Here is a 230,686-nt window from a genome sequence, read left to right as displayed (position 1 = left end):
TTGGCCACAAAACTTACGCCTCCCTGCATACTGAATTTATCCAAACTGGGATTTGACATCGAAACGTCCAATACTGCGGCGGCTCGTCCGCCAAACCGCGCGGGAGTAGTTCCTTTGTATAGTTCCATGCTTGAAACGGCGTCAGGCGGGAATACTGAAAACAGCCCAAACAAGTGCGTAGGATTAAAAATAGGCGCATCATCCAACAGGATCAGGTTTTGGTCTACCGCTCCGCCCCGTATATTGATTCCATTGGAAGCTTCACCCACCGACGTTACACCCGGCAGCATTTGCAGGCTGCGCAACACGTCTATTTCACCCATGATGGCCGGCAGTTTTTTAATGGTCTTGATGTTTATCTGCGTTACACCCAACAATGGCCGCGATACATTCTCGTCCACGGCTTGGGTTGAAATGACAACCTCTTCCAATTCCTCTGCCACATTCATCAATTTTATGTCCAAGTGAATGGCTTTATTCATTTTGACCCGAGTACGAAATGTTCTGTAACCCAAACGACTTACCGTTACCACGTATTCGGCGTCGATCAAATTGACCGAAAATGTACCGGTTGTGTCGGTGTAAAGCCCGATCTTGTCAAAATTGACGCGAATAACCGCGTTGGCAACGGGTTCTCCCGTGATGGAGTCGCGTACCATACCGCTTAATTCATTGGGTCGAGTTGCCTGAAACTTTGGCCGTTGCTGTCCCAAAACACGTATGACTGCGCTGAATAAGAGGATAAAAATGAGTAAATGTTTCAAGGTCATCAGATACGTAGCGGTTAATAATGGTATGAATATCTTTGATCGCCAACCTTCCGTACAAATGGGCGTTCGGGTCAGGGAAAAACAGTCAGAAACAAAACGGTCAATAGAAAAAGCGGTTAGTGAAACCTAGCTATATGTAAAATCAGGGAATCCATCCTTCCGGTTGTATGGGCGTACGGTTAGCCGAGGCTCGACAAAGCGCGAAAGGCGGACGAAATATAAAATCGGGAGGCATGGGCGGGGTATCAGGCTCTCGAACCGGGTTTCGACCCAATGTCAGGTACTTGAAAGCGTCTGAAAAGTAGGGTCTCTTGTCAATAAAAAGACGTGATTTGCTTACCCCTGCCGCACCGAAATAACCTGCTATTTTCTCAGTTGGGTCATTCACGTTGTGAATATTACCGATGATGGCGGCGGGCGGCGTATCTGTCAGGTTGCCTGTGTTTTGGGCCTGATCGCTTAAAAGCTTGTAATAGTCATGAGCGCTTGGACTAATAGCGTACTGCTGTATTTCCACCAATGCCCCTTCGATTGGATATCCGGGGCCAATGTAATAGAATGGAACTTTGGCCGCTAAACGCCCCGTAACAGTACGGCCATTGGAGTAAATATCTGAGAAAACATTTATCTCATTGCTGTAATATATCTCCCAGCATTTGGTTTCACATATATAATCGTAAATAGCTTTACTGTTGCGTTCGGCTACGCATTCTCGGGTATTAACGTCGAGTTTTCCGCCTTCACACGTGGCACAAATGCGCTGGTCTTCGAAATCAGTCCAACGCCATTGGTAATAGTTTTTTTTATCGCCGGGATCATTAAAATCCACATAAACATCCAATGAAGAGGCTAGTACGCGATTGCCGGTACGTTCAAGGATGCCGTTCTGATTAAATTTGTGGTATATTTTTGCAATGGGAGGGGCCTCGGCAATACGTTCTTCGTCGGATTCATACCTTGTTCCGGAAGGCGTTTTGAAACGAAGTTTATAGGTTTGTCCAACCTGTCCTTCAAAATTTTCAGGTGCTGAATACACGCCGCTTGATGTTTCTTTTAATAAAACAACACTGCCGTTTCCGACCAAAACTTCAACGGTGCATTCCCGTAACGGTTCAGAATAATAACTGGCGCCTGAAGAGCGTGAGGTGCGCAGATTGACCGTGAGTCCTCGTTGATTGGTAACGGTTCCATCGACCGTAATAACGTTGGCGTCTAAAGTATAACGAATATCATACACTTCCACACATGCTGTTACCACTAATAAAAGTGAAACAAAGAGTAATGTCTTCCTAAAAATCATCCTGAAAATTAGTGGTTTAGTAACAAACCACTAATTTATCCTATTTTACCCATTCGGACGAATTAAAATCGACGAATAAATAAAAATGCAGGCCTAAACAGCCAAGCCGGTTTTTTTAGGTCTGGAAATGAGCAATAATCCCAGAAATACGATCAAGCCGTTCAGCATGAGGCGCTCGAAACCGATTTTATAGCCGTTGAACCATACTTCTGAATTTTGATTGAGAATATAGGTAATGATCGGGCCGGCCACGCAAACCAAAGGAGTTAGTCGGTCAGTAACCGGACGCTTGGTGTACAGACCAAAAGCAAAAAGGCCTAACAAAGGTCCATAGGTATAGCCTGCAATGTCAAAAATAGCCGTAATAACTTCTTTGCTGTTCATCTGATTGAAAAGCACAATAACGATATAGAATAACACCGAGAAACCGATATGAACCCAATGCTTAATGCGGGCGCGCTCGGTTTCAGGCTTATTGGCAACGTTCATAAAATCAATACAGAAAGCCGTGGTCAGGGCCGTCAGTGCCGAATCTGAACTGGCGTAAGTAGCGGCCGTAATTCCGATCAGGAAAGTAATGGCAACGATCACGCCTGCCGTTCCTTCATGCACACCAAAGTGATTGAGCGCCAGCATGGCATACAGATCATCGGTTCGGGCAGGAAGCGGGATGTTTTTGCTTTGGGCATAAAAATAAAGCAACACACCCAGGCTCATAAACATCAGATTGACGAAGGTAAGCGTGATGGTAAACCAAAACATATTTTTTTGGGCTTCACCGATGTTCTTACAGGTCAGGTTTTTTTGCATCAGATCCTGATCCATGCCCGTCATGGTAATGGCAATGAAGGTGCCCGACAAAAACTGCTTCCAAAAATACTTGTTGTCTTTGGGATCATCAAAGAAGAAAACACGGGAATATTCACTGTCGGAAATGGCGGAAACCATGCCGCTAAATGAATAATTAAGTTCTTTTGCTACCAGATAGATCGTCAGCGCGACGGCCGTAACCAGAAAGGTGGTTTGTAAAGTATCGGTGATGATGATGGTCTTGATTCCTCCTTTGAATGTGTACACCCAGATCAGGGCAATGGTGATCGCCACCGAAACTTCAAAAGGAATTCCCAATCCGTTGTACATAGCCAATTGCAATACTTGGGCAGCTACATAAAGGCGAACCGCCGAGCCGAGAGTTCGGGATAAAAGGAAGAAAGCCGAGCCGGTTTTGTATGCCCAAAAGCCAAATCTTTGTTCGAGATAGGTATAAATAGAAACCAGATTGAGGCGATAATACAGCGGCATCAGTACCGCACCGATAAACAGATAACCTAAAATATAGCCCAAAACAACCTGAAAATAGGAGAACTGAATTTTTCCGACAGCGCCGGGAACAGAAATGAACGTAACGCCTGAAAGCGATGTTCCAATCATTGCGAAAGCTACCAAATACCAAGGTGATTGTTTGTTGGCGGTAAAAAATGTATTGGTATCGGCCCCTCGGGACGTATAGATCGAAACGGCAATCAAAACAATGAAGTAAACTACTAAAATACTGAGTGCAATGTAGGGGCTCATTGAAGAAATGGGTTAAAACTTTTATTATTTTGCAAACCTATTAAGGTTTTTTGTAAATTTGTTATAACTATAGTAAAACCAAAAAAAACTTTGCCCAATGCAACTGTTTGAGATGCCGGAAATCGACGTATTAGAAGAAATTGAAGAAAAAGTGGTGGAGACCGACCTGTATAGTTTAGTGGTCTTCAATGACGAAGTTAATACGTTTGATTGGGTGATAGATACACTGATGGAGGTTTGCAGCCACACCCCTGAGCAAGCCGAGCAATGTACCATTATTATTCACTACAAAGGAAAATGTAAAGTGAAAAATGGTTCGTGGGAAGAACTCGTTCCCCTACGTCAGGAGATATGCCGGAGAGGAATTTCTGCGGAAGTCCTTTGAGGATGTATACTCTTTACTGAGATTTATACTACTAACAAAAAGCCTGCCTTCTTATAGTAATTATAGGAAGGCAGGCTTGTCTATGATATAACCCTTCTGTAACGGATGAATGGCATCGCAACGATCCTTTTTTGTTTTAGAGTGATGTACTAAAACATTTTTGCCAATCGTTTTATGATTGCATTCTAATTGCCATTCCTCACTCATTTCCTTCTTATCTTCATGAAAACTAACGTTTTACTTGCCGTTGCAGCATTGACTTTGGCCCTTTCTGCGTGTGAAAAAATAGGGTCTGAAGAAACTCTCACTCCTACAGTTCCTGAATTGACGTTGGCAGAACAGGCCAAAAAATACGCTGATGAACACACCACCATTCAAGGGCCTGTTCCTTTGGTCGTCAATGCGCTTCCTAAGTCTGTTAAAGTAACTTTAGGACCTTTTATTAGTAGTTATTCTTTTGGCTATGATTCACAAAATCAATGGATAAGTATTGTAGACGACCAAATAGGCAGTAGTGGATTCAGCATTACGTATGATCCGGTTGCCCGAAAAGCCACCGGTGGGAATATCAGTTTTCAGCTCAATCAGGAAGGGCTGGCCGAAAGCGGGGTTGGCTTCTTCGTAAATGGGAAAGTAGCCAATAATCAATATTTCTACAAAAACGGCTACTTGGTAAGCATGGCAGATTCAAAAAATCTGACAAAAATGAAGTACAGCAGTAATGGAGATCTGTTGGAATGGAGCGGAGTAACACATCGGGGCGATAAAACTCAAAATGTATATGAATACACCGAATACCCCAATACAATTCGTCAGGAAATACTCGGTTGGGCAACGCCGCAATTCTCGTTCAGAGGCGATTTTTTGGGAAAATACAGCAGCCGTTTGTTGAAAAAAGCCGTTATTAATGAAAATAATGGAATGAATATTAGTATGGAGTTCACTTATTCTTTTGACAGTAATGGCCGTGTTTCGAGAATGCAGATCAAACGAAATGACGATCAGGATGTACAGTATGAATATAGTTATTGAGTGCAGTAAGTTGTAATAGTTGTAATTGTACCAAAATACCTAAACCATTCTTCCGATGAAACCCTTTTTGTACCTCTGTTTGTTGGGAATAGTTGCCGGTTTAAATTCACAAAACGCATACGCTCAACAGTTTGCCAAAGGCACTTGGCAGGTTGGCCTGAAAGATGGGTACAGCAGAGGAAATATCCTCAAAAATCGCAATGGTCTTCAGGTGTATTCAGGTTATTTTATTGCCAAAAATCTGCTCATAGGCGCAGAAGCTACCTGGTCTAAAGAGTGGTTCGAAACTATTCGTGGAGACGATGTTACAATCGGGCCTTTGGTGCGCTATCAGTTTTTTGATGCTCGATTTTCACCATTTATTGAAGCTTCTTACCAATTCGGTAAAAGCTTTGCTCTGCAAAACAGGCATTTAGGAATTGTATTCATTAATCCCGGATTGAGTATCCTTGTGCTGCCATCGTTCCATATTGATCTTGGATATAGTTTGCAATTCGGTGGCAAAAAGGGCTCTCCGACTGCATTTATAAGACAACCTCAAGTGGGAGTTAATTACCTGTTCGGTAAGAAGTGAAGTAATTACTATAGAGGTAATTACTTCACTTTAGTGGCCTTTTCGTAGGCGAGTCGCTGTTGGTAATAATCCATAAATCCATCCAGTTGTTCTGCCGGAATACGCCGCGCAATGATTTTTTTGTCGCGATCCAAGACGTAGATCATCGGCGTATTGACCACATCAAAATCTTTGCGGAAGTCGATACGGAAACTGTAATCGTATCCATGTATCCATTCCTGTACGCCAAAATCACTAATGTATTTTTTCCATTGTTCAGGCGCGCGTGCTACCGATGCGGCTAAGATTTGCAAGCCTAAGGTTTTCTTATTCTTTTCATAAAATTCCTTCAATACAGGCGTAGATTGTCGACAATGACTGCAATCGGGATCATAGAACATCACAATGGTATAATTAGCGTTCAGATCGGCCAGTGAGCGCATTTTTCCCGTGGTGTCGGTCAGGGAAAGCGCCGGCATGGTTTTTCCTACGAGAAGGGGTTTTAAAGTATTGACCTTCTGACGAATATTCTGAACCGTACTTGAATCCGTAGACGGCATGATTCCGCCGATGTAATATTTCTCGGCCAAATGAACAAAAACCTGCTCACCGCCGATGATAGCAGGGTTTTCAGCTTTGTTGGTCAGGTACCAAATACAGTAAGACTGCATTTCTTTGTTACCTCCTTTTAAGGCTTTTTCAATCACAAAATCGGAGGATTGAATCAATGAATCCGGGTCTTGAAAGGTAACTTCCTGTATGTAACGATCCAACTTTCGTTGTAGGGTTGACGTGCGTACGAGACGGTCGTCTGAAAAATCAAAGTTATCCCAAAAGTGAGTTTTATAATATTGAAACAACCAAGCAGAGTCCACACGGCCGTCGGGGCGTTTGGGCGCCGCCGGCAGTTCGATGTCAAGATTGGCCTTCATGATCTTCCCGGGCAGTGTATTGGCATTTTCCTGCGCAAATGTGCGGTAATAAGTAAAGATCTGACGCCGCAAATTGTTGATCTTGGTTTGTGTCATGAGATCCTGCCGCATTTTCATCTGGGCGGTCAAAATGCTGATCTCACCGTTATAACCCGCAATCTGTTGTTGAAATTTGTAATATAACTCATTGTCGGAAGAGCCTTCGATCTTCATATTCGCTATCACGTTGACGGTATCGGAGCTAAAGGTAAAATGTTGCTCTTTGCCAATGATAAATTCGGCAATGCGGCGTTTGGTGGGCGAAAGCAACATGTAAACACCCTCGGGCAGGTGCTTGTCGCCCGTAAACGTCAGACTTCCGCTGTTATCTGCTACGGCAGTATCTTTTACAATGTATTGGGAAGACCCAAAATAATGAGCCAAGGTAAAAGGCTGCGGAGGAAGTCCTTTAATGGTTCCTTTAATAGTATAGCCGGTTTGGGCTATTGCTGATATACCAATGAAAATAAAACAGGTTAGGAAAGTTAGCTGACGCATTTGATTCAGGAACGTTTGTTTATTGTCGATTCCCTGCGGGTTTGGACTCCATCGCAAGGCGCTTTTTATAAACATTCAAAAATGGTTCCAAATCTTCCACTCCCAGCCGGCGGGCAATAATTTTTTTGTTTTTATCCAAAACATAGACCGTCGGGGTTGATAAAACGTCGTAATCGGTGCGATACACTACCTGACGGGAAGCCACCAATCCGAAGCCATTGTTCAAGGTTTCAAGTTTAAATTCTTTGATGAATTTGCGCCATTCTTCTTCGTTTCCGTCAATGGCAATGGTCAGGACATCAACGCCTTGTGCGTGCATTTTGTCATGGAATGCTTTCAGCTTGGGTGCTGATTCGCGGCAATGTCCGCAAGTGGGAGAATAGAAAAACAGAATTTCATAATCTGCCTTACTACCATGAATGTATTCCAACTTGTCGGGGGCGCGATAGCTCATGACGCCCAAGTCAGGAATGATCTTGTTGACAAGCAACGGCTTCAGCACTTTGATACGGTCGGCAACATTTTTGAGCGTGGCGGTGTCGGAAATGGGCATGATTCGGGTGAGGTAATATTTCTCGCCCATGTGTACAAAAACGCCTTCGGTTCCTACCGTTTTGGGCATTTCGTACTGATTGGTAATGTACCAAATACAATACGAAATAATATCCTGCTGCTTTCCTTTGATGGCTTTATTGACGATAAAATCAGCTTCTTTGATGAGCGAATCTTCCACCTGAACGGTCAGGTCTTTGATATAGCGTTCCAATTTTTGATGGAGAAACGGCGTTTGAAGCATGCGGGCGTCGGCGAAATCGAAGTTGTCCCAATAATGATTTTTATAATAATTGAAGACCCAAGCCGAGTCGGTTTTGCCGTTGGGAAGTTTAGGTGCTGTCGGCAGTTCGGGTTCGGCGGATGCTTTGAAGAGTTTTACGGTAAACGTTCCTTCGTTAGTCTTCATGAAATTATCATAAAAAGCCTTCCGTTGGTCCTGAATATCTTTGTAACGCTTGTCGCTGTCGGGTACTTTTTGGGTTTTGAGTTTTTGATATTCACCTTCTTTGCCTTTCATAAAGCGCTGAAAATCATAAAACAGCTCATTGTCACGACTTCCCGTTACTTTCATGCTGCCTACAATATCGGTGGTATCGGCGGTAAAGCTGAAATTCTGGTCGTCGGTAATCAGCACCCGATAAAGCGTTTTGCGGTCAGGAAGTACGACTTCATAGATACCACCCGACAAAGGCTTGGTGCCTTCAAACACAAAATGTCCGTTATTATCGGCTTGGGCGGTGTCTTTGGCGTATATTTGGGCGGCATAGTAGTTGGCTAAAATGCAACTGCCTCCCGTAAGCCCTTTGATTTGACCTTCAATACGGTAAGCTGACTGGGCAACAACTAAATTACTGACAAACAGAAGTAAAGGAAAAAGGATACGTTTTAATTTCATCGCTTTATGCGTTTTATGAACCTCAAAATTAGAACATTTATTTTAGTCAGTTAAACGAATTTTTTACAGTTTTAGCGTCTCTATACTTAAAACAGGCTGTATGTTTTATATTTTATCCAAAACCATTGATGTTTTTCTGATGCCTCTGACCATGGTTTGCATGGCTTTTCTTTATGCCATCTTGACCAAAAACCGTGCCCGAAGCAGAAAAGTTTTGATAAGTACGTTAGTGGGGCTTTATCTGGTAAGCAATCCGATTCTCGTAAATGAGTTGCTGAAGTGGTGGGAGCTAAAACCCTTGGATCGGGAATCTACCTATGAAGTGGGCGTTGTTTTAACGGGCGGTATTATCAAATCGTACCATCGGCCTTCCAAATACATCTGGTTCAGTAAAAGCGGCGACCGGGCGTTACAAGCTTTTGAATTGTACAAAAGAGGCCGAATCAAAAAGATCATCATCAGCGGTGGTGAAGGGTCGTTGCGAGGTTCAAAAGTAAATAATTCTGAAAATGAAGGTATTCGGCAGTACCTGATCGACTCCGGTGTGGCCGCTGCTGACATTATTCAGGACTCGCTTTCCCTGAATACGCGCCAAAATGCTATCAATACGGCCAAAATTTTAAAAGAACAATTCAAAACGAACAAATGCGTCGTGATCACTTCGGCTTTTCACATGCGTCGTTCTATCGGTTGTTTTAATAAAGAAGGTATTACTGTGGTGCCTTGGCCGGGACATTATCTTCAGGAAAATAGTATACTATGGTTTGATAAACTATTCCCGTCTGAGGATGCATTGGCCTATTTTTATCTGGTTTGGCACGAAATGATCGGCTATGTAGTGTATAAAATGGTGGGATATATTTAAAACTGAAAGCGCCTGTTTGTACATTGGGTTTTGAGAAACCCAACCGTCAGGTTTGAGAACCTGACGGCACTTCTCAGTGCTTTACGATTCAGCGTGCTGCCGGGTTCTCAAACCCGGCGGTTTCGGTTTCTCAAAACCGAAAGATTATCTTCGTGCTTTCGGTTTTGAGAAACCGAAAATTATAAAAGTTTGATAAAACTCCCTCGTTCGTCGTCGTTGGTAATATGGAGATAGCGGTCTATTTCCTGTTGCATCTCTTCCACGTGTGAAATAACGCCCACTACACGATTCTCTTTTCGCAATGATTTTAAGGTATCAAAAACTGTTTGCAGCGATTCCCTGTCCAAAGAACCAAATCCTTCATCCAGAAAGAAAAAGTTTTCCTGCGAGGCAATTTGACTGTTTACGCTATCGGCCAGAGCTAAAGCAAGCGACAGGGCGGCCTGAAATTTTTGCCCACCCGAGAGCGTATTCAACGCCCTGATCTTGCCGTCGTTGAGCAGATCACGTACCTGAAAATTATTGGTTTCGTTGATTTCCAATTGCAGTTGCTGGCGCGTCATGCGGTGAAAACGGTCGTTGGCCTGATTACACAAATTCTGTAAATACACCGACGAGACATAATTGACAAATCCACTTCCTTTAAACATCTTTTCAAGCGTTTTAAGGTCTGCCTGACGAAGTTCCAATTTTGCTTTTTTCTGAAGCAGGTCGGCTTGATGTTGGAGTTGCTCTGCCTGTTTTTGTTCTAACGCCGTTAGCCTTCCCTGCTCGCCGGTCCATTTTTCGATGGATTGTTGAAGCAGTTCTATTTCTTTCAACAATTGCGCATACAGTTCAGCATCAGGCAATTGATCTTTGGTGGTTTGTTGAAGGTCTTCACGCTCTTTACGAAAAGCAAACAGATTCCGATCAAATTCGGCGATGACTTCCCGTTCGTAGATCACGTCCAATTTCCAACTTAATATCTCCGTAACATTTTCTTCAGACGTAATTTGGTGGGATCGTAAAAGTGCATCAATGTCTTTTACAATTTTCTCCCAATCAGTTCGGTGGTTAATGATGGTTGTTTGCAGGCTTGAAATTTCTCCCATCAACGGCCCGATCTCATCCCGTTGTTTTCTGATCTTTATATCTAAGGTTTCAAATCGCTGAATAAGCATTTTCAATTCCTCTTCCCGTTTTGACGCTTTATGCTCAAGCGTCATTGCATCAACATCGGTAAACGCGGCAGTAGTCAGGATTTTCAGTTGGCGGGTAGCCTGTTGAATGATACCGTCGAAAGAGGCGATTTCCTGCCCGAATTTCTCAATGGGTTTCTCGTACTTTTCTTTCAGTTCAATATCGTCCTGTTGTATTCCCTTTTCCTCAATTTCGAGTTGTTTTTCTACCTGATTCAGCGCGAGCTGGAGCGTTTTTGCCTGTTCCAATGCTAAATCCAACGGTTTGCGGTCGGTATTGTCACTATCTTTCCAGCTAAACTGGGCTTCGTGTTCCCGAATTTCTTCTATTTTTTTATCCCAGTATTTTTTGACTTCCTGTTTTTGAGATTGAACCAATGCCAAATCCTTATCTACTTTTCTGAGTTGTTTCTCCCATTGGCTCAACGTTTGGGTAGCGGTATTCTTAAGTTGCTCCTGCCGCTGCTGCAATTGCCGAATATGCACGTTGTAATCAGTTTCGGCCGTCAGCGTATGCGGATGATGTACGGCTCCGCAGAGCGGACACGGCTCGCCTTCCTGCAATGCGCCGGCGTATTGTTGCAGTGCTTTTTGCGTATTAAGGTGCAGAATTTCAGGATCCAGCGCTTCTGCCTGTTTGATAAGCTGTTGACGTGTCGTTTCAACCGCTTCATAAATGGTGTCAAAGGATTGTTCGGGAGTGGATTTTGGAATCAGAATCTGTATTTCCTCCGTAAACAATGACACTTTTGCTTTGCCCGCAATCTGTTCATTTTTGACCAAGTCATTGGCTTGCTTTTTGAGTTCCTCCTTTTCTTTCAAAAACCCTTCTTTACGGTCAAACCAATTCTTTATTTCCAACAATACAGTTACATCGGGTAACTGATTTCGGAGCGCCGTTTTTTGCTCTTTCAGGACTTCATAATTTGTTTTGCGGTCTTTGAGTGCAAGTTGCCGAAGCCGTAGTTTCTCCTTTCCGTCTTCGATGCGTTTTTGAAGTTTATCCCGCTCGGCTTCCGCTTTTTTAATGCTTATAATTGCTTTTAAATCATCAATTTCTACCAGACTTTGACTGCACTTTTCATGGGCAGGACGCAGTTTATCGAGTTCAAGTTGGTTCTTTTCTAAGGTGTCTCGTAAGGTATCTACCTGTTTCTGGATAGCATTCTGCTTTTCGGTTTCCCGGCTGATGTAGTTAGCAATATCCTGCTTTCGATCAAACAAAGGCTTAAACCCCAACTGACATTGTTCAAACTGTTGAAGGCGCTGTCGGCGACGTTGAAATACGTCGGTTTGTGCTTCTGCTTTTTTGATCTCTTCCTCGATTTCGAGCAGGCGATTGAACAATTTCATCAATGCCTCTATTGCTTTTTCCTCGTTTTGTTTCCGCGTAAGTTGATCTTTTTCCTGTTTTAACAACGCCTGTGCATTCTGAAGGTCTAATTTGGTTTGGGCATACATATCCCCTGTAACATCACCAAGCGCTTTGCGCTGACCGTCAATGTTTTCCAAGTCGTTCTCGGTGCGACTCAAAATGCGTTTTACGCGATCAGAAAGCTCAAACCGTTCGAGTTGAAACAGTTCTTTCATCATCCGAGTGCGTTCGGCATCGCGGAGTTCGATGAATTCCTGAAAACGTCCCTGTGGGATGATCACGGTGCGTTTGAAATTTTCGTAGCTGAGGCCAATGATCTTTTCGGCAGGGTTTTCGGCCGCAATGGGCGCCCAGTCGTTGAGTTCGGGCATCCATTGATAGGCTTTCCGGTCGATCTTTACTTGGTCAAAATGCTTACCGCTGCGTCGGCCTTCGGCCACAAACCGATAGAGAGCCTGAGTGTGTCCGGTACGAAACACCAGATCAATGTACAAGCGATCAGAACGCAGGTTCATTAGGTTGTAGCTTCGATTTTCGCGGTTATTCAGTCGCTCTATGTCGTTGTACAACACAAAAGTGATCGCTTCTAAAATCGTTGATTTTCCACTGCCTACTTTGCCGAAAATGCCGAAAAGTCCGGCCGCTGTGAGTTCTGAAAAATCAATTTCCTGCTTTTCTCGGTATGAATGGATTCCCTGTAAAATGAGTTTGACCGGTATCATAGTGCTTCGTCTTCATCGAGGGACAAAATCTCTCTAAATACTCCCAACAACGATTCGTTGGGAATTTGCCCTTTGCCTTCTTTGCTGTTTTTGAAATAGTCGATAAATAATTCTTCCATGCTGCTTCCTTCCAACTCCAACAGCTTTCCAGCGGTGCCGTTCTCGGTCATTTTGGTCCGTATTTCCGGAATGATCGGCATCAAGCCGGTATGCGCTTCGGTCAGGCGTTTTTTGTCGGCCGATTCCAGAAAATTATCCGTTACGATGGTCAATTGTACCAAGGCATCCTGACAACCGCCTAACCATTCCAATGCCTCTTCTATTTGTTCAAAACGCGCGCGGAGCAATTTTTTACCTTTTGTCAATGCTATCTCACGGTAGTCGGCCGGCTTGCCGGGTTCTGCTTCAATAACGACAACGTATTTGGTTTGATTGGCTTCGGCAAAACTATAAGCTAACGGGCTGCTGCTGTATACGATGGGGCAGGGTTGTTTACTGACGGTTTGATACCGATGCAAATGCCCCAATGCTACATATTGAATTTGGGTAGGAAAATTGTCAGTATAGATAGCCTGTGCTCCACCAATGTGAAGAATAGGACGCTCATCGTCGGGTTCTTCGGGCGGGTTCTCATCGTCCCGGCGCATTACATAGAGGTGCGTAGCCAATAGATTAACACCTTTGTCATCACAATAGGTATCAGACAGGTACTGCCAATGACTTTCGAGCAACTCCCGCAGGCTTTCTTCTGATTTTTCAATCCCTAAAAATGTTTTCAGACGGATTTCGTTGGCATAAGGTGTAATGATCAAACGCAGCGGAACCTCGGTGTGGGGAAGCTGAAATTCTACAAAACCTTTGTCGGTTTTGGTTACTTTCAGTCCGTTTCGGGTTTCAAAGGGATGAACGTGCGCATTGGGAAACCCAACAAAGATAATTCCTGAAACCCGTGCCAGTGCGTCGGGCGCATCAATGCGCTCGGGCGAATCGTGGTTTCCGGCAATGGCAATGACAGCGCGACTTCCAAAATCGGAGAGCCGGTGTAATGTGCTGTAAAGCAGTCCCATCGCATCCGAAGAAGGGTTGAAGTTGTCGAAGAGATCACCCGCAATAATTACGGCATCTACCGACTCCCTTTCTGCGATCTCGCAAATTTCGTTCAATACTTCTTTCTGCTCTTCCAGCCTCGAAAACTGCTCAAGTCTCTTTCCCAAATGCCAATCGGCCGTATGCAGGATTTTCATTATACTTTATTCTTTTTTAAAACCTATATTTAAACCTATAAGGTCTCAACGACCTTATAGGTTTGCAAAAAATGCAAACATGAAAATGGCATCAGCTGTCCCGTCCATGGTAGGTTCATTGGTGGAATAATCCCCGATATCATCCATGTATTTGACATGATCGGGCTGAAATTGGGCAAATTCATCCGATTCCGACAAGGTCAGTCCCACCATTTTCCCGTGAATAGTTTCCCATAAAGGCCCATCGACCAAGCCGCCGGGAATCACTTTTTTGGTAAAATGCCACAACGGTAAATGCACATCCAGCGGAAAATCGCCGTTTTCAGGAATGCCCGTAAACATCGATGTTCCCCACGGATTACGACCCAGCAGCCAATCACGGTGTGCCAACATCGCGGCGTGATAGCGCTTGTCGCCCGTCATGCGTTCGTACAGGATCGCCTGCGTCACAAACGCCGTGACCAAATTATTGGAACACCAAATGAAAGGTACCCCAATGCCGTACGGATTTTGGGCACCTTTGTTGGCTACGCGTTCGAGGTTATGCCGATAATAACCTGCTAATTCTGCTTTGGTGGCGGCATCGGCAATGTCATATAAAGCGGAATGCCCTACATTGACAAAAGGGTACAATTGATAATGAGCCGCCGTATCTTTTTCCATCCATGACGTAGTGCCGATCAGACGGGCGTACCGCTTGGCATCGGTTCGATATGTTTCTTTTTTGGTGACTTTATATAACTCCGCCGCTCCCCATTCCATGTCGTCGGCCCACGTATCTTCGGTATAGCGATAGGGCTGACTATAGCTGTTTCCCTGTTGGTAGCCTTCTTTTTGTTTTCCCAAAGCATACAATTCGATGGCGGCTTTGAGGCATTTTGCGGCAAAAATCGGGTCTTTCAAGTCATTCTTCCAGATGCGCGCCGCAATGGCCATTGCGGCGGCGGAGCGCCCGGCCAGATTGGCTACACCCGTGGCTTCGCTTTTGTACTTGCCGGCCCCCTGCGGTTTTCCGTCCGCAAAATAGACGGCGCGGTAACTGTTAGGCCCCCAGCCATAATCGGCGTTGTCTTTGTGCGGCCATTTAAAGCCGCGATGGTCGCGGTCGTCGGCTACTTGGTGGTATAGTTGGTCGGGTGCCGGGTGCATTTTGTGCATCCAATCCAAGCCCCACTTGGCTTCGTCGAGTACATCGGGAATGCCGTTGGGGTGTGCGTGACCCAGATCGTCTACTTTATCTGCAAAACGGTCTTTGGCCCATTCATAGGCCAAAAGCATGCGTGCCGTGGCGTTGCTGCTCGTAATGAGGTATTTAAGTTGGTCGCCGGCATCGTGCCAACCTCCGCTTGCGTCAATGTAAGAAGAGTCTTTCAACGGTCCGAAGAAGGTTCTGCCATCGCCTTGGTGACAAACTTGGTCGATGTAGGGATTATAGCCGCACCGTTGTTGGCGCATGAAAAACAGTAATTGTTCCTGATACGCCGGATAACCGCCGATGGTAAAACTTCCCGATTGTACATCGGAGTTCTCGAGTTGAATTTGATAAGTTCCAGCAATTTTAAAAGCACTGAAATCAAGGTCATAATAATATTGAAAAGGCGCCCAGGGTTTTGTTCTGCTTGCCTGCAAAGTCGCTTTGAATACTATTTGTTTTGTGGTGGTATGTTGAATGATAAAATTCCCGTTCAATGATTCTTTTGATAGAACCAACGCTACTTTAGCATCGGCAGCCAGGTATCCAACCTGATTGTAACGAATGTACGCTTTGGGCGCAGTTTGGGCATTTATGCTCCGCGAAGTTCCCAAAAGGAACAGGAGTGCAGTGATGCAAAATACGTTCTTCCAAGGGTTTTGAGCGGGGTTCATATTTTGTTAAAGAGTAATAAACAACCGGTTACTGAATATTTTATCATGCTAAAATAGGGGATTAAAAGCATGGTTTTTTGCCTGTTTTGGCGGTTTTACAATGATAAGAGAATGTATAAATGCTGAAACTTCATATAACTCTGCAAAAATGACAAAAAGGAACGGTAAATTTGCACGCTGATTGGACAATCGTCCGCAGCCCCCACCGATAAACACATAAATTACCGCTCAATGCTTACCAACACGCTCGAACAAACCTATTACGTTATTGACTTTGACAGCACGTTTACGCAGGTCGAAGGCTTGGACGAATTGGCCAACATTGCTCTTGCGGGCAATCCCAACCGCGAAAAAGTGGTGCAACAAATCCGTGACCTGACCGAAAAAGGCATGAACGGCGAAATGTCGTTTGCCGAAGGGTTACGCCTTCGTATCGAACTTTTACAGGCCAATCGTTCGCACATCGCTACTTTGATCGAATTTTTACGTACTAAAATATCCGATTCTTTCCTCCGAAATCAGGCTTTTTTGCGCGATTACGCCGATACAATTCTGATCATATCAAGCGGCTTTAAAGAGTTTATTGTGCCGATCGTTACCGAATTGGGGCTCAAAGAAGAAAATGTATATGCCAATACTTTTCGCTTCGACACCGACGGCAACATCATCGGCGTGGACGATGAAAACGTTCTTTCAAAAGACAAAGGAAAAGTAAAACTGCTCCAATCCCTCAACTTGGAAGGCGATGTATGCGCTATTGGTGATGGCTATACCGATTACGAATTACGTGCTTCCGGATTAGCAAATCGTTTTTATGCGTTCACGGAAAATGTTGAACGTGAGAAAGTAACGAGTGTGGCTGACCACATTGTGCCGTCATTGGATGAGTTTTTGTTTTTGAACAACCTGCCGCGCTCACAATCGTACCCTAAAAGTCGCATCAAGATTTTATTGCTCGAAAACGTTCACCCCGTAGCTCGAAAAGCGTTTGAAGATCAGGGTTTTAATGTAGAGTTTGTAAAAGGGGCATTGGATGAAGATGAACTGATCGAAAAGATCAAAGACGTAACCATTTTAGGCATTCGTTCCAAAACAATGGTAACGCGCCGGGTACTGGAAAATGCTCCGCGCCTGATCGCGATTGGGGCATTCTGCATCGGTACTAACCAAATAGATATTAAAACCGCGACCGAACAGGGCGTGGCGGTTTTCAACGCTCCTTACAGCAATACCCGTTCGGTGGTAGAATTGGCAGTGGGCGAAATGATCATGTTGATTCGGAATGTGTTTCCTAAAAGTGTGGGAATGCACGCCGGAAAATGGGATAAATCGGCGAACAACAGCTTTGAAGTACGCGGCAAAAAACTGGGGCTTGTAGGCTACGGCCACATTGGTACTCAATTGTCGGTCATTGGAGAAGCCTTGGGAATGGAAGTGTATTTCTACGATGTGGTCGACAAAATGCCCATCGGTAACGCCAGAAAACTCAAGTCTTTGGATGAGTTATTACAGATCTCAGACGTTTTGAGTATTCACATCGACGGCCGTAAAGATAATAAAAATGTGATCGGCAAACGTGAGTTCGGGCTTATGAAAGACGGAGTCGTATTTCTCAACCTTGCGCGGGGCCACGTAGTGGATGTGGAGGCGTTGGTGGAAGCCCTTAAAAACGGAAAAGTATGGGGGGCAGGTTTGGACGTATTTCCGTACGAACCCAAAACCAACAACGAAGCTTTTGAAAGTGAACTTCGCGGCCTCCCCAACGTAATCCTGACGCCGCATATCGGTGGCAGTACGGAAGAAGCGCAGGAAGGCATTGGGCATTACGTGCCTGAGCGTTTGTTGGAGTACATCAACAACGGCAGCACAACGGGCAGTGTCAACGTGCCCGAAGTGCAGTTGCCGTTGCTCAAAGGCTCTCACCGTCTCTTGCACGTTCACCGTAATGTGCCGGGTATTTTGGCGAAACTGAACAATATCTTTGCCCGCTACAATGTCAACATCACGGGGCAATACCTCAAAACCAACGACCAGATCGGCTACGTCATTATGGACGTAGAGCGCAGCTACGTTGATGGTTTTGTGGAAGAGATCAAAGAAATGGAAGAAACCATCAAGTTTCGGATGTTATATTAGTTATCAGACTTTCCAAGTCTCCAAGACTTGGAAAGTCTTTCTTTAAAAAAGCTTTGCGTCTCTGCCGCAGTAGCGGACCGCTCCTCTGCCACTTTGCGTGAATAAAATTTTGTATGATTACTTTCCCCAACGCCAAAATAAATATTGGACTTCACATCACCGAAAAACGCTCCGATGGTTTTCATAACCTTGAATCGTGTTTTTATCCCGTAGGATGGTCAGATGTGTTGGAAGTAATTCCCGCAAATGAATTTAGTTTCTCGTCGTCGGGCATTGATATTCCCGGCGACCCTGCCAAAAATCTCTGCGTGAAAGCATATGAATTGCTCAAGAACGATTTTGATTTACCGCCATTGGCAATGCATTTGCTCAAAATTATTCCGATTGGCGCAGGCATGGGCGGTGGTTCTTCCGATGCAGCCTTTACACTCACACTTTTAAATCAATTTTATCGGTTAGAACTCTCGACGGAGGCCTTGGAAAATTACGCCCGCCGATTGGGAAGTGACTGCGCTTTTTTTATTCAGAACAAACCCGTTTACTGCTACGAAAAAGGCGACCGCTTTGCCGATATTTCGCTTTCACTTAAAGGCAAATACATCCTCTTAGTATATCCAAATCTGCACATTTCAACGGCCGAAGCCTACGCCGGCGTAAAACCCCAAGTGCCCACGGTAAATTTGTTGGAAGCACTGCAACGGCCGATGCCGGAATGGCGTCATTGTATTCAGAATGATTTTGAGAAAGGGCTTTTTCAGAAATATCCTGTTTTACCCGAAATAAAAGCACTGTTATACGGAAAAGGTGCTGTCTATGCCGCAATGACGGGTTCCGGTTCAACTATTTATGGTATTTTTGAGAAAGCAGCCGATTTAGAGAACATTTTCACACAATATACCGTTTGGCAAGGAGAGTTAATGTAACTCCCTTCAATTGGCCGCAGGCAATCATCATGGGGAAGGCTTCTATTGTTAAAGAAAATCGCTTTACGAAGCGGCGTGAGCCGTTCAATTTTATGCTTTGGATGGGCATAGGCGGAAGCGTATTGATCTTTACCATCTTGCTGGCGGTCTATACCCTGCGAAAATCAGCGGGCGTTTATTGGACGGACGTGCCGCTGCCCGCGCTTTTTTGGGTGAGTACGTTTGCCATTGTCGTCAGCAGTCTTACCCTGCATTTGGCAAATCACAGTTTTCGTACCGACCGTTATCCGCAGTTTCGTTTATATATGTCGGCTACTCTTTTCTTAGGGGTTTTGTTTGTGATTCTTCAATTTTTGGGTTGGCGGCAACTCATTGAGGCGGGCATTTCGACCGTCAATAATCCTTCGGTTGGGTTCATTTATTTGTTTTCGGGATTGCATATTTTCCATATTGCTGTTGGCATTGCAGTGCTGAGTTGGGCGGTGTATCAATCACTTAAAAACAGCACGTACGTTGATGCTTTTGTATTCAGCGTTAATCCCCCCAACCAGCTCAAGATCAAACTTATTACCATTTATTGGCACTTTGTAGACGTGTTGTGGCTGTATCTGTTCAGTTTTCTCTTATATCATCACGGCTTTTGAGAGTGATTCATTGATGTATGAAAAAGAAAATGGTGGGTATTTGTGGAAGCACCCGGCAAAATTCCACCAATCTGGATCTTTTACACGCGATTGCCGAACTGGAAAAAGACAGGATTGAGCTTTATTTATTTACCGACCTCGCTTCCTTACCTCACTTTAATCCCGACGATGATCATGAAAATGTTGATGCCTCGGTTTCGGATTTTCGTCAATTACTGAGTGAAAGCGACGGCATTTTGATCTGTACGCCCGAATACGCTATGGGCGTGCCCGGCACGTTGAAAAATGCGCTGGATTGGACAGTATCTTCGATGGAATTTTCGCATAAACCCACCGCATTAATTACAGCCTCTACCTTGGGCGAAAAAGCGCATCAGTCCTTGTTGGAAACGCTGCGCATCATTGAAGCTGATATTGATGATACTACTGCTTTGGTGATCTCAAACGTAAAAATTAAGGTTAGAGATCGCACGATCATTGATCCGGTCACGCTAAACAAAGTAAAGGCGGTAATGAATGCACTTATTGAAAAGATCCCTAATTGATATACACACTTACGATATTTCAATTTTTTCGGTCAGCCCGGCGTTTCTTCAAAAAATAGCAGATAATTGCTATTTTTGATATAATTCTACTAATTTTTTCGCTTCATTTTCCCAATTATAGGTCGTTTTTATGGCATTTCGCCCATTTTCGCCCATTGACTGCCATTTTTTGGGATACTCAATGCAAGCCAACATGGCAGCGGCAAGGGCTTCGGCATCGTACGGAGAAACGCAAAAGCCGCATTGATTTGGCTCAACCACTGCCTTCAATAATGGTAAATCTGACGTAATAACCGGCAGACCTAAAGCCATGTAATCAAACAACTTAGTAGGATACGAATCGGTATAATCACCGACAGGTTTGAGCAAGGCAATGCCTGCAAGAGCTTTACGCGCATGAAGAAAGGCCAATTGCTGCGGTACATATCCGTGAAAGATCAAATTTTCGTTGACTTGCCGGTAATCTTCCCGTTCATTCAACGTTTGTTGCGGAATTCGTAAATGACCGAATAAATGAAGCACCAGATTGGGATAGTGTTGTTTGACGATCACCATTGCACTCAACAGGGTATCAAAAGCGCGTTCAAAACTGATTACTCCCGCGTAAAAAAAGGTAGGCCGTTGCAAGTCAGGAACAGGAACCGGCTGCGATAGCCACTGAGACGTTGCAAAATTATGAACAATAGCATAGGGTTGTTGAAGATTTTGGTATTCATTCAAATAGGCATCTTCGGTAAAAACAAATTTGAACAATCGGCGCGCACGATGGTCGAAGTACCGAAAAACATTTTCAAACAACCAACCTCGGTTATAGGTCTTGAGCGGGAGTTTTTTGTAAAGATTTTCCTGAACTTCATACACGATCTCAGCTCCCAACCATCGGAACACAAACGCCAACGGCAACAGCTCTGCCACAAAAATATGAACGATGTGCGGCCGTATCCATAAAAATTTGATAAATACCATTGGGTGAACCCAAAGCAGGCGCCATATAAGATGTTGGAAATAAGGTAATTGGCTGAAATGATGCTTAAAAGCAACACCGTTTTTGTCCATGCCGGGGGGCTTGAAATATTCTTTTGGGGCGGCCACTGCTATTGTATACACCTCATAATACTCCTCTAAACTTAGGGCAATTTTTCCCGCAATTCGTGGGTCGGTCATTGAATGAACCGTACTGAGTAACAGAACTCGTTGGCGCGGGGGAGGTTTATGCATATTGCAAATATGGGCTAATCCCCTTATTTTTGAAAAAAGTACCTGCTTTTTTAAACCTATGATGAATGAAAACTACTATAAAAGCCCCTCTATGGCTTGCTGCTAATTTGTTTGTTGCAAGTGTAGTAGCTCAACCGTCACCAAAATTAGAACCGCGTATGAACCCACCTCAGACTGACAAGATCGTTCTTTATCAAATTTACACCCGCCTGTTTGGAAACCTGAATACGACCAACAAATTTTACGGTACCCGCGACGAAAACGGCGTCGGGAAATTCAACGATATTACCGATAAAGCGCTCAAAGAACTGAAAAAATTCGGCATTTCTCACGTCTGGTATACGGGCGTGATCGAGCATGCCACCATGACCGATTTCTCTGCTTACGATATCCCCAAAGATAACCCTTACGTAGTCAAAGGAATTGCCGGTTCGCCCTATGCCATCAAAGATTATTACGATGTCAATCCTGATTTGGCCGTGGATGTACGAAACCGGATGGCTGAATTTGAAGCATTGGTAGAGCGTTCGCACAAGGCCAACCTGAAAGTGATCATTGATTTTGTACCGAATCATGTGGCACGGCATTATAAATCAGACGTAAAACCCGCAGGTGTCAAAGATTTTGGCGAGGGCGAGCATTATGATCAGGCATTTAATCCCCAAAATAATTTTTATTATTTGCCCAATCGGAAGTTTTTGGTTCCGGACAATGTGCCTGTGCCGCCGGGAATTTCAACTTTTCCGTACGAAGAATTTCCTGCTAAAGCAACCGGCAATGACGTTTTTTCGGCCAAGCCGAGCATCAATGATTGGTTTGAAACCGTCAAGCTGAATTATGGCGTTGATTACCTGAACAATCGCAGTAGGCATTTTGACCCCATTCCGAGCACGTGGCTGAAAATGCGTGATATTTTGCTCTATTGGGCGGCTAAAGGTGTGGACGGTTTTCGGTGTGATATGGCCGAAATGGTGCCTTTTGAGTTTTGGGGTTGGGTGATTCCCGAAGTAAAAAAAATAAATCCCGCTGCAATCTTCATTGCTGAAATATACAATCCTGCGGAGTATCGTAACTATCTGTTCAATGGCAAATTCGATTATCTCTACGATAAAGTCGGCCTGTACGATTCGTTACGTCGATTGATGGAAGGCGGTGGCCATACGGCCGATATTACACGGGTATGGCAAAAGGAATCGGGAGATTTTGCCAATCGGATGGTGCGTTTTTTGGAAAACCACGATGAGCAGCGCATTGCTTCGAAATATTTTGCCAAAAATCCATTTTACGCCATTCCGGCAATGGTGGTTTCGGCTACGCTGCATTCCGGGCCGTTGATGTTGTATTTTGGTCAGGAAGTGGGCGTGAATCCAACCGTTGCCGAAGGTTTTTCGGGCGAAGACGGACGTACAACTATGTTTGATTATTGGGGTGTTACCGAATACCAGGCTTGGGTAAACGGCGGCAAATTCGACGGCGGCAAACTCAACGAAGAGCAGAAAAAGTTGCGAGGCTTTTATGCTGATTTGCTCAAATTAGTTAATTCAAGTGATGCCGTTCAAAACGGTGCGTTCTATGATCTGCAATACGCCAACAATAATGGACAAAGCGCGGGCTATAACGACGCCAAGCAATATACGTATCTGCGCCATACCGACAAACAGAAATTATTGATCGTTTGTAATTTTGATTTGCACAACGGCGTTCAAACAACCGTTAAAATTCCTGCCCACGCCTGGGAAACAATGGGACTGTCGGCTACCGGAAAATATACCCTGAAAGAAATCTTTCATGCTCCTCAAACCCTTACCGTAGAAGCGGCGCAGGGAGTACCCGTTACGATGAGTGAGAACAGCGTTCGTATTTTTGAGATAAAAGGTGTAAAATGATGTATCTATTTTGAAAATAATGATGAAAAAATGGTGCTTAATACTGCTGCTTTTTATACTCTCTTCAGCTTGTAAAGAGAAACTGTATCCTGAATTAGTTGGAATTTGGCAACTTACAGAGGTAAAGGACAGTACTAAAGACTGGGATAGCACTAGTTATAGGGTAGGTTCTCGTATTGAGTTCAAAAAAAATGGAATAATAGATTTGGGAACAATAGATTGCTATTGTTCCCACAATAACTCCTATAAGCTTTCAGGTAATACACTTTTTTTTACCTATGGTGAAGCCGGTTGTTACCCTTTTATAGATTGTCCAAGACCTGTGAAAGCAACTATCATTCAAATCGATTCACAAACCCTCATTCTTGATTGGATATTGCCATCTCGGTATCCTGAAAATTTTAATTACCAAGCCAAGTTTAAGCGAATTTAGATAGAAGCCAAAGCATCTGTCTTCCACTTACGCAAATGTTTTCTTTTCTCTGAGTCGGCGCAGAATCCGCTCGGCTTCAACGACCTGTTTTCTGGGAAGACCGCGTGGGAGTTTCACTTCTTTTTGCGGTGGCTCGGTCGGATAAATCTCTTTGATGTCGGTATAATTTAACGAAAAACCCATTTTTTGGGTCAAATGGTCAAACAATTGCCTGTCATGCGTTTGCAGTTGGTCGAGTTCGATCAATACATAATCATTCGGATTTTTTGATTCCAAAAACTGGAGAATGAAATAATTAAGCATGATCCAATTCTTTAAATGTTTGGTTTCAAAAGAACCTAACCCTGCTTTTAGTTTCATACGATGAACCAAGTAAGAAAGGGTGTTTTTTCGCCGTTGCTGCGCTTCAATGTGTCGCCGCTTCCAGGAATCAAGCACCTGAAGATAAGGCCGAAACACAATGATTGCTTTGGCTTCGGGCAAAATGTAATTCCATTCATCCAAAAAGAAACACGTCTGAGGGGCTTTCCAACCCCATTGTGAATGTGCTTCGCTATTGGCCGCGACCAGTTTTTGAGCTTCTTCTATGAAGTCAACGGGAAGCAATGGTTCAGAAGCGGCCAATTGATCTTCACGGGCTGCTTTTTGAAGGCGTACAAAGCGTTTGTCTTCAAAATAGCCATGAGGATTTTCGGGCGTTACCCGATAAAACTCATCGCCGATGAAAAGTCCGCAGGCGCGCAGCCACTTGGCAACAAAAGAAGCTCCGGAACGCATATTTCCCAAAATCATTAATGCATGATGGGATTTTGGCGTAGCCGTAAATTGTGAGTAAAGATGTTGTGGGTTGGTGTAAATAGATGACATTTTGAGTGGGTTTTTATAGGTTATACATAGGTTAGTAAATGGGTCGAATTCCTTAAATGGTAGCCGTTCTCCACCAACAGCGGGTAGAGGATATATAGGCGGTTGTGAGCTGCCGGCCGAAAATTGCAGGAAAACTGTACGAAAAAATCAGCGAATTTCCCTAATGACTTTTAGAATCTATGGGGTAAATCGCTTGATATTCATCGCCATTGTCCATGAATAAGAATGCAAAATGTCTTGTAGTGGGAAGGTGTTTAAGTGGGTACATTGGTTGAGTAAAGGGTTTGGAACGAGGAACGGAGTTTTTCAGAATCAAAAATAAAGAATATACCGAAGAGTTAAAATAATTGTTAGCATATTTCATGCCTTTTTAACTCGAAAAGTCATCTTTTTTTAGGTTTTACAATGAAAAGGTGCTATCAGTAGCTGGTGCTCTCTATGATCTTTTGTTTTTTATGCTTGTTTGTATGCGTTATTCCTTTGCTGCAATGAAAAAAATCACCACGCTTGCTTTCCTTTTTGTTACCTTTTTTGGGTCAATTCTCTTGGCTCAGTCCACAAGACCGGATAGTTTATTGCCGGTCAGAGGATTTTGTATTGCCGCTCCTCAGCCGAAGCAGTTGGATGCCTTCCTAAAATTTATCAATGAAGAATTGGCACCTCGGCAAGTGAACACGCTCATTTTGCGCGTCGATTTCAACTATCAATTTGAAAGTCACCCTGAACTGCGCGACAGCATTGCTTTGTCGAGCAAAGAGGTAAAAAAACTGGTGGCGGTCTGTCGGAAAAATGCTATTCAAATTATCCCGCAGATCAATTTGCTGGGGCATCAATCGTGGGCTACCACAACCCATAATCTGCTGCGGGTCTATCCTGAATTTGATGAAACCCCTCATGTAAAAATGCCCGAAAAATATGCTTGGCCGAATACCGACGGGCTGTACTGTAAAAGCTATTGTCCGTTGCATCCGGGAGTACACAAAGTGGTTTTTGACTTGGTAGACGAAATATGTGCCGCTTTTGAAAGCAAGGCATTTCATGCGGGCATGGACGAAGTATTTTACATCGGTGACGATAAATGCCCGCGTTGCAGCGGACGAAACAAAGCTGAATTGTTTGCGGGAGAAGTCAATACCATTCGAAATCACTTGGCGTTGAAAGATCGTAAACTCTGGATCTGGGGCGACCGACTCATCGACGGGAAAACCACGGGCATCGGCGAATGGGAGGGAAGTATGAATAACACCCATCAGGCCATTGATCTGTTGTCGAAAGACGTAGTGATCTGCGATTGGCATTATGAACGCCCCGACCAAACCGCCGTTTATTTTGCGATGAAAGGTTTCAATGTCATTACATGTCCTTGGCGAAATCCCAAAAATGCACTGCTTCAAACCCAAGATATGTTAAAATTCAGAGCGACGGCTACGAAGGAAATGAAACCGCGATTTTTTGGAATGATGCAAACCGTTTGGTCGCCGGCGGGTTCGTTTTGGGATGAATATTACGGGGTAAAAGTAAACGAAAAAGCGGGAGAAAATACCGCTTCCAATTGCTTTAAAACCATGTATGAAGAAATAAATAAAGCAATCCGCTAAATTTGAAATACATAAGCTCTTAACGTTCTGATCCTAAATTCCTCTCTACTGTGCAAATTACCCTAAAGCGTGTTTTGTCAATTGATGCTTTTCGCGCCCTGACAATGCTTCTGATGATATTTGTCAATGATTTTTGGTCATTGACAGGGATTCCCTATTGGCTTGAGCACGCTAAAGCAGAGGAAGATTTTCTGGGATTTTCGGATATTATTTTTCCGTGCTTCCTTTTCATTTTGGGAATGGCGATTCCTTTTGCCGTCCAAAGTCGTCTGGCAAAAGGCGACAGTTATCAACAAATTATCACTCATATCATTTTGCGCTCCGTGGCGCTTATCGTCATGGGTGTTTTTACCGTCAATGTTCCTGACCTGAATGCCGAGGCAACGGGCATGGGGAGGGAATGGTTTCAGATCATAATGGTCATTGGCTTTTTCCTGATCTGGAACGTATATCCCCAAAGTGTAGGTACTAAGAAGTATATTTTTCTTGGACTGCAAGTGCTGGGAGTGACACTGTTGTGTTATTTGGCGTTTATCTTCAAAGCAGGCGAGAACAGTGCGCTTGTGGGAATGAAAACACAGTGGTGGGGCATTTTGGGCCTTATCGGTTGGACCTATCTTGGATGCGCGCTCATTTATTTGGTTGCCTACAAAAATTCAAATTGGCTGCTCATTTCGTGGAGCATCTTTACCTTTTTTACCATTGCCGGCCATGCCGGGTGGCTCAAAGAAGTTTGGCCTTCCGGTCCGCGCGATTGGATTTTGGGGAATGGCGCTTTCCACGCCTTCGCGATGACGGGGCTTTTGGGTACGCTATTGATGGAATGGTTGCACAAAAAAAATAAAAGAACGCAGGTGCCGTCTATTTTTACGAGTATCGGCGTAGCGATGGTGCTGATCGGACTGCTGTTGAGAAACTTCTTTATTATCTCTAAAATTCAGGCCACGCCTACGTGGGTGTTTCTTTGCAGCGGCATTGCTTTTATGTTATTCTCGGCGATCTATTTTTGGGTTGATCTGAGAGGAAAAGCTAAGTGGTTTGCACCTGTCAAAGCGGCCGGTACGGCCACGCTTACGTGTTATCTGATTCCCTATCTCTATTACAGCATAGCTGATTTATTGCCTTTCAGCTTGCCCGAGGCCCTTAAATATGGTGCCGTAGGATTGTTGAAATCGTTGGTCTATGCTTTCATTGTGATAGGTATCACGGCTGCGTTGGGGAAACTGAATATCAAGCTGAAAATTTAACATTGCCATTATACGATGCTATAAACGTTTCACGCCTATGGCGTATTTGAGAAGAAACCGCATAAAAATCCTATGACCTCTCTGAGGTCATACGTTTACAGAATAATTTGAACAGGTAATTTCATTGACCTCGTAGAGGTCACACCTTGTAGCTGTTAAATAACCACATTTTAACCGGCAACAATAAACTCCAACGCCTCAATAATTCTTATAATAATCGCGAATTTTGCTTGTGAGACGGTCGTAAATGGGTTTGCTGAACTCAATAAAAAGTTGCTGCGGCGGCGGTGGGTTGAGCTCACGCACATTGCACAGTCTTTTTTGATCGGAAGTCAAGGCACGTTCATCGCCGTTGAAGTTGGCCCATTCGCAATTCCAGGTATAATCTCCACGGAATTTCTCCTGTGTTACGACTGATTTATTGCGAAAATCCATGATCTGCATATCCAACAAACCTGACGAAAGGACCGATTTGCGCGTACGGGTCAACTTAGCGGTTACTTTGTTGTAAACTGCTATTTTTTTACCGTTCACGGTTGTTTCTCCCACTTTGACGGAATCTTTGCTGGTGACTACGTCGGTATTGGATGCAATAAGCGTTTGTCCCACCACAAAATCATCAAATTCGAGTTTAACAACATGGTCGGGCTTTAGACGTATCGTTGAAGCTTCCTGTGGTGAATAAAACCGAACAAACTTATTGAGGCGCTTATTGGTCTGTAAAAATTCGTTGACCTTGTTTTGAAAATATTCATTGCTCAATTGATACGCCCGCGACGTGACCAACACCTGTTCCACCACTACTTTAAAGGAAGCGTATTCATACGATTCGTCCAGCATGGATTGCACATTGCGAAAACCACCCAGCAGGGCATTCGTTTTCTCAAAATGCTCATATGCCTGACGGGCCATCTGCCGATTTTCTTTATTTCGCATCGAAACCATGCCGGCTTCGTAGCGCTCGGAGGCTGCTTTTTCGCGTGCGTCTCTCTCCTCCGGCATGAAGCTTCGAACAGTTACCAAACGCTCACAGGCCGGGCATTTACGCAAAGCGTCATACAAACGATTAAGACGCTCGTAAGCATTGACAACCGGCTCTAAATGGAAAGCTTCAGGAGAGTTTTGATAACGGGCTACGTCGTCCAGGTTTTGCTGCAACGCCAATGGATACGCCTGTTTGAGAATATCAGCGGCAGACGAACTTGATGGACTGTCTCTGAGCTTATCGGCGGCCCGGAGAACCGACTCGTCATAATCACCGCGTTTGAATGCTTTTTTAGCGGTTTTGCAGCCGATAAAACAAGTTGTAAAAAGTAGAAGAGTGGCAAAGATAAAGGTAAAAGAGCGCTTCATATTCGTTGTTTATAGGAGCAAAAATAACCGGATTTTGGTAATCTCTTTTCTCAACGCATCTTGTTTCTCTTTACCAAATAAGCCGAAAGAATTTGGTCATACCCTTTGGCTACGTCGGCTTCAATAAAGTCAATTTTATACTGACCGCATTTTAGCTTTAAATCGTGATAATATTTTTTGACTGCTTCCTGATAGTGTTTTTTGACTTGCCCGGGCTGAACCTTTACTTTTTCACCCGATTCCAGATCAATGAATTCATAAGGACGATCATCAAACGCAAATTCTTCTTCGGTTTTGCGGTCAGTAACGTGAAACAGAAGCACTTCGTGGAGATTGTGGCGCAGGTGTTGCATAGCCGAAAAAATGCGATCTGTTTGGTTTATATCTTCAAACATATCGCTGAAAATAACCACCAGTGAGCGTTTATGTATTTTCTCGGCGATCAGGTGCAGCACATCCGCTACGGCTGTTTTGCGTTGATCTTTGGGTTTTTGGAGTATACTCTCCAAATCCAAAAATATCTTATGAACGTGGGAAGGGGTTGACTTGACGGGCGTCTGAATTTCGATCTTATCCGAAAAAGTACACAAGCTCACGGCGTCTTTCTGGCGTTGGAGCAGATTGGCAATACTTGCCGCTGCCATCGCACTAAACGTGATCTTATCGTGATTTGGCTCAGGATAATACATTGACGAAGAGGTGTCTATCAATAAATGACAGCGCAGGTTGGTTTCTTCTTCGTAGCGTTTTACAAACAAACGATCGGTTTTTCCATACACTTTCCAGTCAATATGCCGGGTGGTTTCGCCCGTATTATAGAGGCGATGTTCGGCAAATTCGACCGAAAAACCGTGAAAGGGAGATTTGTGAAGACCGGTAATAAAACCTTCCACCAACTGCCGAGCCAAAAATTCCAGATTCCCGTACTGTCTTACTCTTGAAACATCTAAGGTGCGTGTACTCATTGGCAGTTAGTTAATAAAAAGGTTAAAGTTTGTTGGCCTTTTCAATGATGTCGCCCGTGTCGGTGATGATCTCATTATGGCCGAGCAGGATCATTCCCTCCATTCCCACCACCCTGAGCCTGACTGACGCGATACCGGATTTAATAAAACCCAAGTGTTCTGCCGCAGCGCGGGTCAGATCGACCAGACGTTTGTTATGAAAGGGGCCTCGGTCATTAACTCTTACGATCACCGATTTATTGTTTGATAAATTCGTTACTTCGATCATAGTATTGAAAGGAAGTGAACGATGGGCGGCGGTTAATTCTTTTTGATCAAATTTTTCGCCGAAAGAAGTCTGCCGACCTTCAAACATTTTGTTGTAAAAAGAGGCATTTCCTTTTTCTTCTTTGCCCAGCAACTGCGCCGAGGCAGGATTTAATTTGAAAAGTGAAAGCAGTAAAACTAAATAAAATGCAGTAGAATACATAGGGTCTTTTCGGGTTTATTTCCAGTTAAAGAAAGGGTTTCCACAGAGCTTTTACCTCGAAGCCTACTCAAAAAAATGCAACCTTTTAAAGGGTTAAAGGTTGATAATTAGATGCAAATTTAATATAAACTATGTTTTTTACAAAACCTATTTTAAAAGGCATGTTTTTGATAACGTAAAAGGTGGTAACTTTATTTTACAAAAATTTTGAAAGGCAGCAACAAAACATGTACTTTAGCGTTTGGTTAAACTCTAAACCTACCAAGTATAGTGGAAGATAAAGACAGAGAGAAAATCTACTCTAAGCGCGTAAAAGCCGGTAAAAGAACTTACTTTTTTGATGTGCGTTCGACTCGTTCAAATGATTATTACCTAACCATCACTGAGAGTCGCCGTTTTCCGCAGGGAGACGGATTTGCGTATGAAAAGCACAAGATGTTTCTCTACAAAGAAGATTTTGACAAATTTGTAGATGCACTTCAAGACACTGTAAATCACATCAAAACAGAATTAATGCCAAATATTGATTTCTCACAATACGCCGTACGTGAGGAAGAAGATTATAGTGGTAGCGATCTGAAGTGGGAGTAATACCTGTTTTATAAAACTATCCAATGACTTGCCTCCGGTATTTGCCGGAGGCCTTTTGGTTTTGTAGGTAAGCCTAAATATACTAATTTTGCGACCTCATTTAAGTGTGTCCAATTATTGTTGTGTGTCTTTGGCAATGAAATGAAAAAATATACATTTCGACGCTGATCGATTTTCTGCCAAACCGGCAACTAAAAACTAAAAACTCCCGGAATGTCTCTCCAATGTGGTATTGTCGGATTGCCGAATGTGGGCAAATCCACCCTGTTTAGTGCATTATCAAGTGCAAAGGCTGAAGCAGCCAATTATCCCTTCTGTACCATTGAACCCAACGTAGGAGTGGTAGAAGTACCCGACGGCCGGATGCAAATACTGGAAGGCTTAGTGAAGCCGCAACGTATGGTGCCTACCATCGTCGAAATCGTAGATATTGCCGGCCTTGTACGCGGCGCCAGCAAAGGTCAGGGACTGGGAAATCAGTTTTTGGCAAATATTCGTGAAGTGGATGCTATCATTCACGTGGTACGTTGCTTTGCAGATGATAACATTGTACACGTAGAAGGGCGCGTAAATCCCGTAAGCGACAAAGAGATCATTGATCTGGAGCTTCAATTGAAAGATTTAGACTCCATCGAAAAGAAATTTGCCCGGGTTGAAAAAGCTGCCCGTGTGGGAGATGCCAAAGCCAAGGTCGAACTTGAAATTATTACTCGGGTCAAAAATGCGTTGTTGCAGGGAAAAAGTGTGCGCGCAGTGGGCCTGACGGAAGAAGAAAAAGCGGCCATCTCTGATCTGCAATTGTTGACCATCAAGCCGGTCATTTACGTAGCCAACGTGGATGAATCGTCTATTATCAACGGGAACGAATATGTAGATCAATTGAAGGCAGCTATTGCGGAAGAAAAAGCCGATGTAATTGTTCTTTGCGCCGCGATTGAGTCTGAGATTGCTGAAATGGAAGATCCTGAAGAACGCGCTGTTTTTCTGGAAGAATACGGTTTGCAGGAATCGGGATTGAATAAATTGATTCGGGCATCATATCATATTCTGAACCTGATCACATACTTTACGGCGGGTGTAAAAGAAGTGCGGGCCTGGACGATTCAGCGTGGTTGGAAAGCTCCCCAGGCCGCAGGGGTGATCCATACCGACTTTGAGAAAGGATTTATTCGGGCAGAAGTAATAAAATTGCCTGATTACGAAAAATATAAAACAGAAGCTGCCTGCCGGGATGCCGGTAAAATTTCGGTTGAAGGAAAAGAGTACGTGGTGCAGGATGGTGATATCATGCACTTCCGCTTTAATGTTTGATGGTATTGTAACGTCGGCGAGGACCGGGCGTCTCCGTTCCAAACCTCGCCGACGTTTTTTAGATTACCATTCTTCTGCTTCCGCCGACTTTTTTTTGCCAAACAACGCCCGAAAGGTGCCTGACATTTGGATCATCGCATCTACCCGATTTTTGGCTTGACTCAACAAGTGAATATTAACTCCTTCTGCGATCATATGAGCCAGTGAATTTGAAAGAATGTACATTTCTTCCACATTCACTGAAAAATCGCTGACAACATATTTTTGGAAGCCCTGATCTTTGAGATCTGCAAAATAAAGGACCAAACAAAAATCCTGACCTTCGAAATAGGTAATGACCCGATTTGAATCAAACTTTTTGGGCATTTCCCGGTGGTCTACCAATCCATCCACAATCGCAACTTCTTCGTTGGTCATGTATAGATAAGGAGTCAAATATACGGGTGGTTGATAATTCATTTTGATACGTTCTGATTTTGGAATACTTAGCGATATTACTCAAAAAATGATTTTTGTTGAGCAAATCTTGTAAGTAAAAACCATATATCATAATTTATTCTATAAGTAATTTGATTATTCAAAGATTATACTTAGTTTGTTTTTAAAGTAATTTTACTCAAAAAAACAGTTAAAATCCTTAAATCACCGTTAGCCAAATTATATTTGGCTGAATTTCGCAGAAAAAGCAACCAAACAGGTTGTTTTTGAGACCAACTATCTAAAATAAAAAATTTTATTCGGAAATAAAAAAAGTGGGTAGCCTTTCGAAAGGCTACCCACTTTTTAGTTCAAAATCTATGCCGGCACATTGGTCGGCAGTAGTAAGAACTAGCGCGATATTTCCAATACTTCAAATTCCATGGCTCCGGCAGGAACTTGAAACAGCGCAACATCGCCTACTTTTTTACCTAAAAGGCCTTTGCCAATGGGGGAGCCTACGGAAATCTTGCCAAGTTTTAGATCAGCTTCTTCTTCAGACACCAGCGTGTAAGTAACCACAGCGTTGTTCTTACGGTTCTTTATTTTGACTTTAGACAAAACAGCTACCAAAGATGTATCGATAGACGATTCATCAAGAATCCGGGCGTTGCCCAAGACTTCTTCCAGCTTAGAGATTTTTGCTTCGTGCAATCCTTGTGCTTCTTTGGCGGCGTCGTATTCAGCATTTTCGCTTAAATCACCCTTGTCGCGAGCTTCAGCTATTGCTCTTGCTATTTCTTGTCGGCCCCGCGTTTTTAAGTCCTGCAATTCAGCTTTAAGCTTATTGAGACCTTCTTCGGTGTAGTACTGTATTTTAGCCATTTTGCTTTACTGTACGTTAATTGTTAATGATATGTGTTAATGGTAAAGAAATTTCTTTCACTATGGACAAAAAAAAAGAACGGTGAAATGACCGCTCTACAAACAGGATGGTAGAATCTGTCACTTCTTCTGTAAGACCGAAAAGTATTTGGCGTGTCGGTTCATAGTCGAGAATTGAATCACAAAATTAGCAATATTTGCAACTGAAATCAATATCTCCAAGGGCTTTATCCTAAAAAATAGCCTTATTGTACTACTTTAAACGTAGAATTTAACTTCTTATGGCAAGACTTCGGATTATTTTTATGGGCACGCCTGAATTTGCGGTTAGCAGTCTTCAAAAGCTTGTGGAAACCGGCGCAAATGTAGTGGCTGTTATTACCGCACCTGATAAACCCGCCGGTCGCGGCTTGCAATTGACTCCTTCCCCCGTAAAACAATATGCTGTATCGCAGGGAATTCCCGTCCTACAACCCGAAAAACTCAAAAATCCTGCTTTTTTAGAAGAATTAAGCAGTTATAAAGCTGATCTGCAAATTGTGGTTGCGTTCCGAATGTTGCCCGAAGTTGTTTGGAATATGCCGCCGAAAGGCACCTTCAACCTCCATGCATCCCTTTTGCCGCAGTACCGTGGCGCAGCGCCGATCAATTGGGCCATTATCAACGGTGAAACACAGACGGGTGTAACGACATTCTTTCTTGAACATGAAATTGATACAGGAAAAATTATTTTTCAGGAAACGGAGCCGATTCATGAATATGATACAGTAGGCACACTGTATGAGCGATTAATGCAAAAAGGCGCGGAGTTGGTGGTACGAACAGTAGAGGCAGTAGAAGAAGGCAATTACCCTCAACTACCCCAAGCTGAAGCGGGCGTTTTGAAAGCCGCGCCCAAGATATTTAAAGAAACCTGCGAGATCCAATGGAATCAATCCGCGTCGGCTATTCGTAATTTTGTGCGGGGTTTATCTCCTTATCCAACGGCTTGGACTACACTCAATGGAAAAATTTGTAAAGTATTTAAAGTGTCAACTGCCAACAAAGAAATGCAAACGGAAACGGTTGAAGTCGGGCAATTTATGACTGATCATAAGTCATTCCTACATTTTAAAACGGCTGATGGTTGGGTCGCGATTGAAGAATTGCAACTCGAAGGCAAAAAACGCATGGGGATTGAAGAATTCCTGCGCGGTGCCAAACTATAATTGAATTTCCTATTTTAACTCCATTTCGTATGCCTCCAAGTCGCATATCTGTCAGTTTGATTTTCTTCATTTGTGGATTCATTTACACCAACTGGAGTACCCGATTACCAAGTATTCAAACTCTTTTTTCGCTCAATAACAGCACCTTAGGCCTAATGCTGCTTTGTGTAGCCATTGGTTCGCTGACTTCTATGCCGCTTGCCGGATGGCTGATTGCGCGCCGTGGCAGCAAATACGCCACTACATTATCGCTTCTGTTGTTTTGTTGTTCATTATTTTTATTCCCTTTGCTCACGGTTAAATGGCACTTAGCCGTTTTTTTCTACATTATAGGAGCATTTATGGGTGCGTTGGATGTGGCAATGAATGCGCAGGCAGTAGCCATTGAGCAACGTTATCAGGCCGCGATGATGTCGTCCTTTCATGCTATTTTCAGCGTAGGTATGATGCTCGGAGCTTTGAGTGGTTCATTTTTTGTTCAATTTTCTATTACTTCTCATTTTACCATCGTTTCGGCGGGAAGTTTGCTGCTGGCTATCGGTTGCCTCTTCTTTCTGATTCCTGATACCGTTAAACCATCCAACGAAGGAGTAGCCTTTCGCATGCCCGACCGTTCGATGCTTTTTATGGGATTAATAGCTTTTTGTGCCATGTTGGGAGAGGGCGCAATGGCCGATTGGAGTACCAATTATTTGAAAAATGTTCTGCAAACCGATGCCTCCGTTGCTCCTTTGGGCTTGTCGGCGTTCTCGGCAGCAATGACGATAGGGCGTTTTGGCGGTGATAAAGTGCGTACGATTTGGGGTGATAAACGCCTGATATTCGCTAATTCTGCGCTGGCAATGCTGGGACTGATTATCGCATTGATCATTCCTTCCGTCTGGGTGGCAATTGGCGGGCTTTTTCTGGTAGGTTTGGGTATGTCAACCATCATTCCGATTGTGTACAGTACCGCCGGCCATAACAAATCTTTGCCCAATGGCGTGGGGTTGGCAATGGTGACAACCTTGGGTTATTTCGGATTTTTGTTCGGCCCGCCGGTGATCGGCTTTTTGGCGGATTCGCAGGGACTGCGGGCAGCGTTGTTGTTTGTTGTATTACTGTTTGGGATAATGCTGTTTTTAAGCCGGAAAATAGAGGAATAGTTGTCGAAAACTATTCGTTAAAATTCTGATAGATTGAATCCATGATTCGGACAAAATGCTCATAATCCTCTTCGTTAAGTTCCCCCCAACCTTGGCGACGAATTTCTTTGACCACAGGCAGCACCATTTCAAAGGTTTTTGTGCCTTCGGGCATCAAATAAATATTGAACTTGCGGCGATCTTCATCCGACATGCGTCGTTCTACCAGCCCCTTTTTAACGAGCAGATCCAAAATACGTGTCACCGTAGGAGCATCTTTAGTGGTCAGTTCTGCCAAAGTATTTTGACTGATTCCCTGATTTCTGGCTACATGGTCAATCAATACCCACTGATCTACCGTCAAGTCAAACCCGGCATCGTTGAAACGTTTTTGCAGGACATTTCGGATTTTTTTGATGGTTGTATCAATCTTGAAAAAGTAGGCACGAGAATCGGAAGGGTGAGTCATGGGGTAATAGACTAAAAGTTAAAGTATTAGCTTGCTAATATTTGTTTCGCAAATTAAGGGAGGATTTTTAAAACGGCAAAACTATCGCCAAAATGGCCAGCGCAACACAAAATTTTGTTTGGGCTGTTTTTTGCGAAAAAAGACCAAACCAACCGAAAAAAGATCAATGGTGACCGAAACAGCAGCATGAGCGGTGATATACTTCCAGGCGGCTTCCATTTCCGGCGACCAATGAATATCGTCAAATACAAAAAGACTGTCGTCATTTGCTTTGGTCAGACAGGTTTCAAAATAGCGGACGGTAGGTTCGTAGCGGTGATTGGCATCAAAAAACGCAAAATCAATATTGGAAACCGCCGCAACCTGCGCGGGCAAGGTTTCATCCAAATTTCCGACCACGACCTGAATCGGCGCCAATGTGTCAAATTGCTCAAAATTTCGTTGGGCCATTTTGGCCGTTTCGGGGCAGCCTTCAAAGGTGACGACCTGCGCATCTTTTTTGGTCGAAGCCAGATAAAGCGTTGTCATTCCCAGCGAAGTGCCGAGATCAAAAATAGTGTGATAATTAAAATGACGAATGAGACGGTAAAAAAGCCGACCTAATTGAGCTGATTTTTTGGAATGCCCGGCAATGTCGCGCACTTCGCGGATAGGAGAGGGGTTTACTTTGGAACCTGCCCCAAGATCGGTGATTTTCAGGGTTTCCCGGCTTTGAAGCATTTCGGAACGCAAGGCTTCTATGGATTCAAATTTCGGTTGTTCAGTGTCTTTCCTGATCGTATTTAAATAAAGGTCGAATACAAAAGGAGAATGAAGGCCGTGCTCGTTTTGGGCAGAAAATAAATAGCGAAAGATAGGACGAAGAAACAAAGTCAGGGAAATTGGTGGATGTAAAACTGAAAAATGTAAAACCGAGAAACTGCAAAATGATAAACCGAAAACTAAATAAGCAATCGGTTGATTTTTAGCGTATTGCAGCGTTTTGCAGAATTAGGCAAAATGATTTTAATGATTGCTTTGCCAGCACTGATGAAATGAATCAATTCAGACGATAAGGAGCGATCATTGTAAATTCAGGAATGGTCACGCGAAATTGTTTGCCGTCCATGACGCGTTCCATCAAATACGTGCCGCCCATTTTGCCCATGCTGGTGCGAAGATTGCAGCCGGATACGTATTCGTGTACTTCACCGGGTTCCAATACGGGTTGTTGTCCCACTACTCCTTCACCCTCCACTTCCCGAACGGTGCCGTTAGAATCGTGGATAAACCAGTGCCGACGCAGTAATTGTACCGTATGCTCACTGTGATTTTCAATAGTGATCCGATACGTAAATACAAAATGGGCCTGCATCGGGCTCGAATATTCGGGCTGATATTGCGTCAAAACGCTTACTCGAACGCCTTCTGTAATCGCGGATGTCATGGTTTTATGAAGCTTTACTAACTTTATAACCAAAATTAGGTTTTAATCGTTAAAAAAACCAAATCTTTGTCAAAAAAGTGCCTTGTTGTTTAAAACGAATCGCATGGGCATGCTATTTTTAACCTGATAAATGTAACCTGATACTATTTCTCCCACTTTCATTATTTCTATGGATATTAAGATTGAAGCTTCGTGGAAAACCCGATTGCAGCCTGAATTTGAACAGCAATATTTTGCTGATCTCGTGGCCTTTGTGCGACAGGAATACGCCACACAAACCATTTATCCGCCGGGCAAATTAATGTTCAACGCGTTTGACAAGTGCCCTTTTGATAAAACCAAAGTAGTGATACTGGGCCAAGACCCTTATCATGGAAAAGGGCAGGCCAATGGGCTTTGTTTTTCGGTCAATGACGGCGTTCCGACGCCTCCTTCGCTCGTTAATATTTTCAAAGAAATTCAGGATGATCTGGGAAAGCCTTTTCCACGTACAGGAAATCTTGAACGATGGGCTGAGCAGGGGGTGTTGCTGCTGAATGCTACATTGACAGTACGCGAAGGCAAGCCCGGCTCACATCAGGGCCACGGCTGGGAGCGTTTTACCGACGCCGTAATTCGTCATTTGAACGATGATAAAGAGGGACTTGTGTTTTTGCTGTGGGGCAAATACGCTCAAGACAAAGGAAAAATCATTGATTCAAAGAAGCATTTCGTTTTGAAATCAAAGCACCCTTCGCCCATGTCGGCCAATTATGGAGGATGGTTCGGAAATAAGCACTTCAGTCAGGCCAATAATTATTTAAAAGCCAAAGGCTTGCCTGAAATTGAATGGTAGGGTAAAATATATGTTGGTCCATAGAGATTGCATAAACCCAATTGCTATGGACCACCGTTTATTAACTGTTTTATAACCCTTTTTGTTTTTCTTCCAATAGCTTTTGGTATTCCTGCTCCGCGAGGTCAGCGTCGTCGGGCCGTATGTAAGCTCGGTAATATTGAGTGGCTACGCCTATTCCCCAAAAAAACAATACCCAACCCGGCCAAAAATGGTTGTGCGGTCCGGAAGTAAAATACCAAATGGCGATCAAAATGGCATTGGTGAAAAAGTAGGACATCAGATCACGTTGGAAATGAGCCCGGCGCTTGGCTACTTTCCAAAGCTTTTCATCACGTGGTTGCATGGCAAAGTGAGTTAAATGATTACTGTTTGTTCAAAAGCTTCTGATACTCACGTTCTACCATTCTTTTTTCGCTGTAAGTATAGGCTCCGAAATAATGCGATACAAGCCCTATTCCCCAACCAAATGTAGTCCATATTGGCCAAGGATACCTGGTGCCACGATCCCAAAACGCGCCAAATGCCCATAATGCCCAAAGACCGGCATTGACAAAAAGATAAACGTAAAGGTGGCTTTTGAAAGCAGCTCTTGCTTTTGCCATTTTCCAAAGTTCGGGGTCGCGTTGCGTTTCCATTGTGTTATAGAGTTTTAAGGTTGAGATGCTTGGTTTTTATAATTTGTTTTCGGCTGAATGATGTACCAAAAATAAAATGCGGTTGGGAGGTTCCCAACCGCATTCCGACGGACTTGACTTTTAAGAAGATGAATCGGGCTTTTTAAAGAGTCAATTGCCCTGTCGAATTATTTAATGGTGAAGTTGCTTGATCCAATGCGGAATCCTTCGGAATATACTTCTACACTGTATTTACCGGGACGGAATTTCTGTGCATTGTCATAGGTCATTTCAACCATTTGATTTGTATTTTGGTAGGCTACTCGATCTTTCGTGGTAAACATCATTTCCTGACCTTTCCAGTTGAATTTACCTGAGCCCATTGCTTCGTCAGAGATTACAGCACCATCAGGATCAAGAACTCGTACATAGATTTCTTTTTCGTCTGATTGCGTAAGTGGGTTAGATGGCAAAGTGAATTGCAATTTGATCTTGTCCACTCGTTTTGCTTTGTAGCTGTCATCGTCTTTGATTTTGCCTTTGGGCGTTACAGCCAATACTTTAATGTTTTCAGCTTTAAGAGCAGCACCAATAGCTACTTTTTCGCTCAACTCACGGTTTTGGCTGCTGTAGGTCATTACAGAGTCGGTAAGCTGTTGTTTAACCTGCGTTAAAGCTTCTTTTTCGGTTTTAAGACCTGTATTTTCGGTATTTAACGTTTGGTTAGTTGCCGTCAACACAGTATTTTCTTCTCTAAGTTTAGCAAGTTCCACGTCTTTGTCAGCCAAGAACTGCTCGTACTCTTTGATTTTGGCAGTATACTTAGCAATTTCAAACCGACTGTTTTTCTTCAAATTGGCTTTATCGGTTTCCAAACGTGCCTTCACTTTCATCAACTCTTCGATGTTACCGCCAAGTTGTTGAGTTTCAGCGATTTTTGCATCCAAATTACGAGAGACAGAATCTAATTTTGTCTGGGTAAATGCGAGCTCTTTTGCTTTTTCTACGATCGCTACCTCTTTTGTCTCGGTTTGATCTTTTTGATCAAAATACATAAATCCAAATGCACCCGCTGCCAACGTCATGATAACTAGTCCTACCCAAGCGAATGTACCCTTGCTTTGCTGATTGCTTTCCATAATTGTAACTGTTTGATTTGTGAAACATGAGTTAAAAGAAAAGTAAAGCAATTTGTCATTTATAGTTTTTGTACGATGGTTGTGTTAAAGGTGGTTAAAATACCATTCCACTCAATTTTTTTAGGCTTTTTGGCCTGTTTTTACTTTTTGAGCGAGGTTTTATTTCCCCATTTTGTAGAAAATTATATAAAATTTTACCCCAAGAGTCTAAATTTTAGTATTTTTCAAAGTACTGATAAGCCTTTTTCAGGAATGTGTTTCCGGTAAGGTAACGAAAGGCAAAGTTGAAATAATATAAAAAGACCGGAAAAGGGGAAAAAGATGGCGTAAATCAGGCTGTAATTTTAGCTTTGCAGGAAGAAACCGAATTCCTTGGCTTTGTTTTATCTGCGTTAATTTAGGCTATTTTTGTCCATAACAGCCCCTTTCTAACAATATCAATCATTAATCCATTTTTATTATGTCTAACGACGAAATTGTAGATATCCTTGAACTTACCGGTAAACTGCTTGAACTCCATGATGCTGATGCTTTTAAGATACGCACCTATACTTCTGCCTCCTTTAACCTGAGTCGCCTCAATGACCGGGATTTGACAACGATGTCTGCGGCAGAGTTGACGCAATTGCCGGGAGTGGGTAAGAGCATGGCGGGCAAGATTCAGGAGATCGTGCAGACGGGACGATTGGCGGAACTTGAGCAACTCATCGCGCAAACACCCGTTGGCGTGCTTGATATGTTTAAAATAAAAGGAATTGGTGCAAAAAAGATCGGGACCATATGGCGACAATTGGGCATTGAAACCATTGAAGGTTTGCGAGAGGCGTGCGAGACCGGTCAGATCGCTAAATTGAAAGGTTTTGGCGAAAGCACTCAGCAAAAGATTCTTGCGTCGATGGCATTTTTACAAAGCCAAGTAGGAAAAGTACGTATGGATAAAGCCGCAATTTTGGCGGATCTGATTTTACAGGAACTTCAAAAACGTTTTCAAAATGTGGCGATTACGGGAGAAATAGCCCGGAAGAACGAAACGGTTGAAACGATACAGCTATTGATCGGTACGGAGTCGCCGGTAGTGGCGATGCGCCAAATCAATGAAGTGGGTTGGTTGTTGCAAAACGAGAAACTGTCGTCTCCTTTTGTGTGGCGTGGTAAGATCGTAGATCGCAGTACAGCCACAGAATTACCACCGCAGGGCGAAGAAGTAGAACAGAAAAAGACGCTGGAAATTCAGGTGGAAATCGTGCTTGCGTACCCAAGTAAATTTGAAACCGAACGCTTTATATTAGAAAGTACCGAGGCTCATTTAGGGCAACCAACGGCGTTGGGCAATTCATTGTTGGCGGTAGCATATGGAATTGCGTCTGTACAATCAGCGGAAGAGATTTACCAAAAAGCCGAATTGCCGTACGTAGTTCCCGAAATGCGCGAAGGAATGGGTGAATTTGATTGGTTGGCTAAGTACAAAAATGAAGATTTGATCACGTGGGATGATCTGCGGGGAATTCTGCATAATCACAGCACCTACTCCGACGGAAAGCACAGTCTGGAAGTAATGGCGCGGTATTGTCAGGAATTGGGGTTTGAATATTTGGGCATCGCCGATCACTCACAAACGGCAAGTTATGCCAATGGCCTTCGCGCAGATCGCGTCAAACTGCAACACGAAGAGATTGATCGTTTAAATCAATCATTGGCTTTAAATGCAACCAAGCCGTTCAAAATTCTCAAAGGAATTGAGTCGGATATTCTCGGTGACGGTTCTTTGGACTACCCTGAAGAAGTACTGAAAACCTTTGATTATGTGGTGGCATCTGTTCACAGCAACCTTACCATGAACCTCGAAAAAGCAACGAGTCGATTATTGGCAGCCATTGAAAATCCCTACACTACTATTTTAGGGCATCCTACCGGGCGTTTATTACTGGCCCGTGAAGGTTATCCTATTGATCATAAAGTAATCATTGACGCATGTGCCCAACACGGGGTTGTGATTGAGATCAATGCAAGCCCGTGGCGTTTGGACCTGGATTGGCGTTGGATCCGGTATTGTATGGATAAAGGCGTAATGCTCAGCATCAATCCCGATGCGCACCAAAAAGAAGGGTATTTTGACATGCACTACGGCGTAAACGTTGCCAGAAAAGGAGGTCTAACCAAAGAAATGACGTTCAATGCGTTAAGTTTGGCACAAATCGAAGACTATTTACAGAAAAGGGAAAAAGTGTAGAGAAAAAAGTGCAAAGAATATAAATGTAAAAAGAAGAAGCGTGATTTCGCTTCTCCTTTTTTTGATAAAAAAGTCAATTTATTTTTTTACAAAACGTACATAGATCTCTCTCAATGGTTTTTGATTGGTACCGGTTGGAGTTACACCGCTGCCGCGCCCTTCAGCATCGATCCGAATATAGCTGATGCCTGATTTGATCAATGCGTCTTTTATGGCAAAAACACGCTTCACTGAAAGCACCTTGTTGGTTAAGGGAGCTTTTGCATCATTGGCATAACCTACCAATTTTATCTGTGCGTTGGGGTATTTTTTGAGTAGATCAGCCAGCACAGCTACGGGAGCATTGGCATCGGCTTTCAATTGAGCGGTATTATCTTCATAGTCCACTTTCTCAAACTTAAATACTTTTCCAATCGGTGCAGCAGTATTTTCGAGATATGCAGCCATTGGGTCGGCGGTAAGCGGAGCGGCTGTTGCGGCGGGGGTAGTTGGAGTAATAGTTATGGTATCTTTTGCCAAAGAATCTTTTACGACAGGCGGTTCTTGGATGGTACGCGCTTCTACCATAGTAGAGTCGGTCTCGTCATCACTTATGTCTGCGGCCATTTGCCGCTGATTCCAGAAGTAAACACCTGCTGCGATGGCTCCCACTACCAATGCGCCGATGCCTATCCATTTAAGGTAAGGTTGATAATCAGCTTGCTGCTGCATATCTACGCCTACGACAAAAGGCTGCGAAGCACTTCCCTTTTCGGTGCCCGCCGCTCTTGATACTATGCCTGACTCTTCAGTACGCGGAACGGCAAAGTTTTGCAACAGGTATTGAATACCCATTGTTTCGATCAGTTTGTCGTTAAGGTCAGGAAGAATGGTAAGCATCCCTTCCCGTTGGTCACCCAAATAAGCGGCCAGTGACTCAGCATCTAATTTCTTCTCATTGATTTTTCGTTTAAGGACCGACATCACGATGGGCATCGCTACACCGCATAACGAAGACACCAACGAATTTTGAGTGCCGGCATATTTAGCAACCATACTGCTGATGGCGCTTTTAAGGCCGGGCAGTACTGTATTCAGGTCTTTTTCACCGACGGCTTTCAGCTTGTCAAACTCGACTTCGTTTTTTAAGATATTTCCTATGTGCTCCGGTTCAAATTCGATTTTTTTAGCCTGATTAAAAACCAGTTTCATGCCTGACTCGGTCGTGACTCGCTTGATCAATCCGCCCACAAGGGAGACGCCCAATGCGTCAAATATCTTTTGTATTTTCTCGGGTTTTTCATGTTTCTGTGCTGCAATTTGACCTATCACCCCCTCAGTCAAAGCCTCTTTCAACGATGCAAAAAAGTTCATTTTAAAAAATCAGTTAATTGGTTAGAGTATAAGGTTGGAACGAAAAAACGTGGTGAAATCGGTAACAATGCCGCCTCGTTTTACTACCTCTCTTTTGTTCTCTTTCTGAAAATGGGCGGAAAGTTACTTAAAATAGTAGATAGTCTAACAGACTCGACCCGACAGTTTTTGAGTATTATTACTAAACGATATGCCAATCCAAAGAAAGATAGGCTGATGTGCACGTAGATTCTTTACCTTTGCGCTATAAAAAATAACCAAACTGTTTGACACTTGAAGCGCTCAACTGATTCTCTTCCGATTGTTTTTGTTACCGGGACAAATGGCCTTATTGGCAGTGTGGTAGTTCGAAGATTGTTAAAGGAAGGATACCCCGTACGAGGATTGCGGCGCGCTGAGAGCGATGTGCGTTTATTACAGGATATTTATTCGCAAATTGAGTGGATAGAAGGAGATATATTGGATGTAATTACGCTCGAAAAAGCCTTGGAAGGAGTGAGTTACGTTGTTCACACTGCTGCTGTGGTATCGTTCATTCCCCGCGATCGCACGCAGATGTATGAGATAAATGTCAGAGGAACAGCTAATGTAGTTAATGCGGCTTTGACGGCAGGAATCAAAAAGCTTGCGTTTGTAAGCTCCGTGGCGGCTCTCGGTAGACCCAATCCCAATAAGTCAGCAGAGAATGAATTGATCGTCATTGACGAAGAGCAAAAATGGGAAGAATCTTCTTTGAATTCCCACTATGGAAAAAGCAAGTATTTGGCAGAGTTGGAAGTATGGCGCGGAGTAGCCGAAGGACTTTCGGCGGTAGTGGTCAATCCGAGTATGGTGTTGGGAGAAGGAGATTGGCAGCGCAGCAGCACGCAGTTGTTTAAATATGTATATGACGAAAAAAAATACTATACCGAAGGACTTGTTAATTATGTTGATGTGGAAGATGTAGCAGAAGCAATGGTTAAATTGCTTTTTTCCGCTATTAAAAATGAACGCTACATTCTGAGTGCCGGGCACGTGACCTACCGGGAATTATTTACAAAAATAGCCGACGCTTTCGGAAAACAACCTCCTGTAAAAGCTGTATCTTCGTTCATGGCTGAAACGATATGGCGGTTTGAAGCTGTACGTTCGTGGCTTACGGGAAGTAAACCGTTGATCACCAAAGAAACGGCAAAAACGGCCCGTACCAAATTGGTATATGACGGGCAGAAAATAAAAAAGGCAATTGATTTTGAGTATAAAACATTGAATGAAACAGTGAAACGGGTCTGTAATGCTTTGAAGAAATAAGAAATTGTAACACAACACCTAAACCTGAAATATTCTTGATTTTATGAAACAGATGCTTTGGATTCTGTGCTTATTAAGCTTGTGGCCTATTGAACACGCCTTCAGTCAGATTAATCCGGTTGAAATAACCTATACCAACAATGCTGACAAAAAAGAGTATACCTTTCAATATCAGAACAACACTTACATTGACTATGCAGTAAAACTGAATTTCTCGAATTTACAGGGAGGAACCTGTACCTGTTCGTTGCCGTATGTAGGTTCTGTTTCAACAGGAAAGGGCAGTCTGTTTACGCTTAAACCTTCGCAGGATAACCAGGGAATTTCATTTCGATTTAGTTATAAATACCAAAAAGGACGTTTGCTCAACAAACCCCCTAAGCCTTACATCTACCTGTTCCCATTTTCAAAAATACAGGCGCACCGAGCCAATCAGACACAAAATATTCTGGAACTCATTGCCGGAAAGAAAGTTACAGACTTTTATGGTATGTCTTTTCAGATGAAAAAAGGAGATACCGTATTTGCCGCCCGTCGCGGGATTGTGAGTGAAATAAAAAATGAATTTGATACCCACGCCGAAGGGGTATGGTTTTCAAGCAATACCAATTTTGTTGAGATTTTTCACCAAGACGGTACTTTTGGGAAATACAATCGCTTCAAAAAAGGCACGATTCTGGTAAAAGAAGGTCAACAGGTAGAAGCAGGAGAACCTATTGGCGTAGTTGCTGATGATACTTTTGAAGGAAACATGCTTGTCCAATTTACTGTTTACTATTTGGATAGAGCAAAGGCTTTTATAGATACAGGCCACTCATTCACGTATGTAATACCTACTTTTTATTCCACTACTACTCCCGCAGGAGTGGTGCTTCAACAGGGAGCTTTTTATACGTCTGATTTTCCTGAAAGTATTGTTACGCAAGAGATGACGAAGCGAGAACTGAAAAAGTGGAAAGAGGCGAAACAGTAAACTTTCCGAAAGACCGGGCCAGAGCCCGGCCTTTCGGAAAGTTTACCGCTGAATTTTTATGCCATCAATTTCCTGTATTTGATCCGCGTTGGTGTGGCTTCTGTACCAAGGCGTTTGCGGCGATTTTCTTCGTAATCCGAGAAGTTGCCTTCAAACCAATATACTTGCGAATCACCTTCAAAAGCTAAGATGTGCGTGCAAAGTCGGTCTAAGAACCAACGGTCGTGGGAGATGATTACCGCACAGCCCGCAAAATTCTCAAGCCCTTCTTCAAGCGCACGTAAGGTGTTGATGTCTAAGTCGTTGGTAGGTTCATCAAGCAATAATACGTTGCCGCCTTCTTTGAGCATCATGGCCAAGTGAACGCGGTTGCGTTCGCCTCCCGATAGGTTGCCGATTTTCTTCTCCTGATCACTTCCCGAAAAATTAAAACGGCTCACATAGGCCCGGGCATTGGACTGTTTCCCTCCCAGAATGATCCATTCATTTCCTTCGGAGATTTGTTGAAATACCGTTTTGCCGGCATCCAACTGATTATGCTCTTGATCAGCATAGGCAATCTGTACCGTCTCGCCGATGGTAATAGTGCCGCTGTCCGGTTTTTCCTGTCCGGTAATGAGTTTGAAAAGCGTTGATTTACCCGCACCGTTTGGCCCGATGATCCCCACAATTCCCGCAGGAGGTAGTGAAAATGTTAGGTTTTCGAACAACAATTTGTCGCCGTACGCTTTCGAAACCCCTTCCATTTCGATCACTTTGTTGCCCAATCTCGGCCCGGAAGGAATGTATAACTCCAAGCGTTCTTCTTTTTGTTTGCCGTCTTCGTCCAGCAGTTTTTCGTAGGCGCTCAAACGGGCTTTTGATTTTGCCTGACGGGCTTTGGGAGCCAAACGTACCCACTCCAACTCACGTTGGAGGCTTTTCTGGCGTTTCGATTCCTGTTTTTCTTCTTTGGCTAAGCGATTTTGTTTTTGTTCCAACCATGAAGAGTAATTACCTTTCCACGGAATTCCTTCGCCACGGTCGAGTTCAAGGATCCAACCTGCCACATTATCAAGGAAATACCGGTCGTGGGTAACGGCAATGACCGTGCCTTCATACTGTCGAAGGTGTTCTTCCAACCACAAAACTGACTCGGCATCCAAGTGGTTGGTAGGTTCATCAAGAAGGAGTACATCGGGCTTTTTAAGCAATAATCGACAGAGCGCTACGCGGCGTTTTTCTCCGCCGGAAAGATTGGCAATGAGCGCATCCGGTGGCGGACAACGCAGTGCATCCATGGCACGCTCCAACTTGTTGTCCAGATCCCACGCGTCGAGGGTATCCAACTTTTCCTGTACTTCACCCTGACGCTCCAATAGTTTATCAAAATCAGCATCAGGATCACCGAATGCTTCATTAATTTGGTCAAATTCTTTCAATAAATCCACCACTTCCTGCGTTCCTTCCTGTACTACTTCGAGTACGGTTTTGTTAGGATCGAATTGGGGCTCCTGTTCAAGCATTCCTACGGTATAGCCCGGCGAGAAAACCACATCTCCGGTATAGTTTTTGTCTATACCTGCTATAATACGTAAAAGAGTAGATTTTCCGGAACCATTTAGGCCTAAAACACCTATCTTGGCACCATAGAAAAAGGATAAGTAAATGTTTTTAATGATTTGTCGATTGGGAGGAATTACTTTACTTACCCTCGACATTGAGAAAATAATAGTTTCGTTACTCATTTTTTGCTTATTTTGTGGAGGCAAATATCGTTAAAAATAGGAGTTAATTGTTAAACGGGACAGGTAATTGGGATTTTTCTCTTTACATTTAAGCCCGAACGTTTAACTTTACACCCACCAAAACCTTTAAAGCAGATAAAAAAGTAAGATTGCAATGGAAAACGCCACCTTAATGGACGAATACGGCTATGTCTCAGACGGCAAGGTATTCTTAAAAGGGTATTTAGGTAACCCGGATCGCCAAATCGGCGAAGTAAAACGAACTGAACAGGAAGCCATTGATTATTTCAAAAACCGCTTCAAAATTGCTTCCGGAAAAGTAGAACAGCTTGAAAAAGACGTTGAAGAAGCCCAAAACAAAGGCTCTTACCTTACTAAACTGGTTCAGCTGCGCAAAAAACTACTCAGCTTTGATGGGCTGGGCGATTTTATTCCACTGTTGGAGCGATTAGAGAAACTCGAAACGGTATTGGAAGATCTGATCAAGGTCAATCAGGAAAAAAACCTTGAGATCAAACGTGCGCTGTTGGAAGAAACCCGCGCCGTAACGGTCGTAGGAGATGATTGGCAGGGAGCAACCGATCAGCTTCAGGAGATCAAATCCAAATGGATACGTACCGGTCCTGTAGACAAAGAATATCAGGAAGAAACCGAAGGAGCCTTCCAAACATTGTTGGATACGTTCTTTCAGCAACGCCGTGATTTCTTCTCGGACTTGAACAGAACGATTGCAGACCGGATCGAAAGATATACGGAGCTGATCGCAAAATCAGATATGCTGGTACGGATGTATGATGTCGAAGAAGCCAGTCGGCAGTTGCGTCAGATTCGCGCAGAATGGAAAGAGATAGGGGAGATCCCCGTGAAACGTTCGGCGAAGTTCTACAAGCAGTTCAAACGTTCCAATCAACGTATCATTGACAAGTACAACCGTGTCAAAGGCATCGTAGTACAAACCTACGAAAACCCGTTGGTGACCAAGCAACGCGAAATGTGCCGCGAAGCGGAACAACTGGCGCGCTCAAACGATATTATTCAGGCTTCCGAACGGGCAAAAGTATTGCTTAATCAATGGAAGGAGATTCGTCTTCCACCCCGTGTTGGTGATAAAATGGTTGCTGAACGTTTCCGCTCAGCCTGCGATAAGATCTTTGAATTAAGCTATCTTGCCCGGGTTATCTCGCGCAAATATCCTGCGTTCGAAATTCGCTCGGAGGAAGATCAGCTTAATATCAAGACGCGTGAAATGGAGTGGCTTATCAAACGCGAAAAAGCAGATTTGGACGTAACCATTGCCAGCGCACAAAATATGCCTCCCGATCCGGAAACTGAGCGCCAAATGATGGGGAAAATCAATATTCAACGCCGTAAGATCACCATGAAGGAGAAGATTCTGGAAGAATTTAAGGCCAAAATGAATAAATAAGAACGCTGAGAAGTTAAATAATAAAGGGTTAAAAGTCAGGAAACGAATTCCGAAACTTTTAACCCTTTATTATTTACACTCTGGTTACTTTACGCAACCTCCTCTACTGTATCGAGGAGAAGAACTCATACGTCCCTAAAAGGAAATCCTGTATTCCTGTGCCGTGATCTTTGCCTTTGAGGGTAATGAGGGTTACGTTCGTTGCACCGCGCGCTTTCATTGCATTGTAGGCGTTAACGGAATTGAAATAAAATACCAATTGGTCTGCATCGCCGTGGTAAAGCCGGGTCGGTGTTTTTGGTTTCCAATCATACACATCGTTGTCTTTGACCGCGTTCAGAAATCCCGTATCTGTGCCATCCGCAATTCCTTTTGCAAAAGCATCCGTAAATATCGTATTAAAACTTACGTTAATATTCGTATTTTCTTTGCTTGTTTGGATCAAACCTGCCCACGGCTCTTTGAAGTATTGGGTCATTGGGCGATTAAGATTATAGAGGCGGTCATAGGTTAAAGTAACCCACAAATAAAGTTGGTTAGAACTTACCGCACCTCCTGTTTTGGAGCCAATGAGGTACTTCATGAAGGCCGTTTTATCATATGCACCGGCACCGCAACTTGACGCTTTCAGGTTAAATTCACTGCCGGTTTCTTCTTCAATTTTCTTTTGCAAAGACATGGTCGCGTAACCGCCGGCAGAATATCCCGCAATGTAAAGACGTTCATCCCACGTAATGCTTTGTTGACGAATGAACTCCCTGGAAGCGCGTATCATATCCAATGAAGCGGTGGCCAAACTTTCACGGTGTTCGTAAGGATGTGGAACTGTGTTGGAAGCTCCGAAACCGATATAATCAGGATAGGCGATAATATATCCCAAGGCGGCAAGCAAAGAACCTGCGGTATTGGCTTCACTGTTGGTGGCAAAATAAGAAGGTGCTTCTGCATCGTTACGAATCGTGCCGTGTTGCACACTGATCATCGCCAGCGGGCCTGTTTTGATGGGGAAAATAAAAGCGCCTGACGCCTGAATTTCTTTGCCGTCGGTGTTTTTAGTCTTATAGACCAACTTATACACCTTAATTCCATTTTGAAGAAATGGGGCAATGGCCGCGAAAGTAGGATCTGCCGAGGCAACACGCTGTACCAATTGCTCCTTTGTAAATTCACCGACAAGCGTACTGCTGACAAGGTATTGATCTTCGGGAATTGGCTCAGTGGGGTTTTTGTTACAACCACTTACAACTACTGCTAAAACAAGGAAAAGAGCGTAAAAGTGTTTTGTGATAGATTTCATACGCGTTGTGCTAAAACGTTGTTAGGTTCTGTACCTAAACGAAGAAAGATACCTTAAAGTTGCTCTTAGAATCCTGATTGACCGTGATTATTCGGCAATTTGTGGCTTAATAATGAATATTTGCTTTGATTTTTCTGCTTCTCCGTTTGAAAGCAGCCGATTGAAAGCGAGCGTAACGCCATCATGCGACCACACAAGATTGGAGGGAGAAAGATTCGTTGGTGCTGTCAGCACCTGAAATCGCTTCTCAAATGCGTCATTGCCCATTTTGCACAAAACAATACTGCCATTCCAGACATAACACAACTGCTTACCATTAGGATGCCAACGGACACTTCCTGCCACATCTTTGTCATGAAAAGTGAGTTGCGTAGGCACACCACCGTTGGGAGAAATGGTGAAAATTTGCTGAATACCTTTTTCATCTTTTGCCAAAAAAGCAAGCAGGCTGCCATCCGGTGATGACCGTACAATGCCTGTACAACCTGCGTGCGGCGTATTTGCTGTGAAGGTCAGTCGTCGTTGAACCGTTCCTTTGGGCGGCATTGGGAAAGTAGTATCAGTTCCTTCCAACGGGCCGAAATCACCGGGGATAGTAATGTCGTTTGGAATGTCTACAATGAACACTTCATCTACGCCCTTGCCGTCTTTGTCTTTTACTTTTCCGATAAACGCCCGTGCGATTTGAGGCGTCCCGTCGGATTTCAAGTATCCTTTTGTGCCTACCCAACTGTCGCCCGCTGCATGGCTGATCTCATCCGAACCGGCTTTCGGGTTAGGCGTTACCCGAACCACCAAAGCACTGAACCATTCGCCTGAAACGTTGTCGCCCTGTGCGTCTTTTTCCAAGGCAACAGGATTGTTTCTTTTGGAAACACCGATGGTGCGTAAATTATGTTTTTCGCCTGTTTTGTCTTCCAATGCCTTCAAAACCGCGTCGTTGTAGGTGTAACCGATCCACTGTCCGTCGCCGCTCCATTCGTGGCGGTGCGTGCCGCCGCGTAAAGCACCTTTGGTGTAAGGTGGTGTGATGTCACGAGCATCCATAAATATGGGTACATTAGGCGCTGAATCGTTGATAATAACGCCCGTTCGCCGCCATTGTTGATAGGGATTGTCTTTGGTTACGCTCATTAATCCGTGAATAAACACCACGGCATTATCGACAGGCGAATAACTTACAGCACCTGCACCCGGACCCCATTCCGCATTGTTTGGCAGCGCGTACAAGACTTTCTTTTCGCCCGTTTCGACGTTTACTTTTTCAATTTTGGCCGACGCCGCAATACCGCCTTCTTCGGTGCGGGTGTCGTAGACGAGCCATTGGTTGTCAGGCGAGAAATTGTCATTGTTGTCTAAGTCGTGGTTGTAACTTAGATCATTTGTAAGTTGCTTTTCGGCTAAATAAGTGGAGTTGTCGCAGGAATACATCACAAGAGAGATAAATAAAGCGGAGACTTTCCCAAGGTTTAAAAGGTCTTGGAAAGGCTGCTGATTTTGGAAAAATATTTGAATATTCATTGAGGTTTAGATTAAAACGGCAGTCGCTCGCGTCTCGCGAGTGACGATTATTTTGATGCTTCCAGCCTTCGTTACCTTAGGCCGGAGGCCTACTGATAGTCGTCACTCGCGGGACGCGAGCGACTGCGGCGCACTGATTACTTTCAAATAACGTCCCATCCAATAAGGCAGCAAAAACGAATCTCCTGCACTTAATTCGGCCTGCCCGTTGGAGGGTCGATCAAGTTTGAAGAGATTACGATTATGTTTCAGTTCAGGGCGCTCATCAGGAGGGAGAACCTGCGTAATGGTTTGTCCGCGAAAATTAGCCGGGACGGGTTCAATATCTTTGCGGTGACTGTTCATGACCTGCCATTCGATCATGTCCAACGGAAATTCTTTCAAATACCAAATGGTCTCGGCTTTGTCAAATTCTTTGGCACCTGTCATGGCGTAGCAGAGGTTCCACAAACCGTTCTTTTCAGGACGTTCAAAGTTCCAGTGTTCTTTTATGGCTGCACCATATTGCTTTTTCAATTCGGGTGTAAAAGCATAAGGGTATAGACACCAATACCCCAGAAAGTACATTTCATCGTCGGAGTGATTCCAGTCTTCCGATAGTTCGGCGGCCAGTTTTCCATCAGCTTCGGTGACTCGGCCGATTTCTTTCAACGAACGCAACAGGTTTTCCAAGTACCCGTGTTTGTACATCAGTTCGTAGGCTTTCTGTTTGTAAATTTCTTTCTTCGTAAAATGATAGGCAGTTTGTAAAAAGCCAATAATGTTGGAAGAATTTAATTTGCGGTCACCTACAGTTTTCGAAAATGAATTCACATATTCGGGATTCCATTTACCCCAAAGCGTAGGTTTTCCGTCGAAATCAATCAAATACCAGTCATTTTCGATGATGTTGGTCATCAATTGATCAATCAATGTCACGGCTTTTTGTTTTACTTCGCCGTCCATGTTTTGGGCTAAAAGTGTCAAGGCAAACATCTGCCCCACCGTTTGGTCACTGCTTGTGGTGCCGCGCCAATCCCACTCTTCGTTGGAGGATTTTACCCAACCGTTGGTCATGCCGCCGTCCCATTGTTTGGGGCTGAATTTATGATAACCGCGTCGCTCAAATCCCCGCGCAAAATAGCCTTTCATGCCCGTGATGGCAAACTGGCGTTGCATGGCTTCAAAAGATTCGAGGCAATTGTCGAGCGCTTCTTTGTCACCTGTAACTTTATAGCGAAACAATTGACTGACCAAATACATCGACGTCCAGAGATTATCGCTGTCGCGTTGACCCATTTCAAACGTAGAAAGGTCACCGTGTTTTAAAGTAGAAATATCAGAATTGAAACCGTAGCGAATGTGGCGTTGGCGTACCTGTTTTTCGTAGGTTAAGGCTTTGTCATAAAGCGTCATTTTTTGAAAATGGATTTCGCCCAAACCTCTGGTTGTCAATATGTTCACATTTTGCCCTTCTCCTGCTGAGATGTGAATTACCCGATTGCTCGGAATCCAGCGTTCGCCGTAATAATAATTATATCCACCGTCAGAACGGAGCATGAAAGCACCCAAAGGCGAGCCAAACCATACCTGATCGTGCACAATGGCAATAGTAGTCAAGTCAGTACAGGGCAGTTTGCGCTGAATATTGCCTAAGGATTTGAATGAATCGGCTTGAAGTACAAAATACCCGTTTTTTGTTCCAACGTAAATTTTGTTGTTGGCTATCTCAAAACAAGTGAGATCGTTTCCCTGAAAAACAGGTTGCAATTCCTTGGTTGTTAATGAATACGTATCAATCGATTGACTGCTTAAAATCAAAAAACGATTATGCAGCGCATCAAAACGAATCGCTGACACTTCTTTGCCTGATAGGGCTTTTTCATCTAAGATTTTAGAGTCCTGAATGATTTTCAGCTTTTTTCCGTCGGATACCAAAAAGGTGAAATTAGGGCCGGCGCAAAAAAGTCGGGCGTTTGGCATATCATGCTTTGAGTACAAATTTCCCGCCCATGCGTTGCTGAATACGGCTTTATCGTCCAGGTATACAAACTGTCTTTCATGAATGACCATGTCCTTGATTTTCTTACCGATCATCGGGACGTAAGAACGGTCGGGAAGTAATGCCCCCGGATACTGAAATTGGCCGCCATGAGGCTGTAATATCCAAGCCGATGACAGAATACGTACCTTGCCGTTCTTATCCGTAAAGACCTTGCGCAATTGCATGGAACTATCTTGCAGATAATGCTTTACGCTGAAATCCTGCAAATAAGGCTTGTCAATGTAAGCTGTCGTTTGAGAGAAAACGTTGTTCCCCAACAATACACTGAAAAGTAATAAAATACAATTCTTAAATTTCATAAGTTAGAGAGAATGGAACGCTGATTTTATATGATTTTTATGGTAAAATTATGCTCATAATAAATCTTGACAATCATACTAATCAGCGTTCTATTAGATTGAAACTACTTCATTACAGGAGCGCTGATAACGCCCAAATACCGACCTGCCCAATACGGCAGCAGCCAAATGTCGCCCGCACTCATTTCGGCATTTCGCTCTTTTCTGTCCAGTATAAATCGGCTGTTGTTGTGACGCGCAAGGCCCATTTCGTCGGGCGGTAGCACTTCTTTGGTCGTTTGTCCAATAAAATTGGGCGGCAACATTTCAATGTCTTTGCGGTGGCTGTTTTTGATAGGCCATTCGATCATGTCCATTGGGTATTCCTGCAAATACCACACAGCTTCTTCCAGATCAAAATCCTGAATGCCGGTGATGGCCGTAAGAATGTTCCAAAGCCCGTCTTTCTCAGGGCGTTCAAACTGCCAGTGGTCTACGATTGCCTTTTTATAATTGGCTTTAAGGGTATCGTTAAATGCATAGCGGTACAATCCCCAATAGCCCATGTAGTACATTTCGTCGTCGGAGTGATTCCAACTGCCCGAAAGGTGCTTGCTCCAATCGCTGGCTTCGGCAGGGGCTTCGCCGATGATCTTCATGGGGCGCATCAGGTTTTCATAGTACCCATGCTTTTTCATCAACTCAAACGCCTTGGTTTTGTATTTCTCTTTTTTGGTAAAATGATAGGCCGTTTGCAGCATGGCTGTGATATTGGACGAATTGAGCTTGCGGTCGCCTACGTTGGTCGGAAAAGAATTAACGTAATCCGGGTGCCATTTGCCCCACAAAGTAGGCTTGCCATCCCAATCCACAAGGTACATATCATGGCTGATGATGTGACTCATGAGGGTATCAATAAGCGCGATAGAGCGCGATTTCAGGTCTTTGTCTTCGATCAATTCGGCCATCGCACCAAAGGCGAAAATGTGTCCGATCACTTCATCGCTGCTGGTGGTTGACTTCCAATCCCATTCGGGGTCGGAGGCGCGGCGCCAGGGTTTGTCCTGAAATTTATAACCCGTTCTTTCAAACGACCGCGACGGGAATCCCGGCACGCCATTGATAGAATAAAGTCGTTCCATCGCTTCCAACGATTCACGGCAGTTTTGCAGAGCTTTTGGGTCTTTGGTGACGGCATAACGGAATATTTCACCGCCCAGATACATTGAAGTCCAAAGGCCGTCATTGTCCGAATCCTGCAATGTTCCTGTGGACAAATTACCGTTTTTCAAGCGGGCCAAGGTTCCATTGAATCCGTTACGAATATGGCGAGTGCGTACCTGTTTGTCGTAATACTGCGCTTTTTCATGTAATGTCATTTTGGTAAAGACGATCTTGCTTAAGCCTTTTTCGGTCAAAATCAATACCGATTCTTCGTCACCTTTAGAAATGTGTACAACCTTGTCAGAAGGAATCCAGCGTTCAGATGCATAGTAATTAAATTTGCCATCGGATTTTCGCATGAATGCCCCGGAAGTAGAACCAAACCATAACCGGTTGTCAATGAGAGAAATACAGGTGAGTTCGGGCCACGGCAGCTTTTGCTGAATCGGCGTGACAACTTTGCCCGTTTTGTCTAGTTCAAGGTAACCGTTTTTAGTGCCTACAATGATCTTTCCGGAATACAACTCAAAGCATGTCAGGTCGCTGGCGGAATAGACTTTTTGAAGGTTTTTATCTTTTTCCGAAAGAGAATAAACGGAGTTTTCGGTCAAAACGTAGAATACGCTACTGCCTGCATCATACTTCAAGTCCAGAATTTTACCGCTACTGTTTTCCTTCCAAGCGGTTCCTTCTTTGGGTAAGTATTCCAATTGTGTTCCGTTGGAGATCAAAAAGCCAAAGTCTTTTCCTCCCGCCAACAGATAAGCATCAGGCATGGAATGTTTTGTAAAGAGCTTACCCGCCCATGCGTTGCTCAACACAGCTTTATCGTCAACCATCACAAACTGCTGTTGATACAAGCCCAAATTGGCAATTTTCTTATCGGCAATGGGACGGTAAGAAACGTCTTTTGCCAACGTACCGGGATATAAAAATTGCCCGGCATAGGGCTGATATAAGCCTGATTTAGTGCTTACTTTGATCGCGCCGTTAAGATCAGTATAGGCTTTGTGCGGCTCAATATTTTCGTTGAAATAGTATTTTATACTATAATCCTGTACGTAGGGAATGTCTTTGTAGACAGGTTGTTTGGGTTTTTGAGCAAAGATCAGGGATGAACTGAGCAGAACGCCCAAAGTAAGAAATGTAAACTTCATAAATTGTGGGTATTGGTGTTGAATGGAACACAATGGATTTAGTGAATCGCATTGACGTTTATAATACGCCGTATCTTGGCGTTAAGGCTATTTGTGAGGAAGAAAAAAGGGAGGTTGAGCTGTCCGGTACGGACACTTACCATGCCTGCTTCAAGAGAAAAGATACAACGAGAAAGTTATAAAAGTTGAGTTGCTCCCGTTTTTCGGAAACTCAGCATTTTCAACGTGTTAAGTGCTTGAGAATAAACTTCAGAGTATTTGAAATAGCAGGCCATTCTCTGAGCAAAAAGTCGGGTTGTGAGCAACCCTCTGCACAGGGGAACACTCTACGTGCAGAGGGTTGCTCACAACCCGACTTTTTGCTAGAGCAATATCTATTTTATAAAACCCGAAAGCTTTTGCTTCATTGCAGGCAAATGCAATAGTTTTACTCATTATCCCATTTTAAAACCGCCTTAATCACTGCTTCTCGGATGGGATTGGGGTTGAAATAGTCTCTTGAGGGCTGTAAACCCATATTTTGACGATTGATGAGAAGAATCACCGAGAGTTTTTGCTCAGGTACTACTGTTATGCTCGTGCCCGTAAAACCCGTATGACCAAAGGTGCCCGCAGGCGCATTGCGCATAAACGCATTTTGAGGGTCCATCATCCAACCGAGGCCGTTTTTGAAGCTGTCGGGTGTCAGAAATAAGGCAATGGTTTTCGCTGAAATAAACGACTTACCTTTTATTTGGCCTTTGTTTTTCAGCATATCCACCAATTTTTGAAGGTCGTTTACGGTCGAGAAAAGCCCGGCTGCTCCCGAAATTCCTTCATTGGCATACCATGCATTGCCATCGTTTACTTCGCCCTGCAGTAGATATTGCCGCCAACCCTTCCAACTTTGGGGGTCTAACCCCTTCACCGTAAATCCCAATGTAGAGTCTTCCACCATGCGTTTTTCGTACGGATTTCCCGGGGAGGTGGCCGCGAAGCGATTGGAATTTTTATCGGGGTTATAACCGGTTTGGGTCATTTTGAGCGGGGCAAAAATTTCAGTTTTCAGGTAGATGTTCAATGGCTGACCCGAAACATTTTCAATGATTTCTCCCAAGAGCGTAAAGCCTAAGTCCGAATAATGACGGCCTTCGCCTACCGGATATTTCAGCGGAAGCTGCTTGATAAATGAGAACGTGCTCGCTCGTTTGTTGGAGAAATAATACAATGGATACCACTCGTACAGCCCCGACGTATGGGTCAGTAAATGCCGGATAGTGATTTTCTTTTTGTCGCCCTCATCAAACCCTTTTATGTACTTGGAAGCCGGGTCTTCCACGTTCAGTCGCCCTTGGTCGTGGAGTTTCATGATGGCAGTGGTTGTTCCGATTACCTTGGTCAACGATGCAATATCGAACAAATGGTTTACGGTCATTAATTCAGGGTGTTCAGCCATCGAACCGTCAAATTCTTTCAATTTGGCGTAGCCATATGCTCTTTGGAGAATTACTTTATCTCCCTTTTTGACAGCAAGCACTGCTCCCGGGATCTTTTTTTCGGAGATGTATTTTTCGATGATCGGATTGATTTCATTCTCTAAGGTTTGTGCCGATTTCTTTTGGGCAAATAAAAAGGGCGTAACAAAAAGCAGCAAAAAGTAAGCGAGTTTCATCTATAAATGAGTTAAGACAACGATCAATATGCAAAACGGAACAAAGCACTTCAATGCGTAAACCTACAAATTCTTTGATGGAAAAAGAACCTCCCGACAGGTCATTTATCATTGAACATTCGTCATTCATTTAACTGCCGCCGCCACAACCCCCACCGCAACCGCCGCAGCCCCCTCCACATCCACCGCTTCCTCCGTCGCCGCCACTGCTGCATCCCGCACCTCCTCCGCCGCTTTTATCGGAAGAACTGGCGTAGATAGCTCCTCCCAGCCATCCTGCTCCGTCGCCGGAGGCAGAAGTTTTGTGAAACACTCGTTGAAGCGTTTGGTCATTTCCTAAACTATACGAAGCGTTGAACAACATAAACGCTAAAGCTCCTGTCGTAATTTGCGTTCCCCAATCGGTTGCCTGGTACGAAGCGCTCATATTGCGGTCTATCAAAGATGTTGTTAACATTATCACCCAAACAATGACATAAACGATCATGAGCAACAGCAGAAAAATCACCGGTTTTCCGTTGAGAATCCCCTGGCATAACCTCGCTGTTCCAATCAGCATTACCCACCACTGAAACATAGTTACTCCCCGGTCTTGCGAAAGTTTATTCTTAACGAAAGTTGTTGCTTGGGTGATGGCTTTAGCATAAGGATATAACAATCCTCGCAGGCGCTCGGCGGGCATTACTTCTTCGTCCTGAGCTTGCAGCGAGTACATCATCGGTTGCTGAATTTGATTATCGTAGGCAAACTTATCCTCAGAGTGATAGCGAATCCACCCCCTTTCGGCAAAATCCGCCACGAGGGTTCGGAATACCGTTTCCGTATCCTTAAATAAAGCGGCAAAATGATAGGGGTGTAACTGACGCATTGCTTCCTGCAAGACCTGTTTCTTAAAACGGATTTTGTGATACGTTCCCCACCAAGCCCAAGCCATCAGAAGAAAATACGCCGGCAAAAAGTGAGGCCCTGATAACGTAAACAGAAACAGTGACATTACGCCTGTCAGCGCTGCTCCTACCGGCCAATACCCCTTTCCTTCCCAAATAGGTGTTACCTGCAATATAGGTGCTCGAAACGGGGACGTTGGCGCTAGATATTGTGTTAAATCAAGTCCTTTGGGCAATGACCAGCAATCCGCCGGTGGCAATTCCTGAAACTCTTTTACGTAGGCTGTCAGCGTATCGGCGTACCATTCCAGGTGGCGTTGATTTTCGGACGTTCCTCCTTTATTGGGATAGTGGTGCAGTTGTCGTTGCAGTACATCGCCGCACAGTTTTTGCCAGTAGCTCACTGTGTATGTCAAATGCAAATGCCAAACTTCATCCACCACCTCTGAGGGTGACGCGCCCTGTGGTAGGGTTAGGCAGAGATATAAAAATTTCTTATATTCGGCAATAGCCCGCTTCGCAAAATCGGGCGCCCACTTTGTTTCTTTGATCAATTTGTCCGAAAACTGCACCGCAGCTTCAGACGAATCGTCTAATTGAAAGTCGCTTATTTTTTGCCAGAGCGACGGGTTTGAAAGTTTAGGATTCATCATAAAAGATCAAGGTTTGTATTGTCTGATTTAATTGACCTAAAATTGAGGACTTTTGCCGGCCAAAGTCAAGGGTAACTACTGATCGCTCGCTGTGTAAGCGTTGGTTACAGTAAGATTACATATAGTTAATGTGTTGATTATCAATATTAAAAAAGCAAAAGGGGGTAGAGGCAGCCTTCTTTTACCAAGAATTAATAAAATGGAGGTAATCGCTTAAAAAAGTTAAATTGCGTTTCGAAAATTACCAGGTGACAGGTTCCAATCTACCGTTTTTACCATGAATATTGAAGTTGCCCGACCGCTGTTTGAAAAACTTTGGAATCAAGTACTCGAAGTGTATTTCCGGGAAGAATTGGGTCTTCCATACACTGATTTTCGAACGCCCCCGCACTCAATGAACCAAGTATTAGGCAATGCAAGCTGGTCTAAAAACAGTAATTTTGAAAAGCAACTAAAACGGCAGTTGCCCACGTTTGTCGGTCATGCCACTCACCGAAAAAGCCTTGAACTTCACGAAAAAGGCATTGGACCGGAGACCTACAAATTTGGGGGCAGCACCTTTCGTGACCGACACGATGACCTTCTCAAATCTTCCAAAACGTACATCGGAACCACTGACCATTTTATGCTGGCGCTTGTTCGTACACTTGGATTTGTTACCCTCGACGACTATCGTCATGCCCACGGTTTTGATGCTGCGTCGGTTCGTAGCGGTGTAAGCAAAGCTTCGTCGGATTCTTCCCAATGGGAAAACCAATCGGTAGCTCTCAATGCAGATTTTCAACAACTTATCAAGACACATGAAGGCCTTCGTCAAACCGAAAAACGTTGGAAAGCGGTGGCGGTCGTTGCTTGTGTCGGGTTTCTTGCGGTTGTGGGGTGGGGATGGTTTTTTAACAAAGAAAAGAGCGAGGGAAAAGTGATCCGCTCAGTGGCCGATACCACTACGTTAGCCAAGGGTGTTGTAGGAAGTTGGTACAGCTACAACCGCTCCTACGAAGCGCGCGGCAAAGAGGACGGTTATACCTTCAATCGAATAGCTTGGCAAATTTCGGTCGATGACCACGGCTATTTGGCGCTGAAACGCTACTGGAAAGCTATTGAGTTTGACGGCTGGACGGAATTTATTGGCGGCACTTCGCCCCAACTTCATTTTTTTGTCAACGTTTATCAAAACGGTAGCGGCTACAAAAATCCCGTAGGATACAGGCATTTCAATTGCGGGATTTGGGGCGAAAACGCCGACTGGATGCACGCCGATACATTAAGCTGTATCTGCACTACCTATAATTTCAGCGACAGTCATTTAGGGGAACCTTTGGCCGGGCGCGAAATTTTGATTCGCCAACGCGGCACTTCGTTCGACTCCCTCAAAGCAGGTGCTCAAAGCCTTACCGCTTCTGAGGTGCCTTGGCTTGAGCGTTTTCTTCCGAAAGACGAAAGTTATTTATTTCAGAAACCAAAGGGGAAAAAATAGCTTTTATATTCTTCAAAGTAGTTCGTGAGGGCTGGACTCGATAGCCTTAATTAGGGTCGATAACCGGATATTATGCCTTTAAGAACCTCGGAGAGGTTTGACCTTTGTAGTAGAGATGATTTGATTTTGATACATTTCGGCTTCGGAGAAGCCCAACATTAATTTGTGGTTGGGCTTCTAATCCGTGGTCTGTGTCACCACAGACCGGGTATATTAAAAATTAAAATTTTACAGAAAGTGCTGTGAGACACTGCCCACAACCCCACGAAGATATATAAGGTCAGTGGAGACACAGACCATGGATTAGGGTCGATAACCGGATATTATGCCTTTAAGAACCTCGGAGAGGTTTAACCTTTGTAGATGATTTGATTTTGACATATTTCGGCTTCGGAGAAGTCCAGCCACAAATTAATATTAGGTGTTGGGCTTCTCCGAAGCCTTGTAAATGGGTGATGATAAATCGCTACAAAGGTATGGCTTCTCCGAAGCGGCTTCTTGGCCAAACGGCTATGGTTTTATCACCCGCAAATCAGGGGTAAGTTGAACGAAGATGCTGATGTTTTCCACCAACTTCGGCAAACGCTACAATACGCGCAGTTTACTGTTCTGATAGGGAGCCAATACCGTCGCATTGGCGGGAAGCTCAGTAATGAGGTAGTCGATCTCATTCAAGTCAGCTACTTTCATCTTCATTACCGAATTCAACTTCTCCGAAATGGCAAGAACTGCCACTTTTTCGGAGGCTTTCATCATTGCTTTTTTCACCTGTACCGTTTCCCAATCCGAATCGGTCAATCCGATTTGGGCATCAATGGCATTCGTACCAATAATGCATAAATCTGCCTTCATTTCCGAAAGGCGCTGATGCACTTCGCCCCCCACAGACATTTGACTGTAGCGCGATAATTGCCCTCCGATAAGAATGATCTCGACATTGGGTTTATCCAATAATTCTACGGCGGTGAGCGGGTTTATGGTCATAAAAGTGGCCGAGAAATCGTCGGGAATGAGTTTGACAAATTCGCGAATGGTAGTGCCGCCACCTATGAGGATCAGCATTCCTTCCCGCAATAAACTCAGCAATTTTCTGCCAATGGTCTCTTTTTGAGAATGAGCATACGTTTCATCAAGATTTGAATTGTGATGATAGGCTTTCGACATGGCTCCACCACGAATCTTGATGATTTCTCCGTCTTCTGAAAGTTCATTCAAATCCCTTCGAACGGTATCTTCCGATACATTGAGTTTTTCTACCAATTCATTCAACGAGATGCGGGTGTGGACATTGATTTCCTGCAAAATCAACCCTTTTCGCTCCTTCTTAAGCAAACTGACTGACATTTTCTTGTAGAATATTAATATATGACTGTACTCTGCAAAGGTATGAAAAAATGCGCATGACTGCCACCTGTTGTTTATAATATTGCAAAAACAGCAGAATCCGTAAGTATAAACACTTGTTTTGCAAAAATGTTGTAATATTTTATTGCGAAATTTGCAGTTTTTGCAAAATAATCGCTTAATATTGCGCAATAGTTGCAAATTATTGACGCATTTGTTGCAACGTATGGTGCATATCTAACTGTCTAACTCTATATGAAAAAAAATCGACTTCTTAAAAAAAATCAACGTCTCCTATGGCTTTCAATGGTTGGATGCTTGACTTTAAGTCCTTTTTCGTATGCAAGAGCGTATGAGAAAGGAACTGCTGTAGCTGAAAATCCTGCAAAATCTGTACTGTCTCGTGAGTTAACAGGAAGCGTAGTGTCTGCAAAGGATGCAAGCCCTATCGTTGGAGCTTCAGTGGTTGTCAAAGGAAACCAACGCATCGGGACAAGTACCGACGCGCAAGGCAATTTTAAACTTTCTCTTCCCGACGATCTTGCGGCTGCGAATGTTACCCTTGTGGTAAGTTTTATCGGATTCGAACCATCTGAGTTATCGGTCAGCCCGGCCCAAACTTCCGTGAATGTGCAATTGAAAGAAGGTGCGCAGGAATTGGCCGAAGTGGTAGTGACGGCGCTCGGTATTAAAAAGGACAAGAAAGCACTTTCCTATTCCGTCACCGAAATAGCAGGCACCGGCTTTACCCAAGCCCGCGAAAACAACGTAGCGAATGCGCTTACGGGGAAAATTGCAGGGGTAAACGCAACGGGACTTTCGACCGGGCCGGGTGGTTCAAGCCGCGTCGTAATTCGTGGAAATGGTTCGTTGACAGGCAATAGCCAACCTTTGTACGTTATCAACGGGATGCCGATTGACAACAGCGTACCGGGCGGCAGTTCATTGGCCAACGGCCTCGGAACAAAAGCAGGAACCGACCGTGGTGACGGTATCGCCGCGATCAATCCTGATGATATTGAGTCGATGACCGTGCTGAAAGGCGGTGCTGCGGCAGCATTGTACGGTTCTCGCGGGGCAAATGGCGTTATTTTGATCACGACCAAAAAAGGGAAAACACAAAAAGGAATCGGAGTGGAGTACAATGGCACTTTTACAATGGAAAATGTGTCGGTATTCCCTGATTTTCAGTATGAATACGGACAGGGAGACGGTGGCGTAAAACCTACCACCCTCGCACAGGCGCAAGCTACCGGAAGGCGTTCGTTTGGGTCGAAAATTGACGGCTCTACTGATTATGTAGCGGCGGATGGCAAAACGCACCCTTACGTTGCCCAAAAAAATAACTTGAAAAATTTCTACCAAACGGGAACAACCTTCACGAATTCGATTGCGTTGTCGGGCGGAAATGATGCGGTAACGTATCGCCTTTCGTTGGCCGATCTGAACGCAAAAAGTGTGTTACCGTCTAATACCTATAATCGCAAGTCGGCGAACTTAACTGTTTCGGCGAAACTAAGCGACCGCCTCAGAGCCGAAGCCGTAGTTCAGTACAACCGTGAGCAGGGAAATAACCGCCCGATTGCGGGAGATGCCTTGGGCAACCCCAACTGGATGGCCTACGAAGTAGCCAATACGGTTGATGTGCGTTGGTTGGCGCCGGGCCACGATGCAAGCGGCAACGAAATCTTCTGGAATGATGCAGGCATTGTAACAAACGGTTATTTCTTCATCAATAAATTTAAAGAAACCGATACCAAAGACCGCTTCATTGGTCAAACGTCCATTTCGTACGACATCTTGAAAAATTTGACGTTGAAGGCGATCACTACGCGCGATTTTTACAATTACAATTTTACGAGTATCATGCCAACGGGCGGACAGTATATTCCTCAGGGTCAATACGATGGCATTAAATCGGATGTTTCGGAAACCAACAGCATGATCACGGCGGCTTACAATACCCGATTTGGACAGTCGTTGGGATTGTCAGCGTTGGCAGGAGCAAATACGCGTCAATTTAAAAACAACCAATTTGATTTCTATGGCCAAGGCTATACGATTCCGTATTTCTACAGCTATTCAAACTTGGCTACGTCGACGGCTACTCCTGTGGCAAGCACGGTCAAGACAAACTCAGTGTTTGGGTCGGCAGATTTGGACTACAAAAATTTCCTGTTCCTTACCCTCTCAGGTCGTCAGGATTGGTTTTCGACGTTGAGCCCTAAAAACAACACGATCTTCTACCCAAGTGTCGGAACAAGCTTCATGCTTTCGGATGTGGTGAAAATGCCGGACGCCGTTGATTTCCTCAAATTGCGTGGTTCGTGGGCGCAAGTGGGCGGAGGAGGCCCTGACCCTTACGCCATTAACCTCGCTTACAGCAGCATACCGAGTGCGAGTTCGGTGCCGCTCCAAAATGTAAGTTCCGCTTCGATTACCAATGCAGAATTGAAACCGTTTACCTCAACCACCATTGAGCTTGGTTTTACGACAAGCTTATTTGGCAGACGTCTGAATATTGATGCGGCGCTTTACGACAAAAAATCAACTAATGATATTGTAAGCGTTCCTATTTCGGGAGCATCGGGTTATACGAGTGCGATCTTAAACTCGGGTGAGTTGAGCAACAAAGGAATTGAATTGTTGATTGAAGGAATGCCGGTCAAATCGACGGATTTCAGTTGGAATACAAGTTTCAATTTTGCCTATAACAAAAGTGAAGTTTTGAAATTGGCAGATGGAATTTCGACCTTTTCTATCGGAAACTCTGCCAATGGTAATGCGTTCATCAACAACCAGGTAGGGATGCCTTTCGGCGGAATTTATGGGTACCGTATGCAGAAAAATGCGGCGGGAAACATTATTTATGATACCAATGCTAACCTCCCGTTACAAACCGACAATAACCAGTACCTGGGCAATGGCGTGCATCCTTATACAATGGGTCTGACCAATACCTTTAAGTACAAGAACTTCACGTTTGACGCTTTGGTAGACGGCAAATTTGGCGGCAGTATTTTCTCCGTAATGGAAGTTTATGCTACGCGTTTGGGACTACTGAAGTCAACCTTGCCGGGCCGTGAAAATGGGTTGGCATTGACAGGGGTTAATTCCAAAGGCGATGCTTATTCGTACACGGTGCCGGTGGCCAATTTGAGAAGTGCGTATTACAACAACCTGAACCGGTACACGGAGTTGTTTGTCCACGATGCAAGTTTTGTGAAGCTACGTCAGATCATCATTTCATATAATTTACCTACGGGTCTGTTGAAGTCACTGGGTGTAAAATCATCAAGTGTGTCGTTGGTGGGACGTAACCTTTTGATTCTGTACAAAAAGACGGACAATTTTGACCCGGAACAGGGTTTGACCAACGGTGCCGCTCAAGGCATTGAGTCGATTGGATTGCCTCGTACACGTTCGTATGGGATTAACCTGAACCTGAAATTTTAACCTAAGTACAAGACTATGAAACACTTATTTTCAAGATATAAACTCCCCGTTTTCGCTCTGTGCGGCATGACGTTGCTTGCCTCCTGCGATAAAGATTTCGTCGAAATCAATACCAACCCCAATGCGGTGTCTGTTCCTACAACGCCCTATATTTTCAGCAAAGCGTTATACGACGGAGCCGCCAATAGCGGTAACAAAGGCAGCCTTTTGTTTGGTTTGATGCAATACACCACAAGCTACAACGACGTAGAGGGTTTCGGTTCTAAATATACTGCCTCACAGGTCAATGCGACGGGTGGTGTTTTTACCAATTCGTACCCCAATCAGATCAATGAGGTAATGGAAGTAATCAAAGCGGTAAAAGATGACCCTTCCAAAGTAAACCTCTACGCTACCGCGCGTATTTGGCGGGTGTATTGCTTCAGTCGCCTGACGGATCTGTACGGTGATATTCCCTACTCAGATGCAGCGCAAGGATACAACCTGTCTGTTTTCCAACCTAAATACGATACTCAGAGTGCGATCTATGCGGATATGCTCAAAGAATTGGAAACAGCGGCTACCTCTTTGGATGCGGCTAACGCCACTACCTTTGGCGGTTCGGATCTGATCTATCAGGGTAATGTGACCAAATGGAAAAAATTCGCGTATTCGCTTATGTTGCGTTTGGGAATGCGCCTGTCCAAAGTCGATGCGACGGCTGCCCAAACTTGGGTAACCAAAGCCGTCGCAGGCGGCGTGATCCGTGACTATGCAGACATTGCGAAAATGAACTACCTGGCATCAGGGCAAAATATCAACAAGAACCCCATTGCCTGGCAGCTGTTGAATGATAATTACCTCCGCGCCGATGGTGTCAACAACACCGAAGGCGGTAAATACCAGGATGTATTTATCAATTCATTGAAAACCAATAACGACCCTCGTCTCGGTGTCTTGGCGGTGGTGTACGTCAACGGAGTGGCCAATTCGACTGAAAGTATTCAAAAAGGAATGCCGGCGACCATCAACGGAACGAAACCTGCTGATTTTGTGACCTATTCAGAACCTAAACAAACGACCGTTTTGAAGGTAGACGCGCCGCTGTTGTTGTTTACGGCGGCCGAGTCTAATTTCTTATTGGCCGAAGCAGCTATAAAAGGTTGGTATAAAACCGAACCGGCTTCTGTCTTGTACGAAACAGGAATCCGTGCCGCGATGCAGCAATGGGATCTGATCAGTGGCACCACTAACGTGATTGACAAAAGCCGTATTGATAGCTACATAGCATCGCATGCGTTAAAGGCGAGTGGCACGGTAGCCGAGCAAACCGAGCAGATCTATTATCAGTTTTGGACCGGTATTTTTCCTGATGCTCAGGAAGTTTATAACAATTATCGTCGCACGGGCTACCCTAACTTAGTACCAAATGTATATCCCGGAAATGCCACAGGAGGTAAGATTTTTCGTCGATTCCTGTATCCGGTTTTAGAACAAACGTTAAATAGAAGTTCATACACGGAAGCTGTCCAACGACAAGGTGTTGATGATCTGTTGACGCGTGTTTGGTGGGATAAGTAATAATTTCCTATCTGTTTCTCTCAAGTTGTAAAATACCTTTACCCTACTCTTTATTTCTTTACCACAAAGTACTCGAAGTTAAAGCACCTCCAACGTGAAGGTGGATCTTTGAGAACTTTGTGGTAAAATTTTGCGCTGCTTTTTCATCAAAACAAGAATAAAAATAAGTAATCAACAATGACGATCATTGAAACCATTAGCCCGGAAGAGGCATTTGCTTTGCTCCGGTTAGCATTACCGCCGGCCCCGGCGCCTCTCGGTGTTTACAAACCTTTTTTAATAGACGGTAAATACCTGTTTTTGTCCGGTCATGGGCCTGTTCAGGATGATAAAAGCTTGATCATTGGCCGAGTAGGTGAAGATTTGGACATTGAGCAGGGAAAACTGGCGGCCCGTCAGGTTGGATTAACCATGCTTTCAACCATCAAAACCCATGTGGGGTCGTTGGATAGAGTAAAAAGAGTGATGAAAGTCTTGGGAATGGTGAACTGTACTTCCGATTTTTTGCGTCATCCGTACGTCATCAATGGGTGTAGCGAGTTGTTTGCCCAAGTGTGGGGTGTCGAAAACGGCATCGGCGTCAGAAGCGCAGTAGGAATGGGAACCTTACCCGACAATATCCCCGTTGAAATTGAAGCGATGTTTGAATTGCACGAATTTTAATGAATTTCAAGGTCTTTGCAGGTGTTTTTTTTTCTGCAAAGGCATTAAAATCAATAGCTTACAACAAACCATGCCCAAGTTATTTGCAGTATTTCGAAAGGTGCCTATGAAGGCAGGAGAGTAAGAGTGTTTGTAATACGGTAGGCGCTAATCGTATCGTCTAATAGCCTTCTTTTATTTTTGATTTTCAGAAATTCTGATTCTTTGTAGTTTTGCGCATGAAGCAAAATCGAAAACAAGCCAATCAATACGACAAGATTTTTAAAGAAAATATAGAGGCCGTAATCCCAAGTCTTATGCAGAATGTGCTTGGGATTACGGCTGTTTCTTTGGAAGAATTGCCCGACGATATACAACATACCAAAGAACGGAAACCCGATGTACTTAAAAAAGTAACAGATAATTTGGGTAATACATTTGTGTTACAAATTGAGTTTCAGGTAGCTGATGAACCGGAGATGGTTTATAGAATGGCGGAATATTGCATTATGCTTGCTCATAAATACAAATTGCCTATTCGCCAGTTCGTGATATTTCTTGGTAAAACAGGTCCGCAAATGGAAACAGAGTTGTTGATGGAAGATTTGCGTTTTAGGTATCATCTGCGCTCTATTAAAGCTATTGATTATCACCTTTTTTTAAAGTCAGGAAAGCCCGAAGAAATCGTTTTTGCAGTGCTGAGTAATTTTGGGCCGGACAAACCTGAAACAGCAATTGGAAATATAGTTGACCGACTTGAAGAAACCACCGGCACAGATTTGACGTTAAAGAAATATATAAATCAGTTGCGTATCTTAGCAGAACTGCGTAAATTAGACTTACAAATCGACGAAATCATGGAGAGCATCGCAAAATATTTAAACGAAGAAAATGATTACTTTGTAGTCAAAGCAAAAAGAAAAATCGTTGAAAATCTATTGAAAGAAACTGATATGGCTCTTGATAAAATCGCTAAAATCGCAGGAGTTACTGTTGATTTTGTCATGGATATTAAGCAAAAACTTTCTGCCGGAAAATAACCAAATTGCTAACTTGTTGTTCGTTTTTACTCTTTAGAAGGCTGCGAACGCAAAATAGTTAAGCCTATTTAAAACATTTTTTCAGCCTCCAAGTCGACTTGGAGGCTGAAAAAATGTAATTCTCTTACAAAAACTCATGCGTTATCACGACTTCTCTGTGTTGTAATAGCGGAACTATTTGTCCTACGACAATTTGCTTAAAATGATCAGAGTTTCTGTGAGTTTCCAAAGAAGCTTCGTCCTTGTATCCCTCATACAACAAAAACGTATTGGGGTCAGAAAGGCTTTGGTGAATTTTGTAAAATAAATTGCCCTCTTCGCCGGTACTTTTTTCGATCACTTCCGAAAAAAGATTTTGAACAGATTCCAACTGACCTTCTTTTACCTGCCATTTGGCAAATGTATAAACTGCTTGCTGTGCCATCGGAGTAGTCGTTTTAAATTGTTTTTTAGATAATGTAAAGCACCTTGCCCTTCAAACATTAGTTGAAGAACAAGGTGAGTGGAAGTATTAAGCTTTTGCTTCCAGAATGTTAATCATCTTTTCACCCACTCCTTTTGCCGAAGCCGGGTTTTGTCCGGTGACAATAGTGCCATCGGCTATACTGTTGGCTGACCACGGTGCTGCGGCATGAAAGATAGCTCCTTGGTTGGAAAGTGCGGTTTGTAAGTCAAAAGACACATCCGGGCGAGCGTAATGATCTTCTTCGGCTGTGGTAAATGAGGCAATATGTTTGCCGTTTACCAAGTAAGAGCCGTTGCTCAATTTTACGTTCAACAGCGATACAGGGCCATGACACACGGCTCCAACTACAGCACCGCGTTCGTAGGTTTCGGCAATTACTTTTTTGAGCAGGGGATTTTCCGGCATATCTACCATTGGAGCAAGCCCGCCCGGAACAAATACGGCATCATATGCACTGACATCTACGTTTTCGAGCTTTTTCGCTTTTTGCATTTCGGCCCATCCTTTACCGGTCAAAAACTTCAAATTGTCGGGGTCATCGGCTAAATTCAGTGCGTCTAAATAAGGTGTATCGCCCGATAGACTTGCAAAGTCGATTTGGTAGCCGGCGTTATCAAATTCAGCATAAGGGTGAGCTACTTCCGGTAAAAAAGTACCTGTTCTTCTATGGTTAGGACCAATGGCATTGGCATTGGAAACGATGATTAAGATTTGCTTTTTCATTTTTGTAAGTGGTTAAATGTAAGATTGTTATGGAGAATTATTGTGTAACAAAGGTATACTCGGATAACGAGATGGGAGAGGACCTGAATCACTATTATCGTGTGATCCAAATCACACATTTCAGTGAATGCCTTTTAAGATGCCGCCGTCTGCTTTTATGGCTGCGCCGTTGGTAGCAGCCGCCCACTCGCTCGCTATAAAAAGTACAGTAGCCGCCACTTCATCGGGCGTGATAAAACGTTGGAGCAAACTCAATGGCCGAGTTTCGGTAAAATATTGATGTTCCACTTCTTTAATTGAAGTGTTTCTTTGGGTGGCCAGCTCACCAAAGAAGCGTTCGGCTCCTTCGGAAAAGGTAGGGCCGGGGAGTACGGCATTAACCGTTACCTGAGTACCTTTGGTGAGTTGTGCCAAACCGTTCGTAAGAGATAGTTGAGCGGTTTTAGAGAGTCCGTAATGAATCATTTCGGTAGGAATCTGGATGCCTGATTCGCTGGAAATAAAGACGACCCTACCCCAATTATTTTGCAACATTTGAGGCATATAGAAGCGAGTCAGTCGAACACCACTCATGACATTGATGTTGAAAAGTTTCAACCAATCTTCATCTTTTGATTCAAAAAAATCAACCGGTTCAAAAAGCCCAAGATTATTGACTAAAATATCAACCGAAGGCAATTGTTGAGTGAGAATTTTGAACCCCTCTTCTGTGGCGAGGTCGGCGGCGATACCTTCTACCGTAGCGTGAGGAACTTCCGAGAAAATTTTAGAAACGGCATTATCAACGCCGGTTTGCGTACGACCGTTTACGTAAACAATCGCTCCTTCTTTAGCAAATCCCTTGGCAATCGCGTATCCGATTCCTGCGGTAGAACCGGAGATAAGTACTTTTTTCTGAGCAAGTTGTAAGTCCATGACTATAAGTGTTGTTGTGTTTTGATTTCAATGGCAAAACTAACACACACATAGCCCGGGCTCTAAGGAGCGAAATCACTAAAAAAGTGTGAGCCAAATCACACCGGCACAGGTCGAAGAAAATTCTGTGATTATTTGGAATAGAGCCTGCTGAGGGTTTCCCGGCTGACACCGAGGTATTCGGCAATGAATTTTTTGGGTACTCGTTGAATCAAATCCGGGTATAATTTGGAAAAAGCTTCGTAGCGTTGTTGCGGCGTACTTGAGAGAAGCAATTTAATTCTTTCCTGTAAGGCTACATACCCATTGGTGAGTTTAATTCTAAAGAAATGCTCTATTTTATGCAGCTCGGCAGAAAGTTTTTCTCTGGCCTGCAGGCTACAGAACAGCACTTCCCCATCTTCCATACATTCTACATACATGGTTGCATTTTTTTGTTTAAAAAACGCGCAATAGTCTGACATCCACCAGTTTTCCTGAGCAAATTGAAGGATGAATTCCTTGCCTTGTTCATCCACAAAAAAGACCTTGTAAATGCCTGACAAAACAAAGAATTCGTATTTAACTTCATCCCCTTCATTGATAAGGTATTGATTTTTACGCACTCTTTTCAACGAGAAAAATGACTTAATGTATTCAAACTCCTCGTCGCTGATGGCGGTAACTTGCTCAATGTGTTTTCTTAATCTTTCCATTGCAGTAGAAATGAATATCAGGGTAAAATGAGCGAATTTTAAATAACTGTCAAGTTATTTAAAACAAAAACTTTTCTATATGCTGAATGCAATAGAAAAGTTTGTTGAACTTCCGGCTTTGCGTCTGTTATCGACTGCAAATTAAGTTTAGGTGAGGATGTTGGTGCTTTCTGCCAACATTCTGCCTTTGCGGGTGTTATCACCCGCAAAACCGCCTCAGGGATTCGTCATTTTTTTCGGGTCAACCACTACGTATTTAATGGATTTATTATTTTTTGCTGCGTGAGCGGAATAAGTGATGTGCAGTAGACCGTCAGCGGTTTGGATCAGGCAAGGATACGAATAGCCTCCCTGTTTGGGGTCGTGATCTTCGAGACGCGTTTTCCACTTCCACGTTTTGCCTTCATCGTCAGAGAGATAGAGACTCATTCGATAGCGACCGTCGTCAATGTCATTGCCCAGAAATGCCCATTTACCGTCCTTTAAGGTCAATAATTCAACACTTGCCGTATTGGGAATGTCAATCTTAGTAGTGGCAGTCCAACTTTCTCCTTTGTCGGAAGATTCACTGACGTGTACGCGCGTGGGGCCGTCACCGCTATCGCGCAGATACGCGACCAAATTTCCATTTTTACGTTTTGCCAATGCAGGTTGAATCGGCCCGCGGCCTACGAGTGGCAGACTTGGTTTCCATGTTGTGCCAAAATCATCGGAAATAGCCATAAGTGAAAAATTATAACCGTCGGAATAGAGCGGCAAGACGATGCGACCGTTTTCCATTAACATCGGCTTGATGCGCGTCATCCAGCCGATGCTGCGTTTGGGTGCATCTTTGGCAGCTTCAATGATAAGGTCATCATATTTATGTGCATAACCGGCCCAACCTAAGTGAGTTTCAGGAAGAGTTTTGAATTTGGACGCTACTTCTTTGGCAAAATTATCATCGGGTTTCAGCAAAATATTGTCTTGCCAATTCCAAACAGGTGGGCCGCTTTTGGCGTAATCGGTCGAAGTTTTAAAACGTAAAATAGACTGTTCCCATTGGTTGGCCTGTACGGCGATCCACACCAAAAAGAGTTTGCCCTGTTGATTCAGAAATAAAACAGGATTACAATCAGGGATATTAGGTGTGTCGGCCATCTCGAAAGGTTCACTCCAAGCGGTTTCGCCTTTTTTCAGACGTGCTCCCATGATCTTGACATCGTCGGAGGTGCGTTCACCGCTTCCGTAAAACCAGGTTGCCAAAAAATCTCCATTGGGTAAATTGACCAAACTGCTGCCGTGAACGTGTTTTTCCTGGTTGGGAAAAATCAGTGTAGAGTGAATAATAGGGGAGGTTTGGGCAAAGGTGTTTTGAGGGCAGAAATCGGTTAAGAGGAAGAGAAAAAAGAAAGGATAACGGAGTTTCATTAAATTTTTATTTGTCATGCCGGAGGCATCTACAAGCCTTTGCATGGTGATATAATTGCTTTTCTGCAAATTGTTAATTCGTAAGCTTTTAGACCCCTCCGGGGTGACAAAGTCATTTCACTTTCTTGCGTCGTTCCATTACTTCGCGCCACGTTGTGAGAATGATTCCCTGTGATTGAATATAAGCTTTTAACTCCGGACTCATCATGGAAAGCATGTCAGCGTAGCGCGAGCCGCCTGAGCCGCTGATGTGTTTGAAGGCGTCAGTCACGTCACTGCTGTGGACAATGAACATTGCTAATCCGGGCTGCATGGCATTGAGGGTTTCGATGAATTTTTGGGCTTTGTAGTTGCCCCACTCTTCGGGGGTTGGATTGGGTTTTTCGGGTTTCCAATCGCCGCTGATGGTGTGCAGATCATCCAACACAGGCAAGCCCGACTGCCAGATTTTTTGCCCGACCGCGCCCGTCATTTTATTCATTTCGGGTTCCGGCAATTTCATCCCTTCCTGCCATTTCCCTTCGGCTTTCATTTTCTTCATGATGGGATAATTCTGGCACTCAATAAGCAGTTTATTATTTCCTCCGGGAAACATTACCGGAATGCCGTACTCAACACCTACTTTGATATAGCGTTCCAAAAAAGGGATATGCGCGAAAAGTGTTCCCATGTGCGAGTCCATGTGAGTGGGCTTCAGACCCATTCGTAAAGCCCGCTCAACCTGTGCTCTGATCTCTTTTTCAACGTCGTCAGCCGTGCCGTTTTTAACGACTTGCGCTACTTCGTGCCACATATTTCCTTCTTTGTCTACTAAACTCGGCACATTCTGATAACCGGACAACGGCCCCCAACGATAATCTTTCCACTCCGAAGTAAGCGTCAAGTGGACGCCCGCGTCCAGATTCGGATTACTTTTTTGGATATAGTTAACAAAACTCGCTGACCACGGACAGGGAAACATGATACTGCACGATGTAGCCACGCCCTGCTCCACCGACTTAATGGTTCCCTGATTGGACGAATAAGACATACCGGGGTCGTCCACGTGAAATATCACGACTTTGGCACCTTTGGGCCAACCGAGTTTTTCGGCATAGGTTTGTTGTGCCTGACTGATGAACGTCGTTGCGGCTAACAAAGTGATTGTAAATGTTTTTAGGATGTTGCTTATCATGATTTGGATATATTTCGTGTGAACGGCAGTCGCTCGCGTCCCGCGAGCGACTGCTACTTTTGCGACTGTGAATACGGCGCGGCGTCTTTGCCTGTTGCCCATGATTTATTTGGCTCAGGCCCCATGACAAATGCCAATTCTCCACCTGCCATGATTTCGTTGTGGTCTATCCAACTTCTGTCCAAAGACTTACCGTTGAGCGTAGCCGACTGAATGTAACGATTTTTGGAAGACGTGTTTTGAGCAATGATTTTAAAGGTTTTTTCTTTACCGACATTGAATGCAATTTCATCGAACAGTGGACTGCCAATGGCATAATGTGTACTGCCGGGAGCAACGGGATAAATGCCCATGCTACTCAACAAATACCAAGAAGACAATGAGCCCATGTCTTCGTTTCCGCACAGGCCGCCCGGACCGGTACGATAAAAACGTTCCATGATTTCGCGTGCCCAATACTGGGTTTTCCACGGTGCGCCTGCGTAATTGTATAGGTAGGCTACGTGATGCGATGGCTGATTCCCGTGAACATATTGACCGATTGTTCCAACAACACCTACATATTTTGGCAAGCTGATGGAAGCATCCATCGCAAAAAAAGTATCAAGGCGTTCTGTAAAAGGTTGATTCCCACCAAGAAGCTGAATTAAACCTGCCGGATCATGTTGCACCGACCAGAGGTATTGCCAGGCATTGGATTCGGTGTAATGCCGATTAGGGCGACGGCCCACCAACAAGGGATCAAAGTAGCGGTAATAATGATGGCTTCCGACCGAATCAATGGCTTGTTGATTGGTGCCGATGGCTTCCAACCATGTACCGTTCTCGCGTTTCGGACGCATAAAAGCGGTGGAAGCGTCAAACACGTTTTTATAATTTTGAGCGCGTTTATAAAACAATGCGGCATCTTCTTTTTTGCCCAGCGCTTCTGCCAATCGTGCAATGCACCAGTCATCGTAGGCCAACTCCATCGTATTGGGTACCGATTCGGTCGTTCTGTCGCACGGAGCATATCCCAATCGAATATAATCCGCCAGTCCTGCACGACCTGCGGAAGCCGGTATGTTTGCAGGCGGAGATTCTAAGGCTTTACGGCGCATGGCGGCGTATAATCCTTCGATGTCCCAATCACGGTAGCCTTTAAAATAAGCGTCCACAATGACCGGAATGAGGTGGTCACCCACCATGCTCGGCCTATAGGTATTGCGAAAGTGTTGTGCGGGCAGCCACCCGAATTCAGTGGTTTTGGCGGCAATGGATTTAACAAAATCGTTGACATGATCAGGTGCAACAAGCGTCAACAAAGGATGTTGTGTGCGGTAAGTATCCCAACACGAAAACGACGGATAAAAGTCATACCCTTTGGCTGTATGCACTTTTTTATCCATTCCCATGTACTGACCATCCACGTCCTGCCCGATGTATTGGGCCAATAAACTGCGGTAAAAGGCCGTGTAAAAAACCTGTTTTTGGGCTTCGTCTTTGCTTGTGACAGCTACGCGTTTAAGTTCTTCATTCCACGTTTGGCGAGCGTCGTTTTTTACTTTATCAAAATCCCAATGCGAAATTTCAGCCTGTAAATTCTTTTTGGCTCCTTCCACGCTGACGTGCGAAATGGCCACTTTTACCGTAACCTGATCGTCTTTTTTGGTTTTATAGCCGACAAAAAAGCCCACGTTCAGTCCCTTTTCTTCGTTTTTATATGGCCAATAGCCTTCCGAAGATTCAGGCGTGATGTAATCATTGTCCCATGTGCCGTAATATTCAAACGGTCGACTGAATTTTGCCACAAAATAGACCATCGTTCCGTTGGCATCTTTGTATCCCTCAAGTGTTGAATCATTGGTCATTTTTACCAGTGACTCACCACTTGTGGCATTACCGCCGATTTCATGGCCGATATCAAGCAAAATAGTGGATTTACGCGATTCAGGAAACGTGTAGCGATGCATTCCCACACGCTTGGTGGCAGTAAGTTCGGCTTTGATGTGGCTGTCTTTCAACAGTACTGAATAATAGCCGGGCGAAGCAGATTCATCTTTTTTATCGTAGCGAGAACGATACCCCGAATCGGGATTGTCTTTACTTCCTGCTGAGGTTTGAATTTTATCGCCGACAATGGGCATGACCAAAATATCGCCACCCGTCGTCATGCCGACGCCGCTGAAATGGGTATGACTGAAACCGATGATAGAACTGTCAGGGTAGGCATAACCTGCGGCATACGTCCAACCGTTGACGTCATGGTCGGGGCTGAGTTGTACCATGCCGTAGGGGAGCGTTGCACCGGGGAACGTATGGCCAAAGAAATCAGTGCCGATGAACGGATCTACGTAATCAACAGGTTCTTTATCGGATTCGAGAGATGAACAGGAAAGAAATAAAAACGGAATAACCGTTGAAATTAAGGTTGAAAAAAGGGAAAACGATCTTTTGTCAGACATTCTTTTTGAGGCTTGTGTGACCCCATCCGGGGGCAAATGTTTGTAGATAATAAAAAATATCCTACAAATAGGCGATCCCGGATGGGGTCGAACATGGCATATGAAAAAATATAATTACACTGCTTCCGAAATTTCTTCTTCTTTAAAAAGCAAACTGACAAGCTTGCGATATTGCGAGAAGTCGGGAATGATCAATTGCGCACCGGCTTTGACGAGGCGAGGGCGTTTATCGAAATTATGGCCATGGCGTTGTACTTCATTGCTCGTGATTCCTACGGAAATACCGCCAAAACGACGCCCTTCCCGGATTTCGTCGGGACCGTCACCGAATACGGCCAATTCATTGCCATTCAGGTTGTTGTCGCGAATAATGCGCTCAATGATCATCTTTTTGGAGAACTTGGTGTATTCGCGCAATGCTCCGTAAATACCGCCGTCGAATAAATCAGCGTAACCGAGTACGGTGGCTTCATTGCGAACGTCGTCCACATCGGTGCCGCTTGCTAAGTACATCACCACGCCTCGTTCTTTGAGTTCCTGCAAAAAGGCGACGGCGCCTTTCATCGTATAATCCTCCCATTCCAACTCTCTCGCCTGCAATTTGGCCATGCGTTTGTTGACCAATTCCATCAGGGCATCATTGTAAATTTGCTTGTACTGAAACTTATCCAAAATTTGGTCTTCGGGTACATACCCTGCTTCACGAACCATATTGACCAATCCTTCCATTTGATAGATCGTCTGGATACCGGTGGTTTTATGGATAAAGTCCTGCGATTCTCGCTGAACCTTTTTGAAAGTTGCGGCATCAACCGTATCGTAAGAATCCCCCAAGATCGCTTTCATCATGACGGGCTCCATGATCTCTTCCCAACCATGACGTAGCGTGCTGATGGTACCGTCGTGGTCAAAAACGGCGTATTTGATATGTCCGAGTTTGTCTAATACCGCCGGGTCACACAGTTCCGTTTCGGAATCCGGCAAATAGACTGCCTGACGTGGGTTTTCGGCCAGATCGGCTTGGTAAATATAGTTGGGGTCTTTGCTGATGGCTAAGATTTCTTCGCCGTTGGCTGTGCCGGTAATAAACAGTTTTTGTACCGTAACGGCGGCGGCAAAATTGGCAAACTGAGCAGCTTCGGCGGGTTCTATTCCTGCAGCAATGCACAACGTAACGGCACTGATGACGGTATCACCCGCGCCAACGGTATCCAGTTGTGAGGTGAGTTGTAAGCCCAAATGTTCGTGATAACCCGTTGAATCAAAGGCAGTAATGCCCCTTGCGCCACAGGTAACAAAAACGGGTTTTTGTGATTTATTGAATAAGGCCTGTCCATATTCTAAAACAGTAGCGCGGGGCAACATGGTGCGGGGTTCTACCTGAACACCATTTAAGTGTGCCGCTTCCACATCGTTTACTTTACGAAAAACATTGGAAAAACGGTCATTGAAATGCCGTGAGTCAACCAAAATGATCTTGTCGCTGAATTGTTCAAAAAGTGCGTTGGCTTTGTCGATAAAAGAATCATTTGTAATGCTTCCTACAACCTGTTGATTGAAAATAACGGCATCGTATGTTTCTAAAGTAGCTTTTAGACTTTCTAAGATTTGCTCGTCAATTTCGACCGAGCGTTTGTTATATACCCCAAAATCTATGCGCGGCTCTTCTACGCCTTCAATATACCTTTTGAGATAAGCATAGGTTTGAAAATGTTCTTTTTGAATAAATAGTGAACTTGTATCCGCACCGAGGTTTTGCAGTTGAGCAGCCAATTCGCGGCCGTGAATGTCGTTGCCCACCACGCCGATCACTTTGATTTGGGCGGGTTCGAGCGCCGAAAGATTGGCGACCACATTGGCCGCGCCACCGGGAGAATAGTAATGTTTTTCGACGGACTCTGCCTGCAGACCCGTTTCAATGGATACTTCCGACTTGCGTGTGTCCATGATCCAGTATGCGTCCAGACAGAAGTCGCCATATACCGCTACTTTGACGGTTTTTATTTTTTCAAGAATAGATTTGATTTGATGGGTGTTCATAAAAATGAAATTGGAATAGCTGCCAAAAAACGTTTAAGTAAATACTGCAATTGCACTATTCAAGGCTATTCTTTCATTCATTAAATTCATCTTTGCCCACAAATCGGTTTTGAAAGTTATAGGAGAGGCAGGTTTTGAGAAACCTGCGCCACTAGGTGTGTGCCGGCGGTGCGCCGCTGCGATTCTCAAAACCACGAGTGGGTTGCTCACAACCCAAAGTAAGTTCGGCTCAGGGCAGGTTTTGAGAAACCTGCGCCACTAGGTAGCGTGCCGGCGGGCGGTGCGCCGCTGCGATTCTCAAAACCGCCAACCGGGTTGCTCACAACCCATTGTTTCTCAAATCTCAAATTTAATTCCCTGTGCCAATGGCAAAGTAGTGCCGTAGTTGATGGTATTGGTTTGACGGCGCATATAAGCTCTCCACGCATCGGAGCCTGATTCGCGGCCGCCGCCCGTTTCTTTTTCGCCGCCAAATGCCCCGCCGATCTCAGCACCTGAAGTACCGATATTGACATTGGCAATGCCGCAATCTGATCCTGCCTGACTCAGAAATTGTTCTGATTCACGAAGATTCAGCGTAAATATTGCCGATGAAAGCCCTTGAGGAACCCCATTTTGCAAGGCAATGGCTTCATCCAACGTACTGTATTTGATGAGGTATAAAATGGGAGCAAAAGTCTCGTGTTGGACAATTGGCCAGTGATTTTCCACTTCCGCAATGCATGGCTGTACATAACAGCCGGAGGCAACGTTTTCCCCTGTCAAAACGGCCGGTTCAACCAAAAATGTACCCCCCGAAATACGTATCTCGTCTGCCGCAGACTGATAATGTTTTACCGCTAAAGTATCGATCAATGGCCCAACGTGATTATTTGAGTCCAAAGGATTGCCGATTCGAAGTTGTTTGTACGCTTTGACCAAGCGTTGTTTTACATCCTCATAAATACTTTCATGAATGATCAATCGGCGTGTGCTGGTGCAGCGTTGCCCTGCCGTGCCTACTGCTCCAAATACAATGGCCGGAATCGCTAACGGCAGGTCGGCATGCTGCGAAATAATGATGGCATTGTTGCCGCCTAATTCCAACAAACTGCGCCCCAAACGACCACCAACCGCCTGCCCGACGGCTTTGCCCATGCGAGTGCTGCCCGTGGCAGAAACCAATGGTACATTTTGGTCATTGGCAAGCCATTCGCCTACTTCACGCCCGCCAACCAACAAACCCGAAACGCCTTCGGGAACATCATTGTTCTTTAAGACTTCCTGAATGATATTTTGACAGGCAATGGCCGTTAAAGGTGTTTTTTCGGAAGGTTTCCAAACGCATACATCGCCGCACACCCACGCCAACATAGAATTCCATGACCAAACGGCTACCGGAAAATTAAAGGCTGAAATGATTCCTACAATGCCAAGCGGGTGCCACTGCTCATACATTCGGTGTGCCGGGCGCTCGCTGTGCATCGTGAGGCCGTATAATTGACGCGAAAGACCAACCGCAAAATCGCAGATGTCAACCATTTCCTGCACTTCGCCCAAGCCTTCCTGAAGACTTTTACCCATTTCGTAACTCACAAGCGTGCCGAGGTCGGTTTTGTACTTGCGAAATTGATCGCCCATTTGACGTACAATGTCACCACGCTTGGGAGCGGGGATAAGACGCCAGGTCTTAAATGCTTCCTGCGCCTGACCAATGACGGTATCGTAGTCTTCACGAGCTGCGGCGTGTACTTTCCCAATAAGTTGGTTATCTACGGGCGAAAAAGAAGAAAGTTCCTCGCCCCGTCCTTGCCAGGAAGCTAAACCCGTACTGACTCCGTGATTAGCAGTTGAAATTCTAAGTGATTCTAAAATAGCTTGCATCTGACTGATTTGGAAGTGATTTATTGATGATAAAATAAGTTTCCAAAGGTAAACCCAATCTTACACAAACAAAAACACCAACGTTCCTGCAACATACCCCAGCAATGCCAAAAGACTGATGCGTTTGAGGTACCAGAAAAAGCTGATACGTTCCATCCCCATTACTGCTACTCCCGCTGCCGAACCGATGATCAACATACTTCCGCCGGTACCGGCACAATAGGCTAAAAATTCCCAAATTCGGTGATCTTGCGGATACACTGCCAAGTCGTACATACCCATGGAAGCGGCTACCAAAGGCACGTTGTCAATAACCGCCGAGGCAATGCCGATGATAAAAACAATGACATCCAAATTGCCGATACTGTCATTCATCCATCCTGCCAAATGGCTTAATGTATGAGTAACTTCCAATACGCCAATGGCCAATAATATCCCCATGAAAAACAAAATGCTGCTTGTGTCTATTTTGCTCAGCGCATAACTTGCCGTAAAAGGTTTTCGGTCTTCTTCGTCTTTTTGGGAATGAATGATTTCCGAAACGGCCCAAACTACGCCCAAGGCCAACAAAACTCCCATATAAGGCGGTAAATGCGTGACGGTTTTGAAAATGGGGACAAATAATAACATGCCTAACCCAACGATAAAGATCAGATTACGCTCATAAAACGATAAGTTCTCAATAAGCACTTTTTTGGAAGTACGAGGCGATTGAATGGAGCCTTTTAAAGTGAAGGTCAGGTAGAGTAAAGGCACAACCAGAGATACCAAACTCGGCAAAAAGAGGGTTTTCATGATATTAACGGCCGAGATTTGCCCTCCGATCCACAACATGGTTGTTGTGACATCGCCCAACGGCGACCATGCGCCACCTGCGTTGGCGGCAATGATGACGATGCCGGCAAAAAAACGCCGCATTTCATCATCACGAATGATTTTTCGCAGCAACGATACCATCACAATCGCCGTAGTGAGATTGTCTAAAACAGCCGACAAAAAAAACGTGAGAATGCTGATGATCCAAAGTAAAGCACGAATGTCTTTGGTGTGAATTCGTTCGGTAATAAGCCCAAACCCTTGGTGGGCATCGATCAACTCCACAATGGTCATGGCACCCAGCAAAAAAAAAGCAATTTCCGCAATGCCGGCCAAATGATGGGAAAGTTGTTCAACGACCGAATGTGTGTCGTTGCTTCCTAATGCATAGATCGACCAACAAACAGCGCCTGTTAATAAAGCAGTAGCAGTTTTGTTAATATGAATGTTGTGTTCGAGGGTGATAAATAAATAACCGACAACGAAAACAGCAATGATGGCAATGATCATTTTTTCTTTAAAGATAAAAAAATAAAAAACACGAGCGGGATAATTCCCACTCGTGTGTGGCAAACACTTAGAAAGATTACTGAATAATAACCAAAGAAAAAGTCTTTGGAAAACCTTAAAAACGTGTTAGTGAATCCTTGAAAGGTCACTAATTGGAAAATAACGATGAGTAAAGCAGCCGTATAGCTTTTAAGAAAATAAGAATGACGAGTAAGTACAAATTACTCGTCATTGCTGGTCAACCAAATCGTATGTTACCTTCATTTTCCGATTATCTTTAATTATTTTTCTCTTGTTTCAGACGATGATTTGTCTTTCTCAATTGATTGATAGTATCCTGCATTAGAAAAATGATCCTGTCTTGTGACAATTTCACGGCTTCGAGCGAATCTTGTCGTAAGATGGCCCGATTGGTGGTTTGTGTCATATCACGTTGCGCAACCCATTGATAAAGACACGCGAAAATCAAGCCCACTGTAATAGCTGAAAGACTGATGACAGCGCTGCGGCGATTTCGGTTTCGTAGCTGACGGTCGTATACATTGCCGTAGCCGGGCAAGGTTCGTGTCTTCATTCAATACTGCGCGTTGATGGTGCTTCTTTAATGGTGGTGTAACGGGTACAAAAAAAGAGGTGAATCCTTAAGAACTTATGAACGAATCATTAAAAAGTCGCTAAAAAATGATTTTTTTGCTTTTTTACCATCCTTTCAGCGGCCTGTATAAGTCAGTGACGATAAGGAATGATCAAGGAGAAGAAGGTAGTTTGAGAATCAGCTATAGAAGTGACTTTGATGCTGCCATTGTGCAGTTTGGCAATGCGCTCCACCAACGATAAACCTACGCCATAACCTTTGATATTGGTGGTGTTATCGCTTCGAAAAAAGGGCTGAAAGATGTAAGGTAAATCTTTGGGCAAAATAACAATCCCTGTATTGGTAAATCGAATCTCAACGTCGCTTTTCATCGGAAACACATCGACCATTACCTGCGAATCAGGCGAAAATTTGCAGCCGTTTTCCATTAAATTGACGATGGCGGTTTTCATCAGATGAGGATTAGCTTTGACAATGAGCTGATTATCATCTTCAATGGTGCTTAAAAATTCCACCTGTACTTGGTAAGTGGGTTCAGCCTTGAGTAGCAGGTCACGAGCTTCCCAGACTACCTCATCAATTCGTACATCATCGTAGATCAGACTGCGGCTTTGGTCATTGACCTTGGCAAGTTCAAGCAGTGTTTCAGTCAGTTGGCCCAGGTCTCTTATATCTTCCCGCACCGATAACAGCGTCTGACGGTATTCTGCCTCGGTGCGTTCTTTGAGCAGCGCCACGTCCAGTTGCGCACCTACACGCATAAGTGGGTTTTTAAGTTCGTGCGACACGTTGGAAATGAAAAGATTCTGCAGCCGGAATACCTCGCCGATGCGATCTAAAAGCGTATTGAATGTACTTGTCAATTGACCGACTTCATCGCGGGGGTTTTGCACCGTCAATCGTTGCTCAATGAGTTTGGGGTATATCTGATTTACCTGCTCAATGGCGTGTGAAACGGGGCGCATAGCCTGCCCCGCAAAATACCACCCCGCCACAATCACCAGTCCGATCACCCCAAAATACATTCCCGTCAGAATCCGGAACAGGCTTCGAAGCTCTTCGTCGCCGTCTTTATCTTCAGCCCCCGCCAGACATACTACCCGATTGAAGCGATCTGTGTACAGAATGCCAATGATCTTGGCTTTTCCTTCGGAAAATTCAACCTCTTTTTCGAGCCTTATTTGGTCAAGGAGTTCGGGCGAAATGGTATAATAAAGCGACTCATTGCTGGTGTACAGTTCTTCGTTGGTATGGTCGTAAATAGTTAGATTTTCGTTGAATAATACATCGTAGTTCGTCTTATCTATTTTTCGAAGCAGCTTAGAATCAACACCTTCCACTTTGACCAATAACTCGCAGGTGGTGATGGCTTTACGGCGTAATCGTTTGTAAAACTCCTGCTCTACGTACGTCATTCGTATCAGGTAAATGGTAACGAATGCCATCAACATAATGGTCGATACGAGCAACGCAAATTGTAGGGTGAGTTTGGTCCGAATCTGCATCTGTTACTCTTGTTTTAGCACGTAGCCTATGCCATAGTGCGTGTGAATGAGTTTGATGGAAAAATCTCGGTCTATTTTTTTGCGCAAAAGCGTAATATATACTTCAATGATGTTGGTGCCGGTATCAAAACGAATGTCCCATATCTTTTCGGCAATATCTACTTTTGACAGAACGCGTTCCGAATTTCGGAGTAGAAACTCAAGCAAAGCGTATTCCTTGCCGGTCAGATCAATGCGTTGGTTATTTCTAATGACCTCACGAGTGGTCAGATTCATTTCAAGGTCAGCATAACGTAATACATTGGCCGTAACGGGTTCGGATTTTATTCGTTTTGTTACAACCCTGATACGGGCTAACAATTCCAAAAAGTCAAACGGTTTGACCAGATAATCGTCGGCACCGGCATCAAAGCCTACCAGTTTTTCTTCCAAGGCTCCCAAGGCAGTCAACATAATAAAAGGAGTACGAACACCTTCTTTTCGAATTTCCTGACAAAGTTGGACTCCGTTTATGCCCGGAATAATGATATCTGAAACGATAACAGTGTACTCATTGCGGCGGGCAAGAAGCTTTCCGATCATGCCGTCGTAAGCAATATCTACTTCATATCCATTCTCTTCCAGCCCTTTGCGCAGCGATTGAATGATCTTAATATCGTCTTCTATTAAAAGAATTTTCATACAAAATCGAGTAATTTAAGGTGCGGTAATTGCGCCGATTACCGTCAAAAATAAGCTGAAAATAGCTATTTTGAGCTATCTTTGTATTGAATTTATGAGAATGGTCGTTGGTGTATGAGATGGGTTTGGGGAACCAAACCCGTTTGAAATGGTGTTTTTTCTAAACCGTGTCTTAGTAGTTAACACTTAAAGAAAAGGTATACGAATGAAAAAAGTGATGTTGGTCGTGAGTATTTGTACAATGGCATTCGTTGCCTTGGTTGGATTTCAGAAGATACAAGAACCCTCTTTAACTACAAAACAGCCCATTGATTCCACACAAACAGCGGCAGTTTCTCTTCCCCAATGGGAACGGGTCTATAACTCATTACACCTCAAAGAAGCAGGCCTATCTATTGAAGGATTTCGATTTGCCTGGAACGGTTTCCAAAAAGAAAAATTCATTAAACCTATTTTAGCCATTGCTGATTTTAGCCAGTCATCGCGCCAAAAACGTTTGTACGTGATTGATCTGAAAGAAAATAAGCTGCTGTATACTACCTACGTGGCGCATGGCCGAAATTCCGGCGAAGAATTTGCCCGTCGTTTTTCCAATACCAACTCTTCGTACCAATCAAGCCTCGGTTTTTACCGGGCACTAAGTATCTATCAGGGCAAGCACGGCTTATCGCTTAAATTGCAGGGATTGGAAACAAACATTAACAATCGGGCGTTTGAACGTGCTATTGTAATGCACGGTGCCGATTACGTAAGCGAGGATTTTATTCGTCGTACGGGTCGGTTGGGTCGCAGTCAGGGATGCCCCGCTGTGTCAATAGACGATACCAAAAAGCTTATTCCTTTGTTATGCAACGGTGCAGGTCTGTTCTTGTATTATCCTGATGCTGCTTACCTTAAACAGTCAAAGTTGATCACCGATTCGATGGGGCAGGGCTAAGCCACTTTGTTGTTCCAATTATACACATCTTTGAAAAATACCAACTGCCCGGAATCGTTAATGTCTGCTCCTAAATAGAAGATAAATACGGGCACTTTCTGCTTTAATTTAGTCGACTGAGGCTTTTGATTCGTTATGGGTTCATTGATAAAATTATCGTCCAATAAATGCTCTCCCGCCAGAAAATTAGCTAATTGAGCAGGATATTGCAGGCGTACACACCCGTGACTTCGCCAACGTTGGTCATTGACAAAAAGCGTTCTGACATTGGTGTCATGTAAATAGATAGCTAATGGATTTTTAATGTTTACTTTGAGCAAGCCCAGCGAATTGTCTTCTCCATTATCCTGCCGAAAACGATACGGGAAATTGTCGACAGAGATTTCATTCCAATTGATGGAACGTACATCTACGCTGTCGCCTTTGGTATCAATAACCGCCATGCCGTTGTCTTCCAGATAGCCTTCATCTTCTTTGATTTTGGGCAACATTTCCTTCAGCGCAATGTTGGTAGGCACATTCCAATAGGGGTACATGATGATATTGGTGGCATACGTATCCATGCCCGGGGTAGGTGAAGTTGTTTTGCCAACGATCACCCGCATACTTAATTTTTGACTGCCGCTCGCATCAAATCCTTTCAGATACGCTCCGCGCGTATTGACAAACACCATTCGCTCGGCTCCCTGTGCCTGGCGGTTGATCCATCGATAGGCATTCAATGATTCGGCAATGATGGCGGCGCTGTCGGCCTGACCATTTTCCAGAAAACGACTATAATGGCTTTTTAACTGAACGTAAGCGGGAAAGACAGGCTCTAAACCGGCCAATACTTTGTCAATATTTTTGTTTTTACCTTCTACCAACGCCCAGGCTGCGTCACGGATGCGTGCTGAATCGGGCTGCAATACTTTGGCGGTATAGCGAATATGTTGTGGTTTGTGACCATAACTGATTTCTTCCAACAACCCTAAAGGTCCTCTTTTTGCGGCCAATGTCGTATCAATTCCTATCTCGTGGGTATAACTGAGAATTTTTTCATAAGTCTTTTTCTCCTGCAGTTTCTCCAGCAGTAGGGCTTCCGTTTTTTCGGGTTTGCGACAACTGTCCAGAATAAAGATCGAAAGACAAAAAAAACTATATCGAATGATTGTTTTCATAGATTTATGGGAGTCACTGACGTATAGAGGATTACTTTAAACATTCATGCCATCACAAAGGTATGTCTTGTAAAGCCTTAAGATATAAGTCAATAGTATTCTTTGGAAGCGGTTACTCAAATGATAAAAATCACCGGATTGGGTATTTATTTCCCCAATATATACTTTTATTTTTCGAGTGATCTGTAACAAAAAATGCCATGCTCAAAAGCATGGCATAGAAAACAGGAATGTTTTTTATGGAATTAAGAGGCTTGCTCCGTCGAAAAATAACGTTTAAGCCATGTCGTATCAGCGCGCACTTTCCAACGCTTCATCCATTGCGCTTTGGTCGTAACGGTATTGTCAAAAACGGTAGTGTCCGGGAATAACTCTTCGGAAACAACGGCGTTTTTGATGCCCGATACGGGAATGCTTTGCAATTCGTCTCTGTCATCAATATAGATCAGCGAACGGTCGAAAAAGTCGACACCCAAACGAGGGCCGATTTCCTGCAACCAATGCACGGACTTATCAATGGAACAGCCGCTCGGTAGCGCTTTGTTTTCGTCTACGGCAATGACAATAAAACGGTTATGGAATATTTTCCCGGAAGCCGTTAGTTTTTCGCCGTGCGCTTCCCAATCGTCCAGCGCGGCTTTGAGGGTTTCGGTAAGCGTACCGACTTCATCGTTGGTGAGTTGGCGATTGGCCTGATAGACCCAAACGCGTGCTTCAAAATCTATCTGATCGAATGGAATATACATGTTTTTTTAACGTTTAGTAAGTTATTGTCGTGATGAGTCATGTTTATAATATTACTGCAAACCTTGTGCCTGCCCCACAGGTTCCGACGGATGCAGACTTTCCAAGACTGAATTCTCCTCTTTTTAAGTCTTCCGGGAGTATTTATAAACCTTGCGCCTGAACCACAAGTTCCGCGAGGTCAAAGACTTTGACGGTGTCTTCTTTTTCTTTGTTTTTAACACCGTCGCTCATCATGACCATACAGAACGGACAACCGACCGCAATCGTATCTGCGCCCGTACCCAAGGCCTCTTCAATGCGTTCAATATTTATATCTTTCTTTCCTTTTTCCGGTTCTTTAAACATTTGTGCGCCGCCCGCTCCACAGCAAAGGCCTTTGACTTTGGATCGCTTCATTTCGACTAAATCAGCATCCAACGCTTCTAAAACCGCTCGGGGTGCTTCGTACACATTGTTGGCGCGGCCGAGGTAACATGAATCATGGAAGGTGATCTTACGCCCTTTAAATACACCGCCGCCTTCAATCTTTACTTTGCCGGCGTTGATGAGTTGTTGCAAAAATTCCGAATGATGGATCACTTCGTAGTTGCCGCCAAGTACGGGATATTCGTTTTTGAGTGTATTGAAACAATGAGGGCAGGCCGTCACGATCTTTTTAACGCCGTACATATCCAACACCTGAATATTGGACATGGCCTGCATTTGGAATAAAAATTCATTGCCGGCGCGACGGGCGGGGTCGCCGGTACAGCCTTCTTCGGTGCCGAGTACAGCAAATTTTACACCTACTTTATTCAGTATCTTAACAAAGGCAATGGTCACTTTTTTATAACGGTCGTCAAAGGAACCTGCGCAACCGACCCAAAACAGCACTTCGGGGGTTTCGCCGGCAGCCGTCATTTCGGCCATGGTTGGTACTTTTAATTCGCTCATTGATTTTTAGAATTGCTTTAAAATGTTGATTGTTAACCGTTCTTGGAGGTATATGTTAAATGATCCTGGCTTCGTCCAGATCCAATTGCGCTTCGTGATGGCGCAGCATTTCGTCGTCAAAAAACTTCTCTTTACGGAGCAAAAACAGCTCTTTTCGTTGGGCGGAAATAATATCGTGCAGCACTCGATTGAATTCATCTACTTCGTTCCTGTCCACTTCGTTAGACTCTAATGATTCCAGTTTTTTTGAAGTCAGAGCCATAGTGCTTTCCAACTGCGCTTTTAAATTTTCCACCAATTCATTTTCGGCCATTTCTTTGGTATACAGATCGTTCAAACGGGTTAACGCCGCATGCATCAATCGCAGGCGAACGCCTGCTTCCTGTTCCTCGTCGGGAATGGCGCTGTCTACTTCTTTGATTTTCATCCATCGCAGGATAAGGGGCAACGTGAGTCCTTGAAATACCAAGGTAACCAAAATAACCACAAACGTAATAAACAGGATCAGGTTACGCTGCGGAAACGGTTGCCCATCAGACAGGGTTACCGGGATGGCCAATGCCGATGCCAGCGAAACAACGCCACGCATTCCTGCCCAACTGACCACAAAAACGCCTTTCCAGCCGGGGTCTTCCTCATTGTTACGGATGTGTTTGCTCAACATTCTGGGCAAGTAGGTGGCCGGATACATCCATAGAATGCGAATCGCAACCGTAACCAAACTAACGAGAAGGCCATATTTCAGTGCCTCAAAAAGTGAGTAATTGCCCAGACCATCCACAATGACGGGCAATTGCAGTCCGATCAAAATAAATACCAATCCGTTTAATACAAAGGCAACGGTTTTCCAAACGCTTTGGGATTGAAGACGAGACCGATAACCAAAAAATTCGTGGGAACGAAACGATAAAAACAACCCGCCGCTTACCACGGCCATAACGCCTGAGTAGTGAAAATGTTCGGCCCCGATGTACATAAAATAAGGTCCCATAAATGTGAGTGCTGTATCAATGCTGGGGCTTGTGGGCAACCAACGATGCACTACGTAAAAGAAATGGGCAACAATAAGACCTACTACAATACCCATCAGGGTTACCACAAAAAACTCCGTAGCGGCTTTCTCAAACACAAATGTTCCTGAAATAACCGCTGCAAGGGCAAAGCGGAATACAATTAAACTGGAAGCGTCATTGACCAAACTTTCCCCCTGTAAAATGATTAAAGCACGTTTTGGCACTTTTACGCTTTTCAAAATAGAAGTAGCAGCTACGGCGTCGGGGGGAGAAATGATGCCGCCCAATAAAAAACCCAAAGCCAACGTAAAACCCGGAATAAAGGAGCTTGAAACAAACGCAATGATGCAGGAAGTAAAAATAACCAACCCAAAACCCAACAGCCCGATGGGGCGTTTCCACTTCCAGAAATCGGCCCAGGAAGTGTACCACGCGGCTTCATAAAGCAATGGCGGCAGGAAAATAAGGAAGATAAGATCGGGACTGATACTGAACGCCGGAACGCTCGGAATAAAGCTGATAAGCAAGCCGCCGATCACCAAAAAAATAGGATAAGATATGCGCAGCTTTTGCCCCAACATCACCAGCATGAATACTGCGAAAAGGAGTGAAAGTATGAGCAATATTTCTTCTTGGAGCATAATGAATGCGGTTATTCCATAAATGATTTGGATTTTTCCTAATGCAAAGTCGGTAATTCTCTAAATTTTTCCAATGTTTGTCTAAAGATTCAATTAAACAAATGAAAACCGTATATAAATCACACCCTTGGCATGGTATTCCCATTGGGGATAAAGCTCCCGAAGTCGTTACAACCTTTATCGAAATTGTACCGACCGATACCGTTAAGTACGAAATTGATAAACTGACGGGCTACCTTAAAATCGACCGTCCACAGAAATACTCAAATATTGTTCCGGCATTGTATGGCTTTGTGCCCAAAACCTATTGCGGAGATGCGATTGCGGAATTTGCCCGCCAACAGTCGGGACGTAACGATATTAAAGAAGGCGACGGTGACCCGTTGGATATTTGTGTTCTTTGCGAAAGTACCATTCCTCACGGTGATATTATCTGTCAGGCCATTCCTATCGGCGGTTTGCGCCTGATCGATAAAGGCGAAGCCGACGATAAGATCATTGCCGTATTGAAAGATGATTTGTTGTACAGCAAATACAAAGATATTACGGAACTGCCGGAAAGCGTTATAAATCGTCTGCAACATTACTTCCTGACATACAAAAACTTACCGGGAGAACCCATGACGTGCGAGATCGCTAACGTGTATGGTCGTGATGAAGCTCACCAAGTAATTCGTAAATCCATTACGGATTATCTGAATAACTTTGGAATGTTGTAGTGAATTAATTTCCCCGCAGCTATTCGCCGATTTTACCAACTCTGTACATCTGCGTTTTTAAAATTTGCGAAAAGCTGTGGGAAACCTTTTTCACTGTTTTAATACTACTTCACTCAGAAATTTATCCGTTTCGCGGAATACACCTTCTAAGTCTTTGGAAGTAAAATGGGAAGCAATGACGTGTTCACCGGCGTTGGGAAGGGCTGCTTTTCGCTTTTGCGAAGCGGGCGTTCCCAACTCATCGTACGCTTTCAGCATTTCTGCTACCGACACCACTTTGTCCTGATTTTCTTCATCCTTGTAGTAATAAAGCATCAAAACGGGCATTTTTATTTTAGCAAACGTTTCCGGTTTTACAATAGCGTCCATCGTCTGTTGAAGTGCCAACACTCCGTTGGTATGGTAGCGTGTGAGCCAATAATTGGCGCGGTCGGGCGCATAATGCGTAATGTCGCGGTGCGAACCACCTATTTGTTGTAATAATTGTTTGCCCCAAGGTCCCGTTGCTAACGCCAAACCATTGACTTTGAAGCAGGGAGAATAAAGAATGAGTGCTTTGATCTCCGGGTGTTCTGCTGCAATATAAGCGCCCAATAATCCACCCGCCGAACAACCGATCACAATCACGCTGTCGCCCAAGGCTTTCCCTACGGAAATGGCGTATTTGGCTCCTGCCAGAAAATTTTCAGGCGTAAGGTTTTTAAAGGCATCGGGACTTTTTACACCCGAATCGTACAAACGGGCCAAATAAAGATTACAACCGTATTTTTTCGCCAGTTGTTTATGGATAGGGTCACCTTCGGCCCAGCTTGCCCCAAATCCGTGGACATATACGATGCTGTATTTGGTTTTCTGTTTTTTTGCCGTATCGGCCCAAACGATTCGGGCTTCGTTGTCGGGTTTAAGCTCAAATTGAGATTCCGTCTCTTTAATGTCTTTTTCAAGTTGAACCACATCAGTGATCAAATCAGGAAGGGTAGGGGAAAGCGTAGCTTTGTCGGGGCGAGGGCCGATAAAGTAAATAATGACCAATGTTGCGAGCACAATACCGGCCCATTTAAAAAACTTTTTCATTTGGTTACAAAGGTTTCGGGAAAGGGTACAAATGTAAGGAAACCATTAGTTTAAGGTTATAAAATGCTTTAAATAATCATGACCCTTATTCATTCAATGTACCTAAACACTATGCTTCGTTTATCTATCTGTTTTTGTTTGATGTTTTTGTTAATGCAGGCCGCACCTGCTCAAACAAATATTCCATTGCCCGAGCATCCGCGCCCCGATTGGCAGCGGGCTAATTGGCTCAATCTCAACGGCGATTGGGAATTTAGGTTTGATAAAGAGGATGTCGGTTTGAAACAGGGTTGGGCCAAAGGAACTCAAAAATTTCCCTTAACCATCAAAGTGCCTTTCCCGTGGGGAGCGCCGCTGTCGGGTGTTAAAGACGAGGCCGATATTGCGTGGTATCAGCGTACGATCTCTATTCCGAAAGATTGGAAAGGTCAACGCATATTTGTGGTCATCGGTGCCAGTGATTATAAAACAACCGTTTGGTTTGGCGGTAAAGAATTAGGTACGTTTGAAGGCGGTTATGTTCCGTTCGAATATGAGTTGCCTGCTGCAAGTCTGAAAGTCGGGACGAATCAAAAATTGGTGATTCGGGTAGACGACGTACGCCGCGATTATGCCTTGTACGGCAAACAGGGCTACGGCAATGCCCGTGGCATTTGGCAAACCATCTATTTGGAAGCGCGCGCCGATAATTACCTGGAAACCCTGCATTTTGCGCCCGATATTGACAACGGAAAGGTGAAAGTGACGGTTACGCTGCCCAAAGCGGCACCGCAGGATTTGGAGCTAAAACTGACCATTGCCGGAGTGTCTTCGGTTCCTGCTCAAACCATTGCAAAAGGACAAACACAACTTGCTTTTGACGTAGCAATACCTGATGCTAAGCTTTGGACGTTGGACAATCCCCATTTGTACGAAGTGGAAGCGTCGTTGGGAAGCGATAAAGTTACTTCCTATTTCGGGATGCGAAAGATTTCAGTAGTCAATCTTCCGGGCACAAACTATCCTTATTTTGCCCTTAACAATCAACCGATTTACCTTCAGTTGACTCTCGACCAATCGTACCATCCCGAAGGTTTTTACACCTTCCCGACCGATGAATTCATGAAAAATGAGATCAAACTGGCCAAAGACATTGGACTGAACGGCATCCGGACGCACATCAAGATTGATGTGCCGCGTAAGTTGTATTGGGCCGATAAATTGGGGCTGTTGGTGATGTCAGACCTTCCCAACTTCTGGGGCCAGCCCAATGCGGAAGCTCGTGCGGAATCAGAGCGTGTTTTACCGCAATTGATCAAACGTGATTTTAACCACCCCGCCATTTTTTCATGGATTCTTTTTAATGAAACTTGGGGGTTGCGCACTAAAATTGAAGAGAACGGCAAAAAGGTAGATAGGTATTTGCCCGAAACCCAAAAATGGGTAGCAAGTATGTACCATAAGGCCAAAGCCCTCGACCCGACCCGTTTGATTGAAGATAATTCAATTTGCTGCGGTGCAGGTCATACTGAGACCGACATCAACTCATGGCACGAATACCTGCCCGGTTATGGATGGGATGCTTATCTCAAAAATCTGACGTCTAAAACGTTTGAGGGGGCTACGTTCAACTTCGAAAAAGGCTACAAACTCAGCAACAATCAACCCAACATCAACTCAGAATTCGGCAATGTATGGGGCTATGAAGGCAGTTCGGGCGATGTAGACTGGACGTGGGATTATCACCGATCGGTCAATGCTTTTCGCAAATATCCATTGGTGGCAGGTTGGTTATATACCGAGCACCACGACGTGATCAACGAGTGGAACGGCTATTATAAATTTGATCGTACGCCAAAATATACCGGATTGGAGGCATTCGTGCCGGGCATGACCTTAAAAGATCTGCACGCCGATATTTACATAACTTCCGGACAGGACATTTCATACAGCGTACGTCCGACAGAAGTAGTGCAGGTGCCGTTGACGATTTCGTCGATGACGGGCCGAAATGATTTGGGAAATGAGTTGACCCTGAAAGTCGAATTGAACGGTTGGGACGCGTTTGGGCAGGAGAAGAAATGGCAGAGTTTTACCAAGACCATTCCCTATAAACCGTGGATTCAACAGGCTATTTCGCCGCTTTATGTGGTGATGCCTTCTGAAAAATCGGTAGCGGTGTTGGCGCTGACGTTGCAGGATGCAAAGGGAAATATCCTGAGTCGTAATTTCAATACATATATCATAGAAAAACCTCAATCGTCGGAAACGGAAACGGTAGGAGGTCAAAAGCTGCGATTATTGACGATTGCGCCCAAACAATTCAGCGATGCCAAATGGACATTGAAACAATGGAATGTACTGGACGGCCTGAAAGTAAACGGTGCAGGAAGCGGTTATTTTGAATATAAGATCAAATGGCCGACTGATCTCAAAGCCGATAACGTTGGCGGGGCATCATTTATCATGGAAGCCTCGGCCAAACAATTGTTTGGAAAAGATAAGAACGGCGAAGTGAAAATCCCTGAAAATTATATGCTTGGCGGCGGTACGTTTGACAATAGCCTCAACGTCAATTCATACCCTATGACCGATGATTACAAGTTTCCGAGCGATGTGGCCATCAGTTTCAACGGAGTGTCGGCCGGTAAACTTAATCTGCCCGATGACCCTGCCGATCACCGTGGTGTATTGTCGTGGCATTATCAACTACAAGATAAAAAACTTCGCGAAGCGGGAAGTTACGGTTATCGTGTAGAAGTAAACGTGCCTGCCGAAGCCCTTCAAAAAGCATATCAAACGGGCGAGTTAGTGCTTCGTTTGGCGGTGGAAGGCAACGGAGGATTGGCCATTTACGGCGAAAAATTCGGTATGTACCCTTTTGATCCAACGGTGATCGTGAAGGTGAAGTAAAGTTTGAGCGTGGCGGCGGTTTCTCAAAACCGCCGCCACGGTAGTGAGGCAGGTTTCTTAAAACCTGCACCTTTTTCAACTCATATAGGATGAAATACACGTTCATAGGTACATTTCTTGCTGCTTTGGGTTTGGCGGGTTTGAATTTCAGACCACCTGTCAAGGCTTCAAAACCTAACATTATCGTCATCATGGCCGACGATATGGGGTTTAGTGACATTGGGTGTTACGGGTCCGAGATTCCCACGCCACACTTGGATAACCTTGCTAAAAATGGCGTCAAGTTTACGCAGTTTTATAATGCGGCCCGTTGCTGTCCCAGTCGGGCGGCGCTGCTGACGGGCGTGTATCCGCATCAGGCGGGAATGGGCGAAATGGTGGTGACGAAAGTAAAAGATCGGGCGCAGGAAAACCCTTACCAAGGTTGGCTGAGTCGACAAACCGCTACCGTAGCTGAAGTGCTTAAAACGGCAGGATATCAAACGTTTATGTCAGGTAAATGGCACGTAGGCGAAGAGCGCGCCGATTGGCCTTTACAACGCGGATTTGACCGTTATTTTGGCCTTATCAGCGGCGCGTCGAGCTATTATGAAGTCTTGCCCGGTCGATTGGTGTTGGAAGACAATGAGCCTTACACTTTGCCCAAGGATTTTTATATGACCGATGCCATCAGTGATAAAGCCGTTGAATACATTTCATCCAACGAAAAGACAAATCAGCCTTTTTTTCTATACGTAGCCTATACCGCACCCCATTGGCCCCTGCATGCGCCCGACGAAGAAATTCAAAAGTTTAGAGGGAAATACAAAAAAGGCTGGGATGAATTGCGGAAAGAACGTTACCTCAGACAGCAAAAAATGGGACTTTTCGACAAAAAATACGTCTTGCCGGAGCGCGATCCTGAAATTGCTTCCTGGACAAACACCCCCAATCAGGACGAATGGGATTTGAAAATGGCCACTTATGCCGCGATGGTGAGCCGAATGGATGCAGGAATTGGCAGAATCGTAGAAAAACTTCGAGCTAATGGACAACTGGATAACACAATGATCGTGTTTTTGTCGGATAACGGAGCCTGTTCGGAAGTGTTGGATGCTCGTGCAAAAAAAGATTTGGGAGACGATGCGTATGCCGTTGCGCTGAAAACGCCGGCGGGACAAAAAGGCTCTTATACCACTTACAGCAAAGAATGGGCAGCGGTAGGCAATACACCTTTCCGGATGTACAAACAATTTACGCACGAAGGCGGTATTGCTACGCCCATGATCGTGCATTATCCGAAGCTCATTAAGAAGTCTTTTCAAACACCGCAGGTCGGCCATATTATTGACCTTATGCCGACGATTCTTGACTTGGCCGAAGTGGAACATCTGAGTGGTAAGCAAAACCTGAAACCCGTGGAAGGAAAGAGCTTAGTGCCGATTTTGCAAGGAAAAACCCGTAAAGACCACAATTATTTGGCGTGGGAACATTTCGATAATCGCGCCATTCGTCAGGGAAAATGGAAATTGGTAGGACTTAAAGGCAAAAGCCAATGGGAACTTTATGATATGGAAAACGACCGTACCGAGACCAAAGATTTGGCGCAGGCTTATCCTGAAATCGTGGCACAGTTGACCGAAAAATATAATCAATGGGCTGAAAAAGTAGGAGTGAGAAAGTGACCTGTCAAGAAAGAATTAACAACATTAAATAAATAATCAATCATAAGTAGAATCATGCCTATTCACACTGTTACAAAACGTTATAATCAGTTTTTGCTGCCTTTTCTGTTCTTTTTTATTCTCCAAATTGCTTCGGCGCAGAAAAAACCGTTGCGGTTATTTCTTATTGGCAACAGTTTTTCGCAAAACGCGACGCACTATTTGCCCGAATTGAGCAAAGAAGGTGGGCATGAGTTGATTATCGGAAGGGCCGAATTAGGAGGTTGTTCGTTGCAGCGTCACTGGGAACATGCCGCTGCCGCTGAGGCAAACCCCGAAGATGAAAAAGGAAAACCTTACAAAGACAAATCGCTGAAAATGCTTTTATCGGAAGGAACGTGGGATGTTATTACACTTCAGCAGTATTCCAAGATTTCCACCGATCTGAGTACGTATGAACCTTACGCCACAAAGCTTTATGAATACGTCCATAAGTTACAACCCAACGCCCGCATTGTTTTCCAACAAACGTGGGCGTATCGGTCGGATTCCAACGATTTTGGACAATTGACGGAAGGTGGAGAGGCTAAAAGTGAGCAGGAAATGTGGGAGAAATCACGGACTGCTTACCGTACCACTGCCGCGTCGTTGCATACGGTGGTTATTCCAACGGGCGATGCATTTTGGCAAATGAGCTCAAATCCGAAATGGGCGTACCACAAGGACAAAAATTTTGATTTTAAAAACCCTCCGCCAGCCACCTTGCCGGATCAGACCCATTCACTGCACGTTGGTTATTCGTTGAATAAAGACAAATTAGGCTTTGATTCACACCATGCCAGTCCGGCAGGATGTTATTTGGGCGCATTGGTTTGGTATAGTTTTCTGTTTCAGGAATCGCCGGTCAAGTTGACCTTTGTGCCTGAAAAAGTGCCTGCCGATTTTGCCAAACAATTACGAAAAACGGCTTGGGCAACCGTAAAAAAAGATTTAAAAGCCTCCGCTCATTAATTGCTAATTTTTGAAACTTATTGATCAATCATGCGACAAATTCTGTTTTTCCTTTTTGCTTTATTCTGCGTTGTTACTGCCCAAGGCCAATTGGTAAGTGATTCTGTATTGATCGAAGGCAATTACCGCACGTTTCATTTTCTGAAACCCGCCCAACCGCAAGCGTCCCTGATGTTTGTTTTGCACGGTTCAGGAGGCAACGGGCGGGGTCAACGAAACGGTGCCCAAAAGATCGAAGCCATTGCACCCACTGAAAACATTCTTCTCGTATATCCCGACGGTTACAAAAAGTATTGGAACGAGTGCCGCAAAACAGCGCAATCGGCGGCGAACATGGAAAACATCAACGAAAAGGATTTTTTTCAGTACATGATCACTTACTTCCATAAACAATACGCCATTGATACCAATAAAGTATTTGCCGTGGGCACTTCCGGCGGTGGGCACATGGCTTACAAACTGGCAGTAACGATGCCCGAAAAATTCAAGGCCATCACCGCGCTCATCGCCAATCTACCCGATACTAACAACATGGATTGCGTCGAAAAACGCATGGCTATTCCGGTGATGATCGTAAACGGAACCGCCGACCGTACCAATCCTTACGAAGGAGGCGAAGTAAAAACGAATGGTATCAGTTTGGGACTTGTTCGCTCCACCGACCGTTCGTTCAAATATTGGTATGAATTGGCAGGTTACGAAGGCGCTCCCACAATGGAAACGCTGCCCGATACCGATCCCACCGATGGCCGGACCATTGAAAAATATACTTACAAAACGCCCGGTAAGCCTGAAGTAACGTTGCTGAAAGTCATTAATGGAGAGCATAATAACCCTCGTGACATTGATGTTTATCTGGAAGCTTGGGCCTTTTTTAAGCGACAAATGGTGGAGTGATGACTAACAGTGTTTTAGCCGTGGTTCAGGTTTTGAGAAACCTGAACCACAGACATCAATATGCATTTACCCCGTAGGGGTTACCTGTTTGTAGCTCAAAGAAATAGTTCATCTGCGAAAGTGTGCCGTAGGTACACCCCTGACAGTTGCGTACCTACGGCACGCGGCGATGATTTAATATTTTATTTCTCTACTACAAATAGGTAACCCCTACGGGACATAAATACCCTTGGCTTTAGTTTTTTTGGTGTTTCTCATCAACAATTTTTCGAGTAGAAAAGATTGGCGGAGAAGACACACAACAGTAAAGTTCCAAATTGTTAATGCGAACGTTTAATGAACAAACTACTTCTTAAAGTTCTCTTCTTTGCATTACTTGCCAAGCTCTCTTTACATCATCAGGAAGCAGTTTCACAAACAACTTTTCTGATAAAAGGAAGAATTACAGAGGCGTTAACCGGTCATGCAATTCCGTTTGCAACCGCATTTTTAGATGGAACTACCATCGCAGTTGTCGTCGATTCGGTTGGATATTTCCAAATGATTGTTGCTCAGCCGGGAATATATGTCTTAGCTGTAACCATGACGGGCTATAAACTTTCAAAAAAGAATATCTCCGTTTCGGCCAATTCAACCGTTACTACTGTTAATTTTTCGTTGGAAGCATTGACTGTCAGCCTCAGCGAAGTACAGATCAAAGGAAAACGCGATAAAGCATGGGAGCAAAACTATAAGCGATTTGAAAAGCTATTTTTAGAAAACAGTTTCGGAAAAGACCGGGTTGTTATTCAAAACAAAGAAATTCTTAATTTCACTACTGAAAATAACCTGTTTCGGGCAAATGCGCCAAGCGTGCTGAACATCGAAAATCATTATTTAGGATACAGAGTTCATGTGCATCTTGAAGAATTCAAAAAAGACAATCAATTACTGCACCTGCTTACAACAACAAGATTTGAGCCGATGATTTCCCTAAATGCTGAAACGCAGCAACAATGGGAGAAGCATCGCAAAGATGCCTATGCAGGTTCGTCGCGGCATTTTTTTGCAGCGCTTTATAAAAACAGACTGACGGAAGAGGGTTTTGATGCCCATTTGTTAAAATCAAATTCGGTACCAACGCTGCAAAATCGTTCCTTTTACGGAAATCGTGAGGGCTACCAAAATCTCTCAACGGATTTGATTCTTCAAAAAACGGACAGTAGTGCTAAAAAGAGATTATCGTTTCGAACTCCTATTGAAGTAGTGTACACAAAGCAGTATGTGTCAAGGCCTGTTTTTAGAGATGCACCTCACCCTTTCTCCATCATTCAGATGAAACGACCAACGACTATTGACTCATCAGGTTGGATAACCGACCCTTCGGCCATTGTGCTATTTGGAGATATGAGCAAAAAAGGAGTATCTGAATGGTTGCCGTATGATTATTCCCCTTTGCCGCAACCCCATTCAATGGTTGTGCCTTCAAGTCAACATTCGCCAATTATTTCATTGGAAATAAACAGCCGGTCTTTTTTGGCCGGAGATACAATATGTATTCAGGTAGATGTTCGGGATAGTTTAAGCCCCAAAACACTGACCAAACCTTATACATTGATTTTTGAGCTGAAAAAAGGCGATGTGCTTATGAAGAAATACCGAATTAAGACAGAGAGTAGAATTATCGAAACGGCAATCTCTCTGCCCGATAGCCTTCCTTCGGGTGCTTATACGCTTTGGGCTTATACCAATAAAATGCGTTCGCTAACTCCAATGCCGCTTTTCGGCACTTCTTTTTCGGTGATGAATTTTCAAAAGAGATTCGGAGTTTGGCAAACTGAATCCAGTGCAGTTTCGGAAATACAAAAAGAATATGATAATGTAGCTCACGATTTCATCGAGGGGACGGTGATTGATGCTAAAAAGCGACAGCCAATTGCGAATGCTCATTTAACATTGGTGCCGATCGACTCCCTTTTTCGACATCCTTTCTTTTCCGATACCGATAAGGCAGGTCAATTCCGGGTATTCGATTCAACGCTTTTCTACGGTGTTTTGAAAACCGTCGTGAAAGTAGAGAACAGGAAAGGGCATCTAATTGATGCGATTGTGCGGTTAGCACCTGAAAAATCATGGATTCCTGCCAACGCATCGAAACCGGCAGCATTGGACAGCGTGTCTTTAAAAAAACTGTTTCAAAGGCACATTGAAAGAAATAACAGCCACATACAGAGAGAAGGCAAAACGCTGTCTGAAGTGATTATAAAGGGAAACCGAACCATTGATTTTAACTATGATTCAGACAATCATTTGCTTTGGAAAATCTATGACGAACCCGATGGTTATATTCTGATGGATGAGAAAAAAAGGAATTTTCAAACCATTTTAATGTTGCTGTCAAGTCATATTCCAAGTTTGACCATAAAAGGCGATGGAATAGGGGTTCCTTTTACTTATACATTCAGAGGGCCAAATACGATCACGTCGACCGGTGGCAATAACGCTTTACTGCCGGGGCCATTATTTTTAGTGGATGGCGTTCCGGTAGAAGCCCCACGTTATCAAACTGATTTTTTACTAACGCTTTTGCCAACGGATATTAATAGAATTGATTACTTGACCAATAAGGCAGGTACATATGGCGTGAGCGCTTCCATCAGCATTGTTATAGCCATCTACACCAATCATGGTAAAAGCAAATCAACGAATAATGGACTGGGTAATTTGATCATTGAAGGATATCATTCATTAAAATGCCGTTAGTAATTCCTTTTGCGTAGAGAAATCTAAATCTTCGAACAAAAATGAAAAAAATCTTCCTTCTCCTTTTTTTTTCACCCCTTTTAGCAGTGGCTGATGTATATATGCCGGCCATTTTCAGCAGTAGTATGGTATTGCAGCAACAATCCAACGTTACGGTATGGGGGTGGGCGCAGCCGGGAGAAAAAGTGACGGTGTCGGGAAGTTGGCAAAGCGAATCGGTGAATACAGTAACCAACGAAAATGCCCTTTGGAAATTGACCATTGTGACGCCGAAAGCGGGCGGCAGCCCTTATACCCTGACCATTCAGGGACGTAACAAAATTGTGTTGGAAAACGTACTCATCGGCGAAGTGTGGTTGTGCGCGGGGCAATCCAACATGGAATGGAGCGCCGAACATGGTGTAAAAGACGCCAAAGCAGAATTACCTACGGCTTATAATGCCAACATTCGCTTTTTCAAAATGCCCAAACTCACCGCCGAAACGCCTCAAATTGATACGAAAGGTACATGGGCTGTGTGTGACTCACTGACATTGAAGCGATTCAGTGCGGTAGGATATTTTTTTGGTAAAAAACTGAATCAATCGCTCAACGTGCCCATCGGCCTGATCGACGTGGCGTGGGGAGGTTCCTACATTGAATCGTGGATTCCCGAACATTTGGTCAATCTCTTTCCCAATACCCGCACCTCTGCCGAAACCATGATTCCGAGCAAAGGATGGCCGCGCGAGGCGGGTTATATCTATAATGGCATGGTGGCACCGCTCACACCGTTTGCCATTGCCGGTGCGCTCTGGTATCAGGGCGAGTCAAACCGCCATTATCCGTCTACGTATTACCAATTGATGCATTTAATGGTGGATACATGGCGTGGCGCTTGGCAAAAAGATTTTCCGTTTTACTACGTTCAGATCGCTCCTTTCAATTATGGTGATGCCACAGAGTTTAAAGCACCCGCTGTGCGTGAAATGCAGACTCGCGCCATGGATATTACCAAATCGGGGATGGTGGTGGTAACGGATTTGGTCGATAACCTGAGCGATATTCACCCGGCGTATAAAAAAGAAGTCGGTAATCGCCTGGCAGGCTGGGCACTGGCTGAAACATATAACCAAAAGATTGGCAACTATAAAAGTCCACAATACAGATCAATGCACGTGGAAGGCAGTAAAGCAATTGTGACCTTTGACTACGCCGAGAGCGGACTTGCTGCTAAAGGCGGCCCATTGACCGAGTTTGAAGTCGCAGGGGCAGATCATATTTTTTACAAAGCCGAGGCGCGTATTGTTAAGAATAACACCGTTGAAGTGACTTCTGAAAAGGTTAGCCAACCTGTTGCGGTGCGTTTTGCCTTTCGAGATACGCCCGTTCCCAATTTATTTAACAAAGAAGGCTTACCTGCCATTCCCTTTCGAACGGATGATTGGAAATTGGGAAAGTGACGGAAAAATGACAATCTATAGGTTTTTAACCTATCAGATTGTCAGATTACTACATGGATAATAGCGTATCAGCGGAAATACCCAAATTATAATGTAATTCCTTAATCATTTTGAGGCTTAATTTTCTTTTTCCGTTTAATACTTCTGATACTCTGTTCTCCCCTCCAAAATACTTCGCTACATCTTTCTGAGAAAGCTTAAGTTCCACCATTTTATATTTGATGGCTTCAATTGGGTTGGGCTTTGGAATCGGATAATGCTTTTTTTCATACTCTGAAGCGAGTATTGTAATTGCCTCTAAAATTTTCTCTTCCTCAGACCCTTCAGGACACTCCAATAAGCGTTCAATCATTTCATTTGCCTCGGCAAACTCTTCATCGTTTGTGATTGGCTTAATTTGAATAGGTCGATTTTCCATTATCATAATGACAGTTGATTAAAGCGTTGAAATGTCTTTTATTTTATCGTACTCTTTGTGAGTATCAACGAACCTAACATAAACAGCGTGGAACTTATACCGGAAATAGGCCACTAACCTGTATTTGTTGAGTGCTATGTTAAAAACAATCCTACCGTTCCCAACTATGTCCGCATCTTTGAAATCCTTGATTACCTGATTCGGACTTTCGTAGGTGTTCGCTTCCATTTTTTCATACCACATTTCCAATGAGGTTCTTGCATCAGGATGCTGTTCCCAAAATTCCCTTAAAGTTTTATGTGAGTATATTCGCATAAAGGCAAAAATAGAAAAAAAGTTCCACAATTTGGGAACTTACCTTTAAGCGCATTGATCAACGTTTTTGGTTTGACAGCAGCTATGAGTTACGGCGGTTGCATAGAATACTGCCGTAACTCATAGTTTTTATAACCCGATCTGGACTCGGAATCCCGGCATTACATTTTTGAAAAAGCCATTGAAATAAATTTCGGGCTGTATTTTGAACATTCCTTTGGTGGCAACGGTCATGGAAAGATTCCATGTGTTTTTGTCAAAAATATCGACCCGACGCATTACCGAATGTCCCAAATAGATTCCGAAAAGGATGTGATTGGGATTGATACGTTTAGATTGGGTTCTTCTGAAATCATAAATGGTGATACCTGCGTGTACAAAGCTATTGGTTTGAGCACCAAGACGTTGGGTAATGTCATTGCGTTCGGTAAAAAACAGGCTGCGCCAACCTAAAGTGTACCCGATAAGGCCATATCTGCTCGGCACAAAAGAAAAATCGGCCTGAAAATTAGGAACCAACTGATTCCGGAAAGCCCCCAACCCGACTGAAGGGTGAATGGCAATAAAATCCGCATTTTGTGTTTCGACCGTTTTAAAGGAAGGAGTATCTGAATCGGGAGCATATATCAGATCGTAGCGAAAGCCTGCTTTCTGTAAATTATGGTGCGGATACTTGGCTACATCCTGTAAGGACTGTCGAATTTTAGCATTAGCAATTCCTTTTTGGACAAGCGCCTCAATATCGTCTAATCGGTTCATTACCAGACAGAAATAAAGGTGTTCGTTTAATTGCACCGACCCTGATTTTGTTTTTACAGGTTTGAGAAACGTGTGAATGATCAGCAACGTATCCTGCACATCTTTGATGAGCAAAGGCTCACTGCCCCCGACCCTGAATTGAAATCGCTGCTTTGCAGAGGCTTGTTCGGTAATATCAAGTTGGTGCTGATTATTATCCAAAAGTTTGTAGGTCGCAATGCGAGAGCTGGTATTTTCGGCCAATGCGCCTTTGATCTCTCTGTACTCTTTGGCAAACAGCATCAAAACAGAGTCAATGTTTTGAAATTTCTGCAAGTCCTGCACGGTGCGGGCGTAGGCGAGCATCTTATTTCCCTGTCCCAGATCAAAGCTGTATTTGCTGTGGCGGTCCAGCGCGCCGGGCAACACGCCCGGTAATTGTTGGGCAAAAGCGTGGCTGAGGATGCTCACGCAGAGCATCGTGGTGATGATGATTTTCATGGTAATCGGTAGTTGCGGAGCGCCGCACCGGTTTGTTAAAAAGTGGCTGTTAATCGGCCTTGGAAGATTTGTTTTTAAAATAAGATGTTAAGGTACTTTCAGATTGATTGTTGGCATTGGCTTTCCAGTTGATGACGATAAATCCCCTGGCTTTTGCTTCTTTTTCCCGTGCTTCCGCTATCTCAGCTTTCTGATAATCAGCCAACTCATTGGCGTGAACAATTTTGAATTTAGGTTTTGCCGTGATTTTTGCGGTCAATTTATTGGTTTGTGGAGTGGTTTCCGGTAATTGAGTAATGGAAATTTCTATGGGGGTCTCGGGGGGGACGTCGGCAAGGACTGCGCGTCTGCGGTTCAAAACCTTGCCGACGTTATCGGTACCAACATTTTCGTTAGATTCGGCAAAGGCTATGGCCTGAGAAATCTTAACTCCCGATAGCTGTTCTTTTGGCTGTTTTTGAGACAAGATGTGTTTCTTTACCGGCAAATTCTCTTTTTTTAAGTTATTTTCAGCAACAATCAAAGGTTGTTCTTTCGCTATCGGGGAAATACTTTGTTTTTTTACTACTGATTGATCAACAGCTGGTTGATTTGGCGTTTGTATTGTTTTCCACCAAACGCCTCCCGCCAAAAACAACAATGCTGCTGCCGCCGAAATACGGTAATTGGATGCCTTCAGCGCAGTAAACATTCCTGTTAAAAAGAACGGTTTCTTTTCGGGCGCAGGATGCAGTTCTGTTTGGAGTTTTTGCCAAATGGCGCTTTGCCTGAAATTTTCAGGCGAACTGTCGAGGCTCTCCATTTCCCCACGTATCCATTCATCAAATTGTTCCGTATTGCTCATACCCTCGTTGTTTTAAAAGTTGTTGCAGCATGGCTCGCGCTTTACTGAGTTGAGACTTTGACGTTCCTGCGTTGATATTCAGCTGTTTGGCAATTTCTTCGTGTGTGTATCCTTCAATAATGTACAAATTGAAAACAGTCCGATAGCCCGTAGGCAACTCCAAAATAGCCGCATAAATAGCCTCAGTATCAATGACATGGTCAGGTATGTACACACCTGCTTCCGCCTCGTCGGAATCCGTAAAGACGGGCAATGCTTTTTGGTGACGCAGGTGCATGAGGGCTTCATTGACCATGATTCGTTTGAGCCATACTTCCAGGCTGTTGTCGTCGCGATAATCAAAATTAGGCAACCCTCGAAAAAACTTCAGAAAACCGTTCATTAATACTTCTTCGGCGTCTTCCTGAAGCCTTACGTAGCGCATGCATACCCGAAACAGGCGCCCCGAAAAGGCTTCGTACAACCGATTTTGCGCGAATCGGTTGTTTTCTTTGCACATTTCAATGACTTTTTGCCAGCGATACACAGGGATGATATTGGGTTTCAATCATAGAAATGCAGAAAAAGCGACAAGGGTTGCCCGGCATATAAAAAAAGCGATTTTTCTCTGAAATCGCTTTTTTTCGTTCTATGCTTTTGCAGGTGAAAGTGCTACTTATTCATTCCCATTCGACTCAAAATAAAAGCGTAATTCAATGCTTCATCTTTCAGGTAATCAAATCGGCCTGTGGCACCTCCGTGACCGGAGTCCATGTTGATTTTCAGCAATGTGATGTTCTGATCGGTTTTTAAAGCACGAAGTTTTGCTACCCATTTGGCCGGTTCATGGAAGCCTACCTGTGAGTCATTAAGACCGCCCGTTGCCAGAATGTTAGGGTAATTCGTTTTTTTGAGATTGTCATACGGCGAATAGGTCATAATATAGTCATAATCGTTTTTCACGTTGGGGTTGCCCCATTGTTCGTATTCCTGCGTCGTGAGCGGCAGGCTGGCATCCAACATGGTATTGATAACATCCACAAAAGGCACTTCTGCCACTACCACTTTGAACAGATCAGGACGAAGGTTGGTAACGGCTCCCATGAGCAATCCTCCCGCACTGCCTCCATTGATGGCTAAGTGAGCGGAAGAGGTGTATTTCTCCTTGATCAGGTATTCGGCGCAGGCGATAAAATCGGTAAACGTGTTCATTTTCTTTTGCAACTTACCGTCATCGTACCATTGTTCGCCCAGATCTGACCCGCCGCGTATCTGCGCAATGGCATACACAAACCCCCGATTGACCAAGCTAAAGACATTGGAATTAAAACCCGCATCGGACGAATACCCGTACGAGCCGTATGAATACAGCAAACACGGATTACTGCCGTCCAAATTCAGACCTTTTTTGTAAACGATAGCCATTGGCACTTTTACCCCATCTTTGGCCGTAGCCCAGAGGCGTTTTACTTCATACTCTTCCGGGTTAAAACCGCTTGGTACTTCCCGTTCTTTGAGTTTGATGCTTTGGCCGGTGGCCATGTCATAGTCGTAGGTAGTCGTGGGACGATTGAGCGAAGTATATGAATAACGAAACTTGGTAGCTGCAAAATCAGGTGTACCGCTTGGATAGGCCGTGTAGACCGGTTCAGGGAAATCAATGGTTTTGGCAGTGCCCGTTGCCAGTTCGCGTACCTGCATCCGGAGCAGACCGTTGATGCGTTTGGTAACAACCATGTATTTTTCAAATATGTCCACTCCTTCGATCTTTGCTTTGGGGTCATGAGGAATGATCTCTTTCCATGTGCCGCGATCCTGATAACCTTCTTTGGGCAGTTGATATACTTTTTGATTTTTGTTTTGCGGGTCCTTCCACGAAAGATAGAAATGAGCAGGGTGGTCAGAAATATTATATTCTACGTCTTTTTGGCGCGGTAAAAACACTTTAAAAGCAGCGGCAGGTTGGTTGGCCGGAATAAACCGTGTTTCAGAACTTGTAAAGCTTGAGGATGAGATAGCAATAATGGTTTTGGTTTTCGACCGGCCTACGTAGCAGTTAAACAGCTCGTCTTTTTCTTCATATACCAATTCGTCTTTACCGGTACTTCCCAGTACATGTTTGAAAATTTTGTGTGAACGCAATGCCTCATTGGGTACGGCGTAAAATACTGTTTTGTTGTCCGCCGCCCACGCCATGCTTCCGCCCATGCGGGGAATGATGTCCAAAAGGTCTTTGCCCGTTCGTAAATCTTTGAATTTGAGTTCGTACTCAGCGTAAGAACCGGTAGTATTGCTGACATACGCTACAAGGTTATTGTCATCACTGACCTCAAAACCCCCCATGATAAAAGCGGGTTTGCCTTCGGCCATTTTGTTTTCGTCAAATATGATTTCTTCTGCGGCCTCAGTACTGCCTTTTTTACGGCACTGAATACTGTACTGTTTATCTTTTTCCACCCGCGAATAGTAATAGTAGCCATTGTCAAACGCCGGTACCGATTGGTCTTCTTCTTTGATGCGCCCCTTCATTTCGTCAAAGAGCGTTTTTTGGAGAGGTTTAGTCGCCGCCATGACGGTATCGGCGTAGGCATTTTCGGCCTTGAGATAAGCGATGGTTTCGGGGTTGGTTTTGTCTTTGAGCCAGAAATAATCGTCGGTACGTTTGTAGCCGTGATTGGCAAATTTCCGGCTTTTTTTGGGGGCTACCGGCGCGGCGGGATAATCCGCTTGGGTGAGTACTTTGGTTTGTTCCGGAGTGGTTTTGCAGGCTGAAAAGGCAAGTATCAGCACCAAAGTGCCGTAAGTGATGGTTTTCATGGAAAGTTAAGGTTAAAGTTTAGAGGCAAGTTAGCAAATTTTCCTACATGATAAATTTGTCCGGTGAATCTGCCGGGAACTACTGAGATTGGTAATAGAAAAGGCAAATTGGATCAGGTATTTTGTGCTTGGAAGGGGGAACCGAGTTGCAAAAATAAGCGCTACTTATTGCCGCACCCGTCCACATAAGCCGTAAAAATACTTCCCTGTTCTGCTTTAAAGCCGGGATTCAGTAATACGTAATTTTGAGCGTCATAAGTGACGCGGGCCGAGGGAGAAAGGATGTTTTGGGCCTGAATTACAGTACTTACTTCAAATTTTACAGTGTTTGTTATCGTATGATTCAACACTAATAATACCGTGCAGGGATCAATTCGAACCAACGATTTACTGACACTCAGGAGGGAGCTGTCAGTATTTTCCAATAAATCCCAAGCCGTATTTACATCGGCGCTGTGGCCGGCCAAAATCTGATTAAGAGTTGAAGTAATTACTTTAGGCTCAATGGCTTTTAAGAAAAGGCTATCGAGCAATTGATTGATCGTCGTATAATTTTTGAAGGAACGCCCGACCAAATTATTGTGAAGGTCCATGGCCGAAGCGGCATTCTTAATCAATGCTGTACCGGAATCATCGTATTCATAGGCCGACGTAAATTGTTGAACAATGTCTACTGCCGTAGCTTCGCTGCTTCCCGCATCCTTTATTTTTTTGACCGAAAGAGCATTCCAGAGTGAATGCCGAAAGGCATTGGCACTGTTATTGTCCTGGCTCTGAGAACCCACACCAAAACGTTGATCGGTATACGTATTTGCCTCATTTGCGGCCTGATACATAAGTTGCGCTTGTGCAGGATACGTAAATCCCAACGCTTGCACACGAGGATTAATACCAAGCGGGTTGGAGATAACAAAACTTTTGCCCCTTCCAAAAGCTGTTAATTCAGTAAAGCAACAAAAATAAAAGAGCACTAAACGAAGCATTGTATTTGAATAATAATAGGTCTTCATTTTGGGAGTATTTTTTAAAATTAAGCTAATTTTCCTGTTTATTGGATTTAAAAAAAACATTCTTTTTCGGTGGGTTGATAGCTATAAAGGTATTTATTTACTTCAACTGAAAAAGAAATCTGGGAGATTTCGATCGTTTTTGGCACGATCATTTTGAAATCTGAATTTTAACCGGTTCTTTTAAATAAGACGATAAAATTATTCACGCAAAGCCGCAGTCCGTCGCTGCGGCAAAGATGTAAATGTATGATGGACAATATCTTGGCGGCTTTGCGTGATAGTTAAAATAAATGCGTAAGAGTACTTAATTATTAAAAACGGAATGATTACAGTTAAGGCAAAATTTGTCACCATTAGTGAGGAGATCATTGAGAAAATAAAATCGGGAGAACTGCTCCCGGGTGACCAAATCCCGTCCGAAAATGAGCTTATTAAGAACTATAAAATAAGTAATACAACGGCCCGAAAAGCCTTGCTCGAAATAGAGTCCAAAGGTTGGGCGCGGCGAATCAAGGGCAAAGGAACGTTTGTGCTCAATCGCACCGAAGACCATCATTTGCTGCGGACGCTCGGTTCTATTTATGCCACGCGGCGTGGTTTTCACGATAGCCTGATTGCCGAAGGTTTTACACCCAAAAATATTGTTCTTGAAAAGACGATTTTGCCGGATGGAATCTCCTCGGAAATCAACGGACGACATTTTATCATCGGTGGGCCTGTCTTAAAACTGCACCAACTTCGCTACGCCGACGATTTGCTCATTAAAGACGAGGTCAAATATATTTCGTTGACCTTATGCCCTAAGATCAATAAAATTCCTACCGAGGTTTCGTATTTCAAAGTATATGAAGATATATATCACTTGAAAATCAGTGAAGTACAACAAACTTTGGGCGTGGCAATTTTGGAGCCCAACACGACCAATTTTGAATCAAACAAGCCTATTCCTGCCTTTGTATTGGATAGCGCAGTGGTGTGTTCGGGCGATACAGTAGTGGAAATTGAACAGTCGTATTACCACGGCGACAAATACAAATTTGCCGTCATTGCCAGTCCTGAATACAGTTACAAATCCGGAAATGTTGCAAACTGATTGATGGAACGCTGATTTTGTATGATTTTTATGATAAGATTATGTTTACTTATTTCATCATAACAATCATAATAATCTGCGTTCTAAGATTATGGCTTAAACCATTTAAGCAGTTCATTCACAATCAATTCGTGTCCTTTTTTGTTCGGGTGATTGACGTGTGACATGTAGTTTGTTAACTCCCCGCGAGCGGCTACTTTTTTGAATTGTTCATACGGGTCCGCCAAACCGATACGGTATTTTTCTGCCAATTGCTTGATCTGTTGTACATGCGCTTCCAACGGGTTGCCGGGGGCTAAGATATCCAATCGCTGATCAGGGGAGGGTGTCAGCAAAATGACTTTTATATTTTGCGCTAAGGCCGATTGAATCATTTTTTCCCACGCTTCTTTTACAGCATTACTATCAGAGAAACGATCATTGAGGGCATAGTCGATGAATAAAACATCGGGTTTGTGATTTAAAACTTCGCTTTCAAAACGCTTTTGCCCTTTTAATGAATTTTCTCCGCCAATAGCCGTTACAATGACATTGATAACAGCGTATGGATATTGTTCTTTTAATTTCCCCAAAGTCAAATAGGGATACGATTCCAACGTATGCACCTCATGGTCATGCCAAAATCCCGCCGGCACTGAATGTCCGTGAAAAACCAGATTGATGGTGCGGTTTTTAGGCCATTGTGTCACCAGTTCCTTTTTGATTTCTGATAAATACGTGGCTGAATCGGCGATGGATTGGGCGTTGAGAAAAGCCGGGAACAGCAGTGAAAGAAGTAGAAAACGTTTATAGTTCATCCTATTTATTTTTTGAACAACTTTTGGGAATTTACCTCGGAAGTTGTTATTTGGAACCCAATAAGTATTTTTCAAACCAATCGGCCAGTAAATTCAGATCGCTTTCCCACGTTTCGGGCCAACCGTGTTCTCCGCCCTGATGAATAATCAATTGAGCGGGAACCCCCTGTTCTTTTACCCGAGCAATAAACCGCTGCGATTGTTCCAAAGGTACGATCGTATCCTGTGTTCCGTGCAAGAGAAGGATAGGCGGCATCTGTTTGGAAATTGCATAAATGGGCGATAATTCCTGCATGACTTTTCGTTTTTCTTCCCGCGTTTTAGTATCGACCGCAAAGGCAGGATGGTAGCGTTTGAGGTGCTCCTGTTCCACAAATAAAAGTTCCGGTGAACCATAATTGACCAGATCGGTAGGAGGGAAGAAGCACGCAACGGCCTGAACCTGACTCGAAACTTGGTCAACGGGGTCGTTGGAGATGGTTGAGAGTGAAAGCTTTCCCAGACCGGTACCGATAGAAAGTGATAAATGCCCACCCGAACTCATGCCGGAAACGCCCAACCGATTTGGGTCAACACCATAGTCTGTGGCATGATAACGAACAAACCGAACAGCGCGGTGAACATCCTGAATCACTTCATTGATCAAAAATTTAGGAACAGAACCATGAATGATCAAAAAAACGGTTTGGCCTCTGTCGGTAAAATACTTAAAATGACGAAGCCTTTTTTCGATCATACTGTGGTCGGAGCGCCAACCGCCGCTTAATAGATAGACCACACCGATGCCATTGGGGCGGGCGGGTTTGAGTACATCCATGGTAAGTGCCATTCCGGATTTGTACCCATAAATCACATCTCGAATTCGGGTAGCGCCCTCAATTTTGGATTCTTGGACGAGAATTGGCGCTTGTCCGAATGAAATGCAACCTATCAGCGCCAAAAAGAAAACGAAGATACAATGTTTCATAATTGTCAGCGAATGGTTTTAATGACCTGTATCGTTACAGGGCCAAGGAGTCCTGATTCTTTCAGAGGCAATTGTTCCCAGGGAACAAGGTTTTTATTGGCTTTAGTAATGTTGGTTTTGGTATACTTTTCACCCGTAATCCCATCACCCGTCAGGCGATTGGACCAGGTATTTGCTACTTCTATTTTTAAGGTATTTGAGCCCGACTTCACAACGTCGGTAATATCAACCCGATACGGCGGCGTCCAGACAATTCCTGCTGATTTACCATTCAACCATACTTCTCCTACTTCGGCTACTTTGCCCAGATCAAGGTAAATTCTTGAAGAGGAAGAAGGCGTATTATTAAATTGAAATGTTTGTTGATAGACCGCCGTTCCTGAAAAATAACAAACGCCGGGCTGTTTTGCTTTGCTCCATGAAATCAGTTGGGGAAAAGTGACTGATTCGGGAGCGGCCCAACCTTTGGGAAAAGAAAGTTTCCAAGGGCCATTTAGCGCCTGAACAATCGTTTTATTGTCTATTTGGGTCTTATCAACTCCTTTTTCTGCTTCAAACTTTCCTTCTTCCCATAAGTAAAAACCGCCGGAAGTATACTCCAAACGGGGAGTTGTTGAAGTGGCAGAAGTCAAATGATTGAAATGGGGCTTTGCTGCTGATGTAGAAAATACGACGAAATATGACCCGTAAGGCGGCAACGAAATCGGCAACTTGATTTGATTGTTTACCTGTTCATAAACAGTAATGGGGGCGCTATTCCCAGAAACCGGGTCCCAAATTTCAGGTATTTTTTCGGATTGCCGAAAGGCGCAAACATGGGAAACCCATTGGTCTGTAGTGTTTCTGACCAGATAGAAATCAAGCCCGTTTTTAGCGTAATGGATGTAGTCCAGTTCTCCTTTTTGTTGATTGGCATAACTGAAATCGGGCGGAATGGCCAACTTTTCCCTAACATTCATTCCCGTAATAATGCCGCCTTGTTTCTGTAATTTTTTTAATTTCAACATGGCTTCAGGATTGAGTTTTTCACCTTTACCGAGACTCAGCACTTTAAATCTTCCTACCTGTGGCAGCACCCATTCTCCGTTTTCTACGGTGAGGTCTTTCAATAAGACTTCGGTATTAATTATCTCATAATCAAAACCTTCACCAACTTTGAAGGTGGAGTTTTTGGGAGGGACCAGATTGGGAATGGCGTCGCCGTAATAATAGAGTACGTCAGCCATAAAGTCGGCCTTTTGGAGAATGTACGAAATACGGCTCAGATAATCATTAAAAGGCTTTATTTTGGGCCACCAAGCCTGTCGGTCATTGTAATGGGTCCCTGCAAAATAGGCAATGCCCGGGTAGCCCATGCCCGTTGGATTGTGTGTAAAACCGTGAATGACCAAACGATTCATTCCTTCGCAAAATGCGCGGTCGGCCAAAGGTTTTAAATTGGCCGGGCCTTCCTGCCAATCCCAATAACTCGTAAAGGCTTCTTCTTCCACAATGCCGCGTTTGTAGATGTGCGAAGCCGCCGCAATTTCTTTTACCAAATAAAGCAGATCAACGATGCTGTCTTTGTCAAAAAACGTGCGATTGTACCAAAACTCCCCCCGAGGCACGTCCAATGAGCCCAATGCTTTAAGGGTTTCAACGGGAATGTGGTGCAGATGCCCCGGCCCGCCGGCTTCGGAAATGATCTTCAGTCCATGATGATTACAGATTTCTTTGGCTTTTCGGTAATGGTTATTGATCATCAATTCTGACAATGTATGGTCAAAATCAAATTGAAATGGATTGACTGCCGTTGAAGAATACCATTCTTTGTTGAAAATGGCGGGCAAAAATTTATACAGATCATACCCATTCAACTTCTTAAAGGCAGCGGGCAGGGTAGGAGTCCATGTAAACTCTTTGGCTTCGTAACTGGCTAAGTACAGGTTTTTTAAAGCACTTTTGCTGAAATCTCCCAACAACGGTTTGAGGCGGTCAATAAAATACATTACGTGCATTTGCGTGGCCGAGGAATCAAAATGGTCAATGATCGGCCCGACCGAACGCGGCGTGGGTCGGATGAGTTGCTCACCCGAATTGGAGCAGATGTATCGGTAAATTTCCCAATTTCCTTTGGGAGCGTCCCAGGTAAGTTGCTCTTTTTTAGGGTCAAAAAAGGCAGTCACGTTAATGATTTGCGTGGTGTCTAAGCCGGTCTTTACGCCGGCAGGCAATGCCAAAACCGCTACCTCTTCATAATACGCCGGCTTGCCGTCAGCACCGTAAACAATAGGGCGTGGTTTGCCTTGTTTATCGGGGGTAATGGTGGGAAATGGCAACTTTACGGACTGTTTTGCATCGCCCGTAACGGCGATTTTGGAAAAGTACAGCGTTTTTGCGGAATGCTTGGGCGTTACCCATGTGCCGCCGGCATTCCAACTGCTGGCTAAATTGAGTCCCACTTCCAGACCTAATTTTCCTGCTTCATCAATCGCAAATTTGATGGCTTTCAATGACGAATCGCCCATAAAGGCGGGGCCGGAAGGGATAATTTGATTCGGGTCGCTGGCAGGTGGCAGACCTATTTCAAAAATATCCACGCCGCCCAACCCTGCGTTTTTGATGGCTACTAATTCTTCCTTCATCCGAACCGGATCGGTATAACCATTCAGCCACCACCAATACACTTTGGGGCGCGCTTCATTGGGTGGGTTTTTGAAATTTTTCAGCAACAAAGGCTTCGTTAATGCATTGTTTTGCGCATAACTCGTTATAAAACATATTGATAGCAGGAAAATTGATGTATTTTTCATTGGTTACAATTCAGTAAATTGTTTGATTTTGAGGCTACAAATGTTGCGCTTCTCCGAAGCTGAATTATGTGTGGGAGTATTTTTTGATTTTCTACAAATGTTGCGCTTCTCCGAAGCTGAATTATGTGTGGGGTATTTTTTGATTTTCTACAAATGTTGCGCTTCTCCGAAGCTGAATTATGTGTGGGGGTATTTTTTGATTTTCTACAAAGGTCGTGCTTCTCCGAAGCTGAATTATGTGTGGGGTATTTTTTGATTTTCTACAAATGTTGCGCTTCTCCGAAGCTGAATTATGTGTGGGGGTATTTTTTGATTTCCTACAAAGGTCGTGCTTCTCCGAAGCTGAATTATGTGTGGGGGTATTTTTTGATTTTCTACAAAGGTCGTGCTTCTCCGAAGCTGAATTATGTGTGGGGGTATTTTTTGATTTTCTACAAATGTTGCGCTTCTCCGAAGCTGAATTATGTGTGGGGTATTTTTTGATTTTCTACAAATGTTGCGCTTCTCCGAAGCATAGGTTTTCAGCTTCGGAGAAGCATGACCTTTGTAGAATAAGAAAATCGGAATCTCCAAATTCAGCTTCGGAGAAGCGCAACGTTTGTAGAAAATGGACGAATATCGTCCCAACGACCTCGGCGAGGCCAAATCGCACTACATTTACCAAAACGTAACCAATTCACCGCTTACGTTTTCAACCACAAAATGTTTCCCGTATTTTTTATCCCCCAATTTGAACGCCGTTCGGCCGCTTTTCCACGGGTAGCGCGTATTCAAATACACGTTTAGATCCGCTTCCTGCACATTGTCGTCGGGGTAAATGCGAACGGTGGCGTTTTTGAGTCCGGTGAGTCGGAGGCAGCGTTTCATGTGTTTTACACCCGATGTCATTTCCTGACAGGAGACAATACCGTCATTTTGTTCGAGGAAAATACGGCTTTCGCGGTGCCATGCTTTGGGCATTGAGTATACCGAAAATCCATCGCGAAGCTCGGTTTCATAACCCGTCAGGATGGGTATGCCCTGCGGCATTTTGAAGCGATGAGTAATGGTGGTATTGGGACAATAACCCGAAAAGAAAAAGCCGTTGCTGCTTCGTGCAATGGTCAAAACGGGATTTTTTACCGACGGATTTCGTTTATCAATGCGATAATCAACTCCAAACTCTTTGAGAACGTAGCGCAACAATAAAGGGCCGGTGAATAATTCCTCAGGGTCATCGGGCGTGAGAAGTTTCCCTCCCGTAAATTTGCTTGAATTAGTGCCGCGCACGTAAGCTATTTTCCCGCCTTGCCAATCCGATTTATTACGAACCCAAACCACGGCCCGTTCATTCACACCCTGTGTCATTTTGGCTAATACTTTGGTAGAAGCATCGGTGATATTTTTGACTTGCGTCCGAACGCCGCCACCCGAAAACAGAGCGCTGTGGATGATTTTATCAGGATATTTTTTATCCAAAACGTCGGTTGTAATGCTGGAGTTTACCTGAAATTCTCCTTCCAATGGAGTTTCATTTTGCAGATTTAACAAGTTAAGAAAATCAGGGCTAGCATGATCGGCAGGGCCGTAAACGAGCAATTTGCCGCCTTTTTGCACAAAATTGATGAGCTGTTTTTCAAACGATGAGCCTGCCTCCGGGACGATACTCACCAGAATGGATTCGTTGAAGTAGTCTGATCTTGAGGCAATTACTTTTTGAAATGATTGAGTGGAAATAATGGTGTTGAGCGGAAAGCCGTTGTTGATCGCTTGGCGAATGAGCCAATCGCCGTAATAAATCTCCGAAATGCGTTGGGGTTGCGTGTACGCCCAACGATGGTATTCTTCAAAAGGATAGACCCAAACCAACGGCCCCGGCGCTGTTGGGGCTTCGTAACGCGCTTTCAGAATGTGGGGCGTTACTTCATCGGGGACCTGCGTGGGCAATTCGCCGTAAGAGTTGTCAATGGTCAGGAAATTTAAGTGCGTTGGAAGCCGCACTTCGCCTTTGGCATTGATACGCGCCACCGACATGGGCAGATAAATATCATGCGGCTCACTGCCATAGCGGTCGAGCCACGGACTGTTGACCCACCACGGGTCGTGGGTGTAATAGCGGAACAGATAACGCTCATCGGGTAGCTCGGCCATGCGTGACATATACCCGACCATTTCCAACCCAAAATCGCCATCCAACGCCGCCCAAGGCGAATTGGGGGGGGGGAGCATATTGTATTTTCCTCCGTAAATCTGCTGTAAATCAACGCCGTCGCGGGCCAGATCTGCCCCCGTTGAGAGGTTTGTACCACGCGTTTGAATCTGAAATTGAGGGCATTCTTTGCGGAAAAGATTCCAGAAATTGGTGATCTTCGCTTTGATGTCGGGCAATTTTTCGGGTTGAAATGCTTTGCCCGTAAAGGATGCACCTGTAGATGACCACCCTTCAACCCCAAAGCCAAAACCGTTACTTAACCAAATATAATCGTATCCCAAATCAGTTAAAAAATGCTGACTTTGTCGACCTAAAAACGTACCAAAAGGCGTGTCGGCGGGGATGCCTTTGGGAAATCCTGCGTAGGCGTCTTTGTCGGCGTTGAGCGTGGCGTAACAGCTCACCATGGTTTTGTGACCCATGGCATTTCCACCCAAAATCTCGGGATGTTTTTTATACTTGAATTCCGATTTGGCAAACTCCGGGCCGGGGTCAAACGTGGCACCGATGCGAATGGGTTTTCCCGTGATTCGTTTCCCGGATTCCTTTAAGGTTTGGATGATAAATTTCAAATCACCGTACGTGAATTTGGGCGGATTTTCCATGTACAAATACGCTCGTTCGTGCAAAGACAGTTCTTTTGGTCCTGATCCTACTTCGTGTTCGGTATTGGGATTGCCGATATAACGCGCCCATTCCAAGGGTTGGGTCAAGTTGCCTTTGTAATCCAGAATTTCCGAGCCATCGGACGTCCACAGCATGACCGAAACCGTATCGGTATGCCGCAAAAGCGCGTGCCATTGCGTAAATATCTCATTGGCAACGTCTTGGATATATGCTTTGTCGTTTTTCTTAAACGGTTTGAGCGACAGTTCCAACGTAATGTTATTAAACGATTTACCCTTCAAGGTAGAGTTGTCCAAGTTGGGGGTATCGGTGGTAAGACCCAACAGGACAAAACTCAGCAAGCAGGAAAGCAGGAAAACGGACAAACGCATGGAGATAAAGGTTTAAGTGTGGTTAAAAGACTTGGAAAGTTTTTGAAACTTTCCAAGTCTAATCTTATTATCTAATAACCCGTATTCTGTTTCACGACCGACGGATTCAAATCCACTTCGTTTTGCGGAATCGGGAAAATGAGCTCAAAATCATCCACTTTAAACGAAAGTTTCAAACTCTCATAATGTGCATTCAGTACCGCCTGTGCCCGTCCCGTACGAACCAGATCAAACCAACGATGGCCTTCGTACAGAAATTCGACGCGGCGTTCTTTTTCGATGGCCGTTCGTAAAGCTGCCTGACTCAGTCCGGCTAAATCGGTCAATTTCGAGCGAGTACGAACCATGTTAATATAAGGAAGTGCTTCAGCCGTTTTACCTTGCTCAGTTAATGCTTCGGCGTACATTAAAAGTACATCTGCATAGCGTAACGGCATAAAAGTGATACTGCCGTCGGAGAGGTCGATGGCTTTAAAATCCACGAATTTTAATCCATAGCGGCTGTACGATTTCTTCCCTCCGATTAGCAACACCGAGTCACTGACCGACAGCGCTCTGCGTACATCGCCCGCTTCGTAAGCTTTGGCCAGATCCAAGGTAGGTACGATGCGCCCGGAGCCTTGCAGGTTATTGGTAAAAATCGCCATGCTGGTAATGGCGGGCGTAAACAACGATGAATAATTATTTCCCATGCTTCGCCCCGAGACGTATTCTATCTCAAAAATGGACTCTGCCAAATTGTTATTGCCGTTAGTAAACAGCGTTTTATAATCGGCCGCTAAACTGTACGATTTGGCATCGATCACTTCTTTCAATTTTGTGGTGGCCAGATCGTAACTCTTTAACGTAAGGTGTACTTTCCCCAACAAGGCTTTTACCGTTAGGCGAGAGGCTTTGGTTTTGTCGGTGTTGAGGGTGGCGGGCAACAGCGTTTCGGCTTCGGCCAAATCCGCTAAAATCACTTTGTATGCTTCCTCTTTAGGCTTCAGCGCCATGTCGGCCGAGGCCACTTGTTCCGGGCTGCTGAAGGTTTGAGTCACAATCGGAACGTTGCCGTACAATCGTACCAAGTAAAAATAACTGTAAGCCCGCAAAAATTTGGCTTCGCCCTTGATGCGGTCTTTAACGGTTTGGTCAAAAGTGGCCGCGTCGATGCGGTTAATGATACCGTTGCTTTGCGAAATGGTATATAAACAGGAGTTCCACACCGAGCGCACAAACCCATTGGTGGACGTTACCGCGTTTTGGTCCATCTGCATCTCATCAGTAGACGGCGACGACCACTGAATTTCGGTGTTGTCAGTCGCCAATTCAGTCATGTACAGCACCGCACTTGAGCTGAACAAACCGCGAAAAGTGCTGTAAACGCCCGTCAGAGCGGTTTCAAAGTCATTTTGGTTTTTGAAAAATGTTTGGTCACTGATTTGATACTCAGGACTTAGGGATAAAAAATCCTTGCAGGAAGTGGCCGTCACTATAAATAGGAGCAGGACAATTAATTGCTTTTTCATAGTTGTTGTCGGTTAAAAAGTTACTCGTAGTCCAACGGTGTACGTACGCGGATTGGGATACGCAAAAAAGTCAATTCCGCTGCGGGCAATGTTGTCGCCCGTAGTGCTTCCTTCGGGGTCGTAGCCCGGGTATTTGGTGAAGGTGTAGAGGTTAGTTACGTCGGCATAGACCGAAAGCGCCTGCATTTTCAGCTTATTGACCACCGTTTGCGGGAAGGCGTACGAAAGATTGACGTTACGAATGCGAACGTAAGAGCCATCGAACAGAAATTTGGTGGTACCCGCACTGAATCCAAAGGCGTAATCATTGCGAATAGCCCGCGAATATAACCCTGCGCCCGGGCTGGTTTCGGAACGCCAACGGTCTGCCATCGTGGCTAATTGATTCTGCACGCCGGCACCGTTGAGCGATACTTCGCCGCCTTGGAAATAAATCTCATTCCCCTGTGAACCGTTGATACTGATGTTCAATCTCAGACTTTTGTACGAAAACTGGTTGCCCATTCCCCACGTAAAATCAGGCCACGGACTGCCGACAATCGTTTTATCGGCGCTTGTAATGGTGCCGTTCCCATCGGCGTCTTGGTAGCGATAATCGCCCGGTTGTACTTTGGGGTGTTGCTTTGGATTATTGTTTACTTCTTCCTGCGTTTTAAAAACGCCCAGAATGTTCAACAACCGGAAACTGGAAATAGGATAGCCCACTTGCGCCACTTGGTAATCAGACGTGACCAATCGGGCCGTTTCAGAATTGAGGGCTAGGACTTTGTTGCGGTTCCAACTGATGTTGAAATCGGTATTCCATTGGAACGCGCCTTTGGCAATGTTTTGCGAATTAATGGTTAACTCCAAACCTTTGTTTTCTACTTCGCCGATGTTTTGAAGTGAACTGCTGAAACCCGAAGCCGCAGGGAGAATGACGTTCAAGAGCAGGTTTTTCTTGTGCGCCCGATAGGCATCAAACGTGAAGGAAAGTCGATTTTGGAATAACGAAAGGTCTAAGCCCAAATTGGTTTGTACGGATTGTTCCCACGTCAGCACGTCGTTGGCCAAACTGTTGGGAACCACGCCCGAGACGACTTGCCCGTTGGATACATTTCGGGAAATGCCCAATAAACCCTGGCTGGCGTAATTGGAAATAAGGTTATTTCCCGAGATACCATAACTCGCGCGAAGTTTCAAGTCACTTATAAAAGGCACGCTTCGCATAAATGCTTCGTCAGACAATCGGTAAGCGGCTGAAAAAGAGGGGAACATACCCCAACGATTCTTCGCGCCAAACCGCGAACTGCCATCCTGACGAATGGTTCCGGTAAATAAATACTTTCCTGCCAATGTATAATTAACGCGTGCCAACCACGAAAGCATGGCCCACTCACTTTTGTAATTGGTGCCCGAAGTGACCGCACCCGCCGCGATGTAATGCACATCATCCGTCGGGAAATCGGAAGCGCCGGCCTGTAATACTTCATCGGTATTTTTTTGCGCTGTGAAACCTACCAACACATCCAGATCATGACGTTCGCCGAATTTATGGCGGTAATTCAACGTGTTTTCATTCAGCCAGTTAAGGCTTTTTATTTCGAATGCTCCCGCCGTAGCGGCCCCTGTGCGACTGGTGGCTAATCCTACTTTCGACGATTTCCACAAACGCGTAACATTATTGGAATAATTGACTCCAACAGACGATTTGAAGACCAATCCGGGAGCGAGTTCGTACTGTAAATAGTTGTTGGTGAAAACGTTGGTATTGTTTCGTTTGTCCGAAAACTCCGCTGCAATGATCAGCGGATGCTCGACGGGAATCCCCGTTGGACTGGAAAATTCTGAATAAGGATTGCCGCTTGCGTCGTAAAGAGGAATAGTTGGGTCGCTGGCCAAAGCGGCAGAAATCAAGCCCCGATACTGTAAATGGCCTTCGGCACGTGCAAAATCACCGTAGGAATGGGCACCCGAAAAAGAAGCTCCGATCTTCAGCTTGTCGGTCAATTGGGCATCAATGTTGGTACGTAGGGTAAATTTCTTGAAATTGGACCCGATGATGATTCCTTTTTGGTCAAAGAATCCACCTGAAACATAGTAGTTCACGTCTTTGCTCGTGCCGCTGGTGGAGAGTTGGTAGTTTTGAACCAATCCTTGTTGAAAAATAACATCCTGCCAGTCGGTGCCGCTTTGATTGGCGTATTGCGTCGGATTACGGAATTCGGGTTTAACCTGTGTCGCGGTGCTTCTTACGCTGTTGGGGTCGGAGGCTTTCCCGCCCGCAAAAACCCACGCATTGTCGCGGCCTTCGGCTACAAACTCGGCATATTCCTGAGGCGACAATAAGTCAAGCTTTTTTGCCAATTGCTGAATTCCGGTGGAATGTTCAAAACTGATCGTTGGTTTGCCTATTTTCCCGCGTTTGGTCGTGATAATGACAACGCCGTTGGCGCCGCGTGAACCGTAGATGGCGGTGGCAGAAGCATCCTTCAACACCTGAATCGACTCAATATCAGAGGGATTGATGGTACTCAACGGGTTGATACGATTCGTAGAACTGCTGCTTGATATTCCGCTTGCCGTGTAAGAGCTTGAGCTGAAGGTACTCAAGTCAGAGCCGCCGCCACCCGTTCCGATGGCGTAACCATCGACAACGTACAAGGGAGAATTGCCGCCCGTGATGGAGCTGATACCGCGAATCACCACGTTAACGTTACCGCCCGGCGCACCGGAAGTTTGGGTGATCTGCACCCCGGCCACTTTGCCCTGCATCATTTGGTCTACGCTTGTTGCTGACGGAACAGGCACTAAGTCTTTGTTGGACAGATTGACTATTGAACCCGTCAGGTCTTTTTTGCGCTGCGTTCCATAACCCACCACCACCACATCCTGCAACTGTTGTTGGTTGGTTTTTAGAATGACATTGATGACCGAGCGATTATTGACCGGAATTTCCTGAAGGGTATAACCGATAAAACTCACTACGATTGTTGCATTTCCTGCCACGTTCAACTTGAAATTTCCGTTGGCATCGGCGGTTGTACCGTTGTTGGTTCCTTTTTCGGTAATGGTTGCTCCAACCAAAGCACCTCCATCTTCGGCGGCGGTGACTTTGCCGCTGACCGTTGATTGAGCGAATGCAACATTAGTTAAAACCCAAAGACTCAGCATGCAGCCTATGACCAATAGGCGCAATTGGTTAAATAAATAACTTTTCATGATGTAAAAAATTAAGGGGTTATTGATGGATGACGACAGATTCGACGTTTAAATAATCGGCAATTTTCTGAATGGCAGCGGCATGGTGGCCTACGCCTAAAGCAAAATGGTGCGTGGGTCCTTCTTTGATCCAACGTTTGAGAAACGTGCGCACATCGGGTTTGAAAAAGCCGCGCGTGTTGGTGTTGCCGGTCGGAGGAATCGGTCCTGCAATGGATTCTCCCTCGGCAATGATAAATTTCATTTTCCCTTCATACGTAGAGTTGATACTCAACATGGTGATAGGGCCTTCTTTGATCTTAAATTCAACACCTGCACCAAATCCGGGCTTGCCGTGGTATTTTTTCAAACTTCTCAGCACCGGTTGCCCTTCGGCGATAGCGATATTGTGAGGGCCATCGTGACCGACCAACACAAAGTCTTCTTTGAAATCAACGGGATGGAATTCGGCAAAACTTCCTCCGATGCCCAATCGTTCCATGATAAGCATGGCAATGCAGGTTTTCAGGTCAGACTCACCGCACATGGGAAAACCGGCTCCCTGAAGCAGCGAATTGCCCACGATCAAATTGGACATGACCACGCGGGTAACACTGTCTTCCGGGCCATCATAATAGTAAGCTAAACCGTCCAGTTTTTTGGCTTTGACAAATTTCTCCAAGGCAACGGTCACCTGAGCGGCAATATGCAGATCGGTATCACGCAATTTTTCAGAGATAGGGTCAGAGACAGGGTCGGGGGTATCGAAAAACGCTAATATCCGTTCTTTGACCGCTTCAATTTCTTCATCTCCTGCCTGATTGTATTGATTCACAATTTCGTGGGCTTCGCATTGCACAATGTGAACGCCAAAATGCGCCGTCAGCATCGTTGAGTCGGAGTGCATGTCGAGCATGGCTTCAATCGGGTGGCCGATGTGTCCTATTTTAGAAGTTTTCAGATCGTGCAATACCGCCGCAATTCGGCAATATTCCTCGATTTCGGCTTCGGCGGCAGGGTCGTCATGAAGTGTTCCGATGATCATTTGCGGAACAGGCTTGCCCATTCTGACGGCCACGCCCGCAAATTCAGGCAAGGCACAAATGTCGTCGTTGTAAAGTTGCAGGTAGGTCGACGCGTTGCTGTAATCCATCGCTTTGTCGGGCTGCAAAGCAACAAGCACGATGGGAATGTTAATGCTTTTGATGATAACGCCGAACGTGCTCGATGTGGCATACGTAAGCATATCGCAGAAAATCAGATCAAGATTAGCCGCATTGAGTTTTGGTACGATGTCGTATGCTTTGTTGACGTCATCCACCATGCCGAAGTCAATGATCTCAACGCTGTCTAAGGCCTCAATTTTGGAGATAAAAATGGCCTGTTTTTTATACATATCTTCCAGCAAACCTTCGAATTGTCCCCAATACTTGAAATAGCCAACCCCAAACACTCCGATGCGCGGCCGCGTCTTTTTTCGTTTGACCACTCCCGCTCGTGCCAACATTTCTATTCCATTCGAATAATTATCTTTCATATTGTTATTTTATGTTTTATAAAATTTTAGTTAACGCACTAAGAGAAAATAAATATAATTTGACAATGCCTGAGTAAACAAACCTCTTTTGGCAATACAGAATAAAGTAATTTAGGAAGAAGTAAGGGGAATGTCTGATTGTTTTACTTCCGGTTGTGTTCCCCAATCCAAGGTTGTAATTTTAGGGATCAGTAAAACCAACAGGGCAAAAGCCAAGGGATACAGCAGACCCGACGCGATCCAAAGCGGTCGATAGGAATACTGCTGAATCACGGCTCCCATCAATGGATTTAGGAGTAGACCCGAAATGGCACCCGCTGTTCCCGATAGGCCCACTACGGTAGATGTGGCTCGTTGCCCGAACATATCGGAGATGGCGGTAATGTAATTGGTAATCCAACAACCGTGGGCAAACATGAACAAAGACATGCAAAAAATGGCGATCTCTACGGTCGAAACCCACTCAATGGCCGGCGCTGCCAAGGTCAGCACCGCCGCAATGCCCATCACGGTTTTACGGGCTTTGTTGACCGAAAATTGACGGGCAATCAGCCAACCCGACAGCCAGCCTCCCAGCACGTTTGAAACGCCTAAGGCTAAGAAAGGTATCCAAAAAAGGCTTCCAATTCGCTCAAAAGGTACATTCCTTACCTCACTCAGGTATTTGGGTATCCAGAACATCATAAAGTAAAATACAGGATCAAGCAAAAAACGAATCAGGATAAAGACCCACGTAGGACGTTTTTTGAGCAATGCTAAAAAAGGAACGGCTTCCTGCATTTCTTCCTGTTGAATTTTAGGAATGTATTTTTTCCAAGGGATTGACAGCCAGATAATTACCCAAACAATACCCACCAACCCCGGAATTAAAAAACCGCCTCTCCATCCATATTTCCCTGAAAGCCAAATGGTTAATGGTGGTGCTATGACTGCCCCGATGGCCGAGCCACCGATGGCAATGCCGTTGGCCAACGCCCGTTCTTTTTTATCAAACCAGCGATATACCGTCCAGGCGGCTCCCGGGAAACAGCCTCCTTCACCCATGCCCAGTAAAAAACGGAACGTGAGCAATTGGGAAAATGAGTTCATAATCGCGTGCAAACTATTGGCGATAGACCAAACTCCAACCGAAAGCGCTAACCCTAATTTTCCGCCCACGCGGTCAATCAACCAACCGCCCAATGTAAACATCAAGGCATAACTGATTAGAAAACTTGTATTAACCATGCCGTATTGAACATCGTTAATGTGAAATTCCTGCTGAATTTTGATGATGGCAATGGACAGTACCTGTCTGTCCAAAAAACTCAGCCCCGTTGCCACAAACAAGAGCCACACAATCAGCCAACGAATGTTTTTTTGCATTTTACTTAACGCACTAAGTTAGATGCCAGCAAAGGTATAAGCTCTTAAAAAGAAAACAAATAAAATGGTATTTTTTTTTTATTAAATAGAAATATGTCAGTTAAAAAGGCTTTGAATGACTCCTGATAAGATATAAATAAAATACCCGACGCGCTCTTTGTTCGGCACGTCGGGTATCTGATAGATATAACACCACAAAAAACGAAAAAGAATTCAACTTATGTGATAGCTTTTCGTTTGATTATGACAAATATGCAATTTTATCATTAAAAAGTACTTAAATTTGACTTAAACTTTGCTTAAAATTTATTTTTACTCATTTCTACACTCTTAGAGGAAGAAGGCTGCATTTTTCCGGAAAATTGTTGATACCACTTTTGAATATACTTTGTAAAAATCAGTGATTCCGGTTCATTAAGGTGAATGCCGTCAGTGGTTTGAAACTGCCAGTTTTTGGTTGGAATGTAGGTATAATGAGTTTCATTGAAGGTTTTTCTGAATTGTTCATTAAGATAGCGATATCTTGGGGTATTGATAAGTTGAGGATGAATAGGCATTTCATAAAATACAATTTTTACCCCGGCGGCTTCCAGTGCAGTAAATTTATATTTTAACTTTTGCAGTTGCTGAAGCACATCAACCGTGTCGGGAAGAATCGCATAGTTTTTTTTAGTGATATTAAACGGTCCTTGACGGAAATCCCCCGGTTTGCTCGCAACGTGTTTTAAAGTGTTAACTGAATAACCGCGAATTTTCTTTTTTAGAAATAGGGTAAATTGTTGGCCGATTACCGAAATGGGCGGCTTATCAGACCTGAATAACGGGATATACTTCTTAATAGAATAGTTTATCGGATTAAGCAACGGATCAAGAAAATAGTCGGATTCTTTTTTTAGATAAAAGTTTGTTTCGACCAACAGAAGCTTTGGAAAATGCCTTTTCTTTAAAATTACGTTGATGCCATCCTGGATACTCAATCCGATCAATCCTAAATTGTAAAAGTCCGAAATACTGTCTGTAATGATACGTGTAGAAAGAGAGCTGCCAATGATCGTTACCGGCTTCATAGCGCCGCTTTCATAAAAATAGTTTTCTACTTTTATGTAATTACGTTGGGTGAAATTTGATCTTATAATTGAAGTAGGTAATAAATGAAATACCACACTATAGATAACGATTAGTACCCCCAACAGCAGCAACGTTTTTTTTATCATGTATTTTATTAAAATTGAAAATAGATAAATGAGCCCGGAAAGCCGCTGTTAAAGAAAATAAGAAATAATAAAATAGCAAAAGCTATGTATTCATAGTTACGCCATTGCAAATATTTGAGGCTGCTTTTAAATGAAGCATACCAATGATACAATACAATAGGAAATGAATAGATAGTAATGTAAAGAAACATTTCTTGATTAAAAGAAAGTGAAGGCTTTAAGAATAATAATTCTAAATATATTAATGCATGATTAAATTCTAACCTGAATAATAACCACGCCAAAGTTACAATAAGAAAAACAAGTAATGAGTAAAATGTACTACAAGAGGTAGTTATTTTGATTTTAAAATAGTCAAAAATAAAACGTTCGATGCTCAGAAAAACCCCGTGAGCAAATCCCCATACTAAATAACTCCAACTTGCTCCGTGCCACAATCCACCAATGGTCATGACAACAAATAAATTAAAGTAGGTTCGTATTTTTCCATATTTATTTCCACCCAGTGGAAAATACAGGTATTCCATTAAAAAAGTGGAAAGAGAAATGTGCCACCTTTGCCAGAAATTTTTAAAAGAAGTTGCTGAATACGGGAAGTTAAAGTTTATATTTAAACGATACCCAAATAGGCCTGCAAGCCCAATGGCTATGGTGGAATAGCCCGCAAAATCTGCAAATATTTGACAGGAATATCCGAATAACAGCGCCAAAAGGTCAAACGACTTATAGGTTAAAAAATAAGGATACGTAATTTGGAAAGTAAATTCTTTAAGATTGTCGGCAACGACCATTTTTAGAAAATAGCCTATTACTAAATGACGAAAACAAAACTCCCAATCAATTTGTGAATAAGATTTTTCTTTTATTTGAGGAATAAAATCATGAGCTTTTACAATGGGGCCGGCAATCAACTGTGGAAAAAAAATAATATAGAAACAGGTATTCTTTAAATGAGTTATAAAAGAAACAGGCACAATTGATTTTTTTTCACCGGCTTTATTTCGAAATACGTCAATAAGTAAACTTATTCCATGAAAAGTATAAAAAGAAATACCAATGGGTAAAGGAATAGTGACTAAAAAATCGGCAATGGGTTGGTCTTTTTTTAAAAATGTACGCGCGACCAATGGAACGTATTTAAAGAAAATAAGTATACCTATATTGACCGCTACACCAATTGTTACGTACGTTTTTTGTCTTAAAGGATTTCCATAGCTGACCGAATAACTTGTGGCAGCATTGATAATAAGAGAAATACATAAAAGAATTAACAATGATATATTTTGATAAGCGTAAAATATCGCACTTGCAATAATCAATATATAGATTTGCTGCCTTTTGAAATAGGGAATATAATAAAATAGGAAGGTTAAAAGAAGAAAGAAAATAAACGGAAAACTGTTAAAAAGCATGTAGGTAATGCAGTTGGAAAGTAGCAGAATTTGGTTTTAACGATGCTGAGCCGCCCAAATGAGCGGCTCAGACTAGAGATGTTACGATGGTTCTTCTTTAACTTATTTGCGCTTCAAGCTTGATAAATACTCGATCAAATCTACTAATTCGGGCTGACTCATGGCTTCATGCAGGCCCGATGTCATGAGCGATTCATCCATTTTTTTCATAGAGACTACTTGGCTCATTTTGTAACTTTGAGTAGTGCCACCCGGAAATTTCATCAATAGATCAGTTTCGGTTTTACTTGATACAATTCCAACCGTTGTGGTGCCGTCTTTGAATTTTACTTCGTACCCTTCGTATCCAAAACTAACGCCTGCACTTGGATAGAAAATAGCCATGTATTGACCGTCTTTGCCCAATTTACTGCCGATTTCCGAAAGTTTTGGGCCAAAATCAGCACCTTCTCCATTCACCTGATGGCAAATGGCACAATAGTTGGCAAATACCTTTTGGCCGTTTGCAGCGTTGCCGGTCATGGCTACCAATTCACTGACAGGAGGCAGTTTTTTTCCTGATTTTGTGGGCGTGGCATCAATATATTTGGCGGCTTCTATTTTTACGTTTTTGCGCCATGCACCGCTTACGCCCTGTACTGCAACAGCTTTGTAATCGCCGCTTATTTTTCCTTCTTTCAACAACGCCAATACCAGATCTTCGCCGTCCATGCTGCCACCCAGTGCGCGGGTTGCTTCGGTGCGCAATGCTTTGGAACGTTTTGGATCAAGGGCGATCGCTTTCAGAATGTCGATGGATTGTTTAGTTCCCACACTTCGAAGCGAGGTGACCACACTCTGGGCTTTGACGGCATCTTTTCCGTTGATGGTTGCCAAAAGCAACGGTGTTTGTTCCTGTTTCAGCAATTGCCGTGCGGCGTCGCGACCGTCTCTTTGCATGGGTTTTTCGGTGGCGATCTGTAAAAGGCGTTTGTATTCCGACACCGGTTCAAAACGTTGCACGAGATCCATGTACTCAGATGTTCCAAAACTTGCATCTAACAGTTTTTGCAGGCCTTGTTGCGCTACGGGAGATGTTTTGACAAAACCCGGATCTAAATGGCGAAGGCACAATTTCGTAACATCGTTATCGGTGTTTGCCTTCATAATGGTCAATAAAGCATTCGATTTTTCAGTCGCGCCCGGGTTAAAGTCAAAAGCACGGAAATAGCGCAAACGGTCATTAAGCGGAACGTTTTTATCACCTGCCAAAGAGGCCAGTAGCGGTACCGATGCCGCCGTACGCGCCCGCCATACAATGTCGCGACCCTTCTCTGTTGAAATAGGATTTGAACCTGCCATTTTGAGCCAAGCCGAATAAAATTTATCCCATTGACCATCGGCTGATACACCCAACGCTTCCAGATACCAACGGTCTTTTCCGTCGTAACGGGTGGCCAATTGCGCCCATACATCGGCTGCCAGCGGGTCGGTATTATGACGAATCGCCAAAGCTACTTCACGACGTATTTGTGGATCAGGATCGGCAGCCAGTGTATTCAAATTCTCGACCGACAATGGTAATACACCTTTGGCTGTGATTTGTCGCGCAGCGCGGATCGCTGTGATCTTGATGTCGGGATTGGCATCTTTGAGAGCGATTTCTACGTATTTGCTGCCATTGGAGAGCTTACTCAGCAACCAAAGTGCCCGCGCTTTCATGCGGGGATTAGCGGCGGTTTGATACATTTTTACGAGTTCCCCTTCAGCACTTTGTCCAAGGCTGCGGATTTTGTTCCAAGCCATATAACGTACTGATACATTGGGGCTTTGGATGGCTTTCAGTGCGCCTTCCAACGTGCTGAAATCATTGTTTATCACTTTATAAGGAGTATTGGCAGGTGCAACGCGGTAGATGCGTCCACGATTCAAGTCACCCGCTTGGTGCCCACCCACGCCGGGATCGTACCAGTCGGCTACAAAAAGCGACCCATCGGGTGCCGCGCATACATCCGACGGGCGGAACCATTGATTGCGCTTGCCGTATACTACATTGACAATGTTGGCTTTATAGCCCGCGCCACTTTTCTCAACGGGATAAGAACGAACGACGTTAGGCCCTGCGTCGCAATGGATCATTTGATTTTGAAATACTTTTGGCAACATATCACCTTCGTAGATCAGCATGCCCGTAGGCGATCCCGCACCGGTTTGGAGCAAGTTAGGCATGGCACCCGGGTCATTCAAATGCCAGTGACGAAGCGGAATTTCGGATTCAATATTGGTACGGTTGGCCGACCAGCTTGCGCCCGTCATTTCGTCGGTGTAACCGTAGTTGCCATATTCCATTACATAGTTGATGCGTACGCCTTTGTTACCGTCGTCGTCGTTGTCTGATTGCCACATGGTACCATAGCTGTCTACGGCCACTTCGTAGTTGTTACGGAAATTATGACCCAATACCTCTACATTTTTGAAATCAGGGTCGCAGCGAAATACCATTCCCTGTCTGTATTTTTTGCGGTCAATGGGCTGTCCGTCCTGGTCCAAAACGGGTTGGCCTTTGCCGTCGAGCAATTGATTGCCTTCGTTTCCAAAGTTAAAATACAGTTTACCATCATGACCGAACGTAAAGGCGTGCATTCCATGGTCGTGCTGTTCGCCTTTGATTCCTTCAAAAATGATCTCTTTTTTGTCGGCCTTGTCGTCTCCGTTTTCATCGGTAAACAACCACACATAAGGACTTTGCGAAACCAGTACGCGGTTGCCCATTACCAAAATTCCCAGTGGTGCGTTGACTTCCGGGCCTTGGTAAAATACCTTGCTTGCATCGGCTTTGCCATCACCGTTGGTATCTTCCAGGATCATGATGCGGTCGCCTTCTTTGTGCGTAGGGTTTCCGGTAATGTGCGGACGATAATTATAGGCTTCCAATACCCAAATGCGGCCTTTATGGTCGATGTCGATATTGGTCGGATTAGTGATCATGGGCTCGGAAGCAAACAGATTGGCTTCCAGTCCGTCTGCTACTTCCAATGCACCTACAGCATACTTCAAATCATGTTTTTGCTCTTGCGTAAGGGCTGCATATACACTGTCTAAAGTTGATTGGGCACCGCGACTTGGGTTGTCGTTTTGGTAAGTTGCCGTCAACGTGCCGATCAGAGCCAATCCACCCAGCCCCCAAAGGTATTTTTTCATAAGTATCCGAAATTTAGTACGTGTCGTTTGAACAGTTAATTGCTAAAGCAAAATGTTTGGGGATTATAATGCCTTTTTTCAACGACATGCAGGAGGATACTGTTGGGGCTCGATTCTAAATTAAATCAGTAAGATTTTTGGATAGCCCCTATGGGGCAAAATGGGCAGAATATTTTCTCTCTTTTCTACAAATAGGTAGTGCCTGCGGCACATCATTCCGGAGCAATGTTTATGTAGTACAAATGCCATAGAGAGTCGACTGACCGATTTTACCCTCATTTGGAACAGTTTTATTTCCGCGCGTAAAACATCGCAATGTTTTTGAGACGAGCCCAATGTCGGACTTTTACCCACGGGTATTTTTGTTGGGCCATTGGAATAATGTCATATTCTGTGATCTCGCCATTTAGCTCTTTTTCACCCAGTTGGTAGATATAAGATTCCGCCTGACGGCAGTATTTTTGAATTTTATCGGCCCATTCTGCATCAATGTGAGGGTATTTTCTGTTCAATCTTTCATAAATGGGCTTGCCGAAATTTGCGCCCCATTCGGTCGTAAACTCTATTGCGTCATTCAGCACTTCATCATTCACACCCATATCGGTCGTAGTGGGAATTGGGGTTTGAACGGCAGGGAATTGAAACTCAGAAAGATCAAACCCGATCTCTTTAAGGGGCGTAAAGGACGCCGGTTGTTGCGTCGGACGTGTTGATTGGTTCAAGTAATCAAATTTTTCTTTTACTTCCTCAGGATAATGTTTGATGAGGTCAATGCTGTAATACCGGCCTTCTGTAAACTGAACCTGAACTTCATAAAACCCAAAGGTAATGTGACTGAATTCACAGACTACCTTCCATTGGCCATCTTCTTTTTTGAGTTTTGGCGAATAATAACATTCAGCTTCAAATTGTTTGACTTTATTGAAAACAGCGATCTGCTCAATTTCAAATCTCTCAGAAGGTAATTCAATGATAACCTGCTGAAAATGAATGTTCTGAAAAACAGAAACGTGGTTTCGTTCCAAGATTCCCACGGGTACGTTGGAAGGCGCAGGCGCATCGGGGTATTGCCGGCTTTTGGTCGCGGTCTTTGTAATTTGCAGTTGCCCTTTGAGTGGTGAGAAATTTTGAGAGAAAGGAGCACAAATGATTACCTTCTCTTCCGGGAGAATGGCCTGTACGCCATCGCCTCGGTCGGGCAGTAAGTAGCCCTTGGTATGGTATTCCCAATCGGCGATCTCCTGCCTTTTTTCATTCGCAGCCTTGCTGATTTGGGCATGACTGTAAAGCCGGTTCTCCAACTCAAACAGTGTGCCGTCCGGAAAATCACTTAGATTTTTAACAAAAAATAATTGATAATTTGCTGTACTCATGGCTGTTGCGTTTATAATTTTTCTTGAGATTGGAGATGGATTTTTAAAAATCCATCTAAAGTAGCCGGGTTAATAATCCGATGAGTTCACCATTTATTTTTCGGCACTAATTTTCACCGGATGCTGTTCCATTAAAGTCGAAAATGCTCGAAGTCGAATTTCAGTTACTGACGGGTACAATCGACGATCCGAAATTGAAATCAGCACAATGGCCAAAAAAAATAAACAGGAAACTCCCACCTTCAAGGCAAGATTACAGGCGCTTAAATACTTACCCCTCTTTTTTAAAGAAATCTGGCAAACTCAGCCTTGGATGACAGCTGCCAACATTGGCCTCCGACTCATTCGGTCGGTGATTCCATTTTTGACCTTGTATTTGGGAAAATTGATCATTGATGAAGTCGTGCATCTCATCAACACGCATTCGACTGATACTCACCGGTTGCTACTGTTGATTGCCTCAGAATTAGCCTTGGCGTTGGGATCCGATATTCTTAATCGTGCTACCATGCTGTTGGATGCACTTTTGGGCGACCTGCACGCCAACCGCTCTTCCATTCAAATCATGCAACATGCTGCTACGCTCGACTTGGCCCAGTTTGAAGAACCTGTGTTTTATGATAAGCTCGAACGTGCCCGTCAGCAAACCGTTGGACGTACGGCGCTGCTTTCGCAATCTTTGGCCCAAGTGCAGGACATCATTACCATTGGATTTTTAGGAGCGGGCTTAGCGGTGTTCAGCCCTTGGCTGATTTTGGTGCTTATTCTGAGCATCATTCCTGCATTTTTGGGAGAATTTTACTTCAACTCACAGAGTTATGCGCTGTCTTATCAATGGACGCCCCAACGCCGTGAATTGGATTACCTTCGGTACGTAGGGGCAAGTAACGTCAATGCCAAAGAGGTAAAATTATTTAACCTGTCCGGATTTTTGACGGAGCGTTTTCGCGAGGTCTCAGCGGCTTATTACCTGCAAAACAGGAAATTGTCCATTCGGCGGGCGGTTTGGGGAGCATTGCTGGCAGCTATCGGCACAGCGGGTTATTACGGAGCGTACGCATTTATCGGCGTTGAGACCATTCGAGGTACCATTACCATCGGGAGCCTAACGTTTCTGGCGGGGTCTTTTCGCCAGCTCAAATCCTCGTTGGAAGGAATTCTGAATCGCTTTACGAGCATTTCGCAGGGCACTTTATACCTTCGGGATTTCTTTCAGTTTTTTGACCTGCGTCCCCAAGTTGCTTCTCCCCAAGCGCCGCTTCCGTTTCCGGCGGTTATTCAAAAGGGGATCGTATTTGAGAACGTCAGTTTTCGTTATCCCAATGCCGAAAAATGGGTTTTTCAACACCTGAACTTTACCTTAAAAGCAGGCGAGAAATTGGCAATAGTGGGCGAGAACGGTGCCGGAAAAACAACATTGGTTAAATTACTTACCCGTTTATACGACCCTACCGAAGGGCGCATTTTACTCGACGGTCACGATCTGCGCGAGTATGATCCGGCAGAACTTCAGCGTCATATCGGAGTGATCTTTCAGGACTACATTCGCTTGATGATGACCGCTCAAAGCAATATTGCCGTAGGCGACATTGACGAGATCAATAACCTTGACCGCATTGCCACGGCTTCTGAGCGCAGCTTGGCAGCCGCACTTATTCAACGTTTTCCGGATGGTTTGAAACAGGTATTAGGGCGACATTTTAACAATGGCGTTGAACTTTCGGGCGGCGAATGGCAAAAGATCGCCCTTGCCCGGGCTTATATGCGCAACTCTGAGCTACTGATCTTAGACGAGCCTACTGCTTCTCTTGATGCCCGGGCCGAATACGAAGTGTTTCAGCGTTTTGCCGAACTGACCAAAGGCAAAATGGCGTTGCTGATCTCACACCGTTTCTCCACCGTTCGCATGGCTGATCGCATCATTGTGATCGAAAACGGCAAGCTTATTGAATCCGGAAGCCATGAAGCACTTATGTCAAACAAAGGGCGATATGCTGAACTGTTTCAGTTGCAGGCGCGTGGCTATTTATAATTTTCCTTTTGCCTTTTAAAAAAGCGTTATATCTTTGAGAAAATAACGCTTTTTTAGTTGATGAAAATACCTGTACTCGCAACGCTTATCGGAATTATTGGCATCAATGTTTACTCTTGGGGGCAAACGAAGGATACAACTTCGCTGCAAAATCGTATTTTTCGGTTGGATGAAGTCGTTATTTCTGCTTCGCGGTTACAGGAAAGCGTGTTGAAATCGCCTGTCAGTATTGAAAAAGCCACACTTCAGGATTTTCGCCGCTCGGGGCAACCGTCTTTTTTTGATGCTCTTGAAAACATCAAAGGAGTTCATTTGATCGTTCCGAGTTTAGGATTTAAAGTCTTAAACACCAGAGGATTTGCCAATACAACCAACGTGCGTTTTGCCCAACTCATTGACGGAATTGACAATCAATCGCCGCACATTGGTGCGCCCGTTGGCAATGCCCTTGGACCGGGTGATTTGGATATTTTGAGCGTTGAGATCATTCCCGGAACAGCTTCGGCCTTGTACGGTATGAACGCGATCAACGGTTTGGCCAATTTCCAAACCAAAAGCCCGTTTGAGTACGCCGGTTTGAGCTTTCAGCAAAAAGCAGGCGTTAATCATCTGAATGATAAGAATGTATCGGCCAAATTCTTTAACGAAAGCAGCCTGCGTTACGCTCATTCGTGGAATGACCGTTGGGCGTTTAAGGTCAACGGAACCTTTACCAAAGGCTACGATTGGCAAGCGACCGACCTCACCGATATTACACCCAACGTCAACTCTACCGTCGGGCTGACGGGCGCTGATAATCCCGCCTTTGATCCCGTAAGCGGCTACGGCAACGAATCAGCTAATCGACGCACATTGACGTTGGCCAATCGCAACATTGTGGTGGCTCGCACCGGTTACAAGGAAACGGACGTGGTTGATTACCGGTTTCAGAATTTGAAAGGAGATGCGGCTGTTCATTTTCGCCCCACTAAGGCTATCGAACTGAGTTATACGTACCGTATTGCGTACTTAAATAATGTCTATCAGCGTTCCAATCGCTTTCAGTTAGCAAACTATTTACTCCAACAACATGCCTTTCAATTGCGCGGAAGAGCGTTTCAAATTCGGGCGTATGTGACTTCCGAAAACACGGGTAAATCCTATAACCTGCGTTCGATGGCTGAAAATATTGATCGCACGTACAAGTCAGACAATCAATGGTTTACTGATTTTCAAACGCGATTCAGGCAAGTGCAGAATTCGTCTTCTTTAGCCGACGCCTTGCGTGAGTCTCGGACTTTCGCCGATGCAGGCCGTCCACAACCGGGAACGGAAGCGTTCAAAAACAGCTTGTCACGTTTGCAGGACATAAATAACTGGGACATAGGCGCAGCCCTCCGCGTAAAAGCTAATCTGTATCATGCCGAAGGTCAGTGGAACCTGACCGAAGAATGGCTTGAAAAATGGCGTAAACAAACCGGCATTGAGATTTTGGCCGGCTTTGATCATCGTACTTACGCCATTGTACCTGACGGTAATTATTTTATTAATCCGGTAAGTGATACCCGTAATTTGACCTATGGAAAAACGGGCGGATTTGTGCAGGCAACCAAAGTATTGTTTGGTGAAAAACTCAAACTTGGAGCTACGCTTCGCGCTGATAAAGCCGATTATTTTGATCTGAAACTTAATCCGCGTTTTACGGCCGTTTATTCGCCCGTTGACAATCATCATTTTCGAGCTTCTTACCAAAGTGGCTACCGTTTCCCAAGCATTTTTGAAGGGTTTTCCAACATCAACAGCGGCGGAGTGAAGCGCGTGGGCGGCTTACCGGTGATGTCTCAGGGAATATTTGAGAACTCTTACATTCGTACGTCGATTGATGCTTTTCAGGCGGCAGTCAATGCAGGAGTAAATAAATTTGGCGTGGGCAAGCGGGATAGTTTGGTAAAAGCCAACCTCGGGCTTTTGCAACGAAATACCTACACCTATCTAAGGCCTGAGTTTATTCGTTCAATGGAAGTCGGTTACAAAGGCTTATTCTTTAAGAAACGCCTTTTTATGGATGTGGATTTTTACTACAACCGCTACAAGGATTTTATGGCGCAGGTGGAAGCCAATATTCCCAATACTTCTACGCCGGACTCGCTTGGGTATATCATGCTTGATCGCGCTAAACAGCAACGCTACCGCCTGTGGACCAATTCCAAAACCGTTGTTCGTAATTATGGCGCAAGTCTGGGTGTTAAGTATCGGTTGTCACAGGGGTGGGTCATTGGCGTCAACGCTACCTACACGCAACTCGACCGCAAGGAAGCCAATGATGGCTTGGAAGATGGTTTCAACACGCCCAAATGGATGACCAATTTCTCCATCAGTCACGCCAATGTATTCAAAAATGTGGGATTTGGCGTTAGCTATAAACACCAAAGTGAGTTCTATTATCAATCGTTTTTGGTCAATGGCAACGTTCGTGCGGTCAATGTTTTTGATGGACAGATTACGTACACCCTACCCAAACAAAAATTGGATTTCAAACTTGGCGGTACCAACCTATTAAATCGCTATTATTTTTCTATTCTCGGCGGCCCGCAGATAGGTGGATTTTATTACTTAACAGTGACTTATCAGTAAGATTATAATCCCTGCTCTTTTTTTATCTGTAGTACGAATTCAAGGTCTACTCCGAAATCTTCGGCGATTTCTTCCGGCGCCAGTTTTCCACGGAGAAGCTGCTTGACGATGCTTTCAGTTATTGCAGCCATTCTTCCTTTTATTTCTCCTTCTTTTATTCCTTCTTTTATTCCTTCTTTTATTCCTTCTTTTATTCCTTCTTTTATTCCCTCCAATCTTCCTTTTATTTCTCCCTCCAATCTTCCTTTTGTCTCTCCTTCCATAATAGCCGTATCAATAACATTTTTTAGATCACGGTAATATTTGAGACTTTGCTCGTAAGCATTCATCTCATCGGGAGTGAATTTGGCAATTTCAGCGGCGGCAAACAGTTGATCGAATACTTTTTCCTGTAAGGCTTTGGGTTTACTGTCTAAATACGGCAAGTGTTTCAGGACATAAAGCCATTTATCGTAGGTTGTTTCCAGTTCTTCCTCCGTTTTGGTAAAATGGGGCATTTCCAAATAGACAAAGGTCAGTTTTTTGTAAAAAACGCGTCCATTCTGGTCCTTGAGTTTTACTTCATGACGTACTTCCTTTTCATCTGCATCTTCCGAAAAAACGAAATCCAATACGCCCACCGTATAAATTTCGGTCAATTGAAAATCCCATTCGCCGCGCTTTGCCTGTTCCTGAATAGGAAATGAAGCATAAAATACACTTCGATCTTTGAAATAGTTCTGTTTGGCTTTTTGCATCTCCACGATAAATCGCTCACCGTTTCTGCCAATACAATACAGATCAAAAATAGCTTTCCGGTCAAGTTCAGTGGCTCCGAGATGCTCGTTTCGGGTATAGCTTAATTCTGTAATACGATGTTGCTCAGGCAATACCACCTGATTCAGGAAATCAATTAACAGATCTTTGTTTGGTTCGCTGCCAAACAATTTCTTAAAACCAAAATCGGTAAATGGGTTAATGTATTTTTCTGCGAAGGCCATGATTACGTAGTTACGAAACAAAATTACACCTTTATAGGCAGTATCTCAAAGACTTTGCAGAACCCCGATCTTTCGAAATTTCTTAATTCGATGGAAAGTCAGGTAATTGGCATCGTGATTGTTGTGAGCGCCGCCTTGGTCGTCGTCGAAGGCCGTGCGGGAAAGGAAGATAATGTCTTTGCCTTCAAAAAGCCAATCTACGTACTGAAAGCCGTGTTTGATAACTTCGGGATGTTGTAACAGAATAGTGTGTAAATTCCAATTTCTGAGGTCTTTGGAACTGAAAAGCGCTTGAGTATTGCGAATGCTTGCCGGATTTTTGCCGGCATTGGCCGCTTTAACTTCCTGTGGAATGTAGTTGGCAATGGTCCAATATAGTTTAGATTTGGGATCGTACCGAATGCTGAATTTCTTGCTGCCGCCGGGGAATTTGACAAAACCGGTCGTTTGATCAAAAGTCGCCGTTTTGCCATCGGCGCTTATTTTGACGAAAGCGGCTTTTTCTTCCAATGTTGATCTGTCGTCAACGCGCAACACATCCCACAATTGCCCGTTGGGGTCTACAACGGCATTACCCTCGATCCATGCTCCGAAATTGCCGTTGAGTAGGGTCGAATCATAACGCAATACATTGCTGCTTGTCCAGTTGGCGGCTTTCATCGGATCGGCCCCCAACGGAACGGACATCATGAAAGCGCCGTAGCGTTTGCCCCATTTTTTGATGGAACCCATTGCGTCTTCCATGGCGCGCCACAGGCGTCCGTTGTGTTCGATGAGCGGCATAGGCGCGCAGTGGTATTCTCCGGCTAATAAAAGACCGTTTTCGCCGTCAGCCGGTTCTGTCCAAGTGTTGCCCCCATCGGTAGATTTTCGGATGATGGTATTGCCGTGGTGTTTACTTGTCCCCATGAAATACAGCCCTTTTTCGTGGACAAAGAGCTTTGACCAAAACTGTCCGTTGATCTCGGCAACCTGCGACCATGTTTTTCCTTTGTTTTTGGAGCGATAAATTCGGGAAATGGGCCGCTCAAACTCATTGGATTTCGGCCCAAACAGATCGTGTGAAGCCAAATAATCGCCGTTGGATAAAATGCAAATGCTCGGCGAGCCTATGTACAAACCCGATACTGCCGGGCTGTAAGCGACCACCGAGCCGGGAACTTGAGCAAAAGCAACATTGCAGATCCAAAAAATCAAGCAAAGCAACAGCGGGGAATAAAACTTTTTCATCCTCTATCAAGGTAGTTTAGGTAGAACCGGTCAATGAAATTAAAAGACTTTTTCCTACTGAAAATACCTCGAAAGGAAGGTGAAGAGTTTTTAACCTACTAAAATTTTTCTACTTGAGTACTGTCGTCAGGTACAAAGTCGAGCACGATGGAATTCATGCAGAAGCGTTTGTGCGTGGGAGCGGGGCCGTCGTCAAATAAGTGCCCGAGGTGTCCGCCACAGCGTCCGCAGAGGACTTCGATTCGGTTCATGCCGAAGGAACGGTCGGGTTTGTAGGAAACGCTGTTGGGGCGCATGGTTTCAAAAAAGCTCGGCCAACCGCAGGTGCTGGCAAATTTTGCGCCCGAGCGAAACAGCGCGTTTCCGCAAGCGGCACAATAGTAGGTTCCTATGCCGGTATAATTCCAATATTTTCCCGTAAAGGCACGCTCCGTGGCTTTGTTACGTGCTATTTGGTAGATGCTGTCGGGCAATACTTTTTTCCATTCCGCATCTGTTACGTGCAGTTCGGTGGTATCTGTTCGTGAATAATAGGGATTTTCGGGATGTTGTGAGGTTTCCATGTTTACCGTATCGTTTTGGGTGGATGTTGTGTTGTTACAGCCTGATAACCAAATGATTGTTAAGGTGGCGAATAAGAGTTGTTTCATCAGAATAGATTTCAATTATTATGAATAACGGACAAATATGCATAAAGTTATTATTCTACAGCCTCCTGATACCATTTTTCGAAATTGACAGGTGGCTGCCACTTTGAATTAGGCTCATAGTAATTCCAGAGCAGTTTGCCAATGGTACGCAACAATGTATAGCCTTCGTTTTTGGACGTCCAACTTTCATCAATGTTGTTTTTAGTGATGATGCAATATACATATTCTCCATGAGGCGCGTGAACAAGCACCGCTTCTGAACGTGAGCGATTCACCGCGCCGTTTTTACAGGCAGTTTTGATGTCAGGCGGAAGTTGCGAAAGACCTTCGCCGTCCCAATATTGACGGCACAAATTGCGGTACATACGGTCGGAAGCATCGGGGCTGATGGCTCGGCCCCGGCGAATCATAGCGATCAACTCAGCCATTTCGCGCGGACTCGTTTGACCCCAGCCGTAGCGGGTGCGATTGGCTTCGCGTCCGGGCGTACGCGAGTTCATGCGCGTAGCCGTAAAGCCGTTTTTATCGAGCCACTCATTGATGGATTTTCCGCCGCCCGCTAAGGCTTGACACCACAAACTGCCTGTATTATCGCTGACGGTTTCCATCAACATGACCACCTCGCTCAATGGAATTTTAGCGCCGTCTTTCAACGAACCCACAATACCGTCGTCGTAATGAAGCGAATCTTTGTAGGTGAGAATAGAATTGTAGCGTAGTTCTCCTTGGGCTATTTTGTCAAATAACCCGCACTGAATCGGCACTTTGATCATACTGGCCGTGGGAAAGAGCGTATCGGCATTGATTTCGACGATCTTATTTGTTTTTAGATTATGTACATAAACCCCTACATCGCCCCGAAATCCTTTGATGGCTTCCTGTATCTTAGCGGTGAGCTTTTTGTCTGTTTTCGTATTTTGTACAGTAGAGGGTTGGGCATGAATATGAAAGATATTGAGAAGAATAAGAAGAGTGAAGAAAAATCGGGTTTTCATATAAAGAGCAAGTTTGGAGATGAGGTCTAAGGATTGCATATATAATTCATGGTAATATCAAGTTCGTATTCAGGAGCGGGTTGGTAAAATTTGATTTTATGCTTAAAAGAAGTGACGGTGTTATTGGAAGCATCAAAATTGTAACTGTTTGTGGTGTTTGAAATTTTATTTGAATAGCTATACCAATCTGCTTCCAATAAATTGTTCGGGCTTAATAGATAACTTATTGGAGTATTATAAATATTGGCAAAATGAAATAACCAATAGTCTTTTACTGCTTTGACCTGATTATAATAGGGCGAAGGATTAGTATCAAACCTAAGATTTTCCACAACTAAATATTCTTTTCCGTTGGAGTTTACTTCAAATACTTTTGAAACATTTCCGGTAGGTAAATATTCGATTCGAAAACGCCTGAAAATAGTTTGTATGGCGGTAATTTTACCTTCGCTGTTATATTCAAATGTTACATTTCGGTAGGGCGTATTTTGTGAAACTAAAAATTCAGCGACATTGGTTAGCCTGTTTTGAGTGTCATAGCTAAAGGTAAGTTCAGCGTCTAGCTTGTCATCAATATCTGAACGGGTATTTATTTTTGAAATATTGCCTTGTTTGCCATATTCAATCCCCACTTCTGTAACAGGAAACCGGTTTATTGCCATGCCGATTGGACGTAAATTTTTATCATAATTGATAATGCAATGCCCGGTAAGTATGCCTGCATCATCTTTCACCGACGACCAAAAACACCCTGTAGGTTTTGTAACAGCAGGTTCTTTCTTTTTACAACCTGCTAATTGAAAAATAATAGGAAGGAGGATCGGCAATAATGAACGAATTGATCTTCTCATAATGTAACTTTCCCTTTAATATTAAAGGTTTTTCTCCAAAATAATCTTAGGCGCTCCGGTATTATCGGCCAGAATTCCTACAATATTAAAGTCGTGTTTTAGGTTCAGGATCAGCATGTTGCGCCATTTGTTGTAAGTCATGGTACGTACGGTATGATAACTGTTGGCGCGGCACCAATCATGCTGCATTGTCATAAGTTGACTCGCAATTCCGTGTCCTCGATAATTTGGCAAGACACAGCCCAGCCAACTGTAAAAATGCCCGACTTTACGCTGATAGCCCATCTTATAACCAATAGCTTTATTGTTTTCGTAGGCAATAATGGTCAAAAGGTGAGGCGTTTCGTTGATTTCCCGAAGGAGTTCAGAGCGTTCCTGCCCGTCGAATACCTGAAAGTGTACTGTTAAAACGGACTCTAAAACTTCACCGGGAAGTTGATTTTCAATTGTTTTGTAATCAATCATGGTTTTACCAAAGTGGTGGAAGGATTAAGGGCTCCTGCTTCAAAATCGTGCAGGTTTTGAAAGGTAACTTGGGCAATTTGGCAAAGCGCTTCCTCCGTAAAAAAGCCTTGGTGGGAGGTAATGAGTACATTCGGGAACGACATCAGCCGCATCAATACATCGTCCTGAATGATGCTTTCCGAGAAATCATTGAAAAACAGATCGGCTTCCTGCTCATAAACGTCAATGCCTAAATAGCCCAAATGGCCGCTTTTGAGCGCTTTAATGACCGCACCTGTATCGACCAAACCGCCCCGACTTGTGTTGATGAGCATGGCATTGGGTTTCATTTGCTGTAACGTTTCTGCGTTAATAAGACGATTGGTTTGAGGCATAAGCGGGCAGTGTAATGAGACAATATCGGAGGCGGAAAACAATTCCTGCAATGGAACGTATTTAATGTCAAGTGCTTCTAATTGAGCATTAGGCTGAACATCATACGCCAGTACCCGGCACCCGAACCCTTTCATGATTTTGGCAAATGCTTCTCCGATTTTTCCCGTTCCGATCACGCCGACCGTTTTGCCAAAAATATCAAATCCGGTCAATCGTTCCAGCGAAAAATTCCCTTCGCGTACTCGGTTATAAGCTTTATGGGTTTTGCGATTGAGCGTCATAATAAGCGCCACGGCGTGTTCAGCTACCGCATGGGGCGAATAAGCCGGAACGCGTACCACAGCTATCCCGTGGGATTGAGCCGCCTGTAAATCTACGTTGTTGAACCCCGCACAGCGTAAGGCAATGATCTTGATGTTTTTAAGGGCTAACTGTGCAATAACTTCGGCGCTGAGTCGGTCATTGACAAAAACACAGACAGCTTGGCTATCTGTCAATAGATTAACGCTTTCGAGGTTTAGGCTTGTATCAAAAAACTTCAGTTGATGCGTCGTATTGTAGCGATTGAAATAAGTACGGTCATAAGATTTCGAACTGAAGAAAGAAATTTTCATAATTAACGAATGGAATATACTAAAAAGGTGACCTAACAGTAAAATAATAGTCTAAGGATTTGCAAGGACTTAAAAAAAAGGTAGATTTGAGCCTTGCCAAGTTAAAATTTTTCTAAAAACTAATCAAAATCTCAAACAATTATGGGACTCATGTCATTTTTTAAAGGAGTAGGCGAAAAAGTCTTTGGTAAAGACGAACCCGCTGCTGCACCCGAAAAAGTTGCTGACTTAAAAGCCAGTGCTTTACTCCAACATGTGAAAACGCTTGGACTTGCTTACAACAAATTGATTGTAAAAGTATCAGGCCATACCGTAATCCTTGAAGGTGAAGTAGCTACTCAGGAAGATGCTGAGAAAATTGCTTTGGCAGTAGGTAACGTTGAAGGTGTTGAATCCGTTGATAACAACATTGTTGTAGAAACTCCTGCTCCTGAAGCACAATATCATGAAGTAAAGAAAGGCGATACGCTATCGTTGATCGCAAAAGCATACTACGGAGATATGATGAAATATCCCATCATTTTTGAAGCAAACAAGCCTATGCTTTCTGATCCCGATAAAATCTATCCCGGTCAAATTTTGCGTATTCCTGCACTTTAGTCAGTTGCAAAAAATAAGGGTTAAAAGCTAAGAGAATTTTATCTCTTGCTTTTAACCCTTATTTTTTTGTTCTACCCCACCGCGCGGCGGACTGTGACCAAGGGATTTGCCCCTTTCTCTCGCATGGGTTTCGGCGATTCTTACTCTTAGCAAAAGACTGTTCGGGTTGTGAGCAACGGCTGCAGACCGTCCTCCGCACGGGAGGGAAGTATGTCGAGTGTGTTGGGTTGCTCACAACCCGACCGTCCGTTGGAGAACGGACTGTTTTTTAACTATCTGAAAGTTTTTCTGCTTAACTCTTTGCGGCTCTCCTTACTCGCCATTCCTGAATTTGCTTTAACGGAAAAGGCAGATCATTGTAAGAGAATAGTGTATATCCTTCTTTTTCTGCTCCAAAGCTTTGATAAAACGAGGAAATGGACGATAATTCAGGGCTTTCAAAATCAAAAATAAAGTCGGTTTGGGCGTATTTCTGAATCATTTGGTCGATTAACCAAGTACGGGCATTGCCTTTTCGGCCCGTGGCAGAAGCTGCATTGAAAAGATAAATGATGCGATCATCAAAAATGGCAAACAAAGCCCCTGCCTCAATTTGGCCATTTTTGAGCGCGTAAACTAACCGAAGTGCCTTTTTTTGTTGTAACACAGCAACGACTTTTTGTAATAAATAATAAGCATTGGCCGAAACTCCTCCTTGGATCTGCGCTGCATGATTTTCCTGAAACAACTTGATCAGCGGTTCAATATCAGTGCTTTGCTGTGATTGCCATCCAAATTTCTGTGCGCGCAAGAGGTTTGTTTTACGGTCGTGTGTGTAGTTTTTGAAAAGAAGAGAATAAGAAGGTTTGAGCGGTAAAATGAAATTGTCCGCGTTGGTTATTTTCATTCCTTTGGGATATAAAATAGGTTGCCCAAAACGACCGGTATAAATAGAGATATACCGAAAACAAAAAGGTAGTTTATCAAGTAATAGCCGTACAGCCTCCGTAAACTCAAACAATGGCGCGGTAAATACGCCTAAAAGCTGGCAAAAAAAAGGCTGCTGTACCACATTCATTCCCCATTTTCGGCGACAGGGTAAAGGCATTACCGCTTGCCATTGGTCTTTTTCTACCAACACCAAAGCTTGCCAATCGGGAGAAACCGTATCTAAATACCACGAATAAGCGTAAAGAATGCATTGCGGCGAAGCAGCAACGAACTCATCCCATTGACCGGAATTTAATTGAGAGCGGTGGAGAAGAAGTACGGGCACATGAATAGTTGTCTGATCACTAACTAAAAGTACTCCGAATTTTTTGAACGGCATCTTTGACCGAATCGTCCTGTTCCATCAGATCGCTGATGGTTTGAATGGCGTGAATGACTGTACTGTGGTCGCGACCGCCAAAATGATAACCGATGGATTTCAGTGATAGATCTGTCAGTTCTTTGGCAAAATACATGGCTACCTGGCGCGGATATACCAACTCTTTTTTGCGGCTTTTGCTTTTCAGATCAGCAATGCTCACGTCGTAATAGTCTGATACAATTTCCTGAATTGTATCAATATTAACCTCGCGGTCTTCGGCCGTCACGATGTTTTTCATGACAATTTTGGCTAAGTCCAAGTCAATATCACGGCGCACCAGCGAGGCTTGCGCCATCAACGAAATAATGACACCTTCAAGCTCACGGACGTTGGTGTTGACGCTGTGCGCGATGTATTCAATGACACTGTATTCGATGTAAATCCCTTCGGCCTGCAATTTACGCTGAATGATGGCGATCCGAGTTTCAAAGTCAGGTTGTTGAAGATCCGCCGTTAATCCCCATTTAAACCGCGACAGCAATCGATCCTGCAAGCCCTGCAATTCGCTCGGCCGGCGGTCGGAGGTCATGATGATCTGGCGGCCCGATTGGTGTAAATGGTTGAAAATATGAAAGAATGTATCCTGCGTTTTTTCCTTTCCGGACAAAAACTGCACATCGTCCAGAATCAACGCATCTACTTTCATGTAAAAATCGGTGAAATCCTGAAGTGTGTTGTTTCTGATGGCATTGATAAATTGATTCGTGAACTTCTCCGAAGAAACGTACAACACAAATTTGTCGTGATAATGCCCTTTGATGTGGTTGCCGATGGCTTGTACCAAGTGCGTTTTGCCCAATCCTACACCGCCATAGATCAGTAGTGGATTGAATGAAGTAACACCGGGACGTTGCGCTACGGCCATTCCTGCCGAACGCGCCAAGCGGTTACAATCGCCTTCGATGTAGTTATCAAAACTATACGTAGGATTCAGATAAAGGTCTAACTCCGAAGAATCGGGGCTGCGGGGGGGCTGTGGAGTAGCTTTTTTAGGTTCTAAAGCGGCTTTTTGGCGTGCTTCGGCTGCTTCGGGCGAGTTGGTGGTTGGCACATGCACTTTGATAGGCGGCTGGCGATCTCCGCCCGTATCTACGATGATGGAGTATTCCAATTGACCGTCGCGACCGATGGCGTAGTCCAGTGCCCGCCGTAATACGTGAATGTAATTTTCCTCCAACCACTCATAGAAGAATTGACTCGGAACCTGAATGGTCAAAGTTTTTCCTGCAAGCCGAAAAGGAACAATCGGCTCGAACCAGGTTTTAAAGCTCTGCTCAGAGACATTGGCCTTAATGACTTGAAGGCACTTTTCCCATACAACAGCTACTTCATGTTGAAAAAAACTATCCACTGAGTATTCTGAGTTATTCGTAAAAACGGTACAAAATCGTTGAGAGAGTATTATGTAAGTGTCAGTAAATCTGATTTTTGACGCTTAGCTCTGTGTACATATAAGCTCACTGAAAGCGTTTTCTGCACAACTGCCCCAAATAAAGGGTTGCAAAAATAGAAAAAAGGATTTAGAAACAATGACTTAAATATACTGATTTTGTATTTGGAAAGGTAAATTTAAAACAGGATCAAATAAATTTCTATCCCGAATGGGTTAGATCAGATGGGATTTGTTTTGCCGGAAGTTGAAAGCCAAAAATATAAACCCTATTTTTACCTTCATATAGCGTACAAAATTTCCTTTTTTATAGTGTAAGATTTTCATGAACTCTTCTCTTTTTTCTGAATTTTCGCCGACCGACAAAGAAGCGTGGACACAGCAGGCTCTCAAAGACTTGAAAGGCAAAGACTTTGAGAAAACGCTGTTGTGGAATACACCCGAAGGATTTGTTGTCGAGCCGTATTATACCGGAGACGATATAGAGGAGGAAAAAACAGTACCGGTGCAAGCTGCCCAACAAAAGAAATTAGGATGGCTTACACAGCCCGTTGTAGTGTACGAAAACGAGCGAGTCACCAATGCCGCAATCATGGCTCTTTTGCAAAAAGGAGTTGATGCTGTGACGTTGGATATTAAAAGTATACCTATCGAAAAGATTGAGTTAACGAAATTACTCAACGGTATTAGGCTCAGCGATACACCCATTTTCTTTAAAACAAACGGACAAAATGCCGCATTACTGAGTTCTCTTCAAACGTTCATTGCGTATCAAATGAAAGGTGGCTTAGTCGAGGATGGGTTAGCGGAATGGATGACCAAAGGAGAATTGGCCGAAAACTATTTTGAAGAATTGGCGGCAACAGTTGCGTTGACAAAAAGTTCTCCGCATTTTAAAGCCATTTGCGTAAGCAGTCATGTGTTTCATAATGCAGGTGCCAACGCGGCTCAGGAATTGGCTTTTACATTGGCCTCAGCCGTAACGTATGTTGATAAATTAACCGATGCCGGAATTTCTGCTGAAGAAGCTTTTTCGAAGTTTTATTTTTCAATTTCTGTCGGAACCAACTATTTTATGGAGATCGCTAAAGTGCGGTCGTTGAGGTATTTATGGCAAAAAATGCAGGGAGCATGGGGCTTGGAATTGACATCGGCCTACATTCATGCACAAACGTCTACATATTACGATGCCGCCATTACGGCCAATACCAACCTGTTGCGGGCAACGACCGAGGCCATGAGTGCCGTCATTGGCGGTTGCGATGCCCTTACGGTTCATGCGTACGATGCTGCTTTTCGTTTGCCCGATGAATTTTCAGAACGCATTGCCCGCAATATTTCCATTTTATTGAAAGAAGAAAGTTATTTAGACAAAACGCTGGATCCCGCTGCCGGCAGTTATTTTCTGGAAAACCTGACCCAACAGTTGGTAGATACAGCATGGAGGTTATTTTTGGAAGTGGAAGAAAAAGGAGGCTTAATGGCGGCTTTTGAGCAAAATTATATTCAAGACCAAATCGAACAAAACGCTCATTCGGCGTTGGAATCTCTCCAACAGGGAAGCAATATAATGGTGGGAGTAAATAAATTTCGCTTTGATGAAGAACCGGTTAAAGATGCTGTGAACGTAGAATCGGTAAAGGATTCAGTTCCGTATAGATTGCTTCAAAACCAACGAATAGCCCAATCCTTTGAACAATGATAGAGACAGCCAATGAGTTGAGAGATATTGTAAATAAAGTGTTGCCATTGCTTCAAAATATCCCGGAAGAAGAGGCGGCCAAAAAGCCTAACCCTTATAAATGGTCTAAAAAAGAAATTTTAGGTCATTTAATAGATTCGGCATGCAATAACCAACAGAAATTTATACGAACCATGGCGGAGCCGCAACTGCATTTTGTAGGCTATGCTCAAAATAACTGGGTAGCAGCGCAACAGTATGCATCGGCTAATTGGAAACTCATCACTACGCTTTGGGCGGCCTATAATTTACATTTGGCGCACATCATTGAGCATGTAGATACGTCTGTTTTGCAAAATACCATTACCATTGAAGACGCAGGACCGTTTACGCTTGAATTTATCATGAAGGATTATGCCGAACACTTAAAGCATCATTTGCTGCAAATACTCCCTGATGCAGAATTGAAAAGCGGTTTTGAGAATGTATATGGTGCCTGATAAAGATTTTATCTTCTCTTTAGTAAAAATTACAAGTAAAGACAGTTTTAAAAAACAGTAAATGAAACCCGATTTCCTCAACATACATAATCATACGAAAGACCTTCGAAAACCGGATAGCGGAATCGGGAAGCCCTTCATGACTGCCGAAGGCATTAAAGTAAAACCTGTATTCACCAAAATTGATGTTCAGGACGCGGAACATTTGAATTTTGGTGCAGGAGTTGCCCCTTTTCTGCGGGGACCTTACAGCACCATGTACGTACAGCAACCGTGGACGATCCGCCAGTATGCGGGTTTTTCAACGGCGGAAGAATCCAACGCTTTTTACCGCCGCAATTTGGCTGGTGGACAAAAAGGTCTTTCCGTTGCATTTGATCTGGCTACGCACCGTGGTTATGACTCAGACCATCCGCGTGTGGTGGGTGATGTGGGTAAAGCAGGCGTGGCTATCGACAGCGTGGAAGATATGAAGGTGTTGTTCGACCAAATTCCGCTTGATCAAATGTCGGTTTCAATGACCATGAATGGGGCGGTGCTTCCCATCATGGCGTTTTACATTGTAGCGGCGGAAGAGCAGGGTGTAAAACCCGAACAATTGGCGGGCACGATTCAGAACGATATTTTGAAGGAATTCATGGTGCGCAATACCTACATTTATCCGCCTGCACCGAGTATGCGTATCATTGGTGATATTTTTGCGTATGCCAGTCGGTTTATGCCAAAATTCAACAGCATCAGTATCAGCGGTTATCACATGCACGAAGCGGGTGCGCCCGCGCACATTGAGCTGGCCTATACGCTTGCTGATGGTTTGGAATACCTGCGTACCGGTTTAGCAGCGGGTATGGATATTGATGATTTTGCGCCGCGTCTGTCATTTTTCTGGGGTATCGGTATGAACCACTTCATGGAAATTGCCAAGATGAGGGCAGGTCGATTGCTTTGGGCAAAAATTGTTAACCAATTCAATCCCAAAAACAAGAAATCGCTTGCGTTGCGTACACACTGTCAGACGTCGGGTTGGTCGTTGACGGAGCAGGATCCGTTTAACAACGTAGCCCGGACAACGATTGAAGCAATGGCCGCGGCTTTGGGTCATACGCAAAGTTTACACACTAATTCGTTGGACGAAGCCATTGCATTGCCGACTGATTTCTCGGCGCGGATTGCCCGAAATACGCAATTGTATTTACAGTATGAAACCGATATTTGCCGCGTTGTTGACCCTTGGGGCGGGAGTTATTACGTGGAATATTTGACCAAAGAATTGACCGAAAAAGCGTGGACATTGATCGAGGAAGTTATCGAAATGGGCGGTATGACCAAGGCCATTGAAGCAGGTCTGCCCAAAATGCGCATTGAAGAAGCCGCCGCCCGCAAACAGGCTCGCATCGACAGCGGAAAGGATGTTATTGTGGGCGTCAACAAATATAAACCTGACTCGGAAACACCGCTGCAATTGTTGGAAGTAGACAATAAAGCGGTGCGAGAAGCACAGGTAAAGCAGTTGGAAAAAATAAAAGCCGAAAGAGACAGTAATGCTGTTGAAAAGGCGCTTGCCGCCATTACTGAATCAGCTGCAGCAACCCCTCTCTTAGAGGATCGGACCGTCGCACGGAGGGGCAGGGATGAGGTTAACTTATTAACTCTGGCGATTGAAGCGGCCCGTGTGCGGGCTACGTTGGGAGAGATTTCGTACGCAATGGAAAAAGTTTTTGGAAGATATAAAGCCGTGATACGTTCTATTTCAGGAGTTTACAGTGCGGAAGTTTCGGACGATGAGAATTTCCGAATTGCCCGCGAAATGGCCGACCGCTTTGCCGAGCTGGAAGGCCGTCGGCCACGCATAATGGTGGCTAAAATGGGTCAGGATGGCCACGACCGAGGTGCCAAGGTCATTGCAACGAGTTTTGCCGATCTGGGCTTTGATGTTGATATGGGGCCATTGTTCCAAACACCGGAAGAAACAGCTCGGCAAGCCGCTGAGAATGATGTCCATATTGTAGGTGCTTCCAGTCTTGCGGCAGGGCACAAAACATTGGTACCACAACTCATCGAAGAACTCAAAAAACTGGGCCGAGAAGACATCATGGTCATTGCCGGAGGCGTGATTCCCGCGCAGGATTACGACTTTTTGTACAAAGCGGGTGTCAAAGGCGTTTTTGGCCCCGGAACGGTGATCTCGGTAGCGGCTCAGAAGATTTTGGGGGAACTGATAGGGGAGTAAGAAAAGAATTGCACTCACAGACAGACAAAAAACAAAAATCACTTTCATTAATGCCTTGTTATCAATAACAAGGCATTTTTTTGTTAATTTGAAGCAGAATTAAAGAAAATGACAATGGATAACTTTCGTATTGAAAGTCTGCAAATCAATGAAATTGGGCCGTTTCAGTATCTAAAAATTGACTTTCCTGTAAAAAAAGACCCTGATAAAGCAGAGATTCATATTTTAACGGGTGAAAATGGAACGGGGAAAAGTACGATTTTGGAGGTATTGATTTATGCCTCGGCACTTAAACAGGATAATTCTAATATTTATAAAAAGACTTGGAATGCTAAATACAGTTTTATTATAGAGGATTCAGAGAAAGGATTATTTAAATTTCCAGCTTCACAAAGCCAATTTCAAGAGTTATCAATACGAATGAGAAAATATTTACTTGATGAAGAGTTAGAAAGGGATATTGTTTTTTTTGCCTACGCAGGGTACAGAAGGGTTGCCAATATTAAAATAACAGGCGTTCAGGAAATGCTAGATTTTCCTTTGGATAAAGCGAATGACTTTACAAACTCAATTAACCCACAAAATCTTATTCAATGGCTTGTTAATATTCAAACACGTGAGCTGATTGTTAAAGGTAAAGGTGATACTGCAAAAGCTAAACAATATCGCAGTACCATTGAGATCATAGAAAATGCGTTAGGTGAAATCATAGAATCCGAGGTAAAGTTTGATCTCGAAGAAGAACCTTTGGGCATAAAAATTAAAGTCGATGGGCAATCGCTTAACTTTGATCAATTACCTGACGGCTTGAAATCAATGGTGAGTTGGATGGGTGATTTATTAATGCGAATGGATAGATTGAAATGGGTAAATAATACACCCGTTTTGGAGCGGAATTTTATTCTTCTCCTCGATGAAATTGAAGTTCATCTACATCCGGCGTGGCAAAGGAAAATTTTGCCTGTTGTCCAAAAGCTTTTCAAAAATGCTCAGATCTTTATTTCTACGCATTCTCCTTTTGTAGTGGGTTCGGTGGATGGCGCTTGGGTGCATCGGTTTATCAAAAAAGACGGGTACAGTGTGTTGGCAGGAGAGCCGATTCTATCAGAAGATGCTAAAAGTTATGATTATATTTTAGAAGAAATCTTTGGAGTCAAAGAACGGTTTGGGGTTGATGTAGAAAGGAAATTGGCTGAATTTCAGTCGCTTAAAAAGGAGATATTAAAAAATCCTGAAACGGCTGTTCCGGTTAGGTTCAGAAAATTGATAGGAGAGTTGATGAATCAAAACAGCGTTGAAATTGAAAGCATCATCGGCATGGAACTCAGACAGCTAAAACGTCTCACTAACCAAGATTTTTCAGTAGCTGAGATATGAGAAAGTTTACCCGCTCAGATACCCCTGATGTTTTACTTGAATCGGATGCAAAAACAGGAAAGGCCCGCTGGCAAATGTATGGAGAACGATACATACAGAACAGAGGAAACAACCCTTCTTTTGAATTTCAATGGCCACAAATTAGCGGTAAAAAATTAAATCAACACCTTTTGCCTGATTTGATAGCAATGACTGACGACCATTGCTCGTATTGTGATGGCTTTCCTTTGAAACGAGGAGATGATACGATTGACCATTTTCATCCTAAGACGAACCCTGCGTTCTATTCGGAAGTCTGTAAATGGGAAAATCTGTATATTTCCTGCAAACATTGCCAGGATTCAAAAGTTGATCAATTTGAAGAGGAATTGTTAAGACCGGATGATATAGAGTTTCATTTTAATCGGTATTTTATTTATGATTATATCGAACACACAATTTCTCCAAATCCACTTGCTTCTGTAGAAGAACAATATAGAGCAGAAAGGACTATCGAAATATTTGATTTGAAGCACAAAAGCCTTTGTATAAGCAGACGTCATGCTTACCAAAGATATAACAGTGACGCTGATCCCGTTTTGTCGGATTACAATTTTAGATTTATGTTTGAATAAAAATTAGGTTTTAGGAATTTAATCATGCAACAATACCACGACTTACTTCGCCATATTTTAGATAACGGAACCCGCAAAACTGACCGCACGGGTACGGGAACCATCAGTGTATTTGGGTACCAGATGCGGTTTGATCTTCAGGAAGGATTTCCATTGGTGACAACCAAAAAGGTGCATACCAAATCCATTATTCATGAATTACTTTGGTTTTTGAAAGGTGATACCAATACAAAATACCTCAAAGATCATGGCGTAAGTATTTGGGATGAATGGGCCGATGCGGAGGGTAATTTGGGGCCTGTCTACGGAAAACAATGGCGGAGCTGGGAAGCGCCCGATGGACGCGCCATTGACCAGTTTCAGGACGTACTAAACCAACTCAAAAAAAGCCCTGATTCGCGGCGTATTATTGTATCGGCGTGGAATCCTGCCGATTTGCATAAAATGGCGTTGAGTCCCTGCCATGCATTGTTTCAGTTTTATGTGGCGGACAATAAGCTCTCTTGCCAATTGTACCAGCGCAGTGCCGACGTATTTTTAGGCGTGCCGTTCAACATCGCCAGCTATGCTCTGTTGACTATGATGATTGCGCAGGAATGTGGTTTTGAGTATGGAGATTTTATTTGGACAGGCGGCGATACGCACATTTATTCAAATCACTTGGAACAGGTTGAATTACAGCTTTCCCGCGAGGTGCGTCCGTTGCCGGTAATGAAATTGAATCCGGAAGTGAAAAGCGTTTTTGATTTTAAATTTGAAGATTTTACGCTCGAAGGGTATTCGCCCTGGCCTGCCATCAAGGCTCCTGTCGCGGTATAATTTAGACAGGATTTCAAGATTCACAGGATTTAAAATCTTGTCAATCTTGAAATCCTGTCATTATAATTCCTCCAAGTAAAGAGCATTACCTTCCACTTTCCGTTGGATCTTCGTGCCGTTGATGATGGCAGTAAACGTAACAGGTTCGAAAGCTTCGGCAAAGTTGTCCTGAAAAAGCAATAACCGTTTTCCCGTTTTCGGATTTTTCCACACTTGAAGCCACGGCTGATTGTGCTTAAAGGCGCGGGAAAATTCTCCCGTATCATTTTGCCAAACTGCTTTTGCGGTTTTCTGAGCCATGCGTTGATATTCAAAACCATAACTTTCACGCATTTGGGCACCGTCCAGAATGTGCTGATAGTGAGCAAATAACTCATGCGCCTGTACCATTGCCGCTACGCCGAGCGCATCTTTGCCCATATAATCTTCGCTTACCGTCGGGCAGGGAGGTTGGTCAGGACCTTGGTATTCATACACAAAGTACCCACCTGTTTTTTGCGACTCACACGACAGATTGCCGTTGATCTTAGAGTAGCGTAACGCCTGATACGGGTTATACGATTGACCGAAAATCCAATAGTTGGTGTAGAAAACACGCGGATTGCAGAGGTGAATGAATACGGCATCCCGCACCAAATTCATGGGATACATCACCCGATTGTCTATTTGTCGGATATAGCCTTTGCTGCCGTTACCCACCTGAAAACGCCGCGTAAGACTGCGTCGGGCGTCGGCAGGTTTATCTTCGTACGGCCAAAGGAAGTTTAGTAGTTTAACGTTGGGCGGCGCCGTCAACGATTTAAGATTGAGCATGTCTAACGTTCGCAGGTACCAATTAACGGGGGCTTTCCATACCTGAGGTGGTTGATCGTTGGCGTCACTTGTATTGACCGTTGTACTGGTATAGCCAAAGCCCGTCATAAGCACGATTGGTGAAGGGCTTTGAACATTTTGAATGGATTTAGCCCCTTGATGGATGGCCAGATAATCATCAATGTTCTTTTTATCAGAACTCCAATTGTCGTTGGCGTAGCCGTCGAGCTTGAATGATTTTCCTTTGAAATCAAACGTAAGCGGCTCCCCGATCCAGGAATAGAACAATTTCCCGTGTTTCTTATAAATACGGTCCGAAAGCTCATACATTGTTTTTCTGAAATTAGGATCTGACATATCCCAATACCATCCTTCTTCGGGTTTTCCCGGCTCAAAATCGACCGAAAAAATGTCGGACGGGCTGTTTTTGGCGAGCCAATCGGCCGCTTGGTCGAGCTGACGGGAATCAAATCGGGTGATTCCCTGCTTATCTTTGGGACGTATGTGTTTGATCAACGCATCTACTTCACCCGCATAAAGCAGTTTAAACTTATTGGCGTTGACATTCCAACTTACTTTTCGCAGGTTTTGAACAGGTTCGTCCAATGGCAACGATTCTGAACCGTATTTCTTGTTAATTAATTTAAAGGCAGGCGTTTGTTTAAATATTTTACTGTCTCCTACGGCACCGTTATTGGGCCAAAGAGGTTGGGTATAGGCGAGTTGTGAAGGTGTTTTTTGCAACGAATCCCGAACCCAAAAAATAGCTTCGTACGCCGCCGCGAATTTGGCCTGGCCCGAGGCAACATTAAAAGCTGACGTGAGCCAACCTTCCGAATTTACGTTAGAGACTTCCGTAACGTACTTCACCAAATGAATCCAGCGATTGGGCAAAAGCGGCTGTTGTGTAAGCTGACGCGCATCTACACGATTGACGCTTCCGTTGAGCGCATAGTAAGTGGTACGACCCTGTTCGGGTTTGGAATCGTCAACCAAATACAACTTGTTGTCGGTGCGGCGTTCGATTCGTAATTTGAGTTGTTGGTCTTCGTAGCGGTTGGGGTCAGGCTCAAATTCAAAATAGACAATGGCCGCTTGGGCGTGCGGAAGGGCTTTGAGGGCCGGAACATTTATAGAAGGACCACCAACGCTCGGTTCATCTGTGTAATACTTTATTATCAAAAAAACGCTTGCGACAACACCTGCAATTATGCCTATTTTCATGCTGTTTTTCACTTCATAAGATCTTTAACGTCTTGAAGGTAACGCTTAACGGTTTCCAACTGTTGTACAGCACGTTTTATTTTGATCCGTTGGCTTCGCCCCGACTCTATGATCTGGCGTGCGGCGGCGAGCTTATGTTTTTTCTGCTCAACGAGGTACACAATTTCGTCCAAGATCTCCAGGTCTTCCGGTGTGTAAATACGATCTCCTCCGCGTTTTTCGGGCTTGAGCATCGGAAAAACAGACTCCCAGTAGCGTAATTTAGAAGCGTCAAAGCCGTAGCGAGCGGCGGCCTCGTTGATGTCGTAGTAGAGTTTGTGAGAATCGTCCTGCATGGTGGATTATAAGGTTTTAAGACTTTCGATGTGCGGAGCAAGAACTGAATCTCGGGCCATTTGGGCTTTGATTTCCTTGAGCATGGTCGGTGAGAGGGTAGGTGCTCTGCTGATAATATCCACCCCTTCAGGTGTAAACAAGGTCTTTGAAAACCAAATCACCGCCCATTGTCCCGAAGGGTCAAGCAGTACTACTTTCCACTTACTTTTCAATAAACTCAATAACCCTTTTCCCCGCCACACAAAGGCCTTTTTATCAGTTTCATCTTGAGTATCAAAGCCCGTAATGGTCTTTGATTTGCCGTTTTTGAGGTATTTTACTTCATCCAGCAGCGTATTTTCTTTATTGACAACCAAGCTATAATTAAACGTTGGATTTGTTTTATTGCCTTTGAGCCACATCGGAAAATTGGTTGCGCAAATAAACCACGTCCCCACCAATGTTTGGAGTATTTTATCCATGATGAAAAAAATAAAACCATTAACTTACTTATACTTCTTCACCCTGCAACTGCTTCTCGTAGAGTTCTTTATAAACACCGTTTTGTTCCATCAAAAACTCATGCGTGCCTTGCTCTACAATGTGTCCTTCGTCTAATACAAGGATAAAATCGGCCAGTTTTGCCGACGAAACCCGGTGTGAAATAATGACCGATGTGCGGTCTTTCATAATGCGACTCAGGTTGTTCAAAATAGTGTTTTCCGTTTGGGTATCTACCGCAGAAAGGCAATCGTCCAGAATAAGGATTTTTGGGTCGCGTGCAATAGCGCGGGCGATGGAAAGGCGTTGTTTCTGTCCGCCCGAAAGCGTGATTCCCCGTTCGCCGACGCGGGTACTGAAGCCCTCCGGAAAGTCAATGATATTGGCATAGAGGTCAGCATCTTTGGCGGCCTGCTCAATTTTTTCAAACGGCATGTCCATCGACCCAAAAGATACGTTGGATTCTATGCTGTCGGAAAACAAAAACACGTCTTGGGGTACATACCCCATTTGTCCGCGAAGCGATTGTAATTTGTAGTCTTTAACAGGAATGCCGTCAATTGAAATTTCGCCTTCGGTAGGGTCGTACAGACGCATCAGAAGGTTGGCAACCGTGCTTTTTCCCGAGCCGGTTGTGCCCAAAATGGCCACCGTTTCGCCCGATTTTACGCTTAATGTAAAGTTTTTGAGTGCTTTGATACCTGTATCGGGATAATCGAAGCTAACGTTTTGGAAGTGAATATCTCCCGCTATTTCGTGTTCGATGTTCTTAGCTGAAACCAGGTCCGTTTTGGTATTCAAAAATTCGTTAATGCGTTGCTGCGAAGCCGCTGCCCGTTGCGTTTGACTGGTCGTCCAACCGAGCGCCATTACGGGCCAAGTGAGCATACCTACGTATAGAATAAATTCCGTGATATTGCCGGGAGTCAGCCGACCGGACATGATTTCCTGTCCGCCCACGAAGACAATAAGAACATTGCTCAGTCCTACCAATACCATAATAAAAGGGTAAAACAGCGAATCAATAATGGTCAATTTCAGTGACTTATTGCGATAGTCATTGCTTTGTGTGACAAAATTCCGCAGTTGCTCCCGTTCCCGAACGAAGGCCTTAATAACGCGTATGCCCGAAAAAGACTCCTGAACGTAGGTCGAAACGCTGGAAAGTTGCGCCTGCAATTCTTCCGAGCGCTTCATGACGAGCGTATTAACGAGGTAAATACTGATGGATAAAATCGGCAACGGCAGCAATACATAAAACGTCAATTTGGCATTGACAGAAACCATGTAGCTGATTACCAGTATAAATAAAGTAATCAAGTTAATACCGTACATGATGGAAGGTCCCACATACATCCGCACTTTGCTGACATCCTCAGAGATGCGCGCCATCAAATCGCCGGTGTTGTGGCGACGATAGAAACTCAACGGCAGTGTTTGATAATGCGCATATATCTCATTTTTGAGGTCAAACTCAATGTGCCGTGACATTACGATGAGGGTTTGCCGAACCAAAAACAAAAATACGCCTTTGAGCAACGCCATGATCATGATCAACACCCCGTACAGCAAAATACTGAAAGCAAATATTTCGTAAAGACCGGCTTGCAGCGAAGAACCTTTGAACAGGAAATACACATCCAGCGTATCTTTCACCAAATCAAGCGCGTAGCGTACCAATTGGGCCGGAATGATGCCGAAAAGATTGGAAACAATGGTGAAAACAGTGCCCAATATCAGGTACCATTTGTATTTAACTAAGTATTTGTTGAGGTGAGCAAGTGCTTTCAAATGACGTGCGTAGTTGGGTTGGCAGAACTGTTTTTCGATTACTCTATCGGTTTTAACACTAAATTTTCAGAAAACGTTTGCGAAATAGTCAAACTAAACATCCCTAATTTTTAGTTTTCGTCTTCTTCAATAATATTAAAATCCTTCCAAAAATCATCCTCAAAGGTCATGCTTTGTTCCGTAAAGGAAGCGTCGATCTTCAGAATTTGATTGGCAGGGAATTGTTGGAGATTCCGGTTCGAGATATGAGTGGTCACAAAGGCCATTTGATTATAAAGCCCAACGCCTACGTCAATGCGTTTGGGCGCATTTTTTGGACGGGTTCCTTTGGGCCATGCATAATAATCATACTGAAAATCATTCACTACGCGGGCATCGTGCAGGTACCATTTCCCCTCAAAAGGTGCGTAATTGATGATGTATTTACGGTTTTTGAGCCGTATTCCCGGAGTGTTCAGTTCGTATTGGTGCAAAGCCTCGGCGGTAAGTTCATATTCTGCTTTTACCACCGCCAAACTCTCCGTTTCGATGTAAATAGTTCCCTTGTAAGCAGCAAATCGTTGATTAAATGAACGACGCACCACCGGATTATTTTTAAATTTGATCTTGTACAGGAAAGTGGTTCCGATGGTTTGAACGCCATCGTATTCAAACGTGTACGAGTTCAGATCATACAGCGGAAAATCACGCGCTCTGACAACATCCAAAAAATAACCCAAATACGGCCCATTGGTGATGCGGGGTACGGGGCAGGTATCATTTTGGACGGTAATGATCTGCGTGGGTAATTCTTTTTTGCGCCCTTTGATCATCCGCGCCAAGTCCGGCGTATTGGTGTCTACGCCCGATTTGTAAAGTTGGATAACACCTTCCGAAAAAGCAAAAAAATGATTGGTGTTGGTTTGTTTGACAGATTCTCGGTAAAATCCTTCAATGATCGACGGGCTTTTGTCATAATTCTCAGGAATAAGGGCAACTGCCTGATAAATGATCTCGGTGGGATTGATGGGCTTCACAACCACTTCCTGAAGCCGAATAACATTCACTTTCAACTTTATCTCAAGCGGTCCGGATTGCATGGCTGATTTGACCGAAACCTGATACGACTCAAACCCCATGCAGTTGACAATGAGCATGTCAGAGGCGTATTGTTCGTTCAGTTTTAAGATAAATCGCCCCTGTTCATTGGCTACAGTCCCGATGCTTTTTCCCACAATACCCACGCCGGCAAACGGAACGGGCTGATTGGTTGAAGCATCAAGTATCCTCCCTTCAATCGTTATTGTTTGGGCATACACCGAAGAAAACCACCCCAACAGCACGATAAGTTTCAGAATTTTCATGGCGGCTTTCGTTTATTTATGCTTCTGATGTATTTGATAAAACCAGTTCAAATTGCACTTCCCGAACGGGGCGGCCCCACTCAGCGTGGAAGCGTTCGCCGGTCTGTTGAAACCCAAAGGTATTGTACAAATGCAGAGCCGCGTGCAACTCGTCAAATGTTTCGAGGGTAATTTTTTGATAACCGACTTCGCGACAGAAATCAATGGCCAATTGCACCAATCGGCGGCCCAAGCCGCGTCCGCGAACCGATGGATGCAAAAGCAGCGAACGCAAATGCGCCACACCGGGATGTTCCTCAAAAACAATAACAGAACCTACAATGTGCTCATCTGTTTCGGCGATCCATAACCGTTCTTTTTCAGGCCGGTGGTGTGGAACAAAATGCGTGATGAAATTGGCCATTTCAATATCGTTGAGCAAGTTCATACCGTACTCTTTAGCGTACAGCAAACCCACTAAATACGTGATGTACCCTAAATCACCGGGACGAATATCGGTTCTGATAGTAATGGCAGACATGGCTTAACGGCTTGTGGCGGATGAGTTGGAATGAATCGGCAAAATAGGTCGGATTTGGTTGAACACAAAATTCAGTTCTTACTTTCTGCCGTTTCCCTTCGAATGTGCGTAACTTTAGGACTTTAAATTCGGAAGAGTCCGCTATGTTCAAAATTGTGAGTTCGTCGGCAGGGTCGGGAAAAACCTATACGCTTACCAAAGAATACCTCAAACTCGTCTTACAAAACGAAAATGCTTATTATTTCAAGCACATCCTGGCCATTACCTTTACCAAGGCCGCTACGCGTGAGATGAAAGACCGTATTTTGGGGAAATTGGAAGCGTTTGCCAATGGAAAAGACGACCCGATGCTGCACGATATTCTCCGCGAACTGTACCCCGAATCGCTGAGAGACCCGGAAGGCGCGTACCGCGCTCGTGAACGGGATGTACGCAAGCGCTCCGACTTTATTTTTAAACAGATCCTGCACGATTACAGCGATTTTGCCATCCTGACCATCGACAGTTTTGTGCAGCGGGTGGTGAGTGCTTTCACGGATGAACTCGGCATTCCGTTCTCGTTTGAAGTGGAAATGGAAGCGGGAGAATTGTTGCTGATGGCTGTGGAAAGAATGCTTGAGAAAACAGGCGACGAAGCGTATTCGGAGTTGACCGATATTCTCGAATCTTTTTATCTGGACGCCGGGCAGGAAGGGCGAAATTACCATAGTTTGCCCGAAGCATTGGCGGGGTTTGCCAACGATCTGCTCAATGAGCAACGTTACGCTTCCATCATGAAAAATGCCCATTTGTCGGGCAAAGACTTTAAAAAGATTCGGCGGCAACTCGTAGGCGCGCTCCGAAAATGGGAAAATCTAGTGATACATAAAGCCGAAGCAGGACACCGATTGATCTTGGAAAGTGGCTTGGATGAGAAAGATTTTTCGTACGGAACTGTCTTTCGCTATTTTAAAAAACGTACCGATGCCTCCGAAACCATGTCGGAGCCGGGAGCGCGCGAAAAAGAGGCTTTTGAAAATGACAAAGGATGGCTGACCAAAACCGCTCGCCCGTTTGTGACAGAAACCGTGGCCGGGATAAAGTCGCAATTGATTGATTATTATGAAGATATAGAGAAGATACGGAAAACCAACGGCGGTACGTATTATTTGTACCAACAGCTCATTCCGCATTTGTATCATTTATCCTTATTGAATGAGATCAAAGAAGAATTTGATCGTCAGTTAAGGGAAAATAACCGCGTTCATATTTCGGAATTCAACCAAAAGATCCTTCAAATCGTGACCGAAGACCCGGTGCCGTTCATTTACGAACGCATGGGGGAGAAGTTCAATCATATTCTCATTGATGAATTTCAGGATACATCTAAACTGCAATTTGCCAACGTATTACCGCTGATCGACAACAGCCTCGGCTATGACCATTTTAACTTGGCCGTTGGAGATTCTAAACAGGCTATTTATCGGTTTCGAGGGGGCGATATGGATCAGATCATTGCCCTCCATTCCCAAGACCTAACCCGGCTTTCGCATTCGTTGGGGGATAGCGAATTGACCGTAGAGCGCCTTGAAAGTATCCGATGGCATTTATCAGGAGATATATTAAAGGTAAATCGCCGGAGCACAAAAGAAATCATTGAATTCAATAACGCATTCTTTAAAAAGATCGAAGAACTGTATCGGGATCAATTCCCGCTTTCGCGCGAAGTATTTGAGCAGGTGGCGCAGGAGTTGCCACCTGAGCCCAGAACGGGCGGGGAGGTGCAAATAGAATTTATTGCTGCCGGCAACAACGATGCCAACGACGACGATGATACGCCGGTGATGATCAACCGAACGCTGGCGCTCATTCAACAGGCTACCGAAACAGATGGTTTTGGGGTAGGCGATATTTCGGTATTGTGTCGGTATAAAAAAGATGCAAAAAAAATTGCCAACCACCTCAAAGAGAACGGTTACAATATCATTTCCGACGATTCGCTTTCGTTGCGTTTTTCGGGAGCGGTGAATTTGGTCACGGCCTTTATGCGGGTACTCGTCAAGCCCGACAGTCGATTGGATAAGTATGAGGCATTGTATTTATTTTTCCGGATGATCGTCAAACGGATTCCCAACAACAAAGACAACCATCTGCTCAAAGCCGTGGTGGAAGCCCAAGATGTGCGCGAATTTTATGTATTTGTCAATGATTGTTTGAGACAATCTAAAGGAATGGCAATAAATGTTGACGAAGCAGATCCGATGGATACGTTTCTGAATCCTTACCGCCTTCTTCAAATCAGCGCGTATGAGTTAGCTGAAAAACTAATACAGACCTTTGGACTGTTTGAGGTCGTGGAAGAACGGGATTATTTATTTCGTTTTTTGGACGTAGTGTTGGAATTCAACACCAAGCGCGGCAGTCATTTGGCCGATTTTTTAGATTATTGGGAAACCCAGAAAGAAAAAATATCCATTTCGGCCCCGTCAGATCCCAACGCCATAACGGTACAAACCATCCACCGTTCTAAGGGGTTGGAATACCCCGTTGTCATCATTCCGTACGCTGATTGGGACTTTGTACCCAATGCCAAACGCGATACCATGTGGATTGATCTTGACCCTGAAGAAGACCTCGGAATTACGGGTATTACTAAGAACGATGTTGAAAACGGGGATATGATCGAGCAAGTGTCGGTAAAATGGCTCAAAACGGGTTCGGTTCAGGTGAAAGATACATTACTGTTCACCACAGATTCCGTCGTATCTCAGTACCGGGAAGAACGGGAGCGCGTGTTTGTTGAGAACCTCAATTTAATGTACGTGGCGTTTACACGCCCTACGCAAAAGTTATACATATTGGCCAAGGAAGAGAACTTTGCCAAGATCAAATCGCCGCGAAAAGTAAGTTATTGGCTGCATCAATATGTGGAAAGTATTCAGGAAACGGAAATGGCAAACAGGGATATACCAAAGAAGCTTACTCCCATCGCACCTCACAGCTCGTCCGACACTCCTACGTTCTACATTCCTCATATTATTTCGACCGACCGCAGCCGCGAGTTGCGCCTGCGGCGACTGGCCAATCGCATCTTTGATGTGGAGACGTTTGAACCTAAGCGTGACCACGGCAACAAGGTCTACTATGCACTTTCAATGGTGCGTACACCCGACGATGTTCCTTCGGCGTTGATTCGAATGCAGACCGAAGGATTAATAGAAAAGATCGAAGCGAACGACATTCGGGAAAGCCTTGAAAAAATTCTTCAACATCCTGATTTGCAAGGGCTTTTTGAAGTAGAGTCAAATGTGGACAACGAGTGCGAGATCCTGACGCCCGATGGAAATGTTCACCATCCCGACCGCGTCATTCACTTCGCCGACCGCGTGGTAATTGTAAATTATAAAACAGGGATTCCGCTCGATGACCACGTCAGGCAGATCAAACGTTACGCCAAACTCTTCTATGAAATGGGCTTCACTACCGTAGAGGCATTGCTTGTGTATATCGAGCGAAACGAGGTAATAAAGGTTTGAAAATTAAATTTTATTTTTTTTTCGAAAATACTGTGACTTTAGGTATACTTTTTACGTATGTATATTATAGAAAGCAGAAAACCCCAAAATACCCACAATACTATGGACCCATTTTTTTACTTTGACGACGATGAATTAGACGCTACGGAAGCCGTTTTGGCTACGGAAAACAGCATTACTTCACCAACCGATACACAGGATAACGTGAGTATGTCTGCTCAAAATACGGAGAATTCCGGTATATAAATTCCAGTTGAGCCGCCCCGCTTTTAGCAAAAGCATCATCCGATTTTTTACGTTCTTCTAATTTTTGTTTCAACGTCGCATCTTTGCGCAGCATTTCAGCCGCTATGTCTTCAAAGACATAGGCTGAAAAATGTTCTTTTTGTCCCAATATACTGTCAAAGAAATTCCAGGAAAAGAACGAATCAACTCCCTGAGGTTCGAGGGTTTCCACAATATACCGGTTGGCTTTCTGATTGGTTGTAATGAGGAAGTCTCCTTTATAGAATTGCATCTTTTGCATTTCTTTTCTAACCACTACGCCGGTGTGATTGTAATGCCCTTCGTAGGGTTTGGCGGGAGTTTTATAATCGTCAATGTAGTAAGTTTCTACTTCCATTTCGGTATCTTTTTCCAGCGGCTGAAGCAGGACGCCGTTCAGTTTGAGCAATTCGGCCACGCGCGCCCAACTTTGAGGCAATACGTATGCTTTGGGTTTTTGAACGGTTACATCGGCTACATAATGGTCAAAAAAAGGAATTCGTTTGGTAAAAGGCTCTTTTCGTTCATAATACAAGCGATTCGTCCCGCTTACTTCACTGGGTTTGTATTTGGCCGCAAATCCTTTGAAGGAAATGGTGTCGGCCACGGTACGATCCACTTTCCAACTCAGCGGAAATGTAGTTTGGGCCGCCACGGCTTCATCGGCTTTCTGCTTATTGGCGATCAGTGTGGCCGCATTTTTGGCCGCAAGGTCAAGCGTGATTTCCATGAAGGCATATGTGCCTTTTACGCGGGTGGGGTAGTCTTTGAGCATGTGCAACTCTACGACGAAGGTTTCGCAATTGAACAAAGACGCATACCCCGAACTATACCGAGGGGAATCATTAAAGCCGCCGTAGCCCGTTTCAGGACTTGCCCCAAAGGCATTTACGTACGGAACGGGATCGAAACCTGATTTTGCCAATTTTGTATCCAATTCCGGTTTAAATTGTTTCGTAAAAAAGGCGGAAACAATAGGATTAAACTTGTCTTTCTGAGTAGGGAAATACGTGACAGCGTGTTGATAATCAGCACCGTTGGAGGTGTGGTTGTCGACAATGATGTGTGGTTTCCAAGCCTGAAACATCGTTTGCCATGATTCAGAGTTCTTGGAATCGGTTTTGATAAAATCACGGTTAAGGTCATAGTTGCGTGAATTGGCCCGAAATCCGTAACTGTTTGGCCCGTTCTGATTAGGCCGCGACACGCCGCGATTCAGACAACCTTCGATGTTATAGACCGGAACGATGCACAGCAATACATTGGCCGGCAGCATTTTCTTTTCCAACAATTCCCGCGCCCACATCATGCTGGCGTCGATGCCTTCCGGTTCGCCGGGGTGAATGCCGTTATTGATCAGAAGCGTTGCTTTGTCGGGTTGCGGTTTAAAGATCCTGTTGGCGGATAATACAAACAAATGCATCGGTTTGCCAATTTCGCTTGTACCGACTTCGATCAATGAGGCTTGGTCGTATTTTTTGTCTAACTCGCGGTAAAAGCTAATGATTTCTTCGTAGGTGGCGGTTTCCTGTTCTTTGCTTTTTTCATAGGGTGTGATTTGGGCAAAAAGAGAATTGGACAGCAATGCCAGCAAAATAAACTTTTTCATAAAGTGAGTAATGGATGAAGTGTTTGGGTTAAGAACCGGGATTCGTTTACAAGTATCCGTAAAAATTGACGGAACTGCAAATGAAACGAGTCGACCTACCGCCCGCAAATCTCTTTATAATCACAATATTGGCAGCCAATCAACTGATCGGTTTTGCGAAAAGGCTCATCGACGTTGAGGAGTTTTTCGGTGATAAAAGCGCGAATGTATTCTTCCGATTGGGCTACGTAACTCTCGGGGTCGTTGGCTTGGTCAAACTGAAGCGGATTCTCAATAAAGCCCCGTTTGATATTGCGCAAAGAATAAAATCCCGATGTTACCTGATAATTGTCTAAATGAAACAACTGTCCACGCAGCATCAGACCCTGATCGTGCAGCATTTGTTTGTAAATGAGGTATTGATAAATCCACAATTGCCTGATCTTCTCATAATTAGGATTGGTTCCAGAATTCATGATATCGGCCAGTTTATCAGGCGTTACTTTGGGGAGTTGGTCAATTTTGCCCGTTTTGTAATCGGCCACCCGAATCATATTGTCTACCAGCTCGATCCGGTCGATCTTCCCCCCAACTTTGAACAGAATCGTCTTGTCGCCTACTTGAAAGCTTAACGTAGCCGACAGTTTTCGCTCAGTCGCCAAGACCACCAGCGATTCATTGCGTGTACGTTGTTCCCGCAAAAAATCTACCACGGTTTGTTCGGCTACCTGATACAGCAATCGATTGATGCCTGATTCGGCATCATAGCCGCCAAATTGTTTGTCAAATTCTTCGCGTAAAATGGCCTTTACCTGTTCGTCAGTGATGGGTTTGCCTTCCATCAGGAACTCCTTGTCAATGCGTTCCAGTACTTTATGGATCCAGGAACCAAAGTCGGCAGACCCGATGCGATCCTCTACTTCCTCATCTTCCGCTACCCCCGCAATTCGGTTGAAATAATATTGGAGAGAACATTTTAAATATTGGTTTAAATGGGTCGCATACAATCCGTCTTTTTCGAGCGAACTAATGAGGAAAGCCAACGTTTCGGGCGTTTTAGGAACAGTCCAATCGGTATTTGCGGCTTTTTGGCGGGCTATTTTTAATTTGTGTCCTTCAACGAGGTTTTCAATGGTTAATGGATCAAGTCTGTTTTCACTTTCCGCTTCTTCTGCACTTTTCTCTTTTTCCTTAAACATTACCGTAAGCTCTTTATAACGAATCGTGTCTTTGGCTTTATCGGCCAATTCATGTTCCAATTGTCGGATAAAACGACTCTTTTCGCCTCCGTTATACGTGTTTGGGTCGGTGACGTACACCAAATGAACATCTTTGGCTCGTTGCAGAAGGCGGTAAAAATGATACGACATTACCGCGTCCTGATCTCGGTAAATGGGTAGGCCGGCTTCTTTGGCAATGTCCCACGGAATCATCGAATTTTGGCGTTTGGCGGCAGGAAATACTCCCTCGTTCATCGAAAGAATAATGATTCGTTCAAAATCCAATGCCTGTGTTTCGAGCATTCCCATGATCTGCAATGGGCTGACAGGCTCACCGCTGAAAGGAATGCGGGTTTGGCGGATGAGTTCGTACATAAATGCTTTGAACGTCCGTAAGTTCAGTTTTTCGGCGCGGCTGTTGTTGAGGGTGGTTTCGAGTTGCTTCAGCAACGTGTAAAACAAATACAAATACTCGGTTTCAATGGCGTTTTGAGTGTCTTTGTACACTTCTCGCAGCAGATCGATCAGCACGTACATTGCCTTAATGACCGTATGCGGATTGTCATCCCAACGACTGAAAAGAGACACAAACAGTGGGTGATTTTCCCCCCATTCCAGCAATTGATTAGGGTCAAGATACACAAAATTGCGCCGTTGTATTTCGTGAATGGTGGTTTGAATGATGCTCGGTGCGGTAGAATTGCGGTCCTGTAACGCCAAAAATTCGTACCGACGGATAAATGGGTGGTTCAATACTTTTTGAACCGTGCGGTGGTTGTATTTGGGAATTTTGATGGCGCGCCCATCTTTGGCTTTAAACTCCGCTACGGTAAACTGTAACTCGAATAATGAATCTACAAGGGTGAACAGCAGTGAGTTGCGCAGGGTGAGTCCCATCGTTACGTTAAGGTCAACGATGGTTTCGTCCAAACCGTTAAGCACCGGCACCAAGAGGTTTTCGTCGGCAAGGACAATGGCTACGGGGCGATCTTCGGTTCCGCCCAGGTCTTCGACACCCCATTGTCGGTAGAGTTCACCCGCTACTTTGGCCTGCATCGAAGCATTCGGAACGGCGTAGACCGTAATGTCTTTGGGCGTTTGCAGGAGTTGATTTTCGGTCCACTTCCATTGGCCTGCCCAAGCCGCGTCACGATATGCGCGCAATGCTTTACCGCCTTCGATGTAAGGATTTTCACGCATGTAATAATGATCCGTGTCCCACAGGATTTCGGCGCGTTTGGCTTTGATGAGCGTTCGGACGATCTTCTCCTGCGCAGCACTCAGGGCGCTGAGTCCAACAAAGTAAAAGTCGGGCGCGGAATTGGACGATGTCTCAGTCTCTTCGTTTGCATTTGGGACAGCTTCTGCGTCATTATTTAATAGAAATTCAAAGGTATTTTCGGCTAATATACGGTAAGCGAGTCCCCGGTAAACCCTCTTTTTAGCTTGAAGATGTTGGCGGAAACGTTCGTATACTTCCCTCAAATTGGAGAACAGTTCGAAGTAAGCTTTGATACGCTCCGAATCGCTCGAGATTTTGTTTTTGGGCCAATCAAGTTCCCAACGTTCAATGGCTTTAGCTTCAGTAATGTAGTCGAATAAATAATTTGTTCTGTCGGCGTCGAGGTATTGATCTATTGCGTCAAAATCGCGGAGCAGCATACTTCCCCATTGCAGGTAGCGCTCAAACGTAATATGCTTATCAACCTGCTTAAAAACGTCATACAATTCAAACAATAAACTGACATCATCTGCCATTTCAACGCCGCATTTTTTGGTCACAAAATCATCAAATGACAGCACTTCGGGAGCTAAAAAAGGCCGGTCAGAGCATTGAGCCAGTGCCCGTTTAAAAAAATAAGCAGCTCTCCGGGTGGGTACAATTATCAACAAATTTTCAAGACGGTTAGTATGTCTTTTTGTTTCAAATATATACTTAGCAGATTTCTCTAGAAAAGATTCAAACATTTTGAAAATCAGAAAATAAATGGATTTACTTAAGAAGTAAGAGGAATTAAAAAGGATATTTTGGTGTGCAAAAAATATGTTACTGAGTAATAATCTTCTTTTGCCTTTTTTTTTACTTAGTTAATTCATGATTAATTTCACCGCAACTTTTTTCAAAGTTACTTGTTTTACTACGGGATCGTAGTATCACCATTTTTATTTTAACTAAAAACCAAACTAAATCTTATGCGGAAGTTTTTACTGACAAGCATCTGCTTGTTGTTAGCTCTTTGTTTCCAGCTTCGGGCACAAGAGCGCACAATTACCGGTACTGTCACCAGTACTGAAGATAACTCTCCCTTACCGGGTGTAAGCGTTATTCTGAAAGGTTCACTTACCGGAACAGTCACTGATGGAACCGGAAAATACTCCATCCGGATTCCGGCAAACGGCGGAACATTGGTGTTTTCCTTTGTAGGTATGGAAGATCAGGAAGTGTTGATCGGGAATCAATCCACGATCAGCCCTTCGTTGAAAACATTAGCCAATGAGCTGAGTGAGGTCGTGGTTATCGGCTACGGCGTGCAACAGCGGAAAGCATTTACGGGAGCGGCTTCTAAAGTAGACGCCAAACAGTTTGCCAACCTCATGACCTCTTCCATTGACAAGCAATTGGCGGGTAGAGCAACGGGTGTACAGGTAACCAACGTAGGTGGTGGTGTAAACACACCTGCCCGTATCCGTATTCGCGGTACAAACTCGATCAATCAAGCCAATGATCCGCTGATCGTGGTAGATGGTATTCCCATTATTTCGGGTAACTTGGCGGGAACCACCAACTCGAACGCTTTGGGTGACATTAACCCGGCCGACATCGAAAATATGGAGATCCTGAAAGATGGTTCGGCAACGGCCATTTACGGTTCCAGAGCGGCAGCCGGTGTGATCCTGATCACGACCAAAAAAGGTACAAAAGGCAAAGGCAAAGTGAGTTATGATGCGTACATCGGATTCAACAACGCCCTCAAACGTTTTGATCTGTTGAATGCACAGGAGTTTGTGACCATCGCCAACGAAAAACTGGCCAACGCCGGACAGCCATTGCGCGCCAACATGGATGCCAACGGAACCAACACCGATTGGCAGGATCAGGTAATGGTAAAAAATGCGACGGTACACAATCACACCATCAGTGCGCAGGGCGGTTCTGAAAAGACCAGCTACTACATGTCGCTTAACTACTCGCAGCAACAGGGTATCATCATTACGAACTACAACAAAGCGTATCGTGCTCGTTTGAACGTAGAACACGAAGCCAACAAATACGTAAAGTTGGGTAACAATATCACGATCAGCCGTCAGGATGACGGAGACCAAAACAACGGAACCAACGCTTTGAGCGGGGCTATTTCTTCCAGTCTTCGTTTGTTGCCGAACGTTTCACCGTACAATCCAAATCACCCAACGGGCTTCAACATCAACTGGCCTAACGGTAACTCCATGAATCCGGGCGCCAACACAACATCGGTGGATGATAACTTTACCAATGCGGCGTATACGTTGCGTGCCAACCAGTACCGTTCTGACAAATACCGTATCATCAACAACAGCTTCATCGAAATCTCACCGGTAGCCGGGTTGAAATTGCGTTCGGTATTTTCGGCGGATATGTTCAATGATTACAGCTTCCAAAGCTGGACCAATCAACACGGCGACGGTTATGGTACATCTACGGGTGGAACCAACGGTTACGTCTATAACATCAGCCAAAACCAATTGAGATACACGTGGCAGAACTACCTGAACTACAACCTTACGTTGGGCAAAAATCATAATTTTTACCTGACAGCGGGTCACGAAGTTCAACGTGAAAACTACAAATGGCACTCAGCATCCGGAACCAACATTTCGGATATGTTCTTTGTGAAAGAGAACTTTATCACGGGAAGTGCGGCGATCCAAACAATCGGTGGTTCATTGAGCCAATCAGGTTTTGAGTCACTTTTCGGTCGTTTCAACTACGATTACAACAGCAAATACTTCGTACAGGCGTCTATTCGTCGTGACGGACAAAGCTCGTTGTCACCTGACAAACGCTATGGGGTATTTCCCGGGTTCTCGGCAGGTTGGAGAATTTCGCAGGAAGGCTTCTGGGCCGGCAGCAATTTGAGTCAATACATCAATGAAGTGAAACTGAAAGCGTCTTACGCAAAAGTCGGTAACACGTTGACCGGCTTCCCTTACCTCAGTACGTATGGTGCACGTCCTTACGGAAACATCAGCGGAATTGCCGTTTCGGCGGTTGGTAACTCCGATCTGCAATGGGAAACCAGTAACAAATACGATGCAGGTCTTGAGTTGGGTATTTTGAACAACCGTTTCAATGTAACACTTGATTACTTCGTCAATGACGTAGATAATTTGGTATTGGATGTACCCACTCCGTTGAGCGGTGGAGTACCTAACAACAGCATCAAGCAGAACATCGGTTCATTGCGTAATAAAGGAATTGAGTTGTCGATTGGCGGCGATATTCTCAGATCGAAGGATTTTTCATGGAATGCAAACTTTAATTATTCTAACATTAAGAATGAAATTACAGCATTGTATTCTATCGGTGGAACAGCCGTTCCTTATATCCAGAACGGTGGCTATAACCTCATCAAAATCGGTCAACCGATCAACGTAATTCACGGGTATCAATTCTCAGGCGTTAATTCCGCCAACGGAAACCCTGTGTATGTGAAAGCTGACGGTTCATTGATTCAGTTGAACCTCTCAAACGGTGCACCTTTCTCGATCGGGGGCTACTACTTGGCAAACAATCAGAACGAAGGCACTTTAGGAGCGCAATCCTCTTTGACCTTTACCGACCGGAAAGAGCTTGGAAATCCAACGCCGGTATGGTTTGGCGCGTTGACCAACAACTTCCGTTACAAGGGGTTAAGTCTTGAAGTGATGCTTCGTTATTCGGGAGGAAACAAAATCCTTAACGTAACCAAGCAGGAAATTCTGTTGAACCAAAGCTTCCAAAACAACGGAAGAGAGATCCTGAACAGATGGCAAAAAGCCGGTGATGTAACTACCGTTCCAAGATTATATTACGGACAAGGTAACAACATCAACCAAACTCAGTTGGCCAACTCTCGCTTCATCGAAAGCGGCGACTACCTGCGTTTGCAAAACGTAGTATTAAGCTACACGCTTCCGAGTGGTGGATTGAGCAAAGCAACCAACGGTTTTATCCAAAGCCTGAGATTGTTTGCCCAAGGTCAAAACCTGGCTGTTTGGACAAAATACTCAGGAGCTGACCCGGACAACATTAGCAATCTTGGATTGGATTATGCGGTAAGTCCGCAGATCAGAACCACTTCTTTTGGTTTAAATATCGGTTTCTAATTCTTTGTGACAAACGACTTATTTATGAAAACATTTCTTAGAAAAACCTTACTATGGGCGTTCCCGCTTGCTTTGTTGAGCAGTTGCGAAACAGCCCTTGATAAAAGCCCTTTCAATGCCATCACGGACGCCAGTGCTTTCAGTACGGCCGACCGTTGTTTATTGGCCCTTTATGGTGTGTATGATGCCGCCCAAAGCAGCCCGTATACTGACGGTACCGTTCGTGGATATCCTTTCGGCGCGGCAAACATCGAACAGGGAGATGCGCGCGGCGAAGATGTGATCAACGTAGCGGCGTTCTTTCAGGTAACGTATCAGGCAACCTACAATTCAACCACGGCCAACAACGTAGGACAATGGGGAGCGTTGTATGCGCTGATCAACAAAGCGAACATCTCAATCGAAGGCTTTAAAACGGCGGCCACTTCCAACATTATTCCGGCAGCAACGGCTACGCAATACGAAGCGGAATGTCGCTTTCTGAGAGCGTTGGCGCATCATGAGGCGGTTGTATTCTACGCTCGTCCTTATTTGGATGGTAATGGAAGCAAATTGGGTGTTCCTTACCGTGATTTCGCGATCAATTCGGGTACGGCCGTAGAGCAGGTAAGAACAGTTGCTCGCCCTACCGTTGCGGAGAACTATGCGAAAATTTTGGAAGACCTTGATTTTGCAGAGGCCAACTTGCCTGCTACGATTACGCCGGGCGTAGTTCGTGCCACCAAAGCTGCCGCCATTGCGCTGAAACAACGCGTAAAATTGCACAAAGGTGATTGGGCCGGTGTAATTGCCGAAGGTGCTAAATTGATTCCTGCTGCTGCTCCGTTTGTAAGCCCGATCGGAGGATTAAAATTGACCGACGAGCCTAACGGTCCTTTTACCAACAACAACTCGACGGAAAGCATTTTCTCCATTCGTAACGATGCGTTGGACAATACAGGAACCAACGGTGCCTTGCCAAGTATGTACGGTGCCGCTAACTTAGGTGCTCGTGGTTTGTTGGCTATTTCACCCATTATCTGGAACAACAGCAAATGGTTGGCGACCGACAAACGTCGTACGCAGTTGTACGTATCGGGAGCTAACTCAAACGGTGCTTCTACGGTCAATATTTTCGCTAAAAAATATACTTCCTATACCGAAAGAGCCGATTTTGCGCCTCAACTTCGTTATGCGGAAGTATTGCTTAACTCAGCAGAAGCAGAAGCACGCTTGGCTTCCGGTGTATCAGACAGAGCGCTTTCGTTGTTGAATGCCGTTAGAAATCGTGCATTGGCCGCTCCGGCAACCGAAGCCTATACAGCAGCCGGTTTTGCCGACAAAAAAGCATTGATCACGGCGATTTTGTTTGAAAGAAGAGTAGAGTTTTTGGCCGAAGGAAAACGTTGGGCTGATATTCACCGCAACGCCGTTGACGCTGACTTTACAACGGGTGGAATTCCTGCAAAATACGCAAACGGTGCGCAGGGAGCAGCTTTATACAGTGTTGGCGGAGCGATCAACCCAACACAGGCTGCTATTCCGTATTCTGATTTCAAATTTATCTGGCCAATTCCGGACAACGAAATCACTCAAAATCCGATCATTAAGCAAAACGAAGGGTATTAATTTATCACAGGATTTTGATCAATATTAAGTACAAAAAAGGGTCGCAATCTTGCGGCCCTTTTTTGTAAATAAACAAACAAACCAAACCTATAAGGTCTGAATAGGTTTATATATAGATTTATAGTAACCCCTGGTTAACAACAATAAACACGCTTGGCAGGTGGATACGGTTCTTTTAGAAGGAGCTTTTAACTGTCGCTTCTTTTGTTTCATTAGCCGACACAAAAATCAAATTCGTCGATGCTCAACCGAGAATCGTCCTTTTTTAAGTAAATAGCTGTAAAATAAGCGGAATCGGCAGTCATAAGTCATGGTTAAGCAGTACCTTTAACCCTTCATTTCTCCTGTTTACCCGTTACGACGAACACCCAATACCTAACCGGAATGAGCAAACCTATAAAATCAATCTTAACCGTACTTGTTATTTTAATTATTACCGGCTTAGCTTTTTATCCCCGGCTTAAAGAATATACCGCTAAAAAGGACGAAAAAGCCGCCGGAACTACAGGCGCAGTCAGTGGAGCAGGGCAGGGAGCCGCCAAAGGCGGAGGCTCGGCACCCATCAATATCATGGTGATCGGCAATCAACGTTTGGAAGAAAAAATACTTTCAACGGGGACTATCATTGCTAATGAAGAAGTAGATATTCGAAGCGAAATAGCCGGACGAATCACTTCCATTAATTTTAAAGAAGGCGATTACGTAAAAAAAGGAACCGTTTTGGTTCGTATAAATGATGCCGATCTACAGGCTCAACTTCTGAAATTACAATACCAGAAAAAATTGGCCGAGGTAAACGAAGAACGTCAGAAGAAACTGTTGGAAAAAGAAGCCATCAGCCAACGCGATTACGACATCAGCTTGACCAACCTTAACAGTATGAACGCCGATATCGAAAACCTATCGGCTCAAATTGCCAAGACAGTTATTCGGGCTCCGTTCGACGGAACCATCGGTTTGCGTTATGTCAGCGAAGGAAGTTATTTATCTCCCGGTACGGTCGCAAAAATTGCTACGTTGACCAATACCAATCCTGCTAAAATTGATTTCTCGGTTCCCGCCAAATATGCTACAAATGTCAGTAAAGGCACTGCCATTACATTCACTACCGAAAGCGGTGATGAGAAATTTTATGGCCGAGTGTACGCGATCGAACCAAAAATTGACCCTAACACCCGTACGCTTACGCTTCGGGCTACCAGCCCCAACAATGGCCGTAAGCTGTTTCCGGGATCATTTGCGCGCATTGAAATTGTCCTTAATTCAAAATCGAACGGAATTCTTGTTCCTACAGAAGCGGTTATTCCCGGCCTGAAAGGCCATAGCGTATTTTTGGTTCGGAATAATAAAGCGGAATCCGTTGAAGTGGAGATCGGGACTCGCGGTGACAGAACCATTGAGATATACAAAGGCCTGCACGTAGGTGATACGCTCATAACATCAGGGATTTTACAGGTGAAACAAGGAGGTGAAGTGGACATTAAAGAAGCAATCGTTAAGCAGTAAAAAGAGACAACTATGGCATCTTTATCTACAACCAGTATTCAGCGGCCTGTATTGGCAGTAGTGATGTCGCTGATTATCATTATTTTCGGCCTGATCGGTTTCTCGTACTTAGGGGTACGTGAGTATCCGAGCGTGGACCCGCCCGTGATCAACGTAGGGACGAGTTATACGGGAGCCAATGCCGAAATCATCGAATCTCAGATCACAGAGCCATTGGAAGAATCCATCAACGGGATTTCCGGCATCAAAACCCTGACGTCGTCGAGCCGCGACGGTCGCAGCAACATTACCGTTGAATTTGATTTGGGCGTTGATCTGGAAACGGCTGCCAATGACGTTCGCGACCGTGTATCCCGTTCGTTGGGACTTCTGCCACGCGACATTGACCCGCCGATCGTTTCCAAGGCCGATGCTGATTCCAATCCTATTTTCTTCCTGAACGTAAAGACTGAAAAACGTTCGATGTTGGAACTCAACGATATCGTGGAGCGACAGATCAAAGAGCGTTTGCAGACGGTTGCCGGCGTAAGTTCGATTCAGGTGTGGGGCGAAAAGCGCTATTCGATGCGTTTGTGGATCGACCCACTCAAACTGGCCTCGTACCGATTGACGGCAATTGATGTATTAAATGCGTTGACCCGACAAAATATAGAACTGCCTTCCGGAACCATTGAAGGGGCATCTACCGAACTGACGGTGCGTACTTTGGGACGTTTGACCACGGTTGAGGAATTTAACGGGCTAATCGTTAAAGAAGAAGAAGACAGAGTGGTAAAGTTCAGAGACGTAGGTCGTGCTGAGTTGGGGCCTGAAAATGAGCGAACTCTGATGCGCCGTGATGGTATTCCGATGGTGGGTGTTGCGGTAGTGCCTCAGCCGGGTGCCAACCAAATTGCCATTGTGGATGAAGTTTATAAGCGTTTTGAACAAATCAAAAAAGAATTACCGCCTGATATTGTTCCTGCCCTCGGGTTTGATTATACGCGTTCGGTGCGCCGTTCCATTGCTGAGGTAGAAGAAACCATCATTACCGCTTTTGTATTGGTGGCGTTGATCATCTTTATCTTCCTGCGTGACTGGCGCAGTACCCTGATTCCTTTGACGGCCATTCCCGTATCATTAGTGGGAACGTTCTTCCTGATGTACATAATGGGTTTTTCGATCAATGTACTGACCCTCCTCGGAATTGTCCTTTCCATTGGGCTTGTGGTGGATGATGCCATTGTGGTTTTGGAAAATATATATACCAAAATTGAAGAAGGAATGTCCCCGTGGGATGCCGCGATCACGGGTTCAAAAGAAATTTACTTTGCCATTATTTCAACTACTGTTACGTTGGCGGCGGTGTTTTTACCCATTATTTTCTTGCAGGGAGTAACAGGGCGATTGTTCCGCGAGTTTGGAATCGTGGTGGCGGGTTCGGTGATTATTTCGGCATTTGTATCGCTGACGTTGACACCGATGCTTAGCTCAAAATTGCTTAAAACACGTCACAAGCAGCCTTGGCTCTATCGTGTTACGGAGCCTTTCTTTCAATGGCTGAACAGCGCTTACGAATCATCCTTGGCGGGTTTTATGCAGGTGCGTTGGTTGGCGTGGGTATTGATGGTCGGCTTTATCGGTATCATTTACCTTCTTTTCAAATACGATGCCATTCCTTCTGAGTTGGCTCCGATGGAAGACCGACGCGGCTTCCGGGTATCGCTGACGCTGCAAGAAGGAGCTACGTTTGATTTTACCGACAAATACCTTCAGGAGTTTGCCAAAGTGGTCAAAGATGAAGTAAAAGTAAATGAGCGTGATGCGTTGATTACCATTACGGCGCCGGGCTTTTCGACCAATGCCACCAACACCGGTTTTGTGCGTGTGGTATTGAGCGAACCCGAACTGCGTCAGCGTTCACAAATGGAAATATCGGACGCTATTCAGGCAAAAGTTAAGAAAATTTCGGGCGCAAAATCGTTTGTTATTCAAGATCCTACCATTCAAACGGGACAACGGGGAAATAACTTTCCTGTTTCGTACGTAATTCAGGCCACGAGTTATGAAAAACTGCGGGGCGTGATTCCCGAGCTTATGAAGCGCGTCAATGAGAGCCCGATGTTTGTTGGCACGGATGTAAACCTCAAGTTTACCAAACCCGAAATTCGCCTGGAAATTGATCGCGATAAAGCACAAAATTTAGGCGTTTCGATTCAGGATATTGCTCAAACGCTTCAATTAGGGCTTTCAGGGCGTCGTTTTGGTTATTTTTTAATGAACGGAAAACAGTACCAGATCATTGGCCAGATCGAACGCGTAGACCGCAATGACATCATGGATTTAAAATCTCTCTTTGTAAAAAGTAACCGTGGAGAATTGATCCAACTTGACAATTTTGTGAAACTGACCGAGCAAAGTTCGCCGCCGCAGTTGTTCCGATTTAACCGTGCCTCCGCCGCTACCGTGACCGCAGGGATGGCCAAAGGTGTGACGTTGGGCCAAGCCCTTGATGAAATGGATAAAATTGCCAAATCGGTTTTGGATGACACGTACACCACAGCACTTGATGGCCAATCGCGTGAATTTAAGGACAGTTCGTCCTCGCTGTTGTTTGCTTTTGGCTTGGCATTAGTCTTGATCTATTTGATCTTGGCAGCTCAGTTTGAGAGTTTTATTGACCCTATTATCATTCTGCTTACTGTGCCGTTGGCGGTGTGCGGAGCATTATTGTCGTTGTGGGATTTCAGTCAAACGCTCAATGTGTTCAGTCAAATCGGAATCATTACTTTGGTAGGGCTGGTAACCAAGAACGGTATCCTGATCGTGGAATTTGCCAATCAGCAAAAAGAAGCGGGGCTTTCTAAGTTGGAGGCCGTAAAGGCCGCTTCAGCGGCTCGTTTCCGCCCGATCATTATGACAAGTTTGTGCGCCATCTTAGGGATCTTGCCCATCGCATTAGCGTTGGGAGCAGGTTCTGAAAGCCGCGTTTCAATGGGTATTTCGGTAGTGGGAGGTTTGTTATTTTCCACTATTCTAACATTATACATCATTCCTGCGATTTATTCGTACCTGTCATTAAAGGATAAAAAACATTCGGATACAGCCGCTCATGAAAAACTGTTGGCAGAAGAGGCTTAACAGTGCCGCGGTATTCCATACCTTTCTTTCAAGGCCTCTGCTGAAAAGCAGGGGCTTTTTTGTGGGAAATCATGCAAAAAAAATAGATTTCCAAAAGAAGATAGTAATATTGCGGCATAAGCAAAACCACCAATACTGTGAAAAAAATTCTTATTATTAACGGTCCCAATCTGAATCTTTTGGGCAAACGTGAGCCAACTATTTACGGCAGTCAGACGTTTGAAGATTACTTTGAAACCCTCCAAGTGACCTTCCCTGAAGTAGAATTGCACTATTTTCAATCCAACCATGAAGGCGCGCTGATCGATAAAATCCACGAAATCGGTTTTACGTTTGACGGAATTGTGCTTAATGCAGGAGCTTATACGCATACCTCGGTAGCGATTGCCGATGCGCTCTCGGCCGTGACGACCCCGGCGGTGGAAGTGCATATTTCCAACGTTCATGCGCGCGAAGCTTTCCGTCACCATAGCTATCTCAGCAGCCGCGTTAAAGGCGTTATTGTTGGATTGGGGTTGAAAGGATATGAGATGGCTGTGCGGTATTTTTTGTAAACTGACATTATTTTAGAACTGAAAAATGATAAACCGAAAAATTTCAAACTGAAAAAGGAGAGGGGATAAGGGCGAATCTCCAGAGTGTAGATGAACTGAGAAATGTAAAACCGAAAAATTTCAAACTGAAAAAGGAAGGGGTAATGGCGAAAAACCAAAGCATAGATGAACCGAGAAATGATAAACCGAAAAATTTCAAACTGAAAAAGGAAGGCAATAGCAAATGGCCACAATCCAAATGTGTTTAAACTGAAAAATTTTAAACCGAGCGGCGATATTTATGAAGGAAACTATCGTCTAATAAAGGTTAATTAAAATTTGAATAATGAATTATCGGAAGTTTGACTTAGAAGAGCGGTTGATTGATTTCGGGGTTTTGATCATTGAGGCGAGCGAAAAAATGCCTAAAACGGCCGCCGGAAGACATTTGGCAGATCAACTTCTCAGATCAGGCACGGCACCTGCCCTCATATACGGCGAGGCACAGGCGGCTGAATCAAAGAAAGATTTTATTCATAAAATGAAAGTGGCTCATAAAGAACTTCGAGAAACTTCTATTAATCTTCGGATGTTACTAAAAGCTAAAATGCTCGTTGATGAACTGTTATTGAGTGAATCTCGTCAACTTGTCGCTATTTTTCAGAAAAGCATTGATACCGCGAAAGGCGGAGCGGATTAGGAATGTAAAACCGAGAAACTGAAAAATTTCAAACTGAAAAAGGAGAAATAAAATAGCATTTTCCAGTTTTATATTCTGCATTTTTCGGTTTGATACTGCGCTCCGCTCTACGGTTCAGTTTTACATTTTTCAGTTTCTCGGTTTTACATTTCTCGGTTTTACATTTCTCGGTTTTACATTTCTCGGTTTTACATTTTTCGGTTCTGCATTTTCCGGTTTTACATTTTCAGTTCTTTCTTTCCCGTATTCAAAATGATAACATTTTATCCCGGTCCTTCCAAAGTATATCCACAGGTCGAGGGCTATTTACAGGAGGCCTTTCGTTCGGGGATTTTGAGCATGAACCATCGCAGTCAGGGGTTTATGGATGTGTTGCGTGAGACTATTCGTTTGATGCATCTCAAACTCAATATTCCGGAAGATTATACCATTTATCTGGTTTCGTCGGCAACAGAAGCCTGGGAGATCATTGCCCAATCGCTGACATCGCACCATAGCGCGCATCATTATAACGGTGCTTTTGGAAAGAAATGGTTTAGTTATGCCTCGCACATCGTACCGCAAACCACCGGGTCGTTGTTTCCCATTGAGCAAACGCTTACGTATCATTTGTTTGAACATGATGACGATGCGACGCGTGCTGAATTTAACCGGCAACGATTGCAAAATTATGAAGTATTGTGCCTGACACACAGCGAAACCTCAAACGGGACGCATATGCGCATGGAAGAACTCGCCCAAATCCGTGCCATGACAGATGCACTCATTGCCGTTGATGCTACCTCCTCGCTGGGAGGTGTTGCTTTCGATTGGACATTGGGCGACGTGTGGTTTGCTTCGGTACAAAAATGTTTGGGACTTCCTGCGGGATTGGGTATCATGGTGTGTTCTCCAAAAACGCTCGAAAAAGCGCGAAGCGTAAATGATGTTTTGCGATATAACAGCTTGCTTTTCATGCATGAGAACTTTGAAAAATTCCAAACGCATTATACGCCCAATACACTTGGTATCTACTTGCTTATGCGCGTAATGGAGCAAGTCGAAAATATACAGGAAGTGGGCGCAAAGACGGAAAAACGCGCTGCTATATGGTATGATTTTCTAGCCAATGAAACGATTTGGCAACCCCTTGTTCAGAATCCTGCTACGCGCTCTGATACGGTCATTGCGGTAAAAGGTGATCCGGAAGCCATTGCTGCTATCAAAAAGGCCTCGCTTGCGGCAGGAATTACGCTCGGTAATGGATATGGGGAATGGCGAAATACTACTTTTCGTATTGCTAATTTTCCCGCTATTGAGGAATGGGAGGTAGAGAAGTTGAAGAATTTTTTGAGAAAATAGAAAAATTTAAAACGCTATATGCTCATACACTTCGTCTAAACGAAGTGTAACACCCAACGAACGAAGCGATAACTTTCCTTCTGTGCCATGAGCGGTTGTTTTTTGCCAAGTATTTTCTTCGATTTGATACCAAGATTCTACCAGTGGCGTGTGTTGCTCTATTACTACGTATTCTTTGAGAGAAGGAAGGCGTTGGTACAACATAAATTTCTCGCCTCGGTCGTAATTTTGGGTGCTTTTAGACAAAACTTCGACAATAACCAAAGGGTTAATAATTACATCCTCACGACTATTCCAAAATTCCGGTTTTTCACAAATTACCAATGCATCAGGATATACAGTTGTATCTTCTGAATCAATGCGAATTTTCTGGTCACTGGTATAAACTCGGTAAATGTTTTTTAATGGTCTTACTGCATTTTTCAGCGTGGAAACCACATTAGCACTGATTTCATTGTGAGTTGCTTTTGCACCTGCCATAGGAATAATCAAACCTTTATAGAATTCATTTTTATTGTGCGCTTTTTCTTCAAAACGCAGATATTCCTCATGCGTATAGATTTTATTGGAGCGTGGCTTGCGCAAAATACTTGTAATCAAAACCATAGCTTTCGACGTTTTTAACAAAATTATAAAAAAATAAGCCAAGTGTACGCGAAGGTCATCAATAGAATCAGTGCCTGAAATTCTGCCGGCTTGATAATTATTTCTTCTGTTTCACTTCTTCCACCATCTTCGCCGTCACGATCTTTTTATTTGACGTATTGCCCCATGAATTTTGAATATAATTCATGACATCTGCGATTTCTTCGTTGTCTAAACCCGGATTGGGCATCATGCCTTCGTAATTCACGCCGTTAACAACGATTTTTTCCTGTAAACCAAATTTGATGGCTTCAATGGCTTTCAGGGGAGTTTTAACCAGAAAATCGGCTTTGGCAAGGGGAGGAAAGGTGGAAGGAACGCCTTCGCCGGCACCCATATGACACGTAACACAGTTTTCAGCGTAAATGGCTTTGCCACGTTCGATACTTTTAGCGAGGGCATCGTCTTGACTTGGTAAAACAGCAGAACAAAAAATGATCCCTGAAAGGAAAATCAACAAAAGTTTCATGTAAAATGGAGGTTGTTTATAGACAATGCAATTAAAAATTTGTGCTGTTAAAGTAAAATATAACGCTTTACTTTAACAGCACGGTAGTTGATTATCAGTTATTTACAGATTATTTATCAGGCGTTTTTAAGCTTTGGGGCTGATTCTGACAATTTTACCCGAGTTTTCAAGCACAACGTAGATATTGCCATCGGGACCCTGGCGAATATCTCTTACACGGCCGATTTTTTCAAACATGATCTCGCGGCTAACCACTTTGTTGCCTTTTACCACAAGGTGTTGCAGATAGGCAAATTTAAGCGAACCAACGAGCAGGTCGCCGTTCCATTCTTTAAATTTACTGCTCGTTACAAACGTCATACCGCAGGGGGCAATGGAAGGTTTCCAGTAGATAACGGGTTGCTCCATACCGACTTTTGCGGTATCTTTTGAAATGATACTGTTGTCATAATCAATGCCGAAAGTGATCACGGGCCAACCGTAATTTTTGCCCGGTTGAACGATGTTCAATTCGTCGCCACCCTGTGGACCGTGTTCGTGTTCCCAAATGACGCCCGTCGTTGGATGGATCGTCATACCTTGTGGATTGCGGTGACCGTAGGTCCATATCTCAGGACGTGCGCCGGCGGTTTTTACAAATGGATTATCCGTCGGGATTTTTCCGTCTTCGTGCAGACGAACTACTTTACCTTGATCTCTGCTCAGGTTCTGGGAATTTTCCTTTTGACCGCGTTCGCCAAGAGATAGAAATACGTAGCCTTTTTTGTCAAATACGATCCGTCCGCCAAAGTGAACATTGGCTTTTACGTTAGGAATGGCTTTAAATAGATACTGAACGTCAGTTAAGGCATGATCTTTCAGTTTGGCACGAAGTAAGGCTGTATTGGCACCGCCGTCGTCGCCTTCTTCACCCGCAGCTTTGGGAGAAGAATAACTGATGTAGATCCAACCGTTTGAAGCATAATTCGGATGGAGAGTTACGTCGAGCAAACCGCCCTGGCCTTTGTACATTACTTCAGGCAAGCCGCTGATCTCTTTTGGGTCCAAAACCCCGTTTTTAACCAAACGCAATTTTCCGACGCGTTCGGTTACGAGCAAATCACCGTTAGGTAAAAATGCAGTGGCCCAAGGCATGGTTAATCCTTTGGCTACGGTATCAATGGTAAAATTGGCTTCGGTTAGTTTTCTTACGGAACGTGTATCTTCCGTGCTGCCGCTGTTGCTCATTAATGCAACGGAAGCGGTTAGAATCAGGCCTGCCAATGCAATGGGAAGGCTTTTTTTCAGTAGAGATTTGTTGTTGGTCATAAATGTAAAATGAATAAAAACGATTAGGGTGGGAAATAAGATAGATAAAAGATTGTTTAATGATCCTTCTTATTGAACCAATTCCAGTTTATTTAAATGCCCGGTGATGAAATTTATTTCTTCGGCGGTTAAGTCAATATTCATAGCCGCCGCATTTTGCAGTGCCTGTTTAGTGTCGCGGGCACCTGCCAGCGCGATGGTGATGCCCGGTTGCTCGACTGTCCAGCGCAAAACCAATTGACCGAGCGACGCATTCTTTTCGTCGGCAAGGGGTTTGATTTTTGCTAAAAATTCATTTACCCTTTTTAGATTTTCATCCTTGAAAAAGTAAAGTTTGGCCCGATGGTCGTCGGCGCTGAATTGATAGCCCGGTTTCATTTTTCCCGTCAATAATCCACGCTCCAACGGACTGTAGGCCAAAATGGCCTTGTCGTGTTCAATGCAGTAAGGCACCGTTTCTTTTTGAATGTCTCTTTTGACCATGCTGTACGGAACCTGATTGGACGCAAGATCAATGGATTTAGCCGATTCGCGCATTTGGTCGGCGTTGTAATTGCAAACTCCCGCATAACGCACTTTTCCCTGCTGTATTAACTGTGAAACAGCCTCCATGGTTTCGGCAATGGGCGTGGTTTTGTCGGGCCAATGGATTTGGTATAGATCAATATAATCCGTGCCGAGGCGTTTGAGGCTATCTTCGCATTCTTTGATAATGCTTTCTTTGCCTGCATATTTATAAATATCAATGGATTCGCCGGCGTTGTTTTTACTGTGCATCGCAAAGTCACCTTTCGCCAAATCCCAACGCATCCCGAATTTTGTCAGGATTTGTACTTTGTCCCGGGGAAGGTCTTTGATGGCTTCGCCTACAATTTCTTCACTGAGACCTTGCCCGTAGATCGGGGCTGTATCAATCGACGTGATGCCAACTTCGTAAGATTCTTTGATCGCCTTTACGGCTTCACTCCGCTCAGTTCCGCCCCACATCCAACCCCCGGCAGCCCAGGCACCAAACGTGATCACGGATACTTCAAGGTCAGATTGCCCTTTATTCGAACTGCCAATTTTTCGGTATTGCATAAAAGTGTGGTTAACAACAAAACATATACGAGTAGGTTACCTCTTTTATTTACTCTTTTCAAAAGAATTCAGTTCACAAATGAACGCTTAAATCTAAATTTGAGCAATAGTTTCGATAATTATGAGCAACTCCTTTAAAAGTTAGTACGGCAATGAGAAAGTTAAGTTCTACCAATTATTACAATCAGACGTTTTTGGAAGAAAAATGTACGCTCAATGAGCTGATTCATCTGCTTAGTAAACGGTGGCTGACCGAAGTGCTGTTCAGCATTGAAGAAGGCAATAACCGTTTTTCGAGCCTAAAAGAAGACCTGAAACACATTAGTGACAATATTTTGGCTGATCGCCTGAAATTGCTTGAGCAGCATAAATTGATCGTTAGGAATAATCACCTTGGGGAAGTACCGGTAAAAGTAGAATATGCGTTGACGGAAACAGGAGCAAGACTGAGTGAATTGCTCGATGGCTTATGCAAATTTTCCGAAACAGAAATGGAATTTCCCGGCTGATCTGCCGGAATCAGCCCTTCTTTACCTTCGGGATGAATAAAATAAAGCATTTTACAACGCTTTAAAACGCTCAAAACATTGTTTTTCCAACTCTTCACGGTCGTCGGGATGAGCAATGTTGATCAATGCTTTGGCACGTTGTCGTAAGTTTTTTCCAAACAAGTAGGCGCTTCCGTATTCAGTAATGATGTAGTGCGCGTGCGCGCGGGTAGTCACTACGCCTGCTCCCTGTTTTAGAAAGGGAACAATTCTGGATACTCCTTTTTGCGTGCGGGAAGGAAGGGCAATGATGGGCTTGCCGCCTTGGCTGAGCGCCGCACCGCGCATAAAATCCATTTGTCCACCCACGCCGGAATATTGGTAGGTTCCAATGGAATCCGAACAAATTTGGCCGGTTACGTCCACTTCCACGGCGCTGTTGATGGCGATTACTTTGGGGTTTTGTTTGATGATGTGCGGGTCGTTGACAAAATCAATGTCCATGAAAGAAAAAGCCGGATTGTCGTTGACATAATCGTAGAGCCGTTTGGTTCCTAACGCAAAGCCTGTAACCGTTTTGTTAGGCATAATAGCCTTGAACTTGTTGTTAATGACGTCTTTATCAAACAGATCTATCAAGCCGTCGCTGAACATTTCGGTGTGTACGCCCAGGTTTTTATGATGATGCAGGCATGCCAAAACCGCGTTGGGAATAGAACCAATGCCCATTTGCAGCGTACTTCCATCATCGATCAATTCGGCCACGTATTGTCCTATTTTTTGGTCGCTTTCTGAAACTGATCCCCCAAATCGGGCTTCGTGCAAGCTGTCTTCACAATAGACCATCGCGTGGAAACGACTGGCATGGATCATGCCGTCGCCGTGCGTTCGGGGAACATTGGGGTTGACTTGGGCCACTACATAACGGGCATTATTAACAGCCGACCGGGCAATGTCCACCGACACACCTAATGAACAATACCCGTGTTGGTCGGGCACAGAGACGTGCACCAATGCCACGTCGATCGGCAAAATTCTCTGCTTGAACAATTCAGGAATTTCACTTAAAAATACGGGTACATAGTCGGCGCGTCCTTCATTTACGGCCTTACGAATGCTTTCGGAAACAAACAGAGAATTGATATGAAAGTGGCCTTGGTAGTCGGGTTTATCAACAAATACATCGCCGTATACTGTAATGGATACTACTTCAACATCCTGTAAACGAGGGGACTCTGCTGCCAAATGTTTTAATAAAAAAGAAGGTGTTTGTGCACTTCCCTGAACAAATACACGGTTGCCGGACTGAATACAGGAAAGGGCTTCTTGCGGAGAAACGTAGCTGATTTTTGGGCGCATGGTGTGAGCCGTTTAGTTTGGCGCAATGGTAGGCGCTGCGTTGGTTTGAAAAAATGATAATTGTCATCAAATAGTGGCGCGAATATCCTCAAAAGCGGGGATTTTAACTACTTTTATCTCTTCAAAACAACGATACGTCCCCATTGCTTATTTTTGTGGCCGGTATTCATTTCTTTTGATTTTTAAACCGTATTTTACATTATAAACTCTTCATCTTACTGACTTATGCGAAACTTTTGCCCTAAACGAGCACTTTCGTTCGTCCTTTTAGTTGCTTCTCTTTATTCATTAAGTGCCTCTCTGAAAGCCCAAACCCTCGCTCCGCTCACGGTAGAGAAGATCATGCGCGATCCTAAATGGATGGGCGTGGCTCCTTCCAATCCTTATTGGAGCGAAGACGGTACCAAGATTTACTTTAGCTGGAATCCCGAAAAAAACACCGGCGACTCATTGTATGTCTATGAACTTTCGTCTAAGCAAACCCGTAAGGTAACCCCTTTAGAGCGCAATTCATTGCCAACGGCTTCCGGTGATTATAACCGTTTGTTTACTCAAAAACTTTTTGTAAAAGATGGTGATCTCTATTGGACAGACGTCAAAACGGGCCAAACGCGGCAACTGACCAATACCGTTGAACCCGAATCGAATGTTACCTTCAGCAGTGATGACAGCAAGGCTATTTTCAGAAGAGGACCGAATCTGTTTTCGTTGCACTTGATTACGGGAGAATTGATTCAGTTGACCAACTTTTTGCCCGGTACTAAAAAAGCGGAAGCTGCGGCAAATGAACAGGACAAATGGTTAAAGAAAGATCAATTGGCGTTGTTTGAAGTGCTGAAAGAACGGGCGGACAAGAAAAAAGAAGCTGACAAAATTGCAAAATCGAACCTGCCCAAGCGCCCGAAAGAGATCTATACCAACGATGCGATATTGGATAACATCCTTCTTTCTCCCAATGCCGATTTTATTACCTACCGCGCTACCAAAGGCGGAACCGGTTCAAAATCAGCCATTGTGCCCAGCTACGTAACCGAATCGGGCTATACCGAAGACCTACCTGCCCGGACCAAAGTGGGGGCAGCGCAAAACAATTCACAATTGTTTGTTTACAATATTAAGAAGGATACGGTCTTGGAAGCATCGATCAAGGACTTAACGGGTATCACGGCAAAACCTGATTATGTAAAAGATTATAAGGCAGATACATCCAAAAAAGCGACTGTACGTAAGGTGCAGTTTGTAAGCGTTCGTTGGTCAGAAGACGGTAAGTATTTGGTAGTAATGATGCGCTCTCAGGACAACAAAGACCGCTGGATCGCTTCGCTTGATCCCGCAACGGCCAAATTTAAAGTACTTGACCACCTGCGCGATGAAGCATGGGTAGGCGGTCCGGGCAGTTTTTGGTTGGATTGGGTTGACAATGAGACTGTTATTTTCCATTCCGAAGCTACGGGCTATTCACATTTATACACGGTCAATGTTCGTAGCGGTGAGCGTAAAACACTGACTTCGGGCAAATTTGAAGTGCAACAGGCACAATTATCGAAAGATAAAAAGACGATCTATTTTCAGTCAAATGAAGTACATCCGGGCGAACAGCATTTTTACAAAATGGCCGTTACGGGTGGGGAGCGCACCAAGTTGACCAAAATGGTGGGGTCTAATGATGCCACTCTTTCACCTGATGAAACAAAGTTGCTGATTCGTTATTCGGCTGCTACCAAGCCGTGGGAATTATACTTGCAGGATGCCCAAACCGATGCAACCGCAACGCAACTTACGAAGTCACTTTCGCCGGAATTCAGTTCGTACGCATGGAAAGAGCCGCAGGTGATCACCGTAAAGGCAAGTGATGGGACCGATATTTACTCTCGTTTGTACGTACCCAAGAAGAAAAATGGAGCTGCCGTGATATTTGTACATGGGGCGGGATACCTTCAAAATGCGCATAAATGGTGGAGTCAATACTTCAGAGAATACATGTTTCACAATCTATTGGTGGACTTGGGCTATACCGTCTTGGACATGGATTATCGGGCTTCGGCCGGTTATGGCCGCGATGTGCGCACGGGTATCTATCGTTTTATGGGTGGAAAAGATTTGGATGATAACGTAGACGGTGCCAAATACTTGGTTGAAAAACACGGCATTGACGCCAAACGCATCGGTATTTACGGCGGCTCTTACGGTGGCTTCATTACGTTGATGGCATTGTTTACCAAACCGGGCGTATTCAAAGCAGGAGCGGCTTTGCGTCCTGTCACTGACTGGGCAGCGTACAATCATCCTTATACGGCCAATATCCTTAACGAGCCTGCCACGGATTCACTGGCGTACCGTCGCAGTTCTCCTATTTATCACGCTGCCGGCCTGAGAGATCATTTGTTGATCTGTCACGGGATGGTCGATGTAAACGTTCACATTCAGGATTCGTACCGTTTGGTGCAACGATTGATCGAGTTGAAAAAGGATAATTGGGAAATGGCATCATATCCAATGGAAGACCACGGATTTGTGGAAGCCAGCAGTTGGACCGACGAATACAAACGTATCTTGAAGTTGTTTCAGGAAAAATTGAAGTAATTAATGTGTTGAAATGAAATGCAAAAAGGCAGGCCAATTTAGGTCTGCCTTTTTCGTAAACGAGGTTGTGAGCAACCTCAGCGCAGGTTTTGAGAAACCTGCTTCACAAACGGCGCTGCTGTGTCGCCGCTGTGTCGGCGGTTTCTCAAAACCGCCGGCCGGGTTGCTCACAACCCAATGCAGCGCACAAAAAAAGAGCCGCAAAATAGTGCGGCTCTACAATAAGAATAGAAAGAATTAGTCAATAAGTCTAAACAAACGATTCCAGCGGATTTTGTTCAGAACCGACTTTGGGTTTGGGTCAATGGACATCCAAATAAAGACCGCTTTTCCGACGATATGATCGGCAGGAACAAACCCCCAAAAGCGTGAATCGGCTGATTCATAACGGTTATCACCCATCATAAAGTAATAATCCTGATTGAAAGTATAGCTTGTGATGGCCTTGCCGTCGATACTGATGGTGTTTTTATCTACCACCACTTTTGCCGCATCATTGTGGTCAAAGAATTTGATCACGTGAGCGTATTTAGCTACGTTGGCCGAGTCCAGTTGAATTGTTAGCCCCTTTTTAGGAACCTGAATCGGACCCCAAAAATCAGGATTCTGTTTGGCCGCTGCCGGGAATAGCCCCATTTCGGTACTGCCGGGAGCGTAGCGATATTCGTGTTTGACGTCTTTGATAAAACTGTGTTTGCGCAAGCCTTCCACAATTTGCGGTGTTGTCCGAATTTGGTACAGGAACTTATTCGGAGCTAAGGAATCGCCCGGGTAGGCACTGTAATCCTGAATGTCTTCATTTTCAAAGAAGCGGTCATCCAATAGATCCGTTGACCACATACGGTAGTAAAACTGAGCTTTTGCGGGTACCTCGGCCGGTTTACCATTTACGTACACGTCGGCACCTTTGATGTCGATCAAATCTCCGCCGACACCGATACAACGTTTAATAAAGTTAGTACGTAGGTCGACGGGAAATGCCTTGTAACCACCGTTGCCCTGTGCGGGATCTTCAAACGGTTCGTCAGGGTCGCCCGGATAATTGAACACGACCACGTCATTCCGCTTTACGTCCGAAAAGCCCGGCAGGCGGTACATCGGAAGTTGGATCAAGGTAGAAAACGATGGAATATTGGTTCCCCAAATGGTTTGGTGCGTGAGCGGTACCTGCAGTGGCGTGCCGGGTGTACGCGCACCGTAATGGAGTTTGCTGACAAAAAGGAAGTCACCGATCAAAAGACTTTTTTCCATTGACGACGACGGAATGGTGTAGGCTTCTAAAAATAACCAACGAATTAGGGTAGCTGCTACAACGGCAAAAACAATGGAATCGAGCCATTCTCTAAAGGCTGATTTTTTGGGAGTGGGTTTTGACATTTCCGGTGATATTGAATGCAATTTTTAAAATGAATAACTAGGCTTCGCCGAGCAGATCGTCCATTCCGTAGACTCCCTCGCGAGGGGAGAGCCATTCGGCGGCAACGACTGCTCCCAAGGCAAATCCCTGACGATTATGAGCTACGTGTTGAATTTCGATGCGGTCAACGTCGGAATCATAGCGAATAACGTGAGTGCCGGGCACCTCGCCTTCGCGCAAAGATACAATTGGGATTTGATTTTCAGCAACATCGGCTTTATTCGCCCACTCTGTTTTGGTGCGAAGATTTTCTATCAGCCCCTCGGCGAGCGTAATTGCTGTGCCGCTTGGCGCATCCAATTTATGGATATGATGGATCTCAGTAGTATGCACCTTATATTGTTCATAAGGAGCTATGAGTTTGGCCAAATACTTATTTAACCGAAAAAAGAGATTGACCCCGATGCTGTAATTGGATGCGTAGAAAAAAGCGGCACCGTTCTCTTTGCACAATAGCTCGATCTCCGGACGGTGTTGCAGCCAACCCGTAGTACCGCATACGGTGGGCAAGCCTTTGCTCATGCACCATTTGAGGTTTTCGTAGGCTGCTTCGGGGGCGCTGAATTCAATGACTGCATCTACATTTTCACGGCTGAAAGACTCTAATTCGTGACGATTACTGACGTCAATCTTTCCGATTATTTGGTGACCGCGACTCAGGGCTATCTGTTCGATTACTTTGCCCATCTTGCCGTAGCCAAGAAGAAGAATGTTCATTAATTTGGGAATAAGATCAGATAATTATTATTTAATGGGTATCACTAATTTGGCTCCGATAACGCTTCCGGTAAATGTATTGTATCCGCCGGCAGGTTCAACACGAAAAGATATATCTTCCGACATATCGAAGGTTTTTAAGTGGGCTGCGACGTTGGCTTCGACGATATTGAACGCCCAAACGACCGTCAACATGATAATATTCAAATCCCGGTAGCGACGATAAAAATCTTTCCCTTTCGTGATTTGATCGAGAGTTAATGTACGTGTTATTTTTTGGCCCCGTATGTACACATCAGATTCTGTATGTAATACTTTACCGGACTCCTGATCATAACTGGCAAGGTAAGGGGTTAAATAGTCGTGATAACGGATGTTAAAATAACGGATAAAATAACCGACGGTCCCAAAACCTACGTATACGAAAGGCATTTTCCAGTATTGCTTATTATAAGCCTGCCCAAGGCTTGGAACCATGAGCGAATACATAGCGGCTTTGCGGGGACTATGCTTTACGGCGGGTTTTGGCGCAATGACTTTGGTAAGCGTATCTTTTAGAGCCTGTATCTTTTTGAGTGAATCAGGGCGTAAAGTATCAACGACGACCGCAAGCCGGGATAAACGTTTTTGCAAAGAGTCCGTTCTGATCTGTTGGCCTAATACTCCCATCAATCCAAACCCACACCAACAAACGATAAGTAATCCTGCCCGTTTCACGATTCAAATTTTAAGACCTTTAAAATACGTTCCAATTCATCCTGCGAAGTAAAAGGAATTTTGATCTCGCCCTTTTGTTTATCGTCGGTTTTGATGGAAACCTTTGAACCGAAATAAGAAGAAAGTTTAAACTGCAACGACCGCAATTCCTGCTTTACTACACTCGGGCGACGTTCGTTGGTGCCGGTATCAGGAACTTCCATTTGAAGACTGCGAACGGCATCTTCCACTTTCCGTACCGACCAGGCTTCCTCGATGGTTTTGCGGAACAGTTTTAGTTGTACGTCAGCATTATCAATATTAATGATTGCCCGGGCATGACCCATGGTGATCTGGTCGTCGCGAAGAGCGGCTTGGATCATAGGAGGCAGTTTTAGCAGACGAATATAGTTATTGACCGTTGTGCGGTTTTTACCAACGCGCTCGCCCAATTCGTCCTGTTTAAGACCGCAATCCGAGATAAGGCGCTGATAACTAAGGGCAATTTCAATGGCGTTAAGGTTTTCGCGCTGAATGTTTTCGATCAACGCCATTTCCAGCATTTGCTGGTCATTGGCGGTACGAATATACGATGGAATATGGGTCAGGCCCGCAAGCTTGGAAGCCTGTAAACGTCGTTCTCCCGAAATCAATTGGTACCGATCCCGACCGATCTGACGTACGGTAATGGGTTGAATAATACCTTGAATACGAATGGATTCGGCCAATTCATTGAGGGCTTCTTCGTCAAAACGTGTACGAGGCTGAAAAGGGTTGACGTCAATCTGCTCCACGTGAAGTTCATTCATCATGCTCACGTTATCGTAAGGCGGCAGGGGGCGCGTAGAACGATTGACGTTATCGCTGTCATGGAGTAATGCACCCAAACCACGTCCGAGGCCTGTCATTTTTTTAGGAGCAGCTTTACCGATATTTTCCATGTTTGAAGATTTTTATGATTGTTGGGTTGAATGGTAGACGTAACTTCTTGCAGCGTTTTTACGCTTGCCAACGGGCGGGGCAAATGCCTCACCAATACATCAATTGGCCTTTCGTACAGCTTGTTCGTCTTGTTCAAGCAGCCCATTCTTACTTAAAATTTCGCGGGCAAGGTTAAGATAACTAACCGCCCCTTTGCTGTCTGAATCCTGCGCAATGGTAGGAACACCATAACTTGGGGATTCACTGAGACGGATATTTCGAGGAATAATGGTATTGAATACCATGTGTTTGAAATGAGCCGTTACTTCATTCACCACTTGGTTTGAAAGGCGCACGCGCATGTCGTACATGGTCAGCAGGATACCCTCAATGGCCAAGTTGGTATTAAGTCTTGTTTGAATGATCTTAATCGTATTGAGTAATTTACCCAACCCTTCCAAGGCAAAATACTCGCATTGTACGGGCACGATCACCGAGTCGGCCGCCGTGAGGCTGTTGATAGTGATCAAACCCAGCGAAGGCGAACAGTCAATGATGACAAAATCATAATCATCTTTGATGGGCCATAGTGCCTCTTTCATTTTTTCCTCGCGGTTTTTGAGATTGATCATTTCGATCTCGGCCCCAACAAGGTCAATATGAGAAGGCAAAAGGTACAGATTTTCGAAGTTGGTTTCAACGATAGCTTCCTGAGGAATAACCCCTTCTACCATACATTCGTAAATACTGTACTCAATTTCTTTGGGGTTGAAACCCAAACCCGAGGTAGAGTTGGCCTGAGGGTCAGCGTCTACGATCAGGGTTTTAAAATCAAGTACTGCTAAGCTTGCTGCCAGGTTGATGGCAGTGGTCGTTTTGCCGACGCCACCTTTTTGGTTGGCTATTGCTATAATTTTGCCCATTGTTGTTAGGTTTACCGCCTCCAAATATCCATCTTTATTCGGACTCTGCCAAACTGTTCCACGTAAAAAATGTTAAATGTTTCACGAATTGCTTATAAGCAGTTGGCAGTTAACCCTTAGCAGAGCACGAATTGGTTTTTTTGATGGAATTTGTCGACAAATTGAGCATGATACAGCAAAGAACGTGCTAAAAGCATGAGATTGAGGTACTTTATGAAATGATTAAATTTTCATCATAATTTAATCACCTTTTGGGAAAGCTGACCGGCCTCTACATCCACATTTGTACTGAGTGGCATTCAGCGCGAAAAAATCAATAACCACAACCCTCAATGGCTGCCTTAAAAACACTTCCGGCCATAGTCTCAAAACCTGTAGTGAGCGAAATGGATTTTGTGCCGGTGTAGGAGGCAATTCCGCCGTTAAACAGTTTATTGGTTGCGGTGATCGTGGCTGCGGAAAGAATGCGGTACTCCTGTACCGAAACATCATTAAGCGGGCTGCTTAATTGGGTCGTAATTCCTGCCGAAACAGTTAAAGCAGTAGTGCTTTTGAGGATAGCACCGGGGCTGTAAACGTATAAATAACCGCAGTCGTCCCAAACCATTTTGAAGTAAGTGCCTACAATTCCGGCAATAGGAACAAAGGTAGAAGAAGCCGTAAACGGTGGCGTAACGGTAAATAAAGCAGGAGTGCCTTGCCCCGTTGTGGTGCAGTACGCTTTGCCGGTATTATCAAAAATTATATCGGTAACACCTTTATAGTCAGGCAAAACAGCGCTTGTGAAATTGGAGTAAGTTGTGCCGTTGTCGGTTGAAAAACGAAGCGTTCGTTGCCCGCCTGCTCCTACCAGTATGTCGCCCATTGGAGAAATTTCAATGATACCCACATTGCTGTTCAGCCCCGGTAAGGCGTATAAAGAAAAAGTGTTGCCGGCATCCGTAGAACGATAAACGCCGTTCGATTCACCGGCCACAAACATATTTCCGGCGGCATTTGCGGCGGTACAATAACCTAAACCGCTTAATACATTTAAATCTATCCAATTGTCGCCGTGGTCGTGCGAAATGGCTAAACTTGAACCTACAATCGTTGCCGAAGGTACTTGAGACCCAAAACCATGCGAACAGATTAAGTCGCCATTGGACAATTCGGCCATTTCGAGATAACGCCAATCTTTGGCAATGTTGACGGGTGTCCATGTGGCACCGTCATCTTTTGATTTATACAAAACACCGTCTCCGAAACCGACACTGCCGGTTCCTAAATAGCGCCAAACGGCACAAAACAAATTCCCCTGACTATCGCATTTCAACAATGAAACATTATGGCGCGTTAAGCCGACATTAGCAGGCTGCCACGTAGTGCCGCCATCCATTGACTTGAAAACGCCCTCGTCGGTGCCGTAGAAAATATGGTGATCGGGCGAGGCCGTTACGGCAATGTTTCCGTTCGTGTTAAAAACACCGCCCGATAAACCTGTTTTAGAGGAAATCCAGGTAGTACCATTGTCTGTTGAGCGAAACACGCCCCAACCGACCGCAAAAAGGGTAGTGTTACCCGTAAACAATACGCTCCTGATGGACGTCGAATTGATACTCGTTCCAACCTGTGACCAATTTGCCCCACCGTCTGTACTTTGGTATAGCTTTCCGACAAGCGTGCCTACTTGGTCAAAATTAGACCCTGTTCCGACCACAAGGTGTGCAGGGTCAGTGGGGTTGATGGCAACCGAACGAATAGCATCGGCCGGAAGGCCGGTATTTAAGGCAAGCCAGGAGGTGGTGCCGTTGGGCAATTTGAAAAGACCTCCATTTGTAGAGGCAAACAGATCACCGGTGGAGGCAAAGGTGAGCTTATTGACGATCAAATTACCCAGACCGGTGTTGATCGCTGACCAAGTGCTGCCGTTATAAGAAAAAACGCCGCCGTCTGTGCCGGCAAAAACGGTCGTTGAAATCGGATTGATGGCAATGGAATTGATGTCGGTATTCGTCAGACCGTTGGTGATGCTTATCCAAGTGCTGCCATTGTATTTGTAAAGATTGCCGGCAGTGAAACAGCTTGTATAGCTGTGCGCTCCTGCGTAATAATTTCCGGCAGCATCAATGGCAATCGTTCTGATGGGTATCGGAACGCCGCAATTCGTTGTGATACCGGTATTGATCGCCGACCAAGTACTGCCGTTCCAGAGTTTTACACCTCCCTGTTCGGTTGCGGCTACTAATTGATTGGAGTTATTGAAAACCAGCGCATTTATTTGCCCGACGCCAATGCTGTTTCCGCCAAGCCCCGTCCAATTTTGCCCGCCGTCGGTCGAAGTAAATACGCCTTTTGTGTGCGAAGCAAGGAATAGATTGCCGTTGTTGTCCTTGACAATGTCATGGTAGGTGGTAAGTGGCCCTTTGATGGAAGTGAACGTTTGGGCAAAACCTACAATACTGAAACAAACGAAAAAAAAGGTAATTGTTTTCATAGGAAAATTACATTTTTATGATCCACTCTTTTTATCTCGTTTGTTAACCGCAAATACGATGGCAAGAAATAGATAGTAGAGGTCTAAGTACAGCGCAAAAGCGCCCATGACAGCGGCGATTTGATGAGACTTATCAGTGCCCACTTTATCATTCATTTCTTTTATCCTTTTGGAATCGTACGCAGTGATTCCTGCAAAAACGGCTACCGCTATACACGAAGTAATAAACTGAAATTGGTCATATTTGCCAATAACATTGAGCCAAACGTTCAACAGTATCCCAACAAAAACCAGTAGAAGCAGATTTCCCCGTGAAGTTAAATTACGTTTGGTAAAATAGCCAAATGCGCTCATTATCAAGAACATTCCTGCCAAAATGAAAAATGTACTTATGATATAGTTTTCGGTAAAGAATTGAAAAATCAAAGGGAGTAGGAGTCCATTCAAAATAGAAAAACCCAAGAAAAGCGGTCCGATATTGGAAGAGGCCATTTTTTCTAAATTGAAGGAAATCCAAACAACAAAGCCTAATTGTCCGATTATTAAAGCGCTTAAAACGATATAATTGCTTGTGATGGATTGGACCAAATAGTAATTCTGCAATAGCTTAAATGAGATGAAACCACTGACCATCAATCCGGCGGCCATCCAGCCAAAAACATTTGTGGTAAAATGTATTTCTTCTGAGACAGCGGCATTTTTCATAGAAATTGTTTGTAATTGGTATAGTTGTCAAAAGCCGCATCCACCGATATATGCCTTGAAAACGCTGCCGCTTTGCGCCTCAAAACCTGCCTGCAATGTGACCGAACTGCCACCGTTGAATGTGACAGTTGTTGCGGTCAATATTTTCGTCTGTATATCATTTTGAGTTGTGATCACATTGGAGGCATCGTATTTGCCGGCTGTTATGTTGCCGGTCAATGTTTGCGTTTCCGGGCAAGGCGGTGAACTTCCTGTTTCCTGAACGAGAATATTGTCCAAAAACAAACGATTACCCCAACCTCCAACATCTTCAAAAATTAACTCAACCTTTTTGCCGGCATAGGCCGATAAGTTAACACTTTCATTGCGCCATTGACTGCAATCTGCGGGCGTAAAAAGCGTGGTTTGGTCCGGAGCGGTTGCCAGCGTACTGCCTGATTTGTCATAAACGAGCTCTTGCGTGCCATCGCAGGTAATGGCCCAAACGCGCAGTTTATCAAATTTTGAGGCATCATAACGGGCATAGGCTACATCAAAAGTGAGTTTGGCTATATCCATATTGGAGAGGTCAACAAACCGCCGAAGTTTATCTGATTTGCCGGTATTGTTCGCTGCACGATTGTTAATGACGGCCGCGTTGGCATGACAGGTATTGCTTTCCGTTTCCCATTTAACGGCGTCGTTATCAAGATTTTGATTGATCCAATTTGTTAAATTTGAGACAAATTTTTCGTTGACCGGCTCGGCAATATGCACCGAAGGGTCGTTGGGAAAGGCATCATAAATATCCTTTACGCCATCGTTGTCGCTGTCAATTCCTTTGACATAATTCAGTAATGTGGTCAACGCCTGTGGTGCATTGGCGGGAGAAGGCTGTCCTGCCTGATTCAACGTACTTTCACCGTGACAGGAGGTGCAGGTTCGAACTTCACCGGGTTTGGTGCTTACCCACAATCGTTCCCGAACAATGCCTTTATTGTTGGCGTCGGTCAACTGCCAGGTTAACGCCCGTTTTGCCGGAACAATCATGGCCGCTGAGCCGTCGGGGTGTATATTTGCACTTCCTTGGGCGCCGGTGGTTGGTGGATTGTAAAGCATGGCGGTGGGATCATGCAGGAATTTGGCGATCCCTCGTCTTCCGGCCTTCGGGGTGTTCATTCCGCCTATGCCCCGTACCAGATCATTTTGCAGGAATTGCAGGTGTTTTACTTCGTAAACGGGAGCAGGCTTACTTGGGTTGATGGTTTGATGAGTGTTGCCGGATACTTTCAAATTGAAAGGTTGCTGTTGATCGGCATCGTCGCGGCTCGTAACATCCCGAATAGCAAGCACCGATAAATTATTACGACGCAGGAATTTCTGAAAATCATGCAAATTCACGCCCGCCGATGTAAAAAGCGCCTGCTCAGAGGACGCTATGGTTTCCGGATGAAGGGTTGGCGTTGTGGGCAACGGTGTGGCTTTCACTTCTACCGGGTAGGTTTCCCACAATATTCCATTATAGCTAAGCTTTACATCAGGACTCCACCACGAAACGCTTTTGGTAATACCTGCACCTGTTAAAGCGGTATCACTTGCTTTAAAATAGCTACCGGTTGGCTCTAATAAGCGAATCCGATAATTGTATTTGCTGAGTGGTATGGTGTCGGAACCAATGTTTTGATCGTAAGAAGGTGATTGGGAATGCGATACAATAACTTTGCCATCAGAAAGCGGCATGGGATTACGGTACATTCCCGAATGGTTTGCTGTGGGAGTATTGGTTGGATTTCGCGTTTCGGGATGGGTTATATAAGTAAAGGTGACTTGTTCGGCGTGCATGCCGGGGGGCGCATTTACTTTCACCACCATGCCCGAACCGTGGGTGCCGAATTCGGGTGCTTCAATGCCATAATAAAGTCCCGGCGTTACCGGCGATTCATGAATATGAAACATGGCCCGAATCGGGTTAGGGGTAATAGGCGTATAAAAATCGTGCAGGTTGGCGTCGTTGGTAAAGTTTTGAACCAGATAGTTTCCCATGTCATGTCGGCCAATATGGTTCAAAATTTCCATTTCGGTGCCGTCTTCGTTCATCATCCATGGATTAAAGATATTGAAGGTTTGCGGATTGGTATTTGCCCATTGCGGAAGCGACAACAGATCATTGCGGCCGGGGCGCGGCTCGGGAAATATCTCACCGTCGGGTAAAATGGCTGATTTTACTGCATTGGCGTTTTCATCGGCGTAGTTAAAAGTGCCATAAGTGGAAGCATTACCATCCAAAATTTCCTCCACATCGGCATCGGCCTGTTGGTCACGTTGGAGGTGATCCCATCGCGTAAAGATTACACGTCCGGCATGGTCAATACTTGGCGTAAAATCTCCGGAAGGCGAATGGGTCAGCATTTCAAGTCCATCAGCTACGGAGCAGGCCTTGGGGTCGAGCCGCCAAATACCCGTTACGGAAGGAGAGGATTCGTATTCGTCGTGTTGCGGATACAAATGGGCAGCGCCGCCCAACGGCATATCGGTGGTGAAAATGATACGGTCATCGGTACCGTAAATGGGTTGGACGTTGTTGTAGCCAATCGGTTGGTTGGGCACAAGCGTGATCACCGGTGTGTCGTTTTTTCCCAGGCCTGTAATTTCGTATAACTTCCACGTATAGCTTTGAACCTGATAGCGTGTTGTAGCTGAACCGATCACCATGCTGAACAGCGCTTTTGTTCCGCTCCAATGAACGGATGGGTCACGGACGGCGATGGAATTGGCTCCCTGCATACCTGTTTGACCATATCCGGCCAACTGCGTCAAGTTCTTTAATGTACCATCGGGGTATCGAATATAGAGGTCGCCGCCGCGAGGCGCAGAGAAGGTACTTGCCTGATGATTTCCAAATGTTTCCAGCGAAGTGGCAAATCCAAACGGTTGAGGCACCTGCGTACAAAACAGTATCGGATTAGGTAAAGTTTGTGCGCTGAGTGTCAGGGTGCTACATAATAATATACCTAAAATAAAATATCTTTTCATAACATATTTTGTTTACAGTTAAGGCTGATTTTGGTATATGTTTTTTCCCTAAAGATTAAGAATCTCCGGAAAAGTAGCGCTGTTTTTGCCGTTTCTTTTGGGCACTTTTGATTTAACGGTCACTTTTCGTTTGGAAGAAAATCATTGATTTACCTTCCTCTTTTTGAAACAGTTAAGGATTAATTGTCCTTAAAAAGCTTCTCCATTTCCTCCACTCGTGCCGTCATGGTTTTGATATCAGGATGGTGTTGCTCCAGTTTTTCAACCCGTTCGTTCAGGGCTTTAAGGGCTTCGACAAACATGGGCACAAAATCACCATAAGAGGAGGATAAATAGCCTGCTTTGTTTTCATATACTTTTGTGGGGAAAATCTTTCGTAATTCCTGAGCGATAAAACCATACTGAGTGTTCTGCTCAGGTTGCGCGATCAATGTATAATTCACGCCTCGCATTTGAAGTACTTTTTCTAAAACTGTTTCGCGGTTGAGCGCGACAATTTCCTTTTTCAGGCGTCTGTCGGAAGGGAATTGCCAACTGCCTGAGCCTATGGTTTTGAACGCGGCTCCCTGAACTTGAAACGCTTCACTGCGTGTGCTGAATTCATTTTCGCCTGTAGTAGACATATTGCACCCAACGCACACTTTTCGGGCTGAGAAATCACCGCCGATCAGGGTTATGTTTGCCTCAAAGGGAACATTATTGGCGTCAATGTAGAGTTTATTGCTGCCCGTTTCGAAATAACCCGCTTCCATGCCTATCGCTACGTTTCCTGATCCTGAAACATTATCATGCAGTGCGTTACTTCCAACTACTACGTTTTTGGCTCCGGATGTATTCTGTACAAGTGCGTAAAAACCTACTCCTACGACACTTTGACTGTTGGAGCTCGTCAGCGCACTTTCTCCGAAAGCGACACCGGAACTGCCGGTAGTGGATAAAACCAGAGCAGAAGAGCCAAAAGCAGTATTTGAATTGCCCGTCGTATTATTTTGAAGAGATAATTGGCCGAAGGCAGCATTGTTTGCGCCTTTCTGGTGGTTGATCATAGCGTTTGATCCAAAAGCCGCATTATTATCTCCCTCGGTATGAAATTGCAGGCTTTTAGTTCCAAAAGCAGATTGGTTATTGGCAGATACATTAGCAGTTGCGGAATACGCGCCAAAAGCGGCATTTCCATTGCCGAAAACGTTGTTGTAAAGGACTGACTTGCCAAAGGCGGCATTATCACTCCCTTCCATGTTATACGTTAGAACATTATGACCAAAGGCGGCATTTCCGTTGCCTATTATGCTTCCAAGCACGCCATCCATTGTTGAAGGGCCAAAGGCTGAATTATTGTATCCCTGTACATTGAGTCGAAGTGAATAGGTGCCTACAGCCGTATTGCTGTTACCATTGTAAGCATTGGGCGAATTCAGGCCACCGGCAAGCATTGTTTGTGCACCAATAGCGGTATTGTTTGTGATGGTTGATGCCGCAATCAAGGCCTGATCTCCAAGTGCTGTGTTGGTGGAAGATACATTTGGATTGTTATTCATTTGTCCGGAAACACCGGTTGGGGTGAGGGTAATGCTGTAATTCAGGCTGCCGTTCGTAATGATCTGAGCAAAATTGGTCAGGGAAATCAGCAGCAAAAAAAGGGATAAAAAAGTCGTTTTCATGGTTTGCAGCATGTTAGAATGAAAAATTTCAGGATTCTTATGTTACCGACTTTCGACTTTTTTCACCAACTTTTCATTCAGTGCATCCAATCGGGCATTTAGGTTTTTCAGTTGGTTGTTTTCCTGTTCCAGCTTTTCGATCTTGTCGTGCAGGGCTTTGATGGATTCTACGATCATGGGGTCAAAATCACCGTACGAAGCGGACAAATAACCGGCTTTATTTTCCGTCACTTTTTCGGGAAAAATAGCTCTCAAGTCCTGAGCGATAAAGCCGTACTGCATTCCGCGCTCAGGATGAGCCTTCAATTCGTAGGTAACGCCCTGCATTTTTAAGACTTTCTGCAACATTTCATGGCTATTCAGTGAAACGATGTTTGTTTTCAATCTTTTATCGGAGGGGAAGGCCCAATTTCCTGAGCCTAACGTCTTAAATGCCTCACCTTCCACCTGAAATGCTTCTGATCGGGAGGCGAAGTCGTTCGTACCTACTGTAGTCAAATTGCGATTGATGCCTACTTTATTATTCGCAAAATCACCACCGATCAACGGAGCGGCGGTGTTACTGTTGTCAATATAAAGCCGATTGCTGCCGGCTTCGTTGTAGCCTGCATTGTAGCCGATAGCCACGTTGGTATTGCCCATAGTATTATTTAGAGCGCTCTCGCCAAGGGCTACATTATTCATTCCGTCGATATTGGCATAGAGTGCATTTTTACCTACGGCCACATTATCACTGCCCGATTGGTTGGAATACATGGCCTGATAGCCCATGGCAGCATTATTGATTCCGCCCAGGTTGGATGTCAAAGCATTGGCACCCAACGCCGTATTGCTGTTGCCGGTATTGGCCTGAAGCGCATTGACCCCAAATGCAGAATTGTATTGGCCGGTCAAATTGGAAGCCAGTGCATTATAACCAAACGCCGAATTGTTAATCCCCGTAGTATTTGTCGACAGGGCGTTATTGCCAAAGGCAGAATTATAATCGCCGGTGGTATTGGCTTTTAACGAATTTGTTCCGAAAGCGGAATTTCCAACTCCCGGATTACCGGCAAGGGTGGTATTGGCTGCCAGCGCATTGGTACCAAAAGCAGAGTTTTCGAAGCCGGTAGTGTTATTGGCCAAGGCCGAAACCCCCAGCGCCGAATTACTGAAGCCGGTCGTGTTGGCATTCAATGCCAGATACCCGAGAGCCGAATTTTGGTATCCGGAAGTGGTGTTTTGCAAAGCTAAACTGCCAACGGCCGTGTTTCCGCTGCCCGGATTTTGACCGGAAGGAGTAACCGTGATTTTAGAAAGCGTTTTGTACCCAATAGCGGTATTGTAAGTGGCAGTGGTAGCGAGCCTGAGGGCATCTTCTCCCAAAGCGGTGTTGGTGAGGGAAAGGGTGGGAGAGGCAACATTGCTGTTTATACCCGCAGGTGTAATGGTAATGCTTTCAGACGTAGAGCGAGTCGCAAAGATTTGTGCATTTGTTGTTGAATAGATTAAAATTAAAGCGAGGAAGCTGACAGGGAATAATGTTTTCATAGTTTCTATAATAATGAATGGAAGGAGTTTTTATGATATGTACATTTTTTTCTGATCGTTGAGAATATTGATTAGCTGCGTTTTCAGAGACCTGAGTCAAAGGTTACTTTTTCTTTTGCCCGCAGGAAAGATATAAGCCTAACCCGTGGTTAATTGACGGTGAACCGTAGAAATGAGTAAGGGAAGCAAAACGGGAAGAAGTCTAAGCGGATGGGCGTTTGCTGAAAGTAGAAAAAAACCAAAATGCCTTTAATCCAATATAAATAACAGGATATCTCTTATGGCAAAGTATCTCTTGATTTACGCAGCAGCGGGCATGATCACCCTGACCAACTTTTTTCTCACGCCTTCTCAAAAAACGGCCGCCCTTTTTGACGGGAAAAGTTTTAAAGGGTGGGAGGGTGATACGGTAAATACATGGCGCATTGAAAACGGAGCGATTGTGGGCGGTTCATTGGTGACCAAAGTGCCTCACAATGATTTTCTTTGTACCAAACGCAGCTACTCAAACTTCATCTTAAAGGTCAAATTCAAATTGAGCGGCACCGAAGGTTTTATCAACTCAGGCGTACAGTTTCGCAGCAAACGACTGACGGATCCTGCATACGAAATGACCGGTTATCAGGCTGACTTGGGCGATAATTATTGGGCAAGCTTGTATGACGAATCAAGAAGAAATAAAACGCTGATCGCCCCGGAAGCTGCTTTGGTAAAAAAAATATTGAAACCCGGTGACTGGAACGACTTTGAAGTCCGCGCAGAAAATCGCCGTATTCGTATCTTTTTGAACGGACAGCAAACCGTTGACTATACCGAACCGGACGAAACCATTCCCCAAACGGGCATTATCGGACTACAGATTCACGGAGGCGGAAAAGCAGAAGTTGCCTATAAGGATATAATCATGCAGGAATTAAACTAACTTAACCTATACCATGAATAAAAGAACCTTTCTGAAAACGTCGTCTGTATTAATAACCGGCAGTATGCTGACAAACTTGATTTCGTGTAAAGAAAAAGCCGAGGCCCGCACCAATTGGGCCGGTAATCTAACCTACAGTACCGATAACCTACACGTTCCCAAAACGGTCGCGGAACTTCAGGAGGTGATCAAAAAATGCAAAAAAATCAGAGGTTTGGGTACCAAACACTGTTTCAATCAAATTGCGGACAGTACCGAAAATCAAGTCTCAACGGCAGAATTCAATAAGATCATTTCGTTGAATAAAGAAAAAAATACGGTAACGGTAGAGGCAGGTATCAAGTACGGAGAAATGTGTAAGTACTTGGATGACAATGGATATGCGTTGCCGAATTTGGCTTCATTGCCGCATATTTCAGTTGCCGGTGCGTGTGCCACTTCTACACACGGTTCAGGAATTAAGAATGGAAGTTTGGCCACGGCAGTTTCGGCGATGGAATTGGTGAATGGCAAGGGCGAAGTAGTGAATCTGTCACGCGAAAAAGACGGCGAAGAGTTTCTGACTGCCATGATAGGATTGGGCGCGATCGGTATCGTGACAAAAATGACGCTTGATCTGCAACCGACTTTTAAAATGAAGCAGGTGGTCTATCAAAACTTACCCATGAGCGAGTTGGAGAAAAATTTTGAAGCCATCATGTCGGGAGGCTACAGCGTGAGCTTATTTACCGATTGGACCAAAAAGAACGTCAGCGAAGTTTGGATAAAAAGCAAAGCGGACGACATGAAAGACATTGCGCAGGAGTATTTTGGTGCCAAGTTGGCCACCAAAAATCTCCACCCGATTGAGGCGCTTGATCCTGTGAACTGCACCGACCAAATGGGCGTGGAAGGACCGTGGTACGAACGGATGCCGCACTTTAAAATGGGTTTTACGCCCAGCAGTGGTAAAGAATTGCAATCGGAGTATTTTGTGGCGTTTGAACACGCCTATGAAGGATTTATGGCGATTGAAAAACTCAATGAAAAAGTATCACCTCATTTGTTCATTACCGAAGTACGCGCCATTGCCGCCGATGATTTATACATGAGCCCGTTTTACAAAAAGACGTGTGTAGCCTTTCATTTTACGTGGAAACAGGAGATTCAGGAAGTAATGCAATTGTTGCCGCTCATTGAAGAGGCCCTTGCACCTTTCAATCCAAGACCGCATTGGGGGAAAATATTTACATTGAAACCTTCGGTACTGCAATCGAGAATCGAAAAACTGCCTGAGTTTAAAGCGCTGATGGCCAAACACGATCCCGAAGGTAAATTCAGAAATGAGTTTATAGAAACGAATCTTTTTGGTGTAAGTTAAGGGAAAAGAGTTAAAAGTAAAAGCCCGTCGATGACGGAAGGTTTCGATAAAATGGCAGGGATTAAAGCGGCAGAGCAGTGTAACATTTGTAGAGGATGAAAAAAAATGCTTTCGCCGTGGTCAGTGTCCTCACTGACCACTTCTGAACAACAAAAAAGACGTCGATTTATCGACGTCTTTTTTGTTGACAAAGTATATTTTGATCAGAAAAAGCTATACGGCAAAACTCTCTCCGCAACCGCAGGTACGGCTTGCGTTGGGGTTTACGAATTGAAAACCTTTGCCGTTGAGTCCGTCTGAAAAGTCCAAAACGGTGCCTGCCAAATACAGAATGCTTTTTTTGTCTACTACGATTTTGACACCCTTATCGACAAACTCCATATCGGTAGGCTGTCTTTCAGAGTCAAATTCGAGGTTATACATTAAGCCTGAGCAACCGCCCCCCACCACGCCGACGCGGATGTGGCTGTCTTCGGGTCTGCCTTCTTCTTTGCGCAATTCAAAGATCTTGTCTTTTGCTTTATCCGTTACCGTGACCATTGTGTCTTATATTTCAGAGTAATAAAAATCAACATTTACTACCCCTAAAAACCAATGTGAGGAAGTAAAAGTTTCAGCTTGAGAAGTTACTTTCAGTATGAAATCTTCCAAAAACAGAAGTTGTTATTAAGCGATATAATTATCGTACGATATTTTTATTGTACAATAAAAATATCGTACGTTTGTATCTCAATAAAAATAGATGGAAATGCAAAAGCATTATAAGTTGTCTCCAACAGTAGGGACGATTCCTCCGGATAAAGTGGTTGGAAGGCTTACTGAAATTGAAGATCTGTATACATTAACCGAATCTCAAAGCGTGGTATTGTCGGAAATACGGCGGATGGGAAAAACGCTTTTTCTTCAAAAATTCGCCTATGTCACCGTCAAAGAAAATCGCCCGAACAAAGCCATTCACTTTGATTTGATGCAGGTTGTTGATGTGACGGAGTTAACGGACAATCTTTTAGATAAACTTCGCAGTAAAGAAAATTATGGTTGGCTCAAAGTACAATTAGAACGTTGCCGATTGCTTTACAATAAATTTAAACCTGAAAAAATAGATGTGAAGCTTTCCCAATTACCTGAACTTTCATTTAAACTGCCTGAATTTAAAACAGAATGGAAGAAGGCTTTATCAGCTTGCATTGAAGATTTAGCTGACCGAAATCATCAGGAAAGCGAAAGTCTCACCTTGATTTTGGACGAAATGCCGTACATGCTGTGGCAATGGATTTTGAATGGGAAAGCCCAAGATGCCATTGAATTGTTAAGTTTACTAAGAAGCCTTCGGCAAAGTTTGCAGGACAAAGGCAGAATCCGATTTGTTATTTGTGGGTCTGTAGGGTTGGAAGTCGTTCTCAATCACTTACGAACAGAATTTCGCTATACTGCTGAGCCTTTCAATGATGCCGCAAAATATTCATTGGAAGCAATGAACGACCGCGATGCTGTTTTTTTGAGCGAATGTTTAGCATTATCGGGGTTTACATTTACCGAAAGTAAAGAGGAAGCTATCAATACTATTTGTCAATTGACCGAAAACTTACCTTTTTATATCAATAAGCTCTTTGCAATACTACAAAATTCGTTTGACTCGAAAATCAGCCGGAATACTGTTTATCAGGCTTTTGATGAACTTTTAACCAATGTTGATCAAGATACAACGTTTGAACAATTGGATACGCGCATCTCCACCTACTATCCCAAACAAGCGGATATTATGTTCAAGGTTTTAAATTATCTGTCAAAAAAAGGAGCAATTACGAACGAAGACACAATCAAAGATAGCATTCAAGCCGACGACAAAGAGATTCAACAGGTACTTAGATTGCTTACCAAAGACCAGTATTTACGAAGAATCATTGAGAACGAAACGCGTTCTTATCGTTTCAAATATAAATTGATACAGCAATGGTGGAAACTCAACAAAACTTAGCTCAAACAGGTATCAGTACGTTTTTGTCGTTTGGAGCGAAGAGCGTAAAGCCCGAAATTTTAGAAAAATTGCTGATTGGCCGACAGAAAACGGTCGATATGCTCACTCAGCAGGCTACCGATATTGCCGAACACGGTATCAATGCCCAACTCATGCTCATTGGCAATCGGGGCATGGGAAAAACACATGCATTGCGTGTGTTATACCATCGTATTCAGCCGTTGGTGCAAAGCCGTAAAATCGTGGTGGCATATTTTGTAGAGGAAGCGTATGATGTAGCGAGTTATTTGGATTTTCTGGTCCGCATCATCAAAGATTTTATTCGATGGTACACCGCAGAGGCGGAATTGTTACAGCAAAAACTTTCAATCCTCCGTGAAACGCCCTCAGTCCGACAGGAAGAACTGGCAGAGCAAATCGTGGCTGAATACGTGGCTGATAAACCTTTGTTGATTTTAACAGAAAATTTTGATGCCATTTTGGAGGCGCTGGGTAAAACAGGGCAAGCCAAACTGCGTTCCTGGCTGTATCGCCACAATCGCATTAGCATCATGGCTACAGCGCAGGCACTAAGTCCTGATTTGGGACGCGAAGACCGCCCATTTTACCAGTTTTTTACCACTATTTATCTCAAACGACTTACTTATGAAGACTCCCTCGAACTGTTGCGGACCCTTGCGCAAACGGACCACAACCAAGCGGTAATTGACCACTTAAATGGAAAAGGCATTGGACAGGTACGCGCCATTCATGAGTTGGTGAAAGGCAACCACCGTTTGTTAGTGACTTTTTACGAGTTTCTGAAAGCCGATACGTTGGCTAAACTCTCGGATATTTTTTTGAAGACCCTCAACGACCTCAAACCTTATTACGAAACATATATCCGCTATTTGCCGCCGCAACAGCAAAAGATTGTCCATTATTTGGCCTTGGCCGTTACGCCTCGTAACGGCACCGACATCTCCAAGGATTGTTTTATTGACCAAAAATCACTCTCCAAACAACTTTCCGATCTGCAACGCTCTCATCTGTTGGAGGCTTATACCGATCCTGCCGACGGCAGAAACAAACTCTACGACCTCAGTGAACCCCTGTTACGGATTAGTTTGGCCATTGGTGAACATACTGAAGGGATCACCCCATTGTTTATTGATTTTTTGGCCAATTGGTACAATATCAATGAGTTGGAGAGCCAAAAAGAACGTTTTTGGAAATTGCATTTAGAGGAAAGTAATGAGAAATTGAAACAGGATTATTTATATGATTATCAGGCGAGGGAAAAGGCTATTGAGAAAAAAACTGCTTTTGAGTTAGAAACGGATCAGATATTGATGCCAATTTTTGAGGCTTACATGGATGAAAACTATGAAGAAGTTATAAAGCTATCAACTGTGGTAAAAAATGAATTCAAAACATTAAAGTATTTTCTTTATTTAGGAAACAGTTATATTTTCTACAATGAAAATTATGGTAAAGCAAAAGAGATTTATACTCAAGCAGCAAAATATTTTCCACAATCATATACTGTTTGGGATAATTTAGCTCGTATTTTTTTTATAATGGATGATTTTGAAGAATTTCTCCAAATGTCTGAAAAAGCAATTAAAGTAGGATTGAATTACTATGAAATGCCGGAACCTAAGCCCCCTTATAGAATTCTCCTTGCAGATATTGCAGACAATATTGTATCGGTTCTTCAAATAAATAAAAACTGGACAGTTGAAAAACTATTGAATTGTGAGGATATAATTAAAAACGGATATGGTATGCCAGATGCCCTAAAAATCTCATACTTAATGTTCCAAACCTATCGCCGTTATGTGTTGGAGAAGGACAAACGAGCCATTTATGAGCTGCCTAAGGAGCAGCGAGAATTCTTTCTACGCGAAATTGTGAAGGAATAATTACTGCGAAATGAAGTTCCCGAAAACCTATCACGTAATTTTGCGTTTATATTGAATAAAAGCTGGAGCGGCATGATGGCTTAACCAAACTGTATCGGTTTAGACAAAACTGTAATGAAGTATTATCATCTGAAAGTAAAAGAAGTTGTAAAAGAAACGACTGAGGCCGTAACGATTCATTTTTGGCATCCATTGAGTGAAATGATAAAGTACAAGCCGGGTCAGTTTTTAACCCTGATCGTATCGGCTGACGGGCAAAAAGTACGTCGTTCGTATTCCATGAGCAGTTCTCCTCACACCGATACAGCACCTGCCGTAACGGTCAAAAGAGTACCCGGAGGATTGGTATCCAATTGGGTGATGGATCATGTCAAAGAAAATGATTTTGTAGAAGTAATGGAGCCAATGGGGCATTTTTGGGTAGAGCCCGACGCCCGCAATGCCCGTACAGTTGTGTTGATGGGCGCAGGGAGCGGCATTACTCCGTTGATGTCCATTGCTAAGTCCTTACTGAAAGTGGAAGCCGAAAGTCGTGTGGTGTTGCTTTACGGAAATCGTGACGAAAATTCAATTATATTTAAGGATAGGCTTGCAGAGATGGTTCAACAATTCGGTGAGCGATTTGTGTTGAAATACACACTAAGCCAACCGCAGAAACAAGATTGGGGAGGACACGTGGGAAGGTTGAATCGGCCACATATTTTGAAACTTCTGGAGGAGATCAACGAGTTTGTTCCCACCGCTGCCGAGTATTACCTGTGCGGCCCTGACGGCATGATGGAAGAAGCAAAAAGTGCGTTGGCCCTGTTGAATGTAAGCGACGTGCGTATTCATAAAGAAAGTTTTGGAACTGTACATTCGGTAGGAGAAGTGATTGAACACGAAGATGATGGAAGCCTCAAAGCACAGGAAATAACGGTGCTTTATGAAGGCAGTGAATATAAATTTATGGTAGAGCCGCACCAAACCATTTTAGAAGCGGCATTGGAATTGGACATTGACCTCCCGTATTCGTGTCAGGCGGGAATGTGTACGGCCTGCATGGGAAAATGTACATCGGGCAAAGTGCAGCTCGACGAAGAAGACGGACTGACAAAGTCAGAATTGGAGGCGGGTTATATCTTAACCTGCGTGGCTCATCCCTTATCGAAAGACGTTGTGGTAGAGATTGAGTAACGATTCGTCGGTAAAGTTTGGAAAAATAGAGAAGGTTGGCATTTTTTTTGCCTTGTTTATAGAGTAAATGCTTGAATTATGGAAATAACGTTTCGCACCTACGACCTTAGTGACCGCACCAATTTGGAAGAAATTTTCATGTTGAATACTCCCAAATACTTTGCGCCCGAAGAACTGGGTGATTTTTTGGAGTACTTGGATATATTCGGAGATGATTACGTGGTGGCGATGGTAGACAGACAGATCGTTGGCGGCGGCGGTTATTGGATTCAATCTTCTACCCATCAGGGAGGATTGTCATGGGCTTTTTTACATCCTGATTTTCAGGGTACGGGCGTAGGGAAAGCATTGGCTATATATCGAATTGATCAGATCAAAGCATCGGGAGAAGCCAAATCTATTTTGGTGGAAACGTCGCAACATTCGTTCGGGTTTTACGAAAAACTGGGATTCAAACTTCTCTCTCAACAACGCGATTATTGGGCTCCCGGTATTGACTTATATTCTGCGGTATTGGAATTGGAATAATCTAAATTTGGGGCCTGCCCCTACGGGTTATTTGCTGATTTTTCTCCAATTGTTTCCATCATAATATTCCAGCGTAGCTTCATCTGTATTATAGATCAACATTCCTGCCGTTGGATTGGGCAAGGCTTGCCGTTGGAGGGTTTTAAGGCGCGGAAGCAGTACGCCACGATCTCCTCTGACCTCTGCAATGGCTGTAGGGTTGATCGCGCCCGCGCCGGATTCGGATAAGATCAATCCTCGAAAATTGGCCATCGATTGATTGACCACGCCGGCTGAGACTGTATTTTGCGGCGCTCGTACAATGGGCGCAGGAATGCTCTCCGTCAGTAAACATTTCCATTGACTCCCGTCATATACCTGAAGACAATTATTGGAAAGATTGTAAACCAACAATCCCGTGGCTGCGCTTGGCAGTGCGTTGATCTGTGTAGTGGTAAGTCGAGAAAGGAGAAAGGCTTTGTTACTGACTCTCAATTCCATGGCTGCTGACGGATGTATATCGCTACCCTCATAACTGATTGATAATCCCTGTTGGTTTTGGTTAATAACCCCAATGCACGTAGAAACGGTCAGCGTGTCACCGGCGGCATAACTTTGGGTGGCTACCGGATTGGTAGATGTAATGCGAATTCGGTAGCCCGTCCCGATCGGTACATTCGCCGGAACGGTTCCGGCAATGGTTGTCGCTATTGTACTCTCAACACTGCCAAGCACAAACGGTGAGGCAAAGCTTCCGGAAGCATTGGAGAGTTCGGCCGAAAAAACATTACCGCTATTGAATGTTCCTGCCGTTGAAAAAGACACATTGATAGATTGATTCAAACAAATGACAGACGTGCCGCCTAAGTCAGTAAAAGTATAAATTCCTGAATCCAAAATAGTGATATTATAATCTTCCGTTTCTCCGTAGATATAGGCTTCACAGGGATTTAAATTAGTTTCATTATAACGTGTACGAATACGAAGTCTCATAACTCCTAAGGAAGCTGTTGGCGGAATGAAAATAGAACCATTGATGGTACCGTCTATTGGTGATGGTGTCAGGTATAATCGTTCCTCAGGATTATTAAATGTGGTATCCCGGTTGAGATCCAGCCAAATAGCTATACCTTGAGAAAACCCTAACGTTGTAAGGGAAAACGCGTAGGTTTGTCCTTTGGATAAACTAAGAATGGGAGTTGGATAATAACTGTAGCCGTTTGCCGAGCCGCAGCCGGATGCGGTACTCAGCGCCACTCCGTTGATAGTAACACTGTTAATCCCATCATTGTCAACACAACCGATGTTGTTAGAAGGAATACAAAAAGACGCCGATGCTGTACGTGTATTTGTGGCTTTTTTAGCAGATGCTGTCGGATTTATAGGGGAACCCGTAAAGCCTGAATTTTTGCTCAGACAGCGCCAATCTGTACCATTATATACCCGAATGCAGGAATTTGTATTGTCAAACACAATGGAACCGGCCGTGGGTTGATAAATGGAACCTATTTGATTAGCCGTCAGGCGCGGAAGCAAAAACGCTTTGTTGGACGTTTGAATATCCAACGCCGCTGACGCATGCACCGGTTCGCTGTGATAATTGATGGATAAATTGGAAGGAGCATTCGTAACAACCGCTTCACAGGTTTCCAGTACCAGATCATTGCCGTTGTTGGCGAGATAACCCGCGCTTGGAGAATTACTGATGACCCTGATTCGATACCCGTTTCCCGCAGGCAGCACCGGAATGGTGGCGGTGATGCTGCCGGACGTTGTACCGGCGAGCGTACCAATGGTTGTCGGAGCGGCAAAACTGCCGTTTGCATTGGAGAGTTGAACGGTAAAAATGGTGCCGCCGGCAAATGAACCCGTCGCCCCGAAAGGAATACTGAGAGTTTGCCCTACACAAAGTGTCGGCGTAGCAGGAAGAGATACCGCCGTATGAGTAGTATCGGCGACGAGGTTGATCAAATAATCTTCGGTTTCACCCGCAGTAATGTACAGGTCACAGGCTCCGGGCGTTTGAGAAGTAACAAACGTTCGTACTCGAAGGTAAGAGGTGCCTGAGGTTGCATTCATCGGAACGGTGAGATTTCCGGACAGGTTGCCGGTCATTGGCGAATAAGAAGCAACCAATTCGCCGTTTTCGAACGTACCGTTCTTATTGCTGTCTATCCAAATGTGCGCTCCCTGAATGGTGGTGGAGGCTAATGGCACAACTGAAAAAGCATACGAATCTCCCTTTTTTAGTAGTGGAACAACCTTCTGAAAAACGCTGTAGTTACCAACGCCGCAATCGGATTGAAAACTTAACTTTTGCTGATTCAAGACAAAACTGCTGATGCCCGAACCATTGGTGCAGTCCGTGGAAGTATACATTGGAAGACAGGATGTTACCGGTGTTGTAAAAGTCGCAATGGCTGAATAGTCGGCGGAGCAATTAGATCTGACGCGCCATTGGCAGACCGTAGCGGGAAGCAAACCGGACAGCGAGTAAAACAACGCAGTAGTCGTATCTGCGACCGTGAAACTGCCGCTTGTGCCCACGCGATATTCGACCGTGAAGTTCCCGCAACACACACCTGGTATCCACGTAAGTCTTGCCGAAGTAGAAGTAATGTTGGTAGATGTCAGAAATGTTGGCGCTCCGGAGCCGGTCAACAAACAGGAAGAGGCCTCCTGAATTTCGGTTCGAATTTTATCAGCAGGCAATGGCCCAAAACCATTGGTAAAGCTGATGCCCGGTTGAAATTCCTTGTGACAATAACTCATGATCGTACCGCCGTTCGTTGGCGGAGTCGGCCCTGCCACACAAGTCGGACAGAAGTCGATTCCTTCCGGTCGGTTACAATTGTCAATAGGACCACCCGGCCAACGGCAATTGTTGGTATGTGGAGAACCCAAGTTATGACCTATTTCATGAGTTACAACATAGACAGTCCAGTTGTAAGTTGGGTAATTTTGGTATGTGGAGTAGATAAAGCTAAAAGATACTGACTGCGATTTATCACACAGCGTTGAGTTAATTCCTGCAATGGTGCAAGTATCGGTAACGGAGCCGAACTGGCTGCGTCCGCCTTTTCCGCCACCTGTGAGGCTTTTCGTCGACAGTAAATGTGCAACGTCTCCGTTAAAATTTCCATTTAGATGATCCCGAAAATTATTCCATGTATCATCAAAACCGTTATACAAAACATAAGGGTCGGGGGAGGTCCAGATTTTAATCTCTGAGATTTGAACGTAAATATTATCATTGCGATATAAAGTGGCCACCTGATTGAACATTCCCAACACAAAATTCGCAGCAGCCGTGGCGTTGGCACCCAGTTCGGTATACATTTGATAGTCTACTTCGAAGTAAATCCGAACCACTTTACATTCTGTTTCTGCCGGGGTTGCCAACGCTTTTGTATGCAACGTTCCAAAAGCCGCTGCCGGACCGGTAGGCTCCGGACATTGGAAATTCAATTGCGAGCTTATAAGATCTTCATTGTAAAGAACATGCAAATCCTCGCCTTTCATCTTCCCCAGTACCCGATTACGCTTGCCTTCACTGATCACCCCAATCATTTCATTGGGAAATAAACTGATGGAAACTAAAGACTTTTTACTGCCTTTTACAATGCCACGATAGTGTACACCCATTTTCAAAAGAAGCCTTGTCTGCCTGTCGGTGCTGATTTTGAAATCAGAGGTAGTGAGTGCTACCCGAATCAATTCGAGTTCTACCTGACTGCCATCGGGTTGCGGGAGCGATAAGTCTAATTGTGAGCGTGGGTTAACGGTTAGATCGGTAAGAGTGGCTGCGTTAATGGTATAGAAAACACCTTGGTCCGTCAGGTTTTTGCCATTGACGGTAAGCTTGGTTTGGGCACTCTTGGGAGATAATGTTAAAGGAGATGATTTCTGAACCTGTTGAGTACTGCGGGCCTGCGCAAACCAGGCAGTAAAAGATTGATCCTGCGATTGGCTATGAGCACTCAAATGAATAATGAACAATAAAATTACCTCGAATAAGGTACCCGCCGTCCGCTTCATGTGTCGTCTGTAAATAGAATAATTGAAAGAAAGTATAGTATATTTACTTAATTGTTCTATTACAAAAGAAAGCATTAAATTTCAGTATTTTACGCTATGCCTCGACTACTCCTGTTTTTTCTGGTTATCTGCTTAGGTTGTACTCAATCCGAAGAGGTTCAAACGGATGGTTTGTTGACAAATTCGGACGATTATTTTCAGTTCGGAACCGTTGGCGGTTTTTGCCCGACACCCTGTAATGTAGCTTATAAATTGGGAAATAATGTCTTTTTTGAAAATACAAATCCACAAAACCCTACTGACTTTTCAAAGGCCACTTTGGCTAAATTACCTGATACAAAATTGGCGTTGGCAAAAGACTTATTGGCGCAGTTGCCGCCTGAATTATTACAATTTGACAACAAACAATTCGGAACTTCGAAGGTGATCGTGGATGGACAGGATTATGTCATTGAACTGAAGTCGAAAGGAAAAGTGTATCGTTGGCAAATGCCGACTGCGTTTGATAGTCGTGATACCGTACCGGACTATGTGCGATTATTCCAAAGGCGTGTAGATGAAACACTGGCCCAATTAAAAAAAATGTAGAGACGCCGCATCGGCGGACTGCGCGTCAGCGAACCGAAAATCTTGCGTCTCTACATCAAATAATATCAATACCAAAAAATTACAATCTAGAAACAGCCTGTTGTACAAATGCGGTCAAGTCACTGCCCGACAACATTCCCTGTGACAACAATGCCAAGTTGTAAGCATGACGAACCAATGCCGATGCATCTGACGGTTCTGATGTGTTCAGAATTTTTTGCGTAACGGGGTGATTGGCATTAATGGCCACATTCAGCATTTGCGGCATATCGCCAAACATTGATTTCTGCCCCGAAGTAGCTGCCATATCGTTCATACGACGAATAAATTCCGGAATCGTGATCACAACCGGCATTTCATCCGTTGGCATTGCTTCTACAGTGATCGTCAATTTAGGCGCACCGCCGAGGGTTTCTTCAAACAATTTTTTAGCACGCTCTTGGTCATCGTTGGAAAGCACACTTTCCAATTTGATCTCTTTTTCGATCAGTTTATCCAACGTATCGGCGTCGACGCGCTTGATACTCGTTTTTTCGATTTTATACTCGATACCGTTGATAAAGTGTGGGTCGATCACACTGTCAAAAATCAATACGTCATAGCCGCGTTTTTTAGCAGATTGGATATAGGCATCTTGTTTTTGAACATCACTTGCGTACAACCACACCACCGTACCCCCTTTATCTGTTTGGTTTTCTTTGACTTTTTCGGTGTATTCATCAAAGGTAAAATGCTTGCCTTCCAAGTTTTTAACGAGGCAGAATTCTTTGGCTTTCTCTCCGAATTTTTCGTCAGAGATCATACCGTATTTCACGAACAGACTGATGTCGTCAAATTTCTTCTCAAACCCTTCACGGTCGTTGCGGAAAATCTCGGAAAGCTTATCGCCTACTTTACGGGTAATGTAACCGTTGATTTTCTTAACATTTGAATCCGATTGCAGGTAGCTGCGCGAGACGTTGAGCGGAATATCCGGTGAGTCGATCACACCGTGGAGCAATTGTAAGAAATCAGGAACGACGTCTTTCACTTCGTCGGTGATAAACACCTGACGGCTATAAAGTTGTATCTTTTCTTTCTTGACAGAAAAGTCGTTCTTGAGTTTTGGAAAATACAAAACGCCCGTCAGGTTGAACGGATAATCTACGTTGAGGTGAATCCAAAATAAAGGATCTTCGCCCATTGGGTGCAGTTCTTTGTAGAACGCCAAATAATCTTCGTCTTTCAATTCCGAAGGCTGCTTTGTCCAGATCGGGTTTGGATTGTTGATGATCTTTTCGTCAAACTCAATTTCAACGGGCAGGAATTTGCCGTATTTTTCCAGAATTTCGTTGAGACGGTATTTCACCAAAAACTCTTCCGAATCTTCGGCAATGTGCAAAATGATGTCCGTTCCGCGGTCTTCTTTTTGAGCGGGTTCGATGCTGAATTCTGTCGAACCGTCACACGTCCAGCGAACGGCTTCCGAACCTTCTTTAAACGATTTGGTAATGATCTCTACTTCTTTCGCCACCATGAACGAAGAGTAAAAACCAAGCCCGAAGTTACCGATGATGTTGCCGCGCGTGTCTTCTTTCTCTTTGTATTTCTCCACAAACTCGGCGGCGCCCGAAAATGCGATCTGGTTGATGTATTTCTTGATTTCGTCGGCGGTCATCCCGATACCACGGTCGCTGATGGTAATGGTTTTGGCTTCTTCATCCAGTTTTACCGTTACTTTCAGCTCGCCCAATTCACCATTGAATTCACCAAAACCCGCCAGTTTTTTTAATTTTTGGGTGGCGTCAACGGCATTGGAAACCAACTCACGCAAGAATATTTCGTGATCTGAATAGAGGAATTTTTTGATAATCGGGAAAATATTGTCGGTATGAATCGACAATTGACCTTTTTCGGTCGCTGATGTAGTTGCTTCCATAATCAATGTTTAAGTGACAAAATGTTATGACGATTGACAACCGGTCAATTTTTGTTCCACGACCTTCTATTCTGACAGATTGGCAGAAACAACGCAATATAATATTTACAAACAGCCATAAAAGGCATGATTGTAAAGCATTGTACTGACTGATTGAAGAAGAAAAAGTAGAAAAAGAGATAAACTACGCCGGAAGTTTTGGCGATGGATTGCGGTCTTTATAAAAACTGTACATGACCAAAAATGTACCGACCATGATGGAAACATCGGCCAGATTAAAAATGCCCGTTTGGAAGATACCGAATTTCAAGTGCAGAAAATCAGTAACAGAACCTCGAACGGCGCGATCAATGATATTTCCGATTCCGCCGCCGATCACGCAGGAAGCCCCCAAACGGAAAAGAGCCGACAAACCTTGTTTAAACAGAATAACCGCCAAGCCCGCAATAAGCGCAATGATCGGCAAAACCACTAACAAAATCTCGCGCACGGGAGACGGCCATTCATTGCCAAGACTCAAAAAAGCACCCGTATTTTCGACGTTGGTCAACGTAAAATGATGACGCACCACGGAAATATGTTCATAATACGAAATATGCTTGCGAACCATGTCTTTGGAGATCTGGTCGCACCCGATATTGGTGAGGACTGTCAGCAGTAAAACGATATTTCGGAGTATTCTCATGGTGGTAAATCGATTCATTGGCGGCTGCATAGTAGGAGTGTATCAATGATTTTACATAAGGGTAACGCAACGAAGCAAAATAAATTTTCTTATTCGCCAATTTCAATCCCAATTTGTCGCATGAGTGCCGTGGCGTTGAACTCCTTACAAACACCTTCCTGAAGGCGATAATCAAAGTGGAGTTGGCCCTCTGAAAACGTTGAATAAAAGCTGTAATTATGTACGTAATCATGCTCCGTAGACATCATTCCCAGTTCCAGATCATGCGTTGAAACAAATCCTGAACTGTTCAATAAATGCAATTGACGAATCAGCGCTTCGGCTCCGCGATGGCGGTCGGCCGAATTGGTTCCTTTTAAAATTTCGTCTAAAAAATAAAAAACGGGAATGTTTGATGATTTGGCAAGTTGAAGCAAAGCTTCCAGCCGTTTTAGTTCGGCATAAAAAGAGGACGTGTTTTCTTCGAGCGAATCCTGCGTTCTCATGCTCGTAAATACCCGAACCGGCGAGCAGATAAACGTTTCTGCACACACCACCGAGCCTGATAGCCCGAGTACAGTATTGAGGCCCAATGTGCGCAGGAAAGTACTTTTGCCCGACATGTTAGACCCTGTAATGACGGCAGTTTGGCCAATGTTATTGAGTTCAAAATCATTACTGACCCTTTTTGCAGGGTTTATCAGCGGGTGCCCTGCTTTTTGAGCCTTGAGTTGAAAGGACTGAGGCGATATTTCGGCAAAAGGATAGTGAGGATTTGCGTAAGAAAACCCTGCCATGCTGCATAACGCTTCCATTTCACCTACCACCGCAAACCATTTGCCGAGGTCATGGCGGTGCGTTCGTTTCCAATCTTCCAGTCTGGTCATCCATTGCAGATCCCATAAAGAAGGAAGGCCGATGGCCAACATAAAATAAGGATTAAGGCGAAAATTAAGACTTTCAGTGACCGAAGCAAGTGATTCAATTTGTTTGGATGCAACTGTATTTCCTGATTGAAGTTGGTATTGCAGTTGTTTTAATTTGGCAGATTGAAAGGGTTGGTTTTCAATTTTTTCAAGCAAGACTCCCAACGCTTTTAAGGTGCCGACAATACCATCCGATTGCTCAGCGTATTCTTTTACTGATGGGTTCAGTTTACTCAAAATGAAGCTTTGAAAACCTAATAAAAGAATAACCGCGATCCAGGGAATATACCCCAAAAAAGCGCCGATGATAATGCTTATGGTGAGCACAGGAAGCCAACGCAGTTTTTTCCACCGTATAATAGCCTCATTCTCGCCCGCATGAAGCCAATGTTCCAAAAAATCGGTGGGTTCAGCAATGCGTTTTTCCAGACGGGCATTTCCTTCCAATTCCTGACGCCAATCCAACAAAGGGGTGAGTTCTTTGATGGCTTCCTGCCGTACCGAAACTTCGATGGGGTCAGCGGGGCCAAGCAACCAATCGGCCAAGGTCTGCATTCCAACGCGTGTATGAGCGCGGTTGAGCAATCTGAACAATGAATGAGGGCCGAAAATATCGAGATCGTTGCAGTAAATATGATTTTTTATGGCAAACATCTCACCGGTTTCCGCACGGGAAAAACGCAACGAAAGGCGTTCGGTTTCATCACCATTGATCGTTGCGAGAGCACGATACAAATCCCACTTCCTTTTGGTAGCCTGGTGCCTGCGTAAAATAACCGTAAAAAGGATAAGCCCAACGGCACCCGCCAACAAAGGAATCCAAATAGGGAAGGAGAGCGTTTGCCAAACCGCAATGACAGCACCAACAAAAACAAGGAGGCGAACGGTGGATAACTGATTGTATTGGCGCTGAAAAGCCTCTGCCTGTTGCTTAAATTCAGATTGACGCTTGACAAAAATTTCGGAAGGAATCACAGCTGTTTTTGTCCGCAAAGGTAGCAATACACTTTGGGATAACTATAAATGGGCAATAATAATGCCTTAATTCAGTGAATAAAGCGGCAGCTTTACGGCGGTGGCGGTGTTATTGAACATCAATTCGGACACAGTAGCCTGCATAAAACCAATCAGCGGAAATTCGGCAAGGATCTCCATTACCTCTACTTCATTCTCGGCCTTAATAACACACCACAGTTTAGAACGGTCGGCCGCAAGTGAGTAAGATGTTATTTTTCCTTTCTCCATCAATTGATTGATCTTCAATCGTTGACGGGGGACTTTTGCAATAAATTCCTCCGTTGTTTCCTCAGGAAGAATAAATTCAACCATGAATTGGCTCATGTTAGGTTCAAGTTTGCGGTGAATTATAAACTGCCTCACAAATCCACTTTAGGTGAGTTGGGACAATATGTGTGGACATGAACGTAACAGACATACGTATAAAATGGTTCGAACGGTTTTGTCGGGTCGGTTATAATTAGCTCCGCAAGTCAAAATAATCATTATTTTTTTTGTTGATTTGCGCTCACAACAACTAAAACCGGTATTGTTTCATGCCTCTGCCCAGAAAAGCCTACGAATCACACACAATTATGACCGAAATGGTATTGCCCAACGATACCAATACGCTAAACAATCTGATGGGAGGGCGTTTGTTGCACTGGATGGATATTTGCGCGGCCATCGCCGCCCAAAAACACGCCCACCGAACGGTCGTAACGGCCTCCGTTGATAATGTATCGTTTGCAGAACCGATCAAATTGGGAAATATTGTCACGTTTGAAGCGCAGGTGACGCGCGCTTTTACCTCGTCGATGGAAGTTCATATCAAGGTAAGCGCCCAAAATATTTCAGCCGGCGAAAAAGCCGTTCACACCAATGCTGCCTTTTACACCTTTGTGGCCGTTGACCAAAGCGGGCGTCCCATTGAGGTTGCGCCCGTTATTGCAGAAGCTGAAGAAGAAAAACAACTTTTTGAAAGCGCGTTGCGTCGTCGTCAGTTGCGGCTTGTATTGGCGGGCCGTATGAATCCTGCGGAAGCTACCGAATTAAAAGCGCTGTTTGGTTCATGAAACTCAAATCGTTTCTATTTTTTTCGATGAAAATGCTAAGGGCTTTTCCGAAAAAAGGACTTTTGTTTTTGCCCAGGTAACCTTAAATAATTCCGAATCGCGGTAATGATTGAGCGCGGCATCGTCGTCCCAATGGCTGTGCGTGACGAAAATATTGGGTTGGTCATAATCTCGGAGCAATTCAAGATGCTTACAACCGGGCATAGCTCGTATCTTGTGTTTTGACTGCGCAAAGATCTCTAAAAATTCAGCGACTTTCTCGTCTTGAAAAGTCATACGAACAATTCGAATAAGCATAAAAAGCAGTTTGGAGGAGCCGAAATTATTTTCCGCGATAAAGGGCTTTTCTTTTTTGCAAAAATGCCATAATACCTTCGGAAGCATCGTACGTGCGACTCAGCTCGTCTTGGTGTTGGGCTTCCATCTCAAGCATTTGTTCCAAATTAGAATAAAGAGATTGATTCAGAGCCTGTTTCATCGCACCGATCGCTTTCGTGGGAGCGTTACGATAATAACTTACCACTTCACTCACCGTGAGGTCCAGTTCACTGGAAGGAACGGCTTTGAAGATCAGCCCCAACTGAACGGCTTCGGTAGCAGACACTTTTCGTCCGGTGCTTGCCAGTTCAAATGCACGCTGCATACCCACTAAACGCGGCAAAAAGAAGGTAGAACCTGCATCGGGCATCAGGCCGATATTGACGAAAATCTGACTCAAATAGGCTTCTTCAGCAGCAATGACTACGTCGCAGGCAAGTGCTAATGAACAACCGGCTCCGGCCGCCACTCCGTTCAATCGGCAAATAACGGGTTTGGTAAGGGAGCGAATGGCTAAAATCATCGGATTATAGTTGGTACGAAGCGAATCGCCCAAACTTTTTGCACCCGCCATGCCTTCTTTTAGATCCGCTCCTGAGCAAAATGCTTTCTCTCCCGCGCCTGTAATGACCACCACCCGGACGGAATCATCGGTTGCAGCGGCATTAATGGCGGCGGTAATATCTCGCAACAGACCGGGGCTAAGTGCATTATATACCTGAGGGCGGTTAAGGGTGATCTTTGCAATGCCGCCCGAAAGTTCAAATAAAATATTGTCGTATTCCATTTCCATCAGTAGGTTTAGGTAAAAAGTTATAGGAGAAGTCAATAAAGCTGTTTTAGACAAACCACCAAACGGTGAATAAACTTATGGAAATTCCCAGTAAAAGCCCGGCTGCTACTTGGGCAGGGGTATGGGCATTGAGTTTAAGTCGGGCGCTGATCAGAAAGCCCGTCATCAGGATCAGTGCGATAATAGAATAAAGAAGGTTGGCATGGCCAAACTTTACAACTATGCCCAAGACCGCGCCCAGCATTCCGCCGATGCCGACCGAATGCGCGCTGATTTTCCAAAAAAGGCTGATCAATCCCACCATTGCAATCGAAACGGTGATACTGCCCAATACGATTCCAATTTCAGGTGCTATTTCGGATAAAGGCGGCAGACTGAAACTGAAAAAATAGGTCGCAAAAGCGTAAAAAAGCGTAGTAAGAAAATAAGGAAGTTTACGATCGGCCAACTCATCCAAATGGAGACTTTTGATGTATTTGGCGCGGTATAAATAATAAATACCTAACGCCGGCACCACAAAAGTGGTCATGCTTACAAAACCCAACAGGGTGATGCGGATAGTGGGAGTGAGTACATCTACTCCCAAGACATCAGGAGCTGCAAAAAAGAGCAAACCCAACAATAACGTGGGCATCAACAATGGGTGGAAAAGGGCAGAAACTGCCTGAGCAATGCGCGTATTCAAAGGAAACGTAAGTGGTTAATCTGTTAATAGTTGTCGCACGGGCGAATTGTAAACGTAAAATTACACTATTAACAGATAACTACTAATGAAACCCTAAAGTTGCTTTCTTAAACGGGCTACCGGAATATTAAGCTGTTCACGGTATTTAGCCACAGTCCGACGGGCAATATTGTACCCACGGTCGTTTAAGAGTTTTTCCAATTTATCATCAGAAAGCGGATTGCTTTTGGATTCGTTTTCGATAAACTCTTTCAAAATGGATTTTACTTCACGGCTGCTGGCATCTTCGCCATAATCAGTGGAAATACCTTCGGAGAAGAAATATTTGAGAGGGTAAACACCGAATTCAGTTTGAACGGCTTTGCTGTTGGCTACGCGCGATACCGTCGAAACATCCATTTCAATTCGATTGGCTATATCCTTCAAAATCATTGGCTTAAGCCGTGTTTCGTCGCCGTCTGCAAAGAATTCATATTGGTACGTGACGATGGCATTCATGGTACGTTGGAGCGTATTTTGGCGTTGCTTGATGGCGTCAATGAACCATTTCGCAGCGTCCAGTTTTTGCTTTACAAACGTGACCGTCTCGCGAATATGACGGTTGGATTTGTCACTTTTATCGTATGTATCAAGCATATCGGCAAACGAACGGCTGATGCGTAATTCGGGAGCGTTTTTGGAATTAAGGTGAACTTCCAACTTGCCGTTGTTATTACTGACCCAAAAATCGGGTAATAAATATTGAGCTAGGCCGTCTTCACCTTCTACTGAGCCGGGTTTTGGATTTAACTTAGTGATGAGGTAGATGACATTTTTCATCTGCTCGTCATTGATGGCAAGCCGTTTTTGAATTTTTTCGTAGTGTTTTTTCGAGAATTCTTCAAAAAAGTCTTCGATCACTTTGATGGCAAATGTAACGTTAGCGTCAGAAGCGTCTTTACGGTCAAGTTGAAGTAACAAACATTCCTGCAAGTTGCGGGCTCCGATACCGGGAGGATCGAAGGTCTGAATTTTCTTTAAAACCTGTTCAACTTCTTCAATGGTCGCATAAAAGGCCTGTGAAAATGCCAGATCATTGACAATGGCTTGCATTGAGCGACGGATGTAGCCATCATTTTCGATGCTTCCCAACAATTGCAAACCGATAACGGACTGACGCTCGTTGAGCCGCAAAAAGCCAAATTGCTGAATCAATGCATCATGGAGTGTACTCATGGTCGCAATTGGCATTTCTCTGTCTTCATCGGGATGATTGCCATCGCTGTACATTTTATACCCTGCGTATTCATCATGATTCAGATAGTCATCCAGGCTGATGTCGTCGCGATGATTGTAATCTTCCTCATACTCATCGTCGCCGTCATTATTATAGGCATCTTCTTTATTGAGCATGTCTTCTTCCATGCCCTCTTCCAAAGCCGGATTGATCTCAAGTTCTTCTTCAACGCGCGTCTCCAACTCGGCAGTTGGAATTTGTAAGAGCTTAATAAACTGAATCTGCTGAGGCGATAGCTTCTGCTGTAGAGTCTGGTTCAGGCTTAATTTCTGCATGATGCTAAGGGTTATAGAGATTTGCCATGCGTTTATATAAGGGATAATTTACTACAAAGTTGACCTTCTCAATAGTCGTGCCAAATTTTTCTAAATGTCTGTAATAATTTTTGAAAAAAAATGTTGGGCGTAATTTTTTAACGTTTGGACGTAGTTTTTTGAATAAAGTGACAAAAAAACGCCTCATTGAGGCGTCTTTGGGGAAGAAAAATAAATTAAAAGATTTTACTCCACTACGATAAGGTGGTTTTTCTTCCCTTTTGAAACCAATAAATATTTATTTTGCAGCAGTTCAAAATCAGGTTGAGCATTGCCGTCCGTGATTTTTGTTTTGTTGATACCTACCGCATTCCCCTGAATAGCACGCCGTGCTTCGCCTTTGGATGGATAAATCTCGCCGTTGGTCGCAGTTGATAATAGGTCGGTGACAGTTGCGCAATTGCTTAACTCTTCCCGCCCGATAGCAGTTTGTGGAACACCCTCAAAGACCGATGAAAAAGTGGCTGCATCCATGCTTTGGAGGGTTTCAAGTGTCCCTTTTCCAAAGAGCACTTCAGAAGCAGCAATAGCCATGTCATAATCGTGTTGCGAATGAACACGTATGGTGACCTCTTTCGCCAATGCCTTTTGCATAATCCGTAAATGAGGAGCTTCAGCGTGTTGTTGCTCAAGGCCTTCTATTTCCTCTTTAGAATACAGCGTAAATACACGCAATAAACGGGAGCAATCGGCATCCGCGCAGTTGATCCAAAACTGATAAAATTGGAAAGGCGATGTCATCGACGCATCCAACCATACATTGCCGCTTTCACTTTTCCCGAATTTGGTACCGTCGGCCTTGGTGACTAAGGGCGTGGTGAGTGCAAAGGCGCGGTGCTCCGATGTTTCGTCGTTGTTGGATTCTTTGCGACGAATCAGTTCCGTTCCTGTCGTAATGTTACCCCACTGATCGGAGCCGCCCATTTGGAGACGAACGTTCTTGTTTTTATATAACCAGTAAAAATCGTATCCCTGTAATAACTGATAGCTGAATTCAGTGAAAGAAATGCCCGTTTCCAAGCGCTTTTTGACTGAATCTTTGGCTGACATATAATTGACTGTAATGTATTTTCCGGCTTCCCGCAAAAATTCCAGAAAACCGATTCCTTTGAACCAATCGTAATTATTTACGATCTCGGCAGAGTTGTCGCTGTTGTCAAAATCAAGAAATTTTTCTAACTGTTTTTTGATGCAGGACTCATTGTAACGCAGTGTTTCTTCCGACAAAAATGCTCTTTCTGCGGCTTTGCCCGAAGGGTCGCCTACCATTCCGGTAGCGCCGCCCACCAAAGCGTAGGGCTTATGACCGCACAACTGAAAATGCTTGAGCAGCATAACCGTGGCCAAATTTCCAATGTGCAGCGACGAAGCGGTAGGGTCAAAACCAATATAAGCAGCCGTAATTTCTTTTTGCAATTGCTCTTCGGTGCCGGGCATCATGTCGTTGAGCATTCCGCGCCAACGAAGTTCTTCAATAAAATTTTTCACTTTATTCAACGGATTGGAGTGTAAGATTGGGGGTGAAAAGCCGATGAAAGGGTCATTCGACAAACCTCCGCAATCAATTTTCAAAAAGTCCACAAAGGTACGGTGAAAATCGACTGAAACGAAATCCGGATTATTTTTAAGTTAAAAAGAACTCGGATTTTAGATTCCCAAAAATTTCTTCTAATTTTACGCGGCAAATAACGAATCGTTTATTTGCTATGCTCTCAGACACATCTAAGTTTCTTTACGAAGCCCTAACGTACGACGACGTTCTCCTCGTACCTGCCTACTCCGAAGTACTGCCGCGCGATACCAAAACGCAAACACAACTTACCCGTCACATTCGTCTCAACGTGCCGCTGATTTCAGCTGCTATGGACACCGTTACTGAATTTCAATTGGCCATTGCAATGGCGCAGGAAGGCGGTATCGGCATGATCCACAAAAACATGAGTGTCGAAGATCAAGCCGCCCAAGTTCGAAAAGTGAAACGTTCGGAAAGCGGAATGATCGTTGATCCTATTACGCTCAACGAAGATGCTACTCTTCGTGATGCAATGCGAATCATGGCCGAATTTAAGATCGGCGGCATTCCCGTTGTTGACAAAAACAGCCGACTTATCGGAATTGTTACTAACCGCGATCTGCGTTTTCAGAAAGACATGGCGAAAGGTGTTTCTGAAATAATGACGAAGGACAACCTTATTACTGCCCGCGAAGGCATTAGCCTTGAAGAAGCTGAAAGCACCCTTCAGGAATATAAAATTGAGAAATTACCTATCGTTGACAAAGACAATAAATTGGTAGGATTGGTCACTTACCGCGATATTATTAAGCGTAAAGATAACCCGAATGCCTGCAAAGATTCGCTGGGTCGTTTGCGTGTAGGAGCAGCAGTGGGCGTTACACCTGATTTGATCCGTCGGGTTGAAGCGCTGCTTAAAGCCGGGGTTGACGTAGTAAGCATTGATACAGCCCACGGCCATTCGCTTGGGGTGATCGAAGCATTGAAAGGCGTAAAAGCCCAATTTCCCAAATTGGATGTTATCGTAGGAAATATCGCCACGGGTGCTGCCGCTAAAGCATTGGTAGAGGCCGGTGCAGATGCCGTGAAAGTAGGAGTGGGGCCGGGAAGTATTTGTACTACCCGGATCATTGCGGGTATTGGGATGCCGCAACTTTCGGCCGTTTATGAGTCGGCCAAAGCCATTGAAGGTTCGGGCGTTCCGGTCATTGCCGATGGCGGAATCCGTTATTCGGGCGATGTTGTTAAAGCCATAGCGGGCGGCGCAAGTACCGTAATGATCGGTTCATTGCTGGCCGGCACCGACGAAGCACCGGGCGAAGAGATTTTATACGAAGGGCGCCGTTTTAAATCCTACCGTGGAATGGGTTCCGTAGAAGCGATGGAAGATGGCTCCAAAGACCGTTATTTCCAAGATGCGGAAGATGATATAAAAAAACTGGTTCCTGAAGGAATTGTCGGCCGTGTACCTTTTAAAGGAAAAGTGGCTGATATCGTATACCAATTGGTAGGAGGTCTGAAAGCAGGGATGGGCTATTGCGGAGCACCTGATATTGAGACGCTTAAACAAGCTCAATTTGTCAGGATCAGCGCGGCGGGGATGCGCGAAAGCCATCCGCACGATATTCAGATCGCCAAAGAGGCACCGAATTATACCACAAAGTAAAATCCGTAGGGGCAGGCCTTGCGTCTGCCCTTTTTTCTCGGCGTATTTTGGACGTAATTGGGCAGACGCAAGGCCTGCCCCTACGGATTTATTTCTGCAAAGCCTTTCGGTATTCCGAAGGGTTTTGTTGTTTATGGGCTTTAAAAACACGGTTGAAATAGGCAACATTACCAAACCCGCTTTCGTACCCAATGTCCGTAATACTTTTATCAGTAGAAAGCAGTCTGCACGCTTGATTGACGCGGTATTGATTGACGAAATCGGTAAACGTTGCATTCATCATCTTTTTGAAATAATGGCAAAAAGAAGGGACAGTTAAATGAATTATAGAAGCAATTTCCTGAATATCAATGGGTTTTTGATAATTTTCTTCGACGTATTTTAGGATTTTATTCAGGCGAATTTCGTCTTTGGGGCTTACTTCCAATTTAACTCCTTCGGTATTTAACAGAAAAGACTCATTGGAATTAGCCAACGTTTGAAGAATATTGATCAATTCCACTAAACGTTCAAACGGCGGTAAAAGCAACAATTCCCTAAGGCGTTCTTTCATGTGTGCTTTGGTTTCTCCGTGAAAACAAAGGCCCAAATGTGAGCGCTCAAAAAGTCGTTTGACGGCTTTCATTTCGGGCATTTCCAGAAAATGCTCGCCTAATAGATTCTCTTTCAGTTGAACCACAATTTCTTCGTGCGGGCCTACGGCCTCCTGCCCAAAGCCTGAATGCGGAACATTAGGGCCGATAAAAACCAGGTCACCGTCTTCATAATGACTGATGTGCATCCCTACATGGCGCCGGCCGGAGCCATTGAATACACAGACGATCTCGTATTCCGGATGATAATGGAACTGCCATCGAAAAAGCTCCGGTAAAACAATGTTATGAAGAATGCGAAAAGAACTCCCCTCATCGGGACGAATGACTTCAAATTCGGTTTTCATCGCCTGTGTTAAGCTATTTATTCCAAAAATAGAGTAAAAAATCTTAATATAGGATAAAAAATGCGCAATAGAAGCTTATTTTTTTTTGAGATAATAGTAGAACTTTGCCATGAAAAAATTGTCTCGGCTTTATCTCACTCCCCTATGATGATTGAAAAGCGGGCTTCGTCCCGCTTTTCTTATTTAAGTCCGGGCAGGAATTTCGTCCCTTGATCTTTTAACTTCCACTCCCATCCTTTTAACCTAAACCATATGCAATCGTATTGGAAAGTAAAGCTTTCGATATTCCTGAATTATTTTGTTTTTGCCATTCTGCTCAACAGCGTGGGAACCGTTATTTTACAGGTTCAACATACCTATGGTGTTTCTGAGACTTCGGCATCCATTCTGGAAGCCTTTAAGGATCTCAGCATTGCGGGCGTTTCTTTTTTGATCGCTTCTTATATCAATCGACTGGGTTACAAAAATGCAATGCTCGTCGCATTGGGCTTCAATGCGCTCGTTTGTTTATTGATGCCGTCTATTCATTCATTTGGCATGACCAAAGTGGTTTTTGCGGTGGCAGGAGCGGGTTTTGCACTTATTAAAGTATCGGTATACGGAACAATCGGCTTGGTCACGGCCGACAAAAAAGAACACATCAGCCTGATGAATTTCATAGAATCGTTTTTTATGGTGGGCATTTTGGCCGGCTATTTTATTTTCAGCGGTTTTATTGATGAGTCAGCGCCTACGGCATGGCTAAATGTATATTATGTGTTAGGCAGTATTGCGTTGATCGCTTTTGTTTTACTTCTGACAACTCCCCTCGACGAATCATCGTTGAAAATAGATGCCGCCAAGCCTTTTTTGGAAGATTTTGCCGACATGTTTCGTTTGGTCATACTGCCTTTGGTGCTCGTTTTTGTCATTTGTGCCTTTACGTATGTATTGATCGAACAAAGTATTATGAGTTGGCTGCCTACATTCAACAATAAAGTGCTGCATTTGCCCAATGCATTGAGTATTCAGATGGCAAGCCTGTTGGCGATTGCTACGGCGGTGGGGCGATTTTTGGCCGGTGTATTGTTGAAAAAACTCAATTGGCTGTTTGTGCTGATTGGTTGTTTGGCGATTTCGGCGGCTTTGGTAGTGATTGCGCTGCCGTTGGCTCAAAATGCCGCAACAAGCGGCGTTACGGGTTGGGGAAATGCTCCATTGGCAGCGTTTATCTTTCCAATGATCGGATTATTCTTAGCACCTATCTACCCTGCTATCAATTCATTGATATTAAGTTCATTGCCTGTTAACAAACACGGCCTGATGTCGGGTTTGATCGTCATTTTTTCGGCCTTGGGCGG

The 230,686-nt window shown here is 44.3% G+C and carries 176 protein-coding genes (2 of these 176 cut by a window edge); 65 read left to right on the top strand and 111 right to left on the bottom strand.

Translation table 11 applies throughout. The features are described 5' to 3' along the window. The 3 genes from ACQY73_RS10065 to ACQY73_RS10055 all read right to left on the bottom strand — a co-directional run. A protein-coding gene (locus ACQY73_RS10065) for a TonB-dependent receptor (RefSeq protein WP_428665014.1) crosses the window boundary here: on the bottom strand, positions 1-770 show its 5' end (the start). The gene continues 1,651 nt to the left of window position 1, outside the view; the window shows 770 of its 2,421 coding nt (coding positions 1-770); its start codon is at positions 768-770; its stop codon lies beyond the left edge, outside the window. 142 nt (positions 771-912) lie between these two features. Next, on the bottom strand, positions 913-2,070 hold the full coding sequence (locus tag ACQY73_RS10060; protein ID WP_428665011.1) for a DUF4249 domain-containing protein: 1,158 nt from the start codon (positions 2,068-2,070) through the stop codon (positions 913-915). 93 nt (positions 2,071-2,163) lie between these two features. Then, positions 2,164-3,645, bottom strand: coding sequence for a sodium:solute symporter (locus ACQY73_RS10055; protein WP_428665009.1), 1,482 nt, complete (start codon positions 3,643-3,645; stop codon positions 2,164-2,166). A 97-nt stretch (positions 3,646-3,742) separates the two neighbouring features. Between ACQY73_RS10055 and ACQY73_RS10050 the strand changes: the two genes are divergently transcribed. The 3 genes from ACQY73_RS10050 to ACQY73_RS10040 all read left to right on the top strand — a co-directional run bounded on the left by ACQY73_RS10050 (position 3,743) and on the right by ACQY73_RS10040 (position 5,636). Beyond that, a complete protein-coding gene (locus ACQY73_RS10050) occupies positions 3,743-4,030 on the top strand; it encodes an ATP-dependent Clp protease adaptor ClpS (RefSeq protein WP_013925865.1) in 288 nt (95 codons plus the stop codon). 222 nt (positions 4,031-4,252) lie between these two features. Further along, positions 4,253-5,062 carry a hypothetical protein gene (locus ACQY73_RS10045; RefSeq protein ID WP_428665006.1) on the top strand — a complete coding sequence of 270 codons (810 nt, stop codon included), beginning with the start codon at positions 4,253-4,255 and terminating at the stop codon, positions 5,060-5,062. Between the two features lie 55 nt (positions 5,063-5,117). After that, positions 5,118-5,636, top strand: a complete 519-nt coding sequence (locus tag ACQY73_RS10040; protein ID WP_428665003.1) for a hypothetical protein — start codon at positions 5,118-5,120, stop codon at positions 5,634-5,636. A 20-nt stretch (positions 5,637-5,656) separates the two neighbouring features. On the opposite strand, the gene ACQY73_RS10035 is transcribed toward ACQY73_RS10040, so the two are convergent. Both ACQY73_RS10035 and ACQY73_RS10030 read right to left on the bottom strand, forming a co-directional pair. After that, positions 5,657-7,084, bottom strand: a complete 1,428-nt coding sequence (locus ACQY73_RS10035) for a thioredoxin-like domain-containing protein (RefSeq protein ID WP_428665000.1) — start codon at positions 7,082-7,084, stop codon at positions 5,657-5,659. A gap of 19 nt (positions 7,085-7,103) precedes the next feature. Next, positions 7,104-8,534 (bottom strand): thioredoxin-like domain-containing protein, encoded by a 1,431-nt coding sequence (locus tag ACQY73_RS10030; RefSeq protein WP_428664998.1) that lies wholly within the window; start codon positions 8,532-8,534, stop codon positions 7,104-7,106. Between the two features lie 100 nt (positions 8,535-8,634). On the opposite strand from ACQY73_RS10030, the gene ACQY73_RS10025 reads away from it, so the two are divergent. Continuing rightward, entirely contained in the window at positions 8,635-9,399 is a 765-nt protein-coding gene (locus ACQY73_RS10025) for a YdcF family protein (protein ID WP_428664995.1), read from the top strand. Positions 9,400-9,578: 179 nt separating this feature from the next. On the opposite strand, the gene ACQY73_RS10020 is transcribed toward ACQY73_RS10025, so the two are convergent. Genes ACQY73_RS10020 through ACQY73_RS10010 form a run of 3 tightly spaced genes read right to left on the bottom strand, consistent with a single transcriptional unit; the run spans position 9,579 to position 15,787 of the window. Continuing rightward, positions 9,579-12,677 (bottom strand): SbcC/MukB-like Walker B domain-containing protein, encoded by a 3,099-nt coding sequence (locus ACQY73_RS10020; protein WP_428664992.1) that lies wholly within the window; start codon positions 12,675-12,677, stop codon positions 9,579-9,581. Continuing rightward, positions 12,674-13,921, bottom strand: a complete 1,248-nt coding sequence (locus ACQY73_RS10015) for a metallophosphoesterase family protein (RefSeq protein ID WP_428664990.1) — start codon at positions 13,919-13,921, stop codon at positions 12,674-12,676. Before ACQY73_RS10015 ends, ACQY73_RS10020 begins: the two co-directional genes overlap by 4 nt. Positions 13,922-13,975: 54 nt before the next feature. After that, positions 13,976-15,787: a glycoside hydrolase family 9 protein gene (locus ACQY73_RS10010; protein WP_428664987.1), complete on the bottom strand. Its 1,812-nt coding sequence runs from the start codon at positions 15,785-15,787 to the stop codon at positions 13,976-13,978. 231 nt (positions 15,788-16,018) lie between these two features. Here ACQY73_RS10010 and serA point away from each other — a divergent pair, with 231 nt between their 5' ends. From serA to ACQY73_RS09990, 4 genes are all read left to right on the top strand, one after another. Next, a complete protein-coding gene (gene serA / locus ACQY73_RS10005; RefSeq protein ID WP_428664985.1) occupies positions 16,019-17,923 on the top strand; it encodes a phosphoglycerate dehydrogenase in 1,905 nt (634 codons plus the stop codon). Positions 17,924-18,036: 113 nt separating this feature from the next. After that, entirely contained in the window at positions 18,037-18,846 is an 810-nt protein-coding gene (ispE, locus tag ACQY73_RS10000; protein ID WP_428664983.1) for a 4-(cytidine 5'-diphospho)-2-C-methyl-D-erythritol kinase, read from the top strand. After that, the gene (locus ACQY73_RS09995; protein ID WP_428664980.1) at positions 18,825-19,490 is read left to right on the top strand and encodes a cytochrome c oxidase subunit 3; all 666 of its coding nucleotides are present in this window, start codon (positions 18,825-18,827) and stop codon (positions 19,488-19,490) included. The genes ispE and ACQY73_RS09995 overlap by 22 nt, the downstream gene beginning before the upstream one ends. A gap of 17 nt (positions 19,491-19,507) precedes the next feature. Continuing rightward, on the top strand, positions 19,508-20,035 hold the full coding sequence (locus tag ACQY73_RS09990) for an NADPH-dependent FMN reductase (RefSeq protein ID WP_428664978.1): 528 nt from the start codon (positions 19,508-19,510) through the stop codon (positions 20,033-20,035). Positions 20,036-20,104: 69 nt separating this feature from the next. On the opposite strand, the gene ACQY73_RS09985 is transcribed toward ACQY73_RS09990, so the two are convergent. Next, positions 20,105-21,253 (bottom strand): glycosyltransferase, encoded by a 1,149-nt coding sequence (locus ACQY73_RS09985; RefSeq protein WP_428664976.1) that lies wholly within the window; start codon positions 21,251-21,253, stop codon positions 20,105-20,107. A gap of 65 nt (positions 21,254-21,318) precedes the next feature. Here ACQY73_RS09985 and ACQY73_RS09980 point away from each other — a divergent pair, with 65 nt between their 5' ends. Both ACQY73_RS09980 and ACQY73_RS09975 read left to right on the top strand, forming a co-directional pair. Beyond that, a complete protein-coding gene (locus ACQY73_RS09980; RefSeq protein WP_428664973.1) occupies positions 21,319-23,139 on the top strand; it encodes an alpha-amylase family protein in 1,821 nt (606 codons plus the stop codon). A 19-nt stretch (positions 23,140-23,158) separates the two neighbouring features. Continuing rightward, a complete protein-coding gene (locus tag ACQY73_RS09975) occupies positions 23,159-23,572 on the top strand; it encodes a lipocalin family protein (RefSeq protein ID WP_428664970.1) in 414 nt (137 codons plus the stop codon). 27 nt (positions 23,573-23,599) lie between these two features. Here ACQY73_RS09975 and ACQY73_RS09970 read toward each other — a convergent pair whose 3' ends face one another. Then, the gene (locus ACQY73_RS09970) at positions 23,600-24,439 is read right to left on the bottom strand and encodes a hypothetical protein (RefSeq protein ID WP_428664968.1); all 840 of its coding nucleotides are present in this window, start codon (positions 24,437-24,439) and stop codon (positions 23,600-23,602) included. A 488-nt stretch (positions 24,440-24,927) separates the two neighbouring features. On the opposite strand from ACQY73_RS09970, the gene ACQY73_RS09965 reads away from it, so the two are divergent. Then, positions 24,928-26,037, top strand: a complete 1,110-nt coding sequence (locus ACQY73_RS09965) for a family 20 glycosylhydrolase (RefSeq protein WP_428664965.1) — start codon at positions 24,928-24,930, stop codon at positions 26,035-26,037. Positions 26,038-26,087: 50 nt separating this feature from the next. Beyond that, positions 26,088-27,284, top strand: coding sequence for a DUF5009 domain-containing protein (locus ACQY73_RS09960; protein ID WP_428664963.1), 1,197 nt, complete (start codon positions 26,088-26,090; stop codon positions 27,282-27,284). A 198-nt stretch (positions 27,285-27,482) separates the two neighbouring features. Here the strand turns inward: ACQY73_RS09960 and ACQY73_RS09955 are convergent, their stop codons facing one another. The 3 genes from ACQY73_RS09955 to ACQY73_RS09945 are packed head-to-tail and all read right to left on the bottom strand — an operon-like array spanning position 27,483 to position 30,071. Continuing rightward, complete coding sequence (locus ACQY73_RS09955) at positions 27,483-28,637, bottom strand: hypothetical protein (RefSeq protein WP_428664960.1); 1,155 nt, start codon at positions 28,635-28,637, stop codon at positions 27,483-27,485. A 50-nt stretch (positions 28,638-28,687) separates the two neighbouring features. Beyond that, a complete protein-coding gene (locus tag ACQY73_RS09950; protein ID WP_428664957.1) occupies positions 28,688-29,602 on the bottom strand; it encodes a DUF58 domain-containing protein in 915 nt (304 codons plus the stop codon). 22 nt (positions 29,603-29,624) lie between these two features. Next, positions 29,625-30,071, bottom strand: a complete 447-nt coding sequence (locus ACQY73_RS09945) for a septal ring lytic transglycosylase RlpA family protein (RefSeq protein ID WP_428664955.1) — start codon at positions 30,069-30,071, stop codon at positions 29,625-29,627. 270 nt (positions 30,072-30,341) lie between these two features. Between ACQY73_RS09945 and ACQY73_RS09940 the strand changes: the two genes are divergently transcribed. Both ACQY73_RS09940 and ychF read left to right on the top strand, forming a co-directional pair. Continuing rightward, positions 30,342-30,662, top strand: a complete 321-nt coding sequence (locus ACQY73_RS09940) for a DUF3276 family protein (protein WP_013925848.1) — start codon at positions 30,342-30,344, stop codon at positions 30,660-30,662. A 213-nt stretch (positions 30,663-30,875) separates the two neighbouring features. Continuing rightward, positions 30,876-31,973 (top strand): redox-regulated ATPase YchF, encoded by a 1,098-nt coding sequence (gene ychF / locus ACQY73_RS09935; protein WP_428664952.1) that lies wholly within the window; start codon positions 30,876-30,878, stop codon positions 31,971-31,973. Between the two features lie 63 nt (positions 31,974-32,036). Here the strand turns inward: ychF and ACQY73_RS09930 are convergent, their stop codons facing one another. After that, positions 32,037-32,432, bottom strand: coding sequence for a hypothetical protein (locus tag ACQY73_RS09930; RefSeq protein WP_428664949.1), 396 nt, complete (start codon positions 32,430-32,432; stop codon positions 32,037-32,039). A gap of 369 nt (positions 32,433-32,801) precedes the next feature. After that, a complete protein-coding gene (greA, locus tag ACQY73_RS09925) occupies positions 32,802-33,275 on the bottom strand; it encodes a transcription elongation factor GreA (protein ID WP_428664947.1) in 474 nt (157 codons plus the stop codon). 305 nt (positions 33,276-33,580) lie between these two features. On the opposite strand from greA, the gene fmt reads away from it, so the two are divergent. Together fmt and ACQY73_RS09915 are read left to right on the top strand one after the other, a co-directional pair. Further along, positions 33,581-34,483 (top strand): methionyl-tRNA formyltransferase, encoded by a 903-nt coding sequence (fmt, locus tag ACQY73_RS09920; RefSeq protein ID WP_428668443.1) that lies wholly within the window; start codon positions 33,581-33,583, stop codon positions 34,481-34,483. A 29-nt stretch (positions 34,484-34,512) separates the two neighbouring features. Further along, positions 34,513-35,628: an MFS transporter gene (locus tag ACQY73_RS09915; RefSeq protein ID WP_428664944.1), complete on the top strand. Its 1,116-nt coding sequence runs from the start codon at positions 34,513-34,515 to the stop codon at positions 35,626-35,628. A 10-nt stretch (positions 35,629-35,638) separates the two neighbouring features. On the opposite strand, the gene ACQY73_RS09910 is transcribed toward ACQY73_RS09915, so the two are convergent. The 3 genes from ACQY73_RS09910 to apaG form a co-directional block, all read right to left on the bottom strand. Further along, positions 35,639-36,076: a MarR family winged helix-turn-helix transcriptional regulator gene (locus ACQY73_RS09910; RefSeq protein WP_428664941.1), complete on the bottom strand. Its 438-nt coding sequence runs from the start codon at positions 36,074-36,076 to the stop codon at positions 35,639-35,641. 81 nt (positions 36,077-36,157) lie between these two features. Beyond that, the gene (locus ACQY73_RS09905; protein ID WP_428664938.1) at positions 36,158-36,946 is read right to left on the bottom strand and encodes an O-methyltransferase; all 789 of its coding nucleotides are present in this window, start codon (positions 36,944-36,946) and stop codon (positions 36,158-36,160) included. 169 nt (positions 36,947-37,115) lie between these two features. Then, positions 37,116-37,502 (bottom strand): Co2+/Mg2+ efflux protein ApaG, encoded by a 387-nt coding sequence (gene apaG / locus ACQY73_RS09900; RefSeq protein ID WP_428664935.1) that lies wholly within the window; start codon positions 37,500-37,502, stop codon positions 37,116-37,118. Between the two features lie 169 nt (positions 37,503-37,671). On the opposite strand from apaG, the gene ung reads away from it, so the two are divergent. Continuing rightward, on the top strand, positions 37,672-38,337 hold the full coding sequence (gene ung / locus ACQY73_RS09895; protein WP_428664932.1) for a uracil-DNA glycosylase: 666 nt from the start codon (positions 37,672-37,674) through the stop codon (positions 38,335-38,337). A 70-nt stretch (positions 38,338-38,407) separates the two neighbouring features. Here ung and ACQY73_RS09890 read toward each other — a convergent pair whose 3' ends face one another. The 3 genes from ACQY73_RS09890 to ACQY73_RS09880 form a co-directional block, all read right to left on the bottom strand. Further along, the gene (locus ACQY73_RS09890) at positions 38,408-38,683 is read right to left on the bottom strand and encodes a 2TM domain-containing protein (RefSeq protein ID WP_428664930.1); all 276 of its coding nucleotides are present in this window, start codon (positions 38,681-38,683) and stop codon (positions 38,408-38,410) included. 19 nt (positions 38,684-38,702) lie between these two features. Continuing rightward, a complete protein-coding gene (locus ACQY73_RS09885) occupies positions 38,703-38,975 on the bottom strand; it encodes a 2TM domain-containing protein (RefSeq protein ID WP_428664928.1) in 273 nt (90 codons plus the stop codon). 167 nt (positions 38,976-39,142) lie between these two features. Continuing rightward, complete coding sequence (locus ACQY73_RS09880) at positions 39,143-40,093, bottom strand: hypothetical protein (protein WP_428664925.1); 951 nt, start codon at positions 40,091-40,093, stop codon at positions 39,143-39,145. Positions 40,094-40,553: 460 nt separating this feature from the next. Between ACQY73_RS09880 and ACQY73_RS09875 the strand changes: the two genes are divergently transcribed. Next, positions 40,554-42,323: a helix-hairpin-helix domain-containing protein gene (locus ACQY73_RS09875; protein ID WP_428664922.1), complete on the top strand. Its 1,770-nt coding sequence runs from the start codon at positions 40,554-40,556 to the stop codon at positions 42,321-42,323. Between the two features lie 78 nt (positions 42,324-42,401). Here the strand turns inward: ACQY73_RS09875 and ACQY73_RS09870 are convergent, their stop codons facing one another. Next, the gene (locus tag ACQY73_RS09870) at positions 42,402-43,676 is read right to left on the bottom strand and encodes a DUF937 domain-containing protein (RefSeq protein WP_428664919.1); all 1,275 of its coding nucleotides are present in this window, start codon (positions 43,674-43,676) and stop codon (positions 42,402-42,404) included. 273 nt (positions 43,677-43,949) lie between these two features. Here ACQY73_RS09870 and ACQY73_RS09865 point away from each other — a divergent pair, with 273 nt between their 5' ends. Beyond that, positions 43,950-44,966: an NAD-dependent epimerase/dehydratase family protein gene (locus tag ACQY73_RS09865; RefSeq protein WP_428664917.1), complete on the top strand. Its 1,017-nt coding sequence runs from the start codon at positions 43,950-43,952 to the stop codon at positions 44,964-44,966. A gap of 43 nt (positions 44,967-45,009) precedes the next feature. Further along, entirely contained in the window at positions 45,010-45,939 is a 930-nt protein-coding gene (locus ACQY73_RS09860) for a M23 family metallopeptidase (RefSeq protein WP_428664914.1), read from the top strand. Positions 45,940-45,995: 56 nt separating this feature from the next. On the opposite strand, the gene ettA is transcribed toward ACQY73_RS09860, so the two are convergent. Continuing rightward, complete coding sequence (gene ettA / locus ACQY73_RS09855; RefSeq protein WP_428664911.1) at positions 45,996-47,666, bottom strand: energy-dependent translational throttle protein EttA; 1,671 nt, start codon at positions 47,664-47,666, stop codon at positions 45,996-45,998. 154 nt (positions 47,667-47,820) lie between these two features. On the opposite strand from ettA, the gene ACQY73_RS09850 reads away from it, so the two are divergent. Next, positions 47,821-49,092, top strand: a complete 1,272-nt coding sequence (locus tag ACQY73_RS09850; protein WP_428664908.1) for a DUF349 domain-containing protein — start codon at positions 47,821-47,823, stop codon at positions 49,090-49,092. Between the two features lie 103 nt (positions 49,093-49,195). Here the strand turns inward: ACQY73_RS09850 and ACQY73_RS09845 are convergent, their stop codons facing one another. The 6 genes from ACQY73_RS09845 to ACQY73_RS09820 all read right to left on the bottom strand — a co-directional run bounded on the left by ACQY73_RS09845 (position 49,196) and on the right by ACQY73_RS09820 (position 59,744). Beyond that, positions 49,196-50,389, bottom strand: coding sequence for an alpha/beta hydrolase family protein (locus tag ACQY73_RS09845; RefSeq protein ID WP_428664905.1), 1,194 nt, complete (start codon positions 50,387-50,389; stop codon positions 49,196-49,198). Positions 50,390-50,476: 87 nt separating this feature from the next. Continuing rightward, entirely contained in the window at positions 50,477-51,910 is a 1,434-nt protein-coding gene (locus ACQY73_RS09840; protein ID WP_428664902.1) for a DUF3748 domain-containing protein, read from the bottom strand. Between the two features lie 102 nt (positions 51,911-52,012). Beyond that, a complete protein-coding gene (locus tag ACQY73_RS09835; RefSeq protein ID WP_428664899.1) occupies positions 52,013-54,253 on the bottom strand; it encodes a hypothetical protein in 2,241 nt (746 codons plus the stop codon). Between the two features lie 104 nt (positions 54,254-54,357). After that, complete coding sequence (locus ACQY73_RS09830; RefSeq protein ID WP_428664896.1) at positions 54,358-56,553, bottom strand: hypothetical protein; 2,196 nt, start codon at positions 56,551-56,553, stop codon at positions 54,358-54,360. A 427-nt stretch (positions 56,554-56,980) separates the two neighbouring features. Then, a complete protein-coding gene (locus tag ACQY73_RS09825; RefSeq protein WP_428664894.1) occupies positions 56,981-58,204 on the bottom strand; it encodes a serine hydrolase domain-containing protein in 1,224 nt (407 codons plus the stop codon). Between the two features lie 130 nt (positions 58,205-58,334). Then, positions 58,335-59,744 carry a glycine-rich domain-containing protein gene (locus ACQY73_RS09820; RefSeq protein WP_428664891.1) on the bottom strand — a complete coding sequence of 470 codons (1,410 nt, stop codon included), beginning with the start codon at positions 59,742-59,744 and terminating at the stop codon, positions 58,335-58,337. Between the two features lie 277 nt (positions 59,745-60,021). On the opposite strand from ACQY73_RS09820, the gene ACQY73_RS09815 reads away from it, so the two are divergent. Next, positions 60,022-61,221: a hypothetical protein gene (locus ACQY73_RS09815; protein WP_428664888.1), complete on the top strand. Its 1,200-nt coding sequence runs from the start codon at positions 60,022-60,024 to the stop codon at positions 61,219-61,221. 585 nt (positions 61,222-61,806) lie between these two features. Here the strand turns inward: ACQY73_RS09815 and ACQY73_RS09810 are convergent. Further along, on the bottom strand, positions 61,807-62,565 hold the full coding sequence (locus ACQY73_RS09810; protein WP_428664885.1) for a DeoR/GlpR family DNA-binding transcription regulator: 759 nt from the start codon (positions 62,563-62,565) through the stop codon (positions 61,807-61,809). A 255-nt stretch (positions 62,566-62,820) separates the two neighbouring features. Here ACQY73_RS09810 and ACQY73_RS09805 point away from each other — a divergent pair, with 255 nt between their 5' ends. The 4 genes from ACQY73_RS09805 (at position 62,821) to ACQY73_RS09790 (ending at position 69,263) form a co-directional block, all read left to right on the top strand. Further along, positions 62,821-66,021 carry a SusC/RagA family TonB-linked outer membrane protein gene (locus ACQY73_RS09805; protein WP_428664882.1) on the top strand — a complete coding sequence of 1,067 codons (3,201 nt, stop codon included), beginning with the start codon at positions 62,821-62,823 and terminating at the stop codon, positions 66,019-66,021. Between the two features lie 15 nt (positions 66,022-66,036). After that, positions 66,037-67,581 (top strand): SusD/RagB family nutrient-binding outer membrane lipoprotein, encoded by a 1,545-nt coding sequence (locus ACQY73_RS09800; RefSeq protein WP_428664879.1) that lies wholly within the window; start codon positions 66,037-66,039, stop codon positions 67,579-67,581. A 177-nt stretch (positions 67,582-67,758) separates the two neighbouring features. Then, entirely contained in the window at positions 67,759-68,244 is a 486-nt protein-coding gene (locus ACQY73_RS09795) for a RidA family protein (protein WP_428664877.1), read from the top strand. 218 nt (positions 68,245-68,462) lie between these two features. Then, positions 68,463-69,263, top strand: coding sequence for a hypothetical protein (locus ACQY73_RS09790; protein ID WP_428664874.1), 801 nt, complete (start codon positions 68,463-68,465; stop codon positions 69,261-69,263). A 124-nt stretch (positions 69,264-69,387) separates the two neighbouring features. On the opposite strand, the gene ACQY73_RS09785 is transcribed toward ACQY73_RS09790, so the two are convergent. The 13 genes from ACQY73_RS09785 to ACQY73_RS09725 form a co-directional block, all read right to left on the bottom strand. Then, positions 69,388-69,687, bottom strand: coding sequence for a putative quinol monooxygenase (locus tag ACQY73_RS09785; RefSeq protein ID WP_428664871.1), 300 nt, complete (start codon positions 69,685-69,687; stop codon positions 69,388-69,390). 87 nt (positions 69,688-69,774) lie between these two features. Beyond that, positions 69,775-70,452, bottom strand: coding sequence for a type 1 glutamine amidotransferase domain-containing protein (locus ACQY73_RS09780; protein WP_428664869.1), 678 nt, complete (start codon positions 70,450-70,452; stop codon positions 69,775-69,777). A gap of 120 nt (positions 70,453-70,572) precedes the next feature. Further along, positions 70,573-71,367: an SDR family NAD(P)-dependent oxidoreductase gene (locus tag ACQY73_RS09775; RefSeq protein ID WP_428664866.1), complete on the bottom strand. Its 795-nt coding sequence runs from the start codon at positions 71,365-71,367 to the stop codon at positions 70,573-70,575. 131 nt (positions 71,368-71,498) lie between these two features. Next, entirely contained in the window at positions 71,499-72,062 is a 564-nt protein-coding gene (locus tag ACQY73_RS09770) for a Crp/Fnr family transcriptional regulator (RefSeq protein WP_428664863.1), read from the bottom strand. 216 nt (positions 72,063-72,278) lie between these two features. Further along, on the bottom strand, positions 72,279-73,472 hold the full coding sequence (locus ACQY73_RS09765; RefSeq protein WP_428664861.1) for a sialidase family protein: 1,194 nt from the start codon (positions 73,470-73,472) through the stop codon (positions 72,279-72,281). Between the two features lie 112 nt (positions 73,473-73,584). Continuing rightward, a complete protein-coding gene (locus tag ACQY73_RS09760; RefSeq protein WP_428664858.1) occupies positions 73,585-74,646 on the bottom strand; it encodes a polysaccharide deacetylase family protein in 1,062 nt (353 codons plus the stop codon). Positions 74,647-74,699: 53 nt separating this feature from the next. Then, positions 74,700-77,090 carry a GH92 family glycosyl hydrolase gene (locus ACQY73_RS09755; protein ID WP_428664855.1) on the bottom strand — a complete coding sequence of 797 codons (2,391 nt, stop codon included), beginning with the start codon at positions 77,088-77,090 and terminating at the stop codon, positions 74,700-74,702. A 114-nt stretch (positions 77,091-77,204) separates the two neighbouring features. Next, positions 77,205-79,130 carry a PfkB family carbohydrate kinase gene (locus ACQY73_RS09750; protein WP_428664852.1) on the bottom strand — a complete coding sequence of 642 codons (1,926 nt, stop codon included), beginning with the start codon at positions 79,128-79,130 and terminating at the stop codon, positions 77,205-77,207. Positions 79,131-79,466: 336 nt separating this feature from the next. Beyond that, positions 79,467-80,993, bottom strand: coding sequence for an L-piperidine-6-carboxylate dehydrogenase (amaB, locus tag ACQY73_RS09745; RefSeq protein ID WP_428664849.1), 1,527 nt, complete (start codon positions 80,991-80,993; stop codon positions 79,467-79,469). A gap of 60 nt (positions 80,994-81,053) precedes the next feature. Further along, positions 81,054-82,319, bottom strand: coding sequence for a sodium:proton antiporter NhaD (gene nhaD, locus ACQY73_RS09740; protein WP_428664846.1), 1,266 nt, complete (start codon positions 82,317-82,319; stop codon positions 81,054-81,056). A 277-nt stretch (positions 82,320-82,596) separates the two neighbouring features. Then, positions 82,597-82,893 (bottom strand): hypothetical protein, encoded by a 297-nt coding sequence (locus ACQY73_RS09735; protein ID WP_428664843.1) that lies wholly within the window; start codon positions 82,891-82,893, stop codon positions 82,597-82,599. 152 nt (positions 82,894-83,045) lie between these two features. After that, positions 83,046-84,419: a HAMP domain-containing sensor histidine kinase gene (locus ACQY73_RS09730; RefSeq protein WP_428664840.1), complete on the bottom strand. Its 1,374-nt coding sequence runs from the start codon at positions 84,417-84,419 to the stop codon at positions 83,046-83,048. 3 nt (positions 84,420-84,422) lie between these two features. After that, positions 84,423-85,100 carry a response regulator gene (locus ACQY73_RS09725; protein ID WP_428664837.1) on the bottom strand — a complete coding sequence of 226 codons (678 nt, stop codon included), beginning with the start codon at positions 85,098-85,100 and terminating at the stop codon, positions 84,423-84,425. A gap of 205 nt (positions 85,101-85,305) precedes the next feature. On the opposite strand from ACQY73_RS09725, the gene ACQY73_RS09720 reads away from it, so the two are divergent. Beyond that, positions 85,306-86,037, top strand: coding sequence for a murein L,D-transpeptidase catalytic domain family protein (locus tag ACQY73_RS09720; protein WP_428664835.1), 732 nt, complete (start codon positions 85,306-85,308; stop codon positions 86,035-86,037). Here the strand turns inward: ACQY73_RS09720 and ACQY73_RS09715 are convergent. The 4 genes from ACQY73_RS09715 to ACQY73_RS09700 all read right to left on the bottom strand — a co-directional run bounded on the left by ACQY73_RS09715 (position 86,034) and on the right by ACQY73_RS09700 (position 90,531). Then, positions 86,034-87,197, bottom strand: coding sequence for a L,D-transpeptidase family protein (locus ACQY73_RS09715; protein WP_428664832.1), 1,164 nt, complete (start codon positions 87,195-87,197; stop codon positions 86,034-86,036). The two genes, ACQY73_RS09720 and ACQY73_RS09715, sit on opposite strands and share 4 nt — an antisense overlap. A gap of 245 nt (positions 87,198-87,442) precedes the next feature. Continuing rightward, positions 87,443-87,943: a hypothetical protein gene (locus tag ACQY73_RS09710; RefSeq protein ID WP_428664829.1), complete on the bottom strand. Its 501-nt coding sequence runs from the start codon at positions 87,941-87,943 to the stop codon at positions 87,443-87,445. Positions 87,944-88,085: 142 nt separating this feature from the next. Next, positions 88,086-88,877, bottom strand: coding sequence for a (Fe-S)-binding protein (locus tag ACQY73_RS09705; RefSeq protein ID WP_428664826.1), 792 nt, complete (start codon positions 88,875-88,877; stop codon positions 88,086-88,088). A gap of 55 nt (positions 88,878-88,932) precedes the next feature. Beyond that, the gene (locus tag ACQY73_RS09700) at positions 88,933-90,531 is read right to left on the bottom strand and encodes a Na+/H+ antiporter (protein WP_428664823.1); all 1,599 of its coding nucleotides are present in this window, start codon (positions 90,529-90,531) and stop codon (positions 88,933-88,935) included. Between the two features lie 101 nt (positions 90,532-90,632). Here ACQY73_RS09700 and ACQY73_RS09695 point away from each other — a divergent pair, with 101 nt between their 5' ends. Then, positions 90,633-91,250 carry an inorganic pyrophosphatase gene (locus tag ACQY73_RS09695; RefSeq protein ID WP_428664820.1) on the top strand — a complete coding sequence of 206 codons (618 nt, stop codon included), beginning with the start codon at positions 90,633-90,635 and terminating at the stop codon, positions 91,248-91,250. Positions 91,251-91,340: 90 nt separating this feature from the next. On the opposite strand, the gene ACQY73_RS09690 is transcribed toward ACQY73_RS09695, so the two are convergent. Beyond that, entirely contained in the window at positions 91,341-92,324 is a 984-nt protein-coding gene (locus ACQY73_RS09690; protein WP_428664817.1) for an alpha/beta hydrolase, read from the bottom strand. Between the two features lie 111 nt (positions 92,325-92,435). On the opposite strand from ACQY73_RS09690, the gene ACQY73_RS09685 reads away from it, so the two are divergent. The 6 genes from ACQY73_RS09685 to ACQY73_RS09660 all read left to right on the top strand — a co-directional run bounded on the left by ACQY73_RS09685 (position 92,436) and on the right by ACQY73_RS09660 (position 102,951). Further along, positions 92,436-95,216: a glycoside hydrolase family 2 protein gene (locus ACQY73_RS09685; protein ID WP_428664814.1), complete on the top strand. Its 2,781-nt coding sequence runs from the start codon at positions 92,436-92,438 to the stop codon at positions 95,214-95,216. An 89-nt stretch (positions 95,217-95,305) separates the two neighbouring features. Then, positions 95,306-96,880, top strand: a complete 1,575-nt coding sequence (locus tag ACQY73_RS09680; RefSeq protein ID WP_428664811.1) for an arylsulfatase — start codon at positions 95,306-95,308, stop codon at positions 96,878-96,880. Between the two features lie 54 nt (positions 96,881-96,934). Continuing rightward, a complete protein-coding gene (locus tag ACQY73_RS09675) occupies positions 96,935-97,870 on the top strand; it encodes a DUF4886 domain-containing protein (RefSeq protein WP_428664809.1) in 936 nt (311 codons plus the stop codon). A 30-nt stretch (positions 97,871-97,900) separates the two neighbouring features. Next, the gene (locus tag ACQY73_RS09670) at positions 97,901-98,767 is read left to right on the top strand and encodes an alpha/beta hydrolase family esterase (protein WP_428664806.1); all 867 of its coding nucleotides are present in this window, start codon (positions 97,901-97,903) and stop codon (positions 98,765-98,767) included. A 336-nt stretch (positions 98,768-99,103) separates the two neighbouring features. Next, entirely contained in the window at positions 99,104-101,509 is a 2,406-nt protein-coding gene (locus tag ACQY73_RS09665) for a carboxypeptidase-like regulatory domain-containing protein (RefSeq protein WP_428664803.1), read from the top strand. Between the two features lie 41 nt (positions 101,510-101,550). Continuing rightward, positions 101,551-102,951 carry a sialate O-acetylesterase gene (locus ACQY73_RS09660; protein WP_428664800.1) on the top strand — a complete coding sequence of 467 codons (1,401 nt, stop codon included), beginning with the start codon at positions 101,551-101,553 and terminating at the stop codon, positions 102,949-102,951. A gap of 49 nt (positions 102,952-103,000) precedes the next feature. Here the strand turns inward: ACQY73_RS09660 and ACQY73_RS09655 are convergent, their stop codons facing one another. From ACQY73_RS09655 to ACQY73_RS09625, 7 genes are all read right to left on the bottom strand, one after another. Next, complete coding sequence (locus ACQY73_RS09655; RefSeq protein WP_428664797.1) at positions 103,001-103,369, bottom strand: helix-turn-helix domain-containing protein; 369 nt, start codon at positions 103,367-103,369, stop codon at positions 103,001-103,003. An 18-nt stretch (positions 103,370-103,387) separates the two neighbouring features. After that, on the bottom strand, positions 103,388-103,684 hold the full coding sequence (locus ACQY73_RS09650; protein ID WP_428664794.1) for a type II toxin-antitoxin system HigB family toxin: 297 nt from the start codon (positions 103,682-103,684) through the stop codon (positions 103,388-103,390). A gap of 129 nt (positions 103,685-103,813) precedes the next feature. Further along, complete coding sequence (locus ACQY73_RS09645; protein ID WP_428664791.1) at positions 103,814-104,923, bottom strand: hypothetical protein; 1,110 nt, start codon at positions 104,921-104,923, stop codon at positions 103,814-103,816. Between the two features lie 49 nt (positions 104,924-104,972). Continuing rightward, complete coding sequence (locus ACQY73_RS09640; RefSeq protein WP_428664789.1) at positions 104,973-105,767, bottom strand: hypothetical protein; 795 nt, start codon at positions 105,765-105,767, stop codon at positions 104,973-104,975. After that, the gene (locus ACQY73_RS09635) at positions 105,745-106,314 is read right to left on the bottom strand and encodes an RNA polymerase sigma factor (protein ID WP_428664786.1); all 570 of its coding nucleotides are present in this window, start codon (positions 106,312-106,314) and stop codon (positions 105,745-105,747) included. Before ACQY73_RS09635 ends, ACQY73_RS09640 begins: the two co-directional genes overlap by 23 nt. 104 nt (positions 106,315-106,418) lie before the next feature. Further along, a complete protein-coding gene (locus tag ACQY73_RS09630) occupies positions 106,419-108,563 on the bottom strand; it encodes a S9 family peptidase (protein WP_428664784.1) in 2,145 nt (714 codons plus the stop codon). A 161-nt stretch (positions 108,564-108,724) separates the two neighbouring features. After that, on the bottom strand, positions 108,725-109,573 hold the full coding sequence (locus tag ACQY73_RS09625) for a DUF6973 domain-containing protein (RefSeq protein WP_428664782.1): 849 nt from the start codon (positions 109,571-109,573) through the stop codon (positions 108,725-108,727). Between the two features lie 322 nt (positions 109,574-109,895). Between ACQY73_RS09625 and ACQY73_RS09620 the strand changes: the two genes are divergently transcribed. Next, positions 109,896-110,666 carry a GntR family transcriptional regulator gene (locus tag ACQY73_RS09620; protein WP_428664779.1) on the top strand — a complete coding sequence of 257 codons (771 nt, stop codon included), beginning with the start codon at positions 109,896-109,898 and terminating at the stop codon, positions 110,664-110,666. 89 nt (positions 110,667-110,755) lie between these two features. On the opposite strand, the gene ACQY73_RS09615 is transcribed toward ACQY73_RS09620, so the two are convergent. Genes ACQY73_RS09615 through ACQY73_RS09605 form a run of 3 tightly spaced genes read right to left on the bottom strand, consistent with a single transcriptional unit; the run spans position 110,756 to position 115,222 of the window. Beyond that, on the bottom strand, positions 110,756-111,463 hold the full coding sequence (locus tag ACQY73_RS09615) for an SGNH/GDSL hydrolase family protein (protein WP_428664777.1): 708 nt from the start codon (positions 111,461-111,463) through the stop codon (positions 110,756-110,758). Between the two features lie 46 nt (positions 111,464-111,509). Further along, positions 111,510-112,430, bottom strand: coding sequence for an alpha/beta hydrolase (locus tag ACQY73_RS09610; protein WP_428664774.1), 921 nt, complete (start codon positions 112,428-112,430; stop codon positions 111,510-111,512). A 5-nt stretch (positions 112,431-112,435) separates the two neighbouring features. Beyond that, entirely contained in the window at positions 112,436-115,222 is a 2,787-nt protein-coding gene (locus tag ACQY73_RS09605) for a glycosyl hydrolase (protein WP_428664771.1), read from the bottom strand. A gap of 153 nt (positions 115,223-115,375) precedes the next feature. On the opposite strand from ACQY73_RS09605, the gene ACQY73_RS09600 reads away from it, so the two are divergent. After that, a complete protein-coding gene (locus ACQY73_RS09600; protein WP_428664768.1) occupies positions 115,376-115,705 on the top strand; it encodes a hypothetical protein in 330 nt (109 codons plus the stop codon). Positions 115,706-115,879: 174 nt separating this feature from the next. On the opposite strand, the gene ACQY73_RS09595 is transcribed toward ACQY73_RS09600, so the two are convergent. The 9 genes from ACQY73_RS09595 to ACQY73_RS09555 form a co-directional block, all read right to left on the bottom strand. Beyond that, complete coding sequence (locus ACQY73_RS09595) at positions 115,880-118,411, bottom strand: hypothetical protein (protein WP_428664765.1); 2,532 nt, start codon at positions 118,409-118,411, stop codon at positions 115,880-115,882. Positions 118,412-118,482: 71 nt separating this feature from the next. Next, entirely contained in the window at positions 118,483-119,922 is a 1,440-nt protein-coding gene (locus ACQY73_RS09590; RefSeq protein ID WP_428664762.1) for a RagB/SusD family nutrient uptake outer membrane protein, read from the bottom strand. Between the two features lie 12 nt (positions 119,923-119,934). Further along, the gene (locus ACQY73_RS09585; RefSeq protein WP_428664759.1) at positions 119,935-123,123 is read right to left on the bottom strand and encodes a SusC/RagA family TonB-linked outer membrane protein; all 3,189 of its coding nucleotides are present in this window, start codon (positions 123,121-123,123) and stop codon (positions 119,935-119,937) included. Between the two features lie 19 nt (positions 123,124-123,142). Further along, positions 123,143-124,639, bottom strand: a complete 1,497-nt coding sequence (locus ACQY73_RS09580; RefSeq protein ID WP_428664756.1) for an L-fucose/L-arabinose isomerase family protein — start codon at positions 124,637-124,639, stop codon at positions 123,143-123,145. Positions 124,640-124,750: 111 nt separating this feature from the next. Then, positions 124,751-126,004 carry an MFS transporter gene (locus tag ACQY73_RS09575; RefSeq protein WP_428664753.1) on the bottom strand — a complete coding sequence of 418 codons (1,254 nt, stop codon included), beginning with the start codon at positions 126,002-126,004 and terminating at the stop codon, positions 124,751-124,753. Positions 126,005-126,303: 299 nt separating this feature from the next. Continuing rightward, positions 126,304-127,218 (bottom strand): hypothetical protein, encoded by a 915-nt coding sequence (locus ACQY73_RS09570; RefSeq protein ID WP_428664750.1) that lies wholly within the window; start codon positions 127,216-127,218, stop codon positions 126,304-126,306. A gap of 8 nt (positions 127,219-127,226) precedes the next feature. Next, complete coding sequence (locus ACQY73_RS09565) at positions 127,227-128,630, bottom strand: MBOAT family O-acyltransferase (RefSeq protein ID WP_428664748.1); 1,404 nt, start codon at positions 128,628-128,630, stop codon at positions 127,227-127,229. 102 nt (positions 128,631-128,732) lie between these two features. Beyond that, complete coding sequence (locus ACQY73_RS09560; protein WP_428664745.1) at positions 128,733-131,810, bottom strand: PVC-type heme-binding CxxCH protein; 3,078 nt, start codon at positions 131,808-131,810, stop codon at positions 128,733-128,735. 290 nt (positions 131,811-132,100) lie between these two features. After that, a complete protein-coding gene (locus ACQY73_RS09555; protein WP_428664742.1) occupies positions 132,101-133,183 on the bottom strand; it encodes a hypothetical protein in 1,083 nt (360 codons plus the stop codon). Positions 133,184-133,391: 208 nt separating this feature from the next. Between ACQY73_RS09555 and ACQY73_RS09550 the strand changes: the two genes are divergently transcribed. Both ACQY73_RS09550 and ACQY73_RS09545 read left to right on the top strand, forming a co-directional pair. Next, on the top strand, positions 133,392-135,215 hold the full coding sequence (locus ACQY73_RS09550) for an ABC transporter ATP-binding protein (protein WP_428664739.1): 1,824 nt from the start codon (positions 133,392-133,394) through the stop codon (positions 135,213-135,215). A gap of 60 nt (positions 135,216-135,275) precedes the next feature. Then, positions 135,276-137,828 (top strand): TonB-dependent receptor, encoded by a 2,553-nt coding sequence (locus tag ACQY73_RS09545; RefSeq protein ID WP_428664736.1) that lies wholly within the window; start codon positions 135,276-135,278, stop codon positions 137,826-137,828. A gap of 2 nt (positions 137,829-137,830) precedes the next feature. On the opposite strand, the gene ACQY73_RS09540 is transcribed toward ACQY73_RS09545, so the two are convergent. From ACQY73_RS09540 to ACQY73_RS09510, 7 genes are all read right to left on the bottom strand, one after another. Continuing rightward, a complete protein-coding gene (locus tag ACQY73_RS09540; protein WP_428664733.1) occupies positions 137,831-138,808 on the bottom strand; it encodes an Rpn family recombination-promoting nuclease/putative transposase in 978 nt (325 codons plus the stop codon). 45 nt (positions 138,809-138,853) lie between these two features. Continuing rightward, positions 138,854-140,038 (bottom strand): sialidase family protein, encoded by a 1,185-nt coding sequence (locus tag ACQY73_RS09535; RefSeq protein ID WP_428664730.1) that lies wholly within the window; start codon positions 140,036-140,038, stop codon positions 138,854-138,856. Positions 140,039-140,136: 98 nt separating this feature from the next. Beyond that, positions 140,137-140,688 (bottom strand): peptide-methionine (R)-S-oxide reductase MsrB, encoded by a 552-nt coding sequence (gene msrB, locus ACQY73_RS09530; protein WP_428664727.1) that lies wholly within the window; start codon positions 140,686-140,688, stop codon positions 140,137-140,139. A 50-nt stretch (positions 140,689-140,738) separates the two neighbouring features. Next, positions 140,739-141,683, bottom strand: coding sequence for a serine hydrolase (locus tag ACQY73_RS09525; RefSeq protein WP_428664724.1), 945 nt, complete (start codon positions 141,681-141,683; stop codon positions 140,739-140,741). 26 nt (positions 141,684-141,709) lie between these two features. Next, positions 141,710-142,534 carry a hypothetical protein gene (locus tag ACQY73_RS09520; protein ID WP_428664722.1) on the bottom strand — a complete coding sequence of 275 codons (825 nt, stop codon included), beginning with the start codon at positions 142,532-142,534 and terminating at the stop codon, positions 141,710-141,712. Between the two features lie 21 nt (positions 142,535-142,555). Next, positions 142,556-142,999, bottom strand: a complete 444-nt coding sequence (locus tag ACQY73_RS09515; RefSeq protein WP_428664719.1) for a GNAT family N-acetyltransferase — start codon at positions 142,997-142,999, stop codon at positions 142,556-142,558. Then, complete coding sequence (locus tag ACQY73_RS09510) at positions 142,996-143,988, bottom strand: 2-hydroxyacid dehydrogenase (protein WP_428664716.1); 993 nt, start codon at positions 143,986-143,988, stop codon at positions 142,996-142,998. The genes ACQY73_RS09515 and ACQY73_RS09510 overlap by 4 nt, the downstream gene beginning before the upstream one ends. Before the next feature lie 141 nt (positions 143,989-144,129). Between ACQY73_RS09510 and lysM the strand changes: the two genes are divergently transcribed. Beyond that, complete coding sequence (gene lysM / locus ACQY73_RS09505; protein WP_428664713.1) at positions 144,130-144,588, top strand: peptidoglycan-binding protein LysM; 459 nt, start codon at positions 144,130-144,132, stop codon at positions 144,586-144,588. Positions 144,589-144,880: 292 nt separating this feature from the next. On the opposite strand, the gene ACQY73_RS09500 is transcribed toward lysM, so the two are convergent. After that, a complete protein-coding gene (locus ACQY73_RS09500; protein ID WP_428664710.1) occupies positions 144,881-145,843 on the bottom strand; it encodes a GNAT family N-acetyltransferase in 963 nt (320 codons plus the stop codon). A gap of 19 nt (positions 145,844-145,862) precedes the next feature. Continuing rightward, positions 145,863-147,290, bottom strand: coding sequence for a chromosomal replication initiator protein DnaA (dnaA, locus tag ACQY73_RS09495; protein ID WP_428664708.1), 1,428 nt, complete (start codon positions 147,288-147,290; stop codon positions 145,863-145,865). Between the two features lie 364 nt (positions 147,291-147,654). Between dnaA and ACQY73_RS09490 the strand changes: the two genes are divergently transcribed. The 6 genes from ACQY73_RS09490 (at position 147,655) to ACQY73_RS09465 (ending at position 154,550) form a co-directional block, all read left to right on the top strand. Beyond that, entirely contained in the window at positions 147,655-149,031 is a 1,377-nt protein-coding gene (locus ACQY73_RS09490; RefSeq protein ID WP_428664705.1) for a methylmalonyl-CoA mutase subunit beta, read from the top strand. Continuing rightward, positions 149,028-149,510 carry a DinB family protein gene (locus ACQY73_RS09485; protein WP_428664702.1) on the top strand — a complete coding sequence of 161 codons (483 nt, stop codon included), beginning with the start codon at positions 149,028-149,030 and terminating at the stop codon, positions 149,508-149,510. The genes ACQY73_RS09490 and ACQY73_RS09485 overlap by 4 nt, the downstream gene beginning before the upstream one ends. 61 nt (positions 149,511-149,571) lie before the next feature. After that, entirely contained in the window at positions 149,572-151,740 is a 2,169-nt protein-coding gene (gene scpA / locus ACQY73_RS09480) for a methylmalonyl-CoA mutase (RefSeq protein ID WP_428664699.1), read from the top strand. 114 nt (positions 151,741-151,854) lie between these two features. Next, positions 151,855-153,117, top strand: a complete 1,263-nt coding sequence (locus tag ACQY73_RS09475) for an AAA family ATPase (protein ID WP_428664696.1) — start codon at positions 151,855-151,857, stop codon at positions 153,115-153,117. Next, entirely contained in the window at positions 153,114-153,731 is a 618-nt protein-coding gene (locus ACQY73_RS09470) for a hypothetical protein (RefSeq protein ID WP_428664693.1), read from the top strand. Before ACQY73_RS09475 ends, ACQY73_RS09470 begins: the two co-directional genes overlap by 4 nt. A 24-nt stretch (positions 153,732-153,755) precedes the next feature. Then, positions 153,756-154,550, top strand: coding sequence for a thymidylate synthase (locus ACQY73_RS09465; RefSeq protein WP_428664690.1), 795 nt, complete (start codon positions 153,756-153,758; stop codon positions 154,548-154,550). Between the two features lie 60 nt (positions 154,551-154,610). Here the strand turns inward: ACQY73_RS09465 and ACQY73_RS09460 are convergent, their stop codons facing one another. The 6 genes from ACQY73_RS09460 to ACQY73_RS09435 form a co-directional block, all read right to left on the bottom strand. Beyond that, positions 154,611-156,587, bottom strand: a complete 1,977-nt coding sequence (locus ACQY73_RS09460) for a hypothetical protein (RefSeq protein WP_428664687.1) — start codon at positions 156,585-156,587, stop codon at positions 154,611-154,613. Between the two features lie 8 nt (positions 156,588-156,595). Further along, complete coding sequence (locus ACQY73_RS09455) at positions 156,596-156,922, bottom strand: MerR family transcriptional regulator (protein WP_428664684.1); 327 nt, start codon at positions 156,920-156,922, stop codon at positions 156,596-156,598. A gap of 6 nt (positions 156,923-156,928) precedes the next feature. Beyond that, positions 156,929-157,384 carry a lipocalin family protein gene (locus ACQY73_RS09450; protein WP_428664681.1) on the bottom strand — a complete coding sequence of 152 codons (456 nt, stop codon included), beginning with the start codon at positions 157,382-157,384 and terminating at the stop codon, positions 156,929-156,931. Between the two features lie 28 nt (positions 157,385-157,412). After that, entirely contained in the window at positions 157,413-159,194 is a 1,782-nt protein-coding gene (locus ACQY73_RS09445; protein WP_428664678.1) for an ABC transporter ATP-binding protein, read from the bottom strand. Positions 159,195-159,304: 110 nt separating this feature from the next. After that, positions 159,305-160,537, bottom strand: coding sequence for a carboxypeptidase-like regulatory domain-containing protein (locus tag ACQY73_RS09440; protein ID WP_428664675.1), 1,233 nt, complete (start codon positions 160,535-160,537; stop codon positions 159,305-159,307). A gap of 16 nt (positions 160,538-160,553) precedes the next feature. Then, positions 160,554-161,057, bottom strand: a complete 504-nt coding sequence (locus ACQY73_RS09435; RefSeq protein ID WP_428664672.1) for a GNAT family N-acetyltransferase — start codon at positions 161,055-161,057, stop codon at positions 160,554-160,556. A gap of 143 nt (positions 161,058-161,200) precedes the next feature. Between ACQY73_RS09435 and ACQY73_RS09430 the strand changes: the two genes are divergently transcribed. Further along, positions 161,201-164,572, top strand: a complete 3,372-nt coding sequence (locus tag ACQY73_RS09430) for a UvrD-helicase domain-containing protein (protein ID WP_428664669.1) — start codon at positions 161,201-161,203, stop codon at positions 164,570-164,572. Positions 164,573-164,747: 175 nt separating this feature from the next. Here ACQY73_RS09430 and ACQY73_RS09425 read toward each other — a convergent pair whose 3' ends face one another. Both ACQY73_RS09425 and ACQY73_RS09420 read right to left on the bottom strand, forming a co-directional pair. Beyond that, positions 164,748-166,445: a hypothetical protein gene (locus ACQY73_RS09425; protein ID WP_428664666.1), complete on the bottom strand. Its 1,698-nt coding sequence runs from the start codon at positions 166,443-166,445 to the stop codon at positions 164,748-164,750. A gap of 95 nt (positions 166,446-166,540) precedes the next feature. After that, positions 166,541-169,537, bottom strand: a complete 2,997-nt coding sequence (locus ACQY73_RS09420) for a PD-(D/E)XK nuclease family protein (RefSeq protein WP_428664663.1) — start codon at positions 169,535-169,537, stop codon at positions 166,541-166,543. 300 nt (positions 169,538-169,837) lie between these two features. Here ACQY73_RS09420 and ACQY73_RS09415 point away from each other — a divergent pair, with 300 nt between their 5' ends. From ACQY73_RS09415 to ACQY73_RS09385, 7 genes are all read left to right on the top strand, one after another. Next, positions 169,838-172,990, top strand: coding sequence for a SusC/RagA family TonB-linked outer membrane protein (locus tag ACQY73_RS09415; RefSeq protein WP_428664660.1), 3,153 nt, complete (start codon positions 169,838-169,840; stop codon positions 172,988-172,990). 24 nt (positions 172,991-173,014) lie between these two features. Then, positions 173,015-174,598, top strand: a complete 1,584-nt coding sequence (locus tag ACQY73_RS09410; RefSeq protein WP_428664657.1) for a RagB/SusD family nutrient uptake outer membrane protein — start codon at positions 173,015-173,017, stop codon at positions 174,596-174,598. 384 nt (positions 174,599-174,982) lie between these two features. Then, the gene (locus ACQY73_RS09405; protein WP_428664654.1) at positions 174,983-176,104 is read left to right on the top strand and encodes an efflux RND transporter periplasmic adaptor subunit; all 1,122 of its coding nucleotides are present in this window, start codon (positions 174,983-174,985) and stop codon (positions 176,102-176,104) included. Between the two features lie 12 nt (positions 176,105-176,116). Continuing rightward, a complete protein-coding gene (locus ACQY73_RS09400) occupies positions 176,117-179,224 on the top strand; it encodes an efflux RND transporter permease subunit (RefSeq protein WP_428664652.1) in 3,108 nt (1,035 codons plus the stop codon). Between the two features lie 137 nt (positions 179,225-179,361). Further along, positions 179,362-179,778 (top strand): type II 3-dehydroquinate dehydratase, encoded by a 417-nt coding sequence (gene aroQ, locus ACQY73_RS09395; RefSeq protein WP_428664649.1) that lies wholly within the window; start codon positions 179,362-179,364, stop codon positions 179,776-179,778. 325 nt (positions 179,779-180,103) lie between these two features. Further along, positions 180,104-180,457, top strand: a complete 354-nt coding sequence (locus ACQY73_RS09390) for a four helix bundle protein (RefSeq protein WP_428664646.1) — start codon at positions 180,104-180,106, stop codon at positions 180,455-180,457. 252 nt (positions 180,458-180,709) lie between these two features. After that, complete coding sequence (locus tag ACQY73_RS09385) at positions 180,710-181,798, top strand: aminotransferase class V-fold PLP-dependent enzyme (RefSeq protein ID WP_428664644.1); 1,089 nt, start codon at positions 180,710-180,712, stop codon at positions 181,796-181,798. A 6-nt stretch (positions 181,799-181,804) separates the two neighbouring features. Here ACQY73_RS09385 and ACQY73_RS09380 read toward each other — a convergent pair whose 3' ends face one another. From ACQY73_RS09380 to ACQY73_RS09365, 4 genes are all read right to left on the bottom strand, one after another. After that, on the bottom strand, positions 181,805-182,404 hold the full coding sequence (locus ACQY73_RS09380; RefSeq protein ID WP_428664641.1) for a Uma2 family endonuclease: 600 nt from the start codon (positions 182,402-182,404) through the stop codon (positions 181,805-181,807). Positions 182,405-182,501: 97 nt separating this feature from the next. After that, positions 182,502-182,912 carry a c-type cytochrome gene (locus ACQY73_RS09375; RefSeq protein ID WP_428664638.1) on the bottom strand — a complete coding sequence of 137 codons (411 nt, stop codon included), beginning with the start codon at positions 182,910-182,912 and terminating at the stop codon, positions 182,502-182,504. A gap of 126 nt (positions 182,913-183,038) precedes the next feature. Continuing rightward, entirely contained in the window at positions 183,039-184,220 is a 1,182-nt protein-coding gene (locus tag ACQY73_RS09370; protein ID WP_428664635.1) for a PQQ-dependent sugar dehydrogenase, read from the bottom strand. 69 nt (positions 184,221-184,289) lie between these two features. Beyond that, complete coding sequence (locus ACQY73_RS09365; protein WP_428664632.1) at positions 184,290-185,300, bottom strand: aldo/keto reductase; 1,011 nt, start codon at positions 185,298-185,300, stop codon at positions 184,290-184,292. Positions 185,301-185,452: 152 nt separating this feature from the next. Here ACQY73_RS09365 and ACQY73_RS09360 point away from each other — a divergent pair, with 152 nt between their 5' ends. Next, positions 185,453-185,809 (top strand): winged helix-turn-helix transcriptional regulator, encoded by a 357-nt coding sequence (locus ACQY73_RS09360; protein WP_428664629.1) that lies wholly within the window; start codon positions 185,453-185,455, stop codon positions 185,807-185,809. A gap of 51 nt (positions 185,810-185,860) precedes the next feature. On the opposite strand, the gene ACQY73_RS09355 is transcribed toward ACQY73_RS09360, so the two are convergent. Beyond that, positions 185,861-187,147, bottom strand: coding sequence for an acetyl-CoA hydrolase/transferase family protein (locus tag ACQY73_RS09355; protein ID WP_428664626.1), 1,287 nt, complete (start codon positions 187,145-187,147; stop codon positions 185,861-185,863). A gap of 225 nt (positions 187,148-187,372) precedes the next feature. On the opposite strand from ACQY73_RS09355, the gene ACQY73_RS09350 reads away from it, so the two are divergent. Continuing rightward, entirely contained in the window at positions 187,373-189,730 is a 2,358-nt protein-coding gene (locus tag ACQY73_RS09350) for a prolyl oligopeptidase family serine peptidase (protein ID WP_428664623.1), read from the top strand. Between the two features lie 237 nt (positions 189,731-189,967). Here ACQY73_RS09350 and lepB read toward each other — a convergent pair whose 3' ends face one another. The 10 genes from lepB to ACQY73_RS09300 all read right to left on the bottom strand — a co-directional run bounded on the left by lepB (position 189,968) and on the right by ACQY73_RS09300 (position 203,788). Beyond that, positions 189,968-191,107 carry a signal peptidase I gene (lepB, locus tag ACQY73_RS09345; RefSeq protein ID WP_428664621.1) on the bottom strand — a complete coding sequence of 380 codons (1,140 nt, stop codon included), beginning with the start codon at positions 191,105-191,107 and terminating at the stop codon, positions 189,968-189,970. 37 nt (positions 191,108-191,144) lie between these two features. After that, on the bottom strand, positions 191,145-191,864 hold the full coding sequence (gene dapB, locus ACQY73_RS09340) for a 4-hydroxy-tetrahydrodipicolinate reductase (protein WP_428664618.1): 720 nt from the start codon (positions 191,862-191,864) through the stop codon (positions 191,145-191,147). 27 nt (positions 191,865-191,891) lie between these two features. Next, complete coding sequence (locus tag ACQY73_RS09335; protein WP_428664615.1) at positions 191,892-192,581, bottom strand: DUF5683 domain-containing protein; 690 nt, start codon at positions 192,579-192,581, stop codon at positions 191,892-191,894. Then, positions 192,578-193,501, bottom strand: a complete 924-nt coding sequence (locus ACQY73_RS09330; protein ID WP_428664612.1) for a ParB/RepB/Spo0J family partition protein — start codon at positions 193,499-193,501, stop codon at positions 192,578-192,580. Before ACQY73_RS09330 ends, ACQY73_RS09335 begins: the two co-directional genes overlap by 4 nt. A 99-nt stretch (positions 193,502-193,600) precedes the next feature. Then, positions 193,601-194,404: a ParA family protein gene (locus tag ACQY73_RS09325; RefSeq protein WP_428664609.1), complete on the bottom strand. Its 804-nt coding sequence runs from the start codon at positions 194,402-194,404 to the stop codon at positions 193,601-193,603. 313 nt (positions 194,405-194,717) lie between these two features. Next, positions 194,718-196,880, bottom strand: a complete 2,163-nt coding sequence (locus ACQY73_RS09320) for a 3-coathanger stack domain-containing protein (protein ID WP_428664606.1) — start codon at positions 196,878-196,880, stop codon at positions 194,718-194,720. Positions 196,881-196,895: 15 nt separating this feature from the next. Beyond that, positions 196,896-197,585: a Bax inhibitor-1/YccA family protein gene (locus ACQY73_RS09315; RefSeq protein ID WP_428664603.1), complete on the bottom strand. Its 690-nt coding sequence runs from the start codon at positions 197,583-197,585 to the stop codon at positions 196,896-196,898. A 27-nt stretch (positions 197,586-197,612) separates the two neighbouring features. Continuing rightward, entirely contained in the window at positions 197,613-200,597 is a 2,985-nt protein-coding gene (locus tag ACQY73_RS09310) for a 3-coathanger stack domain-containing protein (protein ID WP_428664600.1), read from the bottom strand. A gap of 179 nt (positions 200,598-200,776) precedes the next feature. After that, on the bottom strand, positions 200,777-202,258 hold the full coding sequence (locus ACQY73_RS09305) for a tail fiber domain-containing protein (RefSeq protein WP_428664597.1): 1,482 nt from the start codon (positions 202,256-202,258) through the stop codon (positions 200,777-200,779). Between the two features lie 42 nt (positions 202,259-202,300). Continuing rightward, on the bottom strand, positions 202,301-203,788 hold the full coding sequence (locus ACQY73_RS09300) for a tail fiber domain-containing protein (protein ID WP_428664594.1): 1,488 nt from the start codon (positions 203,786-203,788) through the stop codon (positions 202,301-202,303). A gap of 280 nt (positions 203,789-204,068) precedes the next feature. Here ACQY73_RS09300 and ACQY73_RS09295 point away from each other — a divergent pair, with 280 nt between their 5' ends. Next, on the top strand, positions 204,069-204,710 hold the full coding sequence (locus ACQY73_RS09295; protein ID WP_428664591.1) for a 3-keto-disaccharide hydrolase: 642 nt from the start codon (positions 204,069-204,071) through the stop codon (positions 204,708-204,710). A 13-nt stretch (positions 204,711-204,723) separates the two neighbouring features. Beyond that, a complete protein-coding gene (locus tag ACQY73_RS09290; RefSeq protein WP_428664588.1) occupies positions 204,724-206,070 on the top strand; it encodes an FAD-binding protein in 1,347 nt (448 codons plus the stop codon). 213 nt (positions 206,071-206,283) lie between these two features. On the opposite strand, the gene ACQY73_RS09285 is transcribed toward ACQY73_RS09290, so the two are convergent. Beyond that, the gene (locus tag ACQY73_RS09285) at positions 206,284-206,610 is read right to left on the bottom strand and encodes a HesB/IscA family protein (RefSeq protein ID WP_428664585.1); all 327 of its coding nucleotides are present in this window, start codon (positions 206,608-206,610) and stop codon (positions 206,284-206,286) included. 208 nt (positions 206,611-206,818) lie between these two features. Between ACQY73_RS09285 and ACQY73_RS09280 the strand changes: the two genes are divergently transcribed. From ACQY73_RS09280 to ACQY73_RS09265, 4 genes are all read left to right on the top strand, one after another. After that, positions 206,819-208,048 carry a hypothetical protein gene (locus ACQY73_RS09280; RefSeq protein WP_428664582.1) on the top strand — a complete coding sequence of 410 codons (1,230 nt, stop codon included), beginning with the start codon at positions 206,819-206,821 and terminating at the stop codon, positions 208,046-208,048. Further along, complete coding sequence (locus ACQY73_RS09275; protein ID WP_428664580.1) at positions 208,024-209,952, top strand: hypothetical protein; 1,929 nt, start codon at positions 208,024-208,026, stop codon at positions 209,950-209,952. The genes ACQY73_RS09280 and ACQY73_RS09275 overlap by 25 nt, the downstream gene beginning before the upstream one ends. A 114-nt stretch (positions 209,953-210,066) precedes the next feature. Further along, a complete protein-coding gene (locus ACQY73_RS09270) occupies positions 210,067-211,128 on the top strand; it encodes a 2Fe-2S iron-sulfur cluster-binding protein (RefSeq protein ID WP_428664577.1) in 1,062 nt (353 codons plus the stop codon). A 78-nt stretch (positions 211,129-211,206) separates the two neighbouring features. Then, a complete protein-coding gene (locus tag ACQY73_RS09265; protein WP_428664574.1) occupies positions 211,207-211,656 on the top strand; it encodes a GNAT family N-acetyltransferase in 450 nt (149 codons plus the stop codon). 27 nt (positions 211,657-211,683) lie between these two features. Here ACQY73_RS09265 and ACQY73_RS09260 read toward each other — a convergent pair whose 3' ends face one another. Further along, positions 211,684-215,673 carry a GEVED domain-containing protein gene (locus ACQY73_RS09260; RefSeq protein WP_428664571.1) on the bottom strand — a complete coding sequence of 1,330 codons (3,990 nt, stop codon included), beginning with the start codon at positions 215,671-215,673 and terminating at the stop codon, positions 211,684-211,686. A gap of 96 nt (positions 215,674-215,769) precedes the next feature. On the opposite strand from ACQY73_RS09260, the gene ACQY73_RS09255 reads away from it, so the two are divergent. Further along, entirely contained in the window at positions 215,770-216,261 is a 492-nt protein-coding gene (locus ACQY73_RS09255) for a hypothetical protein (protein WP_428664568.1), read from the top strand. Positions 216,262-216,340: 79 nt separating this feature from the next. On the opposite strand, the gene htpG is transcribed toward ACQY73_RS09255, so the two are convergent. From htpG to ACQY73_RS09235, 4 genes are all read right to left on the bottom strand, one after another. Further along, a complete protein-coding gene (gene htpG, locus ACQY73_RS09250; RefSeq protein ID WP_428664565.1) occupies positions 216,341-218,179 on the bottom strand; it encodes a molecular chaperone HtpG in 1,839 nt (612 codons plus the stop codon). A 184-nt stretch (positions 218,180-218,363) separates the two neighbouring features. Further along, entirely contained in the window at positions 218,364-218,882 is a 519-nt protein-coding gene (gene lspA, locus ACQY73_RS09245) for a signal peptidase II (RefSeq protein WP_428664562.1), read from the bottom strand. Positions 218,883-218,953: 71 nt separating this feature from the next. Continuing rightward, entirely contained in the window at positions 218,954-220,744 is a 1,791-nt protein-coding gene (locus tag ACQY73_RS09240) for a MutS-related protein (protein ID WP_428664559.1), read from the bottom strand. Between the two features lie 66 nt (positions 220,745-220,810). Next, positions 220,811-221,110, bottom strand: coding sequence for a muconolactone Delta-isomerase family protein (locus tag ACQY73_RS09235; protein ID WP_428664556.1), 300 nt, complete (start codon positions 221,108-221,110; stop codon positions 220,811-220,813). 212 nt (positions 221,111-221,322) lie between these two features. Here ACQY73_RS09235 and ACQY73_RS09230 point away from each other — a divergent pair, with 212 nt between their 5' ends. Beyond that, on the top strand, positions 221,323-221,841 hold the full coding sequence (locus tag ACQY73_RS09230; protein ID WP_428664553.1) for an acyl-CoA thioesterase: 519 nt from the start codon (positions 221,323-221,325) through the stop codon (positions 221,839-221,841). 3 nt (positions 221,842-221,844) lie between these two features. On the opposite strand, the gene ACQY73_RS09225 is transcribed toward ACQY73_RS09230, so the two are convergent. From ACQY73_RS09225 to tyrS, 5 genes are all read right to left on the bottom strand, one after another. Further along, positions 221,845-222,138, bottom strand: coding sequence for a putative quinol monooxygenase (locus ACQY73_RS09225; protein ID WP_428664550.1), 294 nt, complete (start codon positions 222,136-222,138; stop codon positions 221,845-221,847). Positions 222,139-222,163: 25 nt separating this feature from the next. Then, complete coding sequence (locus ACQY73_RS09220; protein ID WP_428664548.1) at positions 222,164-222,946, bottom strand: enoyl-CoA hydratase-related protein; 783 nt, start codon at positions 222,944-222,946, stop codon at positions 222,164-222,166. A gap of 52 nt (positions 222,947-222,998) precedes the next feature. Continuing rightward, positions 222,999-223,637 carry a hypothetical protein gene (locus ACQY73_RS09215; protein ID WP_428664545.1) on the bottom strand — a complete coding sequence of 213 codons (639 nt, stop codon included), beginning with the start codon at positions 223,635-223,637 and terminating at the stop codon, positions 222,999-223,001. A gap of 93 nt (positions 223,638-223,730) precedes the next feature. Continuing rightward, entirely contained in the window at positions 223,731-225,188 is a 1,458-nt protein-coding gene (gene rpoN / locus ACQY73_RS09210; protein ID WP_428664542.1) for an RNA polymerase factor sigma-54, read from the bottom strand. A gap of 225 nt (positions 225,189-225,413) precedes the next feature. After that, complete coding sequence (gene tyrS / locus ACQY73_RS09205; protein WP_428664539.1) at positions 225,414-226,715, bottom strand: tyrosine--tRNA ligase; 1,302 nt, start codon at positions 226,713-226,715, stop codon at positions 225,414-225,416. Positions 226,716-226,933: 218 nt separating this feature from the next. Here tyrS and guaB point away from each other — a divergent pair, with 218 nt between their 5' ends. Next, positions 226,934-228,406, top strand: a complete 1,473-nt coding sequence (gene guaB, locus ACQY73_RS09200) for an IMP dehydrogenase (RefSeq protein ID WP_428664536.1) — start codon at positions 226,934-226,936, stop codon at positions 228,404-228,406. An 88-nt stretch (positions 228,407-228,494) separates the two neighbouring features. Here the strand turns inward: guaB and ACQY73_RS09195 are convergent, their stop codons facing one another. Further along, on the bottom strand, positions 228,495-229,346 hold the full coding sequence (locus ACQY73_RS09195; RefSeq protein WP_428664533.1) for an AraC family transcriptional regulator: 852 nt from the start codon (positions 229,344-229,346) through the stop codon (positions 228,495-228,497). Between the two features lie 252 nt (positions 229,347-229,598). On the opposite strand from ACQY73_RS09195, the gene ACQY73_RS09190 reads away from it, so the two are divergent. After that, positions 229,599-230,686, top strand: the 5' portion of a protein-coding gene (locus ACQY73_RS09190; RefSeq protein ID WP_428664530.1) for an MFS transporter. It continues 169 nt past the right edge of the window; the window shows 1,088 of its 1,257 coding nt (coding positions 1-1,088); its start codon is at positions 229,599-229,601; the stop codon falls past the right edge of the window.

The organism is Runella sp., from assembly GCF_965279615.1.
Classification (GTDB): domain Bacteria; phylum Bacteroidota; class Bacteroidia; order Cytophagales; family Spirosomataceae; genus Runella.
Note: the sequence above shows the minus strand (reverse complement) of the source record. Positions and strands in the feature narration are given on the sequence as shown.

Coding starts and splice junctions, on each gene's coding strand:
- ACQY73_RS10060 (WP_428665011.1), bottom strand. CDS start 2,070: ATGATTTTTAGGAAGACATTACTCTTTGTTTCACTTTTATTAGTGGTA.
- ACQY73_RS10055 (WP_428665009.1), bottom strand. CDS start 3,645: ATGAGCCCCTACATTGCACTCAGTATTTTAGTAGTTTACTTCATTGTT.
- ACQY73_RS10050 (WP_013925865.1), top strand. CDS start 3,743: ATGCAACTGTTTGAGATGCCGGAAATCGACGTATTAGAAGAAATTGAA.
- ACQY73_RS10045 (WP_428665006.1), top strand. CDS start 4,253: ATGAAAACTAACGTTTTACTTGCCGTTGCAGCATTGACTTTGGCCCTT.
- ACQY73_RS10040 (WP_428665003.1), top strand. CDS start 5,118: ATGAAACCCTTTTTGTACCTCTGTTTGTTGGGAATAGTTGCCGGTTTA.
- ACQY73_RS10035 (WP_428665000.1), bottom strand. CDS start 7,084: ATGCGTCAGCTAACTTTCCTAACCTGTTTTATTTTCATTGGTATATCA.
- ACQY73_RS10030 (WP_428664998.1), bottom strand. CDS start 8,534: ATGAAATTAAAACGTATCCTTTTTCCTTTACTTCTGTTTGTCAGTAAT.
- ACQY73_RS10025 (WP_428664995.1), top strand. CDS start 8,635: ATGTTTTATATTTTATCCAAAACCATTGATGTTTTTCTGATGCCTCTG.
- ACQY73_RS10020 (WP_428664992.1), bottom strand. CDS start 12,677: ATGATACCGGTCAAACTCATTTTACAGGGAATCCATTCATACCGAGAA.
- ACQY73_RS10015 (WP_428664990.1), bottom strand. CDS start 13,921: ATGAAAATCCTGCATACGGCCGATTGGCATTTGGGAAAGAGACTTGAG.
- ACQY73_RS10010 (WP_428664987.1), bottom strand. CDS start 15,787: ATGAACCCCGCTCAAAACCCTTGGAAGAACGTATTTTGCATCACTGCA.
- serA (WP_428664985.1), top strand. CDS start 16,019: ATGCTTACCAACACGCTCGAACAAACCTATTACGTTATTGACTTTGAC.
- ispE (WP_428664983.1), top strand. CDS start 18,037: ATGATTACTTTCCCCAACGCCAAAATAAATATTGGACTTCACATCACC.
- ACQY73_RS09990 (WP_428664978.1), top strand. CDS start 19,508: ATGAAAAAGAAAATGGTGGGTATTTGTGGAAGCACCCGGCAAAATTCC.
- ACQY73_RS09985 (WP_428664976.1), bottom strand. CDS start 21,253: ATGCATAAACCTCCCCCGCGCCAACGAGTTCTGTTACTCAGTACGGTT.
- ACQY73_RS09980 (WP_428664973.1), top strand. CDS start 21,319: ATGAAAACTACTATAAAAGCCCCTCTATGGCTTGCTGCTAATTTGTTT.
- ACQY73_RS09975 (WP_428664970.1), top strand. CDS start 23,159: ATGATGAAAAAATGGTGCTTAATACTGCTGCTTTTTATACTCTCTTCA.
- ACQY73_RS09970 (WP_428664968.1), bottom strand. CDS start 24,439: ATGTCATCTATTTACACCAACCCACAACATCTTTACTCACAATTTACG.
- ACQY73_RS09965 (WP_428664965.1), top strand. CDS start 24,928: ATGAAAAAAATCACCACGCTTGCTTTCCTTTTTGTTACCTTTTTTGGG.
- ACQY73_RS09955 (WP_428664960.1), bottom strand. CDS start 28,637: ATGAAGCGCTCTTTTACCTTTATCTTTGCCACTCTTCTACTTTTTACA.
- ACQY73_RS09950 (WP_428664957.1), bottom strand. CDS start 29,602: ATGAGTACACGCACCTTAGATGTTTCAAGAGTAAGACAGTACGGGAAT.
- ACQY73_RS09945 (WP_428664955.1), bottom strand. CDS start 30,071: ATGTATTCTACTGCATTTTATTTAGTTTTACTGCTTTCACTTTTCAAA.
- ychF (WP_428664952.1), top strand. CDS start 30,876: ATGTCTCTCCAATGTGGTATTGTCGGATTGCCGAATGTGGGCAAATCC.
- ACQY73_RS09930 (WP_428664949.1), bottom strand. CDS start 32,432: ATGAATTATCAACCACCCGTATATTTGACTCCTTATCTATACATGACC.
- greA (WP_428664947.1), bottom strand. CDS start 33,275: ATGGCTAAAATACAGTACTACACCGAAGAAGGTCTCAATAAGCTTAAA.
- fmt (WP_428668443.1), top strand. CDS start 33,581: ATGGGCACGCCTGAATTTGCGGTTAGCAGTCTTCAAAAGCTTGTGGAA.
- ACQY73_RS09915 (WP_428664944.1), top strand. CDS start 34,513: ATGCCTCCAAGTCGCATATCTGTCAGTTTGATTTTCTTCATTTGTGGA.
- ACQY73_RS09910 (WP_428664941.1), bottom strand. CDS start 36,076: ATGACTCACCCTTCCGATTCTCGTGCCTACTTTTTCAAGATTGATACA.
- apaG (WP_428664935.1), bottom strand. CDS start 37,502: ATGACATCCGCGATTACAGAAGGCGTTCGAGTAAGCGTTTTGACGCAA.
- ung (WP_428664932.1), top strand. CDS start 37,672: ATGGATATTAAGATTGAAGCTTCGTGGAAAACCCGATTGCAGCCTGAA.
- ACQY73_RS09890 (WP_428664930.1), bottom strand. CDS start 38,683: ATGCAACCACGTGATGAAAAGCTTTGGAAAGTAGCCAAGCGCCGGGCT.
- ACQY73_RS09885 (WP_428664928.1), bottom strand. CDS start 38,975: ATGGAAACGCAACGCGACCCCGAACTTTGGAAAATGGCAAAAGCAAGA.
- ACQY73_RS09880 (WP_428664925.1), bottom strand. CDS start 40,093: ATGGAAAGCAATCAGCAAAGCAAGGGTACATTCGCTTGGGTAGGACTA.
- ACQY73_RS09875 (WP_428664922.1), top strand. CDS start 40,554: ATGTCTAACGACGAAATTGTAGATATCCTTGAACTTACCGGTAAACTG.
- ACQY73_RS09870 (WP_428664919.1), bottom strand. CDS start 43,676: ATGAACTTTTTTGCATCGTTGAAAGAGGCTTTGACTGAGGGGGTGATA.
- ACQY73_RS09860 (WP_428664914.1), top strand. CDS start 45,010: ATGAAACAGATGCTTTGGATTCTGTGCTTATTAAGCTTGTGGCCTATT.
- ettA (WP_428664911.1), bottom strand. CDS start 47,666: ATGAGTAACGAAACTATTATTTTCTCAATGTCGAGGGTAAGTAAAGTA.
- ACQY73_RS09850 (WP_428664908.1), top strand. CDS start 47,821: ATGGAAAACGCCACCTTAATGGACGAATACGGCTATGTCTCAGACGGC.
- ACQY73_RS09845 (WP_428664905.1), bottom strand. CDS start 50,389: ATGAAATCTATCACAAAACACTTTTACGCTCTTTTCCTTGTTTTAGCA.
- ACQY73_RS09840 (WP_428664902.1), bottom strand. CDS start 51,910: ATGAATATTCAAATATTTTTCCAAAATCAGCAGCCTTTCCAAGACCTT.
- ACQY73_RS09835 (WP_428664899.1), bottom strand. CDS start 54,253: ATGAAATTTAAGAATTGTATTTTATTACTTTTCAGTGTATTGTTGGGG.
- ACQY73_RS09830 (WP_428664896.1), bottom strand. CDS start 56,553: ATGAAGTTTACATTTCTTACTTTGGGCGTTCTGCTCAGTTCATCCCTG.
- ACQY73_RS09825 (WP_428664894.1), bottom strand. CDS start 58,204: ATGAAACTCGCTTACTTTTTGCTGCTTTTTGTTACGCCCTTTTTATTT.
- ACQY73_RS09820 (WP_428664891.1), bottom strand. CDS start 59,744: ATGATGAATCCTAAACTTTCAAACCCGTCGCTCTGGCAAAAAATAAGC.
- ACQY73_RS09815 (WP_428664888.1), top strand. CDS start 60,022: ATGAATATTGAAGTTGCCCGACCGCTGTTTGAAAAACTTTGGAATCAA.
- ACQY73_RS09810 (WP_428664885.1), bottom strand. CDS start 62,565: ATGTCAGTCAGTTTGCTTAAGAAGGAGCGAAAAGGGTTGATTTTGCAG.
- ACQY73_RS09805 (WP_428664882.1), top strand. CDS start 62,821: ATGAAAAAAAATCGACTTCTTAAAAAAAATCAACGTCTCCTATGGCTT.
- ACQY73_RS09800 (WP_428664879.1), top strand. CDS start 66,037: ATGAAACACTTATTTTCAAGATATAAACTCCCCGTTTTCGCTCTGTGC.
- ACQY73_RS09795 (WP_428664877.1), top strand. CDS start 67,759: ATGACGATCATTGAAACCATTAGCCCGGAAGAGGCATTTGCTTTGCTC.
- ACQY73_RS09790 (WP_428664874.1), top strand. CDS start 68,463: ATGAAGCAAAATCGAAAACAAGCCAATCAATACGACAAGATTTTTAAA.
- ACQY73_RS09785 (WP_428664871.1), bottom strand. CDS start 69,687: ATGGCACAGCAAGCAGTTTATACATTTGCCAAATGGCAGGTAAAAGAA.
- ACQY73_RS09780 (WP_428664869.1), bottom strand. CDS start 70,452: ATGAAAAAGCAAATCTTAATCATCGTTTCCAATGCCAATGCCATTGGT.
- ACQY73_RS09775 (WP_428664866.1), bottom strand. CDS start 71,367: ATGGACTTACAACTTGCTCAGAAAAAAGTACTTATCTCCGGTTCTACC.
- ACQY73_RS09770 (WP_428664863.1), bottom strand. CDS start 72,062: ATGGAAAGATTAAGAAAACACATTGAGCAAGTTACCGCCATCAGCGAC.
- ACQY73_RS09765 (WP_428664861.1), bottom strand. CDS start 73,472: ATGAAACTCCGTTATCCTTTCTTTTTTCTCTTCCTCTTAACCGATTTC.
- ACQY73_RS09760 (WP_428664858.1), bottom strand. CDS start 74,646: ATGATAAGCAACATCCTAAAAACATTTACAATCACTTTGTTAGCCGCA.
- ACQY73_RS09755 (WP_428664855.1), bottom strand. CDS start 77,090: ATGTCTGACAAAAGATCGTTTTCCCTTTTTTCAACCTTAATTTCAACG.
- ACQY73_RS09750 (WP_428664852.1), bottom strand. CDS start 79,130: ATGAACACCCATCAAATCAAATCTATTCTTGAAAAAATAAAAACCGTC.
- amaB (WP_428664849.1), bottom strand. CDS start 80,993: ATGCAAGCTATTTTAGAATCACTTAGAATTTCAACTGCTAATCACGGA.
- nhaD (WP_428664846.1), bottom strand. CDS start 82,319: ATGATCATTGCCATCATTGCTGTTTTCGTTGTCGGTTATTTATTTATC.
- ACQY73_RS09735 (WP_428664843.1), bottom strand. CDS start 82,893: ATGAAGACACGAACCTTGCCCGGCTACGGCAATGTATACGACCGTCAG.
- ACQY73_RS09730 (WP_428664840.1), bottom strand. CDS start 84,419: ATGCAGATTCGGACCAAACTCACCCTACAATTTGCGTTGCTCGTATCG.
- ACQY73_RS09725 (WP_428664837.1), bottom strand. CDS start 85,100: ATGAAAATTCTTTTAATAGAAGACGATATTAAGATCATTCAATCGCTG.
- ACQY73_RS09720 (WP_428664835.1), top strand. CDS start 85,306: ATGAAAAAAGTGATGTTGGTCGTGAGTATTTGTACAATGGCATTCGTT.
- ACQY73_RS09715 (WP_428664832.1), bottom strand. CDS start 87,197: ATGAAAACAATCATTCGATATAGTTTTTTTTGTCTTTCGATCTTTATT.
- ACQY73_RS09710 (WP_428664829.1), bottom strand. CDS start 87,943: ATGTATATTCCATTCGATCAGATAGATTTTGAAGCACGCGTTTGGGTC.
- ACQY73_RS09705 (WP_428664826.1), bottom strand. CDS start 88,877: ATGAGCGAATTAAAAGTACCAACCATGGCCGAAATGACGGCTGCCGGC.
- ACQY73_RS09700 (WP_428664823.1), bottom strand. CDS start 90,531: ATGCTCCAAGAAGAAATATTGCTCATACTTTCACTCCTTTTCGCAGTA.
- ACQY73_RS09695 (WP_428664820.1), top strand. CDS start 90,633: ATGAAAACCGTATATAAATCACACCCTTGGCATGGTATTCCCATTGGG.
- ACQY73_RS09690 (WP_428664817.1), bottom strand. CDS start 92,324: ATGAAAAAGTTTTTTAAATGGGCCGGTATTGTGCTCGCAACATTGGTC.
- ACQY73_RS09685 (WP_428664814.1), top strand. CDS start 92,436: ATGCTTCGTTTATCTATCTGTTTTTGTTTGATGTTTTTGTTAATGCAG.
- ACQY73_RS09680 (WP_428664811.1), top strand. CDS start 95,306: ATGAAATACACGTTCATAGGTACATTTCTTGCTGCTTTGGGTTTGGCG.
- ACQY73_RS09675 (WP_428664809.1), top strand. CDS start 96,935: ATGCCTATTCACACTGTTACAAAACGTTATAATCAGTTTTTGCTGCCT.
- ACQY73_RS09670 (WP_428664806.1), top strand. CDS start 97,901: ATGCGACAAATTCTGTTTTTCCTTTTTGCTTTATTCTGCGTTGTTACT.
- ACQY73_RS09665 (WP_428664803.1), top strand. CDS start 99,104: ATGAACAAACTACTTCTTAAAGTTCTCTTCTTTGCATTACTTGCCAAG.
- ACQY73_RS09660 (WP_428664800.1), top strand. CDS start 101,551: ATGAAAAAAATCTTCCTTCTCCTTTTTTTTTCACCCCTTTTAGCAGTG.
- ACQY73_RS09655 (WP_428664797.1), bottom strand. CDS start 103,369: ATGGAAAATCGACCTATTCAAATTAAGCCAATCACAAACGATGAAGAG.
- ACQY73_RS09650 (WP_428664794.1), bottom strand. CDS start 103,684: ATGCGAATATACTCACATAAAACTTTAAGGGAATTTTGGGAACAGCAT.
- ACQY73_RS09645 (WP_428664791.1), bottom strand. CDS start 104,923: ATGAAAATCATCATCACCACGATGCTCTGCGTGAGCATCCTCAGCCAC.
- ACQY73_RS09640 (WP_428664789.1), bottom strand. CDS start 105,767: ATGAGCAATACGGAACAATTTGATGAATGGATACGTGGGGAAATGGAG.
- ACQY73_RS09630 (WP_428664784.1), bottom strand. CDS start 108,563: ATGAAAACCATCACTTACGGCACTTTGGTGCTGATACTTGCCTTTTCA.
- ACQY73_RS09625 (WP_428664782.1), bottom strand. CDS start 109,573: ATGAAGACCTATTATTATTCAAATACAATGCTTCGTTTAGTGCTCTTT.
- ACQY73_RS09620 (WP_428664779.1), top strand. CDS start 109,896: ATGATTACAGTTAAGGCAAAATTTGTCACCATTAGTGAGGAGATCATT.
- ACQY73_RS09615 (WP_428664777.1), bottom strand. CDS start 111,463: ATGAACTATAAACGTTTTCTACTTCTTTCACTGCTGTTCCCGGCTTTT.
- ACQY73_RS09610 (WP_428664774.1), bottom strand. CDS start 112,430: ATGAAACATTGTATCTTCGTTTTCTTTTTGGCGCTGATAGGTTGCATT.
- ACQY73_RS09605 (WP_428664771.1), bottom strand. CDS start 115,222: ATGAAAAATACATCAATTTTCCTGCTATCAATATGTTTTATAACGAGT.
- ACQY73_RS09600 (WP_428664768.1), top strand. CDS start 115,376: ATGTTGCGCTTCTCCGAAGCTGAATTATGTGTGGGGGTATTTTTTGAT.
- ACQY73_RS09595 (WP_428664765.1), bottom strand. CDS start 118,411: ATGCGTTTGTCCGTTTTCCTGCTTTCCTGCTTGCTGAGTTTTGTCCTG.
- ACQY73_RS09590 (WP_428664762.1), bottom strand. CDS start 119,922: ATGAAAAAGCAATTAATTGTCCTGCTCCTATTTATAGTGACGGCCACT.
- ACQY73_RS09585 (WP_428664759.1), bottom strand. CDS start 123,123: ATGAAAAGTTATTTATTTAACCAATTGCGCCTATTGGTCATAGGCTGC.
- ACQY73_RS09580 (WP_428664756.1), bottom strand. CDS start 124,639: ATGAAAGATAATTATTCGAATGGAATAGAAATGTTGGCACGAGCGGGA.
- ACQY73_RS09575 (WP_428664753.1), bottom strand. CDS start 126,004: ATGCAAAAAAACATTCGTTGGCTGATTGTGTGGCTCTTGTTTGTGGCA.
- ACQY73_RS09570 (WP_428664750.1), bottom strand. CDS start 127,218: ATGATAAAAAAAACGTTGCTGCTGTTGGGGGTACTAATCGTTATCTAT.
- ACQY73_RS09565 (WP_428664748.1), bottom strand. CDS start 128,630: ATGCTTTTTAACAGTTTTCCGTTTATTTTCTTTCTTCTTTTAACCTTC.
- ACQY73_RS09560 (WP_428664745.1), bottom strand. CDS start 131,810: ATGAAAAAATACCTTTGGGGGCTGGGTGGATTGGCTCTGATCGGCACG.
- ACQY73_RS09555 (WP_428664742.1), bottom strand. CDS start 133,183: ATGAGTACAGCAAATTATCAATTATTTTTTGTTAAAAATCTAAGTGAT.
- ACQY73_RS09550 (WP_428664739.1), top strand. CDS start 133,392: ATGGCCAAAAAAAATAAACAGGAAACTCCCACCTTCAAGGCAAGATTA.
- ACQY73_RS09545 (WP_428664736.1), top strand. CDS start 135,276: ATGAAAATACCTGTACTCGCAACGCTTATCGGAATTATTGGCATCAAT.
- ACQY73_RS09540 (WP_428664733.1), bottom strand. CDS start 138,808: ATGGCCTTCGCAGAAAAATACATTAACCCATTTACCGATTTTGGTTTT.
- ACQY73_RS09535 (WP_428664730.1), bottom strand. CDS start 140,038: ATGAAAAAGTTTTATTCCCCGCTGTTGCTTTGCTTGATTTTTTGGATC.
- msrB (WP_428664727.1), bottom strand. CDS start 140,688: ATGAAACAACTCTTATTCGCCACCTTAACAATCATTTGGTTATCAGGC.
- ACQY73_RS09525 (WP_428664724.1), bottom strand. CDS start 141,683: ATGAAAACCCGATTTTTCTTCACTCTTCTTATTCTTCTCAATATCTTT.
- ACQY73_RS09520 (WP_428664722.1), bottom strand. CDS start 142,534: ATGAGAAGATCAATTCGTTCATTATTGCCGATCCTCCTTCCTATTATT.
- ACQY73_RS09515 (WP_428664719.1), bottom strand. CDS start 142,999: ATGATTGATTACAAAACAATTGAAAATCAACTTCCCGGTGAAGTTTTA.
- ACQY73_RS09510 (WP_428664716.1), bottom strand. CDS start 143,988: ATGAAAATTTCTTTCTTCAGTTCGAAATCTTATGACCGTACTTATTTC.
- lysM (WP_428664713.1), top strand. CDS start 144,130: ATGGGACTCATGTCATTTTTTAAAGGAGTAGGCGAAAAAGTCTTTGGT.
- ACQY73_RS09490 (WP_428664705.1), top strand. CDS start 147,655: ATGAACTCTTCTCTTTTTTCTGAATTTTCGCCGACCGACAAAGAAGCG.
- ACQY73_RS09485 (WP_428664702.1), top strand. CDS start 149,028: ATGATAGAGACAGCCAATGAGTTGAGAGATATTGTAAATAAAGTGTTG.
- scpA (WP_428664699.1), top strand. CDS start 149,572: ATGAAACCCGATTTCCTCAACATACATAATCATACGAAAGACCTTCGA.
- ACQY73_RS09475 (WP_428664696.1), top strand. CDS start 151,855: ATGGATAACTTTCGTATTGAAAGTCTGCAAATCAATGAAATTGGGCCG.
- ACQY73_RS09470 (WP_428664693.1), top strand. CDS start 153,114: ATGAGAAAGTTTACCCGCTCAGATACCCCTGATGTTTTACTTGAATCG.
- ACQY73_RS09465 (WP_428664690.1), top strand. CDS start 153,756: ATGCAACAATACCACGACTTACTTCGCCATATTTTAGATAACGGAACC.
- ACQY73_RS09460 (WP_428664687.1), bottom strand. CDS start 156,587: ATGAAAATAGGCATAATTGCAGGTGTTGTCGCAAGCGTTTTTTTGATA.
- ACQY73_RS09455 (WP_428664684.1), bottom strand. CDS start 156,922: ATGCAGGACGATTCTCACAAACTCTACTACGACATCAACGAGGCCGCC.
- ACQY73_RS09450 (WP_428664681.1), bottom strand. CDS start 157,384: ATGGATAAAATACTCCAAACATTGGTGGGGACGTGGTTTATTTGCGCA.
- ACQY73_RS09440 (WP_428664675.1), bottom strand. CDS start 160,537: ATGAAAATTCTGAAACTTATCGTGCTGTTGGGGTGGTTTTCTTCGGTG.
- ACQY73_RS09435 (WP_428664672.1), bottom strand. CDS start 161,057: ATGTCTGCCATTACTATCAGAACCGATATTCGTCCCGGTGATTTAGGG.
- ACQY73_RS09430 (WP_428664669.1), top strand. CDS start 161,201: ATGTTCAAAATTGTGAGTTCGTCGGCAGGGTCGGGAAAAACCTATACG.
- ACQY73_RS09425 (WP_428664666.1), bottom strand. CDS start 166,445: ATGAAAAAGTTTATTTTGCTGGCATTGCTGTCCAATTCTCTTTTTGCC.
- ACQY73_RS09415 (WP_428664660.1), top strand. CDS start 169,838: ATGCGGAAGTTTTTACTGACAAGCATCTGCTTGTTGTTAGCTCTTTGT.
- ACQY73_RS09410 (WP_428664657.1), top strand. CDS start 173,015: ATGAAAACATTTCTTAGAAAAACCTTACTATGGGCGTTCCCGCTTGCT.
- ACQY73_RS09405 (WP_428664654.1), top strand. CDS start 174,983: ATGAGCAAACCTATAAAATCAATCTTAACCGTACTTGTTATTTTAATT.
- ACQY73_RS09400 (WP_428664652.1), top strand. CDS start 176,117: ATGGCATCTTTATCTACAACCAGTATTCAGCGGCCTGTATTGGCAGTA.
- ACQY73_RS09390 (WP_428664646.1), top strand. CDS start 180,104: ATGAATTATCGGAAGTTTGACTTAGAAGAGCGGTTGATTGATTTCGGG.
- ACQY73_RS09385 (WP_428664644.1), top strand. CDS start 180,710: ATGATAACATTTTATCCCGGTCCTTCCAAAGTATATCCACAGGTCGAG.
- ACQY73_RS09380 (WP_428664641.1), bottom strand. CDS start 182,404: ATGGTTTTGATTACAAGTATTTTGCGCAAGCCACGCTCCAATAAAATC.
- ACQY73_RS09375 (WP_428664638.1), bottom strand. CDS start 182,912: ATGAAACTTTTGTTGATTTTCCTTTCAGGGATCATTTTTTGTTCTGCT.
- ACQY73_RS09370 (WP_428664635.1), bottom strand. CDS start 184,220: ATGACCAACAACAAATCTCTACTGAAAAAAAGCCTTCCCATTGCATTG.
- ACQY73_RS09365 (WP_428664632.1), bottom strand. CDS start 185,300: ATGCAATACCGAAAAATTGGCAGTTCGAATAAAGGGCAATCTGACCTT.
- ACQY73_RS09360 (WP_428664629.1), top strand. CDS start 185,453: ATGAGAAAGTTAAGTTCTACCAATTATTACAATCAGACGTTTTTGGAA.
- ACQY73_RS09355 (WP_428664626.1), bottom strand. CDS start 187,147: ATGCGCCCAAAAATCAGCTACGTTTCTCCGCAAGAAGCCCTTTCCTGT.
- ACQY73_RS09350 (WP_428664623.1), top strand. CDS start 187,373: ATGCGAAACTTTTGCCCTAAACGAGCACTTTCGTTCGTCCTTTTAGTT.
- lepB (WP_428664621.1), bottom strand. CDS start 191,107: ATGTCAAAACCCACTCCCAAAAAATCAGCCTTTAGAGAATGGCTCGAT.
- dapB (WP_428664618.1), bottom strand. CDS start 191,864: ATGAACATTCTTCTTCTTGGCTACGGCAAGATGGGCAAAGTAATCGAA.
- ACQY73_RS09330 (WP_428664612.1), bottom strand. CDS start 193,501: ATGGAAAATATCGGTAAAGCTGCTCCTAAAAAAATGACAGGCCTCGGA.
- ACQY73_RS09325 (WP_428664609.1), bottom strand. CDS start 194,404: ATGGGCAAAATTATAGCAATAGCCAACCAAAAAGGTGGCGTCGGCAAA.
- ACQY73_RS09320 (WP_428664606.1), bottom strand. CDS start 196,880: ATGAAAACAATTACCTTTTTTTTCGTTTGTTTCAGTATTGTAGGTTTT.
- ACQY73_RS09315 (WP_428664603.1), bottom strand. CDS start 197,585: ATGAAAAATGCCGCTGTCTCAGAAGAAATACATTTTACCACAAATGTT.
- ACQY73_RS09310 (WP_428664600.1), bottom strand. CDS start 200,597: ATGAAAAGATATTTTATTTTAGGTATATTATTATGTAGCACCCTGACA.
- ACQY73_RS09305 (WP_428664597.1), bottom strand. CDS start 202,258: ATGAAAACGACTTTTTTATCCCTTTTTTTGCTGCTGATTTCCCTGACC.
- ACQY73_RS09300 (WP_428664594.1), bottom strand. CDS start 203,788: ATGAAAACATTATTCCCTGTCAGCTTCCTCGCTTTAATTTTAATCTAT.
- ACQY73_RS09295 (WP_428664591.1), top strand. CDS start 204,069: ATGGCAAAGTATCTCTTGATTTACGCAGCAGCGGGCATGATCACCCTG.
- ACQY73_RS09290 (WP_428664588.1), top strand. CDS start 204,724: ATGAATAAAAGAACCTTTCTGAAAACGTCGTCTGTATTAATAACCGGC.
- ACQY73_RS09285 (WP_428664585.1), bottom strand. CDS start 206,610: ATGGTCACGGTAACGGATAAAGCAAAAGACAAGATCTTTGAATTGCGC.
- ACQY73_RS09280 (WP_428664582.1), top strand. CDS start 206,819: ATGCAAAAGCATTATAAGTTGTCTCCAACAGTAGGGACGATTCCTCCG.
- ACQY73_RS09275 (WP_428664580.1), top strand. CDS start 208,024: ATGGTGGAAACTCAACAAAACTTAGCTCAAACAGGTATCAGTACGTTT.
- ACQY73_RS09270 (WP_428664577.1), top strand. CDS start 210,067: ATGAAGTATTATCATCTGAAAGTAAAAGAAGTTGTAAAAGAAACGACT.
- ACQY73_RS09265 (WP_428664574.1), top strand. CDS start 211,207: ATGGAAATAACGTTTCGCACCTACGACCTTAGTGACCGCACCAATTTG.
- ACQY73_RS09260 (WP_428664571.1), bottom strand. CDS start 215,673: ATGAAGCGGACGGCGGGTACCTTATTCGAGGTAATTTTATTGTTCATT.
- ACQY73_RS09255 (WP_428664568.1), top strand. CDS start 215,770: ATGCCTCGACTACTCCTGTTTTTTCTGGTTATCTGCTTAGGTTGTACT.
- htpG (WP_428664565.1), bottom strand. CDS start 218,179: ATGGAAGCAACTACATCAGCGACCGAAAAAGGTCAATTGTCGATTCAT.
- lspA (WP_428664562.1), bottom strand. CDS start 218,882: ATGAATCGATTTACCACCATGAGAATACTCCGAAATATCGTTTTACTG.
- ACQY73_RS09235 (WP_428664556.1), bottom strand. CDS start 221,110: ATGAGCCAATTCATGGTTGAATTTATTCTTCCTGAGGAAACAACGGAG.
- ACQY73_RS09230 (WP_428664553.1), top strand. CDS start 221,323: ATGCCTCTGCCCAGAAAAGCCTACGAATCACACACAATTATGACCGAA.
- ACQY73_RS09225 (WP_428664550.1), bottom strand. CDS start 222,138: ATGCTTATTCGAATTGTTCGTATGACTTTTCAAGACGAGAAAGTCGCT.
- ACQY73_RS09220 (WP_428664548.1), bottom strand. CDS start 222,946: ATGGAATACGACAATATTTTATTTGAACTTTCGGGCGGCATTGCAAAG.
- rpoN (WP_428664542.1), bottom strand. CDS start 225,188: ATGCAGAAATTAAGCCTGAACCAGACTCTACAGCAGAAGCTATCGCCT.
- guaB (WP_428664536.1), top strand. CDS start 226,934: ATGCTCTCAGACACATCTAAGTTTCTTTACGAAGCCCTAACGTACGAC.
- ACQY73_RS09195 (WP_428664533.1), bottom strand. CDS start 229,346: ATGAAAACCGAATTTGAAGTCATTCGTCCCGATGAGGGGAGTTCTTTT.